The organism is Sediminicola luteus (assembly GCF_002514735.1).
Classification (GTDB): Bacteria; Bacteroidota; Bacteroidia; order Flavobacteriales; family Flavobacteriaceae; genus HQA918.
This window is the reverse complement of the sequence record NZ_KZ300477.1, coordinates 232,565-463,250: the sequence shown is the minus strand read 5'-3', so window position 1 is coordinate 463,250 and position 230,686 is coordinate 232,565. Positions and strand designations below refer to the sequence as shown.

Below are 230,686 nucleotides of genomic sequence, written 5' to 3'. Positions count from 1 at the left end.
CCATAGGGCTATTCTTAGACAAAGGTAGCTATTGAATACTTTCGGACAACCGAAAAATGAAAGTATTAACTATATGTAACAAAAAGTTATAAATAAAACAATAATTCGAAATTAAGAGGGGTGTCTTTTGTCTTTTTGAAAGTAGACAGGGTGTTTATTCCCTTAGTTTTAGTTGAAATGGCGCCCAGTTTTTGGCATTACCATCATAGCCTTTGGTCGGACTAATCATTTCTAAGGTTTCGGTGGTAAAGCGGATCAAAAGCATGTCTTCTTCATCTGGATAAAAACGTTCCCAACCCTTTTTCCATTTGGTGGCCTTGATTTTGGGGTCGTTTACCAATTCGGCCGTACCCATTAGGGAAACATAGCTTAGGTTGTTGCGGTCAAAATAATGCAAGGTGACTTGCGGATGGGCCTTGATCTGATCCACTTTTCTACTATTGGGGTTGGTGGCCATCCATACCGTGAACAAGCCCTCGGGTACGAAGGGTTCCACCACCCGGGCCCGGGGCATTCCGGTCTCATCTACAGTGACCAATGTACAGTAATAGGCGGCATCGATATGTTGTAGGGCCGTGGCCATGGCCTCTTTTTCCAATTCGGAAAATTGGGTGCGTTCCGTTTTTGGGGAATCGGTGTTACCGCATCCGTTTAAAACAAGCACAATAAAAATTAAATAAAGGGTATTTCGCATGGGGTAGTGGTAATAAACCAAGACAGTCGAAGTACGTATAGACCTAACCTCGACTGCCTGCCTGTGGGTTTACAGAGCGTTTGGTTTAACAGTATTAATCCTTCTTCAGCAAATCGCGAATCTCGGTCAATAGATCTTCTTGGGTAGGTCCGGCCGGTGGTGCAGGGACCTCTTCTTCTTTACGCTTCATTTTATTAATGCCCTTAACGAGCATGAACATCACAAAGGCCACAATGATAAAGTCGATCACATGGGTTAGGAAGGTACCGTACTCCAAATACACTTCGCCAACCATTTCCCCGGCATCGTTGGCCACGCCATCCTTTAACTTCATACGTAGGCTTTTAAAGTCCGAATCGAAGATCAATCCGATCAATGGGGAAACGATCCCGCCGGTAAACGAGGTAACGACTTCCTTAAAAGCAGCACCCATAACGAAACCTACGGCGATATCGACCAGGTTCCCCTTCATGGCAAATTCCTTGAATTCCTTAAGCATATTCTAGTGTTTAATTGGTTACTGGATAAGTCATATTTAAAATAAGATAGCCTCCAATCTAAATCTTTTGTAATTGGGTCTATCAGCGTTAGTTCGTAACTGCAAAATACGAAATTTGAAGAATGACCTTCATTAGTAATGTCCAATAAATGCCTTGAAGGTGATTCGCTATTAAGGGTGTTAGGGAATTATTTTCCTGGTTATCCGTTGCGAAATTCCGGTTATGAGTTCATACGAGATACTTTGGGTGGTCTCGGCCAATCTGTCCGCTCGAGATTCGGGACCGAAAACCAAAACCTCGTCCCCTTCTTGGCATTCTAATCCACTTATATCTACCATGATCATATCCATACAGACATTGCCAATGATCGGGGCCTTTTTACCTTGAATGGTCACATAGCCTTTGCCGTTACCGTATTGTCTTCCTATACCATCGGCATGGCCTAAGGGGAGGGTGGCTATAGTTTGGTAATGCGGGGCCTTGTAGGCACGGTTGTAACCCACACTTTCGCCGGGTTCTATGCGATGTATTTGTGAAATGCAGCTTTTTAGTTGGGCAATGGGCCGCAAATGATGGTCGAATTGGGGGTCGTTACCAAAACCGTACAAACCTATGCCCGAACGTACCATATCGAAATGGGCTTCCGGATAGTTCAAAATACCGGAAGTATTTACCAAATGCCGCATGGGCCGTATACCCAAGGTTTGGTTAAAATCCTCAGATATTTTTTGGAATTGGGCGATTTGTCGTCTGGTAAATTCAACTTCATTAGGGTCTTCCGTAGCTGCTAAATGGGAAAAAATCGATTTTATCTCCAAAGGGGAACCTAGTCCTAAATTTTTGGCGATCCATGCCACATCATTTTCCCAAAATCCCAAACGGTTTAGCCCGGTATTGAATTTAATATGAACCGGATAGTGTGTTTCCCTTGGGCCGACCTCCTTCTTAAAAGCCTCCAAAATACGGGGCGAATAGAGGGCGGGTTCCAAACCATGGTCTATCAATTCCCCAAAATGGGACGGCAGTGGGTGCAATACCAAAATGGGTAATTGTATCCCGGCCTTTCGAAGCGCCACCCCTTCAGCTGTATAGGCCACGGCCAAATAATCGGCACCCAGTTGTGCTAACCGTTGGGCAATGGCCACGCTTTCGCTACCATAGGCAAAGGCCTTTACCACCCCTAAAAAACGGGTGTTTTCCCCGATTTTACTTTTTAGGTATTTAAAATTATGGTCTAGATGTTTAAGATGTATCTCAAGAACGGTTTCCACTAGCCTTCTTTTTGGTCCGAAAGTCGTTCGGGCGAATCCACCTCCATTTGGTTAACTTTTTGGATCAGGTTGGCCTTGTAATAGGCCGCCCTACTCAAGGGTTCGTATTCTTCGGTCTCACCCAACAAGACCAAACTGTCGTCGTTGGATTTTCGGTGACTAAATTGCGCCAGATTTCCCGTATGGGTGCAAATGGCATGTACCTTGGTCACATATTCTGCCGTGGCCATTAAATTGGGCATGGGACCGAACGGATTGCCTTTAAAATCCATATCGAGACCAGCAACGACCACCCGAATGCCCATATTGGCCAAATCGTTACATACCCCCACAATGGCTTGGTCAAAAAATTGGGCCTCGTCTATGCCCACTACCTCACAGTCTTTTGCGAGCTCTAGAATTCTAAGGGCGTTGGGTACTGGGGTAGACCGAATCTCATTGGCATCGTGAGACACCACCTTGGCATCGTCGTAACGGGTATCGACCATGGGTTTGAATATCTCTACCTTTTGTTTGGCAAAGTTGGCCCGTTTCAATCTTCGGATCAATTCTTCGGTTTTACCCGAAAACATGGAGCCACAGATTACTTCGATCCAGCCGAACTGTTCTTTATGGTTTACGGTATTTTCAAGAAACATTTTGTAATTTTAGACGGTTGATCGCGTTTGAAACCTTGCCTTAGTTCAGGCGAGGCGCTCCCAAAGCAGCCAAGCTTAGGGGAACATGATTCGAAATAAATTGTTGTTCAAGCTGCCCCGATATTGGGGTAGAAACCAATGAACGGCCCATTTCGATCTTCGCGCAATTATCGAGTAAATGTATTAAAAAAAGATGGCCCTTGGCCAGCCTAGTCGATTAAGTTATAAAGACAGCTGGTAGGGGCAAGAAGTAGAAGTAGTTAATCATGAAGGGAAAGTTACAGGATGAGATGATCCGATTGTGTACGGATATCATTACCTCTAGGGATGAAGCGGATATTCCCCTTTTATATACCCGTGCCAAAGATCTTTACGAAAAATTGGCCGTTTTAAAGTTTATTGAGGAAAAACTGGGAGACATAGAGATCGATGTCTCCAAAAATGCGGTGGCCTCTAAGTTTGAACTTTTGGCCAATGCCGTGTTAAGTGGTAATACTGCCGTACCGGAAAATAATCCGCATGACGAGGATATTATTACCCCGGGTATGGATACCATTAAGGGCTTTGTGTCTGAAATGCCAAAGGTGGATGATATGTTGTCGGAGTTCGCGGCAGAGCCCAACTTTATGAAGAACGATAAAGAGCTTTTTGAGCCCCAATTACCTAAGAATCCCGCACCGGAAACTTTGGAGAACCCAGGGCCGAAAAGCTTGAACGACCGTTTGACCAAAGAATTGAAAGTGGACCTTAACGACCGCTTGGCCTTTGTAAAACATCTGTTCAATGGTAGTACCGAAGATTTTAACCGGGTAATATCGCAATTGAATACGATTGATAGCGAAGAACGTTCCATTGCCTTTTTGGACAATATGGTAAAACCCGACTATAACCAATGGCAGGGCAAGGAAGAATACGAGAGTAGGCTGTTGTCATTGATCAATCGCAAGTTCTCGTAGCCCTTTTTACGAGACCCACAGTTTAGAACCAATACCCTAAAGGCCAATTAGGCCCAAATATAAACCAATGCCCATCGTGTTTCGTGGCGGTTATACGTGGGTGCCTAAATGTAAACACATGAATTTTCAGAAAATCGCTTATTGGGTGGCGACAGGCTTGCTCTGTGCCATGATGTTATTGTCCGTGGGCATGTATTTCTTTAATTACGAAGAAGTGGCCCAGGTCTTTGAAGCTACGGGATATCCTACCTATGTTATTTATCCGTTGGCCGTGGCCAAATTGTTGGCTGTTGGCGTTATCTTATACAACCAATGGAAACTTGTAAAGGAATGGGCCTATGCCGGTCTATTCTTCGATTTTGTCTTGGCCTTTTTTGCCCATTATATGATCGGTGACGGTGAAGGTGGCGGGGCTATTGTCGCAACTATTCTACTGCTGGTTTCCTATTTCCTAGGGAAAAAGGTGCGGCCATAAGTTTATTCGTTGGGGTTCCTAGATTTTCGAAAGGCTTGAAGCATTGGGGCCTTTCCATTTCCTAATGTTTATTTTTGCGCTTTCAATTTGTAATTCATGGGAAAACTGTTCGTAGTGCCCACCCCGATCGGTAATTTGGCCGATATGGGATACAGGGCGGTTACCGTCTTAAAGGAGGCCGATTTGATCCTGGCCGAAGATACCCGTACCAGTGGTAAACTTTTGGGGCATTATGGCATTGATACACCCATGCAATCGCACCATATGCACAACGAGCATAAAACCGTGGACACCTTGGTGAGACGTATACAAAACGGGGAAGTACTGGCCTTGATTTCCGATGCGGGTACCCCGGCCATATCCGATCCCGGATTTTTGTTGGTGCGGGCCTGTGTGGCCGAAGGTCTAGAGGTAGATTGCCTGCCTGGGCCCACCGCTTTTGTGCCGGCCTTGGTGAATAGTGGCTTGCCCTGCGATAAATTTGTTTTTGAAGGATTTTTACCAGTTAAAAAGGGAAGGCAGACCCGTTTACAACTGCTGGCCGAAGAAACCCGTACCCTAGTCTTTTATGAATCCCCCCATAAATTGCTAAAGACCTTAGGTCAGTTTATCACCTTTTTTGGTGAAGACCGGCCCATATCGGTAAGCCGGGAGCTCTCAAAATTGCATGAAGAAACCATTCGGGGGACCGTAGCCTCTGTTTTGGAGCATTTTACACAAACACCGCCCAAAGGGGAATTGGTGGTCGTTGTCGGGGGGAAGCCGAAGTAGCGTGTTCATTTATTATGTATATCGGTGTTATCTAGAATTACGGTCTCTGTAATACCTAGGGCTACGCGGTGGAATTGATGTACTATACCATAGAACAAGGAACTTTGTAGAAAAAACACCGAAAATGGTCGATAAAGTCCATTTAGATATCCTGTAGATTGGAACAATCTTTGCTTCGTACTTGCCATTAGAAATTAGATCAATATGCAAAAATGGTTTCTGGTATGGGCGTTGTTGTTGCAATTTCCACAACTAAGTGGGCAAACCATACAATCAAGTAGTTATGGTACTAGGGCGTATATCAAAGCCAATGGGATCATTCAAAACAGTAGCTATAAAACGGTAGGCTATATTAAAGGTGATGGCCGCATCCAAAATGCCAGTTATACCACCATTGGTTATATTAAAGATGATGGTCGAATTCTAAATAGTAGTTATAATACCCAAGGTTATGTAAACGATAGCGGAAGGGTTCAAGATAGCAGCTATAACACCTTGGGATATATAAAGACAGATGGAACCGTACAGAATAGCAGTTATGCTACTATCGGATACGCCAAAGGGGTAAAAACAAGCTGGGCTGCCGTACTTTTTTTCTTTTTCAAAATGGACGAAAGTGACTAAGTCGAGTTCTTGCCAAAATTTATACTGGCTCTTTAGAACCGTAACAAATATTTGTTAACAACAACTGGTCACGACGCTTTTCCAAACGGTGCTTCGCGAAAGGCACTGGCCGATTTACCGGTCATACGCTTAAAAAACCTACTGAAGTGGGCCGGGTCGTTAAAGCCCAATTCATAGGCGATTTCCTGGGTTTGCTTGTCGGTATACAGCATAAGGCGTTTGGCTTCTAGGGCCAATCTATCTTGTATGATCTGTTGTGGCGATTTTTGATTGTAGATCGAAAAAAGGTTCGAGAGGGTTTTGGGCGATTTGAACAGCATATCGGCATAGTCCGAGACCTTTCTTTTTTCGCGGAAATGCATATCGACCAAAAAGTTGAACTTTCGAATAATATCGATTTGGTCGTTATCGAGTTTTTGTACGATCAATTGGTCTTTGGCCAAACGGGTACACACAATAATCAATCGCTTGAGTAACATCTGCAGCATATCGCCTTGAATATTATCCGAGGTACTGAATTCGTCTAAAAAGACCTCGTGCAAGGTTTCGAATTTGCGACACTGTTCCGGTGGAATGGTCATGACCGGTAGATCTTGGGTGCCAAAAAACAAAATGCCATTACACGATACTTCGGCATCATGGTCGGCGATACAATAGAACTCCCGGTTGAACAAAAAAGCGGTAATCGGTAGGTGGGCCTCATCAAAAGATAATTGGTGTAGATAGGTGGTGGTCATCAATTGGTTGGGCCCTAAAGGAATTTGCTCCCCATCGATTTGTAGGCAAGTGCTTTCCGTATTGCGGTTCCATAAAATATAGATGGTGCCTTCCAAAGTTGAAAAGTGGGGTTGTTCTTGTCTAATATCGTCGGTAAAACCTAGTATGGAACCTAATTTGGGGTTGTGGTATTCGTATCGCATGAGGGTTTAGTCAGTAATCTTTTAAAGGCCTTACTTTTTAAATATCCTGGCCATAATGGGCGATAATTACTCCGTTTAAAGTCCGTTAGCCCCCATCCGTATAAAAAAATTCGGAAACCAAGGGGGTTGGACTACTTTACGGTGGTATTGCTAAACGAATATTTCCATGAAACTGTTTTCCAAGTTGATTGTACTTGCCTTGCTAATGTCCAACGGTATGTTGTTAGGGCAGCAAGTAGACAACGGCTTCTCTGAAAAGAAATTTTATTTTACCGCTTGGGGCGATGTGAACCAGGGTCCTAACAAAACCAAAGCCAGTGAGGCCGAACAGCGTAAGCGTCTTAAGCGATTGGCCGATGCCGGAATTACCGACTTGTTACCCCATGCCAGTGTAGAACGACTAAAAGAATTGGTGCCCTTGGCCAAGGAGTATGGTATTCGTGTGCATGCGTGGCATTGGATGATGAATATTGGTGGACTTAAAGAAGCCCAAGAACACCCGGAGTGGTTTTCGGTAAATGCCCTGGGTCAGAACTGTAAAGACTATAACCCTTATGTAAGTTATTATAAATTTTTGAGTCCTTTCTCCGAAGGGGCCCGTGACTTTATTAAAAGAAGGGTGAAGGAGAAAGCCCAGATTCCGGGTATTGCCTCGGTGCATTTTGATTATATCCGTTTTGTGGACATAATCCTTGGAGCCGACCTTCAAAAGAAATACAAGCATAAAGGCGGGCCTTTGGTACAAGACCATTTAATGCCTGAATACGATTTTGGGTATCACCCCAATGCCCGTAAACAATATAAGGAATTGTTCGGTGTAGATCCTATGGATCTTGATGATAGGGCCGAAAACCCGGCTTGGCAGCAATTTCGAATGAACGCCATTTCGTCTTTGGTAGACGAATGTGTAGATATCGCCCATGAGTATGGTGTGCCTACATCGGCTGCCGTTTTCCCTTTTCCGCAACTGGCAAGGGAATATGTGCGCCAAGATTGGGGCCATTGGAAAGTAGATACCTTTTTCCCTATGGCTTACAAAAAAGACCATCAAGGTAATGTGGGTTGGGTAGGTTTTGCCACCAAAGAAGGGGTTCGTGATCTAGATGAAGGACAAGATTTGATTACCGGAATCTTAAACGGACACTATGGCGATAATTATGACGATTTTGAAGAAGCGATCATTCAATCACAAAAGAATGGGGCCAAGGGTATTTCGTTCTTTACGGCCGGATCCTTGGATGACAAACACCTCGCTTTGATCAAAAAATACAATATGATCTTTAACCAGTAAGTGTAAAATATAGGCCTGTAACGGGCTAATGATTGTTGTTTAAGTTAGTAGTTGAAGTTAAGGGCCTCCACCTCAGGGGCCTTTTTCTATGACCGGCCCAAGATGCGGTGGAGAAGTAGTTGTGTACCTTCCACCGCCCTTAAAGCCGGGGAATCGTTAAGGTTACCAATAGATATTATTCTAATTTTAACCGGATGTTTTGTCAAAAATCAGGGTAGCCCCGTTTTCATCTAAAAGGGTCAATAGTTCTTTGGTAACACTTTTAAGGGTTACCTTTAGGGTCTGTCCTGCGGCTGTTATTGTCAAGTCATCGCCGGTTATGGTATAATTGGCCGAAATTGTAGGTTGGGCTTCGCAACTACCATTGTTATCTTCATGAAAAGCTAAAGTAGCCGTACCGTTGGGAGTAAAACTTACGGCACTTTTTTTCTCACAGGCAGAATAACTTCCCGGTGTTCTGGACTCTTGATACCAGGTGCCCATGGTCAATAATTCTTGTGTAGATAAGGTTTCCCCGCCGCCGTCGTCGTCACTGCTGCACGAATAGCATAGGCCGGCGGCGATACATAGTGAAATTAGTGTCTTAACCGTTTTCATAATATATAGATTTAGTGTTTTCGCATTGCTACGGGGAACTAAACCTATTGTTCTGCGGGGGAACAACAATAAGAAGTGTGTAAATGTATACTGGGGAAAAGGTCGTATACTGTTCATTTGTAACAATATACTGGTGATATGTAACCAAAAAAGAAAAATCCCTACAGTTAAAGTATGGCTGTAGGGATTGTTGTTAGGTTGTAAACAAACACTAATCGTTATATGGGGCAGCTCTCTATTTCGGTTACCCTTAAGGTGTTTACCATTCCTTTTTCCTTGATGGGCATGGCGGCCAAACTCACCAGCATATCGCCAACCTCCAAGAAACCTTTTTTACAGGCAATGGCGTTTACATCTTCTATAGTTTCGTCTGTAGACACATATTTATCATAATAGAAGGCTTTTACCCCCCATAACAGATTCAGTTGGGTAAGTATGCGTTTATTGTGGGTAAAGACCAAAATATGCGACTTGGGTCGCCAAGCGGAAATCTGAAAGGCGGTATAGCCACTATTGGTCAAGGTAGAAATGGCCTTGGCATCGATTTCGTTGGCCATTAAGGCAGCGTGATAACAGACCGATTTGGTAATGTATCGCTTGGTCTTGATATGTGGCGGATTCTGCGGCACTTTAATAAGCTCGGAGTGTTCAACACTTTCTAAGATACTCGACATTTTTTCGATTACCTGCACAGGGTAGTTACCTACAGATGTCTCACCAGATAGCATTACGGCATCGGCACCATCCATAACCGAGTTGGCCACATCGTTTACCTCGGCCCGGGTAGGCGTAAGGCTGGTAATCATGGTCTCCATCATCTGGGTGGCGATAATAACCGGAATACGGGCCTGTTTTGCCTTTAATACCAGGTGTTTTTGAATCAAGGGAACCTCTTGGGCTGGAATTTCCACCCCTAGATCACCACGGGCTACCATTAAACCATCGGCATAGTTTACAATGGTATCGATATTTTCGACCGCCTCGGGTTTTTCGATTTTGGCAATTATTGGAATCTTGTGGTCGGAGTGCTTTTTGATCAGTTCTTGAAGGTCGATCAAATCTTGGCTAAAGCGTACGAAAGATAGGGCGATCCAATCTACATCTTGTCCAATGGCAAATATGGCATCCTTAATATCTTTTTCGGTTAGGGCCGGAAGCGAGATATCGGTATTCGGAAGGTTCACCCCTTTTTTAGAACGTAAGGGCCCGCCTTGGATCACTTTGGCCTTTACCGCATCTTTACCATTGGTTTCGGCCACTTCGAAGATGAGTTTACCATCATCTAAAAGTATGCGCTCTCCAGGCTTTACGTCGCGCGGAAAGGCTTCATAGTTCATGTACACCTTTTCGGTATTGCCTTCGAAAGGTTCCCCGGTCTGAAAAGTAATTTCATCGCCAGGGGCAACAACTACCTCGCCAGACATGACACCAACCCTAAGTTTTGGTCCTTGAAGATCGGCCAGAATACCTACAGTGGCATCCATTTCTTCATTCAGTTCGCGAATCATTTGGATACGTTCGGTAACATCGTCGTAACTGGCGTGTGAGAAGTTGATCCTAAATACATCTACCCCGGCATTGATCATATCCCTAAGCACTTCCTTTTTACTGGTGGCTGGCCCTAGGGTCGATACTATTTTGGTTCTTTTCTTATCTGGCATTCCTAAAAAATTAGATTGTTCTTTGATTTGAGTCCCTCTGGGTCAATGGCATAGGCCGTAACCACTTGGGGGATTTCACGTATTTTTTCTAAAAAGCCCGACTCGTCGGGTTCTTGTTGCATTTTAATTAAATAGTCGGCCCTTGGATGTTCCGGAACCAAGTTATAGGTTACATTGCGTATACCTTCACTAAAAAGCCCCGCACCAACAACTTTTTCCTCTTTTCTGCATTTGTTGGTAATCAGGGTAATGGTACGGCCCAAGGCTTGGTCTTCATATTCGAAGCACGAAAAACATGCGGTGCCCATATCCAAATCTACCTCGGTACGCATGAGCCGTATATCGGCATGCTCGTTAAGCCGGTAGGCCAAACTATGGTCTTCCAAACTACAGTGCAAGGCCAATAGTCCGAATGGCTCCCATGCTTCTTCATAAAAATCCAAGGATAGTTTATGGACGGTTCCCATGCTACTAGACTAAGTGGTAAATATAGGATTAATCGGCAATACTGCCTAGCCACGACCCCTTATTTCATGGGCGATACCCTACGAAAACGTTAGCGTAACGATTTTTTTTACTTGAAGAAACGTTCCCGTAAATCAAGAACGTTGCATTTTGTCTTGTAGGGCAAAATAGGCTCTTTTAGAGGCGCGTTCCTCGGCCTTTTTCTTGGAAGTAGCACGGGCCTTGGCTACTAATTTGTTGCCAATGGAAAGTTGTACCGCAAAATGTTTAATGGCATCATTGCCCGAATCTTCATAAGTACGGTAATGGAATTGCTTTTTCTGTTTTTGGCACCATTCGATAACCAAACTCTTATAGCTGATTACCTTACCTTCGAGCCGTTCAATGTCTACATGGGGCTCAATAACACGATAGTTGATAAAGCGCTCGCAATACGGATAGCCCTTGTCGAGGTAAATGGCCCCGACCAAGGCCTCGAATACGTTGCCATGAATGTTCTCGCCAAAATGATTTTTGGGAATCTTGCTTTCTACATAAGAGATTAGATCCAACTCTTTGCCCAATTCGTTCAAATGTTTACGGCTTACGATCTTAGAACGCATTTTGGTTAAATAGCCCTCGTTTCCGGTGGGCACTTCGTTGTAGAGGAATTTAGAGATAATGGTGCCCAACATGGAATCGCCCAAAAACTCGAGGCGTTCGTAGTTTATGGGGTTGCCATCGACATCTTTCTTGTTGGCCGAGCGGTGTAGAAAAGCCTTTTTATAGATGGCCAGATTGCTTGGGGAGAAGCCCAAAACGGCTACCATTCCATCATAAAAAGCCCCATCCTCCTTGGGAGTTTGGGGCTTGAATATTTTGGAAAGTATGCGCATTAAATCTGCTACTTAATCTATTTTTTTAAACAACACACAGGCATTGTGTCCGCCGAATCCGAAAGTGTTGCTCATCGCTACCTTGATCTCCCTTTCTTGGGCCTTGTTCAAGGTAAGGTTTAAACGTGGGTCTATATTCTCGTCTACCGTGGTGTGGTTTATGGTAGGGGGCACCAAACTGTGCTCCATGGCCAAAATAGAGGCAATGGATTCAATGGCACCGGCCGCTCCCAATAAGTGTCCGGTCATGGACTTGGTAGAGTTGATGTTTATGTTGTTGGCATGATCCCCGAACACATGGCTAATGGCCTTTAACTCGGCCACATCGCCCAATGGGGTAGAGGTACCATGGGTATTGATATGGTCTACATCCTTGGGGTCCATACCGGCATCGCGCAGGCAGTTTTCCATTACTCGAATCACACCGACCCCATCCGGATGCGGGGCGGTCATATGGTAGGCATCGCTAGACAAACCACCCCCTAAAACCTCGGCATAGATCTTGGCACCACGGGCCTTGGCGTGCTCGTATTCCTCAAGGATCAAAGCACCGGCGCCTTCGCCCAATACGAATCCGTCGCGGGTAGCGTCAAAAGGCCTAGAGGCACTTTCGGGCTCGTCGTTACGGGTAGATAAGGCGTGCATGGCGTTAAAACCTCCCATACCAGCAATGGTAACGGCTGCTTCACTACCTCCGGTAACCACTACATCGCAATGTCCCAAACGAATGGTGTTCATGGCATCGATCATGGCATTGGCCGAAGAGGCACAGGCCGAAACGGTAGTATAGTTAGGACCCATAAATCCGTGTTTGATCGAAATATTACCAGGGGCGATATCGGCGATCATCTTAGGGATAAAGAAGGGGTTAAAACGCGGACTTCCGTCACCTTGGGCGTAGTTCAAGACTTCGTTCTGGAAGGTTTCGAGCCCTCCGATACCAGCTCCCCATATAACTCCGACACGGAATTTATCCAAGGCATCGAGATTCAATTTGGAATCGGCAATGGCCTCGTCGGAAGAAACTAGGGCATATTGGGCAAAACGATCCAATTTACGGGCCTCTTTTCGGTTGAAATAGGCATTGGGATCGTAATCCTTTAACTCACAAGCAAACTTGGTCTTGAATTTTTCGGTATCGTAATAGGTAATGGGGGCCGAACCGCTTTTGCCATTCTTTAGGCCTTCCCAATACTCGGCAATATTGTTTCCGATGGGGGTAAGAGCCCCGAGACCGGTAACCACAACTCGCTTTAACTGCATCGCGCCAACTTTAGGTTTTTAATAAGAAGGGAAATTAAAAAAAATTATCCATGCGGCATGGTTACCACATGGATAATTTTAAATCTTGAAATAAGATATCATTAATTTTATTTTGCTTCCTCGATATAGCTGATAGCTTGGCCAACGGTAGCAATGTTCTCGGCTTGATCATCTGGGATCTGGATATCGAATTCTTTCTCGAATTCCATGATAAGCTCAACAGTATCCAAGGAATCAGCCCCAAGATCGTTGGTGAAGCTAGCCTCAGCCACAACTTCATTCTCGTCAACACCTAGTTTATCCACGATAATGGCCTTTACTCTTGATGCAATATCTGACATAATTTTAACGGTTTTAAGAAATTTATCGGGGCAAAAATAAAAAACTTTGGATTAATAACCCTATTTGTCGGTAAAATGTAGGCCGAAATACCACAATTAAGCCGAAGTAGCGTAATTTCGTTGGCCATACAGCATATTAAAATATGGGAAAAAAGAAACGAATCGTACTTTTTGCCTCGGGTTCGGGTAGTAATGTAGAGAATATAGCACACTATTTTGCCGATAATGAAAGCGTTGAGATCGTAGGGGTTTTTGGTAACAATAGGACCGCTTTTGTTTTTGAACGCTGTGCCAAACTGGGGCTTCCGGCCTACAGTTTTAACCGAAAGGCCTTTACGGATGTCGGGGGGGTGCTTAACTTTTTACAGGCTTTGGATCCCGACCTTATCGTATTGGCGGGTTTTCTTTGGAAGATTCCCGAGAGTTTCGTGCAAACTTTCCCGAACCGGATTATTAATGTACATCCGGCGCTGCTTCCTAAATATGGAGGTAAGGGTATGTATGGCATGCATGTACACGAAGCCGTAAAGGCCGCTGGAGAAACCGAGACGGGTATTACCATACATTTTGTAAATGAACAGTATGATGAAGGCGCCATAATTTTCCAAGCGAAAGTCAACGTAGATTCCCAGGATACGGCCGAAAATATAGCCCAAAAAATTCATAAGTTGGAATATGCCCATTTTCCAGAAGTGGTAGAAAAAGTATTGGCAGATGGCTAAAAAACGCAAGTTTTACGTGGTTTGGCAGGGCAAACGCACCGGAATCTTCGAGTCATGGGCCGATTGTAGGGCCCAGATATCTGGGGTGGCGGGTGCCCAATATAAATCGTTCGAGACCTTCGAAATGGCCAAAAAGGCCTATAATGGCAATTATGAAGATTTTAAGGGCACTACAAAAAGTAAATCTAAAACCTTAAGTCCCGAAGAATTGGCCCGTATTGGAGAGCCTAACCTCTATTCCATTTCGGTAGATGCCGCCTCTAGCGGTAACCCAGGGATTATGGAATACCAAGGGGTAGATACCCAAACCAAGCAGGTACTTTTTAAAATGGGACCTTTTGCACAGGGCACCAATAATATTGGCGAGTTTTTGGCGTTGGTACATGGTTTGGCCTTTTTAAAGGAGAAAAAGAGCGACCGGATCATTTATACCGATTCACGGATCGCCATGGGTTGGGTCCGCAAAAAGAAATGCCAGACCAAATTGGCCAAAACTGCCAAAAACGCCGCCCTATTCGAATTGGTTGCCCGAGCCGAACAATGGCTGCAAAAATCCAGCTATACCACTACTATCGTAAAATGGGAGACCAAGGCCTGGGGTGAGATCCCGGCCGATTTTGGAAGAAAGTAGTGCGTCGCTTCGCTCTAGAATAAAGACCGCTTCGCTTATAGAGAAAAGAACAAAGACAGTTTCACCATTGGATTTGGTGTATTCGTTGCTGCGTTGTAAGGAGGCTGCCGGCTCCCTCTCCCTCATGGAGAGGGTTGGGGTGAGGGCGATGGCAGTTGAATTTTTGACGGAATAATAAAATCTTGGGTCAAGCACTGTAGTATAGAATGAACTAGTCTCGAACCGTTTGTCACCTCGACGGTAGGAGAGGTCTCAAATGAGCATCAAAAATGAAATAGAATTATTTAATGGAATAGAGGGCTCCTGAAAATTATCGCTTCGCTCGAAATTGATAATTGTTGGATAAACCGTAGATGAAATGAGGTATATGTTTCGCTGTAAAGTTCATTATCTAAACCTTCGATATAACCATTTTTTAAATCTTCGAGTGGACTAAAATTGCGCTCTATTTTTTTGTCAAGTGTTTCCATAAACAATTCTTTTTGTGACAGATGCCAATACTGTTCCAGTTGGACAATTTTGTCATTTTGACAGACCCCAGCTAGCACTAACCTCCCTTAGTACAATCGCCGAACAACAACCCCCCGCTGCCGCACGATTGTATCGTGTGGTGCTCTAATCAATCTATACTTTTCGAATCGATTCTAGAAAAACCTCGGCTGCCTATCCCACGCTAGTGCCACTCCCAAGCAGCAAACCATTTTTTGGCACCCCATAGCTATGATTGTGCACCATAAAACAAGTACGGCAATACACTAACAAAGAACCTAGTCTTTTATATTTAAGTATAGCGGTCTTTATTCTTTTATCTACAAACAACAATACCCTATATTTGCAGCAAATTTGAGTGCATGGGCAAATTATTGATCGTGGGAACCGTGGCCTTCGATGCCATCGAAACCCCTTTCGGACAAACCGATAAGGTATTGGGTGGTGCGGCAACCTATATTGGGTTGGCGGCTTCCAACTATAATGTAGAAAGTGCTATTGTATCGGTGGTTGGGGAAGATTTTCCGCAAGAATACCTCGATCTTTTTACCCAACGTAATATAGATACCTCGGCCCTCGAAATCGTGCCCGGTGGTAAAACCTTCTTTTGGAAAGGGAAGTACCATAACGACCTTAACGTACGAGATACCCTTGCTACCGAGTTAAACGTTTTGGCCGATTTTAAACCGGTGGTACCCGAAAATTTTAAAGATGCCGATATCGTTATGTTGGGTAACCTGCACCCGCAAATCCAATTGGACGTAATCGCTCAAATGACCGAAAAGCCCAAACTTATCGTGCTCGACACCATGAATTTCTGGATGGAGCATACCTGGGATCTATTAAAAGAGGTCATTGCCAAAATAGATGTGCTTACCATTAACGACGAAGAAGCCCGCCAATTGACCGGTGAATATTCGTTGGTAAAGGCGGCCGCCAAGATCCAAGAAATGGGACCCGAATATGTGGTGATCAAAAAAGGGGAACATGGGGCTTTGTTGTTTAAGGAGAAGAATGTATTCTTTGCACCGGCCTTGCCGTTGGAAGAGGTCTTTGATCCCACCGGGGCAGGCGACACCTTCGCCGGAGGTTTTTCGGGCTATTTGGCACAGTCGGGCAATATTGGGTTCGAAAACCTGAAGAATGCCATTATTCACGGTAGTAATTTGGCTTCCTTTTGCGTAGAACGTTTTAGTACCGAGCGTATGGAAGGGGTAGAGCGGGACGAGATCGCGCAGCGCCTTCACCAATTTAAAGAGTTGACACAATTCGATATAGAACTATAAAATACCATGCCCTGTTACGCAGGGCTTTTTTAATATCCGTTTAGCATGAGCGATGCCATAAAACATGAGTGTGGGATTTCCTTGATCCGGTTGTTGAAACCTTTGGAGTATTACAAGGAAAAGTACGGTACGGCCTTTTACGGGGTCAATAAAATGTACCTAATGATGGAGAAGCAGCACAACCGTGGCCAAGATGGGGCCGGTTTTGCTAGTATTAAAATGGATGTGGAGCCCGGCCAACGTTATATCAGTCGGGTACGTTCTGCCCAACAGATGCCTATTCAAGATATTTTTTCGCAGATCAATGGGCGAATCAATGAGGCCCTGACCCAAAATCCGGATAAGAATGACGATGTGGCTTGGCAAAAGAACAACATCCCCTATTTGGGCGAACTGATGTTGGGCCATGTGCGTTACGGTACCTTTGGTAAGAACAGTATAGAGAGTGTACATCCGTTTTTGCGCCAAAACAATTGGATGCACCGAAATCTGATCGTAGCCGGAAACTTTAACATGACCAATGTTAATGAGCTTTTTGACAATTTGGTGCGATTAGGACAGCACCCCAAGGAAAAGGCCGATACCATTACGGTGATGGAAAAGATAGGGCACTTTTTAGATGATGCCGTTGCTAAATTGTATAAGCAGGTAAAAAACGAGGGTTATAGTAAGCAGGAAGCCTCACCCCTAATCGCCGATCGCCTGAACGTAGCCAAAATTTTACGTAAAGCTGCCAAAAACTGGGATGGGGGTTATGCCATGGCCGGACTATTAGGTCACGGTGATGGGTTTGTATTACGCGATCCTTCCGGTATTCGCCCGGCCTATTATTACCAAGACGATGAGGTGGTGGTTGTGGCTTCTGAGCGGCCGGTGATACAAACGGTATTCAATGTAGATTTCGAGGCGATAAAAGAATTGGATCCGGGGAATGCAATCATCATCAAAAAGTCGGGCCAGGTAAGTTTAAAAGAGGTATTGACCCCTCGCGAACGTTTGGCCTGTTCTTTTGAACGCATCTATTTTTCCCGCGGTAGCGATAAGGAGATTTATGCCGAACGTAAGGCCCTGGGTAAACTGCTGTTGCCCCAAGTGTTGGAAGAGATCAATGACGATTTTAAGAATACGGTATTCTCTTATATTCCGAATACGGCCGAAACTTCTTTCTTCGGATTGGTACGTGCGGCCCAGAAGCATTTGAATGCGCGTAAAGAGCGTCAGATTTTGGAGATGGGGAATGAGATCGATCCACAAAAACTGCGCGAGATCTTAGAGTTGCGACCACGTATAGAAAAGGTAGCCATTAAAGATGCCAAGCTACGTACCTTTATAACCCAAGACAGTAGCCGAGACGATCTGGTGGCCCACGTATACGATATCAGTTATGGTTCTGTTAGGTCTACCGATAATTTGGTAATCATTGACGATAGTATCGTACGTGGTACGACCTTAAAGAAAAGTATACTGCGCATGTTGGATCGGTTGTCGCCCAAAAAAATCGTGGTGGTGTCGTCGGCCCCGCAGATACGTTATCCCGATTGTTATGGGATTGATATGGCGAAATTGGAAGACTTTATCGCTTTTAGGGCTGCGCTGGCCTTGCATGAAGACCGCGGTACCCTTTCGGTAATCGATAGCATATATGAAAAATGTAAGGCCCAGGTAGATTTGGGCGATGAAGATGTGGTGAACTTCGTAAAAGAACTTTACGAGCCCTTTAGTCCGGAGGAGATTTCAGGGAAAATAGGGGAGTTGTTGAGCCCGAAAGATATAAAATCGGAGGTATCCATCGTATATCAGGGTATTTCCAATTTACATGCGGCATGCCCGGATAACTTGGGTGACTGGTACTTTACCGGAGATTACCCGACCCCGGGAGGTAATCGGGTGGTTAACAGGGCGTTTATGAATTTTTACGAAGGTAAAAGCGAAAGGGCCTACTAACGTTTCTCTATAAACGTTAAAAAATCGTGCATATCGTCGATGATACCCACGTTTCATCGGACGTGTGACGATTTTGGCTACAACAAACGTAACTTGTTACTACCATAGCATAAGTAGGTTAAGTTCATGGTAAGATTTGGGGCAAAAAGGCGGGGTAACCCGCCTTTTTATCGTCTTTATCCCTTTTAACCGATTTGCCTACCGTTTGTCCATTTCCTTTTTTCTAGCTTTAAGATCAACATACATTTGGGTCACCATAGCATAAGTAGGTTAAGTTTATGGTAAGATTTGGGGAAAAGACAGGGGCAACCCTGTCTTTTATTTTTTATACGTATCCTCATAAGTTAGATGTTAGAACGCTTCGCTTCTAGAATATAGAAAATAGACTTTTTGATATTCAGCGTTTAATGATTTCCTTGTTATAAAAACATAGGTTTATACTAAAAGAGATGTTAGCATAGCATTGAGATTGGTTTACGAAGGCTAAAAATGTAAGTAGCTATTATTTTGTGGTCTTTAATCTTTGCTCTCTAAGTTCGAAGCTATCAAGTTTTGGATGGCTGCGCCATTTCCCTTACTGCATTGCTTCGCAAATCCTGAACCGAATCTATTTCGATTTTACAATTATCGACCATGTTAACCGCATTTAATTGAATACCCTAAAATGTGATGGTTTCCACAAGAGGATTTTGGTCTAGCAATACCGTAACGAAATGTCCCATTCTTTAGTTTCAGAAAGGTATGCAACAGGCGGAATACCATTGGTTTTTATACAGATAGGCCCTTTTTTTGCCTTTTAACCCAAATATATGTAGTTCGACCATTCCCTTTTTGGGTGTTTTAAGATCCTCATACATTTGGGTCACCATAGCATAAGTAGGTTAAGTTTATGGTAAGATTTGGGGAAGAAAGACAGGGGCAACCCTGTCTTTTGTTTTTTGGTACTACAGGAAAGCAAACTGCTTTTTAAGCTAAAAGACCCTAAGTGTCCCTCCTTTATTCTTCGTTTGGTTTTTATTACTTTTTTGATACTCCTGATGCTCAATGTGGCTTAAGAAAATGTTTCCGTTTTTCTCTCAAAAATCAGTTTAGATTGTCTTTCAACTTGGATATCTGTTATTCGTCCAAGAGCTTTTTTTGGCCAAAATGATCGTTTTACATTTGGAATACCATAGCATAAGTAGGTTAAGTTTATGGTAAGATTTGGGGAAGAAAAGGCAAGGGAAACCTTGCCTTTTTGTTTTGATAGCGAGCATTTTAACGATCTTTTTCGACAAACTACACCACCCTATTTTATCGACGAACGGTAAAATAATATTTAAATTTTCTTCATTTTTCTTTGTTATTTTCCACGATACCAGTAATTTAGTATTGCCATAGCATAAGTAGGTTAAGTTTATGGTAAGATTTGGGACGAAAAGGGTAGAGCAATCTACCCTTTTCAATTTTTATACCCATCGTTAGTTTTTGCCCACAAAAAAACCCTGCAAATCTGCAGGGCTTATTTTATACTTAAGGGGCTGTCCAATTACTTATGGGCAGCGAATAGTTCAGAAACTTTATCCCAGTTGATTACATTAAAGAAAGCAGAGATATAGTCGGGTCTTCTGTTTTGGTAGTTTAGATAATAGGCATGTTCCCATACATCCAATCCTAAGATTGGGAAACCACCACATCCGATTCCAGGCATTAAGGGATTGTCTTGATTGGCAGAAGAGCATACTTCTACCTTACCGCCTTTATGAACACATAGCCAAGCCCATCCTGAACCAAAACGAGTAGCGGCCGCTTGTGAAAAAGCATCTTTAAAACCATCGAAAGAACCATAGGCGGCGTTAATAGCATCTGCCAGTTCGCCCGATGGGGCACCTCCTCCGTTTGGCGACATTACTTCCCAAAACAAGCAGTGGTTGTAATACCCACCTCCATTGTTTCGAACGGCACCGTTGGCCATATCCATTCCGCTTAAAATATCCTCTATAGAGGCATTCTCCATATCGGTTCCGGAAATGGCGCCATTTAATTTGGTAGTATAACCGTTGTGGTGTTTGGTATGGTGTATTTCCATGGTGCGGGCATCTAAATGCGGCTCCAAGGCGTCATATGCATACGGTAATTTTGGTAAATCAAAAGCCATAATATTTCGTTTTATAAGTTTGTTGATACAGTTTCAAAGTTACGAACTACAGCCGATAATTCCCCCGGGCATTTATAAAGAACTTCTATGGGATTATGTATTTTGCGAATATGGTGAAAAACAACCCCCATGGTTTTCGTATTTATGACGCTTCTGCAGGATCGGGTAAAACCTATACCCTAGCCAGATCTTATCTTACGTTGCTTTTGGCGACCAAGAACCCCTTGAAATTCAAACAAATCTTGGCTATTACTTTTACCAATAAGGCGGTAGCCGAAATGAAGCAACGTATTTTAGAACAGTTAAATCTGTTCTCTAGGGCCACAGCGTCGGGGGAAATACCAGCTATGTTGGTCGATATCTCCAAGATTTTAGGTGTCGAACTTAGCGACCTTCAAAAAAGGTCGGCCATTATCTTAAAATACATATTACATAATTATGCTTTTTTCGATATAAGCACCATCGATGGTTTTACGCATCGGGTTATAAGAACCTTTGCCAAAGACCTGAAATTACCACAAAATTTTGAGGTAAGTTTAGATGTAGATCTGTTGTTACAAGAAACCGTCGATAGGCTAATCGCAAAGGCAGGAGACGATGGGGAATTACTCGAGGTACTCGTGGCCTTCGCGCGTGAAAAGGCTGCCGACGATAAACATTGGGATATAGCCCTCGATCTAGTGGCCATGGGTAAATTGTTATTCAATGAAAACCAGGCCCGTCATATAGAAACATTGGCGAATAAAAACCTGTCTGACTACAAGAAGTTGGCCCAAGAACTTCGCAAGCAAAATAGCGCCCTGACGGCCGAAGTACAGCAAAAGGCCCAAGCATTATGGCAATTGATCAGGGAGCAGGGGCTAGATCATTGTGATTTTAATCGGGGGAGTTATACCAAGTTTTTGCTTAAGGCGATAGAAGCGCCGACATCTTTAAGTTTTTCGGCCAAATGGCAAGAAGATATTGCCCAGGCCACATTGCATAAAAAAGGATCGGAAGCGGCTATTGAAGCCATAAGAACCGAATTGAACTCAGGATTCAACTCCATTAAAAAGGCGTTCTATCAAATCGATTTTAGGACAAATATCTTAAGACAATTGGTGCCCGTTTCCGTACTCGGGCAATTGGCGGCCTGTATGCAGGAGATCCAAGATGAAAAAGGGATTTTACCTATAGGTAAATTCAATGCCCTGATCCAAGAACAGATAAAAGATCAGCCTGCCCCCTTTATTTATGAACGTTTGGGCGAACGTTACGCGCATTATTTTATAGATGAGTTTCAAGACACCTCGCAACTGCAGTGGCAGAATTTGGTGCCCTTGATCGCTAGTGCCTTGGAAGGAGGCTTCGATGGTTCGGAGGGAAGCTTGTTCCTTGTTGGCGATGCCAAACAGTCTATTTATCGATGGCGGGGAGGTAAGGCCGAACAGTTTCTAGATCTGGTAAACGAAGTACAAACCCCATTTACCATAGGGGCCCAAACCGAAAATTTACCTAAGAATTACCGTAGCCACGATGGCATCGTTCGTTTTAACAATGCCTTTTTTACATGTATGGCTCCGCTTTTCCAAAATGCCGCCTATAGCGATTTGTATGAAAAAGGAAGCAAACAACAAGTAAACGGTAAACCCGATGGGTTGGCCCGGCTTGCCTTTGTAGAGAAAACAGGCCCGACTGAAGTTGCTGAGGTCTATGCCCTAAAAGTGTTGGAAGATATTCGGGAATTGGTGAATGAAAAAGGCTTTTCCTATGCCGATATATGTATACTCACTAGAAAGAAAAAAGATGGGGTATTCTTGGCCGATTACCTCATGACCGAAAATATCCCACTGATCTCTTCAGAGACTTTATTACTGGCGGGTAGCCTTCAGGTTAATTTGTTGATCAATCTGTTGGGTTGGATCCATGCACAGGAAGATATGGCCCTCGGCTTTGAATTGATCGATTCCCTGGGGATGGGTAAAAGCCAAAAGCATAAGGGTATCACTGAAAACTTGGCCCAGGTGCCTGGGTTTTTAAAAGACACTTATGGGTTTGAGGTGGCGGTTTTTAATAGTCTTTCGCTATATGAAGGTCTGGAGTATGCCATTCGCTGTTTTGGTATCGATCAAAAAACCGATGCCCATGTTTTTTATCTGTTGGATGAGTTGCTCTCCCTTCAAGAAAAGAACCGGGCCGATCTGTTTTCATTTTTAAATCACTGGGAAAGCAAAAAAGATAGTTTGGCTATTGCGGCGCCAGAATCGGATGCCGTTCGAATCATGACGGTGCATAAATCAAAAGGCCTCGAATTTCCTGTGGTCTTGTTCCCTTTTGCCAATGAAAGATTGTATGCAGAAATCGATGCCAAGGTTTGGTTGGGCGTAGACCCTGATCAATATGCCGGATTCGATAGGGTTTTGGTGGCTAAGAAAAAAGAAATGGTTCAGTATAGCGAACAGGCCCAAAGCTGCTTTGAACAGCAAAAAGACCAATTGCAGTTGGACGCCATAAACCTATTGTATGTGGCGCTGACCCGTGCAGAAAAAGGGTTGTACATATATAGTACCTTACCGGCCAAGAAGCAAAGCGAACCACAAGCCTATCCAGATTTGTTCGTTCATTTTTTAGAACAGGATCAAAGGTGGCAGCCCAATGTATTGACCTATGACTTTGGTAGTTTGCCTGTTCAGCAAAAAGACACTTCATTATCACCTACCTTAAAAGATGTTGCTTATAGGACCAATACTTTCCTTATACCCAATATGCGTTTTGCAGGTCTTGAAGAACAAAGGTTGCCAAACGATCGTAAACAGGCTATTGATAAGGGTAACCTACTACATAACCTTATGGCCCATATCCGTTGGAGTACCGATGTCGAAGCGGCCTTAGCCTTAATTAGGGAAAAAGAAAACTTGAGCCTTTCTGAAATAACCTATTTAAGGGACTGGGTAAATGCGCTGCTACAACATCCCGATTTAATGGATTATTTTATACCCGGACAGCAGGTTTTGAACGAAAGGGAAATTTTTGACGAAAACGATGTAATTTTGCGTCCAGATCGTGTGAACTTGAGTGGTAATTCGGCTGTGGTTATCGATTATAAGACCGGTAAACCCGAATCCGCGCATAAATCACAGATCCAGAGTTACGGTAATGCCCTTAATAAAATGGGGTATACCGTAGAGAAGCAGATCTTGGTCTATCTTATCGATGGCGGGGTTACATTAGATTTCGTTTAAAACTACCATATATATGTACGGAAATATAAAGGGACACTTGTCCGCTGAACTAGAAAATATAAAAGAGGCGGGCCTCTTTAAAAAGGAACGGATAATCGCGGGGGCACAAGCGGCCGAAATTACCTTGGCTAGTGGCGAAAAGGTAATTAATTTCTGTGCCAATAATTATCTCGGACTCTCCAACCATCCCGAGGTTATTCAGGCGGCCAAAGATACCATGGATACCCACGGTTTCGGTATGTCGTCCGTACGGTTTATTTGTGGTACCCAAGATATCCATAAGGAATTAGAGGCCAAAGTGGCCCAGTTTTATGGTACGGAAGATACCATATTATATGCGGCGGCATTTGATGCCAACGGTGGGGTTTTCGAACCCTTGCTTACCGCTGAAGACGCCATTATCTCCGATTCGCTCAATCATGCCTCTATCATAGACGGGGTACGCCTTTGCAAAGCCAAACGCTATCGGTATGCCAATAATGATATGGCCGCGCTTGAAGAACAATTACAACAGGCCAATGCCGACGGTAGTCGTTTTAAGATTATCGTAACCGATGGGGTTTTCTCTATGGATGGTCTTGTGGCCCCATTGGATGCCATTTGTGATTTGGCTGACAAATATGACGCCTTGGTTATGGTAGACGAATGCCATGCCGCCGGATTTATAGGGCCTACCGGTAGGGGTACTTTAGAAGAAAAAGGTGTTATGGGCCGGGTAGATATAGTAACCGGAACCTTTGGTAAGGCCCTCGGAGGTGCCATGGGCGGGTATACCACGGGTAAAAAAGAGATTATCGAAATCTTAAGGCAACGTTCTAGACCTTATTTGTTCTCCAACTCGTTGGCCCCTGCCATTGTGGGTGCCTCGATTAAGGTATTCGATATGTTGGCGCACGATACGAGCCTGCGCGATACCTTGGAAAGTAATACCGATTATTTTAAGAAGGGAATGAAACAAGCTGGGTTCGATATCGTAGACGGCGATTCTGCCATTGTCCCGGTTATGTTATACGATGCCAAGCTTTCCCAACAGATGGCCGATCAGCTGCTGGAGGAAGGGATTTACGTAATCGGGTTCTTTTACCCGGTAGTGCCCAAGGAAAAAGCCCGTATCCGGGTACAATTGTCGGCAGCCCACACCCAAGATCAGCTCGATCGGGCCATAGCCGCATTTACCAAGGTCGGAAAGTCGTTAAAAGTCATATAAATAGGGATGTAATGCAGCTTTTGGGGCCTCAAAAAAAATTCCGATTGATTTTGTTAATAAATTTTAACAACTTACATTTGCTGCTACAAACACTAAAACTTAAATATTTCAATATGAAACATCTTAGCAAATTAATGGCTGTTGCCCTACTTTTTGTAGGTTTTACCAGCTTACAAGCGCAAGACGAAAACAACCCTTGGCAGATTGGCTTTGGTGTTAATGCCGTCGACGCTTACCCAACCAACGCGGATGATACCCCGTCACACCTACCTGCTTTTGAAACTGGATCTATCTTCAGCGAATACTTTAACGTGAGCGATCACTGGAATATACTTCCTTCTATCTCCTATATTTCTGTTAGCCGTTACGTTGGTGATGGTTTCTCTGTTGGAGCAAGAGGGTCTTTGAACCGAATTGAGAACTTAGGTGATACCGCCGTAGACGATTTGTCTTATTACGGTTTAGACGGTACCATTAAGTACAGCTTTACCCAAGGAAAAAAATTCGATCCATTTGCCGAAATCGGTGGTGGTTACACTTGGGTTGACGACATAGGTGCCGGTACCATCAATGGTGGTGTTGGTTTCAACTACTGGTTCACTGAGAACATTGGTCTTACAGTACAAACTGGTTATAAGCACGCTTTCGAAGACTACGGTCTTAAGCACTTCCAGCACTTGGCCGGTCTTTCTATCAAATTTGGTGGAAAAGATACCGACGGTGACGGTGTATACGACAAAAACGATGCTTGTCCAGAAGTTGCCGGTTTAGAGGCCTTCAACGGTTGTCCTGATGCTGACGGCGATGGTATCGAAGATGCCAAAGATGCTTGTCCTAACACTGCCGGTTCTAAAGAAATGAACGGTTGTCCTGATACCGATGGTGACGGTATCGCCGATAAAGATGATGCTTGTCCAAACGAAGCTGGTACTGCCGCTATGAACGGTTGTCCTGATTCTGACGGTGACGGTGTTGCCGATAACGTAGACAAGTGTAAAGACGAAAAAGGTCCTGCTGCTAACGACGGTTGTCCTTGGCCAGACAGAGATGGTGACGGTGTGCCAGACAAAGACGATCAGTGTCCAGACAAAGTTGGTACCGTAGCTAACAACGGTTGTCCTGAGTTGACTGCTGCTGTTCAAAAGACCCTTAACGATTACGCCAAAACTATCTTGTTCGATACTGGTAAGTCTTCTATCAAGGCCCAGTCTGAGGAAGTGTTGACTAACATCGTTGGAATCTTGAACGAGTACACTAACGCTAAGTTTACCGTAGAAGGTCACACTGATAGCGTAGGTAGCGCTAAATTGAACCAGAAACTTTCTGAGACCCGTGCCCAGTCTGTAGTTGATTTCCTTACTTCTAACGGAATCTCTGGTAGCCGCTTGAACGCCGTAGGTTACGGTGAAGATAAGCCTATCGCTACTAACAACACCCGTGCTGGTAGAAAGCAAAACAGGAGGGTAGAGATCAACTTGGTGAAAAACTAAGTAATACCCACACCATACTAATAAGGCCCCTGCGTTTGCAGGGGCTTTTTTTGTGTAATACATATTTGGGCATCATGGCAATTGGTAGTACTTTAGAACTACCTAGATGGGTTTGATAATGGATAGCTTTATTGCCGAATGTCTCGATAGTATTTTACAAGAAAACAACTTGGATCATCAAGATGTTTTTATTTTACCCAGTAGACGGGCGGGTACCTTTCTTCGTAAGTTGTTGCGTCAAAAATGGCAAGGCACCGGTTTTGTGCCCCAAATAAAAAGTGTCGAAGAGTTCGTTCAAGAGTTATCGGGGCTCCAAGCGTCAAGTCAAATGGAGCTTTTATGCCAGTTGTATGTTAGTTATACGGCTGTTTTAGGTGAAGACGCCGACGATTTTCTTGCCTATTCGCATTGGGCACCGACATTATTACAAGACTTTTTAGAAATAGATAGGCATTTGGTTAATGCCAAAGAATTATATACCCATTTGGCCTCCATACAAGAATTGGATCATTGGAGCCTAGACGGGGGTAAGACCCCTATGATAAAAGGTTACTTAAAGTTTTGGGATAGCCTATTCGCCATATATTCACATTTTAGCCAGTCCTTGGAAGGTAATCTTAAGTCACATCAAGGACAAATGTATCGCCTGGCGCATGCCCATTTAAACGAGTACATGGCCCAAGAACCGTATAGGTTTTGGTTATTGGGCTTTAACGCTTTTAATACTGCAGAATCGGAAATAGTGCAATCCATTTTGGAACAGGGTAGGGGCACCATTTTCTGGGATAACGATGTCTCTTTTGTGGAGGACGAAGTGCATGATGCAGGCTTTTTTATGCGGCAGCATTTTAAGCAGTGGTCTTATTTTAAACAACATCGTCCCAGGGGTCTAAGTCGTTTGTTCGGTTCGGAAAAGGATATTGACGTAATCGGTCTGCCAAAACAGTTGAGTCAGGCTAAATATATTGGCCAATTGGTGGCTGATTTGGCGGAAGGGAACCCTAGTTTAGGGCATACAGCCTTAGTATTGGCTAAAGAAAACCAGTTACCGGCCATTTTACAGAGTTTACCCGAAAATGTGCCGTTTAATATAACTATGGGCTATGCATTGGAACAGTTTCCTTTGACAGATTTGTTTTTGGCCTTGTTCGATTTCTATATTGAAAGAAACGACAATGGCAGTTGGTACCATAAAAGTATCACCTCCCTTTTATCACATGCTTATGCCCATTTGATTTGGCCCGGTGCTTCCGAATTTTTGGAAGAACTAAAAAAAGGCAATACCGCTTTTGTCGAGATAAATGATATTACCAGTAGAGCCTGGTCGCCCAATATCTGGTTAAGGGAAACACCGTCTCCAGTTGCCTTTATTGGGCTTTGTGTTGCGTGTATACAAAGGTTGTCAGATACCTTGGAATCGGGTTCTTTGGCATTTGCCTATACAGGCCGATTTAAGCTACTACTCGAGGCTTTGGAACAAAACCTGAATGACTATCCGTTTATACGCGATTTACGAAGTTTACGCGCACTTTTTCTGGAGGAAGTATCTAAAGAGAGCATGGATTTCTATGGAGATGCTTTTGGGAACCTGCAGATAATGGGTATGCTAGAAAGTAGAAACCTCGATTTTGAGACCGTAATCATTACCCATTTAAATGAAGGTACCCTACCCTCAGGGAAATCGAATAACTCCTTTATCCCTTTCGATTTAAAAAGGGCCTTTGCACTGCCAACCTATAAAGAAAAGGATGCAGTTTATACCTATCACTTTTACCGTTTATTGTTACGGGCAAAGAAAATCGTATTACTCTATAATACCGAACCCGATCCCTTGTTGGGAGGGGAACCTAGCAGATGGATTTCACAATTGTTGGCATATCCTATACCGCATCATAGGGTAACGCATAGTACTGCCGCCCCAGGCTTGGGCGACCTTAAAGTTCCTGAGCCTTGGCAAATGGCCAAAGACGAAACACTTCTTAAACGGTTAAAGGAAGTAGCCGAGCGTGGTTTTTCGCCTTCTTCCTTAGGGAATTATATCCGGAACCCAAAAGATTTTTACAAACGGACTATCTTGGGGATTCGGGATCGTGAGGCTATCGACGAAACCTTGGCGGCCAATACTTTTGGTACCATTGTACACGATAGTTTAGAGGTATTGTACACCCCTTTTATTGGCCAAGAATTACAAAAGTCCGAACTCGAATCGCTTTTGGATAAAGTGGCCGATTTGGTAAAAGCGCAATTTAAGAAGACCCATGGCACAGGGGCTATTCAAGGTAAAAACCGTATCGCCTTGTTTATTATGACCGATTATGTAAAGGCGTTTATCAAACACGACATGCGCGAATTGGAGCAGGCCCCCACCTTTTTAGTGGGCTTGGAAAAACCTATGGAAGTACGATTAGACATCCCCGGTCTCGATTTTCCGGTTCGCCTGCGTGGAAAACTAGATCGTATAGATTCCCGTTTGGGTATTACGCGTATCATTGATTATAAAACCGGGAAGGTAAACCCGAACGAACTAGAGATCGTTGATTGGGAAACCTTGACCACAGATTATAAATACAGCAAAGCGTTTCAATTGCTTTGTTACGGTTATATGGCCAAGGCCAAGGCCATGGCAGTCGAAGGACCAATACAAGCCTTTATTTATTCCTTTAAAAACCAAGCCTCGGGCCTTATGCCTTTTGCTAAGAAAGATGCTCCTCGTGCAAAAACCAAAGATTCCCTGCTTTCTGACAATATCATTGGTACTTACGAAAAGGAATTGTTCAGGTTAATTTTTGAAATATGCGATGCCAACACCCCTTTTATTGAAAAGGAGGTAAACTAACTTAAATTCATAATGTTAACCGTTTATTTTTTATCGGGTCGGCTAGGACGAACTTCTACTTTAGAGGGTAATGTACGGGGGTGCATTCGCATTAAATCTAAAACCAATTGGCCTATATCTTCTGGCTGTATCTTCCAGGCATCCGATTCATCGGGTATATTGTTATTAAAGTAGGTGGCTACCGACCCAGGCATAATCGTAGTTACTTTAATATCATAGGGTCTTAGATCTAACATGGCGGCCTGGGTAAAACCAACTACCCCGAACTTAGAGGCATTGTAACCGGCCCCTTGTGCGAAAAAATTGGTGCCGGCCAAGCTGGCCAAGGTCATATAATAGCCTTTGCTTCTTTTTAAAGCTTCAACCGTGGCTTTTAAGGTATAAAAGGCCCCACTGAGATTGGTGTCTATCATCTGTTTCCAAGACTCTAATTTTAGTTCGTCTATGGGGGCAAAGTGTCCCACCCCGGCATTGGCCAAAACCAGATCTATTTGGCCAAACCGATCTAAGACCATAGATACGGCCCTGATTTCGGCCGTAGGTTCGGTCACATCAGAGACCACTGAGAACACCCGTTCCGGATTCCCGAGTGTTTTCTCGGCCTCTTGAAGGCTTTTAAGATCACGACCACTTATGGCCACACACATACCGGCGTCCAATAACACTTGGGCCACGCCAAGCCCTATTCCTTTAGAGCCTCCGGTGATGTAGGCTACTTTATCCTGTATTTCCATAATTCCCTATTTCTAACCATAAACCTACAAAAATCCGGCTTTCTTACAGTTTTCGTATTTTTGTTTATTAAAATACTGAAATAGATTAACAAATGCTGATAAAACAAGAGTTTACGATAGGAGATTTTGAGAATATTTCAGGAATTAAGGCCCATACCTTACGGGTCTGGGAAAAACGTTATGATCTTTTCGAGCCCAAGCGTAAATCGCGAAATGTTCGGTTGTATTGTTTAGACGATCTTAAAAAGCTTCTAAATGTAACTACCTTATATACCCACGGGGTCAAAATATCGAAAATCGCGGCTATGTCAGATAGCGCCATTAAACAAATGGTGTCAGAACTGGCTTTGGATGAGAACACGAGAACCTTGGTACTTAGCGATTTTAAAATGGCCATGTATGCTTTCGACCAAGCTTTGTTCGATACTGCCTATGCGCGTTTGGCCCGTAAAATGGATTTTGAGAGCCTGTTCGAAGATTGTTTTATGCCCCTGTTGTCGTTTATCGGACGATTGTGGCAAACCGATTCCATTACCCCGGCCCACGAACATTTTATATCGGCACTCATCCAAAGAAAACTTCAGGTAGAAATAGAACGTTTACCTAGAAATGAAAATGCCCCAAAAACATTCGCCTTGTATTTACCCGAAGGTGAACTACACGAATTGGGCCTACTCTATATCAATTACCAGCTCTTAAAATTAGGATATAGAACAGTATACCTCGGTGCTAACGTACCCCTGAACAACCTGAATTTTATCAAAGAACAATTCGAGGACATCACCTTTGTAAGCTATTTTGTAGTGAGCCCGGAAAGTGATGAAATGGAAGCTTACCTTTTGAAAATAGCGGAAATGATCAGCCCCAAAAACAATGGGTATTGGGCCATTGGTAAAAAATTACAGCATATAACCCCGCCGAGTTCCAATATGAGATTTTTCTTTGGAATGAATGATGTTTTGGGTGCTTTGAAAACGGCCTAAGCCCCCTATACTTCCTGCTATTTCCTTTTTTTTTATTTAAATGTCCAACAAAATATTATATTTGTTAGACAAATGAAGAAAAAAGTAGCTTTAATTGGTTCCGGATTTTCATCCCTAGCGGCTTCTGCCTATCTGGCAAAAGCAGGTTTTGAGGTTACCGTATTTGAAAAAAATACCAGTATTGGTGGGCGCGCCAGTGTGTTTCGTAAAGATGGTTTTATGTTTGATATGGGGCCAACATGGTATTGGATGCCCGATGTTTTCGAAAAATTCTTTGCCGACTTCGATAGAAAACCTTCCGACTATTATGTTTTGGAAAGATTAGATCCTGCTTATAAGGTATATTTTGGAAAAGATGAAGATTTAACCATTAGTGGCTATCTTGATCAGATTCTTGCCTTGTTTGAAAAAGAAGAGCCCGGTAGTGCCGCCCATTTAGAACGTTTTCTCAAAATGGCGCGGAAAAATTATGGCATTGCGGTAGAAAAAATGGTCTACCTACCAGGTAAATCGCCATTGGAATTGGTTAATGGCCAAACCATAACACGGGTAAACCAGTTTTTTGGGACCATTCGTACCCAAGTACGCAAGCGTATTAAAAACAAAAAATTGGTGCAATTGCTTGAGTTCCCGATACTTTTCCTTGGGGCCAAGCCAGACAATACCCCCGGATTTTATAACTTTATGAACTGGGCCGACTTTGGTTTGGGTACTTGGCACCCCAAAGGGGGGATGTCTGAAGTGATAAGTGCCATGACCGCTTTGGCCGTAGAATTGGGCGTAAACTTTAAGACCGGTATTGCCATAGACGAAATACGAATCGAAAATGGTATAACTACCGGACTTGTCGCTCAAGGGGAGTTTTTTGATGCCGATATCGTACTAAGTGGGGCAGATTACCACCATACCGAAAAATTATTACCTCCAGAGTATAGGCAATACAGTGAAAAGTATTGGGATAAGCGGGTTTTGGCACCCTCATCCCTACTGTTTTATATAGGATTTGATACAAAGTTGCCCAACGTGGAACACCATACCTTGTTTTTCGACACCGATTTCGACATACATGCCCAGGCCATTTACGATAACCCGGCATGGCCAGAGCAGCCTTTGTTCTATGGAAGTTTCCCTTCAAAAACAGACACGGCCTTTGCCCCTGAAGGATGCGAAGCCGCCACTTTTTTAATTCCCTTGGCACCCGATTTGGAGGATACCCCAAAGCTACGGGAAAGGTATTTCCATAAAATAATGGATCGTTTCGAAGATTTGACCGATTTTAAGGCCAGGGACCATATCATATTTAAAAAATCGTTTTGTGTCAACGACTTTAAGTCGGAATACAATTCCTATAAAGGCAATGCCTATGGCTTGGCCAATATACTTACCCAGACCGCATTTTTAAGGCCAAAAATACAGAGCGGAAAAGTTTCCAATTTGTTTTTTACAGGCCAATTGACCGTTCCCGGACCTGGGGTGCCCCCTTCGTTGATATCCGGAAAAATAGCTTCAGAACTCATTCAAAAATCATCAGCATGAAAATTCTTTTTGATCAAGTAAGCCATGAGTGTAGCCGTTCGGTTACCAAAAAGTACAGTACCTCTTTTTCTATGGCGGTTAAAATGCTGGCCCCGTCGATAAGGCAATCGATTTATGATATTTATGGCTTTGTTCGCTTTGCCGATGAAATCGTCGATACCTTTCATGATTACGATAAAGGCCAATTATTGGACGAGTTTGAATTTGCCTATTACAAGGCGATGGAAAGGGGCATAAGTATGAACCCGGTTTTGAATGCTTTTCAGGCCACCGTACGTAAATACGATATAGACGATAGTTTGGTCAAGGCATTTTTGGCCAGTATGCGTTCCGATCTACACAAATCCGATTACAATACCCAAGACGAGATAGATGCCTATATTTATGGTTCGGCCGATGTAGTAGGCCTCATGTGTCTAAAGGTCTTTGTTAACGGGGATCGGGTAAAGTATGAAAACCTTAAAAGTGCCGCCATGCGCTTGGGCAGTGCCTTTCAGAAGGTTAATTTCTTGCGGGATCTTAAAGATGATTATCAAGTATTGAACCGCTCTTATTTTCCCAATGTCGATATGGGCAATTTAAGTGTTTCTGACAAGGCCCTTATCGTGGCTGAGATTAAAGAAGATTTTGCCTTGGCCTACAAGGGCATCGTGCAACTACCCCTCGAGGCGCGTTTTGGGGTGTACACCGCCTATAGGTATTATTTAAAATTATTGAAAAAATTGGAAGCAACGCCTTCCCACAAAATACTCGATACCCGTATTCGGGTGTCCGATGTGATGAAGGTAAACCTCTTGGCCCGTTCTTTCGTTCGATATAAACTGAATATTTTATAACTTTAAGGGGATGGATATTTTATTGTTTTTATCAATAACCGTTATTACCTTTCTCTTGATGGAGGGCGTTACCTGGTGTACGCATAAATTTGTTATGCACGGCTTTCTGTGGTACTTGCACGAAGACCATCACCAGCCTAAGTATCAGGGTATATTTGAAAAAAACGATGCTTTTTTCGTCATTTTTGCCATACCGAGTATCCTACTCTTTTACTATGGGGTGGCCCCGGAATTGAATTTCAGGTTTTTTATTGGGCTCGGTATACTTTGCTATGGGATAGCCTATTTTTTGGTACATGATGTTTTGATCCATCAACGGTTCAATTGGTTCAAACGCACCAAAAGCTGGTATTTAAGGGGCTTGCGTAAAGCACATAAGATTCATCATAAACATTTGGGTAAGGCCCATGGCGAATGTTTCGGAATGTTGTGGGTGCCCTCCAAGTATTTTAAGGAAGCCCGTTTGAAATGAATTGGCTGTATTTGGCACTTAATCTGGGCTCTTTGAGCATACCCCTATGGTATTCCTTTAATCCGAAGATGCGTTTTATTAAACATTGGAAAGTGATTTTGGTGGCAACCGCGCTGGTGGCCCTACTATTTCTGGTATGGGACGGGCTGTTTACCGCCCATGGGATATGGGGCTTTAATCCGGCCTATTTTTTGGGTCCCAAGATTTGGGGTATGCCCATAGAGGAATGGCTATTTTTTTTCTGTATCCCCTATGCGAGTCTTTTTATCCATTATAGCCTTGAGTATTTTAGGCCCCAATGGTTACTTTCATTAGCGGTGGTAAGAGGAATTCTTATAGCCATGATACTGCTATCTGCCGTTTTACTTTTATTCTTTTATGACCGCTGGTATACCCTGGTCGACTTTTTGTTTTTGGCCGTGGCCGCTGTTTTAGGTTTACTATATGGCCAATCGGTATTACGTCGTTTTTTTATCGCTTTTCCCATTATATTGATTCCTTTTTTCTTGGTTAATGGGGTGCTAACGGGTACCGGACTTCCCGAACCCGTGGTTTGGTATAACGATAGCGAGAATATGGGTATCCGTTTAGGTACCATTCCGGTAGAGGATATGGCCTATGCCTTTAGTATGTTGTTTTTTAACCTATTGCTGATAGAACGATGGAAGAAGGAGTGAGTATTACCAAACATTCGGGAGTGTATACTTTAAAAGCCCAACAAACGATTCCTTTATCCATGGAAAAAGCTTGGGATTTCTTCAAAGACCCAAATAACCTTTCACGTATAACGCCGCCGGAAATGGGTTTTAAAATTACCTCTTCCATAGATCGAATGGCCTATGCCGGACAAATAATTACCTATAAGATACAAGTGTTTCCGGGTATTCATGTGTCTTGGGTTACCGAACTTACCGTAGTGGAGGCACCCCATTTTTTTATAGATGAACAGCGATTTGGACCCTATGCCATGTGGCATCACGAACATTTTTTTGAAGATTTTGGTAATGAAACCACCCTTATGCACGACAAAATAACCTATAAGATGCCTTTAGGAATCTTGGGTGATGCCGTTCACGAATTGTTGGTGCGGAAAAAATTAAGGGCCATTTTTTCCTTTAGGAGAAAAATTATTGATGAAATATTGAGTTAAAAGGCTAATTTTGGGCCGTTTTAACCCACTATAAGGACAAGTTATCAACATATAACATGAATTGATAAAAAATGTTCTGTTATATTAAAGATTATTTGCTTAATTTATATTAAATAAAAAATTTATGAGCATACTCGAAGAAGCAGCTGTGTTCGAACAGGCAAAAATGAGTAATATGTCGACCAGCGATAGGGTGGTCGCATCCAGGGAGGCCAAACGGCTTATTCTGGCAATTAATGAAATCTATAAAAAGAATAGGGATGCCGAACTCATGGAAACCATGAAAAGGCTCACCGAAAAGAAACGTAAGATCGAAAAACGTTTAAAAGGAAAACCGACTGTTTAAGTCGGTTTTCTTTTTTTAACGGCATTTATTTGTTATACAACACCTTATCGCTTTTTGCGAAAAGGGCGTAAACACAAGGTATTACCAAGAGGTTTAACAAGGTGGCGGATAATAGACCACCAAGAATTACAATAGCCATGGGGCTTTGTATCTCATTACCGGCCTCTTCCCCTTTTAATGCCAAAGGAATTAAGGCCAAACCTGTGGTCAGGGCGGTCATGAGAATGGGGTTTAAACGATCCGAAGCCCCGGCTTTCAACAAGTGCCTTCCCGAGTAGCCTTCCTTTTTAAGGTCTTCGTACCTACTTACCAATAAAATCCCGTTTCGGGTGGCAATACCGAAAAGACTGATAAAACCTATGGTAGCGGCAATGCTAACGATACCACTGCCAAAGTATACGATAAGGATTCCCCCAATAAGGGCCAAGGGCAGGTTTACCAAAACAATAGTGGCCAAGCGCCAATTCTTGAACTCGTAGTACAATAGCAAGAAAATGATGATGATGGCCAGTACTGCCGAAATGGATAAGAGCCTACTGGCTTTGGTCTCACTTTCGAATTGACCCCCATATACCACACTGTAACCTTCCGGAAGGTCGATAGCTTCCTTTACCTGGTTTTGTATGTCGGCTACCACCGATCGAAGGTCTCGACCCTGTACATTGGCCGCCACTACGATTTTACGGCCCACATTTTCCCTACTTATGGTATTCGCACTACTCACCGAACGAATTTCGGCCAGTTCCGATATGGGTAAATTGGAACCATGTGGCAATACGATCGGTACCTGTCTTAGGAGGTCTTGCTTTTCCCTACTTTCGGGACGTAAACGCACCATGATATCAAAATAGCGTTGGCCTTCATAGACTTCCCCAGCTTTTTCACCAGCTAGAGAGATATCCATTTGGGTCATAAAATCGGAAACCGTTAGACCGTGGGCCGCCAATAACTGTCGGTTGGGTTTGATCTGCAATTGGGGAACTTCGATCTGTTGGTCTACGGCCACATCGGCTATACCTTCAATGGATTTGATCTCGGTCTCGATTTGCGAACCGATTTCGAAAAGACGTTGCAGGTCCGGCCCGAAAACCTTTACAGCAATATTGGCCCGGGTACCCGACAGCATATGATCAATACGGTGGGCCAAGGGTTGCCCCAAGGCTATGTTTACCCCAGGGACCAAACTGAGCTTGTTTCGTACCTCTTCAAAAAACTGTGCCTTTGATTTTCCGTTCAAACGAAAAGGTACATCGATCTCAGCAGCGTTTACCCCTTGGGCATGTTCGTCCAATTCGGCCCTTCCGGTTCTACGGCTTATGGCTACGACCTCGGGCATCTCCAATAGTAAGCGCTCGATCAAGCGACCATTTTTATTGCTTTCGTCCAAGGACATACCGGGCACCCCGGTAGCATTGATTACCAAAGAACCTTCGTTGAATTCGGGCAAGAAACTGCGTCCCAATTGGGTAAAGAGCAGCAAACTGCCCATGAATACCAATACCGTGGCGCCAATAACCAGTTTTGGAACCGCCAATACCTTTTCCAATAGTTGGCCATAGGCTTTTTGTAAGGCGCGTTCAATTCGGGTGCCCTCGGCTTTCTTGGCCAAAACCTTGCCATTACCCAACAAATAAGAGCAAAGTACCGGGGTAACGGTTACCGCCACAAAGAGTGAGGTCAGTACCGAACTTACAAAGGCGATGCCCAGGGGCTGTAACAACCTACCTTCCATACCGCCCAAAAAGAAAAGGGGTATAAAGGCTACGATAATAATCAAGGTGGCTACGATAATTGAACTACGTATTTCAATGGAGGCCAATCTGACGACCTCGAGAATGGGCAAACGCTCTGGCTTTGGTTTTTTAAAATTCTCCCGCAAGCGTTTGTACACGTTCTCTACATCGATTATGGCATCGTCTACCAAGGCACCGATGGCAATGGCCATACCGCCCAAACTCATGGTATTTATGGTGTAACCCATGGCTTGGAGTACGATAATGGTCACCAGCAACGAAATGGGAATGGCCAAGAGTGAAATCAATGTGGTACGCCAGTTCATCAAGAAGATGAAGAGTACCAAGATTACAAAAAAGGCCCCTTCCAATAGGGTCATTTGGAGGTTGTCTATCGAGGCTTGGATAAAATCGGCTTGACGGAAGATATGGCTATTGATCTGTACCCCTTTTGGTAATTGTTGCTTTAGACCGGCAATGGCCGCATCTAATTGGGCCGTAAGATCTAAAGTGTTTACATCGGGTTGTTTAGAGATGGTCATGATAATGGCCGATTCGCCATTCATTGAACCATCGCCGATCTTGTCGGCGGCACCAATACGGACCTCGGCAACATCTTTTAGTTTTATGGGGTACCCATTACGGGTTTCCAACAGACTTTCTTGAAGTTGCCCTACGGTATAGGCCCTACCGTTTCCCTTAACAATAAATTGGTTGCCATATTGTTTAAGAACACCTCCGGGCGCATTGGTATTGGCCCTCCTGACTTTTTCCAAAACCTGGGTCATGGAAATGCCGTAATGGGCCAGTTTATTGGGGTCTACCATAACCTGATATTGCTTATAGTCGCCTCCTAGGACGATTACGTTGGCAATACCTCCAATGGATTTTATCCGGGGTCGGATTGTCCAATCGGCCAAACTTCGCAGTTCCATAGGTGCAATACTATCAGACCGTATACCCAATAACATTACTTCGCCCATGATAGACGATATAGGGGCCATGGTAGGCGTACCCACTCCTTCGGGTAGGTTCTCCTGCACCATGGGAATACGTTCGTTAACAATCTGGCGGGCCCTATAAATATCGGTGCCCCACTCAAATTCTACCCATACTATGGAAATTCCGGCCGCAGACGAAGAACGGATACGTCTTACGTTCGGACTCCCGTTCATGGCGGTTTCCAAGGGGTAGGTGACCAGTTTTTCGACTTCTTCCGACTCCATGCCATGGGCCTCGGTCATAATGGTGACCTTGGGGGCCGTTAGATCTGGGAAGACGTCTACGTTCATGGTCTTGGTATAATAGATACCTACCAAACTCAACAAGACGGCCCCTAATAATATGGCCAATCGGTTATGCAGGGCGAATGCTAATACTTTATTCAACATAAGCTTGCATTTAGTGTTCGTGTCCGTGAGCAGGGGCTGCCCCCGACATAGACGCCATCTTTACCTGATAGGCGCCTTGTGAGACAACCACTTCCCCTTCCTGCAGACCAGCGGTGATGGCTACCGTACCCCCATTTTGAGGGCCTAGTTGCACATCGCGCCGTTCAAAACCTTCGCCCGATAACTGCACGATAACCGAATAGGCCCCATACGATTCCAAAAGGGCGCTTTCGGGTACCACGGTATAAGGTGTGCCATCGCCATAGGTTATTTGAACGGCACTGGTACCACCACTCGGAATATCCAAGGCATCGGATACCTGGGCAAAAACCGATAACAGCGGTTGGGTAGCACTTACCTCTTGGCTCACCGATAATATCTTTCCGCTGTTTTGGCTTAGGCTACGCCATTCGCCCTGGGTTTGGTACCAAAGATCTTGTACCGTTTGTAACCCCTGGGAATACCCTGGTGCTACAAAGGCCTCCAATTGATGTTCGCCTTTGGCATTAATGCTGAACAGATCGTTTCCGGCAGTAACAAAATCGCCCGGGCTAACAGCCAATTGACCAATGTATCCCGATTGTTTTGCCGTTATCCTGATACCTCCGGTCGAGGAAACCGTCCCTAAGCTCTTATAAGCGGCTTGGGCCACTTTGAACTTTTGTTCGGTGGCTTCGAAAGCGGCCTTTGAAATAATCTTGGATCGGTAGAGTTCTTGTCTACGTTCGTATTCGGCCTTGGCCTGCTCAAAATCGGCTTGGGCCTGGGCAATGGTATAGGCCAAATTTGAATCGGTAATACCCGAAGGCTGTAGGGTCATAAGCCATTCGCCTTGGGTAACCTGGGCTCCCTGCGCCAAATCGGGCCTGGCAAAGGTAACCGTACCCGATGCGGTGGCCACTTGATTCGTACGGTTCATGGGCGATACTTTCCATATACCATAGCTCGCTACACTACTATAAACAGGAGTGCGTTTCACCATTGCGGTCTGAAAGGGCATTTTCCAAGCCTGTTCCTTTAAAAATGGTATCGATGCCGACCCATCGGCCTCGTTTACCGTGGCCAAGGCTTCCGTTTCCGAGGCAAAGACCTCCACGTTTTTTACTTCGATACGGTCAGTAAACCCATTGGAGCTGACCTCAAATACCAAATCGTGCATTCCGGCTTCGGTAGGTTTGATCACCGGTTTAAAAATACCGGGATCCGAGGGGGATTTCACTTGGTTGCGAACCCCTTTGCTTCCCTTGACGAGACTCAGGGTGACGGTACCACTGGTTACGGGATCATGCCCATCCATATAGGTCAGGTGGGCGGCAAACCTACTGCTTTTGCCCACTATGAGTACCGGAAATTCTACGAAAAGTTCGGTTTTGGGTGTCCAGACGGTACGGGACTCCCTAGGCATTTCCGGAGCGGCTTCCGGTGCCTGCTTGGTCTGGCATGCTACAAAGAGCATGGCCAAAGACCACATTAATATGTACTGCTTCATTATTTCAAGCCTAAGACTTTATACCTCCCTTTGGTTTGTAGGCTAATGGTTATGTCTTGGTCACTTTCGTTTTTCCAATACCAACCATGGGATCCCAAATAGGGCATTTCCTCGGTTCCCGCATCTGATTGGGCCTTTCCTTTGGAATAGGTGCGATAATATCCTTTTTCAAAACCAAGGCTTGGATCTGGGTCACCATGAAAATCATAGATCAAAGTGGCAGTGGCGCTCCATTCGTAACCTAAGCTGCCCCCTTTTTCGATCTCGAATTTATATTCCAAGGCGCTTTGGGCCGGAACCAAGACCTCTACGGTATCTTCCCTGAGGTCGTAGGTTGGGGTAGCTTCATTCTCCCCATCTTTCTCGGTAAGGGTAAATTGCTCTTGTTCGTTCGCTTCGGTATGCGAACCATCTTCGGCATGGCTATGACCGTGTTCGCCTTCGTGGCTATGGGCCGCTTTTTGATCTTTACAGCTCAAGGTGAATACTAAGGCTAGTGCTAGAATACTGTGTAAAACTTTCATTTTGATTTCTTTTTAAAGTTGATGTTTTAATAATTGTGCCCGGGTCAAATGCAACTCTTTTTCCATTTGCAATTGCTTTTCTTGGGCTTGTTGATAAAATTGGATTTCTTGATGGTATTGCAGATAGGACAGTTCACCGAGGGCATAGGCCTTTAATAAAAGGGCCTCTGAGTTCAGGCTAAGCAAGCTCTCGGTATAGGCTTCCCATTTGGTATACAATACCATATAGCGATCATAGGCCGTTTGGGCAGTAAGTTTTAGGTTGCTTTCGTTGTGCTGGGTAGTCACTTTTTGTGATTCCCATTTCATTTTTTCCGATTTCACCTTGTTTTTACTATTCCAAAGCGGAATACTTAAACCACCTAACAGGCCCGAGTGGTTCTCACCTTGCACCCCTTGGTAGTTGTATCCCAAGCTTAATTTGGGCAAGGATTTGGCCTTGGCCAGGGCAATACTACGCTGAGCCAGATCTTCTTTACCCTGGGGGATCAAAAGTTCTGGATCGTTTTGCAGTTTGTTGACCCAAAGGGTTTCAAACTGCGGTAGTGCCGCCATGGGGGGCATGCTAACCGCTTCCAATTTAAGGGGTAGGTCGCCGTTGAGCCATTGTAATTTGGCTAATTGGCTTTGGCGTTGCTGTTCCAGTTGATCGAGAACAAAGCGTTTGCCCATCCATACCAGTTTGGCCTTATTGAAATCCAAAATACCGGCTTCCCCGGCTTCGAAACTTTTGGACAATTGTTCGTAAACCGTTTTGGCCTGTTTGTAGCGTTCCGACTCGTGCCCGATCTTCCGATCTAAGATCGAGAGTTCTATATAGGTCTTTTGAGCCTTCAGCAAAATATTTTGCCGCTCCAAGGCATAGTGTAGACCGAGCAAGTTTTTCTGCTGCTCTATCCATTGCCCCCGTTTGCCATAGACCGTCGGGAAGTCCATACTCTGGCTTAGCTCCACTTCGGAATAATTCCCTGTACTATGGTTGCCCCAAGGCAGGTAATAACCCGTGATCTCGGGATCGGGCAGATTGTTTTCCGACTTTAGGGCGAGGCTTTCCCCTTCCATTTGGGATGCCAGGGCCTGTAAGCCCGTATTGTTTTGTTCGATACTACGTAATACCTCTTGCAGACCCGGCGATTGCCCAAATAGGCCCATGGCAAAAAAGTATCCGCAGCAAGCGAACACATATTTTGTTTTCATGTGATTTGATTAAGGAATAATACTTAGGGCCAAAGCCCGTAATAGAAGTAGTGCGACCACTTCATTGTAAAGCATTATCCTAGCGCAGGGGGTGCCCGGGGCGCACCTGAATTACCATCGGGTTCGTCGGGTTTGGGAAGGTTCCAAAGGGTAAAGGAACCTTTTTGGGTCTTAAAGAATTCTAGGGTACTTACCGCATTGGGCCTTGGTAAAAGGTACTGGGTAAGCTTTAGCTTTTTTAATTGGGTCTTGCCAGACAGCACATACTCGTGGGAGTGATCGCTATGCGAATGATAGCTTTGTTGTGCCGGATGACCATGGGAAGTATTGGAGAGATCTTCCGTACTGTGGTCATGATGGTGATGATGGTGGTCAACTAAGGTATGGGAATGCGTCCCATGCTCCGTAGCTTGGTGGACATGAAAGTCGTGTGGCACCGAGCTATGTACCACCATAATGGCGGTAATACCAAGAAGTAAAAAGGCCTTAAACCGTGCGAAATACGACATACCGTGGGCAAAAATATAAAAAGTCAATAAGCTTTTTGGTAAAATTGGGTTAATACTGTCATGGGAAACAAGCTGTTAAAATCATGTCTTGATTATTGAATTGACCTATTTTAGGTCGTTTAATAAAGGGAAATCGGATATTTTGGCCCCAAAAAAGACATGAAACGCGCATTGGTTTTCTTGTGTATTTTACTAGGTTTTTCTGTATTGGGATGGGGTCAGCAGAAGATAGACTCGGTTTTTGTTTGTGATGTACGTTTTACCGAAACTAGATTCAACAACCCCCATGCGGGTAGTGGTTTTTTGTTACGTTATGCTGATACGGTGTACCTCTGTACGGCAAAGCATGTGTTGTTCTTTGCGAAAACCGATCGTATGAAAGGAATCGGTTTTGGCGAGGAGTTGGAAGCTTGGCGGTTTGTAAATCGCGGGTCGAAAAGGGTGGTTATTAGGGCAGGGAAACTGGTTAATGAAGACCCCAACGAAAAATTGGACGGTATGCCGATCCATGATTGGTTAATTTTTAAGGCCCCGGACAGCCTTCCAAAACATGTAGCGGTATTTGAACTGCGAAAATCACCCTTAAAATCTGGGGAAACGCTCTATTTTACTGGCTTTCCCTATACACCTATTGAAATGGAACCCATTAGGGTAAGAGGCAGCTTCTTAGGGTTTACCAAAGCCGGGAACCTGAAATTAGATGTGCCCAAGGCGAAATACAATGGTTGTAGCGGTGGTCCCGTATTCGATGTACAGGGGAGGCTGGTCGGCATAGTCTCTATGGGATATTTTAATGCTGAAACGGAGGCCATGGTCTTCGAGCCCGCATCGACCGATTATGTCAAAAAGGTATTGGCCGCTATTGAAAATTAAGGGTCAATTCTTCAATTGCACCCCCGCGTAGTACCTGAAGTGTAAACGACTTTTTCTCGGAAACTTCCCCGGTGTTTCGTGCCAAACGTTCAAAGGTTTCCTCGGTTATGGTCTCTCCATTGATACCGAGTATAATGTCACCGCCTAAAATAACCTCTACGCCTTCCATGATTACTTTTTCAAAACCGCCTTGTAGGCCGGCAAAATCGCCTGGCGATAGATCCACTACCGATTCAACCAAAATACCACTGCCTGTGGGTACATTGAGTAAATAGGCCGTTTTACTATCTAAAAGATATCCTTTGATACCTGTCCAACGCCGGTTTCCGTTAATTACCAGCTCTTTGGCCAGATTTACCGTGGCGGCAAATCCAAGGCCTTGAAACCCACCTGATTTTGAAATGATATAACTCGAAATACCGATAACCTCCCCCTTCAAGTTGAACATGGGCCCGCCGGAGTTTCCGGTGTTGATGGCCGCATCGGTCTGAAAGAATTCGTTAACGGTAAAGCCCGATGTCCGGGTCTTTTCGGCTTTACGGGCGCTGATATATCCCGCTGATAAAGAATGCTCCAATCCGAAAGGGGCACCGATGATAAACACCTGTTCCCCAATTTTGGTTTTGTCAGAGTCACCAAGTTTGGCCACCTTTAAATAGTCTGGTACATAACCTAATTTGATCAGGGCCAGATCGGCCACAGGAGCCGAGCGCAATACCTTGGCCGGAATCTCTTGGCCGTTATGGAATTTTACCGAAATCTGCTCGGCCTGATCCACCACATGGGAAGCGGTCAATATTTCCCCATCCGCAGAAATGACTACCCCGGAACCCAAACCGCCCTGATAGGACATTTGATGGTTGTTGTTCAGTTTCTTTTGGGTGGTTTTTATGGTAACCACAGCTGGGTTTACTTCATTAAAAAGTTTGACTAGACTTTGGGAAAATCCCCACTGAATAAAACATAGAGTAACTAGTACCGAAATCGATTGTTGGAAGTTGCGCCTCATGGAGTTTATATGAAAGGGTTGTGAAAATAAAAATACACATTACCCCCAAAAATCCCACTTAATTTTTTGTTTTCGGAACAATCAAACTGAATACATACCCGAAAATATAACAACTCACCAAACCAATAAGGGCGTACATTAATAAATGGATTTGGGTATAGGCGCTTACATACCAAGTTATCAGGGCACTGCATAGTAAACCGAATAAAGCCCCTGTCGCATGGGCCCGTTTGGTGAGCATACCTAAAAGGAACAAGCCCCCAAGTCCACCGGTAAACAAACCTAGGTATTTATAAAATTGATCCCAGAGCGATTTTATGTTTGAATGGGCCATCCAAAGGGCCAAGCCCAACCCTAGTATACCGGTTACTACAGTGGCATATCGGGCTACTTTGAGTAATTGGGTATCGGATACGCCATGGGCAAACCGACTATGGAAATCGTTACAATAGGCGGTAGCCACCGAATTTAGACTACTACTTATACTCGACATAGCCGCAGAGAAAATTCCGGCAATCAATAAACCTGCTACACCTACAGGTAATTCTTGTACAATGTACCAGGGTAAAAGGGCATCGTTGTTTGAAAGGGTAGGGCTTAAGGCTTGGGGTTGTTCGGAATAAAAAAGGAACAAGAGGCTACCCAAACCAAAAAATAAGAGACTGGCAGGTAAGGTGAGTACGGCATTCGTGTACAAGGTTTTTCGCGAATCTTTTAGGTCGGTACTGGTTAAATAGCGTTGTACAATGGTTTGGTCGGTACCTTGGGTGATCAAAGCCGAGGCCAAGCCACCGATAAATACGACCCAGAAGGTGGTATCGGTAAAGTTAAAGTCGAAATCGAGTAGGTTGAGTTTGTTTTTTTGTTGGGCCAAATCCCACATCTCACCTACGGTGGCACCAGAATCCATTACTACTAAACAAACCACCAAAATACTGCCCCCCATAAGTACGATTACCTGCAATACATCTGTCCAAATCACGGCTTCTATACCGCCGAATGTGGTGTACAAAATGCATAATACCCCCATAATTAGAATACTGGTCTCCACAGGAATACCGCTGACTATAGATATAGCCAAAGAAGGCAGTAATAATACAATGCCGATACGACCTAATTGAAACAAGATAAAGGCCAAACTGCCAAAGGCACGTGCGGTATAATTAAAGCGATCTTCGAGGTACTGATAAGCCGTACGTAGGTTTAGTTTATTGAAGAAAGGGAGAAATAGGTAGGCCACTACGGGGGTAATGGCAATGGCGGCCATGTTCAGAAAAAAGTACGACCAATCGGTAATAAAAGCCTTGGCCGGAATGGCCATAAAGGTAATGGCGCTCAACAGAGTGCCAAATACACTTAAGCCCGATGCCCACCACGGAATACGGCCGCCTCCGGCAAAATAATCGGTGGTTGATTTTTGACGTTTCGAAAAATAAACACCTATCACCAATGAAACCAAAAGGTAAAGTGCCAAGACCAAATAATTCCAGAAACCAAAAGAATTTGTTTGGTAATTGGTCTGCCATACCCAAGTTTTAGGGCTACGGACCCCAGGTGAAATTTCTCCCGAAATCATATAGTACCGATCCTTGTTTTGGGTCAATAGGCCGGTAACAGGCAGGCCTGTGGGCATGCTTTGTACCTTAGACCATGTTTGGGTGATGGTATTATAGGCCAAAAGATCTCGCGAAAAACCCGGATGATGGACCAGCAGGGAATCGCGTTGCCGCAATAATTGGGTCTTAACACTATCGTTTTGAACCTTGGGTAGTTTTAGGGCCAAGGTTTCCAGTCTGTTAAAGAGTTTTTCGTCCGATCCGCCAAAAAGCACGATATGCATAGACCCCGAGGCCATGGCGCTGGCCCCCATATTTATTTGGGTTTGGCCATCTATTTGAATAGGGGTTTCATGTTGCCAGATACCACTAGTAATGCCATATGAAACTACGGATGCCAAGGGTTTCGATTTTTTGCCTTTGGATATAGACCTTCCTCCTATTAGGTATAGTTTAGTTTCTTCCCGGGCTTCTTGAATGGCCAAGGCATGTACCGCCCTTGATAAACCGGGAAAATCGGGTAATCGTTCCCAGCTTGTGGGGCTTTTGATGGCAATACGATATACTGATTGAACACTGGACAAGTCATTTTTACCTCCGGCCACATATACATAACCATTATGTTTCGCAGCGGCGGTATAGGCCAAAGGTTCTGGCAAAGCGGGCCAAGGGGTTTGTGTAACTGTTCCGGATTCCGAATCATAGGATAAGAGAAAAACGCTATCCAAGGTAGTTTTACCATCCTCACCCCCTATGCAAAGTATACCCGAATCTAGTGTTACCGAGGCACCATAGGCTAAAGGCTGGTTCAATTTTTGCCCAGCTACCCGCCAAACATCGTCTACGAATATATAAATGGCATCGCTCCACACTTTTGGACCACCTTCCCAGGGCATTCCCTTCGGAAAGTTGGCACCCCCGACCGCAATAAGAACCCCTTGGTTAACCCCACCCAACATACCGGCATAACCTATAGACGGTTGTGAACCATGCGACGGTAATACACCTATTGGATTAGATGTAAAGAATCGATTTTCTTGCCCTAAAAGGAGTTGAACACCGATTAATAGGCACCAAAGGAGATGTTTAGGGGGCATGGCCATTGGGGGCTATCGTTTTCTGTACTTTTTTGGGGTTTTATCCACACCGTCGGTAAGCCATTCCAAAGAGAATCGGGTAAATGGATTGCTCGCATGTTTTTCTGCTTCATAGAATAACCCAATTTGTCCGTTGTCGAGAACGGTCATGGATGAATAGGCCGAAAAACCGGCATCTATGGTTTTACCGTCACTCCAGGTCTTACCTTCATCATAACTGATTCTTACGGTCATTTGTATGCGTTTGTCCACCGATTTGGCATTGGAGAACAATAGTCGGTCTTTGTCATCGCCTTGGGCCTTACTGCTGTAACGAATGATACTGGCATTGCAACCGGGGTCTATCAAAGTACTATCGGCATGGCTTTTCCAGGTTTTTCCTTTATCGTTGGAAAGGTGAATGTAACGGTGACCCTTTTTATTGGTACGGGCATTGACCATCCATTGGCCATCGGATAATTCAATTATCTTGGATTCGTTGGCTGGGGCAATGGGCACGTCGTTCAAGAACCAGGTATTCCCATGGTCTTTGCTTCCAAACACATGCATGCCATTATCAAGGTTTACCATGCAATGTAACAAGGTGCCATCTTGAGTCTGAATGCCTCGGCCAGAGGTAATGAACTTAAAATCGCCATGCCATTCGGGTTTAGCGATCTGTGCGGTTATATCAATAGGTTTACTCCAACTTTTGCCATTGTCGGTGCTTTTTACATAGTGCAGGTAATACACATCTTTTTCCTTGTCTAGGTCCATATAGTTATAAAAAAGGAAAAGGGTCTTGGTTTCTTGATCGAGTATAAAAGAAGGGTCTGAAGCCGATTGACCCAAAGGAAAATCTACTATGGTCTCAATGGGCCCCCAGTGGGTTCCGTTGTCCGAACTTCTACGTAAAACGATATTAATGTCTTTGCTCCACTTTAAATCTCCACATGAAGGTACCCGTTCGTCTATGGCCGCAATTAAGTCGCCATTTGGGGCCGTGATCAAGGCCGGAATGCGGTAACAAGATACCGAGTCGTTCATTTCTTTATTAAAAAGATCAATGGTAAAAGGTGTATTGATGATGGTGGATGCCATTTGCTTTTTAGAACCACAGGCGGAGAGAAAAAGAACGAGTCCGAGGCCAATGAGGGAGTAAATTGGTTTCATATCAAAATTTAGTTTAGATATTAGATTTTTCAAAGGATTGGTAGCATTGGTATAGGGCCCGGGGCACATGGAAACAGCCTTTCCATTTGCCTCCCTTTAAATCCAATAGTACCTCACCACGTCTGTTGAGGTAACCGAACCATTCGTCATTTTCGGGGTCCGCAAAGTGTTGCCAACTATAATTGTGTACCTTCTGAAGCCAGGATTTTATTTCGGCACTTGGTTTATGTTCGTAGGCTTTGGCCAAGGCTACTAAGGTTTCTAGATGGACCCACCACAATTTTTGGTCCCATTCCAGTTGTTGGGGCGGGTGGCCCTTACTGTCCATAAAATAAAAGATACCACCGAATTCGGGATCCCAGGCATAGTCTAGAATAGATAAGACGCTACTTATAGCTTGATCCATTAGGGTTTGGTCTTGGCGCCTTTTGGCGATATCCATCATAAACCACATAGCTTCTATACCGTGGCCCGGGTTCAGTAAACGCCCATCGAAACAATCGCTTTTTTTGCCATCGGGATAGACATTTTCATAGATTAAGCCGCTTTCTTTGTCCCGAAACACTTGCATAACCTCATGTATACATTGGTCCAAGGTGTGTTCTACCGTATCGGAATCCAGAATATGCTCTAATTCCAAAACGAGGTTGGATAAGATCATGGGAAGGGAGAAGCCTTTTAGGGGCCTGTTCCCTGTTTTTTTTTCGTATTTACCCTTTGGGTTCGATTGGCGTGCCAAAATTTGGTCGAATGTGCTTTTGGCCAAATTCATATAATGGGCGTCTTGGGTGGCCTTTCCGTATTGGGCAAAGGCCATGGTCGCAAAACAGTCCGAAAATATATTGTAGGCAGCTACCAAAGGCCGGCCATCGGCCATGGTCGAGAAATAAAATTTGCCCTTAGGATTGCGGGCTTTTTGTTCTAGAAAGGTAATTCCGTTTTGTGAAATGTTGAGCCATGCCGGATTTTTTTCAACCTCATTATAGAGCATGGAGAAGGTCCAAGCCTGTCTACCCTGTAGCCAAATAAATTTATCGGTGTCGTAAATTTTTCCTGAACGGTCAAGACAGCTAAAATAACCTCCATTTTTCCAGTCAACGGAGTGGTTTTCCCAAAAGGAAATTACATTGGAAAATAAGGCTTCTTTATATAATGTCGCAAATGAATCCATATTACAGAGTTGTTAATATGTAATACATAATACAAAAATAGAAGAATTACTCATTAAATTACGGTTTTTTTATAGTTTTACATTCAGATGTAGCTATATGGCCAGTTTAGATAACCTAAAACCGCTTTCTTCCTTAACCTTGGTGGATCGGGTAGAGTTGCGGATCAAAGATTATATCAAGGAAAACCGCTTAACGGTCGGGGATGCCATTCCGAAAGAAATGGAATTCGCCGAAGCCTTAGGGGTAAGCCGGACGGTAGTTCGGGAGGCCTTGTTACGACTACGGGCCATAGGCATGGTAGATTCGAAAAAACACAGGGGCATGGTATTGACCCAACCCGATTTAATAGCGAATTTGGGCAAGGTGTTAGATTCCAATATGCTTAGCAAAGATACCCTCAAGGAAATTTTCGAGTTGCGTTTGATATTGGAGATGGGCATGGCCGATTTTCTATTTGCCCGAATAACAGATACCGATTTTGAGGCCTTGGAACGTATCGTGGCCGAAGAACAGACCCAAAATCAGGATGCTACGGTTTTTGCAATGGAATTAGAGGTGGCCTTTCATGGTACCTTGTATGGGATATCGAAGAACGAAACTTTATACAGGTTCCAAGATATGCTGCTACCTGTTTTTAGGTATGTCCACGAGACCATGTTACCCGATTTGTATCCGTATGATTATAGTGGCGATGCTTTTGTTTCGCATGCTGATCTTTTAGATCTATTGAAAAAGGGGGATCCTGAAAAGTTCAGGCAAGGTATGAGACGTCATCTAGAACCCCATTTTGAAAGGGTGTTACAGACATTCGATAAATAAAGGATTAGGGCAGGTTGCCCAAATAGGGTGCAATTCCTTCGTTTTCCAGTGTCCGCATAATTTTTGAATACACATTGGTCGTGAGATTGGTATGGGGAAAACGGCTTGGGCCCAAGGGTAAACCAAGATAATCCAAAAGCCCTTTAGCGACACCCAAAAAGCTACCGTAGGCCACCAAAATCTCTACAAATCGTATGGCTTTTTGTTGTAAAGAGGCCGCTTTTTGGTGTTGCCCCACGGTAAAGGAATTAGCTATGGCCTGGTAGAGCGGGGCTATTTGATTATAGGTGCTTCCTACCCAAGAATGAGCTCCTGACCCAAGGCTCGGTAAAAACATTTCATCGACACCAAACATTATATTTTGATTATCTGTTGAGTTATGTAAACAATGTGTAAAACCCATTAGATTGTTTTCGGTAAACTTGAGTCCTGCAAAATTGGGTATCTCTGTTTTTGCACGCTTCATAAATGCAACAATGTCGATTTGGATTTTAGATAAGACAGGTATGTGGTAATAGTAAAATGGAAGCTCTGGGGCAGCTTCGGCAATCGATTTACAGTACTGTATCAAAAGATTATTGTTGGTTATGGGGTAGTAATACGGGGCCAAAGCCGAAATGGCATCTGCCTTACCTATGGAATGTGCCGCTAACTCTTGGGCCAAGGGTAGGCTAGTATGACCTACATGGTTAATGATTTGAAAACCATTTGGCTTGTTTTGATGCCAGGCCGTTAGCAGTTCTTTTCGCTCTTGAATGGAGAGTGATACGAAATCTCCGGTCGATCCATTTACGAATACCCCTTTTATACGGTTGTGGGTTAGATATTTTGTGTAGTATTCAATTCCATTTAATTGAAGGGTACCATTTGACTGTAATGGGGCGTAGGTGGCAGCGATTAGGTTGGGCATAATGGAATTATGTTAATATGTTATACATATTTACAAAACTAACAAATCTATACCAAATCGGATTTAATTTTGATGTCGAAAGTAATCTGGGCAGTGTTGATGTGGATTTTAAAAGAGGAAAAATATGATAGAGAAACCAGATTCCGATTTTTATAGGAACAGGCCGGTGACCTTCCCGACCAGTGTCGGGACGCTCTATTCGTGATTATTATTAGCGATAATCCATTCGATATACTTCCGGCTCTTTTTCTTTTTGATGCTCAGTTCGCGTTGATTGGCCTCTGCTCTGGTATCGAAAGCTTCGGTATATCTTAATTCCCAGTCCTTGGCTTTTTTGGTATAGCTGGCCCCGTTACCCTGATTGTGGCGCTGAATTCTTTCTTCAATGTTTTGGTAATGACCTATGTAGTAGCGATCTAAGGTTTGGCTATAGATAATGTATACAAAGTATTCCATAGGGCAATAAACGAAAAAAGCACCGAAGTTATCGGTGCTTTTGGTGGAGAATACCGGAGTCGAACCGGTGACATTCCCGACCTGTGTCGGGACGCTCTATTCGTGATTATTATTGGCGATAATCCATTCGATATACTTCCGGCTCTTTTTCTTTTTGATGCTTAGTTCGCTTTGGGTTGCAGCTGCCCTAGTATGGAAACCTTCGGAATATCTTAATTGCCAATCCTTGGCTTTTTTGGTGTAGCTGGCCCCATTGCCCTAATTGAGGCGCTGAATTCTTTCTTGAATGTTTTGGCAATGGCCTATGTAGTAGCGATCTAAGGTTTGGCTATAGATAATGTATACGAAGTAATCCATAGGGACATAAACGAAAAAAGCACCGAAGTTATCGGTGCTTTTGGTGGAGAATACCGGAGTCGAACCGGTGACCTCTTGCCTGCCAGACTCCAAAATTGCATTTTTGATAATCTCAAAAAACAACATAAACTACACGTAATCAGAATATTACATTGTTTTTGGTTTTAATTGATTTCAGTTGATATCAATAAAAAGTGAGCAAAAAGTGAGCAGAATTTTCCATAACTTGAAGGCAAAGAAAATACTGTGGCAAGGGTAAAACTAATATTGGATAAACGAAAAAGTTCAGCCATTTCCGGGACGAAACGGTATCCGATTTCCGTACGGGTATTTCATAGGAAGACGAGGTTGTTAAGACTCCCCTATTCAACTACGAAGGAAGGTTGGGATGAAAAAAGGGAGTGCCTGAAAAAGTCCGTATCGGCAAATTTCGGGTTGGATTGTGAATCCATTAATAGGGACCTTTTTTCCAAATCGAAGAAGGCCCAAGAATTGATCCATAAACTTGGACAGCGCATTTCCGATTTGGATATCGATTTTTTGGTAAAAGAAATCCAGGAATCATGGGAAGATGAAATTGACGACGCACTAAAACTTAAAATGAGAAATAGGATCACCCTCAAGGAATGGGGTGGGGTAATGATCAACAGAAAATTGAAGACGAATAGCCCGGGCACGGGTGCTTGGTATAAAAGCAGTATTAGGGCATTTGTCAAGTTTAATCAGGGAAAGGATATTCCCCTAATAGATATCGATGTTACTTTCTTGAAGGAATTTGAGATAGCCCTTTCATCGCAGGGGACGGCCAATGGGGGAATCAGTTCATATATGAGGGCAGTAAGGGCCATTTATAATAGTGCTATTTATGAAGATAAGCTGAGTGTACCCAAAAACCCTTTCCATTATTATAGACTTCCGTCGACTCCGCCTACAAAAAAGCGTGCTTTGGACATCAAGTGTATTCAAGCTATCCGTAACCTTCGTTATGAAGAGGGGAGTATCCTTTGGCATACCCGAAATTATACCATGATAATGTTTAATTGCAGGGGAATGAACTTTATTGATCTTACTAAACTAAGAATGAAGAATATCTTTGAGGACCGATTGTATTATGGGAGAAGTAAGACTGGTGATCCGTTATCAGTTAAAATTACCCGTGAATTGTTTGATATCCTTCAGTATTACATCCATGGAAAACGAAAGGATGACTTTCTTTTTCCAGTTAAATATGATGGCTCAACGGAAATGTATGAAACCTACAAGACCTATCGTACCCGAATGAATAAAAGGCTAAAGGTTTTGGCCAAAGATGCGGGAATTAATGAAAACCTTACCACCTATACCATTCGGCATTCATGGGCAACCATTGCCAAGCATATAGGAATATCAACAGAAATAATCAGTGAGGGACTTGGCCATAGCTCCCTTAAAACCACAGAGATTTATTTAAAATCCTTTGGGAACAAGACTTTGGATGATGCCAATGAATTAGTTCTTGGAGCTACCGTTTAAATGAATAAGCAGGTTCAGGAAGTTTGAATTAATCCTGAAAATAGATTTGGCACGATTTATTTACATAAGATAAAAACCACATTAATAGTTATTTGGGGATTATGTAAAGGTAGGATTAAACATTTTTGTAAATCAATAAATGCACAGAAGTATAGTTTAAACGGTGTACAATTTATTCTTTGAATTCACAATCCAATACGCATACGATTCTTTAACTCCAGTACAATAATTTTGAGAATAAAACCTTGGTTGAGTATATACTACAGCTACACCATGTTCAATTGCGAAAAGGGCCATCGCTAAAGAATTTGGTTTTGGACCATAAGGGGCAAGTATTGATTTATAACTTCCATTGTTCGTTAAGTCTGACAGCTTGTTAAATGCATCAGATGTATCAAGGGCATGAACTCTTTGCATTTCGTTAATGGATATTCTTGGGTAAGATTGGTAAATTCTTCGAACAAACTCCCAATTTCTTTGATAATGAGGAGCACCTGGTGGATGAGGAAACAACAGCTTAACCTCAGCGTCACTGTATTTACCTGTAAGTAAATTTGGAAGTCCTAAGGGTACAAAACCAACGGAAACAATTGCCAAACTAATTTTTTCATTTCTGTAATCTGTCGACATGAAAGTTGGGATATGACTCCAATCTGAAGGATCCCAAGATAGTTCCTCCGAGGTATATTTTTTAGGTTTTGTATAAGTAACAATTAGGTTATTGAGATTATCATTTTTTAAAATGATTTTTAACATTGGGAAAAAAAATCTTTTTGGAAGACTTGAGATATCCAGAACAATATTACCATTTGATTCATTTAGAAACGAATTGAGTGGTCTAAGAAATGAATCAACATTTTCCAAAAGATTTACATTTATAATCTCACTATCCCGAAGGCCTAAAGCTTTTAACATTGAATAGTTTGCTTGGATTTTGTTTACCTGCGGAATTATAAAGTCTGAGTGCGGAGGATTGATGTTGAAAAAGAGTCTTCGGCAAATTTGGTTTGTTGGAAATTTTTGTAGAATTCCAAAACATCTGTCTTCAAATGATATGCAACCTACAATATTCCATTCCAAGGGGTCTGATTTAGAGAAAAGCCATGAGAATTCACCCCATGGCCTGAATTTTTCACCTAGCATTACTTATAAATTTAAAGAAATTTGGCCGCTAGAATTGTTGTTGCCATTTTTCTTGTTGGATAGATTTTTTTTATTGAACTTACCATTTTTGCAACTGGTGAGCCAGTTATTCACAATGTTGGTGGTCGTATATATTGGTTCCTTGGTATGGCCTGAAGGCAGTCTAAATTTTGGAGAAAGAATTGGATTTAAATACCATTTTATTCTTTCCCTTTTATCCTTTAATTTGGATGTATGCGGGGCATCATACAAATCGCCGTAATCAGTTGCTTCATTAAGGAATTTTTTTAATTCAGTTTCCTTTTCTAATTCCTCCACATCAAGAGAAAATCCATAATGTCCAGGATTGGACATGGCTAAATCTTCCACAAGTGTTTTATGAAAAAAGGAGCCAAGAAAACTAATAAACAATTTTCTTTGTTTGCCTCCTTTCTCCATAGATATATTTTCGTGCCAAGCATTACTGGCTTCGATTATGCCGATAGTTTGAATTTCTCTATCAAAACTAACTAAATCTGTAAAATCTTTGTCATTTTGAGTGTCTCTAATCCATACATCCCAAATGCTTCGGCATATTTGAAGGAATGCTAAAATGTTACTTCCCGATAAGGAAAGTATATCCTCTCTTCCATACCATATCAATTGTTGATTATTTCTCGATGCAATCTGAATTAAGGCTTGGGATAATCTTTCTTTTTTCCACCATTTTTTTTCCCACGGATATGGCAATTCTACGGGAATATTATACATCACTTCTTTTTTGTGTTTGCCTCGTTGGCGAACCCAAGCTTCACCTAATCGAGCACCGAGTGGGTTTTCACTTGCTAGTTTTTTAAGAAAAGAATTCCATTGTGATGGCCATTCACTATTGAGTTTTAAAGCTTTATATCTATTGGTCTTCAAATAAAGCTTAGCAACATCTTCAGGTTTACCGCTTCTTCCAAATATTTCTAAAAGAAGCTTTTTATTTCTTGGTAAATCGATTCCCGATAACTTTATTCGCCTAGTTAGAATATCTTCAGCAAAATCTGGAAATATCCAAGTCCGTCTATTTTCCTTTCTTTTTAACAGGGCGTCTATTGAGATGTCTATATAATTTCTTCCTTTTTCTAATCGGGCAGAAGTACCAAAGATTAACCCATTTTCATTCCATGCAAAATGTCGAGTCCCTAATCTATAAGATACGGAAGTATCTCGCATAGCTAATAGCTTATGAATCATTTGCTGGTACAATTTATATGTCTTTTCAGACATACCTTCAAGCCATGCCAATTCTTCATACTGGTCAATTCTGACAAAGACTTCCGTGGTTTCAGATATAATTTTACAAAATCGAAGAAGTTTGGAAACGACTGTCATTGGATAACCAATTACGGTCTTTGTCGACTGGATTTCTACAGGTAAAGCATCTATATTATAATTTAAGAAATTGCGGTAAGTTCTGATTCTCGAATCCAATTTTTGTTTCAAACCTAAAAAGGTTGAAACATCATCTAAAAAACCATTCCAGCATGGATCGAGGCACAATTCTTTTGTGAAAACTTCTAATTTACTTTCATTTAAATCTATTCCGATTTCTTTTCCTAGTTCATAATTTTTATCACCTAGTAGTTCAATCGAATCTATTATATCTAGTACAATCCAATAGTTTAGATAATCGGCAAAGTAATACGGAGATTCTTCGAAGCCTTTTTGAACATTAATAGGCCTCTGACCGAAGTCGCTAACACCACTTCTTCTCAAATTTATACCTGCTCCGATAAATTTGTTTAGGTTGCTAGGCACAGGAAACTCCTTATTGTTTATGTAATAGGCTTTTCTAATAGTTGGTTTTAACAAACTGAGTAACATACTTTTTCCAGTACCAGGAAGCCCTTTTAAAATTACATGACCGGGCTCAAATAAAGCTAATGCATTGTCAACCAAATATGGGCTAAAAAGCTGTACGAAGTTTTCTGAACCAATAGACTCGGTGAGATAAATTTCGTGAAAAGGATTTCGTCTATTTTCCATAATCAATTTCTTGAGTGCCTAGGGAAAAGAGGTACCCACGTTTTCGAAGTACAATGCAGAACCGGAATTGTATTATCTGGTGCATTTGAATAACTTATTAAAAAGCCACCAGTATCTCTATAACCAAAAGGTGAATATGGTATTTTGTTGCCAGGTACAAGCCCTCCACTTGTCAAGTCGTATATGCGATTAATAAATTCACGAATTGTGATAAAATCTAAATGCTCATCAGCTTTGGGGGAAGTACTAATAAAAGAAGACTCTGAAAGTTCAATAACTGCTTTATATGATAACTTTTCGAACTTACGAGATAATTGATTTAGTTTTTCAATTCCTTTAGGACAATTTATTAAGGGAATCACCAACACTTCGATATCTAAGTCTTTTTCCATGAGGAATTTGACAACTCCTTCAATTTGGCTACCTGAACCAACAAAATCCTCTATTAGAATAATTTTATTAATGTTGTGATTATTAATATGTTGTAGGTTGGAATTCCATTTGGGTTGGTCTGGCCCCTCTTCATTTATCCCATACCATTGAGGACGCATTTCATTCCAAGCCGTAGAAGGTATATTGTTCACATGGAAAAATGAATTAATGTTTAGACTGTCCGTTATCGGGCAAATCCAACAATCCTTGAGAGCTTGATTTAATTCGGATTTAGCATTGGAGAAATCATTGAAGGATATATTTTCAATATCAATGAGCCATTTAGCAATTAACTCATTATAAGCTACTCTGTATAGCGTGTTAAACTCACTTATGCCGATATAAAATAAATGACTAAGAATTTTAAAAAGATTTTTCTTATCTGAATCTGAAGAAACATTATCCAACCAGTTTTCAAGCCTTGTATTAAAGTTAATTGCCTGCCCTTGAATGGGTTCATAGTCATGAAACAACTCTTTCGACAAAAACCTTATTTGGGCATGTATTTCTCTATATGATTCATCAAGAGTTTCAGAAGCCCATTGATTTACCAAAATTTCAATTCTACTATTCATAAGTTAACAATTGATCTTTAACTATTTTGGCAATAATATTGGATAGTGGAGGTGGAACCGCATTTCCAATCATTTTATATTGATCTCTCAAGGAGCCATAAAACTCATAATCATCAGGAAACCCTTGTATTCTGGCAGCTTCTCTTACTGTGAATCCCCTGTTTTGATTAGGATGTAAGGCATATATTGGATTTCCAAAGCGAGTGTCAACTGTAATGGAAGGGTTTTCCATAGATAATCTCCTATATTTTCCATTAAATGTTCTAGTTAAATCGTAAGAATTACTCCCTTTCCGTTTTATATAACCTTTGCTTTCAAGACTTTTAAGTTTTTCTATTGTAAAAGTCCTATTTTCTTTAAGAAGATCATCTACATCAACAGGGTCGGCATCCCCAAAACTTCTCTTTCTATTGGTTCGCCTAAGTTTTCTCAAGGATACTAGTATTTCTTTTTCTATATTGTCGACTTGGCCAAATACTTCTGGTATTTCCCACGTGGGAACGGATCTTGAACCCCCTCTAACATTACATAGCTTCTGATTAGGGCCTATCCTTGATGCTATTTTAAGTTTATCGTTAGCTAAAGTTACCAAATCATTGTGATTAACTTGGGATTCCAAACTGGATAATACATCTTTTAATGTTTTATGTTTTATATTTTTTGGCCAATTGATTTTATCAGAACAATTTGTTTTCCAGGCAAAAAATAAAACCCTCTTTCTCATTTGAGCCATTCCAATCTCCAAACAATTAACTTTTATAAGCTCAGTTTTATATCCATTAGACTTAAAGAGGGACTCTAGTGTATCCCAATAATTTTTAAAAACTCCGTATAAAGACCCCATTACATTTTCAGAGACGAAAACTTTGGTTTTTAATTCAAGAGCAATTTCACCACCCTTTACCAAGAGGCTGTTTCTTGGGTCAGTATATATTCTATTTCCAGCAGTTGAAAAACCTTGGCATGGAGCACCAGAAAAAACAACATCTACAGGTGTTTCTCCAATATACTCTTTTATGTTTATTTTACTTAAATCCTCATTATAAGTTGGGACGTTTAAGTTTTTTTCCAATACGGATAGTGCAGCTGGGTCAATATCAAAACTACCTAGACTTTCAAATTGGTTGATATGAAATCCATAGTCTGCTCCGCCGCAGCCAGAAAACAATCCGACAAAATTAAACTTGTTTTGGGTCATATTTTTAAGTCCCTGTAAATAAGGTCTTTAAAATCAAATTTAATCAGAGGGGGTTCTTTTAATAGAATAGGATTACTTTTCAAACTAATCTATATCCTCCGAATGTATTAAGAATTCGAAAATTGAGTGACAATAATAGGAAAGATAGTTAATCAATTCTATTATAGATAACTTTTTTGGACTAAAGTTTGATACAGCAATGGTTTACATAGCTTGTTATTCTATGAGGTGAAAAAATCACGAATGTTGATAGAAAAGTAATTAGCAAACAAAAATAGAGTTTCTACAGTAGGATTGCTTTCACCTCTTTCAATTCTACCAACTTGATTTGCAGACATGTTAACTTCTAGTCCCATTTTGAATTGAGAGACTTTCTTTTTTTTCCTATGAAATCTAACTAAAATACCTATTTCCTTTTTTAGCTTTGCCAATTCATTTTCTTGCATTCAATAAAAATTGGGAATGCTGGCAAATAATTTCAACACATATATGTGTTGAAATTAAATTATTTGTATATTAGCAATTGAAATAGCTTTTTTTGCGATTCTTCTAATGAAATTGAAGCAATTCGCTTTGAACCTCGGACAGAAAACTGGTAATTTTTAATCACACGAGAGGATAAGCAATTAGCTCACGACCCGGGCGTGGGCTCGCTTATTGTGTGATGGGTATACCAGTACCTCTGTTCGATAAGTTGGGTCTCACGCCTTTTATAGCATCACCTAACCACCCTCCAAAGCCTTTCCTTCTTATTCTGGAACGAATCCCCATGTAGCCATAACCCAAGTTCATGGCCCAACCCATTATTGTCCAATTATTAATACCAATAAACCTCTATGAAGAAAAACTAAGATCAGACCCCAAACCCGTGGAAAGCACATTCTCTCCACCCTCTTCGCGCTAAATTCTAATGGAATCCCCGCGTGAGTGATCGAAGGTAGCTACCCCGTAGCCCGGAGAGCACGGTGCCTAGGCACACGCCCTGACACTCATATCCCATGGCAAGGGTCCGATCAAAAAAATTAGCCTCCCGTTCCAAGTTTCAGCCAGTCCGGAAGGCCAGTGATCAAAACGAATGTTTCATCAACTACTCAAAACTATGAAAAATAATCATGTTACGGCATGCATTACAGGACTCTTATTGCTCCTATCCTGGGCCAACTCCTTGGCCCATATCCATGCCGCTCCCAAAACAGTCCCAATCCCCATTACCCTCCAATCCCTTACCGTAACGGGAAAAGTTACGGACGATATGGGCCGCCCCATTTACGGTGCGCACATCTTGATACAGGGGACGCAACGTGGTGCGTTTTCAGGCCCCACAGGTAGTTATACCTTGGAGGTAACCCCATCCGATATCTTGGAGTGTTCCTATCTGGGCCATGTCACCCAAACCATCACCGTAGCCGGGAGGACCACCATCGATTTCACCTTGGAAACAGAGACCACCCTTTTGGAAGGGGTGGAGCTTAATGCCGGGTATTACTCGGTATCCCAAAAGGAACGTACCGGGAACATTGTCAAGGTAAACGCCAAAGAAATCGACAAACAGCCCGTGTCCAATCCCTTGGCCACTATCCAAGGGCGTATGTCCGGGGTGGACATCTCCCAGAACTCCGGTATCCCCGGTGGAGGCTATATCATCCGTATCCGTGGCCAGAACAGTATCAATGCCGGGAACGACCCACTGTACATTGTGGACGGGGTACCATTTGGTAGTTCCTCCCTTGGCTCGGCGATAGTTTCCGGTTCGATCATCCCCTTGGGGAATCCCAACCCTTTGAGCGTACTGGCCCCTGAGGAGATCCAGAGCATCGAGGTATTGAAGGATGCCGATGCCACGGCCATCTATGGTTCCCGCGGGGCCAATGGGGTGGTACTTATCACCACCAAAAAAGGCCAGGTCGGCAAGACACGGCTCAGCGTGGACCTGACCAGCGGACTTGGCCATATCGCGAAGTTCCCCAAACTTATGGACACCCCTACCTATCTGGAGATGCGTAGGGAGGCCTTTACCAATGACGGGTTTTCGGACTATCCGTTCTACGCCTATGACATCAATGGAACTTGGGACCCCGATAAGTATACCGATTGGCAGGAAGAGCTTCTAGGGGAAACGGCCTACCGCCATTCGGCGAGGTTGTCCTTCTCAGGGGGCAATGCCACGACCCGGTTCCGGATGGGGGCCGGCCACCAACAGGAGACCACGGTCTTCGTAGGGGATTCCAAATACAAAAAGACCGATCTACAGGCCAGTGTGAACCATCGCTCCGAAGATGGTAAACTGGGTCTGGATCTCAGTATGGGCTATGGTTATGAGGATAACAAGTTACCGGGTTTCGACCTAAGTGGCCAGGCACGTAACCTGCCCCCGAACGCCCCGACCCTCTACGACGCAGAGGGTGCCCTCAACTGGGAGAACGGTACCTGGACCAATCCCTTGTCCTTATTGGAATCCGATTACCTATCGGACCGGTACAGCCTTTTGGCCAATCTGGTCCTGTCCTATAGGCCCACACCCGCATTGGAGTTCAAGACGAACATCGGATACAACGATATGCGTTTGGAGGAATCCCGGACCAGTCCCCATACCATGTTCAATCCGGCCTTCGGGTTGGACAGCCGCTCCTCTTCTATCTTCTTCAACAATGGGGGCGTTCGTTCTTGGATCGTCGAGCCACAGATCGGTTGGGAAATGACCTATGGAAATCTTGCACTAAAAGTCTTGGCCGGGGCCACCTTCCAAGGAGAGGTCACTACCCGACTTACCCAGTTAGGGGTGGGTTATTCCAGTAATGCCCTATTGTATGACCTATCGGCCGCCTCCTATCATTCGGTCCTGAGCGATACCCGCACCGAGTATAGGTACCAGGCCCTGTTCGGAAGGATCAACCTTTCCTTTGGGGATATATATCATTTGAACATTACCGGGAGACGGGACGGATCGAGCAGGTTCGGCCCCGGGAGGAGGTTCGCCGATTTTTGGGCACTTGGAGGGGCCTGGATCTTTACCCGGAACAGATCCATCGGCGAGGCCCTCCCTTTTTTGAGCTTTGGGAAACTCCGCGGCAGTTATGGTACCACGGGTAACGATCAGATCGGGGACTATCAATATCTCGATACCTATTCGGTCAGCGGGAACAACTACAATGGGATTACGGGTCTTAGACCGAGCAGGCTCTTCAATCCCGACTTTGGATGGGAGGAGAACCGAAAGTCCGAACTGGCCTTGGAACTAGGATTTCTACGGGACCGGATCTACCTCACGGGTTCCTGGTACGATAACAGATCCACCAACCAATTGACAGGAATACCCCTGCCCGCAACCACGGGCTTCACCTCCATCCAATCCAACCTGGCCGCCAAAGTGGCCAATACCGGATGGGAATTCGAGCTCAAGACCGTCAATCTGGACAAGGAGAATATACGATGGACCACAAGGGCCAACCTGAGTATCCCCAATAACGAACTGTTGGAATTCCCCGGTCTGGAGACCTCGACCCTGGCCGATACCTATGTAATCGGCCAGCCCCTGTCCATTAAGAAACTCTATCATTCCCAAGGCGTGGACCCCCAAACCGGTTACCATAACTTCTTGGACTATGATGATAATGGGATCATCGATGTAAACGACCGTCAGTGGATCGCCGACACGACCCCGGCCTTCCATGGGGGGTTGGGCAATACACTGACCTTAGGCCCTTGGGAAATGGATCTGTTCTTCCAGTTTAGGAAACAGGATGGGTTCGGTATGCAATATGGGGGTATCCAACCCGGGAGTATGGTCAACCAACCCATAGAGGTTGGGGATAGGTGGCAAGAGATCGGTTCCAATGCCCCCCAACAACGCTATTCGGCCGGTTTCGACCCCAATGCCAGCATCGCCTTCGACCGTTATCGCAATAGTAGCGGGACCTTTACCGATACCTCCTTTTTCCGTTTACGGACGGTATCGGTCTCCTATGACATCCCTAGTGGATCCACCATGGATTGCCAGGTATACCTACAAGGCCATAACCTATGGACATGGACTGCTTTGGATAACGGTACCCCTGAAGGGATTTCCGGCTTTATTCCCCAACCTAGGATGTTGACCTTGGGCCTCAGACTCGGCTTGTAACAGTGCTAACCTAAATTCATAAAAATGAAAAATATATCGAATGACAAAGGCCCAAGAAAATCCGGAGTGCACCACGGTATTTGGGCCAAGTTGACCCTATTATTAATCGCTTTTGCCCCACTGATCTCCTGTGAGGATTTCGTGGAAGTAGACCTGCCCAAATCCCAATTGACCGGGGCGGCCGTCTTCGAGGACCGGGCCACGGCCACGGCGGCACTTATGGATATCTATGCACAACTCAGGGACGATGGTCTGCTCACGGGTGGATCCTCTGGTATGGGGAACCTGATGGGCCTATATGCCGATGAACTGGACTTTTACGGGGACCCCACCCAACCCCAGGCCCTTTTCCATAACCATGGGATCTTGCCCAGCGATGCGACAGTGGCCTCCTATTGGGCCACCTCCTATAACCTGATCTATGCGACAAATGCATTCTTGGAAGGGGTAAGGAATTCGGAGGGGATATCGGAACAGGACGGACAGACCTTTGAAGGCGAAGGACTTTTCATCCGGGCATTGCTCCACTACCAGCTAAGTACCCTTTTCGGGGAGATCCCCTATATCCGAACGAGTGATCATAGGGCCAATGCCAAGGTAACCCGTATGGCCTTGTCCGAACTGTCCACTGCCCTAATGGAAGACCTGGAAATGGCCAAGGAACTATTAATGGAGGAACCCTCCCTCGAACGCACAAGGCCCAACCGGGATGCGGTACGCATACTCATGGCACGTATCCATCTGGAAACGGGGACATGGGAAAGGATAGTTTCAGAAATGGACGCCCTATTGGACAAGTCGGCCACCTATATTTGGGAGGGCGATCTTTCCCGGGTGTTCCAAAGGGCAGCTACAGGTACCATCTGGCAGTTCAAACCCCGTAACGAAGGGAACAATACCTTGGAGGCCGGGACCTTTATCTTCACGGTAGGCCCACCTCCGGCAAGCGCCCTGTCCCCTTACTTCTTGGAAAGCTTTACCCCGGATGATCTGCGTCAGGCCCATTGGACAGGTACGGTGGACCAGGGCAATGATAGTTGGTCCCATCCCAACAAATACAAATACAATGTGGACACCGGGATATCTTTGGAATTCTCCATACTTATGCGTTTGGCGGAGGCCTATTTGATGCGGGCGGAGGCCCTTGCCCAATTGGGAAATCTGGAAGGGGCCCTTTCCGATTTGAACCGGATCCGGCAAAGGGCCGGTCTTTCGAATCTTGACAGTTTGGACAAGGATTCCCTTTTGGAGGCCATTTGGGAACAGCGCCGCCTGGAACTGTTTACCGAGTTCGGTCTAAGATGGAACGACCTTCGCCGGACGGGCAGGGCCGCAGAAACCCTTGGCCCCATAAAACCCGGATGGAAGGATACCGATATCCGGCTCCCCATACCAGAGGCCGAACTCATCATCAATCCCGATCTGGGGGAGCAGAACCCCGGATATTGATACAATATCAAAAAAAGATGTGGACGAATCGATTTAAAGACATGTTGAAGAGGATGGTTTCCCTAGGGAAACGGTCTTGGCTTTGTGTTGTTTGGTTAGCTATGGCCGCCCCCGTTTGGGGGCAGGCCAAACGCCAAGTCCAAACCTCCGATTACCGATTGTGGAGCCGAACCTACGGTGAGGCCATCTCAAACGATGCACAATGGTACGCTTACCGTTCCCATTATCCTCAATTAGTGGATACCCTTTTCCTTAGACCCACTGGGAAAGGAACGGGTTATGCCTTCGCCCATGGTCTCAGCGGCCGGTTCAATGCCACGGGCCGTTGGTTTTTGGTCAATATCAAAGGAGGGGACAGAATATTGGTCGACCTAAAAAATCAAAGAAAGTACCCCCTGGCCCATGCCTACCAGGTCCGGTTCTCCAAGGACGGCAGGTACTTTATCCAAGCTACGGACCCTGCGAACGGGAACGGTCTTATCGTATGGGACCTGAAAAGGAGCAAACGGGATACCCTGAAAAAGGTCAAACGTTTCAAGTTGCATAAGCAGCGTAACCTATTGGCCTATGCCGCTGAACGTTTTGGTAAATGGACCCTGTCCTATATCGATCTGGACAAGGGTTTCGGAGACTTTCCCACGCTCTCGATCGTAAACTCCCCAATACGGAACATCAGTTGGGACGCCAGTGGTAGGTTCCTATTGTTCTCCATATCAGATACCCATGACCATGGGGCCAGGTTGCTTTTGTACGACCTTGCCACCGGTGATAAAAGGACCCTGGATCTGAAGGGGCGTAAAGGGTTCCAAGGTTATTGGATTACCGATGCTGCCCCAAGGATATCCCCGGATGGTAAGCGGGTCCTTTTCAGGATATGGGACCAAAGGAATAAGGAACTTTCCCAGGGCCCTCCGGATCCCAAGGCGGTACAACTTTGGGGCGGTCGTGATTCCCTTATGTTCCCCCATAGGGAGGCCAATAGGGCTGCGGATCATGGCCCCAAAAGAAGCCTTTGGTATATCGATACGGACGAGGTGGTGCGTTTGGAACAGGGCCGATCGGAAAGGGTTGTGGTGGATTCCGGTTTGGAGCATGCCCTGGTCTATTCCACAGGCTATTACGATCTTGAGGGACGGGCAAAGGGTTCGGAGACCACGGAGATCCATGCCATGGACCTGCGCAGCGGTAAGCGGAAATCGATCACCCAGGGCCAACCCAACTCCATGGGACATTCCCATATCTCCCCAAACGGAAAGTACATAGGGTATTTCAAGAATGGGGATTGGTACCTCTACGATACCCAGACCCAAAAGACCCACTGGGTGACCCAGGACCTAAAAGGCAAGGCCGGTAGGGCCTATAGGGGGATCGAAAATTTCCGCGCCCCCATCGGAACGGAAGGATGGACCCGGCGGGACAAGGACTTTCTGTTCTTGGCCGGTCCTGACCTGTGGCGTTATTCCCCGGGACAGGCCGAACTCAGGCGATTGACCCAAGGCAAGGAACTAAAAGTGGGTTATGATATCCATCGCGGCCCCTTTGAACTGACCTCCAAACATGACGACCCCTACTATACGACCTTCCGATATGACTTGGATAAAGGGATCCTATTGGAGACCTTGGACCAAAAAATGGGATCGGGCTATACCTTGTTGGATAGCAGCGGGCCCCATACGATAACACAGGGGGATTTCAAGGTACAGGGAATCGTTAGGGCGGCCAAGGGGAAATACCTGATCAAAAAAGAACGCTTCGAGGTGCCGACCTATCTTGGTCTACATGACCAAAAAGGCAGGGAGACCGTTCTTTTCCGGTCGAACCCGCACCAGAAGGACTTCCAATGGGGTCGCTCGGAGCTTATGGAATACAGGGATGCCAAAGGCAGGCCTTTGAAAGGGGCCCTGTACTACCCGGCGGATTATAAAAAGGGCGATGTATACCCCATGGTGGTCCATGTATATGAGGTAAGGTCCACAGGCCTGCATGCCTACCATATCCCCACGCCCTACGAGCATCCCAATTTCAATATCGCGAACTTCACCACCCAGGGGTATTTCGTCTTTGAACCGGATATCTATCTGGAGGATGAAGGTCCCGGTCGGGCCGCATTGTCCCATATCCGGGCCGGGGTGGCCCATGTGTTGCAAAAAGGGGATGTCGATCATGAAAGGTTGGGGCTTACCGGATATTCCTTTGGGGGCTATGAGACCCTTTCGGTGATCGGCCGGACCGATATGTTCAAGGCGGCCTATGCCGGGGCGGGTATTGCCGATCTTATGGGTTTTTATCTGGGTATGCATGCCTATTCCCATGAAGGCGGACTGTTTCAATTGGAATCCCAACAGTTCCAAATGCAAAAACCGTTCTATAGCGATCAAGAACTGTTTTTGAACAATTCCCCCATCCATTGGGCGGACCATATCAATACCCCTTTGCTCTTGTCCACCGGCCAAAGGGACCGTATGGTGGATTGGGAACAGAGCTTTCGCATGTACCTGGCCTTAAGAAGGCTGGGCAAGGAGGTGCTGTTGTTGGTGTATCCCGAAGAGGATCATATCAATATGGATCCCACGAACCAAAGGGACCTTAATAAAAGGGTACTGGATTGGTTCGATAAGTACCTAAAATAACAAAGGGCCGCTAGATGCGGCCCTTTACCTTGGTACCTACCCACTTATTGAGGCATGTACAAAGGTTGGGTACAAACGGTAGGGCTGATCTTATCAAAGACCTGGTTCCCGTTGTTGTCCGTACACAATTGTCCCGGGATGGTAGAACATGTCCTGGACAAGGTACAGGGTTGTGGGGTATTGATATACCCCTGCTTTGCGTTCGGGTTGTGCGCTTGCTCCACATTGGTCGCGAAGGAAAGCCCAACGGCCATCATAAGGGCCAGGGCGGGTAACGCTGTTTTTAAAACGATCTTTTTCATGATGTTTAGATATTAAATTTACGGCCTACTCTGTTACAGGTTTTCGGCCTTCCCCTGCTACTGCAGTATTTTTATGTTTTTGCTCTTAAGGAACGTTAGGATCCGCTTCCCTATCGAAGGTCTTGTGGTCCAAACGGTAGCCTACGATATGGTCGCCTATCAGTCCGTAGAAAAGGTTACCGTTGATCTTAAAGGAGCGGAGCTTGTCCCCATCGATATCATAGATGTAGAAACTGAAAAGGTAGCCCCCGTCCCCAATATCATAGACATCGATGACCGAGGCGGTATCCCAAAGCTGTTCGGTTTCGTATTTTCCGATGAGTTGCCCCAGTACGAAAAGTTTTCCATCGGAAGCCCCCATGAACTTATTCACCAACAAGGGCCGTTGGGCCAGTTTCCGTTGTCCTTTGGACCGGTCTTCCACGAAATCCAAACGGACCGATTTTACGGTGTCGATCGTTTTACCCCTGAAAATGGGGTTTAGATCCGGGTCGAACACCAAATACCCATTGCGGTAGTAATAACCATAAGTAAGGTATTCGCGTGAAGGGTCGATCTGTAGGATTCCGTCGGAACCGAAGAAGCCATCGATACGTGTCTCCAACAGACCTTCGGACAATTGGATCTTTCCGGTGTTCAGGTCTAGTGCCCCCAAGACGTTCTTACCGTCGGCCCCACGCTGTGCCCGGATTATCAAACGTCTATCGTCCACGGGCTCGGCCAGGTTAAAATAATGTTCCCGGCCGGTGGATAGGGTCTTGGCCATCCAATGGTCGGTCGTACCCATTTGGACCACGGGGACCGTTCCGTCCAATACGAAGAAATGGGGCGGGATTACCCGGACTTGGGCCGCCCTATAGGGAAAATCGTCCCTGTCCAATCCGATCCGTATTTGTTTGGATACCTTAAGGGTCGTGTCCAATACCAGCAGATGTAAAGGAGCGGTATGGTTAGCCAGGAATAGGGAGTCCTTTCCCATCCCGGCAAAATAGTAGGAGTCGAAAACCAGGTCCCTTTCATAAACCTTGGTGGCAGGTTGGTGGGGGAAGCGTCGTATAAAACCATTGCCTAGTCGTATTTCGTTTTCGGATACCAGAAAAAGGATTACCACCCCAAGGGTTCCCAAAATGGATAATGTGCCCAAGCCCAACAGCTTCGATCCCCGGTATGGCCCTGCTATTCGGGCCTTACCCTTTAAGGGCCCCGACCCCTGAATGTGGGATAGGGCCCCTAGGGCGGCCACACCGATGAACACGATATTGAAGATCAAATGTTGATACCAACCCATTTCTTCCAAAATCCCACCACAGGAACACGGAACGAAATCCGCGAACCCGAGTATAAGTATGATATAGACCGTAAAGGAAACCATAAGCAGAAAGGCGAGATAAAATCCATATTTTCGAAACCTCTCCACGGCCAGGAGTATGACACAGATCGACTCTATCAAGGGGACCCCTAAGGAAATAGGTCCGGCGAATGTCGACAATAGAGGGGATTGACCCAATTCCAAGAGGAACCCATCGTAATCCGTACTTTTCTCCAGTGCCGCATAGGCGAATAGGAATATCAATAGAAAGGCGGCTACCTTTTGTATTTTACCACTATGTTTTTCAAGAAACCTTTCCATAATCTTACATATGGGACAAAGGTCGCAAGCTGTCATTGACCGCCTTGGATTAATTCATGACCATAAGGGATTTTGATCCGGATCAGTCGGGAACCCCCTGTATCGGGCCGTTTTTTTGTCCCCCTTTCCTTAAGTCCCGGGGAGGGTAACCGTATTTTTTCTTGAAGGATCTGGAAAAGTGTGCCATACTCTTGAAGCCGGTGATCTGGGCGATCCTTTTAATGGGAAGGTCACTATGTTGGATCAGGACACTGGCCTTTTTCAGGCGCTCCTTGAGCAGGAAACGGAATACCGTATCCCCATACAATTGTTTGAAGCCATTTTTGAGCTTGAACTCATTGGTGCCGAAATTATGTGCAAGCTCGATAAGGGAGGGCAAGGGCCGTTCAAGATTGTTCAATATATGGTCATGGATCTTCCATAATAGGGCCGCATCCTGGGAGTTGATGGGGTACATCTTCTTCTTTGGGGCCGTATTGGCCTTTCTGTATCTGGAAACCTGTACCGAGAGTTCCTTTTCCCTTAGTTTGTCCCTCCTGAAGATCTTGAAGCAGACCACTATGGTTTTTTGGGTAAACCCGTTCCTATCTATGGTATGGGAGATCAGACAGTCCACTTTCTGTAAGAGGCCTTGGCCCTTTCCAAAGGAGAGGACCAAGGGGCGGCCCCTCCCTTGATCTCTATAAACGCCTTCGTATAAGCTTTTCCATTTTTTTCGGGAATCCGGACCGATCAGGCCCTCCATGGGTAGCCCGGTAAGTTCCTCTTGGGACAGTCCCGTGAATTCCATAGCGTTCGGTGTAAAGGATTCGATACGGCCCATGGGGTCCAGCAGGAATACGGTCTGACCCAAAAAACCATAGGCGTCCGGAGGGTGCACATGGGCTTGGTGTATGAAGGAATTGCGTAATTCCTCCAAAGTCATATTTATCAAGGTTGCGAGTGCCTCTAACTGATCGTTCCTTTCGGTCCTTTGTATGCGTAGGGAGAGGTTTCCGGAAGCGATTTCCAACAGGATCTCCTGGATATTTTTTAAACGCTCGGCATCAACGTCCTCAATGTGATGTGGTCGGTCGGTCATACTTTACTTTTAGGTTTTTTCATCCATGTGGTTCCCAATGGCAATCAGGAAATCCATAGCCTCCCGTTTATCCATGAAAACACCTGTGGGGACCGGGGGCCTATTGGTCTTTATGTAAAAAGCCGAGATCACATGGGACAATGGGGGTCCTACCAGGAAAGCGACGGCATTGATGAGCATGGAGCCTTCACCGGCCAAATAGTTACGAGCATTGATATCGATACCTTTGACGCCGCTGATATCGCAGAAAATGGCAAAGGGACGGCCTTGTTGTAGACGGAACCTGTCCCTTGCCACTGCTACGGCGGTGGAATGGTCTATGGTCAGACCTTTCCGGTAACGGCAACAGAGGATACCCTGCTCCATCCAATACTGGGCATAGTCGTTTTCCAACAAGGGTCTCATAACTGATTGGAGGGTATTAACCCTTAAATGTATAAAATTTAAGGGTTTAGCCATAAAAGACCATGGAAGTTGATCTGGATTGTTACCCCACACGGAGTAAATTTTGACCCAAAGGGATTTAAAAAGGGTTGGTATAGGCCCGGATTGTGTGGGTCCCCGAGAAATGGTTAGCTTGAAAAGGACGATACCAACACACACCTATGGCCAAGATCAAGCACAATAACTTTCTAGAGACGGTCGATTCCGTTTTTTCGGCCGCTAAAAGGCAAGGGGTACTCCATCTCTATGCAGAGGGAGGATATCTCGATGGTCGCCATATCCATATCAATGGAAAGAAAATGTACCATTTCGGGACTACGGGCTATTTGGGATTGGAGCAGGACAAAAGGCTCAAAAAGGCGGCCGTGGAGGCCATCCTCAAGTATGGGACCCAATTCCCATTGTCCAAGACCTATGTATCCAATCCGTTGTATCGGAACCTGGAAGTGAACATGTCCAAAATCTATGGATGTCCCACCATTATCACCAAGAACAGTACCCTAGGGCATATGGGGGTAATACCCAGTGCCGTGGGTGACGGGGATGCCATCATATTGGACCATCAGGTCCACTGGAGCGTGCAGTCTGCCGCCAAACAGTTAAAATTGCGATCGGTTCCCATAGAGATGATCCGTCACAACCGATTGGATATGCTGGAGGACAAGATCAAACGTTTCGCCTCCCGACCGGGAAGGATATGGTATATGATCGATGGGGTATATTCCATGTACGGGGATGTGGCCCCCATGGACGATTTAATGGCACTCTGCCATCGGTACCCGAAACTTTATCTGTATGTGGACGATGTACACGGTATGAGCTGGTCCGGTAAACATGGGGCGGGCTATGTCATGGGCCGATTGGGGGAGTTGCCCCATAACATTCTCTTGTTCGGTACCCTGAGCAAGACCTTTGGGGCCAGTGGGGCCGTATTGGCCTGTCAAGACAAGAAAATGTTCGACAAGATCAAGAACTTTGGGGGTCCTTTGACCTTTTCCGCCCAATTGGAACCTGCCAGCATAGCGGCGGCATTGGCCTCTTCGGAGATCCATTTGTCTCCGGAGATCTATACCCTTCAGGACGAGCTAAGGGAAAAGATAAGGTTCTTCAATTCCGAGCTTGAAAAGACCGAACTGCCCTTGATCGATAGGAATGGGTCCCCGGTCTTCTATATAGGCACCGGTCTGCCGGTGACCGGCTATGATTTCGTGAACCGCATGATGCAGGCCGGTTTCTTTGTGAACCTCGGGATATTCCCGGCCGTCCCGGTCAAGAATACCGGGGTCCGGATAACCATCTCCAGGCATAACCGGAAACGGGAGATAAAGGATTTGGTAAGGACCATGGCGGAACTCTATCCCCTTTCCTTAAAGTCCACTGGTACCGATCTGTCCCGGGTACACGCCGCCTTTGGCTGGGTCGCTCAAGCAAAAGGTGTGGATCGGGCCATACCCAAAGAACTTGAGTTGGTCCTTGCGCGGAGTATCCATAAGGTAGATCGGGAACTTTGGAACTCGAAAATGGCGGGCAGGAACGTTTATGATTGGGATGGTATGGCCTTTTTGGAAGGGGTGTATTCCGACGGAAAGGTCAAGGAACACCATTGGGAATTCTTTTATTTCCTGATCCAAGATAGCAAAGGTAAGAACGTATTGACCGCTTTTTGTACCATGGCCCTTTGGAAGGACGATATGTTGGCACCGGAATCGGTTTCCGGGCAGATTGAAAGGATACGAAAGGAAAGACCCTATCATAGGACCTCTTGGGTCCTGGCCATGGGCTCACCGTTCACCGAAGGCCCCCATTTACACTTGGACAGGGAACATCCCTTATGGGAAAAGGCGCTCCGGGCCTATTTGGATAAACTTGGGGAGCTGCATGAGAAGATCCAGACCGATATGGTCATATTAAGGGATTTCGATGGCGATATTCCCTACCGCGACATCCTCCTAGGTCATGGATACTTGGAGATGGACATGCCCGATTCCTGTAGTTTTTTGGATCTGGGGGCGGTCGATATGGACCATTATGTGGAAGGGCTTTCGGCCCGATCAAGACGCCATTTCAGAAAGGAGGTGGGACCTTTTGTGGACAGGTTCCACCAAGTGGTTATCAAGTCCCCGTCCCCATCGGAGCTACTGGTATTCGAAAAACTTTATCAAAATGTCAATGGGCATAACCTTGCCCTGAACCTCTTCCCGTTGCCCTCGGTGTGTTTCTCCACTATGGGGAAGTGCGAAAACTGGGAGTTCCTGGTACTAGATCTTAAAGCGGAATATACCGAAACCGGACAAAGGGAACGGGTTGGGGTCATGTTCTGTTATCGCAATGGCGAGCACACTTATGTCCCTGCCTATATCGGTATGGACTATCGTTACGCCCACCATCAATTATATAGACAGTTACTGTACCGGACCATAACCCGGGCGAAGGCCTTGGGTTTTGATCGGATCGATTTTGGGATGACCGCCTCTTTTGAAAAAAGGAAATTAGGGGCCACGGTATTTCCCAAAAAGGCCTATATCCAGGTCCGGGACAACTTCACGCTGGAATCCCTCGGGGTCCTGCGGAACGGTTGAGATAACCCCTAAGGGGGAATCGCCAATGAAAAAGAAATGTTTAGGGAAGAACTCAAGTCGTTCGAACGGAGAATCCGGGAAATCCCCGATACAGGCAAGTTGTATCCACGTGAGCTCAATAAAGGGATACAGTTGTGCAATGACACCTTACATTCATTTAGGAGAATCATTGAACGGGATGGTTTTCAGGACAAGGAGTCGGAAATCGATTTTTTCAAAAAGATCAAGGTAGTACCTATGGGGTACCTGGTCTATTTCGATCGGGTGAGGGCCTGTGAGTCCCGGTTGCCCAAGATCGGGACCGAGCATCAACTGCGTTACCTCCGAAAAAAAATGAACAAGATCAATAGGTTCTTTACCGAACATAGGGAATTCGTCCTATATATGGAACAGGGCCTACGGTATTTGGATCATCAATACTTCATAAGACAACGACCATTGTATACGGTCGGTGTATTTGAGGGGTTCGGATATCTGGATCCCCTTTTTTTTACTTCACATGACCTTTTGTGGTCCAAGATCAATGGTATGGACCGTTTCATTGTGTACCTCCAGCATAGGATCCGGGAAGTAAGGTCGGCCCAGGACATCGAGGCACAGGGTAGGTCCAATGAAAGACCCCTGGTCTGGAGCGCTTCCAAGGTGGCCCTGACCGAATTGATCTACGCACTTTACTCCAGTTCCGTGGTCAACCATGGCAAAGAGGATATCCGCAGTATCGCCAAGGCGTTCGAAAAGCTCTTCAATATCAAGTTGGACAATATCTATAAGACCTATTCCGAGATCAAGACACGTAAGGAGACCAAGGCCCGTTTTTTGGAAGAATTGATCTACAGGTTCAACCAAAAGATCCATGATGACGACGGTATTTGAGTCCAATCGATGTTAAAATCCTTCGTAACTCCGTATTGCGTTGGGAACTATTCCAATGGTAAAAAAGGAAATTCGGTCCATGAATCGGGAGTCAAGGACGATTCCCATAAAAACTATGGACTATGCCAGCGAATATCGTAACAACGGAAGACCTGAAGGTCTTAAGGGAAGAGATCTTGGAGGGGGTCATAAAGATCCTTGAAGGGCGCAGGGAGATCAGGATGGAGCAATGGGTCAAATCCAATACCCTTATGGACATATTAAAAATCAGCCCAGGGACGTTACAGAACCTCAGGGCCAATGGGACCATACCCTACACCCGTTTGGGTAGGTTGATCTATTACAACCTGGATGAGGTCCAGCGTATCATGGCCGATGGCCATTTAAAGGGGAAAAGATCATGAGGTTGGCCACGTTCAATGTCCAGAACCTTTTTCATCGCCATTGTGAGGGGTTTATGATCGATCCCGATCGTACCCTGGACTACCATGAAGAGTTCACGAGCTTGTCAAGCAAACCAATAAAAGGGGTAAGGGACCTGGAAAGGCTAAGGGAGCTTTCCGATCTCTTGGGGTTTGACGCCAGTAAGACACCGGGTTATCTAGAACTGCGTCCCATGGGGGGTGGATTGTTCGCCAGGACGAACGACAATGGGAAGGGCATGTCGGCCGGGGCGGTAAGTGATTGGAAAGGGTGGGTACCCGTTAAAAACAAGGTCTTGGATCCTTGGGCGACCCGCCATAAGGCCAAGGTCATCCGTGAACTGGATGCGGATATCCTTTTGTTACAGGAGGTGGAGGATCGTTCGGCCCTTCGTTATTTTTCCCATAAGTACCTATCCGATACAGGTGGGCCTATCTATCCACAACTCCTGTTTTTAGAGGGAAACGATGGACGCGGTCTTGGTCTGGCGCTTTTGATGAAGAAAGGGTTCCGGTTGGATTCCCTAAGGACTTATGTGAACGAGGTGGATTCGCAGGGTCGGCCATTGTTCGGCACCGATCTACAACGCTACGGTATAAAATGCCCGGGAGGAAAGGAGTTGATCGTGTTCTCAACCAATCTCACGGGTTCTGAAATCGAGAACGGAAAGGCCATCCTACGGATCAAAGGATTGATGGGCCCGGATGTATTGGGGCTTCCGATCGTCCTTGCCGGTTCCTTGAACATTCCCCGTTATTCCGGGCTTTTGGAACCGATCAAGGCTTTGGGGTTATTGGACATCACAAGGCATAGATCTTTTTCCGTTCCCCTGGATAGGGCAAAGGATCGGGATTATGAACGATTGGGGGCTTTCGGTCCCGGTGTCAACCTACTCCAAAAGGATTTTCTTTGGGTGGGCCCGATCTTGTTCGATGCCATTTGTTCATGTGGGATGGATAGGCGCGGGATATGGCCCCATAAGAGACCCCAATGGAAGGTTTTTAGGACATTGAAAAGAATCGGGCAGCAGGCCAGTGAACACCCGCTCCTATGGTTTGACATAAAATGAGGGAAACATTTGTAACCGCGTGTGGTAATCGGTACAAAGGATGTTGCCGTGCACAAAAGTACTTCGAAGTCCCTTTGCTTCTCAAGTTTTGGTTCACCGAACTACGTGGTCTAAATCATATCGTCTAATGGTAATGGATCTATAATAAACGGTACGTTTTTGGAAAACCTGGATAAACCTTACAAACTGTATGGAAGTATATAGCTTAGATTGTAATGGGGACATTTTTAAAAACATCAAAAAGGGTAAAACCGTCGTTAAAACCCTAGTTCCATCCAAATGGGACGGTGGTCGGATAGGTAATACTTCAAATAGTTCCTGAACTTGGTCGGGCTTTGCTCCCAAAGTTTTGGGAAAATGGCACTATCGAAATCGAATACCCCATGGGACTTGATCTTCTTCTTGATGGAAGGTAAAAAGGCGATCTGATCGTACATCTTGTCATTACTAATATTTGAATACACCTTGGAAGAGTGTTTGGGCAGTTTCAGTCCCCGGGCCATAAGGGCCCCATATATGGGATCTCCTTTATGGACCATGGGCAGGTTGAAGTCCCCTAAGGCGATGATGTTCCCTGAAAAGGCGTTCTTCGATTTGCCGGTCAGGTCGGCATACCGACTGATGGCATAGGTCTCCAAGGCCCTACGGTGCACGTCCGAAGAGGATTCGCTCCCGAAAAAGGAATGAACGTTGATAAGCACCAAGATCTCGTTCTTCCATTGGAAGGAACAGAGGTAAGGGTTTCGGTCGAACCCCGTAAAACCGGAGTCGATCCCCGGTAATTTGATATACTTATGATCCTTTGGGGGTACGGCCACTTCGCCGACAAGTTCCATCATCCTGACCCGTTGTCCATTATATATAAAGGCAAAGCGCTCATTGTTTCCCGCTTTGTCGGAGAATACAAGATCAAATTCCGAAGGTAGATGGCCCTCTATCCGTTTGAGGCCATCCAAGTTTACATTGACCTCCTGGATGGCAATGATATCGAACCAACTAATGATCTCAGCCAAGAGCTCATAATGTTCGGACCATCTCTTTTGTAAACCTAGGTTGGCAATGTTCCAAGAGGCGACCAAGAGCCTATTGGGTGAAGGGTCGGGGATTTGCCTTTTGGACTTGTGTCCTATAAGGAACCCTTTTTGTTCGTCCACTTGGAAGTCATGGACGAAGTTTGGTTTTTCGAATGCGGGCATGATCGTTGGTATTAAGGTCGTCCACTAAGGTACGAAAACCAACTATACAAATGACTATTTTTCAAGTGCTTACCTGTATGTTTTGCGCTCCATGGAATTGTGGTTGTCAAAGAAATCCCGTAATCCTTCCATTAATATCATGGCCAAGGCCTTTCGGGCCAATGGGGTCGACAAAAACCGGGATTCCTCCGGATGGGACAGGAATCCGAGTTCAACAAGTAGGACGGGTATATCCTTAGGGGCCTCACGGAGGATCTGAAAATCCCCGGTTCGGATCCCGCGCGATTCCATACCCAATTTAACGACCAGATCAGCAACCAGTTTTTGGGCCAATCTTTCGGACGGTCCGCCCCTACGATGGATATGGACCTCAATACCTTTAGCCAAGGGATTTGGTGAATGGTTCATATGGATGGAAACGATGGCCTTGGCCCAGACCATCTTGGGGAGCAGCCCACGATCGGTTAGGGATATCAAGGTATCCCTATATCGGGTCAAAAGTATGGGATACCCGATGTCCAAACCGTTTTTAGCGGATTCGGCCATCCATAGTGCGATATCCAACACCAACTCTTTTTCCGGGACCCCAGCTAAGGAGACCGTACCGGGATCGCTTCCGCCATGACCGGGGTCTATCCATATGGGTGTTTGTCCATGGGCCAAGGGGCCTATAATCAGTAGGGTCTTGAAGGCCCACCTTCTTAAATGTTCTTTCATGATGATAGGTTTACCGATCGCGTAATTTTCAATGAAATGGGCCCCTTGCCGGGATTCCCTGAAATTTTAACGTTCCCCGGCGTTAATTTTTTTTGAATCCCGAACATCCTTGGGCCCTAAGGATACTTTAGATCCGAACAGCCCCTATGGGGCCTAAACCTTTCATCATGATTAAAAAACTTATACGGTTGATGCTACCCTTGGTAGCCACTACCGCCTATGGACAGATCGGAGGGATCGAGGATTCCGTAGGGGAGATCTCGGATACGGTACGGGTAATATTCCCCATTATCCTTGGGGTGATCTTCTTGATAGGGTTCCTGTTCAATGCAGGACATTTTTTCGGGGAGAACTCCGATATCAAGAAAGGGATTACACGTGTACTGGTCTTTGTACTATTGGCCGGGGCGGTAGTTGGGATCTTTACCTATCTGATAGGCCTTGTGGTCTGATGAGGACTTTTGGGACATATAAGGGAATAAGGGAAGGGGCACGGATCTGGGGATTGGACCTATTGGGGTTTGCTTGGATGATGGCCTCGATCGTACTGTCCCTGATCATATTGATCTTTTCCTTTGGGATTTGGCTCTTTCTATCCTTGGTGGTTTGGAACCTTATGTTTTATCTCGGATTGGGGACCATATCCCATTATAGGTGGGGTGACATCGTCACAGTTGGGCCATTTATATATTCCAACAGGAAGGGAGGGCTGTTCCATGAATAACCTGGATCTTTTTGCCTACGGTCCCATTTGGGATATCCAAGACCACTGGCTCTATGCCAATAATGGTAATATCATAGGTTGCTATCGTTTGGAGCTCCCGGAACCCTATGGCCTGTCGGAAAATGGCTTCGACAGGCTCCATTCGCTTTGGACCAAGGCATTATCCTTATTACCCCCGGGAACCATGGTCCATAGACAGGACCTGTTCCTTGGGGCCCAGGTGGATATGGGAAAAGTTACAGGGTTCCTATCCAAGGCTACGGCGGCCTATTTCCAAGGGAGGCCTTTTGCAAAGCATACCGCATATGTTTTTTTCATCCAGCCTATAGATGGGATATTGGCGCCCTCCCGTTTATCCCATCCCTTCCGCCGGACCCCAAAAAACATGGTAAAAGATCTGGATGCCCGGGCGGGACGCTTCCAAAAGGCCATATCCGGTTGTGTGGATCTATTGGCCAGTGACCGTAGCCTTGATCTGTTTCCCATGTCACGGGAGGCGATTTTCAGGCATTCGAAAAGATATCTGAACGGATTCTCGAACCTCTTGGAGAGTTCCGCTTTTTTGGAAGGCGGAAGGCTAAGGATAGGGGATTTCCTTTATGGGGCCCTTTCATTGAACAATGAGGATTGTTTCGGGGATAAGGTATCCAACTGTACAGTGGTAGAGGGAAGGGGAGGTTCAATTGGGGGGCCAGGACGTTCCTGGGCCCATGATATGGGGGCAGGTATCCTAGGCGATCATTTGGTCAACCAGATTTTCTTAATGGATACACCCGGGCATTGGGAACGGATATTGGCCGATCGTATCACAGGGCTGCAAAAAAGCGTGAATTTCGGGCATAGGAACCGGGCCTTGCTTAAAAAGGCCCTAAAACTTCAAGAGACCATTCTGGAAGATCCAGGGATAAGATTGGGCCGCGGACATTATAATATAATGTACTGGGAGCGGGATATGGAGGTGTTAAGGGAGCGGGAACGGGTTTTTTTGACCGAGTTCCATAAACTGGATCTAGCCCCTTACTTGAACTTAGGTCGGGAATTGACCCAGTTGTACCTTAATTCGCACCCATGCCATGGTACCCATTTGGGTGATCGTGAACTCTATGTGGCCGACCTTCGCCAAGCTTTGTGCCTCGGTCAATATACGGGTGGATATCGTTCCGATCGAAAGGGTATATGCTTTACCGATAGGTTACATAACATCCCGACCTGTCTGGATCTGTGGGATGCGGAACAAAACTGGGTCAAGGCCCGTAACTTCATGGTATTCGCCCCGACCGGGGAGGGCAAGTCCTTTTTGGTGAACCATATGCTGCGCCAATATTTGGAAATAGGGGTGCGGATGGTGATCATAGACCTTGGGGGATCTTATTCCAAAATGGCCCATCTATATCCCAAAGGTTCCCTTGTAGTACGCTACCGAGCGGGCCACGGGTTGGGGATCAATCCTTTCAGGACAGGACCTGAGGGGATGGGTCCCGGGTTCCTTGAAGGCCTATGTACTTTTTTGTCCCAGCTTTTCGGTAGTGGTGTGTTAGGGGAGCGATCTTCCAGGGTGGCCTTGAAAAAACTTCTGGCCCATTATTACCAAAACAGTTCGGAAACCCATTGCCTTTCCGGCTTCCATGTCCATCTAAGGGAAAACGGGCCCGGGCTTCTCCTAACATTGGATATACCACAAGGGGCATTCGATCTATCGGGTTACCTACATCTATCCTCCGAATATGTGGAAGACGGTCTCTATGCTTTTTTGTTCAGGGATGGGCCGGACAACAGTGGCCCCTGGCGGGATGCCCGTTTGGTCGTTTTCGAGTTGGATGAAGCCGATGGCAGCCCGGAGATCCTATCGATCTTATTGCTCCTGATCCAACGTACCGTCCATCAGGTGGTTTGGAAGGACCGGAGTTCCAGGGGAATCGTACTGTTTGATGAGTTCGCCAAACAATTGAAGTACCCCAAGGTTTTGGAGGGCGTCGAATATTATTATCAAGCGATACGTAAACAGGAAGGTGCCATAGGGACCATACTACAGTCCGTCTCACAATTACCTATCAACGACACGGCCGCCAGTATTTTGGATAACACCCAATTGATATTTTGCCTGCATAATGACAAAGGCTATAGGGCCTTGGTGGATCGCTTGGGGTTAAGTGGGCATGAGCATGCCTTGTTGCAGGATCTGCGCAACGGCAAAAATCCTTATGGAAGATATACGGAGATATTCATCAAACAGGGCAGAAGGGCCAATATCTACAGGCTTGAGGTGCCCCCTGAGGTACATGCCGCCTATCTAACGGATGGGCCACGACATGAAACTATCATGGGCCTTTTCCGGGAGACAGGGGATATGGAGAAGGCCATCAGGATCTTTTTGGAACAAGAAAAACAATGATTATGTACAAATTATTTGGAATGCTATCGATTTGGCTCTGTTTGGGCCAAGGCCTTTGGGGCCAGGGGATGCCCGTTTATGACAATACCAATTTCTTGACCTTGGGCAAGCAGCTCGTGGAATCGGGTAAACAGACCGCCGAACTCCTCAAAATGGTGGAGTTCCTCAAACAACAAAAGGAAAGGTTGGAACTGGTCAATGGCTGGGTCCGGGAGCTCAAGGCGGTTGAGGAACTTTTGGCAGATCATCGAAAGATCTTTACCAGGATCGAAGGTGACCTGCAGGAGATTTTGGGTTCACCCTATGTGACAGCGGTGGAGAGGGACCGTATGGTTTCCACTTTTGAAGGCCTTTTGGAGCTAGCCCAAGAAGATCTGGAGTTCCTATCCACACTTTTGTTGGAGGGTGGTTTCGATATGGACGACGCCCAACGTACCACCTTTATCTTGGATACGCGTAGACGGATGCAAGCCTTGGATTGGGATACCCAAAGGAGGTTGTCCCGCTATCGGGACCTTTTGGCCCTGCGTGAGTCCCAATGGCTATCCCAACAACGGACAATGCCTTATTGATCATGGGATATTCACTTGTCCTAGGTACCGGCCTGGAGTATATGGACGCCATCTTCAGAACGATCCGAGAGAGCGGGTTCGCCCAATATACGATCGTCGGGGCCAAGGCACTAGGGGTAGCGTTGTTCTTGGCCAACCTGATCAAAGGCTATGTCGAAGGGGCCGCGGAAAGGGAAGGGGTAAGTTGGGGGTTGAGGCCCCGCGATCTATTACGTAACCTGGCTTTTGTATTGGCGATGTTACATGCCCCTGAGATCCTAGGGTTGTTGGATGGTCTATTGGTCGCATTGGAATCGGCCTTTACCGAGACCGCACCTGCGCTGCTTCCCTTGAGCATCCAGGAATTCGCCATCGATGAGGAACCCGTTTTCTGGGAAGTTGCCGAAAAAGTTTGGGCCTTGGTTTATGAGGCCTTCAGTTCCCCGGTCTTTGGGATAAAGATGTTCAGTTTCGGTTTTGCATTGACATTATGGGCCATCGACCTGTTCCTATACCCCCTTTTCCTGGCGGAAAGGTTCTTTATCCTAGGGGTACTACAGGTATTCTTTCCCTTGGTCATGGCCTTGGCCGTCTTTGAGCGTTTCAGGGGGATGGCATATTCTTTTTTCCGTCTTTATATAGGTGTATATATGTTGGTACCTGCTTTTTTTCTGGTCAACATATTCATCAATGCGCTATACCGGGCGATCAATTCCGGGTTTTGGGAGGCCCTTTGGGGGGAGCCTGCCGAGGGTACGATCATCCGTACCCTTTTGGAAGCCACATCGATCGGCTTTATCGTCGTACTCAAATTCCGCCTTTATAAACGGGCGATCACATTTACCTTGAGGTTGTTCACTTCCTAAAACATCGATTATGAAAACACCATACAAAAACCTGTATTCCGCTTTGAGGTGGAACCGTTTGATTACCATGGGGACCACTTTTTTGGCCCTTTTGAGCTGTGGGGCGGCGGCCCTTCTGGTCCATACTATCTATAAGGATGCGATGGGATCTGCCTTTGTCCTTGGGGCCAAGGGGAGGGTATTGCCCTTGGACAGGATCGCCCTTGAGGATATAGGGGCAGTGGAGGCCAAATCCCATTTGGATCTTTTCCATCGGTACTTCTATGGGTTGGATCCCGCTACCTATGACACGAAACTGGAAAAGGCACTGTGGTTAGGGGATGGTACAGTGGATGAGGTCTATCGTCAAAAGAAAATGGATGGGACCTATAACAGGTTGTTACAATTCGCTTTGATCCAACAGATAGTCAGCGTAAGGCCCGAACTATTGGAGGACGGCAAGACCTCAAGGGCCTTCAAGTGTACGACAGTGTTCGATCTTAGGCGGGGAGGTTCCATTGAACGTTATGAGCTGGTCAGCCGTGGCAGGTTGCTTGCGGTGGACCGGAAATTTCCCGAGAACCCCCATGGATTATTGATCACGGATTACTTCGAGGAATCCCTGCGTAAGATAGTTCTACCCAAAACTACCCCTTATGGTAATAGATAGGAAGAAATCAATCTTTATGGGAATCGTATTACTGGTGATGACCCTGATGTCGATATATGGTATTTGGATCTTTAGGGAAGTCCCTATGGACAGTGACCCCCTCAAGGGAACCGGGATCCCGGGGCTATTGGGGGATACCTTGGTTTATTCCAATCGTAAACAGGCCTTGGACGCTTGGAAAGGGGATAAAGAGCTTTCCCTACCCGAGTTGGCACAAACCGGGAATCCCGATTTGGAACAGGGGAGGTTGGATAGCTTATATGCAAAGGCCCGTAGGGTCTACCATGGACATAAGGGAAATGGGAACAGGGTACCCCAGAGAAGGATCGTTCCGGATACCGCCACCAACCCGAGGGACAATGGACCGGTTCCCAAAGAGGGACCAATTGATGTACAAGCCTTTTTTCCGGAATCCCGGGATATCGGACTTTCCCCGCCCATCGAGGTACGTGTCCTAGGGGATCAAAGGGTCAGGGCCGGTATGCTCTTACGGATGCAATTGATGGTGGATGTCCCCTTAGGCCGAGATACGGTGCCCAAGTACACTACCTTTTATGGTAAGGTGGGATTGGCCCCCTATAGATTATTGGTGGAGGTAGGGGCACCATTTGGCCATGCCCTGGAGGTGACGGCCTATGATCCCAATGACGGATGGGAAGGTTTGCCTTTGGATGGGAAAGGAATCGATGGGGCCCCTGCAAGATTGGGTAGCGATGCATTGGACAGGGTACAGGTACCGGGCCTTCCGGAACTCAGGGGCCTTCGGAACCTATTGAAAAGGGATCTGTCGAAATTAACGGTAACGGTCCCCGACAGGACCGTATTGGAACTCAGGAAAAAACAAAACGAATAAAGATGGACAAGATGAGGATTTTCGCAATGGTATATATAATGTCCCTTTCGGGGCTTTTTTCCCAGGAAAAGGTCTTGGACACCATTTATGCCAATAGGGATATGATGGTCGGGGTCTCCTTCGGGAGCCCCATAATGGGTGCTACCTGTAGTACGGCCCGTTTCTCTTTCGATTTCGATGGGAAAACCCCACAGACCATGGGGTTCTTGAGGGCGGATAAAGGGGCCATGGGCAACCTTTGGGTGCGAACCAAGGATGGTAGTATCTATTGTTTGGTTTTAGGGTATATGGGTTCCCTTGAGCGGCTACACTATGTGATAGCATCCGAGAGTGCTGTTATCCCTTCTTCGTCAAGGGACCCCGAAAGAGGGGTTGAATCCCCTGAAAAAGTGTTGGTTACCAAGGGTAAAGGGATGTCAGGTGGACCCGACCTCACAACCTTGGAAAAAAACTGTCAGGCCCTACTCAGGTTACCGGAAAGATTGGACCTGGGCGATCGTAACGGTGGTTTTTCCTTTAAGGTCACCAATTGGGTATATGGTCAAGGACTGGTCTATCTGCAAATTTCCGTCTCCAATCGATCCGGGGTGGATTTCGTTTGGGAGCAGTTAAAACTATTCCGTTCGGCCAGAAAGGTGGTCCGTAGGGCCATCACCCAGGATACCGAAATCGTCCCGATCTATATACATGGTCAGCCCAAAACGATCGGGCAAGGGGGGGAGGCCAGGGTCGTTTTGGTCCTACCGCGATTCGTCATGGGAAAAGGGGAATCCATGCGTTTGGATCTTTGGGAACCTCATGGTCGGCGGTTAACGGTCAAGCTCCGTGCTCCCCATTTTACGTATTGATGGTGCTTTATCCTTTGTATCCGGGGGGGGACGGCGGATATAGTCTTGAAAAATGGTCCCGGACTTCCTTATGGATCCGTCTAAAGTTCCTTTCCAGTTCCATTGCCCCGATTTTCTTAGGTCGGGGCAATCGTTTTCCAAGGCGGGGTGCCTTAAAGCGGACCTTACGGTCTTTTCCATCATGGAAGACCACGAATTCCCCTTGATCCAACCGAAAGAAGGCATCGGCCCGCATCTTGGCGACTTCTTTTTCCCCTTTGCTTATCCGGGTATCGAACCCTAGGCCTATCCCACGGGAAATGGTGGTGGTCCTTTTCTTGATGGGTTCGAAGAAACGTTCATAATATTTGGCCGTATCCGGATCGTTGGCCTTTCCAAAGAATTGATAGGAAAGATTGGCCAGGATGGCCCTTGCCTTTTTCTCCCCGTAGACGATATCGTTCTGGATCTTGTCCTGCATTACGTATAGGGTAAGGATGTCATAGCCCCTAAGGGTGGCCGGAATCCTATGCATTTCCGGTAGACGGATCGTAGGGGCCTCCTCCATGAGCAGGAAGGAGGGGCGTTGTCCGACTAGGGACATACATTGTATGGTGGAATGGATCACGGCCGAGATTACCGGTGAAAGGGAGGTCCCGTTTCGGGGATGGTTCACCAAACAGAGTATGGCAGGGGAACTTTTTTGGTTGATATCCAATGGTACGCCATCGTATCCCAAGGTCCAGAATATGCCCTTGGTCGCGATCTTTTTAAGGGCATTCGATAGGGTAGCCCGTATACCCGCCAATTGTCTTGGGGAAGGAACGCTGGAGAGAAAGGCGTCCGCCATAGCCTTGGAAACGATATCGTCACTTAAGAAACGGGCCAGTGCTTCCAAATCCAAGGTTTGGTAAAGGGCCATCAAATGTGGCAGGCTACAGAAGCCCGGGAAATCAGTGCGTAACCGCCAAATGATCCCTGCCAAAAGGCCTTCGACCGCATCATCGAAGAACCGGGCCGCTCCCGAACGTTGACCATCTTCCCTTTCCAGAAGGTTGTCCATCAGGACACGTGCCATGGCATGGACGCTTTCCTCATTGGGAAGGTAGGCCGGGGCAATGGGGTTTATGCGATCGTGGAAGGGACCGAACGATACCAGGTAAAAGGGTATCCCCTTCCCATCGAAAAGTGGGTAGGCCATCCCGGCGATCTCGAAATCCTTATAATCATGTATGACCCCTGAGAAACCATGTTTGGCGAAATGCTCTAGAAAAGCGGCCACTACACTCTCGGTCTTACCGCTGCCTGCGGCCCCGATCACCGAGACCCCACGGCGTATGTTCTCTAGTACCAAAGGACCACCGGTGGTCCGGATCGAGGCCCTATACCTGTTTTTTTGGGAGGCCGACCTTCGGGTTGCCACTGCCCCTAGTAATATCAGATGAAAGGACCAAAAAGGGAGTTGGAGCCACAACAGTATGAGGGTTGCGTTATCCATTCCGAAAAAGAGGTGATAATTGATTTGGGCCAATACTGTCGCTAGCGGGGCCATCCATTTCCCCAGGGGGACCCATCGGATCGAAATCAAGTCGATCAACAGAAGGGATACGATGGTCAGAATCGTTGACATATCCATGGTTCAATACTCTATGGCGGCACTCCTTAAGGTCTTTGAAAGCCCTTTTTTAACGCTTTTTATGGGATCTTTGAGGGGGCCGATCGCTGCTAATGGTACCGGCATGCGTGTCCCTAAGGTTTTAAGGAGCTTTAGGGCGATGGCTTTTTCCCCTTTCGGTAGACCCAATATCTTTTGGTAAAAAGCCTTGGGGTCGTTCAAAAGGGCCTTACGACCAGTATAGGTCTCGACATAGTTCCTGTTATACCCCGTTACGGTATCGAAGGTCTTTTCGGCGGACTCTAAAAAAGCATTGCGATCAAAACCTCTTTTTATGGGTTTGCCGTTCAGTACCACTTCAGAGGCACGGTATTTCGAAAGTGGGGAAAGGATATGTTTACCTTGGATATCCTTTCGACTGACGATAATGTGTACATGGGTCTGCAGACCGGGTTTTTCCATTCCGGAAACGATACGTTTACCTTGGGCGCGGTATGGGGCCTGTTTATCGAGGGCATCGATCTTGGCCTGGATCCGCCTTAAGTTCCCTTGTATTTCCCCCCGGGCGATCTTGGCCATGTCGTTTTTTAGCTTGACGATCTCTTTATGATAAGGGGCGTTACCCAGGACCTGCCTTTCAAAGCCCCGAAAGGTCCTCTTGTCCTCGATCTTGGCGAAGAACATAATATCGCTTACCTGTATCCTTTGGTTGCGATTGAAGTTATGGGCATAGGCCTCCATGAGTTTTCGGGTATATTGTTTTAAGAGTTGTTTATCGTTCCGGATATGTTTCAGTTCCCTTTGGCTGGGACTGACCACTATGGAATAGAACCGAGGATCCTTCTTTTTGAGTTTGGCGGTGTTGCCATCGATTTCGGCTATCACCCTTTCCGATGGGATCCCATCGGTATCCAGATTGAAGAACCCTTTCCGGGCCTCGGGCCCAATGGTTTTTTCCTCTTTTTCCAGATAGGTCACGTAATCACGTACGCTACCTGTGTACGTACTTTCCAGTTTTTGGGCGGAGATGTTGATATGCATGAGATTATCTTTTTAGTTCCATTTTCAATCGGTTGATCTTGGATATGGGGGTTTGGAGCCTTAGGTAAGGTTTACCCATTCTTGGGTTTACCTCTATGACGCAATCGAGTAGCTCCTGGAGTTCCTTTTCCATCGAAAGGAGTCGTTCCCATTCCGTTTGTTGTATTGGTTCGGGAAAGCCTTCCCGTTCGCCATGGTGCCCTTGGTCATGATCCATGATCGACCTGGTGGTTTGCTCTATCAAGGCCTCCAATAGTCCCAAGGTCGGTCGTGTCTGATGTCTCTCGATGTTCTTGATTATGGCCACCACGGCATCAATGCGTTTGCGGGTCCTATCCTGTTCCCTTTGGAACCGTGGTCCGAAACGGTCCTTGGGCCCTATACCATGAAAAGTAAAGAAGTCCATACAGGACTCGAGACAATCCGAATAGGTCATCGCCGCTTTTCTGGAAAAGATCTTGAACCTTTCCAGGGTCTTTTTATGTATCCGTATGGTCCCAAATCCATCCATGATCTTCGGATTGTTACAATGTGGCCCCGTTCCTGTGGGGCCAACACCATGATTGTTACAATTCTAACCTCGGCCATTTTTGGGCCGACCTTCCTTATTCCTTATGAACACTGGGCCGAATGGCCCTTCACCCCCCGTAATGCCGCTTTTTGCGCATTACCGTCTTGCTATTCCTTTTTTTCAGGGAATCGTTTTTGAATGTATCATGGGACAGGTGTTTTTCGAGTTTGTTCCCTTGACCTTAACATGACCGACGACGATTTTTTATCAAATCCTCAACCCATAGGCCATAGTTTGGGAATGGAAAGCACCAGGAGCAATTAATCAGTAAAGTATCCCTTGATCGGCGAAACTGTAATAGTCCCCGTTGGGGGCGAGGATCAGATGGTCTAGGATCTTTATATCGAAGTAGGAGGCGGCCTTAATGATTTTCGATGTTGTTTCCCTATCCGCCGAACTTGGCGAAAGATTGCCGCTTGGGTGGTTATGGGCCAAGATAAGTCCAACGGAGAGTGATTTTAGGGCAACGGCCATCAAGATCCTTATATCCACCAAGGTACCATGGATACCGCCTTTGGATAACTCATATTGGCCTTTGACCCTATTGGATCTGTCCAGTAGTAGTACCTTGAAGGTTTCCTGTAGTCCCAATACACCTTTGTCCCATTGGAAGAACAATATTTCCGCCGCATCCGCGGACAGCTTTATCTTGGGAGCCTTTTTGATGTGATCCCCGCCATAATAGCTTACCTTGATTTCATTGATCCTGTTCTCCATTTATGGGGTATTGGATAAGAAAAAGCGGGAAGGGCCTGACCCTTCCCGCTTTTTCTTATTGTTTTTTCGGTAAATGGATGTTTTCGGCCACTATTTCAGTGACATATCGTTGATTACCGTCCGGACCGGGGAAAGATCTGGTCCTGAGTTTTCCCTCCAGGGACATTTCCATACCTTTGGTAACGAACCTTTGGATGATATGGGCGGTTTTACCCCAGGCTATCACCATATGCCAATCGGTCGTTTTTTGCGTATTACCCTGTGCGTCCTTATAGAACTCATTAGTGGCCAGTCGTAGACGTGCCACTTTTTTGCCACTTTCCAGATCTGTCACCTTTGGATCCTGTCCAACATTACCGATCAATCGTACTTGGTTTCTCAATGTTCCCATATTCATTAGTTTTAAATGGTTAAAAAAAAAATCGATTTACTTATTATATCCTGAGCATTGTCTTTTTTTGATTCTTTTCGCCCGGTACTTTTCCATGTTCGTATACATTCCATTTTGCTGATTTTCGCTTTACTTCCCATAGTGCCCTCGCATCGTCTTTTTTTGATGCAAAGTCCTTACGGTATCCCCCCATGGTGGGGCGTATAAATAGTACGACGGTTTATGCCGCCCTGCCATGGGGGGATACCGTTCTTTAGCAATCGAAAAAAGACGATGTGAGGGCATTACGGTGATGATGGAAAACGGAAAGGGGACGGTGTGGTAACAAAATGGGGCGTTAACTATCGGAGGATATCATAGCGGATGTTTTTGATCTCCTGACCTACTTCCGTCCTTCAATTCGGAACCCCTCTGTCATAAGGGTACCGACCTAGTAGGGACGATCGATCAGGGAGGAGCCGTTTAACATAGGTGTCATGTCGATTTTCTTGTTCTTGTATTTGAAGGTATTCTGAAATAAAACAAAACATAAAACATTATAAATGAGATGCATACATGTGCTACAGGCTGATCTTTTCGAATAGGATATCTTCTAATATAAAGTTCTCGAAAAAAAGTTTCGAAAAATCATAAAAAAATAGGTGACCCGGATAAACCTAGGTTGTCTTAACCTTAAAATTATCGGAGATGGAACATGTAAACATAGACTTTGGTTTTTTGGATAAGGAACTGATCCAGGCGATAAAAGCGGTCTATCCTGAAGGTTTTAACGAATATGATGTGATAAGTTTCTCATCCACTACCGGTCAAACTGAGGATAGGGTGAGATTGGTGGTAAAGGATAAGGTCCTTTTGCTAAAAAAAAGTGTCGCCCAGGAGTTCCCCGAAATATTCGATGATGCCTATTTCGAGGAACTGAAAAAAGGGTGGGACGAAGATCAATGTGATGCCGAGTTCTGTTAGGGCCTCGAATATGTCGGACCAATTCTAGGGGTTATCGGCACATTGGGCCTTAGCATAAGTTATTTGCCGGAAAAACGTAAAGAGCGGGCTTGGATGGTAAATAAACAGAATTGTTGTTAATAGATTGATGTGATGGTTGGTGATTACAATCCGAGGTCTTTGATCAACCTGGGGATTGGTGGGGGCCGGGGTTAAAATACCGGCTCCCCATTTTTATTGGGACGTGTCCGATAGATCCCTTAAAGAGGATCACGGATCGGGAACCGAAATTAGGAAAGTAGGGTCAACATATATGTCAATATCCGTTTGATCATGGCCCAATTGGGTTATCGCGCTTTGCGGGGTCGACGGGATACTAAGGAATAAACAAGAAATGAAAAATACGATATGAAGATTTTAGGAAGCGAGGAATGGTGCCAATTGAACCTATTGGGTGTTCCGGCCATTAAGGCCAGGGTGGATTCAGGTGCGAAGACCTCCTCACTCCAGGCCAACAATGTTAAGTTCATTACAAAGGGATTGGAGGAATGGGTCAGGTTCGAGGTAAATCCTATCCAAGAGAATAGGAGCGTTGCCGTCCCTTGCGAGGCCAAGCTGGTGGATGTTCGGACGGTAAAAAGCTCGCAAGGTATTTCCGAAGAACGACCGGTGGTTAGGACTATGGTAACCCTTGGGGACGATTCATTCGAAATCGAACTGACCTTGGCCAATAGGGATACCATGGAGTATAGGATGCTTTTGGGGCGGGAAGCCTTGAATGGACGTTACTTGGTGGATCCTTCCAAAAGTTTTTGCCACGGGGAGGTTACCGAAAAGGATATGAAGGCGAAGTATAGTCCATACTTCACAAAAAAAACAGGTCTTACCCTAGGTCTATTGGCCAGTAACCCTAACCTGTACAGTAACAAGAGGATAATAGAAGCAGGTGAGGCCAGGGGACATGAAGTGGTTTTTCTAAACGCCGAGCACGTGTATATGAAATTGGACGCAAGTTCACCGGAGATACGGTACCGTGGGGGAAACATATTGGATATGTTCGATGCGGTTATTCCCCGCATAAAACCATCCATAACCTTTTATGGGTGTGCATTGCTGCGTCAGTTCGACACCCTTGGGGTGTATTGTCTGAATTCCGCCGATGCGATCACGAAATCCCGGGACAAGCTATTCGCATCCCAATTATTCGCCAAGAATGATATCCATATCCCGATAACGGGTTTCGCAAAATCCCCATTGGACACCAAGGACCTGATAAGGATGGTCAATGGTTCTCCATTGATAATCAAATTGCTGGAAAGTACCCAAGGAAAGGGTGTCGTACTTGCGGAGACCAATAAAGCGGCCGAAAGTGTTATCAATGCCTTCAAGAGCGTACAGACCAATATCCTGGTACAGGAATTCATAAAAGAGGCCAACGGTCAGGATATACGATGCTTCGTTGTGAACGGAAAGGTGGTGGCCTCGATACAGAGACAGGCCCAAAAGGGTGAGTTCCGGGCCAATATCCACCAGGGGGGAAAAGCGTCATTGATAAAGATAACCGCGGAAGAACGTAAGCTTGCCGTAAAATCCGCTAAGGCGATGGATCTGGTGGTCGCAGGTGTAGATATCATACGATCCAATCGGGGCCCTCTATTGTTGGAGGTGAACTCTTCACCTGGCCTGGAGGGGATCGAAAATGCAACTGGTAAGGATATCGCGAATGTGATGATTGAGACCATTGAAAAGAAATTGAAGTTCGTTTAGAGGTCAACAACCTTTATGGGCATCCCAAAAATGATACCGGTCTATCCCAGGACATGTATCCCATGGCATAGGAAGGCATGGACATAAACCTTATAGACGTTACGGGAAACCGGTTTCGATGTTTATGATCGGATAGGTACCATCAAAGCGAAGGGTTTACGGATAGGTCCGGTATTCTGAAAAAGCCAGGTGAAAGCCTGGCTTTGTTTATCGTATCGATACTTATGAGGGTATTGTACCCTTTTGGAATCCATGGTTATAAATATGGATATCCCGTTGGGGGAATGGAATGGTAACATTATTTTCCCGGAACAGTCTTTCGATTTCAAAATGAAGATCACTTTTGGGTTGGATGGCCATGAAGCTATCCGTTACCGTAAAAACCAATTTGAAATCCATGGAACTTTCCCCGAACCTTTCAAAGAATACCAAGGGCTCCGGCCTCCTAGCTATACCTTTGGTATTGGCCGCGGCACGCAGCAACAGCATCTTGACCAACGATACGTCGGAACCGTATGCCACTCCCACCGAAATCGATTCCCGTGTGAACTTGTCGTTTTGTGTCCAGTTGTAAAGGGTATTGTTAAGATAGGTATGGTTGGGGATGATCAACACCTTGTTTTCGATATCAAGCCCTTTGGTGGTACGTAGATTGATCTCGGTCACCTTAAAAACCCTACCATCCATCTCGATGACATCGTTTACATGGACCGTCTTGTCCAGCAGTACGAAAATGCCACAGATGATATCTTGGAAAAGTGTTTGTAGGGCCAGACCGACACCAATGAGCAATGCTGCCGAGGCAGCGAACATGGCGGTGATATCCACACCTAAATTGTCCAGTGACAGAAAGAATACCACCACGAAAACGAAATATTTGACAAAAGAGAATATGGTATCGAACTTCCTACCATCCTCTTCCGGGAGTTTTCTTGTGACAAGTCTCTTGATAAAGGTCAAAAGTAATGCGGTAACCAGAAAGATCATCAAAATGAAGATTATGGACTTTACTGTGATTTGGATATCCTTTCCAAGGTGGAAGGCATGATTGAGAATTTCGTTGACTACTTTCATTAAGCTTTGGATCTGGTTATCATTTCATTGTTGTCCGTATATACCTTCAGGACGATAGGGTGCCATAGTTTCGTTTACCTGTCATTTTTAGCAAAACGTCCAATCATTTTGGAACAGCCAAGTATCAAGAAGCGCCGGTATGGTAAATCAGGAAAGTGGTATCGGTTTGGTTCCAAGGGAAAATCTAGTTCGATTCGATGGTGGATCGGGGATTTTCTTCCATTTTGTCCCCCAAGGGGTCAAGAACGACACCCATCTGAATTTTTTGCCGATACGTTTTTCTTGTTAGGTTACCATGTTTAAAGTGGGAACGTCCACACCGAAACTAAAAGTACTAAATTTGAAGAACCGATACCTTCATTTATGGCTAAAAAATCAATAAAACGTGCATTGGGCCAAGTCCCGGGGACAGTGGTCTATATAGGGGACAAGCAAAAGGGACGTCCCAATATCGATGGGTTCGAATACGATAGGGAATCCTTTAAGGAGCATGGATTGGAGTCCGTAGAAGATGTTTTTCCCATGTTGGATACCAAAGGGGTAACCTGGATAAATTTCAATGGACTCGATCATGTGGGGACCATAGAAGGTATCGGTACCCATTGTAAACTACATCCATTGATCTTGGAAGATATCGCAAATACCTTGCAAAGACCGAAGATGGAGGAGTATGAGGGCTATATTTTCCTGGTTGTGAAAATGCCCTATTTCGATAATGATGGCAAGTTGAGGATTGAGCATTTGAGTATCGTCCTTGGTACAGGTTTTTTGTTAACTTTTCAAGAATCGGAAGGGGATGTATTCGAGGATGTTAGGAATAGGATACGCACAGGGAAAGGAAGGATAAGGTCACTGGGTGCGGATTATCTTTTGTTCTCCCTTTTGGATGCAGTGGTGGATAACTACTTCACCCTATTGGAGTCATTGGGTGAGAAAGTGGAGGCTTTGGAGGATGATCTATTAAAGGGAACGACAATGGAAGGATCGGTGGTCAGGGTACAGGAACTCAAACGGGAGATTTTGAAGATAAGGAAGGCCGTGGTACCGATGCGGGAGGTCGTCAACCGGATGGATAAGGATGGCAACCCGGTCTTTTCAAAAAAGACCCTTCTCTATCTTAGGGGGCTATACGATCATGTGACCCACGTGGCCGAGAATGTTGAGGTACTCAGGGAGATGGTCTGGGGCCTAATGGACATGTACCTGACCACTATCAGCAATAGGACCAATGATGTTATGAAAATCCTTACGATAGTAGCCTCTATCTTTATTCCACTGACATTTCTTGCCGGGATTTATGGCATGAACTTCGAGTATATCCCAGAACTTGGATATCGTTATGGATATTTTGTGCTTATTGGCGTCATGTTGTTGATATTCATTGGCTTGGTCGTTTTCTTCAAAAGAAGGAACTGGCTATAGCCGATATTGTACCCCCTATCCGAACCATTTTCGAGAACCTATTTGGCGGCAGTCTTCTTCATCGGGATTCATCCCAAAAGGATAAGGAGGACCCAATGGTCCTCCTTGGTGGTCATCAATCAATCAACTTCAGTCCTACTATGGTCCTTTCTATGGTTTCCATTTCCCCACCGTCTTCATCAAGGTCCGATCCGATGTTCTCTTGATAGTCGACTTTGAACTTGTCACCGAGCAATTCCGTGGAATCTAAATCGAATGACTCCAGAACCTCGGTCGTTGCGGCATCGAATTCGATGGTGTCCTCATCCCCGAACTCATTGGTATAGGTAAAACTATACATGCCATCATCAAGCCCGTCATAGGTACCGATAATGGTGTAGACCTCTTGTTCTACGTTTTTTTTGGTGTTTTGGGGAATACCAATTAGGCCGATCATGGCCAAAACCACGAATACGGATACTTTTGCGAATCTTTTCATAATTTGTTTTTTAATTGTCCATTTTTCAGTTTTACCGTTTGCGGAACGGTCAATAGCGATCCAGGGACCGGCTATTTTATCTAATTAGGTAAACTCCATGGGCCAGGGCCGACCGTTAAGGGATTTGCATCAACTGAGATCAATCATTCTTATGGCCCTGTTCGAACCACCATACTCTATCAAGTCCGGGCGTTCCTTTTAACAACCTAACCAACAATGAACGGTCCGGGTCTTTTGAGCTGGTGCTTACAAAGGGTTCATATCCATGGAGGTTTACCGTTAGTTTTCTTTATGGTTTTTATTATGTTCTTATCTGTTTCCAGTCTTTCACCGGTGCTCCCTTTTTTGGGATACTCCAGTTTGTTTAGGATACAACGCATGGCTTCCCTTCTAGCGGTTTCCCGATGGTTTCCATTGATAACCGTCCAAGGGGAAAGTGGGGTGGAGGTGTTTTGGAACATCCATTCCTTATAAGTGGTGAATTCCTGCCATTTCGCCTGGGCATGCACATCTACCCTACTTAGTTTCCATTGTTTCAGGGGGTTGGAAACCCTTTCCTCCAGCCTTCTCTTTTGTTCATGGGGACCAATGGAAAACCAAAACTTGAAAAGATGTATTCCGTCCTCTACCAACATTTGTTCCAACTGGACCACTTGTTTTTTGAACCTATCATATTGCTCTTGTGTACAAAATCCCATTACCGGTTCCACCACGGCCCTATTGTACCAACTCCTATCGAAAAACACCATTTCCCCAGGCCCGGGAAGATGTTCGATATATCTTTGAAAGTACCATTGTCCCATTTCCTTCTCCGTTGGCTTGGAAAGGGCCACAACGCGGAACAGCCTTGGATTTAGAAATCTGATGAACCTCATAATGGCACCTCCCTTACCGGCCGTATCCCGTCCCTCAAACAGGACGATTACCCTTTGATTTGTTTCCTTGATGTGCTGTTGCAGCCAGACCATTTCCGTTTGGAGGTTTATGTACTCGGGATCTTCCTCAGAATTAAGAAATTTCATGATATTAGCGATTTTTGATCGGGACTGGGATCGTTGAATGTTCAGGCCTCCCTACCCCATGAGTTTTATGATTATCAGATCGATTACTTCAAACAGTATCAATAGTATGATTACCCATTCCAAGCGACTACTGTCCCTATGGAACATAATGTCCTTGAACAGATCCAGGTTTTCCTTAACGATATCCAGTTGTCTATTAATGGTCAGATAGCGATCTTTTAGATCGAACTTGTCCTTCAATAGATCGTTCAACCTATTGAGTGCCTCGTCTTCCCAAGTTATCCCGGGAGAATCGAAAATGTATAGGTTTTCAGAGATTCTATTTTTGACGTTCAGTACTTTTCCGATATACTTTTTAAGCGTCCTGCCCCCAATATCCAATTTACCCTTGCTCTCTAGGATACTGGTGTGGCCCCTTGTGTCCTCCAACAACCTTTCGGTGATTCCGGCAAAGTAGTCCAAGGCAACGGATTGGGCCGTGTTCATCATGATCAATCTGATTTTTCCCTCATCGTGTCGCACAAGGTAGACGCTATTGAAATCGGTACGCATGGTCTCAGATCCCGTCTGAACGTTGATGGTCTCCAGTAGGGGGCCATCTGCAAACTTTGGGGAATCACAGAACCGATAGATACTTCTTTTTATCTCTTCCGTATCACCAATATCGATGTTGTAGGTACAGATGGTTCCATATCTGAATATGTACAAATAGCTTTCAATGCCGCATTTGAGGAAAAGCTCATCCCTGTCCTCGAAGAGGGGGTAATAACTAAAATGTTTCTTACATCCTTGAATATCAATGGCGTCCGCCAATTGATATGCTTCTATCTTTGCTTTCATTTTCCTTTATTGAATATCTCATTTTGATCTGTGAACGTTTTGAATTCCAGCGTGTAACCGTTAGGGTCCTTGATAAAAAAGGAATGGTGCTCCCCGGTTTTGTTCTGCATAAAGTTCACGACCATGGTCACCTCAAGATTCGGGTCTTTCCGCATTTTGTTATAAAGGCCGTCCCAATCCTTTTGATAGATGATAACGCCGAAATGAAAGGCGGGCAGTATGTGTTTATCCAGCTTGTACTCCCGACAATCGAAATTGTACCTACCGTTACATATGAAGGTAATTTGGTTGCCGAAAAGGTTCACGTCCATCCAACTATCGGTCGATCGGCCTATAGGAAGGCCGAGGTCATCCATATAAAAGGATCGTGTAAGGTTAAGGTCTTTGCAGGGCAGTGATAAATGAAATTTTGCTTCCATAATTAAAATCCGTTGACTTTTTTTTGAAACTGATCGAAGTAGAGCGCCACTGCGCTTCGGTCCTCTCGGTCCAAGAAGTCCAGGCATTCATACCAAGTTATCCAGTGGACACCTTTGAATTTATGGGGTTCAAGTACCTTGGGCTCGCCTTTGGGGCTCAATGCAACGTAGTAATGCTTGTATGTTTTGATCTTGTTCTTTTTAGGGTCTATCCTAGTGAGGAAGAAGTCCACCTTTTCCATTAGAAGTGAAATCCCCACTTCTTCTTTGACCTCCCTTACCAATGAGCCTTCTTTACTTTCCTTTTTCTTGGTCACCCCCCCAGGGAGGGAATACCTCTTTCTTGGACCTCGTTTTTCCAGGACAAGGACCTTACCCTTCTTTATGGCGATCAGCCTCGATTTATCGACTATTTTCAAATACTTCATCTTGATGCTTTAGGTGTTCGATCTAATCGTCACCATCATATTGGTTGTCCTCATCTTGATCGAGCGGATCAACATTTCCCGATGTGGGGGAATATTTCCCCATCTTTACCAGGTAAATGGTATCCTCCGTCCTTACTTCAAGACATTCTACCAACTCCCCATTCGCGGTACGGAAGTTGATTATCTCATCATCATCAAAACCATCACCGAACTTTGCCGTGAATAGGGCACGGACGGTGGGGTCGAGTTTCTTATGATCGATGATGATCTTTTTCAGGTTCAGGTTTGCCTTGGTTCCCATACTACATGTTTAAAAGGTATGCGAATACCAGTGGGGCGACTATCGTTGCATCGCTCTCGATAACGAATTTCGGTGTTTCGACACCCAGTTTCCCCCAGGTTATCTTCTCATTGGGTACGGCGCCCGAGTAAGATCCGAAACTGGTGGTAGAGTCACTAATCTGACAGAAATAGCTCCAAAAGGGAACGTCCGTGCGTTCCAGGTCTTGATAGAGCATGGGGACCACGCATATGGGGAAATCCCCGGCTATTCCACCTCCGATCTGAAAAAATCCGATACCATTTTTGGAATTCGCGATGTACCAATCCGCTAGATAGTGCATATACTCTATTCCCGATTTTACGGTCGAGGCCTTTAGTTCCCCCTTCATGACATAACTTGTGAATATGTTGCCCATTGTACTGTCTTCCCAACCGGGGACCACCATGGGTAGGTTGGCCTTGGCCGCTTCCCACATCCAGGAATCCCTGACATCTATCTCATAGTATTTTTCAAGTTCACCGGAAAGTAAAAGCCTATACATGAATTCATGGGGGAAAAGCCTCTCTCCTTTTTGGTCGGCCTCCTTCCAAATCCGGAAAACATGTTTTTGCAACCTCCTAAAGGCTTCTTCCTCAGGTATACAAGTGTCGGTTACCCTGTTTAGTCCCCTTTCTAGTAGTTGCCATTCCTGTTCTGGGGTCAGGTCCCTGTAATTGGGTATCCTTTCATAACTGTTATGTGCCACTAGGTTCATTATATCCTCTTCCAAGTTGGCCCCGGTACAGGAAATGATATGGACTTTGTCCCGTCTGATGGCCTCTGCGAAGATCTTACCTAGCTCGGCGGTGCTCATGGCACCGGCCAGGGTCACCATCATTTTGCTCCCTTTTCCCAATTGTAGGGAATAGGCCTTGGCCGCATCCACAATGGTGGCCGCATTGAAATGGAGGAAATACTTTTCCATGAACCTCGATATGGTTCCTTGTGTGTTCATTTTTTTTGGGTTTATCTTGACTGATATCGATTTATGAATCTTGGTTTTGTACCTCCCCCTCCCATGGGGTCTTTTCGTTCTCGAACTTATAGCTCAGCATCTTATAGTAAAGCTTTGCGGCGGTAAATTCGGAGGCCGCACTGGTAGCGTGTGGGCACAGTTCCACGATATCCATACCTACCACGTTCTTCTCTTCGAATAATTTTCTAAGGAATGCCAGAATGGGATACCATGGCAACCCCCCGGGTTCCGGTGTTCCGGTAGCCGGTAGAACTGAGGGGTCGAAAACATCCAGGTCAAAGGTCAAATAGACATTTTCGGTCATAAGTTCAATGGCGTTGTCCATCCAATAGTCTTCATCCAACATTTCATGGGCATAGAATATTTTTTCTTTATCGACCATGGTTAGCTCCGAGACGTCCATGCTCCGGATGCCCAATTGGATAAGATTGTGGTTCTCACTGGCCTCGTACATGGCACAAGCATGGTTGAACGGACTACCCATATAGGTTTTCCTAAGATCGGCATGAGCGTCCAACTGTACCACGGTAAGATCCCTGTACATTTCGCCCATTGCCCTAATGGCCCCAATGGATATGGAATGCTCCCCCCCGAAAAGGCTGACGAACTTTTTTTTCAAGATGTATTTTTTTGTGGCCCGATATACCTCTTCCACCATGGATTCGGGATCTTTATCCTCCAAAATGGGTGGGGCCAGATATATGCCCCTTCTGTACACCTCGGATCCGGTCTCTATATCATACAGCTCCATGTTCCCGGCTGCATCCAGAAATGCCTGGGGCCCTTTATCGGCCCCTTTGCCCCAAGTACTGGTGCCATCATATGGCACGGGTAACAAAACGATATTGGACGTGCCTAGGGCCGCGTACCTGTCCGGAATACCTGCAAAGTTCTTGTTGTTTTCCATTTGGTCTTAGTTTTGTAGATGATTTGAATAAACCGGGTTACCTAAGGTGGCAATCTCTTCGGAAAAAGGCCCAACTTCCTTTTTGTCCCTGTATCCGAGTAGATCCAGGAATACACCTGAGCCTTGTTGCTCGGAAAGGATTTTTGTGGTAACGGCCCCGTCCTTGGTACGATCTATCAGGATATGTCTTGGTTGGGGTATCAGACAATGCTGTAGCCCTCCATATCCACCAATGGATTCCTGATAGGCCCCGGTATTGAAGAACCCGACGTAAAGGGGTTTGTCCTTGTCATATTTTGGAAGGTAGATGGCATTGGTGTGTTGCTCACTATTATAGTAATCATCGCTATCACAGGTAAGCCCACCCAGTAGTACCCTTTCATACCGATCCTCCCACCTATTTATGGCCATCATGATGAATTTTTTGTTTATGGCCCAAGTATCCGGAAGGGTTGTGATAAAGGAGGAATCGATCATATTCCATTTCTCACGATCGTTCTGCTGTTTCTGATATAGGACCTGATAAATGGCGCCCCCACTTTCTCCAACGGTAAAGCTTCCGAACTCGGTAAAGATATGGGGTGGTTCTATCCCAGCCTCATCACATGCCGATTTGATCTGGTTGATGATTTCAGATACCATGTATTGGTAGTCATAGTCAAAAGCAAGGGAGTTCTTTATTGGGAACCCCCCCCCGATATTAAGGCTGTCCAATGAGGGGCACATCGCCTTTAGGTCGATATAAACCTTTAGACATTTGGTCAATTCGTTCCAGTAATAGGCGGTATCACGGATTCCGGTATTAATGAAAAAATGTAGCATTTTGAGTTTAATTCGACCGTTTTCGCTGATCTTCGATTGGTAAAAAGGAACTATATTCTTGTAACCGATCCCTAATCTTGAAGTGTAGAATTCGAATTTAGGTTCCTCCTCGGAGGCGATCCGTATCCCGATTTCAAAATTTTCGGATATCCCGTTTTGTAGAAGGTCCAACTCCTCGTAATTGTCTATTATAGGTATACATTTTTTGTGGCCACTGTTTATCAGTCGTGTAATGTTCTGGATGTATCTATCCCTTTTGAACCCATTACATAGTATGTATGTATCCTTATCGATCTTACCGCTTTTTTTCAATTCTTCCACGATTTCGATATCAAAGGCTGACGAAGTCTCTATATGGATGTCGTTTTCGAGAGCTTTGTCCAAAACATGTTTAAAGTGTGAACTTTTCGTGCAATAACAATAGTTATAGCTAGCCGGATAGTCATGTTCCTGAATTGCCCGGGCGAACCATTTTTTGGCCATTTGGATGTTCTCCCCGATCTTGGGCAGATAGGTGAATTTCAATGGTGTACCGTAAGTCTTAATGAGCTGCATCATCTCCACACCATGGAAGCATAGTTGGTTGGCTCCGTCCAATGTGAACTCATTTTGTGGGAATTCATATGTTTGATCGATCAGATCGATGTACCTGGTTTTCATCTAAGTGGGTTTTGAATTATGGAATAGGTGCGACAGCCCTACTTTCGTAGGATTATTCTGTAAAAAAAGTCTTTGGGTACAATAGCCCCTAAGAACCGATTTTATGAAAATCAGTACCTAAACCCGGTAGATGAAATAAGATTCTTGTGAAAATCCAATGGACTCCCTTAAAAGGAAGGAGTTGAACATCGAAGAAGTCAGCCTTAGAGTTCGGTCTCCCATCCCTGGGCAAGCTTTCGGAGTAGACTTCATTATTCTCCTAAGCCCGAACCTGAAAATAAGTTTCATTTTGTTAGGCAATACACCCAATCTTTTTTGGGTACATTTTATGGGGGTAAATATATAAATAATAATGAGCCGACCAACTTTTTGTTTTTTTTTTTGCGTCACGCGCCTAAAAGGCTGAAAAACATCTCAATATAACAGCGCCAAGTTGGGCGTAATCCGAAAAAATGGCTTGTTATGGGATATTATGTTAACCAAGTCCGGTACTTGAAACGTTGATTTGCCATTACTAAGATCAAAAATGTATCAAGCCTCATGTTTTGGTTGGGTTTTGTGGTTACTTCGCACGTAAATAAAAGTTGGAAGTGTCGATTAAGTTTTGCAACTTTAACAAGGACTTATTCTAATTTTTAAAGGTGTGCAGCTCTTACAATATAGGATTGAGATTTTTTTGACACTGGTATTATTGGTACTATTGGTCATATCCATTTTATTGATAAGGAGGATGATAGGCCGTTTCGCATTATTGAATTCTATTGAAGTCAATAGGAGGAAACTTATTCTTAACCTTTTCTATCTTCTGGTATATGTTATCGCTTTTGCCATTTTAGCATTGATATGGGGAGTGGATTTTAAACAGTTCGCCGTCTTTATCTCATCCGTATTGGCCGTTTTGGGGGTGGGTTTCGTGGCAACATGGTCCATTCTATCCAATTTGTCCGCCAGTGTGATACTTTTCTTTAGTAATCCCGTGCGGATCGGGGATAAGATCCGTTTATTGGACGCGGAGTTGGATATCTGTGGTAAGGTTAAGGACATAACCGGTTTTTATACCATGATCGAAACGGAAAATGGCCATTTGGTTTCCCTTCCTAACTCCATGGTTATCCAAAAGGGTATACAGATATTGTAAATTGGTAGATGTTTCGTTAGCTTATCCTAGCCCGGGAATCTCGACCGTAAAGGAATGGATTTGGTAATCGGGGTTCACTTGTGCCGGTTAAAGGGCAGTATCTAACCTTAGGGATCCGATCAGGTCCGATCATTTATCAATGTAACCTGATTCTCCACGATTTCCTTTATAGGTATGACGACCTTTCCTTTCTCGGTCTTTAGGACCAAGCTGATGTTATCGATACGTTCTATGGTTCCCGACATACCATTGAATTCTATTTTATCACCTATTTCATAATTCTTCCTGGAATAGTGGCTCTGTAGTAGGGACTCTACGATTTTCTTGGAACCCAGGCCAATGGAAATTGCCACGGTTAGCAGGAATGCACCGAGGATCAATGTAACGTTATTGGTCAAAACCGTGGTATCTATCCCCGCTTGGTCCAAGGCCGTCACACTGGTTACTATGGCTATGACATAAAAAAGAATACCACCGATGGCCTTTGCTCCACCCAGATCCAGGGATCCATAGAATCCCGTGACCGTTTTACGTACGAACCTGGCCAGATATAGCCCTAAAAAAAAGACGAGCAACGCACTGAAAAGCTGTGGAAGGTACCTCAATAGGTTCCCGATTTCATTGGATACGAAATCCCAATCCATTATATCCGCGGCAATGATCAAGGCCGTTAGGAACAAAGCCCATTTGACGAATAACAAGATGGTTTTCGATATTCCGAATTTCATGTTGATATTACCAAAGAACCTTTGCTCTGAAAGCTTGCTGGAGAATCGCTCGATCTGGGGTAACTTAAGGATCCTTTTGATTAGAATGATGATGACCTTGCTAATGGCCCAACCGATCAACAGGACCAGGACCGCCCCGATCAGTTTTGGTAGTACCGAGAGTACCCTATTACCAATATCGCTAAGGGTGTTCAGCGTTATATCCTTCCAATTTGAGATTTCATTCATTTTATGTGGTATTAGGTTACATTTAATCGTTTCGTTTCTTTTTTCTTTTCCCTGATGTTATCAGTGCTTGGTGGGATGTAAGGGTAAAAAGTGTGGTCATATCCATCGATAGCTTGATGAATCCGATATTGGCCATAACTTTATCTTTTAGCCCTGCTGGAACCTGCTCAGGGTGCTCCGACAGGAGTTTAAACGGATTTTCCTTTTCCATAACACCAATCCCTAGTAGGGACCTAGGCTTATCCGGTGGTATATGGTACCGGTTCAGACCTAATAGTCCATTTGAAGCTTTGGACAACTAAAAGGATAACTGGTCACCCTGAAAATCAAAAAAATATTCTGAAAACTAGTTCGGCCCCTTTTCGCGATCTTCCTTTTCATCATTCTTCATAACATCAAATATTGCGGAAGGGGATATCCATAGGAAAAGTTCGGTGAATTCAAAGAACAACCTTAGAGAAGAGAAGTCCTTGGTCACGTTCCTACGGATTTCCGTGGGCACATCTTCCTTAGTCTCGATTTCCTTGAAGGGATTCTTTTTTTTTCTCATCTTTTGAAGCGGTTGTGGCCTTAACGACCCTATTTCGCGCTCTTTTGAGCCTCATTTTGACGGCACTTTGGCCAAGCCCCATAACTTCTTGTAGGTCCTTTATCGAGACTTCATCCTGATATTTAAGCAAAAGTAGGGCTTTATCCTCAGGGTCAATCTTTTCTAGGGCGATCTTCAGGCTTTCCGCACGGATCTCAAAAAGTTCGTCCTCATCCACATCCTCTTCGTCTTGTTCAAGGTAAAACTCATGTTTCTCCAGACTATCCCCTAGAAAATCCATTGCACTACTTTTGCCTTTCTTTTTATAGTTGACACACAGATTATAGGTTAGTGCATATAGCCAAGTAGAGAATTTTGACCTTCCTTCAAAGGTATGGAGTTTAGTAAAGACCTTAAGGAAAACATCCTGTGTTAGATCCTTGGCTACATCCTTTTTCTTGGTGAAACTTAGACATTTATTGTACACCTTAACACTGAACCTATCGTAGAGCTGGGTAAACAATAAAGTGTTGTCCGATTTTTTTATCAATTCAACCAGCTCCTCATCGGAAAGGTTTTTAGTACTCCCATGAGAAACGAACTTGCCAAGGCTGGCAAACAAGAGGAGTAAGTACTTGAAGGGCCCCATCCGATTTAAAAATTCATGGATAAAAAATCCATACCTAAAAAAAGTGACCTTCGATAATATTGTTGTCCAAAGCTATACAAACGCAAAAAACGCTGATATGTCATTCGCAAAATTATTTGAATCAGGAAACACCAAGCCTAATATAGCACATTTTGCAGCCATTGCAAATATTGCTGCAGTGGATGGGATTATAAACGAGGAAGAGGAAAAACTCTTAGCCAGATTTGCTATGAAGTTGGATATCGATGAGGACCTCTCAAAAGAGATACTTAAGAACTTGGATAAATATCCGATACCGACAACAAGTTCGAAACAGGAAAGGTTGGAGTACATTTATGAACTGTTTCGGATGATATTCGCTGATCATTCCGTTAACGAAGTGGAAATGAAGATGATATATCGTTATGCCATTGGATTGGGATGTTCGCACGATAGGGCAAAAGATTTGATTTTCAGATCCGTAAAAATCTTTAACGGGGAGATATCTTTTGAGGATTACCAGACTTTGGTCGGGTTTAAATAATCGCTTAATATAGTTAATCGATGTACCAGTCCGATAATACCGAGAAGTTGATGCTGTTCGCCCAAATGTTGAACCTTGCCTATGTGGACGGAAGTAGTAATAAAAGCGAACTGCGTGTTCTTTTTTCTTTTGCCGAAAAACTAGGAATTTCCAACAAGGAATTTGAAAAGATTCTGCGGGACCCCGAAGATTATCCGATTGTTCCTTTGAAGTCGTTGGGGGCACGGATGGAAGCGGTATATTCTTTTTTCTCTTTGATTTATTCCGATGCCAAACTGGACGCCAATGAATACTATTTGGTCAAGGATTATATAAAGGCCATCGGATTTGATCGGAATACATCCCTAATTATAACCAATAGGAGTATCGAGTATTTTGAAAATTTGAAAAAGGGTACCAAAGCCTTAGGGTTCGATCAGTTCAAAACAACTGTTTTTGTCAATAAACAGAATGCTTAGGGGTTTATGACATCTTAGAAATGGGAACAAGGTATATGTGAAACCATTGTAGTTAGTCATCAATTGAATTCCATTTACCTATAAAAAGTAATACTAAAATTGCGACGAATATTATAACAACCCATGGCCATATGGTCGTTTTTGATTGGTAAAAGTCAATAGGGGCCGTATCCCCCATCAAGATTAAACCTGCCCAATATTGGGGATGTAGCTCCCTACCTTGGGCCGTTCTTAAATACTCGAGTTTGGCCATTCTCAAGGCCCTATCCTTAGTTAAGCCTTCCTTTAATCGATTATAGAATGATTCAAGGATCCGGGCACTTGATCTTTCATCGATCTGCCATTGACTGGTAAGTATACTCTCACTTCCGGCATAATGGAAAGCATGGGCCAAAGAGATCATTCCTTCCCCGGGACGGTAGCCTGGTTTTCCGGTTTCACAGGCCGTGAGTATTGCGAGGTTCGAACTAAGGTTTTGGTTGTAGATTTCGTAGGTGTACAGATTGTTATCCTCAAGGTCCAGTGAATCGGTTATATTCTTTGCGAATACCAAACGTGATAGTTCCGGCCTTAAGTTATTGGACTCGGCATGGGTACCGATATGTATGATCTTGTGTTCCTTGGCCCGCTGGGAGAACAATTTTTTCGAGGCCCTCTCGTTGAGGTACATGGTGCCGTCGAATTCCTTGCCCAGCTTTTGGGCCAATCGATAACTGAAAGGCTGGGGCAAGAGGGTTAAATAGGCCTCATCGAAATCCAAGGTATCTTTTAGGGCCATTTTGTACTCCGTCTTCATCCTATTGTTGAATTCAGGGGCATAGGCCACCAATCCGGAAGGGAATAAGGTGGGGCTTTGATCGGGATCCAATAACATTAGGCTGTAGTGATAGGAAAAATCGTGTTTGGCCAACAGTGACCTATGGGCATACCCGCCAAAAGTGGTCACTTTTTCAGGGCATAATAGTTCAAAACTGAGATTGAACAACTCGCCATCTGGATAAATAATGACCCTTTCCGTCGAAACATGGGTCTCGAAAGGTTTCCAAAGCCTGTCATATAGGATTTGGGCCGCCCTTGATGATCGCTCGATTTTCCCTAGACGTTGGATATCACTCAGATAGGGGGCGATCTCCACTTTGCCAAGATCGATCAGTACCTCCCCTTTTTTACTGGCCACATAGACGAAGTAGTTTCCTTCGACCCGTAGATACCTGATAAGGGTGGTCCGTTGTGGGATTCTGGACGGGACATCCTTCAGTGTGTTGGTTAAATTGGCATAGCGTAGGTTGTAATAAGAGGGGAGGGTATTTTTCAGGGAGTCCTTGAATCGCTTCCAGGTCTCCATCAAGGTAAAGTAATCCTCCATGTTACCATTAGGAACACGTAAAATGTTGTTGACCCGCTTTATTAACGCTTGTTCCCGTTTTACGACCCCGATTGGTACATTCTTGAATCTATTTCCGGCCAAATTGAATTTTAAGCGGATCCGATTGTAAACCGTAGATTCATGCACCGCTAAGATCTTGGTTATCATACCTGGATCCTTGGTCCTTTCATATAGATCGATCATCAGACGCAATCGAAGTTGGCCGAGTTCCTTGAAACGTTCATAAAGTTGATCCAAATCCCCATTGTTGGTGGTTATCTCTTTACGCTTTTCCAATATTCCGACCACTTCTTTCAATACTTCAAGCTGTTCGGTCAGAAATGCTACGTTCGGACTTTTTTCCATATAGTACGAACTCCTCACCTTGATAAGGATGAACTGGGAGCGGTATAGGTCTTTTTGGATACGGTCCAAACCCGTTGCGCTGGTCGGCGAAGGGGTCGATAGTGAAATACCCGTATCCGCCCAATGGATGGCCATTTGATGATTGCCCAACTTGGTCTGGACCTCTGCAAGGTTCCCTACTGATTTGAGGAGTTCCTGACCGTTACCCATATTGTGGGATTTTATATAGGAATACGGTTTTTCGGCTACCCCCACCGCTTCTGTTTGGTACCCATGTCGGGCCAAAAACAGGGCCTTGTCCCTCAGTAACCCCAGGTGTTCCTTCCCCATTCCTTCCCCATCGGATCTTATATAAAGTTTCTCTGCCCTATCGAAATGGTCCTTTGCCCCTGGGATATCATGGTTTTCACTGGCGATCTTGGCCAGCACATAATGGGCGTTGCCCTGCCAAAGGGGGTCGGTCAGTCCTATGCTGTCCAAACCGGAAAGCCCCCTTAATGCGAATTCTTTGGCCTGGGACCAATTCCTTAGGGCAAGTTCACTTTGAGCCAGAGCTATCGCATATCGTGGTAACTCGGGGTCATGGGGGGACAAGAGTCCCTCTGCCAGACCATGGGCGAACCGGATGATGTCCCGGGCCTTGTCTACTTGTCCCAGATCATTGTGATAGATCGAAAGGTTGTATATGGCGAAAAGTCGGTTACGTTTGGCATTGGCCCTCAGTTCAGTGTCTTCCGTCGTTCGAATGATTTTGTCATAATCATTGATAACCTGTCGTTGGAGTCGTAGTGCGGACTCCAATCCTCCCATGGATTGCTCCAATAAGGCGATATTGGCCCGGATACTGGCACTTTGTAAAAGGTTTTCGTTCCCTGTCGAGTCTTTGTTGATCAATATCTCCAAGGCTTGCCCATAATGGTTTTTGGCCTTATCCAATTCCGTGGACATCCAAGCGGTGGCGCCAAGGGCGTTATATAGGTCCGAAAGGTTCCGTGCTTGGGTGGCCCCGTCCTTTTTATAGTGCTCCAATGCCCTTACAAAAATGCTGTCGGCCTTGGATACCTGCCCCAGGGATAAATGGCATACCCCTAGATTATAGGTGGTCTTCCCAATTTCTTCTTGGGTGGCACCCTGAATGTTCTTGATTAGTTCCAGTGTGCGTAACGTTAATAGCCTGGAACGTTCCAAAAAACCTTGCCTATCGTAAAACGCAATGGCTCTATCGTATAACTTCAAGGCCTTGCGGTCCTGAAGGCCCAAATCCGGAATCTGCCCGATGAAGGTGTCGATTTCCCTTTTGGCGGTGGCCGGTCCGGAGGAACGGAGGTGTGCCATCGCCAAATAATCGACATATCGCTCCAAGGAATCCATACGTCCTAGTTGTAGATCCCTTTCCCATTGTAGGTCGATCTCATCAATGGCCTGGTGATATCGCTTGGCCCGTAATAAGGAATCGATTCTATCATTACCCCTATGTTGTGCGTAAGTACCGTGGATGGCAAGAAGGGTTGCCAAGAAGGGATACAGGAATCGCCATTTCGGTTTCCTTGCCCCTATTGGCCTTGGGAAGTGTGGATAGGTCGAAATAGGCATGATCGGGGGTTTAGTTTATTCCAGGGCTTTACGTAATTCAGTGGCCATGGGCCGCTCACTTTGGTCCAGCAAAACTTTGGCCTGTTCCCTATCGTCATTGTACAGATGGATCAAGCCAAGGTAGTATATAGCATCCTTGTTAAATACACTTTTGGGGTCGTCCATGACCCTTTGTAACAAGGGTAAGGCTTTTTCAATATTCCCATTCGCCAAATAGGCGGAACCGATAAAATATGTCAATGAGTCATTTTCAATACCCGTTGATCGTAAACGCTGCCACTTTTGGATAGCGGTATCGTACTCCCCCAGTTTGTAATCGACCATTGCCTCGTAAAAAGTATAGTCAGCTGTATTACCCATTACGGTAGGCAATCCAGGGTCAGGGGTATAATAACTATGAAAGAGCCTTTCCGTTTGGCTTTGCCGTGTCAAGATCCAAATCCCGGTAACCAATAAGAGGACGGTTCCCGCCGCTATGGCATAGTGTTTCGCTCCGATTCGGTATTTGGTCCTTGCTTTGGTTTTGGTCGTGGCCACCTTGTGGAACCCTATCATGGCCCGCCTAAGGCCGAATTCTTCAACCCCCCTGAACAAAACCTTGAAATCCGCAAAGTTTTGGGCCATTACGGGATCATGTTTCAAACTTTCCTCGAAAGTCAGGCGCTCGTCAGATGGCATAAGATCCATCAGATAGCGTTCGAAGGTCTCCTGTCGTGCTGGGCTTACATCGTTCCGTCGATCATCCATGGTTAAGGATTTTATGGCTCAGTGATTTAAGTTTTTGCATGCACCGATATTTTTGGTTTCGGGTCGACCCGGGTGTTAGACCGGTTGTTCGCGCGATATCCGCTATGGACCTGCGTTCGAAATAGAACAATGTCAACAGTTGGCGACATTGGGGGCCCAAACGCCCCATTGCCGCTTGTAGGGCCGATCTTTTGTCCCTTTGGGGCCCGATCTGTGGCGGTTCCCCTTCCGTGGGATCGTTGGATACCGAAAAAAGGGACATGTCCAATTTTACGGTCTTCTTGAATTTGGGCGAACGAAGGGTGTCCACCCATTTATTCCTGGCAATGGTAAATAGATAGCCCGCAACATTACCTGTAACGAACTTTTCTTCCTTGATGTTCCTCCAACAACTAATAAATGCCTCTTGGAAAATATCCTTGGCCTGTTGGGTGGTCCCTTTGTTATTTAGTACATATACTTCCACTTTGGGATAAACCGTTCTATAGATCCCCTCCAGGATGTCCTGGTCATTCTGGCGGAACCCGATTAGGATATTATGGTTATTTTCTGGTAGCGTATCGCCCATACCGTGTTGAAAGTATGGGAAATTTAAATAATTTCGTTTTTCTATGAAATTATTGGGGTCTAAATCATCTATTTATGGTTCATTACCTCAATCGTAGCAAATGGTCACGGTAGCAAAACCTTTTACATCGTTGATAAAGGCCCTGGCATTGTCGCTATAGTTGTCACTGCAAGAGGCCCCATTTCCCAAGCCGGAATGTACCACGAAAACACCACCTTCGTCGATGACCTTGGCTCCGTTAAGGTCTTCGTTGGTCCAACTGAAACCGCCCAAGTTGTAAAAGTGGTTATGCATCCTACTTTGTACTTCGTTCCATTGTACCCTATAACCGGTCGCGTTTTCATCCTTGGGGATACGCACGACGATCTCCCCGGAGGTGCCCTGTCCACAGGCCAGGTCGTTCGGGGTATTCCAAAAACGGGGTTCCAAGGCCAAGGTCTTGATATCGCAATCGGGGTCGTTCTTGATATCGATTTGGGCTTCGACCTTATCGATATAGGTGTATCGGCTTTCTTCCTTGTTTTTGGAATAAACGGAAACGGAAACGGTCTCCCTGCCTTCCCTTTCCTGCTCCAGGGCATGGTAGTACACCGTACCTTCGTTAGTTTTGGTCATACCGCTTTGACTTCCGTTGAACAGGCCGAATTGGGCAGTACAATCCCAAACGAACCTATAGTCCTGGGTCATGCTGTTGACGGGATCCTTCCCATCCGTCCAAAGGACCTTTAGGTTGATCCTTCCACCGCCTTCAACCGTGGCCCCGTCCGGACTTATCCGGAACCCCAAGGGGACCACACTTACCTTGGCGGTTTCCTCATTGATTTTGGTCAGGGATTGCCCTTGTTTGAGATAGACCTCCACTTGGATCTGATCTTGGGCCCCTTCGGGCAGTTCCATGGTATTGGAACTGAAATAGCTTATTTGGTCCCTTGAACTGGTAAAGGAGGTCCCTTCCTTTCCGAGGTCGTCCCGGATCACACCATAGGTTCCCGTTGTGGACCAGTGGTATTCGTAGCTCTGTCCGGGGGCCAAGGCCCCATCCTCTACATAGGCCTTGAAGTCCTTTTCCTGTCCTTGGACGGCCAATGCGCTTTCCGGCAATAGGGTTACCTTACCTTTGTTTACCGTTACCTCCCATTGCTCGAGGTATTCCGAATTGCCCATGGCGTAGAGGACCCTGGTATAATCCACGAGCTTTAAGAAGATATCGGTACGTTCCAGCCATTTACCCATGGCACTGGCCATCTCCGTGGCCTTGGTACTGTTCTGTATGAAATAGTCCGGGGATACCTTGACCCCTGCCGCGGTAACGGCATCCAATAAGGAGGTGATCAGGTCCCCGGCCTTTCCCCCGAGGGCGTTATTGTAATAGGAATGGTAAAAGGCCTCCATGGCACCATAGTAGTCCCCATTTTTCAATGGCTGGTCTATGGCGGAAATGGAAGAACCGATAATGCTTAATTGATCTACGAATCCTTCAAAATGCTCTTCTATGAACTTGGGGTCTTCCTTAGAGTCCCCCGGTTTGGTGGCCTTGGTCTGGCCCAATACGTCCAAGAGCAGGGGAAGTACGAGTTCGTAGCCCCAGGTCTCGTAGATCAAGCGGTCCAGTTTTCGCGATTCGGACAAGGTCATACGATCTCTGGGGGCGGAACCTACGGAGGGGCCGATAACCCTACACTTATATGACACTTGATCCTCTTGATCGTCAAGGGGCAGATCAAACGGGCCGGCTTCCGTTCGGGCGAAATCCAGGCCGGCACCTCCACCATAATCCGCTATCACACCCATTACCTCCCTTATAGCTATGGGCGAATCGACCTTGGTATCCTTTGTGGCAGTGTGATCCTGCCCGCCATATTGGGGGATCAATTTGGTGCCCGTACCATCGTCATAGGCGATACTGTCCTTGTAGAGAAAGGCATGGGCGCGACGGCGATAGTTATTGATAAGGGAAAATGAGAAGGAACTGTCCTCGCGAAGTTGGATCCCACTTCTGATATCCGATCCGTCCGTTTTGATCTTGGCGAAGATATCGACATGGTTCTTTTGTCCTTCCCATTCTTGTAGTGTTTCGGCGATCCGATCTGCGAACCCTTGGGAGAATAGATAGTTGGCGTCTTCCTTGAATTTGGCCTCGGCATCGGCCAACAGGGCTTCAAAATAGGGGAGGCCGTCCACTTCCCTTAAGAACCGCTCTTTGACCTCCAAAGGCAGGAAGACGGTCCCCAAACTGTAATATAGGTTGACCACTACCGTGGACCTGACCGATATTTCTGGGTTTTCCCTGTCGATAAAACCTGCTAGGATCGCCTTTCCATCGGGGGCCTGCAAAATGGTCAGGGTGGTAGTCCCATCATTGAGGATGGCTTCCGAATTACCTTCGGTGGACACGGGATAGGACTCGAAATGTGATGTCAAATGATTGCCGTTAAGCTCAAGGTCCGATCCTTGCGGAAGGTGGATGGCAACCTCGGTGGTAGGGATGTTGCCGGCAGGGTCGTTGTCGGGGTCGTTGGGATTGGGTGGGCCGTCACTCTGCCCTGATCCGGGGGGGGCATCTTTAGCGCCATCATCAGAACTACAGCTTAGTATCAAAATCCCTGCACAAAAAAGTGTCAAAAAAAGGCTAATATAGGTTTTCATAATCCGAATTTGGTTCGTTTTATAGTATATCGTATGGATTTAAAAATGTCATCATTTTTTTTGTTCCGTACCGAAAAACCGCTGTTTTGAGGCCCATCCACCTCCTATCAGTAGTAACACGATACCCCCATAGCGTAAATAGTGGAAGCCCGATGTGGGTGGGTCCATGGTGAATGAGAAAAGGGTGTTGCCAAAGGAATCGGTATCAACTTTGATATCCGAGGCCTTATCCGGGAAGTTTATGACAAAGGTCTGTTGCAATTGTCCCCCGAATTCCTCAGGGTTGCTTACCAACATATATTTGGTAGGTGAGAGTTCTGTCAAATGGGCGTCCTTTTCATCGGTATCCAGTGACCATTTCCCCCTTTTATCGATTTTGCAGACCCCATAAGCCTTTAGTTTAAAATTAAAAGAGCGGGCCATATCGTCCTTTTCGAGATTGAAATCACTTAGGAAATACCCGGGCATCCCGCGTTCCACTTCCCGTTTCAAAGCGGCTGGGTTGTTTCCGAAGTTGTTGTTCCAAACCTGCCATTGTTGGGCGTTCATCTTCATGGACATGTTCAAATCGGCATTGCCTAGGCCATCGATGGCCATTTCAATGGTTTGGGAATTCTTTTGGGCCAAGGCCCACTGGGTGATCAAACAAATGATCCAGATGTATCTTGTTCTCATTTCCATTATCTTATAGTATTGTAAACTTGGTTGATCAGGTTACTGTTCTGTTGGTAAAGGAAGTCGGGCGCCCCTATGGACACGATACGCATACCTTGCCCACGGGGTAATGCCTTACCGATCCATTTGAAAGTGCCGATCTCGGAATAGGTCAGGCCTGATATGGCATTACCGTTGGCCTGGTATTGTAAGGACATGTTGAGTTGCGAAAACCCTTGGTTGATGTATCGCATGGCCTGTTGGAGGTCGGTGGTCCGAAGGTCATAGATCGTGACCGTGGTCATTTGGTCGGGTGCGACCACTTGGGCGGTGACCATGGGCAGTTGTGGTTCCGGCCTATGGAGTATCTGCCAACCCGTGGGAATGGTCATGGATAGGGCGTTTTTCGGGGCCGGGATATTCCCACCGGTCCGCTGTACCATATCCTGGACATAGTTGCCGCCAGCCTCATCAGCGCCCCAGCGGGCCGCGATCTCGTCTACCTTTTTTCTAAGGGATGCATCGTCCTTGAGGTCCATGGAGGTGACCCCTTGTTGGTTGATCAAGTGGATATCCACCAGGGTATATCTGGGATCTCCCATTTGGGACCGTTGTATGAATTCCTGTAGTTGTTCCTGCCCTTTTTTAAATGCTTCTTCAGCAGAGGCGATTCCGCCAAGCCCTTCACCACTGATACCTGTGGCCTCAATGGCAAAATATTGGCCGTTCATTCGGAATCCCGGGTAGGCATGGCCGGGAATAAAATAGATGACCGGATCCAATCCAGCGGCGGAGAGTATGCTGGCATATAGGGTGCTGAGTTCTATACAAAGGCCCGTATTACCGGTAATGACCTCCCTGGGTAGGCGTACCTGTTGGACCATACTTTCCACATCATCCGTCCTTTGGGGAATGCCCTTGGTGCCACTATAGACCATATGGGCCTTTCGTGTGGCCTCATAGATCCCAGTCAGGAACCGTACACCGTCCTCAGGTTTTCGCGTTACCGAGGCAGCTTCCCCTTTGAGTATTTTCTCTTGAAGGTTTTGTGTATAATATTTTACCACAGGGTCGTTCGGGGTCACAAAACAGGCTATCAGGGCATTATTATCGTATACATCGGCCCAACCACTGATTTCCTCTCTTTTTATTCCCGTGTAGGCATATTCGTTACGGTTGGTAAGTTTGAATTTAAAATCCTCCTCCACTATGTCGTCCTCATCCGCCCCATCCCAACTGACCTCCAATTCCACTTTTTCAATAGAGGAGGTGGTCTTTTCCGTAATATCATCGTTAAACTTCGGATAGCAGGGTACCACCATGGATTGACCTGGGAACAACTGACCGGAGACCTCAAGTTCTGTCCAATCGATGTAACCGGGAATCCTGTATCTTAAGGTGACGTCCTCCAATGTCCGGGAGCCCCTATTGTCTATTTTGGCCTTGAACAGATAGTATTTGCCATCCAAAGCGTCCGGGTCGGCGTAGACCCGATGGGCTGCTGGCATGATAAAACCGGCCTTTTCGATCTGTAAATCCAGTTCTCTCTGTTTTTCCCAGGGGATGTAACTGGCAAGGGTTAGCATAAGCCCCATTCCGACCAGTAACATCGGATACTTGATTTTTTTCATTAAAGTGGACTTTAAAGGTTGTTTATCTTGTATCGAGCTTTTCGGAGTATGTCATCATTTAATTTTTGTATTCTGATTTTAATAAGTGAGCAATCATTCAGTTTTTAGGATAAAAAGCTATTTCTTACCAACGTCATCTATTAGAGACATTTTTACTCACGGCAGTTTGCTTTTAGGTAATAGTTGATTGGAGGTATGTATCGGAGAAAGGTTAATCGAGCCTGCGTTTTTGAATAAACTGGGATATAATCTTCTTATTTGAGTAATACCTAGCCCCAACAATTAAGAGGGTTTGGTATAATAAATAATGGAGCCTCAAAAACTTGTTACAGTATGACTTGACTTTGTGGAACCCCACTTGGAGAAGAATCAACTAATTTATGCTGTAGGGCAATGATTTCATCTGAGAATTTATGAGAACCTTGTGTTCTGTTGTCTATGTTCTTTTCTCAAGAAAGCTTCAATGTAGATGTCAAAGGTATATAAACATGGGAAATGGGTTGAATAACTATTTGTGCCAATTCGGAATATGCATGGTTAAATGAACCCTTCATTAATTGTTGAACTTGTAAAAGGTAGTAAAGTGTAGAGTGAGATATAAATTAATATGTAAATGAAAGGAGTGGTCGTAATTGTTTGTGAGACCTTTGCCTAAAACAGAACAATTGCGCTTGATTCGGAAAGAATATTAAATAGAATATAGTGGATTGTGTAGTTAAGTTAGTATTTGGGAAAACCACTGTTTCCAATAAAATGAAAGTACACAATTTGGAAACTGCTATAAATTGTGTTAAAAAATGTTAAATTTTTGGTCGAAACTGAAAAGTGAGCAAAAAGTGAGCAGAAGCCAAAAAACAAGAAAGGCCCTCGATTTCTCGAAGGCCCGTCCTCACTGGGTGGAGAATACCGGAGTCGAACCGGTGACCTCTTGCCTGCCAGGCAAGCGCTCTAGCCAGCTGAGCTAATCCCCCTTGTATGGTTATCGGTTTGCAAAACCGTATTGTTTCAGAACGTTTGGGTAGAAGTTCAGTGACCTTCCCGACCTATGTCGGGACACTCTAGCCAGCTGAGCTAATCCCCTTATTTTTTGGTGATGCAAAGAAACTGCTTTTTGCCAAAAATGCAAAAGGTTTTACGAAAAAATAAATAGGTCTTCGTCTATCGATTTGAACTACTTAGGTTAAACACCACGGAATCAAGGTTTTTGGCTTTAACGTCCGTGGTGTTTCTGCCCTGCGGGATTAGTCTTTTTTCACACTCAGTACCAAAACCGGAATGGGTACATAGAATTCCGATTTTAAAATGTTGTTCTTCTCCCATAACTTTCTAAAGAACCCACGTTTTCTACGGAAAACACAAAGTAAATCGGGTTGCTTTTCTTGAAAATGCTCGATTACCCCTAAATAGGTAGTGGCATTTTCGGTTATGGATATCTTGGAGCTAATGTCCATTAAGGCCGGGTCAATTCGGAGATCTTCGTCACTATAGCCCGGTGTTTTTACAAACAAAAGGTTGATGACCGGGTTTAAGCGTTCTTTGATTATTTCTAGCGGGAAAAGAATTTTCTTGCGCTTTAATACCCCAGATTTAAAAGCGGTTAGCACCGAACCAAAAGCTTTATAAGTACTGCCTTTGGGTACGATTAATGTGGGGATATTGGTACGTTTTATAATACGTCCGGAAGTGGCGCCCAAATAAAAAGCCTCGTTCACATCGTTACTTTTAGGTGCCATTATGATCAAATCGATACCCAATTGCTTGTCAATGCCCTTTAAGCCATCTATAAGATCGCCGGAAGCGGTAGCTATTTTAACCGTTACCCCTTCGGTATGTACACTTTCGATAATACCTTTTAGCCTTTCTTTGGTACTTTCTTCCAATTTTTCATGAACATTGGCCAGGTTTCCCGCTTTGTTCCGAATATTCAAAACTTCCATAACATAGATATCGGAAGAGAATTCACGGGCAAAATCAACAGCGTATTGAAGGGTATTCGTAGCAGTTGGGGAAGACCCAATGGGTACCAGTATGTTTTTCATGTGTTTATGATTTAGTCGGTTTTAAACTGTGATAAGTTCCATTACCTATAACGGTATATGACGCTTTTATTATCCCTAAATTTACGATTTATAAAACATCTTTTATGATTCAATTGGCGAACTTATCGGAAATTGATGCCATTCTTGAAATGACCAAGGCTTGCGCCCTTTTTATGCAAAAACAGGGCATTTTTCAATGGAATGCCCATTATCCGTCTCGTAGCGCTTTTGAGAAAGATGTAGCACGTAACGAATTGTATACGCTTTATGAAGGCCAAACTTTGGTGGGCTGTGTGGTGGTATCCGATTTTATGGATGCCGAATACAAAACCATTTCTTGGTTAACCCCAAATGGTAAGAATGGGTATGTACATCGGTTGGCGGTACATCCCGATTATCAGGGAAAAGGTTACGCCCGGCAGCTACTTGATTTTGCTGAGAAAACCGCCAGAAAAAGGGGCTGGATTTCTATGCGACTCGATACTTTTAGCCAAAATCCGCGTAATAATACCATATACGAAAAACGCGGCTATACGCGCTTGGGCGATATCTTTTTTCCAAAACAAAGCGAAGCGCCCTTTCACTGTTACGAATTGGTTTTTTGATCTATGGCGCAATCCATAAACTTTAAAAGTATCAACCGCTTGGCCATTCCGGCTACCTTGGCAGGTATTGCCGAACCCTTACTGTCTATAACAGATACGGCCGTAGTGGGGAATATTCCGGTAAACGGCCTCGAATCTTTGGCCGCAGCCGGTATCGTGGGTTCGTTCATTTCCATGTTGGTTTGGGTGCTTGGTCAAACGCGTTCGGCTATTTCGGCCTTGGTCTCTCAGTATTTAGGTGCGGGTAAACTCAACGAAATAGGTGCTTTGCCGGGGCAGGCCATATTTTTTAATGTGGGCCTAAGTATAGTATTACTGATAATTACCCTCTTTTTTGCCCAGCCTATTTTCGAACTTATGGAAGCCTCGGGTACCATTTTGCAATATTGTGTCTCGTATTATTCCATTCGGGTATGGGGGTTACCTTTAACCTTGTTCACCTTTGCTATTTTTGGCATTTTCAGGGGTTTACAGAATACGTTCTGGCCCATGTTGGTCGCTTTGGTAGGGGCCTTACTTAACATAGGCCTCGATTTTTTATTGGTCTATGGTCTTGAAGGGTTTATACAACCCATGTATTTAGAAGGGGCTGCTTGGGCAAGCTTGATCGCCCAAGCGGTTATGGCTATTATGGCTTTTGTATTGTTGTGGATCAAGTCGCCTATTTCTTTAAAGTTACGTTTTCCGATACATCCAGAAATGCGGAGGTTGATCGGTATGAGCCTTAACCTTTTTGTACGTACGCTCTCCTTAAATATAGCCTTAATGTTGGCCGTACGTGAAGCTACCGCTTTGGGTGATCGCTATATTGGCGCCCATACCATTGCCATTAATTTGTGGTTGCTGGCCGCATTTTTTATTGATGGTTATTCGGCTGCGGGCAATAGTATGGGGGGGCGACTTTATGGGGCAGATGATAAAAAAGGACTTTGGAAATTGGCCAAATATGTAAACGGTTATGCCCAAATAATTAGTTTGGTTTTGTTGATAGGCGGACTAATAGCTTATAAACCCATAGGTACTTTGTTTACCAAAGATGTGGTGGTTTTGCAGACCTTCTATGCTATATTTCCGTGGGTAATTTGGGCCTTGCCCATTAATGCCTTGGCTTTTGTGTTCGACGGACTTTTTAAAGGTATGGGGCAAATGAAATACTTGCGTAATGTATTGCTGGTGGCGACTTTCTTAGGATTTATACCTACGCTGTATCTGGGCAAATACCTGCATTGGGGTTTACAAGGTATCTGGGTGGCTTTTTTGGTCTGGATGGCCTTGCGGAGTTTTTCGCTTTGGTATAGGTTTCGGGTAATGTTTGCGAGAAGTTAACCTAAGGTCGATTGCCTCATACATACAAAGGAATGTCACCTTTGGTTTGCAAGTGCTTCAAAACGGAGTAGTAAAAACAGGATATGATTAATACGGGTCTACAGAACCCCAGTTTTCACCCGATTTTATACGATATAATTGCATTTCCGAAATACCGAATTGCTTCGCGATCATTTTCATCCTAGTCTTGCGGTTGGGGTCGTTGATCTTTCGCTTGATGAGTTTTACCTTGGTTTCGGTGAGCTTGGAATAGGTTACCCTTCGGGGCCTGTTTAAATGAGTGGGGCCTGTAAACTGATGGACTTCCTTTTCCCTTTTGGTGGCCCATTTTAGGTTTTCTACCCGGTTATCGGTCTTATCGTAGTTGAGGTGGATTACAAACCGATCCCCTTCCTTTTGCTCTAAGAAATGTTGGGCTACCACACGGTGAATATAACGAGCCGTAGATTTACCCGTTTTTTGGCGCAGGGGAATATAGGTATAGCCCTGCATCACCATTTTTTTCAGTAAATAGGGGTTGTCGCCACAGCAATTTAAAACACGTCCGTAGCTAGATATCTTGTACTTACATCTTTCGGAAATCTTGTCGTCAAATACTACATCTTTCCAAATCTCATTCCTAAAACTACGTATTACTTCGCTCATTATCAGGGTCTTCAGCATGGGTTCCGAAGCTCAATGTAATAATTTTTATCGATAAACGGTATTTAACAGGTACAACCTTACACATTCTTACAAGCCTGGCTTAGCGCACTAGAACAAGTTTGGGTGTTACCTCCTATAATTCCGAAGGGCGATTTCCATGGCCCAATTGTATTTTTTGGAATTTAAAAATGTCCAGCTTAGGTAATCGAACAAGCCCAAGTAGGTCCACTCCCAAACGAAGTAATTCAGCCACATGGTTTTACGGATTCTTTTTCTGATGCTGGTCACTTCATGGTTATCGAAGCCATTTTGTTCGAGTAGCCTTAGGTCTTGTTGATGTTCTTCCGCACTCAGTTCCGTATCTAAATAAGGTCTACATAATAATTCCCAAATATCCGTACGTTCCACTATGGGTATGCTATGATCTTTAGCGAATTTCTCTAGCTCCCTTTTTGCGTCGGGGAGTACAAATAGTACTTCTTGATGATTGCGAACCAATGAGGGTGGGTAAGTATGTAAGTTTACTTGGGTAATGTGGGCCGAAGCTATTTTGTTGGTTTTATGAAGAAGCGATGGTTTAAAAAAATAGCCATTGGGGTATAGCAGTTCGCCATCTGTGAATTTGCTACTATATTTCAGCTGTTTTTTATGCATGGCAGGGGTTTCCGTAGCAACAAAAGTTACGCAATTTACCGCGGTTTTTCTATTTGCTGTATTTTTGGATAAAACATAAACCATGGCTACAACACGCACCAACGGAAGTTTGTATACCCATATTCAAAATGGTATTGCTACGTTAGAATTCGGACATCCGGCATCCAATTCCTTTACGGCCGAACTCTTGCAACGGCTTACCCGGGCATTGCAAGACTTAGCCAAGAATGATGAGGTAAGCGTAATCGTTTTAAAATCGGAAGGGGAGCGTGCTTTTTGTGCCGGTGCTTCTTTTGATGAGTTGGTGGCGGTTTCGAATTTAGAGGAGGGAACTACCTTTTTTAGTGGTTTTGCCCATGTAATAAACGCCATGCGGTTATGTCCGCAACCCATTGTGGCCCGTGTGCAGGGTAAATCTGTTGGAGGTGGGGTAGGACTTTTAGCTGCTTGCGATTATGTAATGGCCACGGAGGGGGCATCGATACGCTTATCGGAACTAACCATAGGGATTGGCCCTTTGGTAATTGCCCCTGCGGTAGAACGTAAGGTGGGCAAGGCCGGTTTGGCCGAGCTTAGTTTGTCCCCCACCGAATGGAAATCGGCCTATTGGGCACAAGAAAAAGGACTTATGGCCAAAGTGCTACCAGACGTGGAAAGCTTGGATAAGGAAGTTTTGTTCTTTACCGAAAAGTTGTCCAGTTATAATCCGGAAGCCTTGGCCGCCATGAAACAGGTACTTTGGGAAGGTACCGAAAACTGGGACCGCCTTTTGTTGGAAAGGGCCGAAATGTCGGGCCGACTGGTACTGTCGGAGTTTACCAAAAAGGCCTTGGCCAAGTTTTCTAAATAGTTGTTTTTAAGCGGGATTAGATCAATGACCCATTGGTTTTTGAGACTTTTCCGGGTTTTTTATATGCTTTCTGTGAATTAATCGTTAGTTTCATAGGTAGTAGTACCTTCATGACCAACACTATGACCAAAACCGATTTGTTCCGTATCCTTATCAAGACCATGGGCCTGTTCTGTGCCATTGAAGGTCTTTTTACCTTAATCCCTGTTTTTAGGTATACCCATGGTTTCTTTACGATGGGCATGGTGTTGAACACGGTGTTTGTCTTGTTATTGCTGGGTATTACCTATGTGTTATTGTTCCAGACCGACCGTATCATACGCTGGTTGCGACTGGAAAAAGGTTTTGATGAGCAGCATATTGACCTGGGCGGATTGGATAAACGCAAAGGGCTCTACATTGCCTTGCTGATTGTGGGCGGACTTTTGTTGGTGAACAACCTGCCTACTTTTTTATACGAATGCTACGATGCCTTTAAGCAGTCCGTGGCACCAACTTATTTTGAGAACGACACCGTTTTTATAGATGAGGAAGTATTCGAATATAGGACTATGGCCATAAGTGGTTTGGCCAGTTTGTTCGGTTTTCTGATACTGACCAATTATCAGCGTCTGGCCCAATGGGTTGAGCGTAAACCCTAGTCAAGTAAGTCCAATGTGGTATGTACATTTTGCATAAGTGCCGCCTCGTCTTCAGTCACTTTACCCACTACCTGAATTCCGTTTTGAAGGGTAAACAGTAATGCGGCCAAAGCGGTTAGATCTTTACCTGAACCGAATTGCCCCTCAGCTTCCCCTTTTTCCAAATATTCAAGGAATAAGGCCTCAAAGTCCGATTTATTCCGTTGAAAGAAAGATTGCATAGCTTCGTTTCCGGGCAATAGTTCCGTACTACTGTTTACGATAAAACATCCTTTGGCCTCGGAATGTGACAAAGCGGATTTTAGGGTTCGTTCAAAAAACGATTTAAATCCTTTCCGAATATCGCCATGGGAAAACAATATGGTCCTTATTCGGGCCAGGTTCTTTTCCCTATACCGATCCAAGGCTTGGATAAATAGTTGTTCCTTATCGCCAAAAGTATTGTACAAGCTGGCCCTATTGATGCCTAAATGCGTGACCAATTCCTGAACGGAGGTGGCGTGGAATCCTTGTTTCCAAAACAGGGAAATAGCTTTATCGAGTACATCTTCTTTGCGGAATTGTTTAACCCTAGGCATAAAAAAGGGGGCTTTTGCCCCCAAAAGTAACCAAACGGAACTTACGTTCCAAAATCCACTTTCCGATTTAGGACAATACCGTATTAATATGTATTCCGCCATCGATAATATATTCACTTCCGGTAATGAAACTGGCTTTGTCAGAGGCAAGGAAACTGACCAAATGAGCTACATCTTCCGGAGACCCGAAACGTTTTAAGGGAACCTGTGCCCCCATGTTCTGGGCCATACCTTCTATCTGTTCTTCACTCATACCGGTTTTTTCGTAAATGGGAGTAGAAATTGGCCCAGGACTTATGGCGTTAACCCGAATGTTCCGTGGCGCTAATTCTATAGCTGCGGTTCGGGTATACGAATTTAAGGCAGCTTTGGTCGCGGCATAAATACCTAGGTTGGGAATGCCGGTGTAGGCACTGATCGAGGACACGTTAATTATGCTCGCCCCTGTGTTGAGCAACGGCAGAAACTTTTCAATGGTAAAAACCGCGCCTCTAAAATTGATATCCATATGGGTCTGGAACAGCTTTTCCGTCAATCCCCCGATCGGTGTAGGTGTAAAGACACCTGCATTTACAAAGAGTAGGTCAATTCCTGAATAGGTGTTTTCAACCTTACGGACCAAGGCATCGATGTCCGATAGCTTTGATACATCGGCGGTAATACCGACTATACCTAGTTCTTGGGCCGCTTTTTCCACTTTTTCGGCATTTCGGCCGCTTATGATCACTTGGGTCCCTTCTTCTTTTAAAAGCTTGGCCGTGGCATAACCTATTCCACTATTTCCTCCTGTTATTACGGCTACTTTTTTGTCTGATGCTTTCATGATGTTTTGTTTTGGAATGAATGTTCTGAAACAAAAATACAAATAACAGAACGAACATTCCAAATAAAATCTAAGACCTACTTCCACAGTTGTTTTCTTTAGGTTAGGACACATTTAGTACTTTTGAAGGGTAAATAAAGTATATGAAGAATTTTAGGACGGAGTTTAAATGGTCTTTGATTTTTTCCGTGGTTATGTTGGGGTGGATGTACTTGGAGAAAACATGGGGCTGGCACGATGAAAAAATAGCCAAACATGCCCTAAATACCCTGTGGTTCGGAATACCGGCCTTAATCGTTTACTTTTTTGCCCTACGCGATAAACGTGAAACCGATTTGGGCGGTAAAATGGAATGGAAGCAGGGCTTTGTCAGTGGGATCATCTTATCGGTTTTAATCGCTATCCTTAGTCCGCTGGTACAATACATAATACACACCTATATTTCACCCGACTATTTCGACAATGGCATTCAAATGGCACTTGAGAACGGAAAAACCACCAAAGAAAACGCCGAGGCCTATTTTAACCTGAACAGTTATATGATCCAAGCTGGTTTGGGCGGACTGTGCATGGGCATGGTAACCGGGGCCGTGGTGGCCCTGTTTGTTAAGAAACAATAAACCCTTACGACTTAGCGTTAGAAGGAAAATTCTTAAGTAATGGATGTACTTTCTTTTTTAAATGGAGATTTGGTGTTTCCTATCTTGGCGCTATTCGTAGTAGTGATATACTTTATAAACCGTGTACGTACGAGACGTAAGTTTAAAAGATAGTTAGACTGCATTCCTTTAGGGCTTTATGGCATAAAAAGGTTGTGTAGAAGGATTGTAAAATCCCCTCTTTCATAAAGGCTCTAACCTATATAGCATTCATTGTAGTAGAAGAACCTCGACCACATTGAAATTGATGGTATCTTTGTCCCCTAAACCAGTGTCATGGATCGCATTCGAATTACCAAACAATTTAGTTTTGAAACCGGACATGCCTTATATGGCTACGATGGTAAATGCCGTAATGTACATGGGCATTCCTATAAACTTTCGGTAACCGTAATCGGTACACCCATTTCTGATACCCAGCATGTAAAACTGGGTATGGTCATCGATTTTGGCGATCTAAAAAAAATCGTGAAGGAAGAAGTGGTAGATGTGTTCGATCATGCCACGGTCTTTAACAAACATACGCCGCATATTGAACTGGCCCAAGAGCTTCAGCAACGTGGGCATCAGGTTATTTTGGCCGATTACCAACCTACCTCAGAGAATATGGTGATTGATTTTGCCCAAAAAATAGCCAAACGATTACCCGAAAACATCCAATTGTTCAGCCTAAGGCTACAAGAAACCGATAGTTCGTATGCCGAATGGTTTGCCAGTGACAACTTAGGTTAGAAAAACAGAACTTTTTTATCGTTGTTCCATGGATTCCGACCTCTAAAGTCTAAACCCCTTAGAATCGGATATTGCGGAATTTTGTTCAATTGGTAGTACATTTACCCTATGCGAGACCTCGACCTGCCCAAAGGAAAGAAGATTTACTTTATAAGCGACCATCATTTAGGGGCGCCTACCCAAGAAGCCAGTAAAAAACGGGAGTTATATTTCGTGTCTTGGTTGCAGCAGATCCAAAAAGATGCCGCGGCCCTTTTTATCGTGGGGGATCTTTTCGATTTTTGGTTCGATTATAAAACCGTGGTCCCAAAAGGCTTTACACGTACCCTGGGCACCTTGGCCCAAATGGCCGATGCGGGTTTGCCCATTTTCTTTTTCGTAGGCAACCATGATCTTTGGATGGATGGTTATTTTGAGGAGGAACTCGGTATTCCGGTCTTTCACAAACCCCAGCAGTTCCGCGCCCAAGGCAAAACCTTTTTTGTTGGCCATGGCGATGGACTGGGCCCGCACGACGAAGGGTTTAAACGCATGAAAAAAGTGTTCGTACACCCCTTGTCGAAATGGTTGTTCCGTTGGCTGCACCCCGATATTGGGGTACGATTGGCCCAGCACCTTTCGGTAAAGAACAAAATGATCTCAGGCGATGACGATATCCATTTTTTGGGGGAAGACAAAGAATGGTTGGTGCAATACGCCAAACGTAAGTTAGAGCATGCCCATTACGATTACTTTGTGTTCGGCCACCGTCATTTGCCCATGGAAATAGATTTGGGCAAACAGTCTACCTACGTGAATCTAGGCGATTGGATCAACCATTATACCTATGCCGCATTCGATGGAGAAAGATTAGGGCTAGTACACCACCCCAAGCCAGAATAGAATACCTTAGTTAAGGCTCAGCTGATCGAGGTATTGATCCAATTCCAATTGAAAGAGGGTACCTTGTACCAAATCGTTCAGTTGATCGAGCTCATCGAGGCTTATGGCCATGGTCAAATGCTCCATAGGGGTTTCCAACAATAAAGAACGGCAACTGCGGTTTAAATCGCACTGGCCGCATGCACTCTTTTGACTGCCCATGGATTTATGGATCTGGTTGGCGAACTTTTGAATACGTTTTTTGTCGAGTAAAAATCCGGTGTCGCGAAAAACCAGTTGTACCATATGCGATTTCTCCGGAATGTTTTTCCAGCGAAAGGCAATGCCAAAATCGTTATGGTATAGGGTGTTTACGTCTTTCACCGCTGCTCTTATTGCGCTTTAAATATCCCTTTTTGTTCTAGTTCCGCCATGGCAGCTAATACTTGATCCATAGCAACGGTCATACTCTTGGCCGAAATGGTGGCCCCGGAAATGGCATCTATATCCGAACCATAGGTCAGGGAAGTACCCGGGGTGAGTCCGATAAATTGTTTTAACCAGCGTTGACTCCCGATCTGTCGGCCGTGTTCTTCCCTATAGATCAATACTTTCGATTTACGTACACTTAAATCGGGGTTAAACAGCACCAAATAATCGAAAGTACGTTTCATACTATTGGCTTCTCCTAAATAGCCATAGCCCACAAGGTTACCATCCTTTTTTATGGCGAACAAACGGTCGTTGCTAAAATCGAGCGGGCTCTCCATGGGAATGGTCACCGCTATAGTGCTTTGTTCCCATTCGGTTAGGGTATAGGCCCGTTCTATGGCCGATTTGATCTTGGCCTCCAATTTCGGGCTGGTTTTCCAGGCCGTTAAAAAAAGGAAGGCAGCCGCTGTCATTACGGCCGCCCTCCAAGGGAAGCATGTATACTTATTTGCCTTCACTAGGGGCAGTTTTATTGTTTTCGGTCTCAATGAATTTCTCTAAAACCGCCATAATCTCTTTTTTGCCCCCATTGGCCTTTTCTACGGGGTACATATGCATGAACAAGGGTTTTTTATCTATGCTTTTGGCCAATTTCAATGGGGTGTCGCGGTCGTAGATCTTATCCCAAGACTTTCGGACTTTGGCCCAGAATTTTTGGTTTTCCTTCCACCAGTTTTGGGCAGCCTTACATTGGGCATCGTCTACTTTTACATAGGTATTGTAGCCTTTTTCTTGGGCTAAAAGCACATCTTTGGCCCCATCTTCGCGAATTACTTTATCGTTATCCTGTTCGTGTACCCAACCATAATCGGTAATTTCTTGGCGGTTACCGCGCTGCATTACGTTATAATCGCTGCGCTTAGAGTATTCACGGCGCGGTAGGGGCGAATCGGTCTTGTTTTCCCAATAGTGCTTGCCATCGGCATGGATCCAAGTGGCCGATCCCGAATAGCGGGGACTATCGTCTACCTGATACACCTTTTGTGTCCATTGCCCTTTTACGGCATCTTTCGGCAGGGTTTTAAAGCGCCACTGGTTGTCTTTGTCATAGTAAAACACATCTTGGTTTTCGTATAACCAATCTTGACGCCAGTGTTTGATCACCATAGTGTCGTTGATGACCAATAGGTGTTGAATGGATAGTTTACCGGATTTGTCCTCGATAAGTTCGGCCCATTCCAAGGCACCAGAGGTATAATCCATATGTTTTTCATAATCTATTTCGGGGGCAAAGGTCTCGGTGTACTTAAAATTGACCTTGTAACAGCCACACATATCTTTTATAGACTGAATGTCTTGTGCCTTTTTGTCGGTCTGTGCCTGAAGGCTAAAAAATACCAGGCCGAGTAATAAGGTGTTCATGCTTTTTTTCATGGTGTAAATAGTTGAATAGTTTGCGTTATCGTCAGGGCAAAAATATTAAATTAATTTAGACTGGATCCAAATAAAATATATATTTGCCTCAAAATTATTTAGAATGGGTCTAAGTTGTCAGGTTAGAACTTTCTTTTTCTTGTTGATATCCATGGGTTTACGGGCCCAGCAACAGGGTGCTCAAAAAGATAGTCTAGACATGCAGGAATTGGATGAAGTGGTGGTCACCGGACAGATTTCACGTACCAGTGTCGATAAATCGGTATTTGAAGTCGAGGTAATCGGGAGGCCAAAAATTGCCCGAATGGCCGGAAACAACCTGGCCGATGTCTTGAACCAGAACCTTAACATTAGTGTACGACCCAGTGCCACTACCGGTAAAAGTGGGGTGCGTTTGTTCGGATTGGACAGTCAGTATTTTAAAGTATTGGTAGATAATATTCCCTTAATCAACGATGAAGGCCTGGGCAACAATACCGACCTGACCCAAATCAATTTGGATGAGATCGAACGGGTAGAGATCGTAGAAGGTTCCATGGGGGTGCAGTATGGATCCAATGCGGTAACCGGAATTATCAATATAATTACCAAAAAGGATAGTCGTTATACGTGGAAAATCACCCCTTATCTTCAAGAAGAAACCGTAAGTGATGAATATGCTTGGTTCGATGAAGGAAGGCATATTCAAAGCTTAAACATTTCCCATAATATATCTGATGCTTGGTATGCGAGTGCTGGGTATACCCGTAACGATTTTGCGGGTCATTACAACGGAAGAAAGGGCGAGGACTGGCCTGAAAATGACGGGCTACGAGGGCACGAATGGCTGCCAAAATTGCAAAACTCGGCCAAAGGATTGCTACGATATAGAAAGGGCGATTTTCAAGCCTTTTACAAGTTTGAGTATTTCGATGAAAGGGTTTCGCGTTACGACTCGGTGGTACGTACGAATTACAATCCGGCTACGCAGACCACCAATCCTACCGCTAGCGACGAAGTTTTTACCACGAACCGATGGGTACATAACCTAAATGCCAATGGTAAATTGGTAAAGAAATTTGATTACTATCTTTCCTTGTCTTACCAAGAACAGAAAAGAAATATTGAGGCGTATACCTATTACATCAATACGGGCCAAAAAGATGTACAGGCCGACCAAGAATATGAATCTCGAGATGCCCTTTTTTCTCGGGGTACCCTTTCAAAATCTTTTGCCGACTCTGGTTTTGGATTACAATTGGGGTATGAGATAAACCATATCAATGGCTATTCGTCGCCATTTGCCGGCAGTTTCCAAGAAGCGGTAGATCGCAGTCTAACGGGTTATGACTTTTTCAGTTCTGCAGAGTTCAAACTCGGGAATCGATTCGCTTTGCGTCCGGGCATCCGGGCTATGTTCGCATCTCAATTCGATTTTCAAATGGCCTATTCGCTAAGCGCCCTATATCAGCTAGGTCAGGGCTATCAGCTTAGGGCAGTGTTAGGTAATTCACCAAGAAACCCGAATTACGACGAACTGTTTTCCTATTTTGTAGACATAAACCACGATCTTAGGGGTAATCCCGATCTCAGCCCGGAAAAAGGAAGATCGGCCATGCTTCATCTGAAGAAAACTTTTAACGGTACAACCCAAGATTGGTCGTGGCGTACCAAATTCTCTGCCCGATATCTTACAGTTAAAGATCGTATCGAATTGATCGTGGTCAATCCATCGCCCTTGGCCTACAAATACAACAATATAGATGAATACACCAATTGGGGGGTAAACTGGACCAACCGCTATCAACAAAACCGTTTTCAGGCAGAATTGGGCTTGGGCTTGAGTGCCACCTCCAAAGTGCTGAACTCCCAGGTGAGCTATAACGACGATTACCTTTATGCTTTTCAGCTAAATGCCAGCTTGGGGTATCGTATACCAAAGATAGATGTAATGGGCTCGTTGTTTTATAAATACAATGGCCCCGAATATCAGTTTGCCCAAGACCCCAATGATGCCGAGCGTTTTGTACGCAATAAATTGGATGGCTATGGCTGGATGGATGCCTCTTTACAAAAATCCTTTTTAGATAACAGACTGCAGCTTACCCTTGGGGCCCGAAACTTATTGGACGTTACCCGGGTAAACTATGGCTCGGCCTCGGGTGGTGCCATTCACGGTACCAACATAAACAGCCTCTTACTGGGGTATGGCCGCTCTTATTTCGTAAAACTATTATATAACCTAAATATTGATTGATACTGTGAATCCTGAATGGGGCGCATGTATAAAGATGGCCTTTAAGTTATCGTCGGCAGTTTTTGTATGAAGCCTATTTCAGGGACAACTAAATTATTACCTATGAAATTCATGAAATACTATTTTACCTTAATTATTGTTGCGCTATTGACCATGGGTTGTAGTAGCGACGACAATGCCCCGTTGGCCGATTTTGTGGTGGCCTTCGAAAACCCTTCTTTAAGTTTTGGGGCCGAAGAGACCGAAAAACCTGTGAATATTGTATTCTCGGTTGCCGCCCGTGAAAATGGGACCCTTACCATTTCATATACCGATAGCAATACCGAGTATGGTACCGATAAAGATTATACCACCGACCCAGCTGCCTCAAATGGCAGTATAACGGTACCTTTTTCTACTGGTGAGACCCAAACCTCGTTTACCTTTAATAAGTTACGTAATGCTATTGAGGGTGGTGCCGAAAAATCTGTAAACTTTACCATTACCCAAGTGAGTGTGGCCGATGCCAAGATCCAGGGCAATACCAGTACCAAGGTAGATTTTGCCGCATCTGCTGCCACGGCAGGTTCAATTTCACCCGAGGTTGGTGGGCCTAACGAACCCAATCAGGTGTTTGTCGATTTAAGTTCCCTTACCCAAAAAGCCAGTAAACGCGATGCATGGGAACTAGGGTTTTATATGGGTGACGACCATAGGGTAATTATCAACGGTTCTTTGTTTATGGCCGTAGCCCAATTGGAAGAAACCAATTTGGCCGCCGTTACCGAAGCCACCGTGGCCGATTTAAAACCTTTGGTGGCCGTAGGGACTTTTCAGGCCGATAATATAAAGTATGTAGATGGTGTAGATGGCGACCTTTCCAAAACGGCAATAGCCCAAATTGCGGCCAATGACGATGACAATAAAGTGTATCTGGTCAATTTAGGAAGTGCCATAGGTACCGAATCCCCGAACGTGGGCTCTGTTGATATCAGCGACGACCCCAGGGGTTGGAAGAAAATCAAGATTCTTAGATCCGATAATGGGTACCGATTACAATACGCCGATTTGGATGTGACCGATAACTTCGATGAAATTTCCATTGCCAAAAACAGCGATAGCGGCGATTTTAGATTTGTAAGTTTTACGAGCCAGATCGTTGATGATGTTCGCCCCGTAAAATGGGATATGAATTTTACCGTGTTTACCAATGAGATTCCCGGATACGGATCATATGGGTATGCCGATTTCATTGCCACCAACCGATTGGGCGGTGTTAGTGCCTATAAGGTGGAGACCTCTGAAAAAGCCTATGCCGATTTTGTACGTGCCGATGTAGTCGATGCTTCTTTTGATGTGGATCAAAGGGCTATTGGTAGTGCCTGGAGAAATGGTGGTGGCCCTGGTACCTTGCCATCCATTAAAGATGAGGTATTCTTTGTATTGAAAGATACCGACGAAAACCTCTATAAGATTCGCTTTACCGCATTAACCGATGCCGATGGGGTACGTGGTAATCCTGCCTTTGAATTCGAATTATTACAATAACTGGTATGATGCGTATCGTATATATCGTTTTACGTTTGATCCTTGGGGGCATGATGCTCTACGGAGGGGTCCAAAAATTCCAAAAACCCATACCTACCCCGGTTGAGGTGGTAGAAAAGGCGGAACAGTTCAAGGCACCGGAAAAAGAGGAAACCTTACAAAAGATCCTATATATCTCCGGATCTAAACAAACCGGATATTTCTGGCAGGTATTGGGTATCTGTGAGTTGTTGTTCGGACTGTTATTGGTGCTGCAAAAGCCCGGATTCATTGGCGCGGTTTTCCTCTTACCGATAACCTTGCATATCTTTTTGTTCCACCTATTCCTCGAAGCCGATGAAGTGGGCGAACTGATTCAAACCGGAGCCTTGTTCTTGATCAACATCGCTTTGGTACTAAAAGAAAAGGAAAAATGGAAGCAACTCCTATGGTTGCCTATCTAATAGAACCCTAATAAAAGGGTGGACAACATAAGGTTCCTGAAACCTTTCGTTGCGTTAGTTTACGTTGAGATCAAAGGTCTGGTGTGGTGCCAGACCTTTGTGTTTACCGATAATCGGCATTTAATAAAGGATTGTGTAACTTTGAAACCACAACCTTCCTATGCATGCATAATAATTTCGGATTTCCTATCTTTGGGAAAACCCTAAACCGCATATTATGCCCATACCCGCTTCTTTTACCGATCGCTTGAGTTTGCCGGCCGTTGCCGCACCCATGTTTTTGATTTCCGGACCTCAATTGGTCATCGAATGTTGTAAAAATGGTATCGTGGGTACTTTTCCGGCCTTAAACCAACGCACCAGTGAAGGTTTTGAAGAATGGTTGGTCGAAATCAAAACCGCCTTGGCCGATTTTGAAAAGGAAACCGGAAAGAAAGCGGCACCTTTTGGGGTTAACCTGATTGTGCACCCGACCAATCCGCGCTTAGAGGCCGACGTAAAACTTTGCATAAAACATCAAGTACCTTTGGTAATCACTTCTTTGGGGGCCGTATCTATGGTAGTCGATGCCATTCATAGTTATGGAGGCTTGGTTTTTCATGATATTATTAAAAAACGCCATGCCGAAAAAGCAGCCGAAGCTGGGGTAGACGGACTTATTTTGGTGTCCGCCGGGGCTGGCGGACATGCCGGAACACATAATCCAATGGCCTTGATCTCGGAAGTACGCCAGTTTTTCGATAAGACTATTTTGGCGGCCGGCTGTATCAGTACCGGACAAGATATTGCAGCGGTTATGCAAATGGGGGCCGATCTGGCCTATATGGGTACCCGTTTTATCAATACCGAAGAAAGTAAGGCGCCTGAGGCCTATAAAGACATGATCATTGAGGCCGGTGCCAGCGATATAGTATATACGGCGGCTATCTCAGGGGTACATGCCAATTTTTTAGGGCCAAGCCTGAAGGCCATGGGCATTAGTGAAGAAGATTTGAAGAAAGAAACCAAGGTAGATTTCGGCAAGGAACTCGATACCGAGGCCAAAGCCTGGAAAACCTTATGGAGTGCCGGACAAGGGGTGACCAACATTCACGATTCCGTACCAACGACCGAGTTGATCCAACAACTAAAATCCGATTTTAAAGCGGCCATAGGACGCCAAGCCCAATTATTGGAAACCTACGCCTGATTTCGAGCTAATGACCGAGGTGTTTAAACCACCCTTTCCGTTTACCAATGGGCATTTTTCTACGATTTTTGCCTCCAATTTCCGTAAGGTAGCCTTTGGAGGGCAACAAAGGGAACGCCTGGAACTTAACGATGGCGATTTTTTAGACCTCGATTGGAGTTTTGCCCCATCGGTTTCCGATACGCTTGTGGTACTGTTCCACGGACTTGAAGGTAATGCTCAACGCCCCTATATGTTAGGTGCTGCCCGGGTTTTTGTTGATGCTGGTATCGATGTGTGTTCGGTAAACCTGCGTGGTTGTTCCGGGGAAACCAACCGCTTGTTTCGTTCGTACCATTCCGGAGGTACAGAAGATGTGGATGCCGTATTGCGGTTTGTACTTGAAAAAGACCGTTATAAACAGCTGTTTTTTAAAGGGTTTAGCCTTGGCGGAAATCTAGTGTTACGTTACTCTGGGGAAGGACGAAGCCTTCCTAAAGAACTCAAAGGGGTCATCGGGGTTTCGGTACCTTGTGATTTGTACGATTCACTTTGTCAACTACTACACCGGAAGAATAGGTTGTACGAATGGCATTTCCGGAAAAAATTAGTGGCCAAGTTACGGGCCAAACAAGAACGATTTCCCGATAAACTGGCCCTGAGCGATATTCAAGACATAAAATCTTTATGGGACGTAGATGAACTGTATACCAGCAAGGCCCACGGTTTTTTGGATGCCCTGGATTATTACACCCAATGCAGTTGCCTTCCGGTATTGGAACATGTGCACATTCCGACTTTGATCATCAATGCGAAGAACGATTCGTTTTTGGGTGCCGCATGTTACCCGGAAACCCTAAGCAATCCACAACTCAAATTAGAGATTCCGCAATATGGGGGGCATGTGGGTTATTATTTCTTAAAGAAAATGGCCTATAACGAAAGCAGGGCCTTAAAATTCGTGAAAGAATTCCTTTAGACCACCCTTTTTTGTACTTTTCCTTTCTCAATGTAACTCGAAACAATAGCATGAAAAAGGTAGTAGCAATTTTGGCCCTGGCAGCGCTTGTAGTAAGCTGTGGGGAGAAGAAAGAAGAGAAAAAGGAAGGTTTTGCCATCAAGAAGGCCAAGAAAGAGGTTAAAAAAGAAGTGGCTTCCGAAGGGGTTCCCGTAGACATGGCCAACCAAGGTGTGGGTCCGTTTAAAGAAGTAACCTTCGGTGATATTGACCAAGCTTTGGTAGATGCCGGTAAGGCCAAATACAGTACCATTTGCACGGCCTGTCATTTACCCGATAAACGAATGATCGGACCAGCCTTAAAAGGCGTGTACGAGCGTAGGAGTCCGGCCTGGGTAATGAATATGATCAAAAACCCGGATGTAATGATTAAAGAAGACCCTATTGCCAAGGCTCTGCTAAAAGAATATAACAATGCGGTAATGCTCAACCAGAATCTGAGCGATGACGATGTTAGGGCCATTGCCGAATATTTAAGAACTTTCTAGGCCAAGCCATCGACCTTAAAGGTCATATTACATTCTAAAAAATCCGTAGGAATAAATACCTACGGATTTTTTTTATGGCTTTCCTCAAAAATATCCGGAAGTTAAGGCATAATTCCGATAGCTTCCGTACAGCTGTCGGGACGGGATGTTCCTGTTCTGCAAAATGGATGGTAAAAACATGATATTCATTTGTCTACAATGTTTTTGTTTACCCGTGTTCCCAAGAAAGGGAAAAAGATATTTTCCCTCAATTCAGGAAGCTACGGTAAAGAAAAAATTGTAAGAGGTTCGTTGTCAGTGTCTTTTCTCTTTATTCTATACTCTTTTCGTCTTAGCCATCAAGTTTCGGATGGCTTTGGACTTTCCTTTACATTTCTTTTAGGATCCATTCCAATAGAGTTCAATATCTTTACGCCTAATTCCTGAATGGGGCTAAAAATGTTAGGGTTTAGCATATAACCTTAATTCAAGGATTCTATGTTTGGAAATCTTGCATTACCCGAATCTTGGAATTTTAAAATGAGACTAGTAACCAAAAATTAAAAGTGTGAAAAAAGTGTTCGCCCTATTGGCAACAGTGGCCTTTTTGGCTTCTTGTGCCCCAACCATGGAGTATACTTGGGACAAAGAAGGTGCCGAGGCCAAAAAATTCAATAAGATTGCCATCATTACCGTGAGCAAAGAGTATATCGTTCGCCGGGCCGCTGAAATGGAAATTGCCAAAGACTTTAAGAAACACGGCATTGAAACCGTTATGGGTACCGATCTCTTACCAGAGAATGCGACCAAGGCCGATTGGGCCGCCGAAAAAATGGTCAAAAAATTGAAGGAATTGAACGTTGATGGTGCCATAGGGGTCATTGCCGGTAAACCACGTAGTACCGAAATGCATGTGCCCGGAGCCGTTTTCGACTACCCTTCACCAACTTATGGGTATTACGACTATTGGGGATATATCTTTGGGGCCTATAACGAGGTTACTTCGCCCAGTTATACTTTCGACCGTCAAGAAATGACCGTTGAGGCAACCTTGTACGACCTAACCGTAACCGATAAAAAAGAGGCTGCCATTTGGAAAGGTGGTACTACCTTAAGTACCACTACCCCCATGAAGGCCGGAAAAGGGGCCGAACTTTATGCCCGTAACTTGGTAGATTACTTATTGCAGTATAAAGTGATTAAAAAATAAGAGAGATTTCCCCCATAAAAAAACGTCTTTGGTTAATTAGCCAGAGACGTTTTTTTATGAAATGGATTTTAGTACTTAGCTGAATCAATAACTGTATCCTCTCTGGTTCTCAGTGCTACTCCGTGAAACTCTGTGTAACACTATAAGGCTGAAGTAACCCTAAGGCTCACAGAGAATACGTAGCGCTTCGCCGAGAAATATTATCTGATTTTCATCAAATTACATTTACCTTTGATTCCTATGAAATAGGTTTTGGAATTAATCCACAACAACCTTATAGGTCGGATCTTCCAAAACGTTTACCTCGATAAGGTCATCGGCATTTTTGAGCAGGGTAAGGCAATCTTTGCTCAAATGCTTTAAATGTACCTTCTTTCCTATTTTTTGATAGCGCTCGGTAAGTTTGTTAACCGCCTCTATGGCCGACATATCCACAATCCTACTTTCGGCAAAATCGATGATTACCTCTTCGGGGTCATTGGGCACATCGAACTTTTCGTTGAAAACCGTTACCGAACCGAAGAATAAAGGACCATAGATCTCATAATGTTTTATACCGGCATCATCGACATATTTGCGGGCACGAATGCGTTTGGCATTATCCCATGCGAATACCAAGGCCGAAATGATAACCCCAACCAAAACGGCCAAGGCCAAATTGTGCAAGAATACCGTTACTAGGGTAACCAAGACCATGACCAACACATCTGATTTGGGCATACGCTTAAAGGTGCGTAAACTGGCCCACTCAAAGGTGCCGATGGCAACCATGATCATTAATCCGGTTAGGGCAGCCATGGGTACTTGTTCGATCAAACTAGATCCGAACATTACAAATACCAACAGCATAACCGAAGCTACGATCCCTGAAAGACGGGCTCGGGCACCATTGGAAATATTGATCAAACTTTGTCCGATCATGGCACAACCACCCATTCCCGAGAACACCCCAGAAAGTACATTTGCTATACCTTGGGCCACGGCCTCTTTATTTCCCCTACCTCGTGTTTCGGTAATCTCGTCTACAATGTTCAAGGTCAAAAGACTTTCGATAAGCCCAACCCCGGCCACTATGGCCGCATAGGGGAATACGATTTTTAGGGTCTCTAGACTTAGGGGTACATCAGGAATATGGAAAGGCGGGAAACCTCCTTTTATAGAGGCGATATCGCCTATGGTTCGGGTATCTATTCCAAAGGCATACACCAGACCGAATACCAAAAGAATAGCCACTAAAGATGCCGGAATGGTCTTACTGAACTTGGGCAGGCCCCAAATGACCAGCATGGTCAAAAACACCAAACCTAAAATTATCAATAAAGGTACACCGGTCATCCAGTTTCCGGCGGCATCTTTAAACTGATCTAACTGGGCCATAAAAATAACTATGGCCAAACCGTTTACGAATCCGAAAATTACCGGATGGGGTACCAAGCGCATAAGTTTACCCAAGCGTAAAAATCCTGCGGCCATCTGTAAAATACCCGCTAAGACCACGGTGGCAAAAATATACTCTACCCCGTGCGATTTGGCCAAACTTACGATAACGATGGCCACGGCGCCCGTAGCACCGGATATCATGCCGGGTCTACCTCCCAAAATCGAGGTGACCAAGCCCATCATGAAGGCGGCATATAAACCGGTCAAGGGCGAGAGTCCGGCCAAGAAGGCAAAGGCAATGGCCTCGGGTACCAAGGCCAATGCCACGGTTAAGCCCGATAGGATCTCGGTTTTATAGTCGACCTTTTGTTTAAGATCGAAAAGGTTTAAATACTTCTTCATCTGTCGGTTCCAAATATGTGGCCTTGTTACAGCCTGGTTCGTATATAACTGTTTATCAGCAAAAAGGCAAAATGGTGTTTGCCCTAAAAAGCGGCAAAAATACGATAATCTAATTCGATTTGGGGTAATCAAATCTTTAAAAATCGGTAACAGACATTGCGTTAACCGCAAAAAGAAAAGCTCTGATCAAACAGACCAAAGCTTTCCCTAACTAAATAACCAACCAAAAAAGTCTTACGAAATTTCTTTCGTATTCTCTGTAATATAACGTCACATGTACAGCTTCATTGTATAGTAGGCTTCTAAAAATGTATTCAATAGTGTTAAAATTCGATTAAAATGGGTTTGGGGCTAGGTGTAAAATCGGCCTATTTCCAAGACCTGATGGCAAATTTGGTTACTTTTGGGCCGATAAATCAATTCTATGGATCAATCGTTTGCGGTTATCGGTGGTGGTAGTTGGGCCACCGCCATTGTGAAAATGTTGTCGGAAAACCAAAAGACCATCCATTGGTTTATGCGCAATACCGATGCTTTGGAACATATACGCACCCAAGGCCATAACCCAAACTACTTAAGTTCGGTCGAATTCCATACCGAACAACTAGAGCTTACCGCTGACATTAATGTTGCCGTTGCCGCCGCCGATGTTTTGATTTTCGTAATTCCATCGGCTTTTTTAGAATCGTCTATGGCTGCCTTGCATACTTCATTGGAAGGCAAGATCATTTTTTCTGCCATTAAGGGTATTGTCCCTGAATCCGGACTAATCGTTGGGGAACACTTTAACCAGCGCTATGGTATTCCTTTAGATAATATTGGGGTAATTACCGGCCCTTGCCATGCCGAAGAGGTGGCCTTGGAACGCCTTTCTTACCTTACGGTGGCCTGTGCCGATGAGGCCAAAGCGGAAATGCTAGCCAAAAATTTGGAATGTGACTATATCAAAACCAAAATCTCTGACGATATTATTGGTACCGAATATGCCGCCATGTTAAAGAATATTTATGCGATTGCGGCCGGTATAGCTCATGGACTTGGGTATGGCGATAACTTTCAGTCGGTATTGATGAGCAATGCCATTCGCGAAATGAAACGCTTTATCAATCGCGTACATAAAATGAAGCGAAACATTAACAATTCAGCGTATTTGGGAGATTTGTTGGTGACCGGTTACTCCATCTTTTCTCGTAACCGTATGTTCGGGAATATGATCGGCAAAGGTTATACCGTAAAAAGCGCCATGATGGAAATGAATATGGTGGCTGAAGGCTATTATGCCGCGAAAAGTGCTTATTTATTGGGCGAGAAACACCAGAAGAAATCTAAAGCCCCTATCCTCGATGCGGTCTACGAAGTGTTGTACGAACACAAAAACCCCAAAAAGGTATTTAAAAAACTGACCGAGAAGTTGGATTAGGGTGAACAGATGCTACAAGCCCCAATACCCCATCATATCAGATTCTAGGGTATTTATTGTTGCAGCGGGGACATCGGAATGGTACATAATGAACTCCATAAAATGATTGTTGGCATATTGAAAGTTAATACCCGAAGCACCTCCAATTCCAAACAAGGTGGTGGCTGTATAAGCGTAGGAACTGGAATAGGCATTGTTCATTCGATTAACCCCATTTACATTTACGATCCTGCTATTGGTTCGCCTAACAAAAGTGTATAGTTTGTCTTGGGTGTAGCTGGTACCTGAGTTGTTGAAATTCCTTCCGGACTGGCAGCAATCCCCAGGGTCAAAATACAAGTTATTATTAGACCAGTTAATATGGGCTTGCCAGCGATTACTACGATTGGAATCTTGAACGGCACCAAAAGTAAATTGACTTCGATTAGTAGCTTGGGTTATCAAAAATATACTTGCTTCACGGCCGTTATTGGTGAGTTGGGTTCGGGTATCGGCCTGTATTTCTAGAATATCGTTAGAACCATCACCTTGCCAAAAAGGGGTAGTTGGATTGTTATAAAATCGGGGTTGTTTATTTTGTACATTTTGTAAAGCGTGAAATTCATTTCCGCTTTGGTCGTACCAGAGCACCACGAAAAGGTTGGCCCCTCCCGCCCAATTGCTAATAGCTGTCTGGTCGATCCAAATATCATTGTCTTGGGAATAAAAATTCCGTTCGGCATTGTCCGATGCCCTGCGTAACCGAATCAGTGGCCCTGTATAATCGCCTTTTAGCTTCCGTAGGGAATAGGCAGCGGCCAAGTCCGTTGCGATATTGTCCAATATACCGGGCAACTCATCTACAGCCCGCATTGGGGTTAGGGTTGGGTATTGGTTATGTTGCCCGATTTGCCCATAAACCGACACTCCCAGTATTACAAATAGTATGGTGAGATACCGAGACATATCAATTCGAGAGGTCACCTGTTAGATGATAGCTATTTGAGGCCGTAGCCACGATACCGACCCCAGCATCTTGCCCGGCGGTTTTGGTTCTGCTTAGCCTATGCCGTATTGTTACGCCCCCACTACCCACGATTTGTACCTGTCCGATACCAAGTTGATAAACACTTATATTGAATCCTATAGGGAGCCCGGCCGGAATGGTCAAGGTAACGGGCGTGGCCGAGTTAAAGGTCAGTACCGATCGGTTATCGGTAGATTGTAGGGTATAGTTTGTTGTTTTGGTCTGTACCCCAACGCTGGACGCGAAGGGCAATAACGAACCATTTTCTAACCCAATGTAGTATTCATTGGAATCGGTAGTGCGATACAAATCGCCTTCCGTGGCCGAATTATAGCCGCCAACATCGGTAGATAGAATTGGAATTTGGGCCATGGCAATACTAGAGGAAAGTAGTATAACGACCCCTATGATTTTATGTAATGAAAGCTTCACGGATTCCATAATTGTTGTGCATGGCACAAATTAGTTTAGAACGGGGTATTACACTATAATTTGTTGTGAAACACAAAATTATTGAGGTTTTCCTATACTATATTGAGTACTTAAGGATAATCAATCTTTTTCCCACTTTTTGGTACGTTTTATGGCATTTTTCCACTTTTTGTAAAGCTTTTTGCGTCTTTCCTTGTCATAACCGGGAAGAAAACTACGGTCTAAAGGCTGATTGTCTTTTATATCGGAGAATTGCCATAAACCACAGCCGATACCGGCCATATAGGCAGCGCCCATGGCGGTAGATTCCACCACTTTGGGCCGTTCTACCACAATGTTCAGGATATGGGCTTGGAATTGCATCAGATAATCGTTGGCACAGGCACCACCATCTACCCGTAGTTTTTTAGGTTTTATGCCCGAATCTTCACTCATGGCCATAAGAATGTCTTTGGTTTGGTAGGCCAAAGATTCTAGGGTAGCCTTGGCTAAATGGGCCTTTCCGGTATCTCGGGTTAAGCCGAAAATGGCCCCACGCGCATACATATCCCAATAAGGTGCACCCAAGCCGGCAAAAGCGGGAACCACATATACCGGGTTGTCTTCCGGTAAAGATGCTGCCAAGGCATGGGTTTCTTCCGCACTTTGGATCAGTTCCAACCCGTCGCGTAACCATTGTATGGCGGCACCGGCAACAAAAACACTACCCTCTAAGGCATAGGTTACTTTGCCATCTACCCCGTAGGCAATGGTGGTAAGTAGCCCATTCGTTGAAAACTGTGGTTTTTTACCGGTATTCATCAGCATAAAACAGCCGGTACCATAGGTGTTTTTGGCCATACCCTTTTTAAAACAGGCCTGTCCGAACAAGGCGGCCTGTTGGTCCCCCGCTATTCCCGTAATGGGGATGGTATGCCCTTGAAGCTTAAAATGGCCAAAGGGGTGTACCGAAGGGTGAACCTGGGGTAAAATGGCTGCCGGAATATTCAAGGTTTCGAGTAAATATTCGTCCCAGCAGAGTTGGTTAATATCATAGAGTAAGGTACGTGAGGCATTGGTCATGTCGGTGGCATGTACTTGCCTATCGGTAAGATGCCACAACAACCAACTATCAATCGTGCCGAAGAGGAGTTCGCCGGCCTCGGCTTGTTCGCGTGCACCGGGTATATGATCCAACAACCATAGAATCTTGGTACCCGAAAAATAGGCGTCGATAACCAGACCTGTGGTTTTTTTTACATAAGCTTCCAGTCCTTTTTCAATTAAGGCCTCACATATGTCGGTGGTTCGGGTATCTTGCCATACCAAAGCGTTATAGATGGGTTTGCCCGTATGTTTGTTCCAGATTACGGTAGTTTCCCTTTGGTTGGTAATGCCCAATCCGGCAATTTGTTCCGGGGCGATTCCGGCTTGTCGGACTACCTTTTCTAGTACCATTAACTGGCTGTCGAGAATTTCTAAAGGGTCATGTTCTACCCAACCCGTTTGGGGAAATATTTGTTTAAACTCCTTTTGGGCCATGCCGATAATCTCCCCGGAGGCGTTCACCAAAAGGGCCCGCGAACTGGTGGTGCCTTGATCTAAGGCTAGAATGTATTTCTGGTCTTGCATTTCCTTTGGGAATGGTTGCTCTAAAATTACGGAATCGATTTCTATAATAAAGTATTTGTACTTCTTGATGGATTATTGATTCAAAAATGTATTTTAAAAGGGATGAGCTTAGTTTGTTTCCATGGTTTATAGTAGAACATACCGTCCCAAAGCACCCCTTAGTCAATTTGTGGAAGTAATTTGGGTAGGGAGTTCCGTTAACTTAGAAATCAATGCAAGCCATTTCGCCCCCATGTTCACAGAATTGATTTTTAATTATGGGGACACTTTCAAAGTCGAAGGACAACATGTCGAAACCTACGATCATAATAATATACAATATCTGATTTCAGGACTGAAAACAAGACCATTTCGAACCAGGGTTTCAGGAAGATATCAGACTGTAGGCTTTATTCTAAAACCCTTTTGCTATGGGTTTTTAAAACGAAATCTAGACGCCACCTTACTTATGGAATTGGGTGAAATTATCGGAAACTCCCTAACCGTCTCAAGCGCATTGAACCTGGAAGCTTTAGAAGGACCATTGTATACCCTTTTCAAAGAATTCCGATTGGATGAGGATGTACAAAGATTCGATCGCTTTGTTTCAAATCAGGTGTTGGGAAAGGGACTTATGAATGCCTTTGGAAATACCCTCGCCATAACGCAAAAAAGTTTTATCCAAAAATTTAAAAAAGACTATTTGCTTACGCCTAATACCTATGTAAAATTGAAATTGATCAATACATCCATTCAACGGTTGGAAACCTCAAGATTTGGGAGTCTAACCGAATTAGCCTTAGATGCCGGATTTTACGATCAATCGCATTTTATCCGAAATTTTAAAAAGTTTTGTGGCTGTAGCCCCAAACAGTATAGATCGCCGAGCTTGGGGTAAATTCTGTACAATTTTGACTATCGGGATATCAGGTACTTTGCGATTATAAAAATGTAATGGATCATGGAAAAAAAGAACATAGTTTATATTGCCACAAGCTTAGACGGGTACATTGCCGATTCCAAGGGCGGATTGGATTGGTTGCATAGTATACCCAATCCGAATCAGGACGATATGGGTTTTTTAGCGTTTATGAATCGCGTAGATGCCTTGGTTATGGGGCGCAATACCTTTGAGACCGTTATCGGTTTCGATGTCGATTGGCCGTATACCAAACCTGTTTTTGTGCTGAGTAATAGTTTAAATGAGATACCACAGAGCCATGCCGATAAGGCATTCTTGGTAAAAGGTGCTTTGAATACTGTTTTAAAAGAAATTCATGATAAAGGCTTCTTGAATCTATATATTGATGGAGGCACCACCATCCAGAATTTTTTACGGGAAAACTTGATTGACGAACTGATTATTTCACGGATCCCCGTATTACTCGGAGGCGGGGTGCCATTATTTGGCAACCTACCACAGCTAATGGCATTTGATTTTGTTGAATCAACAACCTATTTGAATCAAATTACTCAGTGTCGATATAAACGTAAAAAGTAAGTATCGGTCTCGTATAACTGCAGTTATGGGATTGAAGCTATTGGATTTTTGTTTAGATCGCAAGCCATAGCAATTCCGAGTGGATTCTGCCTGCCTTAAGTATGGCAAAAGGAAGCGGAATCCACCGTTATTGTGTCTAAGTATTGTTAAATGTAGTGTTTCTTTTCATTCTATATGATGGATGATTTAAACCTGTTGGTTCAAAAAATTCTACACCAATGTATTCAAACCCTAGTTTATTTAATAGTTTTTGTGAACCAATATTATTCGGGTTATGACCAGCGAAAAGTTCATTGGCCTTTAGATCAACGAAAGCATATTTAATAATTCTTGTTGCGGATTCTTTGGCAATTCCTTTTTTCCAATGATTTGGAACAATATGGAAACCAATTTCATAAACTCCATTATCTAAATCATAAGGTTTTAATCCACAGCAACCAACAAACTCATTATTTTCGAGTAAGAAAATAGGATAATATTGAATTCCATGCTTTTTATAGTTTTCAATTTCAGCGTTCAGTTTTTCAAATATTTGGTTGTCATTTAATTCGCCTCTTGAATCAATAAGTTTTGTCACATTTATATTTCCCCACAATTCCTTTGCAAATGGGAATTTTTCTTTACCCCAAGTTGAAAAACCTAATCTCTCGCTTTTTATAAAATAATTGTCCAATTTTTCCTTTTTAATTCAATATACATATTACATACAACTATCGATATCGTTACTTCAATCCACCGAAAACTTCACTTGAATTTGGTGGCCTTCGGCGTCCGTGGCGGTTAGTGTATGGGCACCTGTTTTTGGCCAAAGTTCCATTTCGTGATATTGTTTTGTATGGCCAACATAGTCACTGTTTAAATACCAGAAGACTTCACTATCATAATCCGAATGGGCCAAACGGGCTACCATGGGGTTTATTTCCCCATCGAAATCCTTGGTCAAGCTTATCCGGCTTTGGGCTGCGGGGTAGATAAAGGCCATGGGAGAGGCGTCTACAACTTCACAACCTTTTTGAAAAGGGGGTAAGATTTGGTATTGGGCCTGGTTTTTGGCAAAATACCATTCCATAAGTGGAGGTAGGCTGAACCATGCCGTTTTTTGTGCGGCACTAACTTCAAAACAAGAACTGTTTACCCGTTCACCGGTTTGTGGATTGAGGTGCACCCAGTGGTGGTAGGGGCAGGCTGATAGGGCAATGGCCGTATTCGGGATATCTACCGTTTTACTAGTACAGACTTCGGTGGCCAAAAAACCACTTTGGGTACATAGTGCGACTTGCTTAAAGGCATCGAAGGGTTTGGGAAACCAGCTGGTTTGGGGTAGACTGCCGAATATATCGAATAAAACAGGGGCGGCCGCCGTTAGCCCGGTGATGCCCGGCCTCCCTTCGCCATCGGCATTACCCACCCAAACACCCACGGTAAATTCAGGGGTAACACCTATGGCCCAGGCATCTTTGTTCCCGAAACTGGTCCCGGTTTTCCAAGCAATGGGTCGGGCCGAATCGAAAAATTGCCAGGCTTGGTTGCTTTCGGGCCGATTCACTTCCTTTAGGGCTTCTAGGGTCAAATAGACACTGGCGGCATCAAAAGTGGTTTTTTCCTGTGTAGGCAATCCGAAATCGGCTTGTTTTCCTTTTTCCAAAATGGGTGGCTGTATCTCGTTCGGATAGTATTCTGAAGAACTTTGGGTAAAGTGCATAACCGTGCTGCCCATACTGGCATAAACCTTGGTTAGATCCCATAAATTGGCTTCTGCGCCACCCAAGGCCAGGGTGAGTCCGTAATGGTCGGCAGGTTTGTTTATTCCTTTTAATTTAAAGGCGTCCAGTTGGGCGCGGAATTTCTGTAAGCCATAATTCTGTAAAATGCGTACGGCAGGAACGTTCAACGATTTAGCCAAGGCTGTTTTGGCCATTACGGCCCCAGCGTAGGTTTTGGAAAAATTCTCTGGATTATAACCGGCAATATGGGTGGGTACATCGGCCACTAACATGGTAGGGCTTAATTCCCCAGCATCTAGGGCAGCGGCGTACAGTAGGGGTTTTAACAAACTACCCGTAGAACGGTTCGCCCGAACCATATCCACATCTTTTTCATGGGCTTTGTCGGTAGGGCTATTCCCTACATAGGCCAGCACCTCACGGGTTTTGGTGTCCACTACCAATACGGCCGCGTTATGCACTTGATTGCCTACAAGTTGCCTGTGGTGCCTACTTACGATTTGGTTTATCCGTTCTTGTAGGTTATAGTCAAGGGTAGTGGTAATGTTCTGCCCGGTTTGGGTTTGCCCAAGGTGGGCCACGAGATGTGTAGCCGTTTTTGGTAGGGCATAGGGGGCATTGGGTAGTGGTTCCAACAGGGCCAGTTGGTAAGTGGTGCTGTCGAGCACTTTTTGGTCGAAGAGTTTTTTAAGCACAAAATCCCGTTTCTTTTTCAGCCTTTCCTGTCGTTTTCCCGGAAAAATAAGTCCAGGGGCATTAGGTAAAACAGCAAGCGTAGCGGCTTCGGCCCAAGAAAGTTGGTCGGGCGATAGACCGTAATAGCGATAGGCGGCCATGGGCAGGCCTACCACATTGCCACCAAAAGGGGCGTGGGAAGCATAAAGAGCCAAAATCTCTTTTTTGGTATAACGCCATTCGGCCCGGGTGGCCAAAACCAGTTCCCAAAGTTTTTCGGAATATGTGCGGCCTTTTTGCCCGCGATGCAAGCGGATCAATTGTTGGGTTATGGTACTGCCACCACGAACAACCCTGCCTTGGGCCAAATTGGCACCTAAGGCCTTGCCCATGGCAACCGGGTTAAAACCGGGGTGCTGGTAAAAATAGCCATCTTCGAATGCCAACAGACAGTGTTCAAATTTTTTGGGCACCGAATCTAGTGCTGGGAATCGCCATTGGCCATCGGCCGCGATCTTGGCACCGAGCAGTTCCCCATTTCGGGCATGTACCACCGTGGCCGTGGGTTGGTTAAAAAGGGTCTGTGGCAAACAAAAATAGTACCCGATTAGTGTAATAAGGAAAAGGGTAGACTGTAATGGGTGCCGCACTATATACTGCCCCAAACGTTTTGTAATGGTTGTCAGTCCTAACCTGAAAACCATAACTTAGAAAGAAAGTTTCCCAAAGCTGTATTCCCGTTCTACCTTGCAGATCCGTACTCGGTAACCACTATACCAGGTAGAACGGCCCTTTCGTTGGGCATCAACATGATCCAATTGCTTTTTCCATTGGGTTATGGCCTGTATATTTTCCCAATAACTTACGGTAATACCAAGCTGTTCCCGGGCACTTTCCATACCTAAAAAACCCGGTTGTTCCTGGGCGAGTGCTTCCATCTTTTGGGCCATTTCGGCATAGCCTTGATCACCATCGTTACGGGTTGAGGTAAAAATTACGGCATAATAAGGGGCTTGCATGGCTTTCTCTTTTGGAATAAAGATACGAGGATCGCCTTTTTGTAGCCTTATTCGAAAAAACCTTTTTCCACAAAATAGCTTACTATGGCCTCTTTCATTAAAACGGACTGTTCGCCGGCTTTTAAAAAGGGTAGGTTTTCTTTTACCTTGTAGTGGGGCCATCCGTCCGGATCGAAGAAGTCGAATTCATAATAACCATAGGGTTCCAAAAGACGGCAAATAGCGATATGCATCAAGTTTACCTTCTCGTCTTTTTTATACTTTCGCTTGGGTTGCCCCAGTTCCTGAATGCCGATCAGATAGATAATGGCATCGAGATCGAGGGGGTCTCCATTAGAAAATTTTGCCGATAATTGACTTACCAATAACTCCCAGCGCTCTTTTAAAACTTCATCCCTGGCCATACATCTATTTATCGGGCAAAGTTACGAATACCATCTTGGTTTTGTGACTTGTCTTTTGGCTGCTATATTTGTGTAAACCATCGCTATGCCCATTTTAGATATCGTTATCGGAATTCTCCTGTTTTGGGGGTTGTATAAAGGCTTTTCCAACGGCCTGTTTGTAGAATTGGCCTCTTTGGTGGCTTTGATCGCCGGTATTTTCGGTGCCATTCATTTCTCGTATATCGCTGAAGATTATCTACATCAGAACATGGAATGGGACTCGCAATACATTAAAATATTGGCCTTTGTCATCACTTTTGCAGCGATTGTAATTGGGGTTTCCATGGCCGGGAAACTCTTGACAAAAATAGCTGATTTTGCCATGTTGGGCGGACTTAACAAGTTGTTGGGGGCGGTTTTTGGTGCCTTAAAGAACGCAGTGATCATTGGGGCCTTGATCATATTTTTTCACAATACCCTCTTACAATGGGGATGGGTTGACAAAGAGATAATCGAAGAATCGGTATTCTATGAGCCCATAAAGGATATTGGCGATTTTATTTTCGATGCCGTTTTGCGGGATACAGATGAACCTTTACTTGAGGTGTAGCGTAGGGGTTATTCCTGTTTAGACTCCAAGCGATACCCCACTCCATGTACGGTTACGATTTGCAGAAGCCCATCGGGTTTTAGTTTTTTACGGATCATAGAGATAAAAGTATCCAAACTACGCCCCACGAAAATGCCTTTGTCTTCCCAAACTTCCTTTACCAATATCTCACGTTTTACCACCTGCTCGCCATGACGCGAAAAAATGGCCAATAATTCACTTTCCTTGGTACTGAGTTCTATGGGTTGCGCCCCACCCAATAGTTGTAGGTTATCGCAATCCAATCGGTAAGGGCCCAAGATCAAAGTATTTTCCGCTTGATTCTCTTGTTTATCGGCAGCAGATTTTTTTTGGTTGGTATACCAAAGCCCGAAGCCTAAAAATCCGATGAGCATCAGGGAGAGATAGGTTTTCGGTGTGCCAATGGCATGGGTAGGCTGTGGTTTTATAAAGACGATATCCAGGGCATAACAATTTAGGGGGAGGGTACGACCTTGGCAGGTGACCAGATCATCTTTTTGGTCTTGTACCATTTGAAAGCTATACCATACGTTTTGGGTATCGCAATCGACCAATTCCACGATATAATCCTGCGAAAGTCCACTTTGCCCTAAATGGGTATTGATCTCGGAAACGACCTGCTCGGGGGCCAAAACCAAATCGGTTTCAAAGGTGAGGCGGAATTTATTTTCTTCCAGTTTTTGAATGGGTAAGACCAGCGAGGTAGAGTCTTGGGAAGCCAACAAGAGGTTATGCCCGGTTTTCCGTAAGGCCACTTTTACCTTTTCCTCAAAATGGGGTAGGGGTTCTTCGGCCTTGCCTCCTAACAGAAGCAATAAGCCTAAAGCCAACATGGGTAAAACAATGAACAGGTTTTTTAGGGACATATGCGTGTAAAAGTATTTCAAGTAAATGATAATTCTGCACATTTGACACTGGTTTTACATTTTTTTGACATCTTTAAAGGGTGTACCAAATAGCTTTGGATTAAATAATTACTAAAATTCGTGCTATGAAAAAGCTTTGTTTCCTTTTGTTATTGTTGATGGGTGTGGGATCTATGCAGGCGCAGTATTCCTTAGTGCTCGATACCACCCAGAGCACCGTAGGTTGGACAGGATCTAACTTTGCCGAATTGAACAAACAACGGGGGACTTTAAAATTCTCTGGTGGCGGAATTGATATGAAGGAAGGGTTAATCCAATCGGGACGTTTTTCGATTGATATGCGTACCCTGGCCGACACCGAAGGCGCTTCGAAAAATGCTTTGATTACTTTTTTAAAGAGCCCATTGTTTTTTGATGTAGGGATGTACCCGGAAGCTACGCTCGAGATAAGTAGGGTGTATTATAATACGGACGATACTTTGGATGTTGAAGGCTTTTTAACCTTAAAGGGCGTTCGTAACTTTATCACCTTTAAAGCTAGTTTGGCCAGTGAGGCTAGGGCCATGGTCTTGCGTTCCCAACTAAAATTGGACCGTAACCGTTGGAAGGTAGACTATGCCAATGAAAATCTTATGGGGCCCCATAAACATGATGTTATCTCCAATATCATAGAACTGGACGTAAACATCCGTTTTGAGGATGGGTGTTAATCTATTTGGGCGTTTTTGTGCCATATTTTTTTAGGGGAAGTGGCATCTAACCAATCCAATTGAAAATTATGGGCCAGTGTTTGGGTTATTGTTATGGCCTTTTCTTTATCTAAACACTCGAATGCGGTAATCCTTTTACTCTTTTGATACCATAGGTTTATCTGATATTGATGGTTTCCGTCACTTAAGGCTTGCTTAAAAACCGAGATATATTCAATAGATGGTAAGTGGCGCCATTTGGAGAATACCCAAGTACCAAGGCCAAACCCTTGGCGATACCGCTGTTTTTCAATATCAATTATGGTTTCTTTTATCAAGGATAGGCGTAAGGCCACACCTATTATAATGATGATACCACCTAACCTTTTTATGCTTTCGACAGTGTTGGTGTGGTGCAAAACAAGTTTATACAATAACCATAAGGAAAGGGTATAGCCAAGTGTGGCCAAAACTAGATGTACTATGTTCCGGTCGTTTCTTAATAGTATTAGTTGGTTTGGCGTATCGGGCATGCCGTTATATTTAAGACTTTCAGGTTGGGTATAGGTAGGCTAAACATAAAAAACCGCCCCAACATAATTGCAGGGACGGTCTTTTAAAAATTTTATCTAAGCTTGGCTTAGTTCTGTGGGCGGCTTTGTAGCGATTGAACCACTTTGTCGATACCCAAAGATCCTCCCTGAACCGGTGGGAATTCTTTAAAGGTCTCCAAGAACTTACCAACATAGGCCTGGGCCGGTACGAAGGTCCACATATTGTCGGCGAACCAACGGGTATACAGGGCAGACTTGTACGATACTTCGTATGGATCGGCGCGAAGGTTGATCAGAATAGGCCAAGAAGGGGTCTTTCTGTACGCTTCGTTAATGGCACCTTCCATGATGGTAAAATGCAATTTCCAATCTTTATAACGTAGGGCGTTCAAGTTACCACCAGCATCGAAATAGTAGATTTCGTTACGCAATGGATCTTTTACCTTCCCTTCCCAGAAAGGCTTCATATTGTAACCATCTAAATGTACCTTGAAGTTTTTACCATTGGCTTTGTACCCGGTCAATAATTGTTCTTTTACATTATCAACACCGGCAGCAGCCAAAAGGGTAGGCATCATGTCTTCGTGAGAGTAGATGTTGTTATCGATGGTTCCTGGCTTGATCACACCTGGCCAACGAATGGCACAAGGTACACGGAAACCACCTTCCCAAGTGGTACCTTTTTCACCGGCGAATGGGGTAGTACCACCATCGGGCCATGTAAATTTCTCGGCACCGTTATCGGTAGAGTACATGATTACGGTATTGTCTATGATCTTCAACTCTTCCAACTTGGCCAATACGGTACCAATGGCTTTGTCGTGCTCGGCCATACCATCGGGATAAAGACCGATTCCGGTTACACCTTGGCTTTCTTCCTTAAGGTGGGTCCAAACGTGCATACGGGTGGCACTCAACCAAACGAAGAAAGGCTTACCAGCTTTGTGGGCATTTTCGATAAATTTAATGGCAGCTGCGGTAAATTCCTCATCGGCAGTCTCCATACGCTTACGGGTCAAAGGCCCCGTATCTTCGATACGACCATCAGAATACGAATGGATTACCCCACGAGGTCCGAACTTTTTGTGGAACTCGGCATCTTTTGGGTAATAATAGGTTTCCGGCTCTTCTTCGGCGTTCAAGTGGTACAGGTTACCAAAGAACTCATCGAAACCGTGGTTGGTCGGTAAGTGCTCGTCGCGATCACCCAAGTGGTTCTTTCCGAACTGGCCCGAGGTATACCCTTGGTTCTTTAACAATTCGGCAATGGTAGGTTGGTCGGCTTGGATACCTTGTTTGGCACCAGGCATACCAATGGTCAAAAGTCCGGTACGGAAAGGGTGCTGCCCTAAAATAAAGGCGGCCCTACCTGCGGTACAGGATTGTTGTGCATACCAATCGGTGAACATGGCACCTTCGTTGGCGATTCGGTCAATGTTCGGGGTCTGGTACCCCATCATGCCGTGGTTGTACTTACTAATGTTGGCCCAACCGATGTCGTCTCCCCAGATAACGAGGATATTCGGCTTCTTGTTCTTCTGGGCCATCATAATAAATGGCATCGCCAAAAGGGCGATAAGCAAAGCGCTTCTTTTCATAGTTTTGAAAAATCTCAGTTAATATACTTGTTTAGTTATACTCTGAATAAAAGGACGAATCGATAAAGGGCAAATATATCCGACTAAACGTTCGGTATCACGCATCATTTTTCAACTATTCCCGAATGAGCGACACAAAAGCCTTGATTCTACACGTGTTTTACGCCTTATGGCCCCAAATTTAAGGATTTTTACCCTTGGCGGTATGTAAACTCCTAAAATTAAAGGGCTATTTTTATACAGATAGAAATCAGAACTATCCCTATCCCATAAAAATGTAGGTTGTTTCCTTCAAAACATACTTGCTTACGAGCTAATTATTCCGTTACTTGAATCCATTGGCCTTTGTTTCGGGCAGCATATTCGGCATCGTACATGGCCTCTACTTGGGCCCCTGGTAAATAATAGTACCCTAAATAGGAGGCATTGACCAATAATTTAAAGGTTTTGGTTTCGTTTTTCTTTAAATCGAAATAATGGTTTACCCTATCGTCCCTGATGTCAGAATAATCGGCTTGGGCTACTTCCCCATAGTCGGTAAATCGGGTGTTTATCACTTCCCAGCCACTAGGTAAAAAGGTAGTTAAGGCTACATCTTTTATCGGTTCAGCGTTTGTATTGGTAACGATAACCTCCATAACCAAATTGGTGCCTTGGGCCACCTTATCGACTACAATGCTGCCGCCTTTCTTATCTGTGAAACGTTGACTAAGCCTTAGGTTGCGTCCATAGGTTTTTTCTTGGCCAATGGGCAATTGCCCCGAATTCGATAGGGTAACGAAAAGGGTGTTTTCCCCCTGGTTTTTCAATTGTAGGCTATTGTGCCCTGGTTTTACTGAAACATTGCGAATCGCCGTAGCTTTTTCTGTCGATACTTTTCCGTTTGTACCCATATCCAATTGTATACCCTTGCCACCGACCCCTTTTGCGAATTTGCTCAAGGCCAAAAGGGCGTATGCCGTGGTTTGGGTACTCATCCATTTTGTTTCTTGAAGGTTTTTGGCGATGGCTTCGGCTATTTTCTGGGCTTTGGCCATATCTTCCAGTATCACATAGGTTTCCAAGGCCATGGCCTTATTGCGGGTCACCGAGCCATAGGAACGGTAATGGTTCCGGTCGTTAAAATCTGGTGTGGTACCCTGAAGCATTTCTTTCGCCACTTGTTTTTGACCCATAAGGGCATAGGCTGCCGCCAAACGATATTTGGCATTCGTAGAAAGTGTGGTTTTCTGCCGCAGTCGGTTCATGGCCCCCAGCTCTGCATTACCGGACAAAGCCAAGGTAAAGAGGCGGTAGGCTTGGTTAAGGTCGGAATGGTTGGTTCCGGCCCGCCAACGTTTCGCCGTATTTCTTTGGTAGTCTATCCAAGCTTGCTTAAATCCGATTGGGGCCACATAGCCTTGTTTTTCGGCTTCCAAGAAGAAATGGCCTACATAAGAGGTGCCCCAATCATTGGCGCGATTTTGGCTAGGCCAATACCCGAACCCGCCATTGGGTAATTGGTTCGATTTTAATCGGTCTATGGCTTGTTTAATATGTTTTTCAGCCTTTTGTTTACGATTGATATCCAAATCGAACATATCATCTAAATAGAGTTGGGGAAAGGCCGCCGAGGTAATTTGTTCTAAACAGCCATGCGGATAGCGAATCAAATTTTGCATACGGCCGTTAAAATTCATGGGAGGTAAGCTCGAAATATCCAGTTCGGTCCCATTGCTTCCGGCTACCCCAAAGGTATCCCAAGCCAAGCTGGTTTCAGATTTAGGCTGTAATACCAAATGTTGTAGGGTACTACTGATGGGGTTGGGGTTGCCCAAATCCATTTCCAGATCATAACTTGCCCTTTCCCCGGCACCTGAAGCTTTGATGCTAAGTTTGCCGATGGCTACACCTTCGGTGACTTCCAAGTCGAAATAGACCATTTTTTCACCGGGTTGATCAAATATTACTTGTTTCGAGCTGTCCCCCAGGTTTTTAAACCCGCTAAGACCATCGATCTTAACCGTAACCTTTTTTACTTTGGGTTCCATGGCAAAAACGGTTACTGGTACCTTGATTTTTTCACCAGGACTGGCTTTACGGGGCAGGGAGGCCAAGACCATCAGTGGTTTTTTGACCGGGGTCGATTTTTCGGCAAAACCATAACTCCCCACGTCGGAATCGTGTGCTACTACCATGGTACGTACCGCGCCAATGTATTTTGGAATGTTCAGGCTATGGGTATCGGTTTTACCCGCAGCTAGCGTAAATGGTCCTAAATGAAGAACCATAGGTTTGAACCGATTGGCTTTTTTGTTGTTCGCCCCGGCCAAGGCTCCATCGCCACCAATGGCAAAAATATGGTTGATTCGCCCGCCATAAGCGCCTACCACATCATCGAAAACGTCCCAGGTTTTTACGCCCAAGGCTTCTTTGGTATAAAAGGCATTCCAAGGGTCAGGGGTTTTAAAACGGGTTAGGTCCAATAAGCCTTCGTCTACCACAGCCAGTGTATACACCATGGGTTTGCCTTGTTTTTCCTTTACTTTAACAGTTACCTCGGTTTCCGGGCGTAGCGTATTAGGCATTTGGATCTCTGGGGCCAAACGGGTTTCCGGATTTTCTACCGCTATGGGTACTACCCCATACAAGCGCATGGGCGCATCGTTTTTAGTATTGGCATGGGGTTGTAAAAGTGATATATGGATAAATACATTGGGCGTGTAAAGTTCCGTAATCGGAAGTTCTACCTTGGTTTCCCCTTCTTGGGTGTTTACCCATTGGGCCTCCAATACCTCATTTCCATTTTCTACGGTCAATAGGGCACGCGACCCCAAGGAACTAGGAAAGCTGACCTGGGCGGTTTCCCCAGTATTATAGGTTTCCTTGTCGGTACTGAATCGGAGCATGCTGGCCTCGGTAGGGTCACCCTTTCGTGCCTTTCCGGCCCAGCCTGGCCAGTCGATATAAATGGTTTGCCCGGTTGCATGGCCACCCGAAGGGTCTTCTACCCGTACCAAATACCGGCCCCAATCGGGGTACTTGAGCTCAAAATCGAAATGGGCCTTTCCTTGGGTATCGGTATCCAAGGTTTTCGAAAAAACTTCTTCATGGTACCTACTGCTCTGATAATTCGATAGGTTGTCTGGGCCGCTTTCCCACCACCAGCGCCATTTTACCTTATGTATACTAACCTGTAAACCTTGGGTAGCCTTAGGTTTTCCTTCTGCCGTTACGGTTTGCAGTTCAAAACGATGCTGGGTATCGGTCAGAAGCATATTGCGTTTGCTGTCTCCTTTGGGTACCAAAAGCCCAACATAGGTATCGTATGGGGCATATTCGGCCGTGAATACATCGGTACTGAAATCGCCCCCATCTTCATAGACCTTGGTCAAGAAGGCCACGTTCAACTTTCCGGGCGCCTTGTTTTCAAGCTTAGGTCGCATACTGAAATGGGCCTTTCCCTCGCTATCCAATTTCCCCTTAAAGAGCTCTTGTTCTTCCCCGGAAAACGAACGGCTGGGGTCGTCGAATACATGGGCCGGATAAGCCGTGAACTGGGTTCGCTTTTGGTCGAATTTCGCCGAAACATCCAAATCTAGGTTTCGGGCCGTGGCACCGTGCAGCCATTTTACGGCTATTTCGGCCGCTATATTTTCTTGTATGGTCTTGGCGTTGCCTTTCAGTTGGGCCTGAATCTTTAATCGATTGGGTTTTATGGTTTCTATGCGCAACGATTTGGTAAATACGGCACCGCCCACCGACACTTTGGCCAGCCAAGGCCCAGTTTGGTCCGTAGCCTCGGTCTTGAGCCTGAAGTAATAGAGGTTTTCGGCATTTGTTTTTCGCAATTCCCGTTTGATCAACTTTTGGTACGGATCGAAAAGTTCAAGTTTTATGGGGTGACCACTAGGCAACGGATTGGCCTTGTCGTTAAGCATAAACGACAAATGCATCTCGTCCCCAGGGCGCCAAACCCCTCTTTCGGCGTAAATATACCCCTTGATGCCTTTTTGGATCTGGGCCCCTGAAACATTGAACTTACTCATCGAAAGGGCATTGCCATCCTTGAGTTTTAAATATGTTTTTTGGTTTTGGGCCTCTGCTACCACGAAATAAGCACTTTCTTCGGCATCGAAAATGGCCATTCCCTCTGCATCGGTAACCAAGGATCCCAATGGCTGTTGCTGGTAATTATAAAAGGTGAGTTTGGCCCCAGCCATGGGTTCGGTGTCCAATAGGTTGGTCACGGCTGCAAAATAGCTGTTGTTCGCCCCTTTTTTAATCGTAACCCCAATATCGGTGGCCAATACCGTAGCGTACTTCTTTTTGTCTACATAATAGGTGCCATGGCAGGGATTTTCCCTTTCGTTCCAGTCATAACCATTGTAATAACCGCCTTCGTAATAGTAGCTTTCAGAGCCATCCCAATAACTGGTTTCCGTCTCTTGGTCGTATTCGCTTTTGTCTTCTTTGTAGCCGTCAAAATACGTCTGTTCGCATTGGTAAAGGGATAGGGAGGGCCTAATATTGAACTCTACCTTATATAGAGCACCAGGTTCGGGTTCGATCAAAGTGGAGAGATCAAGCGCATGGGCGGTCCATTTCTCGGCACGGAAACCGGCTTGTGACTGTAGGTCTAAGGTTTTTTGGGCAATGGGGCGGGCTACCCGTTGGAGGTTGCCATAGCCTTCCAATTCGCGGGTCTGTAAAAACTGTAGCACGTTGTTTTCGAAAATGCGAAATACGCGCACATCGACCCCTTTAAGGTTTACGGTTTCAAAATTGATTTTTAGGTTATTGGAACTGGGTAAAAGCGTTCCGCTCGAAAGCACCTTGAGTTCGGGTTTAGGTTGTTCAAAGGCCACCCTCTCTTGAAAGGCCGCCTTTAAACTATAATCGTCTTCACTGGCAATACCCGGGAACACCTCTATTGATAGGGTGCCCGTTGTGGTTTTCGACGGATATACTTTTAAGGTATTGCCCGCAACCTTGAACTTTAATTTGGAATCGCCCTGAAGATTCACCAAACCTTTGAAATCTTGGTTTTTCTTTAAGGGATCCGAAAAATGGATTTCCAACATTTTGCTGGGCTGGGTCTGTACCTCTATTCGGGTAACACTAAAGTTGTCCTTACCCGGAATGGTCAATACATCACTGCCTTGGGTGGAAATGCCAAACGGACTCCCATCCCACTTAAGGTGTAATTCAGAATCGCTATCCTTTCTTTGGATACTGTCGAGTATAAAGGAAAACTGTCGGCCCTTTTCGGGGGGGCTTTGCAATGTAAACGAAACGGCTTCCCCTTCTTGGGTCGCCTTTATGAGTTGGGCCACCTCGGTTACGGCCATTAAATCGGCCAAGCGGATTTCTCCTTTTACATATTGTAGGTTTTTATCATAAGATTGAATGCCCTCGGTATAGACCGAAAATTGTTGTTTCAGGGTTTTGAAGGCAAAGGCGAAGGTACTTAACTTCTTATCGATATCCGGATATAAAACATCCATTTTCAGGCTAATACGATATTCGGTATCCTGTAATAAAGGAGAGTCGGGAATCCAAACCAAGGTCTTATCGTCCGCGAGTTGTAAGCTACCCTTGGTCTTTGGCGTAATTTCAACGAGATTGGGCTCAAGTACCGAACCAACTTCATAGGTAGAAAGGGGTTGGGCAAAAACCACTCGTATGGGATCATGGGTAGAGATAATCCCATGGGTAATCTGATTGATATATTCCGAATAACGATCGAGTTGGGATAAAGTAGCTTTGTTGCTTTTGTTTTTACAGGAAGAAAGGCTCAAAAAGCCTATAACGAGTAGGAGGTGGAAGATTTTCCTCATGGTAAAATGCTGGTTTCTATCGGTAAAGATACTGCATAATACTACGCGGTCGGTTTTAATAAAACGAGGATTTTATACCGTTAATCGACACGAACGTAGCTAATCGAAAATAATTGTGGTTCAAGGAATATTTCGGATCAACTCCTTCACCTTGCCTTAATATTGCTGTGTAGCGATCCCAAATCAGCTTATTAACCCCCGGCCCTCGAAACCCTACTTTTTCGAAGGTCAAACAAAATGAAGCGACCATGAAGAAGTTGTTGCCCTTGCTTTCTATTGCCTTATTTTTAGGGTTTGGATCTTGTACCAAAGAAGATATTGCCGAAACCCCTGCCATTTCCGATGCCATAAATGTGACCGGAATAGAGCAGGAGTTGATGATCATTGTTAACGATTATCGTAAATCGATCGGTCGTGTACCTTTGGCCTTGAATACTGAAGCCTATGAGGCCGCCCAAGCCCACAACAACTACATGATTAGCAAAGGGGAATTGAGTCATGATAATTTCAGTGCCCGGGCCACAGCGCTTTCTGCAAAAACATCGGCCGAAATGATTGCTGAAAACGTAGCCAAGGATTATGAAACGGCACAAGCGGCTTTTGACAAATGGATGTCGAGTAAAGGACACCGCCTAAACATTGAAAGCAATTTTACCCATACCGGAATTTCCGTTAAAAGCGATGCTGAAGGTAACTACTACTTTACCCAAATGTTTTACAGATAAACTGTCTCTGAAAAGAACAGCGGTTATTTAGTGACCGTCTTGGTCTTGGTTCATGTTTTTTAGGGAAACTTCGAGTTTTACATTTCTACATACATCTTCAATACTTTAATAGATATAGGTATATACGGGCCACTCATCAAAGTTTTATACTTTAGCAGGGTATAAAACCCGAGTATATGGCTATAGCGCTTCCGTTTAACCTAACCCAGTGGATTGCCGAAAATAGGGAGTTGCTCAAACCCCCGGTTGGCAATAAGAACCTCTATACCGAATCTGGGGATTATATCGTTATGATCGTGGCCGGACCCAATGCCAGGAAAGATTACCATTATAACGAGACCGAAGAACTGTTTTACCAGCTCGAAGGACATATTCAAGTTCATATTCAAGAAGATGGTAAAAAACGAACCATGGCCTTGGGCCCCGGTGATATGTTCTTGTTGCCCGCCAAAATACCCCACTCACCCGTGCGTAGCGAAAATTCGTTGGGCCTGGTCATCGAACGTAAACGCGAGGCTGCCAGTGGTGAAGATGGTTTGTTGTGGTTCTGCGATGGCTGTAACCACAAATTACACGAGGTGTATTTTCCCTTACACGACATCGAAAAAGACTTTTTGGGCCATTTTCAAGATTTCTATACCTCCGAAAGCTTACGTACTTGTGAAAAATGTGGTACGGAAATGCCGGTCGATACCCGTTTTCTACCCTAATATTGCAGCAGTATGTAACATCGGACTTCTTTACCAATTGACTTAAAGAAGTTTCGTACTTTTGTGACGATTACAACATTCAACAATTAAAAAGTTATAAATATGTCAACTCTTGCCACTTTTGGTATGGATGAAGCCCTAAAGGAATTGGGAATACAAGCCGTAAATGCAGGAACCTCTACAGGATCGCAGCAAATGTCTTCCAATGAACTTATCGAATCGTATTCACCTGTAGATGGTCAATTGATCGGTAAGGTGAGCACCACTTCTAAGGAAGATTATGAAAAGGTTATGCAAACGGCCCAGGCTGCCTTTGCCGAGTGGCGCGTAAAGCCTGCACCACTACGTGGCGAGATCGTTCGCCAATTCGGGGAAAAGCTTCGCGAAAAAAAGGAGGCCTTGGGTAAATTGGTTTCCTACGAAATGGGTAAATCGTACCAAGAAGGTTTGGGCGAGGTGCAGGAAATGATCGACATATGCGATTTTGCCGTAGGTCTGTCGCGTCAATTACACGGATTAACCATGCATTCCGAACGTCCCGGGCACCGTATGTACGAGCAGTATCACCCGTTGGGTATCGTGGGTATCATATCCGCTTTTAACTTTCCGGTGGCCGTTTGGTCTTGGAATACCGCCTTGGCCTGGATCTGTGGTGATGTCTGTGTGTGGAAACCTTCAGAAAAAACACCGCTTTGTGGGGTAGCCTGTCAGAATATCATTGCCGAGGTATTGGCCGAGAATAATTTGCCGGAAGGAATTTCCTGTTTGATCAATGGGGATTATAAAGTTGGTGAATTTATGACCAAAGACGCCCGTATTCCTTTGGTTTCCGCTACCGGTTCTACACGAATGGGTAAAATCGTAGCCAGTGAGGTGGCAGGCCGTCTAGGAAAATCGCTTTTGGAATTGGGCGGTAACAATGCCATTATCGTAACCCCGGATGCCGATATTAAAATGACCGTAATCGGGGCCGTATTTGGTGCCGTAGGTACGGCCGGTCAGCGTTGTACCTCTACCCGTCGTTTGATCATACACGAATCGATCTACGATCAGGTAAAAGATGCCGTTGTGGCCGCTTATGGTCAATTGCGTATCGGAAATCCCTTGGATGAAAACAACCATGTGGGACCACTTATCGATACCGATGCCGTAGGTATGTATTCTGCCGCTTTGGAAAAGGTAGTTGCCGAAGGAGGTAACATCTTGGTAGAAGGTGGTGTACTACAAGGCGAAGGCTACGAAAGTGGTTGCTATGTGAAGCCGGCCATTGCCGAAGCCAATAACGAGTTCGAAATCGTACAGCACGAGACTTTTGCCCCGGTATTGTATCTCTTGAAATACAGTGGCGATGTGGCTGATGCCATAGCTATCCAAAACGGGGTGGCCCAAGGGTTGTCTTCGGCCATTATGACCAATAACCTTCGCGAAGCCGAGCGTTTCTTGTCACATGCCGGATCTGACTGTGGTATTGCCAATGTGAATATCGGAACCTCTGGGGCCGAAATCGGTGGTGCCTTCGGTGGTGAAAAAGAAACCGGTGGCGGGCGCGAGTCCGGTTCCGATGCCTGGAAAGTGTATATGCGCAGACAAACCAATACCATCAATTATACGACCGATCTGCCCTTGGCCCAAGGGATTAAGTTCGACTTATAATCCGAATTGGTTTTAAAATATCGAAAACCCGCTGTACATTACAGTGGGTTTTTTTGTGAGTCGAATTGACCAATAATCCCATTTTTCGATTTTTGTCAATCTAACTGTTATAGCACCAATGACCGAAAAACAAAAAATGCTACAAGGCCTAAAGTATGATTCTCGGGATCCTGAATTGTTGGCCCTGTACCATACCGCCCGTGCCTTAATGCAGCAGTACAATACACTGGATTCTACAGCCCTGGATACACGGAGACAAATTTTGCAGGAAATGCTTGGTGAAGTAGGACAAGGGGTATGGATTGTAGCTCCGTTTTTTTGCGACTATGGCGAATTTGTCCAGATAGGCGAAGGTACCTTCGTAAATGCCAATGGTATGTTTATGGACAATAACCATATCCGTATCGGCGCGAACGGTCTCATTGGCCCCGGGGTGCATATCTATACGGCCACCCATCCGTTAAAGGCCAGCGAACGCATTGTAAAAACCGAAGAAGGCTCCCGTTATCTTACGGCCTCCAAACCGGTGTATATTGGAGATAATGTGTGGGTAGGGGGGCAAGTGGTCATTTGTCCGGGGGTTACTATCGGCAATAATGTTACCATTGGGGCCGGCAGCGTGGTTACCAAAGATGTACCTGATAATGTATTGGTTTTGGGCCATCCGGCCAAAGTAGTTAAAGCACTCTAATGGAAAATGTATTATTTGAAACCGATTGGCTGGAGGTGCACCATCTCGTTTTAGAAGATGCGGCCCCATATATACAAATGCATGGCGATGCCGAGGTCATGGACCAAATCCCGGCGCCATTAATGTCGCAGCAGGAGGCCTTGGCCGATCTAAAGTTGCACATCAACAATACAGGGAATGCGAACGTAAAAGTGAAGATTTACGCCATTGCCGAGAAAAAGTCCGGTGAATTCATTGGAACATGCGCCTTGGTCGATATGGACGATAATCAAGTTGAAATTGGGTATAGGTTGCAAAAGGCATATTGGGGCCAAGGCTTTGGTACCGAACTGGCACAGGGTTTGATCGCTTTTGCCTTTGAACAATTCGATTATTCTTCCGTATTAGGTATTGCCGATGCCGAAAACTTGGCCTCAAAACGTATTTTAGAACAGCTAATGACCTTACAAAAGGAAACCGTGGATCCCGATTCGGGCCGACCCGAATTCCATTATACGGTTAGTAGAAAGCAATTTCAGCAACAAAACAAGCAACCCAAAACCTAATGTATGGATAGCGATTTGCATAGGACGCTTAGCCAATTGGGGCGGGAACTCTCGGTAAAGACACTTCAGACCTTAATCGATGTGGGCGATACCGTTAATAGGTTGTACTTGATTAAGGAAGGCGGCCTGGTGCTGAACCATGTTCACCCAAAAACAGGCGAGGAAAGGGCAATTAATTTTTTTATCCCGGGTTTTCATCCCATTGCCACGGCGGCGGAACCCTATTATTTGGGTACACCATCGATCTATACCCTAAAGGCCTTTACCCCGACCCAACTTGTGGAATTGACCAAACCCGATTTTGACGCATTCGTGAACAGCTCTCCATGGGCGGCCCAGATGCAGGATATTGGCGTTCGCGCCTTGCTCGAAAAGAACACCCTGCGAGCCATGTTGATCAGCTTAAGTAGTTTGGAGATGTTGCAGTACCTGCAAGAACATTACCCTGCCATTTTACAGCAGGTACCTTCTAAGTACATAGCCGATTTTTTAGGGATTAGCCCGCAATGGCTCAGTAAACTGAAACATCAGCTATAAAAACCGCATTTCTGAAATTAGTTTCAGCCCATTGATCGGATGGCTTCGGAACTTTGTCTTCGAATCGAAAATGCCTTTGGATTATGGCAAAACATTGGACGGCGCAAGACATTCCAAATCAAAGTGGGAAAAAAGTACTAATAACTGGCGGTAATAGGGGGTTGGGGTTTCAAATGGCTTTGGAATTGGCCCGTAAACAGGCCCAGGTTACCTTGGCCTGTAGAAGCACCCGTAAGGGCAATGCGGCTGCAGAACGGATACGGTCCTTATTGGGGGCGGCAGTTCAGGTTGAGGTGTTGGCCCTGGATCTAAATGACCTAGAATCCATACGCGATTTTACGGGGGCCTATAAAGAACGGCATAACAGCTTGGATATACTCATTAACAATGCCGCGGTGGTCAACCTTAAGGAAAAATCCACCAACCCAATGGGTTGGGAGATGCATATGGCTACCAATCATTTGGGCCATTTTGCCCTTACGGCACAACTGTATCCAATTATCCGAGATACCGAAGGCGCCCGTGTGGTAACCATGGGCAGTGGGGCGCATAAATTCGGTACGCTCGACCTGTCGGATATCCACTGGGAAAAAAGGCCCTATGACCGCAGTATTTCCTATGGTGATAGTAAACTGGCCAATATGTTGTTTATGCGCAAATTGCAGCAAAAGTTCGAAACCGAAGGGGTTAACGCCATTTCGGTAGGGGCGCATCCGGGGCTATCTGCGACTGAAAGGCAACAAAGTATAGGGATTGGCGGTTGGCTAACCAAGATCATGGCCCAACCGGTCAGTAAAGGGGTTTTGCCCGCCTTAAGGGCCGCTACCGACCCCGAGGTAAAAGGCGGTGCGTACTATGGCCCGCGCTACATGATCTGTGGCTACCCCATCTTGGCAGGTTTAGATAAAAAAGCCCTCGACCAAAAAAAGGCCGATACCCTTTGGGAATTGTCCGAACATTTGACCCGAACCACTTTCTAATGCCGTATACCGCCAATATAATCGGAGCCACGGGTTTGGTGGGGAAACTATTGGTATCCCTTTTGCTGAACGATTCGGAATGCCAAGAACTTCACATATTGGTCAGGCGCCCGAGCGGATTTTCGCATCCAAAATTAAAAGAACATCGTATTGATTTTGACCAAGACCTTGACTATATAAAAGCCATATCCGGACATGTATTGTTCTCCTGTTTGGGTACCACTTTGGCCCAGGCCGGTAGTAAGCAGGCCCAACGAAAGGTAGATTATGACTACCAGTTAAAAGCCGCAAGGGCAGCTAAGGTCAACGGATTGCAAAATTATGTACTGGTTTCTTCACCTTATGCCAAATTGCATGCTAGGAATTACTACCGCCATATGAAGGCAGAGCTGGAGGTGGCCATAGAAAAGCTTCAATTTGGCCATACCACGATCTTGCAGCCCGGCGGATTGATAGGCAAGCGGGAAAAGCCTCGAAAAGGTGAAACTATGGGGTTGACGGTCATGAAATGGCTAACGGAAAACCTTCCTTTTTTACGGAAATATAGCCCAATAGATTCCGGCTTGGTGGCCAAGGCCATGTACCATGCGTATAAACGTCCTTCGGAAATGACCCTGCGCCGGGTTTCTTGGACACAGATAAATGAGTTGGCCCAATAGCGAACTTGTACCGTATTTTTTATACTTTGGAAGCCATCATCGATCATCAATTATGAAAACTTCCTTTACCCCTTTATTTTATTGGGTTTTGTTTTTGGGGATATTCTCTGGAATCTCGCAACCTATTACACCGGATACCGCCACCTTTAAAAAAGAACTAAAGTCGTTAGAGCATTTCTTCAATATTCCGGGTTTGGCGGCCGTGGTATCCCAAAACGACAGTCTGATTTTCGAGAACTATTCAGGTTTCGCCGATTATGAAACGAGTACACGGGTCAATGCCGGGACATTGTTTCCCGTGGCTTCAATAACCAAAGTTTTTAGCGGGGTTTTGGCGCATCAATTGGTTAAGGAAGGTGTTTTGGATTTCGAGACAAAGGCGAATACTTATGGGCCTTTCGAAAATTTGGGCGATTCCATTTTGGTGAAACACATACTCTCCCATACCTCTGAAGGGAAGCTCGGATCCCGTTTCCATTACAGTGCTCGCTTTGGGTTGCTGACCCCGATTCTCGAAAAGTCAAGTGGGCGAACTTTTGCCGACTTAATGCAGCAGCGTATTTTGGATCCCTTGGCTATGGACCAAAGTTTTTTATTGAATGATGAAGATCAAGTAAAACAAATGGGGATCCGTTTGGCCACCCCCTATTTTTTGGATCCACAGCCCGAGAAATGTTTTATTGAATATGGGTACTCCGCCTCGGCCGGTTTGGTATCAACGGCAAGGGAATTGCTTCGGTTTTCCCAAGCCTTGCCTACCGATACCCTGCTGAGCCCAAAAGCAAAAACAGCAATGTTTACCCCATTTTATACTGGGTCGCCCTATGGCATGGGTATTTTTACGACTTCGTGGGAAGGCCATGGACTACTTTGGGCCTATGGGCAATACGATTGTTATTCGAGCCTAATGCTGCAAATACCTGAACTGGATCTGCATTTGGTTCTATTGGCCAACAACAATTTAATGAGCGACCCGGCCCGCTTGATCTATGGCGATATTAGCAGTTCTTTGTTCGCCTTATCCTTTTTAAAGAATTTTGTTTCCCCGGCAGATCAAACGCCTTTGTTTTATAAGCTTAACGGAAAGGGGCAAGAACGGAATCGGACAGTTTTGGACAAGCAGTTGTTGATCGCCCAGGCTTTGGCCGAGGGATTTATGGCCCGGTTCGATCCTTCAAAGATCAAGAAGGCGGAACTGGTATTAAAAAGATTGTTTGCTGAGTACCCAGATTACCTCACCTATGCCAATGCCCAACTATTGCATACCCTGGCGGCACTTAAAGATACTTCCTTCCACTACGATCAAGGGCCATTTACGACTTTTGATACCGAATTTGAGGCCATTGGCAAATACCTGATTCAAAAGGAACCTGATAATCCGTACCTACACCTATATATGGGGGGCTACTACACCCATTTGGGTCAAATAGAACGGGCCCGACCCCATTATTTGGCGCTAGTAAATGCTAAAAACCAACGTGAACATTGGTATACCCGTGAGGCAGCGGAATGGTTGGCCGAGCATCCGTAGTGAAAGTCCCTTGGTAATTAAAAATGGCTATCTTGTTGGAAAACAACCATTATGCTTACGAAGAATCGTTATTCCATCAAAGAATTGTTGTATTGGACCAGAAAGGAGACCTTTTATATCGGACTCTATGTAACCTTGATCGCCATATTATATAGTGTGGTGGGCCTAGAGTTTTTGAACCTACCTTGGACCCCCATTGCCCTAATCGGTACGGCCGTGGCCTTTATCATCGGATTTCAGAACAGTGCCGCCTATGGCCGTATATGGGAAGCCAGGAAAATTTGGGGCGGTATCGTGAACAGTTCGCGCAGCTGGGGCATGAAGGTGCGCGATATGGTCTCGGATGAAAAAGAGGTGCATATTTTGGTCTATAGGCATATCGCCTGGATGACGGCCCTACGTTATGCTATGCGCCAGGCCCGTACTTGGGAAGTTAGCCACAAGGAAAAAACCAATAAGGAATGGATGGATATCATTAAGCCACCCGAAAAACAGTTGGCTTTGGAAGAAGCGTTACGACCGTATCTCGATGCCGGGGAATTGGATTATGTTTTGAGTAAAAACAACAAACAAACCGCCCTGCTCTATATACAATCGAAACATTTGAAGCGGTTACAAGAAGATGGGAAACTTTGGGAGTTTTCCTTTTTGGAGCTGGAAAAGCTGTTGGAGGAATTTTTCACCTTGCAAGGGAAATCGGAGCGCATCAAGAACTTTCCGTATCCACGCCAATATGCCACCCTTTCGCATTTTTTCGTACGCCTTTTCGTTTTAATGCTTCCTTTTGGCATTATTCCGGAATTCGTCACTATTGGCGAAAGCCTTATGGAGACCCATCCTTTGATAGCGCCTTATTTTAAGTGGCTTTGCATTCCATTTTGTACCGCCGTGTCTTGGGTGTTCTATACCATGGAACGTATCGGTAGGGTAGGCGAGAACCCGTTTGAAGGTTCGGCCAACGATGTACCTATTTCCTCCATTTCTCGGGGCATTGAAATAGATCTACGACAGATGATGAATGAAGATCATGCCGGTATCCCGGAACAATTCCCGCAATACCATCATGTGCAGTTGTAATATCATTTCAATTTTGAATTGGTATAAAATGTGAAACAGTGGCAAAAAAAGAACCCGAAACCTTGTGGGGAGGCTTCGGGTATCTTTAACCAACTAACTCTAACTAACTCAATTTTTTAAAAAACCCTACTTCAATGCCGTGACCTTGCCGGGAGAAATAGGGTTATATCCTAAGTATTGTACTAATGTGTAAAATATACGGCAAAGAAAGGGTGCTTGGATTACGTAAAACAGAAAAAATGTATAGGTGGTAGAAATTCATGTATTTCTGGTAAAACCACGCTCCGAAAATGTGCACCAAGCCCTTGTTTTTCGTGCGTAAAAACATTTAAACGTGCAGAAAATCACTACGTTATGTATTTTTTTAATAAATTAGGAAACATAATCCAACCATCATGTCAAAGAAAAGCCTCTACTTGCTGGGTATACTGGCAACCATAATTCTGGGTACCCTGCTCTATATAAAGTTGTGTAGTTGCTGTACCAACGAAACCCAAGAAACTGTACCCATAGCGCCCACCGAACAGACAGTTGTTCCTGGTACTTCCTATCCTTTTCAGGTATCTTCCGGAGATTTTTCCGTCGATTATCAAGAGAACTTCAACTTTGCCGAATCCGATTTTAAAATCGTTGACCCTTTGCACCAAAAAGTTACCGCAGGGGTGTTTGCCTTACAAAAATTTTTGGAAGGACAGCCGAACCAGACCTTAAGTATTACCGGGTTCTACGATGAAAATGAAGAGAACAATTCCGCTTTTCCGAATCTGGGAATGGCCCGGGCGAATGCTATTAAGAATTTTATGGTGGGCAAAGGTATTCCTGTAGGACAACTGGTCATTAATGGTATGGCCAAAAGCGGGATGGAACCCACAGAAGGTATTTATTTAGGACCTTGCGCCTTTTCCATAAACACTACAGAATTACCCGAGGAAGGGGCCCTGGAGGCCTTGGCCAAAAAAATCACCGACGACCCCCTTCAGCTGAGGTTTGAAACCGGGGAGAGTAAGATTTATTTAAACGCCCAACAGCGCCAGAAGTTTGCCGATATCGTTTCTTATCTCGATAAAGATCCCAATGCCACATGTATTATTGAAGGGCATACCGATAATACGGGGACCCCGGAAACCAATATGGCCCTAGGGAAAGAGCGTGCCGAATTTGCCAAAAAATATCTTATCCGTCAGGGCTTGGCGCCCAAACGGATCGAGACGGTTTCCTTTGGAAGTGAACGGCCCATTGCCACCAATGATACCGAAGCAGGGCGTGCCCAGAACCGTAGGACCGTAATCAATATTCAACAATAACTTTTTAACCACCTAATATGGATTTTGAAAATATGAACATTTGGTGCTGGCTAATTCCGGCACTTGTTGGCCTTATCTCGGCCATACTCGGCTATTTGTTAGGAAAGGCCAGTGGCACTAGTGACGAGGATGAGCTTACACGTCTTCGCGATGCCAATGCCCAATTACAGGCCGATCTCGATGTTTGCGGCAAAAACCTTGAAGTTGCAAAGCTGGCCGCTGTAATACCATTCGATGCCGATTTAGCCAAGGCGGTCTTTGGTAAAAAAGTAAAAGTGAACGATTTAAAGATCGTTGAAGGTATTGGACCCAAGATAGAACAGCTGTTTCAGGCCGATGGTATCGATACCTGGAAAGCACTTGCCGATACCGATGTAGATCGCTGTAAGGCCATTTTAAAGAGCGGGGGCGAAAAATTCAAGGTACACGACCCTACCTCTTGGCCGTTACAGGCGAAAATGTGCTACCACAACCAATGGCACGAATTGCTTAAATGGCAAGACGAGCATAAGGGCGGGCGTATGTAATTATTACGGCATATTTAAAAAGCAAAAAGCCTTGGAGATATGTTCTACAAGGCTTTTTGTTGTTATAGTCTTTTGGGTATTACATCATGCCGTTGGCTTCTACCCATTTAAAACGCATTTGGTCTTGAGGGAAACTCATACGTTCGGCAATACGTTCTAAACGCTCTGGTAAACGCATGAGGTAGTCACGGGCCTTTTCGGCCTGATCGTTTAGATCGCGTACCGACCCCAAATCCCAATAGAGGTTCAGTTTGCGTAGAATGTCTACATAATCTTGGGCGGTATAGACTCCTAAACGTTGGGCGCAATTGGAAAAGTTCTCAAAAGCAACCCCGATACCTTCACCCGACTCCCGAAGGAAATGGGCCGGCATCACTATTTTTTTCTTCATCATATCGGCAAAGGCCAACATCATTTCAGAAGGATCGTATTCAAATATGACCTTTACGAACTCGCGATAGGCCAAATGGTGGCGCATTTCGTCACCCGCGATCAGGCTACACATTTTGGCCAGCATTTTATTGCCTTGTTTTTTGGCCAAAAGCCCAACACGCTTGTGTGAGATATTGGTGGCCAGTTCTTGAAAACTGGTGTAAACAAAATTGCGATAAGGATCATGGTCGGTACCGATATCGAAACCATCGGCGATCAAATATTGTGTAGTTACTTCTACCTCACGCATATTCACACGGCCCGATAGATAGAGATACTTGTTCAATACATCGCCATGGCGGTTTTCTTCGGCGGTCCAGTGGCGTACCCATTTGGCCCAGGCATTTCCGGCTTCTGGTCGCTGGTCTACCCCATCGAGGTTCATTAACCACGATTCGTAAGTAGGTAGGGCCTCTTCGGTAATGGTATCGGCCACCATGGTTACCCAGAAATCATAGCCCAATTCTTTGGACTCCTCCCGAAGTTGGTGTACATCGGTCAGGAAGTTCTCACTCTCTGAATCTGGAAGAAAATCGGAGGGTTGCCATATCTTTTCGATGGGCATAAGGTATTTTTCCATAAAACCATCGACCTGACACTCAATGGTCTTCATTACTTCACGCCTAATATTTTCTATCTTATCCATCGTAGCTGCATTTGTGGCGGCAAGGTCTCGATTTCTATTGACAATTCCCGAAGAAAACAGGGTTTTTTTAAAAAACGGTCACATCGAGGCCTAATTTCGTCCTTTTTCGTTAGGGTATAATGTATATACGGGATCGCTTTGCCAAAAGATTTTACTGTCTATATCCATTAAGGTCAAAGGCCCGGTAAATGCGGCCCCGGTATCTAAATTCCAAACCGATGCCGCTTGCAAGGGTTCCGTTTTTCCAATCCGTGTCAAAGGGGTATGCCCAATAAAAATCTCAGGATATTGCAACAACCGCTTAGGGTAAAAAGGGTCCTCAGGTTTTAATTCCGGATGTAGTGAAAGGGCCAACTCCCAAAGGGTACGATCCCAATAAAAGGTTTTGGAAAAATACTCGTGTTCGACTCCTTTAAGATTGGTAAATCCGGCATGGAGAAAGAGCCTGTTTTGGGCATCTAAAAAATAATTTTCCAAGTCTTGGGTCAGAAATCGTAAATGTCTTTTACGCGTGGTTTCATCTGTTTTTGCATACGCATCTACGGTGGCCTGACCGCCATGTATCAACCATTGCTTCCTGGCTTCACCACCGGCCAGCCAATCGGCACAGAGTTCGTCGTGATTGCCCCGTAAAAAAGTACAGCGGTATGTTTGGCGCAAGGCCATTAGAAAATCGAGGGTAGCTACGGCATCACTCCAACCGTCTACATAATCTCCCAAAAAAATCAGATGGTCTTCGGGTTTGGGCCTGGCCCGATCCAAAACTTGTTCCAGGCCTTTTATGCCCCCATGGATATCGCCAATAACAAAGGTTTTCATGTACTAATAGGTTGGTTTACGTTATTAGCCAGCAAACTTCGCCAATATTAATATCAGTACACCTATAAAGAGCACCAAAAAGAAAATTTTCCAGAAAGAATAGGGGCGTTTACCAGTTAGGGCGCCGGTTTGGCCATTGATGTAGAAATGATAGCGTTTTCCCTTAAAGGTGTAATTGCTAATGAAAATGGGTAGCAACACATGTTTAAAGGTCTCATTGGCCAAATTGATATCGGCACTTGATATACGTTGGGTATCGCCACCGATATCCCTCCGGATCCAGTTATGGGCGATGGATTTTACTTGGGCAAACGAACGTTTGTGACCTTCCTTTAGGGAAACTGTATATTTTTCGGTGACAAAACCCGAGAGGTATTTGGTGTCGTAACCGACTAAGTCGTCCATACGCCAATGACTTATTTTAGCGGGAATGGCCTCGGCACGTTTTTCGGCGGCATTCACCAAAACATCGTCTACAAAACCACTTACCCTTCCAGAAGCCGAACGCCAACGGGTTTTACGTACCTGTTGGGTCTGTACCCCATTTTTGGTCTTTACCCTTTGGGTCTCGTAATAATAATCGCCGCGTTGGCCGCGGTAATCGGCGGTAAGGTCGGCATCAAAGGTCCAATAGGGTAAATATACCCCATGCATAGCCTCGGGATCCAAGGCGGCCTTTTTTAAACTGTTCGGGGCGAACCAAATGCCTTTGACCCAATTTTTGAACAATTGGCGCCCTTTTTTGGCATCGAGCTGAAATGGTATAAGTCCGCCGGGGCGGATCCATTGCTCCGAGGCCGATTCCTCCTTGATCAAAGGTTCGCTACAATAAATACAGTGCAGACTTTGGTAATTCTCTTCGGAATGTTGCTGGGCCCCACAGTTTTTACAATGGAGCACCTCTAAGGTTTCGGTATGGGCATATTGGCCAACCAGCTCTAGATAATGGGCCAGTTCCAGTTCTTCCAAACTGGTTTTATTGGTTTCGATGAACTCTTCATAGCCGCAATACCCACAGCCCAATTGATGGGTGCCGGGTTTATAGGTAAGCTCGGCCCCACAATTGGGACAGGGTTTTTTCTTTTCCGAAAAAACGTCGGGTGTTTCTTGCATAGGGTTTTCCTAGAATGCGAAAAAATTAATTTCCGGGTAAGGGTGGTGGGGTGTTGCCCCCAAGGAAACTTTGTAGTTCGGCCACATCTTTTAGTGCGGTCCATTGTGCCAAACCGGGTTTCCATACCAAAGAATCCTTATTAATGGTACGGGCCGCGAACAGCTCTCGAAGACGTTCCATGGGTACCGGACCCAGTTGTTGACCGTTTACCGCATAATGGTACAAGGTCTGTGTGGGCATGGGAGGTGGCACCGCCTGCGTTGCCTGGGCGGCCGATTGTCCTTGGTTAAAGTTCATGTTCTGCCCCATTTGTTGGGCCAATACAAAGCCCATGCCCATGCCCATACCGGCCCCAGCGGTGCCGCCTTCGTTCTTGGCAGCGGCCTCCATGGCCTTGGCGGTCTTGAATTGGGTCAGTTTGGCCATATCCAATTTGTCCAATCGGCTGTATTCGAAAATCTCTTTTTTAAGTTCTTCGGGCATGGAAACGTTTTCGATATAAAAGCGCTCCAACAAAATACCCACCCTACCGAACTCGGGCTGCATAACCTCTTGGCAGGTTTCGGAAAGTTCAGAAGTATTTGCGGCATAGAGTTCCAACGGAATATTGGCCTCGCCTACGGTATCGGTAAAACGGGTAACGATCAAACTCTTTAAATGCTCGTTTACTTCATAGTTGGTAAAATTGGCATCGGTACCTACTACATCTACCACGAATTTTCCGGCATCTTCTATCTTAAAGCTATAGGTGCCAAAAGCCCTAATCTCTACCAGACCAAAACGATCGTCGTTAAGCATGATCGGGTTTTTGGTACCCCATTTCTCATCGGTGAACAAGCGGGTGTTTACAAAATAGACCTCAGCCTTGAAGGGGGAGTTAAATCCATATTTCCATCCTTTTAAAGTGGCCAAAATGGGCAAGTTCTGAGTATTCAGGGTATAAGTGCCCGGCCCAAAGACATCGGCTAGCTGACCTTCGTTGATAAATACCGCGGTCTGCCCCTCGCGTACGATCAATTGTGCCCCGTTTTTTATCTCGTTTTGGTAGCGTTCAAAACGATGTACAATGGTATCGTTGGTATTGTCGAGCCACTCGACTATATCTATAAATTCGTGGCTGAGTTTCTTTTTGATTTCGTCGAATAGACCCATGGATAAGTGTTTTATGAAATTGAGTAAAAAGGTACTAAAAATGCTTGAAATTATAGGTATACCCTTCCTTTAGTTCCCTTTTTTTAAAATAAAGGTTTTTACCCTGAAGAGATATGTATGGTCCCCTTCCCAAACAAGTTCTGTTTTTACACAATAATCATCCAGACATACAATATTTTGTGAATTTGATAATAAAAATATGTATTTTAACTCCGCTAATTTAAACAACCTTTTATGAGAACATTTTTACCCAAGGGCATCCTATGCCTAATCCTCACCTTGGGCTTTCTGTTTGTTTCTCCCTTATCACGGGCACAGAAGCTGCAACAGACCCACAACCAAAACCTTCAAAAAGGACATGCGCTATACAAGCAGTCCAAAATCTACGACAGCAAAACCGGACCGGTAGGGGTCAAGCCCGAAAGAGTGGGAGACCGCGCCATGGATCGGTGGTTGCATGAACTTGAACAGACCCGAGATCCGCAGACCCAAGAGATTCCTGTTGGTATTCGCGAACTATCGGCTAATTTTTCGAACAAAATCACCGAGAGGGATGCCAGCGGCGATGCTACGGCTAAAACCGGATCAGAAACCGAAAAAAGAGCTCGATTCTCCTACTGGAAAAACCGCGGCCCCGGAAACGTTGGCGGTCGTACCCGGGCCTTGGCCTTAGATCGTAATAATGAGAATATCATATTTGCCGGGGGAGTTTCCGGTGGTTTATGGCGTTCTACTGATAAGGGTGAAAGCTGGAAAAAAGTGACCAAATCGTATCAATCGCCCAGTATTACGGCTATTGTTCAAGATCCCAGACCGGGAAAACACCGTATATGGTATTATGCCTCCGGGGAACGTTTTGGCAACTCGGCCAGTGCCGGAGGTGCCTTTTATGCGGGCTCAGGAATTTACAAATCGTATAATAATGGGCGTAGTTGGTATCGTTTGCGCAATAGTAATGACAATGATGTTACCTCTTTTTCGGCCCTTGATTTAATCAATAGCATTGCTATTCATCCAGATAACGGAGATTTGTATGCCGCTACTTTTAATGGGGTGCAACGTTCGACCGATGGAGGGCGTAATTTTGAAGAAGTGCTGGCCAGTGGTTTCGATGTTACTACCGAGGTTATGATCACACCCGAAGGGGTTATCTATGCCACCGTAGAGGCCAATACCGATGGTACCCAAGGTTACTATACTTCTACCGATGGTGAAAACTGGACGGAGATCAGTCCGGATATACCTTTTGTATATGGTCGAACTGTAATGGCCTACGATCCTTCGAATTCCAATAGGGTTTATTTCTTTGCCCAAAATTTGGTCGACGCCGATTTTCCTTTTCTCTTAAGATATGATGCCGATGCAGAAGAAGATGCGCAATGGACTAATCTTAGTGCCAACCTTCCGGTGAACATCGGTGGTTTGGCCGGAAACCTGAACCTGCAAGGCGACTATAATATGTTGGTACGTGTAAGTCCGCATAACCCTGATTTGGTTTTTGTAGGAGGTACCAACCTCTACCGTTCTACCGATGGCTTTACCAGTCCGGTAGGTCGTGAAGGTTGGATCGGGGGCTATACCGCCACCGCCAATAGTTATGCCTTGTATGATAACCACCATCCGGATCAGCATAATATGGTGTTTTCGCCAACGGATCCCGAAGTGGCGATTTCTTCCAATGACGGGGGTGTTCAAATTACCGGGAATTTATCCGATACCACAGCGGTGGCTTCGGTGCAGTGGACCTCCTTGAACAATAAATACGTTACCACCCAACCCTATGCCTTCTCTTTTGATCCAAGCGGTAAAAGCGATGATCTTTTGGCCGGTTTTCAAGATAATGGTACTTGGTTTACCGATTCTACAAGTATTAATAAAGACTGGATAGAAGATTTTGGGGGCGATGGGTCTTATAATGCCATTTCTGATGAAGGTCGTACCCGATATGTGTCTTCACAATTCGGGAACCTGTACCGTTTGAATTTCGATGAAAATGGTGAGTTTGCCTCTTTTACCAAGGTAACCCCGGCCGGTGCTTCCGGTTTCCGGTTCGTGGCCCCTTTCCTTTTAGATCCGAACAACGACAATATTATGTATATGCCCGCGGGCAATACCATGTGGCGTAACAATGATCTCGATGCCATTCCTTTGTTCTCTACCGCCAATGCTTCCGAAGGTTGGGTAAATATGTCGCAAAGCGCGGTGCCCGATGGTAGTATTACGGCCATGGATGTTTCTAAATATCCTATTGCAAATACCTTATATTACGGTACTAGTGCGGGCGCCATTTTTAAGATGAAGAACGCCAATATCGATGATCAGGAAGCGGTGGATATTTCCACTGGAAAAGGCCTTCCAGAAGGTGGCTTTATCAATAACATTTATGTAGACCCTACCAACGATCAACGGGTTTTTGCGGTTTTCTCCAATTATAATATCCCCAGTATTTTTATGAGTAAGAATGGAGGGGAAACTTGGGTCGATATATCCGGAAACTTGGAAGAAAATAAAGACGGTACCGGTAACGGGCCTTCTGTACGTTGGATCGCCATGAATGGTAATAATGACGGCTATTGGGCAGGTACCAGTACCGGATTGTATTTCGCTTGGCGCCTAAAGGGCAAAAAGACGCGTTGGTATAGGGAACCTTTCCGTATCGGCAATGCCGTTGTGGCCCAGGTAAAGACCCGTTCCGACGGTTTCGTGGCCGCTGCCATTCACGGTAATGGGCTCTATAGTGCCAATTTCTGGGTGCGCGAACGTCCTGAACCTAGGCTATCTGTAGAACGCTTGCTTGCCAATGCCCTTTTACCCATGAACTCAGATCCTGTTACCGTAGATATCAGTGGGGTTTTTGCCCATAGTAAAGGCAAGCCGATCGACATCAAATTGACCAATAGTAATCCCGATTTGGTAATGCTGACCCAAGATGGCGATGCTCTTACCTTGACCATATCCCCGGAAATGGAGGGCAGTGCCGCTATTGGCCTAATTGCCACTGCCGGCAAAGAACAGGTTTCTGAAGGCTTTACCGTAAATGTAGTGGAACCGGCGATTTATCAGCAATTGGATCCTATTGTTTCCTCGGCACCTTCGCAACTGTTCGGCGATTTTGGAGCCTTGGTTTCTTCGGCAGACGATTTTATCGTGCCTAACGGAAGCAGTTGGACCGTTGATCGGGTTACCGCCTTTGGAGGGGCGAATAACAACCCTGATTTCACTGAAGCCTCAGTCGTAATTTATGCCGATAACGGTGGCGCCCCAGGCGATATCGTTTATTACAGTGGCGCTATTGCACCGACCTCTGATATTAATGATCCCAATTTAGCTTTAGAACTGCCTGAAGCCATAGATTTGGCCAGTGGTACCTATTGGTTGAGTGTTTTTGCCAACCTTAATTTTGGTCCGAATGCGACGCAGTGGTTCTGGAGTACCCAAGAACGTGTGGTGGGTAATGAAAATGCCTTTAACGATCCTGCCGATTTGTTCGGAACTGGGGCAACGAGTTGGACTCCCATTTCCGTGGCTTTCGGGCGGGTACCATCCGATTTCGTATTCCAAATCTTTGGAGATGTCCATGGGGAAGCCGAGGAAGAAGAAGGCGGTAGGACTGAGGTTGCGATGGAAACCCCTCAAAGTGGTGTGGCCCAAGATCCCATTTCGCCCGATGTAGATAATTTGGTGTCCATTAGCCCTAAATTAACGACTTCGGTATGGCCCAACCCTTCTACGGCCGTATTCAACTTTTCGGTGCAGCAGGTAGAGAAGACCCAACTGACGGCCAAGGTCTATAGTTTGGGCGGACAAATGGTATATAGAAACGATAATGTCTCCAGTGCCGAAAGTTTTAGCTGGAATGCCTCAGGGGTCCCCGCAGGGATCTATTTGGTTAAGATCAGCGGACAAGGGGTAGACCGAATTTTTAAGATTGTTAAGAAGTAAAACACATTAAATAGTATTATTAAAGGCGGGAGTTCATCGAATTTCCGCCTTTTTAACATCTGACCAGGAGGGTTTTAGCGTACATAAGCCAATTAAACCCCCGGATCATGAAAAAATTTGTAATTCTATTAGTAACGGTATGCCTTTTTGGGGCCTGTAGTACCGATTCAAGTGATGTCGAATATACTAATGCCGAAAATGAAAACAATCCCACTTTGGAAAACGCCTTATCGAGCCCCGATGGTATTGGTGTTAACCTACGAATAATGGCCATTCCTGAAGGCTCGACCGAAGTATGCGGGCTCAAAAAACAGCAAGTGGCCGAAATCGAGATTCTTCAGGTAAACAAAGTTGGGCGTAACCTTACCCATACCCCAAAGAAGAATACACGTTTTAATTGGGAGTTCCTTTCTGGTACCGATGCCTTGGAAGTCGGACAAGTGCTACAAGTTAGTGCCAAGGAAAAACTTTGCCCCAACGGTACCACCTATTTTTCGGTATTGAGTTATAAGCAAGTAAGTCTCGGAGATTAATCAATTTAGGGTTTACGGTCTGTAATCGTTACCTTGGGTCTTTTGTATTCTTGTTTGTATGAAGACCGTATACGCCATTGGCGAAGTATTGATAGATTTTGTGGCTACCGAACATGCCAACGATTTGGTAATGGCGGGCCATTTTGCCAAAAAACCTGGTGGGGCCCCGGCCAATGTAGCCTGTGCCATTAGTAAGTTGGGCGGGCAAAGTGCATTTTTAGGTGCTGTAGGCCATGATCCCTTTGGTGAATTTCTGTTGGAGGTACTCGGAAAAGAAGGGGTAGATACCCATTTGGCCCAACGCACCCATACCTTTACCACTCTCGCTTTTGTGTCTTTAAGTGCCCAAGGGGAACGCGATTTCGTATTTAGTAGAGGGGCCGATAAAGAACTGAAATACGATAAACGCCTTAAAAAAGTCTTTAAAGAAAATATGGTGCATTTTGGGGCGGCCACCGCTTTTTTGGGCGGCGAGTTGGAAGGTGCCTATGGCCGCTATTTTTTCGATGCCCTTACCCAGGGTAGTTTTATCAGTTTTGACCCCAATTACCGAGAGAACCTATGGAAAGACGGGCCCGAACGCTTCATAAAAAAATGCCTGCCCTATATAGAAAAAGCCCATTTGTGTAAGTTTAGCTTGGAGGAGGCCCAACTGTTGTCCGGGGAGCAAGATGTAGACAAAGCCTTGGATTTTTTCCACCAACATTCTGAGGCGATTATTTGTATTACCTTGGGCGAAGCCGGTACCCGTTTAAGTGTACCAAAATTTCGAGACACCATAGCCAGTATATCCGTTGATCCCATTGATACCACTGGGGCCGGCGATGCCTTTATGGGCTGCCTACTGTATCAGATTTCACAATTGGAAAACTCTTTCGAACTGGCGCAAAGCATCCCTGTATTGACCCAAATGGTTACACGGGCCAATAGGGCAGGTGCCCATACCACTACTGGTTATGGGGCTATACCAGCCTTACCCGACACTCAGGATCTTGAGAAATACTGAATTTTGATTTAATTGGTAGGTTTTGATTGCTTACCCTTAATTATATCGCACCTTACGGAGCACCCGGATCGATTCTTTTAGAGAGGCATATATCTTACGGTCGATGGACTTGATCAAACTTTTGGCCGCTTCCATTTTTTCTTTGGCCTCCTCGAAGCCATTGAGGTAGCAGATCAGGTAGATTTCGGGCAACTGGGCCAAGTCGCGTAGCTCTTTGGGCTTTAAGACTTGTTTGTCGCCTAATTTCCGGAGTAGGGCATTGTTGGTGTTGTAGGCATGGTGCAATACCGCCTTGTCGTATTGCGGGGGTTCGAAAACCAGATCCTTGTCGATATGGTAATGTCCGTTTTCCGAAAAAGTGATGACGGTTCTTTCCAGGGGATAGTATTTTTTCTCAGGGCCAATGCCCAAATACACATACTCTAAAGTGGCGAACGAATCGCCGTCGTAAGTAATAGTGACCTCGTCTAGGGCCGAATAGAACAATTGTACTTGTTCGGTAATCAACTCAATGTCTACCCGCGAATAATAGAGTTGATCCTTTACCCTTTTCTCGTGTCCGGCCCAGCAGAGCACGAATTGGTCTTTAAACACCCGATAAAAGGCCGGAAGGTCTTTATGACGTTCGTTCATAAAATTCATTACCCCATCCAAGGTATGGGTAATATTGTTGCGCGAATGCTGCTCCAGCTCCTGTACCAAATGCGAGTTGATATCCTTCATTTCGATATCGAACACCTTGGGCAGGCTTATACTGCCTTCCCTAAAAAAAACTGAACCGCCGTAATACTTCCAAATGTTCTTACGTAGGGCACAAATGGTACCGCTCGAGGTAATGCTTACCAAACCCACTACCTTACCTTCGGGCAAACCGGGAAAGGGAATATTCTCATAGGAAATTATAGGCGGGTTATCCAAATAGGCGTTTACTAGGTTTTGGATCTTACTATCGTCGTAAAAATCGACCCCGACCACCTCGTTATCGGCATCTTCTACCCCAATGAGGATGTAGGAGTTGTTTTTAGGGTTGCTATTGGCCAAGGCGCAAACATGCTTTAAAAATTTGGCCTTACCTTCTTTTTGTCCAAAGTTGATCTTGCGCTTTTTGTCGTAAAAGCTGTTCTCGCCCACATAGGCCAACAGGTTTTTTACCAAAAGGCGCTTATTGATCATAGCGTTTTCTTGATTTGCGTACTACTGGCTTGGGCCGTGGGCAATACCAATAGATCGGCAATGTTTACATGGTAAGGTCTGCTGATCACAAAATAGATGATATCGGCGATATCTACCGCCTGTAGGGCCTGGTAGCCCTGGTAAACCGTCTTGGCCCGATCGGCATCACCTTTAAAACGTACATCGGAAAATTCAGTTTCCACCAATCCCGGATGAATGGCCCCTACCTTAATGCCTAAGGGGTTAAGGTCCATACGCATGCCTTGGTTCAAAGCATCTACGGCATGTTTGCTGGCACAGTACACGCTACCTTTGGCGTATACTTCTTTACCGGCTAAAGAGCCGATATGGATAATATGACCGTTTTCACGCGCCACCATTTGCGGAATGATCGCTTTGGAAACGTACAAAAGCCCTTTTACATTAATGTCCATCATGGCATCCCAATCGTCTAGGGATCCCTCCTGAACCGTTTCGAGACCATGGGCGTTTCCGGCATTGTTGATCAATAGGTCTATGGTATTGAAATCTTCAGGCAGGCTGGCTATTTCTCGGAATACAGCTTTCTTGTCGCGTACATCGAAACACAAGGTATGTACCCGAACTTTTTTCGATAGGGAAGTTTTGAGTTCTGCCAATCGGGCCTCGCGTCGCCCGCACAGAATCAGGTCGATGCCTTCTTGGGCAAAACGTTCGGCCGTGGCCTTTCCAATACCGCTACTGGCTCCCGTAATCAGGGCCGTTACGCTCTTTTTGGTCATTTTTTTAAGAATTTAGGGAACATCATGTCCGTGGCTAGCTTTTAACAGATGGAACCAATCTATCAGTTCCAATTCGAGGTTTAAGGCGGCTTGGCTATCGGCAATTCTATCGGGATCCGTAGTGCCGATTACAGGGTGTATCTGGGCCGGATGTTTGAGTAACCAGGCCAGGATTAGTTGGTTTTCGCTTATCCCATATTTTTCGGTCAAAATGGCCAATTGTTTTTTAATGCGTTTTTTAGGTTCGGTATCTGCTTGGAACAGTCCGCCTAACGGACTCCAAGCCATGGCCATACGTTGGTGTTGTATACAATCGTCCAAGGTGCCGTCGTATAAAGTAGCCACTTGGGTCAGGGAGCATTCTACTTGGTTGCCTTGAACGGGAACCCTGCTATGTATTAGGGCCGTCTGTGACGGTGTAAAATTTGATACCCCAAAATCGATGATCTTACCGGCCTTTCGCAATCGGGTTACGGCCTCGGCGATCTCATCGGGCTGCATTAATGGGCTCGGTCTGTGCATCAACAGCATATCGAGATAGTCGGTACGTAGGTTTTTTAAAGACTGTTCCACTTGGGCCATAATATAGGCCGTATCGTATTGGTAATGCCCTATATCATGCGGTCGGGCCTCGCATTTGAACTGAATGCCACATTTACTGATCAATTGGATCTGATCCCTGGGAATGTTGGCTCCTGCCCAGGCTTTTCCGAAATCGGCCTCGTTGGTATAACCGCCATAAATATCGGCATGGTCAAAGGTAGAAATACCCTGTGCGATACAGTGGTGCATTAAGGTTTGCATACCCTTTGTAGAGAGCGCTTTACCCCAGCTGCCCCAGGTCATGGTACCGGCAATGATTCGGGAGTAGGATCGAGATGTTAACATGTTTGCCAATTTAGGCAATTCATCCCTTAAATTCGTTATAAAATAAGGGCTTCGGCACGTTTTTTAACCAATAATTAACAGCGGATCTATAAATAAATTTTCATTTTGCGGGTTGAACGTAAACACGTTTTATTTGTAAAAAAATTACCCAATGGAAGAGAATACTACGGTGGATATTGCCGCTGTGAATGAGAAGATCGCTCAAGAGAGTGCCTTTATCGATTTATTGGTAACCGAGATGAACAAAGTAATCGTTGGCCAAAAGCATATGGTAGAACGTTTACTTATCGGTTTGTTGGGCCAAGGCCACATTTTGTTGGAAGGAGTTCCCGGACTGGCGAAAACCTTGGCTATCAATACACTTTCCAAGGCGGTAAAAGGTAGTTTTAGCCGTATACAGTTTACCCCAGATCTTTTGCCTGCCGATGTGGTCGGTACCATGATCTACAATATCAAGGAGAACGATTTTTCGATCAAAAAAGGACCTATTTTCGCCAACTTCGTATTGGCGGATGAGATCAACAGGGCGCCGGCTAAAGTGCAATCGGCATTGTTAGAGGCCATGCAGGAAAAGCAGGTAACCATTGGCGATGAGACTTTTGTGCTCGACAAGCCCTTTTTGGTAATGGCGACCCAAAACCCGGTAGAGCAAGAAGGGACCTATCCGTTACCGGAAGCCCAGGTAGACCGTTTTATGCTGAAGTGTGTTATCGATTACCCCAAGGTGAACGACGAGCAATTAATCATGCGTCAAAACCTAAACGGTGGTTTTGCCCAGGTAAACCCCGTGGTTTCCCTAGAACAGATCCTTTCGGCCCAAAAAGCGGTACGTGAAGTGTATATGGACGAAAAAATCGAGAAATATATTCTCGATATCATCTTCGCCACCCGTTATCCTGAAAAATACAATCTAGAGAAGCTTAAGCCGCTTATCGGGTTCGGGGCCTCTCCTAGGGGAAGTATCAATATGGCCATGGCCGCCAAATGTTATGCCTTTATCAAACGTAGGGGGTATGTGGTTCCTGAAGATGTACGTGCCGTAGTCCACGATGTATTACGTCATCGTATCGGAATCACCTACGAGGCCGAGGCCGAAAACATCACTTCCGAAGAGATTATAAACAAGATCGTAAACGAAATCGAAGTGCCTTAAACCAAGGCGACTTTTTATAGATTCGATCAAACCAGAGAACACCGCCATCCCAAGTCAGGTCTAAACCATGGATACTAAGGAATTACTCAAAAAAGTCCGAAAAATAGAGATCAAGACAAGACGCTTGTCCGATCATATTTTTGGAGGGGAGTACCACTCTACCTTCAAAGGGCGGGGTATGATCTTTAGTGAAGTGCGCCAATACCAATATGGCGACGATGTTAGGGCTATAGACTGGAATGTGACCGCACGTTATAACGAACCTTATATCAAAGTATTCGAAGAAGAGCGGGAACTGACCATGATGCTTATGGTAGACATTAGCGGTTCGGGCTTGTTCGGCACGGTAAACCAGTTTAAGCGGGCTGTGGCTACCGAAATAGCGGCTACCTTGGCTTTTTCGGCCCTACAGAACAACGATAAGGTTGGGGTGGTCTTGTTCAGCGACCAGGTAGAATTGTTCATTCCGCCCAAAAAGGGGAAAAGCCATGTACTGCGCATTATTCGCGAGCTGTTGGAGTTTGAACCCCAAAGCCCTAAAACCGATATTGCCGGGGCCTTACGCTTTATGAGCAATGTAATGAAGAAAAAGGCCATTGTGTTCGTACTGTCTGATTTTGTTGATGATGGTTATGGGCAAACCCTAAAGATCATGGGTAAAAAGCACGATATCACTGGTATTCGCTTGTACGACCCTAAAGAAGAGGCCATTGGTAATATGGGAATGGTGCAGTTTCTCGATGCCGAGACCGGTACTACCCAGTGGGTAAATACCCGATCGCGAAAAGTGCGGACCAACTATGGGAAATTCCATGCCGATCGGGCCAACTATTTCCAAGAAAGCCTTACCAAGGCCGGATGCGGCACTTTGAGTTGTAGGGTAGACGAGAGTTATGTAAAAAAATTATTGGCATATTTTAAGCGCAGGGGTTAATGAGGCAGGTGTTCACTCACATAAATAATAACCGATCGGCGACCAAAAGGACTCCACTCTTTTGGTTGTTGGCTTTTTGTATGCTTCCGTTTATCGGCTTGGCCCAAGAGGCTACCATGGCGGTTTCGGTAGATACCACCCAAATCCGAATTGGGGAACAGATTCAATATAGTTTTACCGTAGAGGCCGATACTACCGATTTGGTACACTTTCCCGAAGGGCAGACTTTTTCTCCCCTGGAAATGGTGGAAGCCTTTACCACCGATACCGTAAAGGCCAACGGACGTATGACCTTAGAAAAGGTCTATGCCCTAACCCAATTCGATTCAGGCGCCTATACCATCCCGCCCCAACGGATCCAAATCAACGAAAAGGCCTTTATGACCGATTCGTTTCGTATTGCCGTGGGTACCGTGGCCGTAGATACCACTACCCAAAAAATGTATGATATCAAGGGCTTACAAGAAGTGTCAAAGGGACCTTGGCGCATTTGGGGATTGCCCTGGTATATTTTCTTTGGTATAGTACTGGCCGTATTGGCAGCCTTGGCTTTTGGGATATACTACTTTTTCTTCCGTAAAAAACAATTGACCGAGGCCGAAAAGGAAGCCTTGTTGCCACCGTATGACAGAGCCTTGTTGGAGTTGAAGCGTTTAGAGAATTCGCGTTACATTATCCAGGATGAATACAAAAAATACTATTCTGAGCTAACGGATATCGTACGTTCTTATCTCGAAGAGGAGGTAAACGTTTCGGCCATGGAAAGCACCACCGATGAGTTGATCACCAAACTCGAAATGATGGCCGATGCCGGAAGCTTGGATTTGGAGAACGATACCATTAAGCAGTTCAAACAGGTATTGCAAACGGCCGATTTGGTAAAGTTCGCCAAGCGGAAACCCGAATCGTCAGTGGCCGAACAAGACCGTAAACATATTGAACATATTGTAGTGAAAACCAAGGAGGCCATTCCGGAGCCTACTGAGGAAGAGCTACAGCAAACCGAGGCCTATTTGGCCGAATTGGCCGCTAAAAGACGCCGCAACTACTGGATTTATGCCGGGGTGGCCGGACTCTTTTTAATTTTGGCCGGATTGGGTATCGCCATGGCCAAATACGGGGCTACCTATGTGAAGGATACTATTTTAGGACACCACACAAAAGAATTGTTGGAGGAAAAAGACTGGGTGAGTAGTAGTTATGGTTTTCCACCCGTACATATCAGTACCCCAAAAGTTCTGGTGCGCCAGAAAGTAGAACTACCGGCCGAAGCCAAGGCCGCCATACTCGATGTCAATGCGTTTATGTACCGTAGCTCTGTCGGACTGTTTACCGTTGGGGTCATCTCTAATACCTATAAGGCCGAGACCGAACCCGATTTTCAAGGAGCCATTGAGGGCCTACTGGCCGAACTCGAATCTAAAGGCGCCAAGAATATAACCACCAAACAAGACGAGTTTACCACCCAAGCTGGTGTTACCGGTGCCAAATGTTATGGCTCGGGTAAATTCGCCGTACCGGAGTCCGATGAATTGATTCGGGGTAAATATGCGGTGTATCTTTTTGGGGGTAAAGGCTTTTTACAACAAGTTATGATTACTTGGCTCGATGGGGATGAATATGCCGAAGAAATCGCAAAGCGAATTGAAGGCAGTATAGACGTAAAAACGGAATAATGGAAGGTATAACTTTTGCACATCCACAGTTTTTTTGGTTGCTCTTAGCGCTACCCGTGGCCTTGGCATGGTATATCTTTAAAAGAGATCAACAGGCCCCAAGCCTTCGCATGTCCAGTACCCAAGGTTTTGGCGATGGGGGTTGGTTGCCCAAACTACGTCACGGACTCATTTTGTTGAGGTTATTGGCGCTGGCCGCTGTCATTACCGCCTTGGCCCGACCCCAGACCCAAGATGTATCTTCCAAGACCAAGACCACCAAAGGTATCGATATCGTTATGGCCATAGATGTTTCTAGTTCTATGTTGGCCCGCGATTTAAAGCCCTACCGATTGGAGGCCTTGAAAGAAGTGGCTTCCGAATTCATTAAAGAACGCCCCAACGATCGTATTGGCTTGGTTGTCTATGCGGGCGAAAGCTATACCAAAACCCCCATTACCAGCGATAAGGCCATTGCGTTGCGTTCGTTGGAAGAGATTACCTATGGTCAATTGAACGATGGTACCGCCATCGGCATGGGATTGGCCACTTCGGTAAATAGACTGAAGGACAGTAAGGCCAAAAGTAAGGTGGTGATCTTACTTACCGATGGGGTAAACAATGCCGGGGCCATAGAACCGGCAACGGCGGCCGAATTGGCGGTGGAATTCGGTATAAAGACCTATACTATAGGTTTGGGAACCAATGGCAATGCGTTATCGCCTATTTCCTATAACCCCGATGGTTCGTTCCGTTTTGGGATGCGGCAGGTAGAAATCGATGAAAAGTTGCTACAGGAAATAGCGGCGACCACCGGAGGGCAATATTTTAGGGCGACCAATAATGCCTCTTTAGAAAGTATATACGACGAGATCAATAAACTCGAAAAAACGGAAGTAGAGGAAATCAAGTTCCGTAGGTTTGAGGAAAAATTCAGGCCGCTGATCTTTTTGGCAGGTATTTTACTGTTGTTGGAATGGGTATTGGCGAATACGCTGTTTAGAAGTATGTTATAAGTATGGTACAGTTCGACGAAAAAGGCTATTTTATCTTACTGGCAATCTTGCCGGTGCTCGTGCTATTCTATGTATTGTTCGGCATCTGGCGAATGAAGACCCGTAAAAAATTCGCCCAACCCGATCTTATGGCACGCCTTATGCCCGATCGTTCCAAATTCAAGGGCAGCTTAAAATTGATACTCTTTTGCGCGGGCTTGGCCTTTTTGACCTTTGGCTTGGTAAACCCGAAAATGGGTACTAAACTAGAGACCGTTAAACGAGAAGGGGTAGATATCGTTTTCGCCGTCGATGTTTCTAAAAGTATGTTGGCCGAAGATATCGCACCCAACCGCTTGGAGAAGGCCAAACGTTTGGTTTCGGAAATAGTGAATTCTTTGGTAAGCGACCGTATCGGAATTATCGCCTATGCCGCCCAAGCCTATCCGCAATTACCCATAACCACCGATTATGGTGCCGCCAAACTCTTTTTACAGAGTATGAATACCGATATGATGTCGTCACAAGGTACCGCCATAGATCAGGCTATTGAACTGGCTACTTCCTATTATAACGACGACGAGCAGACCAACAGGGTGCTGTTCATTATCTCTGATGGGGAAGACCATAGTGGCAATGCTACCTTGGATGTGGTTGAAAAAGCCACCGAAAAGGGGATCAAGATCTTTACCATTGGGGTAGGTAACGAAAAAGGGGCGCCCATTCCCATGAAGATCAATGGTATTGTAGAGAGTTTAAAGAAAGACCAAGATGGCGAGGTAGTGATTACCAAACTGAACCCTGAAGTTTTGGAAGAGATTGCCGATGAAGGCAACGGACGCTATGTAGATGGCTCCGATACCAAAGCTGCCATAGCGGCCATTACCGACGAACTCGAACAAATGGATAAAACCGAATTCGAGGCCCAGCAATTCGCCGATTTCAAAGATCAGTTCCAGTGGTTTTTGGGCATAGGCCTCCTTTTCTTGTTTTTAGACATTTTCGTATTGGATCGTAAGACCAATTGGTTACGTAAGTTAAATCTATTCAATGAACATGGCGATGATAAAAAATAGCATTACCGCGGTACTACTTTTGGTGGTTGCCTGTGTTTTTGGACAGGATCAAGAAGCGGTTGAAAAAAAGAAACGCCTGGCTCTGGAAGTTTCCCAAAACCTGACCTGGGAAGGGAACCAAAAATTGAGTGAAAACCAATTTGCCTCGGCCGAAGCCAACTACCGTAAGGCAATAAGTAAAAGCAATGCCAATGCGGCTGCGCCCTACAATTTGGGTAATGCCCAGTACAACAATGGGTCGTTCAACGAAGCTTTTGGCCACTATAAAAAAGCTGGGGAAACCGCGGCTTCCAAGGGAGAGAAACACAATGCTTATCACAATATGGGCAATGTGTTCATGCAGAACAAACAGTACGAAAAAGCCGTAGAGGCGTATAAAGAATCGTTGCGTAAGGATCCTACCGACGAAGAGACCCGTTACAATCTGGCCCTGGCCCAAGAAATGCTGAAAAAAGAGCAGGAAGAGAACCAGAACAACCAAGACCAAAACGACGAGAACAAAGACCAGGATCAGAATAAGGAAGACGAGAACAAGGATCAGAATAAAGATCAAGATAAGGGCGACAACGACAAAGACGATCAGGGCGACCAAGAAGACGAGAACAAGGAAGGCGATAAGGAGAAAGAAGACAGTAAGGAAGGCGACGGGGACGAAAAGAGCAAAGAGGAAAAACAGGGCGATAAATCCCAAGATCAACAGCAGCAAGAGCAACAACAACAGCCCCGACCCAACCAACTATCGCCCCAACAGGTAAAGAACCTGATGGATGCCATACAGAACGAAGAGAAAAAAGTTAAGGATAAAATGGACGCCAAAAAGGTGAAAGGCGCCAAAGTCAAGAATGAAAAAGACTGGTAAACATAACATAGGTCTAAAGCCGTTTCTCCTGGGGCTGGTATTTCTATTCGTAGGATGGGCCAGCTGGGCCCAAGATGCCAAAACGGTAAATTTTGAACTGAAGCTTTCCAAAGAAACCTTAGGGATCAACGAAAGACTACAGGTCGAATTTGCCATGAACCACGATGGCGATAATTTCCAGCCGCCGAGTTTCGAGGGCTTCCGGGTAGTAATGGGGCCTTCACAATCGATCCAACGTTCCTATATTAACGGTAAAAGACATTATTCCAAGACCTATTCCTATGTTTTGGCCCCTCAGGCACAGGGTACCCAAACCATTGGCCAGGCCAGTATTACCATCAAAGGCCAGGTGTATAAATCGGTACCCAAGACCGTAAAGGTTACCGCTGCGGTAGACAAACCTTCCGATCAGGTTACCGCCGACGATTTTGCCCGTGACAACCTACATTTAGTGGCTGAGGTCTCGGATGCCCGACCCTATTTGAACCAGGCCATTTCAGTAGTGTACAAACTGTATTTTAGCCAGTATGTGAACGTTTCCCATTTTAATCCGCTCGATAATCCGACCTATAATAATTTCTGGAGCCAAGATATTCCCGTAAAACAATATAAGGCGGCCAATGGCACCTACGATGGCAAAGCATATAGGTATGTGATTTTAAAAAGGGTGGTTTTATATCCGCAAAAAACGGGCAAACTCGAACTTGAGCCCTTGTCTTTGGACGTTACCGTAGACGTACCTACCAATAAAAGGGACTTTTTTGGAAGTAGGATCTATACCCAGGCCAATAAAACGGTTTCGGCCGGTAGGCGTACCATTAACGTAAAAGCCTTGCCCGAAGCGGGTAAACCGGCTGGGTTTACAGGTGCCGTGGGTGATTTTGACTTTTTGGTTACCACCAGTAAGACCCATTTGAACGCTTCCGAATCGCTTCAGGCCAAGGTTACCGTAAGCGGAAAAGGGAATCTAAAACTATTCGAACTGCCATCGCCAAGTTTTCCGGCTTCCTTGGAAGTTTACGAACCCGAGTTCGACGAAAAGATACGTACCACCATTTCCGGAATGGACGGTAAAGTGAGCAATAGCTATACCATAGTACCCTCGTATCGGGGCAAATACCCGATTCCGCCCATAAATTTCAGCTACTTTAATCCGAAGACCCAAAAATACCATACCATAGATTCCCAAGAATTATTGGTCAATGTGGTAGAGGGGCCTTTGGCCAGTGGGGCCAATACTACGGCAGCCACCGTGGCTTCCGGCACCAACAAACAGATCGTAAACAGTGGTAAAAACTTCAACTTCTTAAAAACGGCGACCCAATTACAACCCTTGGGTACCACCTATTTCTTTGGTTCCAAATCGTATTGGCTGTGGTTGTTGCTTCCGCTTTTGCTAATACCTTTGGCCATTATCTTTAGGAAGAAACGCGAGGCCATTGCCCAAGATGTGGTAGGGAACAAGGTGAAAAAAGCCAACAAATTGGCCAAACGCTTTTTGTCGGAGGCCAAAAAGAATATGGGCCAAAAAGAACAATTCTATGATGCCCTACACCGCGCCCTACACAATTATCTTAAGGCCAAGTTGAAGATAGAAACCACGGAATTCAGCAAAGACAAGATAACTGATCTGTTGAACGAGAAAGAGGTATCTGAAAATCATATTACCGCCTTTATCTCCCTTTTGCAAAATTGTGAGATGGCGCGTTACAGTCCTTTTTCCGATGTGCAAATGCATCAAGATTACGATAAGGCCAGCGATGTAATATCCCAAATGGACAAACAGTTATGAAGCGTTTAGTTACTTACATATCCGTATTCGTTACCCTAGTGGGATGGGCACAGACCGATACTGCCAATTTGTTCGAGCAGGGGAACAAAGCGTATAATGCCGAAGACTTCGAAGGGGCCATTAGTGCCTATGAAAAGATCTTGGAGACCGGCCAACACTCGGCCGAACTTTACTTTAACCTCGGGAATGCCAATTATAAACTGAACAGGCCAGGACCCAGTATCTACTATTTTGAGAAGGCCCTGTTGTTAAGTCCCGATGACAAAGAAATTCTAGAAAACCTGGCCTATGCCCAGAATATGACCTTGGATGCTTTTGTACCCATGCCCGAGAACGATCTTTCCAATTTTTACAAGAATACCGTAGGCTTGTTAAGTTTTGAGCAGTGGGCCTATGTATCCATTGCCATGATGCTGCTTTTTATCCTAGGGTATTTGATCTACCATTTTTCTGCCCTGGCCAACCGCAAGCGTATCGCCTTTTTAGGGGGTACTACGGCTTTAATCATTTCGGTAGTGGCCGTAGGGCTGGCCTATGTGCGGTATACCGAATTCATGGCCGACGATCCCGCCATTGTCTTCGCTGCGGAGGTTGTAGTAACCGATGCCCCGAATGCCAACGGTGCCGAACGCTTTCGTTTGCACGAGGGAACCAAGGTAATTATCGAAGAAGGTTTCGAGGGCTGGAAAAAGGTACGCATCCCCGATGGGAATACCGGATGGATGCCGGCCGAAGACCTCAAAGCCTTAAAGGATTTTTAACCCTTTTTTATCGGATTACTGGCCGCAAAACCCTATATTCGTTAGTGTACGATATTCTGGGTAAAAGACCAATAATCCATGTTCAAATCCGTTACCGTTCTACTATGCTCCCTAATGTTGGTAAGCACTATTGTTGTGCCAGCAGTGGTGTCTTTGGTTGAGCAGGGCCATGAAACCGTTTTGGCCTGGGATTTTGGGGAAGAGGAAAACCAGAATGAGGGCAAGGAAACTTGGGGTGAAAAAGATTTTTATCCGGTACAATGGCCCGTTTATACCGTAGCGGAACAAGCTAGCGGATTGCCTACATTGATTTCACCGGCCAAAGTAGACGGTGTCCACTTTCAGGAAATTCCCTCACCACCTCCCGAAGTATAATTCTTTTCTTTCGTATTTTTAGTTTCCCCACCGGCAGTGTTCATGGGGAATATTCCTTAATAACATAACCATCGGAATCTACCGATTCAAATAACTAAGTTTATGATTACCCAAACAAAAGAAACCCAGGCGGGCATGACCCCGTCTTCAGCCTTGAATATGTTAAAAGAAGGCAACCAAAGATTTGTAGATAACAAGCAAGGATCCCGTGCCTTGTTAGAGCAGGTAGCCCAGACCAGTACCGGGCAATATCCGTTCGCTACCGTTTTAAGCTGTATCGATTCGCGTGTACCGGCCGAAATGGTGTTCGACCAAGGGATTGGCGATATCTTCTCGGCCCGTGTGGCGGGTAATATCGTAAACGGCGACCTTTTGGGTAGTATGGAGTTTGCCTGTAAATTGGCGGGCACCAAACTTATTGTTGTGCTGGGCCATACCGCATGCGGGGCCGTTAAAGGGGCCTGCGACCATGCTGAACTGGGCAATTTAACCGGCTTGTTGAACAAGATCCAACCGGCGGTAAATGCCGTTAGCTCACCAGAAGATCCTGCCGAACGTACTTCTAAGAACCTCGACTTTGTAAATACCGTGGCCGAGAAGAACGTAGAATTGACCATGGCCGATATCCGTAACCAAAGTCCTGTACTTAAGGAAATGGAAGACAATGGGGAAATTGCCATTATCGGGGCCATGTACGACATTGCTTCGGGTGGGGTTACTTTCTACGAATCCTAAACGGTATAAAGGGAAACTTACAGGGAAGTATGTTTCATCTTTTAAACCACAATAGTTGTATACATGAAAAATATGTTCAGTAACTTAAAGGGAGATCTTTTTGGCGGAATTACCGCTGGTATCGTAGCCCTACCGCTGGCCCTTGCGTTCGGGGTTTCTTCCGGACTTGGCCCTCAGGCGGGATTGTACGGTGCGATCTTTATCGCCTTTTTCGCTGCCCTCTTTGGGGGAACCGATACACAGATCTCCGGTCCAACCGCACCCATGACGGCCGTAAGTATGGTGGTAATCGCCAGTATTATTGCCGTAAACGATGGCGATGTAAACAAAGCCCTGCCCTATATCTTGACCGTTTTCCTTTTATCCGGACTTTTTCAGATCGGATTGGGGGTTTTGGGGCTCGGAAAATACATTCGCTATATTCCCTACCCGGTAGTATCGGGTTTTATGACCGCCATTGGGGTAATTATACTTATTACCCAGATCCTTCCGGCCGTTGGCTATTATGCCAAGGAAGACAACCAGTTTGTTCAAGAGTTTAAACCGGAGGCCGAAGAACTCATCTTAGAGAATATCTTAAAAGAGGAAGCCGGGGAAGACATTTTGGTCCTTGAAGATTTTGAAGAGACCATTGAAAGGGCGAAAAAGGTCTCTGCTGCCGATATTCTACGTGAAAGTAGGACCTTGGCAGGAAAAGAAGCTTCCGGGGTTTTGGGCACCTTTAAGGTACTGCCCCAGGCCCTGGGCAACATTAACTGGCTTGAGCTTCTTTTGGCCTTGGGTACCATAGTGATCATTTATGGCTTTAAACGTATAACCACCGCAGTACCCAGTACGCTGGTAGCCTTGGTGGTTATGACGGGTATCGCTTTGGGCTTTAGTCTCGACTACCGTCCTATCGAACAGATTCCGGAAGGTTTCCCGATTCCGAACCTCGAGATCATTACCGGATTTAGTGTAGGTACCATAACCCCTTACATTTTTACGGCGCTTACTTTGGCACTTTTAGGGGCCATCGATTCGCTGTTGACCTCGGTAGTGGCCGATAATATGACCAAGACCAAGCACAAACCCAATAAAGAATTGGTGGGGCAGGGTATCGGTAACTCTATTGCCGCAATTTTTGGTGGTATTCCTGGTGCCGGGGCTACCATTCGTACGGTGGTAAACATCAACTCTGGGGGTAAAACCAAATTATCAGGTATGATTGCCGGGGTAATGTTATTGATAATCCTACTTGGCCTCGGGCCTATCGCTTCCAAAATCCCTGCTGCGGTATTGGCCGGAATCTTGATTACCGTAGGTATTGGGGTAATGGATTATAAAGGCTTAAGGGCCATACCTAACTTACCGAAAGATGTGAAACTAGGTCCCTTAAAGTTAAGCTCCGAAGTTATCATTATGCTGGTGGTATTGGGCTTGTCTACCTTCTGGAACCTGGTTTATGCCGTGGGTATCGGTTTGGTAATCGCCTCGCTCATGTTCATGAAAAAAATCGGGGATCTTACCGCCAAACAGTCCGATGTACTTAAAATTGGAGATCTCGAAGAAACCCCATGGGCCGATGAGACCAATGTACCTGCCGGATTCAACGATGATGTGTTCGTAAAACACCTACGCGGACCTATTTTCTTTGGTTCTACCTCGGAGATTCAACAACTGGCTGGGCAAGTGCCCCAAAGTGCCAAACATTTGATATTGCGTATGGATCTGGTGCCGTATATAGACCAGTCTGGATTATACACCATTGAAGATATCGTGATGGCGATACGTAACCAAGAAATTGAAGTGCATTTGGTGGGCTTACAAGAGCAACCGCGCTATATGATGGAGCGTATCGATCTTATTCCCGATTTAATACCTGAAGACGATATCCATCCTGACTTTAGGGATTGTGTTACCGATATCGTAAATGGTGAAAATGGAAAAAGCGATGCCTAGGTCTAAGGCTTAGATTTAACATTACATCAAGCAAATTCAAAAACCAACCCCCTTTCGGCCCAAGCTGAAGGGGGTTGGTTTTTTTTGGGTAACGACCCGGGAAACACACTGGGTTTTTGTCGTATTTTGTCCTTGCTCTTTCTTCTTTTGGTCTTTAGAGCTTGATTAAATTTTGTTTTTAGCCCCGAGTAATTCGGGGGTTTTAGACATTATTTTTTGTCAATCGAGGCATAAAAAACGGAGTTTGGCAGGGCCAAATAAGTACTTTTATAACGAAGAGTGGCGGAAACCTGCCCGTCCGGCAGGCGGGAAGGGCACAACAAAACTGAAGGATAAAACTTAAACAAGCTCTTACAAATAATGTACCTTTGCAGCCTAACCATAGGGTTTACCGATGATAGATAAGATTAAAGCACATATTGAGGAAGTAGCGGCATTCACCGCCGACGATTTACAGGCCGTGGAAGCATTCCGTATCCAATATTTGGGTAAAAAAGGATTGTTGAACGATTTTTTCGCTGCCTTCAAGACCGTGCCGAACGAAGAGAAAAAAGCGTATGGCCAAGCGATAAACGAGCTGAAAACGGCAGCGACCGAAAAGGTGAACGGCCTTAAGGAAGCCTTGACCGATAAAGCGGCCGATGCCGGTAAATACGGCGACCTTACCCGTCCGGCAGAATCGGTTAGCCTAGGCGCCCGCCATCCGATATCCATTGTTAAGAATCAGATCATCGATATTTTCTCGCGTATTGGCTTCAATGTAAGTGAAGGCCCGGAGATCGAAGACGATTGGCATAACTTCACCGCCCTGAACCTGCCCGAGTACCACCCGGCCCGCGATATGCAGGACACTTTTTTTATTCAGACCGATCCTGATATTTTATTACGTACGCATACTTCTTCGGTTCAGGTACGATATATGGAGAACAACCAACCCCCCATCCGTACCATTAGTCCGGGTAGGGTGTATCGTAACGAGGCCATTTCGGCCCGTTCGCACTGTTTTTTCCACCAAGTGGAAGGCTTGTACATTGACAAAGACGTGTCTTTTGCCGATCTAAAACAGACCCTACAGTTCTTTACCACCGAAATGTTCGGGAAATCGGAGATTCGATTACGACCCAGCTATTTTCCCTTTACCGAGCCAAGTGCCGAGGTAGATGTATACTGGGGCCTAGAGACCGAGACCGACTATCGTATTACCAAAGGTACCGGTTGGTTAGAGATCATGGGTTGTGGTATGGTAGACCCGAACGTACTTAGCAATTGCGGTATCGATCCTAACGAATACTCTGGTTTTGCCTTTGGTATGGGTATAGACCGTATCGCCATGTTGTTGTACGGTATTCCCGATATCCGGCTGTTAAGTGAAAACGATGTCCGCTTTTTAGAGCAGTTCAAAAGTGCTTTATAAAGAAAAGCCCCCTTTGTCAGTCTGAGCGCCGTCGAAGACTTTTTGATTACGAACATTTAAAGGTTCTTGAAAACTGTCTCTAAGTTGGATTCCTGAACAAAGCACCAATTTCTTCTTTACGGATGCCATGTAACAATTGGTCATAACAGGTCATTGAAAAGAAATATATAATTCTAATTATCAAGTGAGGAAAGATATCGACATACCTGAAGTAACCGATGTGCACATAGCCATAGTACGGGAGTGGAATACCGAATACGAATGGTTCGATTGGTATGCCTATGTGATCAACGAGCGTAAATTACCTATTGAAATGGTTATGGTGGTCTCGAAAGGTAGCGATGGTCAGCGTAAAACGGCGACCATGCGCCACGCTTTTCCGGTAGTGGGGCCTAGGGACAGTCAAAAAGTAGAGTTGATCCAAGCCGAGGTACTCGAATTCGACAACCAATTCGACCTCAGTTTCTTTTGCGAAGGTAAACTTTACGACAAAAGCTTCCGTTTTCCCAAAGGATCGGTTACCGAAAAAACCATTGGCAAACTACCATTGCTTGAGGCCAAAGGGGCCATGGCCCAATGATTATGGTCTAATGACGATTTACTATTGATTAATACTAAATTGAGCTACTTCAAACGCTTCTCTAACTCGGCCTTGAATTCCGCCACCAATTCGGGATGGGCTTCTGCAATATTTTTGGATTCTTTTTCAGGGTTGGTATGATCGTATAACTCTACAAAACCATCGGCATGTAGTATAAAACGGTGGGTAGCGCTGCGTAGGGTCTTTCGTCCGTGCTGGTAGCCTAGGGCCGGGCGGCCTTTTTCTTGAGGGTTTTCCATAATCGGGCGTAGCGATACCCCATCCGAAAATTCGGGTTGGGGCAATCCGCTTAGATCACAAAGGGTAGGGAAAATATCTACGGTTTCTACTATGGCTTGGGTTTGGCCCCTAAGGTGTTGTCGGGGGTCATAAACGATCAAGGGCGCATGCAACGAGCGTTCGAACAGACTGTGTTTGCCCCAAATGCCTTGTTCGCCCAAATGCCAACCATGGTCACCCCAAAGTACTACCACCGTATTTTGATCCAGGTCTTTTTCTTTAAGGGCCTCCAAGATTTTGCCTACCTGGGCATCGGCATAACTCACGCTGGCGGCATAGTGTTTTCGAACCTCGGTAGCAAAGGCAGGGTCGGTATTGGGGTCTTTGCCCCAACGGTTGTATTTCATAAACTCACCCGATTTGTGCCAAGTCGTCCGGCCTTCCGGTTTTTCGGGCTGGGCGATTGGGGGTAGGGCCACATCTTGGTATAGGTCGTAATATTTCTTGGGCGCGCCAAAGGGCAAATGGGGTTTAATAATCCCTACCGCCAAAAAGAAGGGCTGTTCCGCTTGGGCCAGACTGTCCAATTCGGTCAGCGCGGTTTGCATCATTAGCCCATCGGGGTAAATACTATCGTCACCGGCGCTATGTTGTATCACGTCCATTTCACCTTGTTTTATCCTAATCTCGCCATGGGCCAGTCCGTGCATCATACCCCTAGGGTGTTGCCAATCCCCGACCGGCATTAGGTGTTTGTCCCAGGCCCCGGGCAGTTCCACCACCGTGCTATCGTTCCAGTCGGTACCGCCACGACCCCCGGGGTGATGAGATACCTTGCCCACCGAAACCGTGCGATAGCCTTGGTTACGGAACCATTCGGGTAGGGTTGGGGACATCTTTTCGCCTTGGGCTATTTTTTCGGCTCTTTTAAACAGGGCGTAATTGCCCGAAGCCCCATAGGTGCCCGTGAGTAAGGTGGCACGTGAGGGGCCACAACTGGGGGCGTTTACATAGTGGCGGCGAAAGGCCATGCCCTTTTGGGCCAAACGGTCGATATGGGGCGAGTGGATGTAATCGACCCCAAAACTGCGTAGTTCGGGCCGTAGATCATCTACACAGATCAGTAGGATATTGGGCTTTTGGGCCATAGGCGCTTGGGCATGGCCCATACCCAAGGTAGCGAGGTAAACTAGCAGGACAAATAGGGTTCTGTTCATAAGTGTTGGACTGGAACCAACAAGGTAAGGTTTACTAAGAAACTGGAAAAGGGTTTTGGCTGGAGGACTTCTGGGAATCGTTTAGTTGTTTAGTTGTTGAATCGTAAACGTTTTATCATGTCGACCCCGAGCATTCTGGGGAGACATCCCACAAGCTTGGGCGCATTCTTGAGTAAAAGCATAGAATTTCCGTCTTCGCCATAAGAAGGGAAAAAGCTGAAGGTAACCAACCCCAATACATTTTATCGTAATTTTCCCCACTAACTCACTAACTCACTAACTCACTAACCCACTAACCCATGCCAACCCATCCGCACACCATAAAAGCCGTTGAAAAGGCCCTGCGGTATATCGAATCGCGCTTGGAAGGTCCTTTGGAGTTGGCCGAAGTGGCTCGGGCCGTGGGCTATTCGCCCTATCATTTCCATCGAATTTTTTCGGCCGTAACCCACGAAGGACTGGGGGCCTATATTTTGCGGAAACGCCTCGAACGGGTGGCCATTAAACTACTGATGCACCCCCAGTTTTCACTGACCCCCTATATTTACAACTGGGGATTTAATAGTCCGGCTGCCTTTTCCCGGGCCTTTAAACGCTATTATGGCCTTTCGCCCCGTCAGTTTCAAAAAGAGGCCCAAGGAAAATCGAAATTAGAATTTTATAACCGCAAGAATGGTAAAGTCGGCCTGATTCAAGAGGCCTATGTTTGTCGCGTAAACGAATTAATCGAAAGCATTATGGAAAAAACCGACATCACCGTTGTACAACTACCCGAAACGCACCTGGCCTACCGAACCCATATTGGCGATTGCAATAACCTAGGCCAAAGTTTTAATGCCCTGATCGAATGGGCCGTGCCACACGGACTCTTCACCCCCGACAGTAAAATGGCCCTATTGTACCACGACAGCCATAAGGTAACGGCACCCGAAAAGATACGCCATAGTGTGTGCTTGGTATTGCCTCAGGCCCAAGAAGTACCGCCCGGGGCCGAATACCTATGCCATAGGGGGGGGCGGCATATCGTGGCCACGGGTTGGCTACACCCCAGTGAGCTCGAAAAAACCTGGACGGCCCTCTTCCTTTGGATGGGCGAAAACCAATACGCCTTTAAAGACGGCGCCCCGAGTTTTGAAGTCTACGTTAACGATCCCAATACCCATCCCCAAGGCCTATGCCATATGCAATTGTGCATTCCGATCCAATAAACATGGCCCTCGGTGGCGGCCTCTTTCTACTCGGACTAATCGTAGCACTCCTCCTTCGTCCCAGACGTTAGTTTGAATAGTGTTCAGTTGTTGAATCGTGTAATTGTTGAATCGGGGACGAGCTTTATGATTTTTGAATAAAAATATTTATTAACTCCCTCTCCCCGTGGGAGAGGGTTGGGGTGAGGGCTGCCCAGTTACGGATATTGCTGAATCCTGTGGAATGGCGGGAGGTGAGGGCTGCCCAGTAACGGATATTTGTTGAATAATCGCCTAAACGGAAACCACACCCCTGACCCTAGGTTGACCGACTTTCTTTTTAGTTTTGTTCTATAACGATAATAAACTGCTATGAGCCAATCGGATACACCCACCTTTTACCCCAAAAACCGTAAGGCTTGGCGGCAGTGGTTAGCGGCAAACCACCAGACCAAGTCAGCCATTTGGGTGATCTACTATAAGACGGGCGCTCAAAAACCTAGCCTGACATGGAGCGAGGCCGTAGACGAGGCCCTGTGTTTTGGGTGGATCGACAGTACCAAAAAGACCATCGATGTCGAGCGTTATATGCAGTATTTTACCCCCAGAAAACCCAAAAGTAATTGGTCAAAGATTAATAAAGACAAAGTCGCCCAACTGACTACCCAAGGCCTAATGGCCCCGGCCGGACTCGAAAGTGTACGAATCGCCCAAGAAAATGGGGCATGGATTTATTTAGATTCTGTTGAGAATTTGGAGATACCCCCAGATTTGGCCCAGGCCCTACACCAAAACCCAAAGGCCGAAACCCATTTTCAGGCGTTTGGCAAAAGCAAGAAAAAAGCGGTGCTCTACTGGATCTTGAGCGCCAAACGCGCCACCACCCGAAACAAACGGATCGCCGAGGTAGTACAACAGGCCACACAGAACCAACTCCCGTTTTAATGGAGGTTGTTTAGTTGTTGAATCGTGTAATTGTTGAATCGGGAACGGGCTTTATGATTTTGAGTAAGAATCATGGTTTTACCCCCTCTCCCTGCGGGAGAGGGTTGGGGTGAGGGCTACCTGTTACGGATATTTTGTTGAATCCCGCGGAATGGCGGGAGGTGAGGGCAAACCAAGTCTAAATAGGATTGTTTGGCTGTGTAGTTGTGCAACCGTTGAATTGTGTAATCGTAAACGTTTTGTCATGTCGACCGGCAGGGAGACATCCCATAATCTCAGGTGCCTTTTTGGGTCAAAAAAGGGGTACAATGAAAAAACCGCTGATATGCGCAGTAACTTTTTAAATAGTTTGTAACCAAAGTGGTCAACGCTATTTAGGGATGTATATGTACAATTGACTTTTGACATTCGACTTTCGACTCACCCTTACAGATTTCCGTAAGGCTGGCATAGTTTGAATCTCTAGTTTTGGTTACAGCAGTTAGCTGTTTCTGCCTTCCCCCTTGCCGGGGATTGAGGGGGTGTTTCAAGCACATATTAATTTTCTGTGCTTCTTAGCTGAAAGCTCGCACAAAACATCTCATTATCAGTCCGAAACAGCCAAAAAATACCCAATAATGGGTATTGTATGGTATGGGGCTAGGGCTTAGTTTTAGGGGATGAAAACGAAACTAACACCTCTTGCCAAAAGGTAGGTTTAAGCCGAGTATGTTAGGGGGTAACAATGAGTTTTGTGGGGGTATAATTTGTTGTAGCCAATTTAAGAAAACAAACTAACCGAATGAATATAGTAGAAAAAGAAGCAGTCGAATATGCTGACTATGAATTCTTCAATGGAGTACTTCAAAGTACTGTTGACAATTTGTCAAGCGAATTGTCTTCAAGACTTTATAGCTTTAAAAGAAAAAAGGACAAACTTACATTTCTCAATATTTTAAGGAAAGAAGTTTTAAATCAAAAATTGGAACACGAAAAAACTTGTAGTAAAACAAATTGTGGAATTTCTCAAGAAAAAGAAACTGGACTTTTCGTAATCGACCAAGAAATTGAAGACATTTCTCAATCATATAATTATCAGCCTAAATACGGAAATGAGTTTAGTTCAGAGCAAAAATCCGAATTACATGCTGCACTAAACGATATAAAAAACAAACTGACTGAATTAGGGTTTGGCCAACAAATCATCTTTGATGAACTTGACGAGTTAAAAGAACATTTAAATCTTGGAAAGAAAAATTGGTTTCAACTTCTAAAAGGAAAGTTATTTGACTTGACTGTAAGTAAAGCTTTAGAAGAAACAGTAATCAAAGATGTCTACGAAACACTTGCTGACGGATTCGAAGATTTACCAAACTTAATTGAAAATTTATAAAAAATGGGACTAGTAAAACAATGGATGTTCGACAATGAATACAATAATAGTCTAACAGAATTTTTAAGACAATTGCTAGAAAATGACCAGTTAACAGGAGCAATTGAAGGAATTACAAAACAAATCCTGGATAAAGGTATTGCCTCTTTGAAAGGTGCTCAAAGACCAGTTATTGAATCGTTTGTCGAGAATTATACTCGAAACATTGAATGTGAAAGGTGTAGTAATGGGAATTTATCTGAATTGACAGATTATCTATTCATTGAGGAAAATGGACTCTGTCCAATGTGCGAGTACGACCGAGAAAAATTTATGATTGATTAAAAAAACTGGTTACAACAATGGCTATTAGTAATTGCTTGTTCTCGCCTACTTCTGAAAATCCGCGATGATTTTCAGATTGGGGCGTATTTGCAAAGTTAGTAATAAACCACGCAACGGCTGATATACTAGACCATTAAACAAATGTAAGCCAACCGAAATATGAAAAGAATAATACCGATACTTTGCCTTTTAATAAGCTCTTGCAGTAACCCCACAAAAAAGAAAATATTTGACGATTTAACTGTTGAGGAATTAAAATCGGCAATCGAAAAAGATACACTATTTGAAGACACCTATAAACTAATAGAATTTATAAAAGATTCAGTTCTGATCTCGGAATTGGATAAAGTCAAATGGACAGATTTGACTTACAAAAGAACACACGATTTTGTTAAATACGTTTCTGACACGACAAGTTCTAAACCCTTGAGAGAAAAATTTAAAAAACAATGGGCGGAGAAATATGGAATTATAGAGCAACAAGTTGATTCATTATCAAATCACTGGAAAAATTACGCTAAAGAGAATTCACTTGACCAATATGTAAAAGTAGAGTTAGTTACTTTAGACAAGGAATATTACTCATATGCTGGTGGGATTAGAAATGTGAATTTGGGATTTAAACTTACACCTCTCAAGGGTAAAATAGACCTAATGCGATTTGGATATAAAATTGAATCGAAATTAGATGAGGATAATATTAAAAGTGAATATTCTGCAATTCTTTCCTCTTTGGACTATTCTTGGTGTAGAATGTCAAGACCTTTTTCTAAACCAACCACTCGTTATTGGGAAGCTTCATATTCAAATAAAAAAATACTTGAATCAAGGAGTGTAAAGACACTACTTCGAGATTATAACATTAAAATAATAATTGATGAGATTAGGGTAAATGGAGAGAATATTGATAAAGACGATTTAGGAATTCCAAAATCAATAGAAAGGTATTGGGGGTATGAAAATCAAGAACATCTATCGGACTTATATATGGATGATGTTGCAAAAGAATTATTAAATAAAGAATACCTTAAAGACTATGTATTTATTAACCAAAAGTTTGATAGTATTTACAAAGAAAAAGACAAATTGAGTTTTGAGTTTTTAACTTTAACAAAATAGAAAATAAACCCACTCGCAATTACACATGGCCGAGATCATTGCCAGCCATGCCTTGAAAAAACTGACAACCAATGAATCAAACTGAATACTTAGATTTTTTAGAAGAAAAATTCGGGAAATCGATTACCGAAATTATGCTGAATAAGGAAACTACTAATTTATCTTTAACAGACGGTCTCGCCTGTAAAGTTTATTGCCATAACAAAGAACAGGAAATAAAGAATAAAATAAAGGAATTTACCCAAAACAAAAGAAGTATTATTAGCGAAACGTTAATTGATAATGAAGTATGGGCATTTGACTTTCCTAGTTGGACTGGTGAATTAGATTTTAACAAACAGCACATCAAAGAGATTATGGTTATTGGGATGGAACCGCATATTAGAGATAGGTTTTTTCAAGCTACCTATGGGCTAAGGGAAACAAAGAAAAATGAATTTCATGAAATTGATGAAGGAGCAAATAAAAATTTATGGAATAACCTTAACAGCTTATTTGGCAATAAGAAAGATTATAAAGTAAGAGATTTTTTAGACAAGTTTTATGTTACTGATTTATCTCATTTTGCAATTAAAGGAGAAGCAAAAGAAATATTGAAAGTAAAAGACTGAGGAAAAATCAGAAATCAAATCGCAACAGAATTTTTGAAAAGAGAAATTGACTTTATTAAACCTAAGTATATTATTTCTCAAGGAAATGCAGTTGGAAATTTTATAGATAGAAATGTTTTAATTGAACCTTGGAAAAATATCCAAGAAAAAAAGAGAAGTGAATTTCATACTGCATTACCAAAAGGCTGTAAGACCACTCCTCGCTTTATAAAGTATCAAAGTAACATGACAAAAATAATTCATGTTAGATTACCTCATGTAGCCAGTGGAAATAGTAAATATTTTTGGACACCTGCTCAAAAAGAAGTTAGGAAAGTCAGATTAGAAGGGATAAGAAATGAATTAGAAAGTTTCGTAAAATAAAAAACTTATGCTGATCCCGCTCCCGCGCGAATCTTTCGTGTGGATTTATCGTATTAAAGTTCAAACAATTGATAACTAAAAGATAATAAGGAGGCCACCATATTGGGCCGATAAAAGTCAGGGGCCAGCTCCACATGGTCTTTAAAGGCGTGTACATAACGTAGGTCTAGCCGGGCTTTTGTATTTAATTCGAAACCTATACCCAGCGAAAGGTTAAAGGTATATCCGAATTCCTACGCTGGCGCGAGGCTCCTGACTCGTGCCAAACCAATCCCGGCAGACTAAGCCAAAACTTGGACAGGGGTTCTTATGCCCAGCTACCGCGCGAATGATTCGCGTGGTTTTACTTCATATACCAAAAACGGCTTACAGGTTGGAATAGTTAATCTTGTCAAAAATTGAAGGTATAATCGGAATTTTTCCGATTTTATGGCTATGATTTTACATTACCATGCCACACTACCCCAAAACTCCTTCTCCTGCTAGCGCGCGAATGATTCGCGTGGGTATGATCAAAAAGTAAGTGCCGTGAAAAGAGGGGCTATATTTTTCGGTGGATAGATAAGAATATTAAATGTAAATCAATAAAAAACAAGGGGTTATCCTTGGTGTTTGAATTAGAATTAATATTGGGTAAATTCAAGAAAAACCTATGCATGAATTTTACGATTTAATTAATAGGAGTACCAAGCTTACCCTTGAATCTTTAAATGAAAAATATGAGAATTCTATAAAAGAACTTAGTTATTCGGCACGGACCAATACAATAAAAAATCTTCAAATGATCCAGGTTCAAAAAGCTGTTATAGCCATTGGTGTTTTTTCAATGTTTGAATCGATTTTACAGGAAAAGTTCCGTTGTAAGAACGGTTTTTCTGAAGCGAAAAAGAGACTAATGGCAAAAGGAGAATTAGAATTAGTAAAACGCTTTGATTATTTTATAAAAGCGGTCAACGTGTTGAAACATGGATATGGCCGTAGTTACAATAGCTTAGCATCTGAATGGGAATCACTCCCGTTTATCCTAAGAAATACGGGGGATACTTATTTTACCGAAGGTGATGTTTCAGAGATAAGTACGCTCATAGATGTTGACGATGTCTTTGTAATAAATTGTGTTGAGTTGATTGAATTGGTTTCCAAAGAAACTAATTCGTAGAATATTTATTACTCCCACTGTTGGCGCAACCCCGAAATTTCGGGACTGTTCCGTGCCGTACAAGATTAAGTCGCCAACCCTAAATTTTCAGCTATCTTTATCCAAAACCCAACACTTTTGAACCGTATCTTATTGTTACCGATATTCGCTTTGTTTTCCCTTACCCATTGCGGAAAGAAAGATGGGGTCCCAGAAATTGTGGAAAAGACTACCCCAGAGGGGCTAGAGCTGCGTTATACCCCTGCCAAAGCCACCTATTCTGGTAATGCCTTGGTACTTATCGCCAGGGACCCCAATTTTGTGCCAAGCCAGCTCCAGCAGCGTAAGGCCTTGCATATGCTGGCCAAAAGTTACCCCGATTATGAAATTCGTTCGGTATTACGGCCCCAAGTGACTTTTATCGATAGTGGCTCCAATTTTGAATCGGTGCATTGTAATCTATGCGGAAAGGAAATACCCACCGCACATTGGCAGGAGGCCATGGGTAGGGCCTATACCTCGGCTTTTAATGATTTGTCGTTCCAAACCGTATGCTGTAACCAAAAGGGTAGTTTAAACGATTTGGATTATCGCATGCCCTGTGGGTTTGCCAAATATGAGATCCGTTTGGAAGATTTTGATTCTTCTACCAACCGGAATGCTGAGGTTATCCAAGAACTGCAACAGTTGTTAAAACAAGAGATAAAATTAGTTTGGGTGCACAATTAAAATGATCAATTGGCTCCGTTAACGCGTGATTCTTTCGCCTGGTTTTGTCCCTCAGCCATGGTAGAGTTAACTTTCTATTCCAATATGTTCCGGTTAGCTATTTTCGGCTTAAACTAAAGTTAATCAGGACTTTTGTAACAAAATCAGAAACAAGCAGTCTAAAAAACAGCATCAAAAAACGAACAGCATGAAAGTATTGGTAGTGGGTGGCAGTGGGGCCACGGGCACACATTTGGTAGACCGTTTACTGGCCTTGGGGCATCAGGTTAGGGCGGTGGTACGTAGCAAAACAGCTTTAACGGCAACTTGGCAAGATCACCCCCAAGTGGAATTGGTAGAGGCTACCCTTTTAGATATGTCCGATCCCGAATTACAGGCCCTTACCCAAGATTGTGGTGCTATTGCCTCATGTTTGGGCCATAGGCTTTCGTTTAAAGGCATGTATGGGAAACCTAGAAGACTGGTCACCGATGCGGTGCGCCGACTTTGTCAGGCGGCCATGGTACATAACCCCAAAAACCCGATCAAATTCGTGCTGATGAATACCTTGGGCAACCGCAATCGCGATTTAGCCGAAAAACGGACGTTGGGCGAACACTTGGTCATAGGCTTGTTACGACTTTTGTTGCCCCCGCATGTAGATAACGAACAGGCGGCCGATTGGTTACGTACCCAAATCGGACAAGGGCATAACCAGATCCAATGGGTGGCCGTACGGCCCGATAACCTGATCAATGCCGATACCGTAAGTAGCTATGAATTATTTGCCTCCCCAACCCGCTCCCCCTTGTTCAATGCCGGGCAGACCAGCCGAATCAACGTTGGGGATTGTATGGCCCGCCTGATCCATGAAGATGTGCTCTGGCAGCAATGGCAAGGCCAAATGCCGGTGGTGTATAATAGCTAGTGGAAAGACCGCTTCGCTATAAGAGAAAAGAGGCAATATTGTAGGGTAAAGAACCCGGCCTATAAAAATTGTATCACCTCTTAACCCTTATCAAATTGTTATGGCCATTTTACTGTGTTAACCCATTCATTTAAGGATTGTGGAGTCACCCCTAAAACTGTTTGGGTTGTTGTAAAGGGTTTAGATTGTAAATGATTTAGGTTTGCCGCAACATAACGATATAGATTGGCTATTTCTTGAGCCGCCAAAGTGCCAAAACCGTCTTTTAATTGGGCTTCAAAATCGTCGGGTGCCACGGGTATAAAGTCTACCGATTTACCCAAATGTGCCGAAATCGCTTGGGCTATTTCCTCACCGGAATGAAGCTGTCCGCCTATAGGTAAAGTTTGGCCGGCCAATTCGGGTCTTTCCAAGGCGGCCACTGTAAATCGGGCTAAATCGTTATGGCTAATCCATGGGACTAAGGCATCAGCTGGAACCGGATAGGGCATAATGTTTTGCTGAACTATTAAGGGAAGACTCCAGGGCGCCACCAAATTGTCGATATAGATATCGGGCATTAATGTTATAACTTTTAGGCTTGAAGCTTTGAATAATTTGGCTATTGCGATTTTGAGGTCCAAAGCCAAGAGCCCGGTTTCATTTTGTGGTAAGTCAAAGCCTGTATTGAAAACAACTAGTCGCACCCCAGCTAGTTCAGCTGTTGCAATAAAGTTCTGGGTATAGGATATGGCCTGCTCAAGGTCGAATATCAAGGGTAGACCAAAAACTGCTTTTTCGACTCCGTTTAGCGCCTTACCCAAAGCGTCGTGACTGTCTAAACTACCTGGATAGACTCGTAAATCTTCTTGTTTTTTTGGGCTTTTTGTAGAAGGTGAAAGCGTATTAACAGTATACCCCTTTTTCTGTAATAGTTGTGCGGTCGGTCTGCCTTGAAAACCAGTGGCTCCCGATACAAAAATTTGTTGTTCCATCTCTGAATAATTTACAATTTGGAGGCAAACCTATATCTTTACCCAACTTTTGGCAAGTACCTACATTTTGGTAGGGTACAAACAAAAAAGTTTGTTTTGCAGAAAAACAGTGATTTAGGAAATGTTAAAAAATAGCGAAAGTTCAGAAAGGTGTCCGGTTGGGGAAGCTTTAAAGGTTATTGGTGGAAAATGGCGCCTTCAGATAATACATGAAATCGGTACTGAGAAAAGAAGGTTTGGCGCCTTGAAACGAGCCATTCCAGATATCAGTGAAAAAATGTTGATTCAAGAATTAAAGCATTTGGTCGCTTTTGGGATATTACATCGCCAGGCTTATCCGGAAGTCCCGCCTCGGGTAGAATATAGTCTAACTACTTATGGCCAAAAGATACTGCCCATCATTTCCCAAATACGAAGTTTTGGTGAGATTTTATTGGCCAAAGCGGATTGATAGGTATAGTTATATTGGTAATGTTAGTTGAATAACCGTTTTACCAAGTTGAAAAGGGCTTTTTCGCCAATTGCGAATTGTAATACTTCACCTGACCGGTAACCTCTTCGCCCAACCAATCGGGTTTATCAAAGGTTTCGTCTTCGTTTTGCAATTCTATTTCGGCCACGATCAAGCCTTGGTTTTCCCCATGGAATTCGTCGACTTCAAAAAGATGTGTTCCAACCGGAACTTCATAGCGGACTTTGTCCAAGATTCCGGGTTCGCAGAGGTTCAACAGAGTTTCGGCCTCGGCCAAGGGGATTGCGGTTTCCCATTCGAATCGGGAGGTGCCCGCCGCGTTGGAACGGCCTTTTATGGTCAAATAGCCTTGCGCGCCTTTTATACGGACCCGAACGGTACGGTCGGCATGGGTGTTTAAAAATCCCTGTACAATTCGGGTACTGCTTTGGGCTTGGGTCTTGAACTGGGTATTCTTGACTAGAAATTTACGTTCGATTTCGATCATGCCTTTTGGTTTTGTCTCCAGAAAAAGTCGATTGGGCCATGGCCTTTGCCTAAGTTTTTATCGGCCCCAGATCGTATACCTTGGGCCACAAAGGTTATGCCTTTATCTACCGCTTCGACCAGTCCAAGATCATGGGCCAAGTAAGTGGCAATGGCCGAAGAAAGACTGCATCCGGTACCATGGGTGTTGTTACTGGGGCTATAGGGGTTTTCAAAACGATGTGTGCTATCGGTGTTAAGATCGTATAAGACATCCAACATCGTATCGCTTTGGGGTAAATGTCCGCCTTTGAGCAAGACCGCCGTTTGGAAGGTTTGTCCCATTTTTCGGGCCTGTGCCTCCATGGTATCCCTTGCGATGGTTTCGCCCAACAATAGTTCGGCCTCGGGGATATTGGGGGTGATCAGGCTAGCTTGGGGCAAAATACGTTTTAGGGCGTCTATGGCTTCCGGACTGATCAAAGGGTCACCCGAAGTAGCCACCATAACTGGGTCTAATACGATTTTTTGCAGACGATGTGCCGTCAATTTTTCAGCGACCCTATTTATGACCTCGGCGCTGTGCAACATCCCGATTTTTACGGCTTTAATATCAATATCATTACAAACCGCATCCATTTGCTCCCCAAGAAATGCCGGGGGTACTGCAAAAACGCCGTTTACCCCTTGGGTATTTTGGGCAGTGAGTGCCGTCAGGGCCGTGCAGGCAAAACCTCCGCAGGCACTTATACTTTTAATATCGGCCTGTATACCGGCACAACCGCCCGAATCGCTTCCGGCTATACTTAAAACGGGTCTATATTCCATTATACCGGCCATTTTTCTTGTCTGTAAGCGCTGTCCCAAAACAGCCATTCGAGTTGCGATGCTTTGATAAAAGCGGCTTCCATTTGCGCCAGTTCGGCTTCCGGGGCCGTTTGGGCATGTGTATTGGTGATACGAACGGCCTGGGCCACCGATTCCGCAAAGGCTTCGCCTCCATAGGTATTGATCCAATCTTGGAACGGATTGTTTTCCGGGCCATCTTTTTGTGCCAAAATATAGTCGCCCACTTCTTTGTAAATGGTAAAACAGGGCAGTACCGCGGCCATGCCTACCGCCAACGATTGGGTATGTACCATTTTGCTGAGGTAGCTGGTATAGAGCTCGCAAGTGGGTGAGATGGGGGACTCTATCCGGGCTTTTTCCAAATAGGTGGTATGCAGGGCTTTTTCTACTAAAATCACCCCATTGGCCGCCTCAAGGTAAAACTGCGACTCTTCCATGTCGGTGCATTGGGACCCTATAGTGGCCAAGGTGCGCCGGTATTCCGAAAGGTACAGACTGTCTTGGTGTAGGTAAAAATAAAAAACCTCCATGGGGAGTTCCCCCGATAAAAGGCCTTCGATAAAAGGGTGGGCTATGATCTGGTCGAAAATGGGTTGAATTTTCGGTCGTATTTGGGTATACCAATCCATTACAGTTGTTTTAAAAGTTCGTTTGTGGCTTTTTTGGGATCCGTGGCCCCCGAAATGGCCGATACTACGGCTATACCATCGGCTCCATGGGCCATGGCCTGGGCGGCATTTTGGGTGTTGACCCCACCGATGACCACTATGGGCCCGGTATACAGTTTCCGAATTTGGGCCAATCCGTCCAGTCCCAACGGAGGATCTAGATCTTGGATCTTGGTCTGGGTGGCAAATAGGGGCGATACCCCAACATAATCTACCCCCAACTGCTGTGCTTCTTTAGCTTGTTGCAACGTACTGACCGAGAGTCCGATCAGGGCTTGATCACCCAAAAGTTTTCGAGCGACCCCATAGGGTAGGTCTTGCTGGCCAATATGCAATCCTTGTGCCCCCACGGCCAGGGCAATATCGGCCCTATCGTTAATGATCAGGGGTACATTATAGGCATCGCAAGCTTGTTTACAGCTTAGGGCCCTTTGATAAAAATCGTGGGTGTTCAGTGTTTTTTCGCGCAATTGTACCAGCGTGGCACCACCGGCCAAGGCTTGTTCCAAAATCTCGAAAAACGTTTGGTCTTCCGTAATCCGATCATCGGTAACATACATGAGTCGGAGATCAAAGGGCATGGTGTTCCAATTTCAGGCGTTGTTCCAGATCGTCCGGACTTATTTGGTATAAGGCATCAAGAAAATACATTTGAAAACTGCCCGGTCCTTGGGCTTTTTCTGCGGCCATATTGCCACAAACCCCCATAAGGGCCATGGCAGATACCGCTGCCAAATGGGTATCGTCACAAACCCCTAAACAAGCCCCATTGATCGCGGTGGCCGTACAGCCCATGCCGGTGACCTGGGTCATTAAGGCCGAACCATTGTGTATCTGGGTAAAACGGCCCGCACTGGCCACCTGATCTACCGCCCCGCTAATGGAGATGGTGTTGTTCCAGACATTAACCAATAGGCGGGCGGCTTCCAAGGCTTCATGGGAGGCCGCGGTACTATCTACGCCTTTAATGGCACCTGCCTGGGCGGCTATCCCCATAATTTCGGAAGCATTGCCCCGAAGAATGGTGGGCGGACATACTTTATACAAGTCGGCTACCGTTTGGTTGCGTAAGGCCGAAGCCCCATAACCTACGGGATCCAAGACCCAAGGGGTTTTGGTTTTTTTGGCTTGATCTACGGCGATTTCCATGGCCTGTATCCAAGCCGGACTCAAAGTACCGATGTTTATGACCAAGCTCGACGATATTTGCACCATTTCCCTAACCTCTTCCTGGGCATGGGCCATAATTGGGGAGGCCCCAACGGCCAAAAGGGCGTTGGCCGTATTATTCATAACCACATAATTGGTAATGTTGTGCACCAGTGGCGATTTTTCGCGTATGGCCAATAAAACGTCGGCCACGGCTTGGGTATTGATTTCTTGCGTCATAGGATCGATTGGGTTTGAATTAGTACCAATAAGCCATACAAAAATCGGATAATAGCCTGTCAATGCGAAACAATGGCATTAGAATTCACGATTTCTTGGTACGGATCCTATTTTTTGAATCTTATGGGATGGAATGCGAGAATTATTAAATTAACTAACTTAAACCTATGTATAACATTATGTTATTTTTGTATATTTACCTACATCATCCGAAACTTGATGGTTTGGAAAGGAGTGGGGCAAAGAGTTATATCAAAAATCAAGAATACGTACTAGGAATGGCATCAACAAAGAAACAAACGGCCTTTAGGTTTGATCAAGAACTGTTGGATATTTTGGAAATCAAGGCCAAGGCCGAACGCAGGAGTTTGAACAATTATATAGAGAATCTACTTTATAAAATGGTGGGCGATATCCCTAATGAAGAAACCAAAAAGGCTATTGAAGAAGCCCGTGCCGGTATCGGTTTAACCGAAATATCCGACTTAGATGCCTATCGCAAAGCCCTACTAAAAGAGTAATCATGTATACCCTTTTAGAGAGTACTAAATTCAAGAAGGATTTAAAAAAACTGAGTAAGACCAGTAATGAGGATTTGAACCTGACCTTCGACGTTTTAGAAATTTTGCAAAAAGCAGGTTTTAAAGGCATACCGAAGTTTATGAAACCCCATAAATTGAAAGGGAATTACAAAGACAATTGGGAGTGCCATATTAAACCCGATCTACTTATTATTTGGTTACATTACGACGAACCTACCAAAACCATAAAACTGGTACGGCTGGGGACGCATTCCGAGCTGTTTAAATAGTTTCTGTTATCGGCATTTAACTTTTTGAGATTTGGCCGTTGTTTATCCGAGGCTAATATTTTTTGCCAATAGCAGCTATCTTGTCTGATGCCATACGATCGATGGGATACGGATTCAGGGCCAAAAAGTGCATGCATGCGGCTATGGTTTCGGCAGCAATGGGCCTATATTTCTTAAAGGGTCCGATCATTAAAAATTGGCCAGCCTTAGAGAGTACCGCCCCTATTTTTTCGCCCCACCTTTGTTCTTGTCTTGGACCTAAGATCAATGAAGGTTGGAGTATATAGGTATGGGGAATCTGGGCCTGTAAAACCCCGGTTTCCATTTCGCCCTTTAAGCGGTTATAGAAAAACCAGCTGTCCGGGTTGGCTCCTAAGGCGGAAATAACCATAAAAGTTTCAATACGGTTCCTCTGGCAGAGTAGGGCCGCCTGTTGCGGAATTCCGAGGTCGATGGCCCGGTATAGGGTTTTGTCGGGTGTTTTTTTACGGGTGGTTCCGATACAACAAAAAACCATATCGGCATAAAAGAGTTCGGCCTGTTCGTTAAGTTTCAGTACATCTAGGATATGTTCTTGTAGTTTGGGGTGTTTAAAACCTACAGGTCTACGCGAAAAGGATAGGATTTTGCCAAAAGAACCGTCGGCTAACAGGCGTGTTAATAAAAGCCCGCCCGTAAGGCCGGTGGCGCCTAATATGATGGCGGTTTTTGAAGCGGATTCCATAGGGCTAAGATAACTTGATCTACTAAAATTTTGGGGAACTTTTTGGCAGGCTTCAATGAAAGTTTAACATGGCATTCCCGGTCGATCCCCTACATTTGAGTGTGCAAGCCCGTCAAACATATCGGAAGATAATTCATGTAGATATGGATGCCTTTTATGCCTCCGTAGAGCAATTGGACGACCCATCGCTACGGGGCAAACCCTTAGCCGTGGGTGGGGGCTCAAAAGGTGGCGTGGTCTCAGCGGCCAGTTATGAGGCCCGTAAATTCGGGGTGCGCTCGGCCATGAGTGGATTTCTGGCCCGAAAACGTTGTCCCGAACTCATTTTCGTAAAACCCCGTTTTGATCGTTACAAGGAGCTTTCCCAAAAAATCCGGGCCATTTTTTATGAGTATACCGACCTGGTAGAACCCTTGGCCCTCGATGAGGCCTATTTAGATGTGACCAAGAACAAAAAAGGGAATCCGTCGGCCAGTTTGATCGCCACCGAGATTCGGGAACGGATTTATAAGGAACTAGGTTTACGGGCCTCAGCCGGAATCTCCATCAATAAGTTCTTGGCTAAGGTAGCCAGCGATATCAATAAACCCAATGGCCAAAAAACCATAAACCCAGAGGAGGTGATCGCCTTTTTGGAGGGTTTGGACATTCGCAAATTTTATGGGGTGGGCAAGGTAACCGCCGAGAAAATGTATCTGCTGGGTATTTTTACGGGTAAGGAATTAAAGACCAAATCGGTGGAATTCCTCACCGAACATTTCGGAAAATCGGGGGCCTATTATTACGATGTGGTCCGCGGCATTCATCGGTCTGCCGTTAAACCCCATAGAATACCCAAATCGTTAGGGGCCGAACGGACGTTTGTAGATAATTTGAGTTCGGAGGTCTTTATGATGGAAAAACTGGAAAAGATCGCCCAAGAGGTACATCGGCGGTCACAAAAATCGAAATTGTCGGGAAAAACGGTTACTTTAAAGCTTAAATACAGCGATTATAGCCTGCATACCCGCTCCAAGACCCTACCTTATTTTGTGTCGGATCAGAGTGTATTGTTGGAAACCGCTAGGGAATTGCTGTATCAAGAACCTTTGGAAAATTCGGTACGCCTGCTGGGTATTACCTTGAGCAATTTGAATACACCCAAGGAAAAAGAAGAAAAGGAATCGGTATCGGTCCAACTTAAATTTGAATTTTAGGTATGCATCTCAGTAAGCAAGAATTAAAGGAAAAGTTAGTGGCCCGGCATCAAAGTTTTATGGCGCAGATCGATGGGCTTTCCCAAACGGAATTCGAGGCCACCAAAAATGGAAAATGGTCGGCCGGACAACAATTGGCACATATCTGGTTAAGCGTAAAACCCTTGGTCCGCTTGCTGGCTTCGGAAAACAGCTTATTAGAAAGGGGCTTTGGCACCTTAAGCCGCGAACCTATGGATTATACCGAACTCAGCACCTTTTACAATACCACGCTTTTAAAGGGAGGCCGGGCAACCAACCCTTTTTCTCCGGAGGTCATCCCCTTTGAACAAAAGGAGGGGCTGATGGCAAACATAGAAACCGGGGTGGCCCAATTGGCTGAAAATCTAGCTACTTTCGACGACGGTTTTTTAGATAGCCAAACCATTCCGCATCCGTTATTGGGCCCGCTAAGTGTGCGTGAAATGGGTTATTTTACCCTGTATCATGTAAAACATCATCAAAAACAATTACCCTAACCCAACCCTTTTATGGAGGAAAAACCAAGATTGGCCCGCTTAACGGCCATTTTGACCCAATTGCAATCGCAACGGCTGATTACCGCCAAACAATTGGCCGATAAACATGGGGTAAGTATACGTACCATCTATCGCGATATCCGCACCCTCGAGAAATCTGGTATCCCTATTTTTACCGAAGAAGGTCGTGGATATTCCTTAATGGAGGGCTATCGCTTGCCGCCGGTCATGTTCTCCGAAGAAGAAGCCAACGCCTTGATTACGGCCCAACAATTGGTGGCCCAAAACAAGGATGCTTCCCTACTGAACCATTATAACGAGGCGGTAACCAAGATAAAGGCTGTAATGCAATTCAGTCAAAAAGACCGCTCTGAACTCTTGGCCGAACGGGTAGCCATTTATAACTATCCGGGGCAAGAAGCTACCAGCGATAACCTAATGAACATCCAATCGGCCATAACCCATTTTCGGCTGTTGAAGATTCGCTATTTCTCTTTACAGGAGGTAGAAACCGAAAGGCATATCGAACCTTTTGCGTTGTATAGCACCCAAGGCAACTGGATTTTAATCGCCTATTGCCGTTTACGACAGGCTTTTCGGGCCTTTCGCCTTGATCATATAAAACAATTAACCGAATTGACCGAAACCTTTGAACCCCATGGATTTACCCTGAGGGAGTATTTTGAAGAGGCCTCCAAGGAGTGGTAGGTATCTCAAAATTTGCGGCAAATGTAGAATTCCAAACCATTGGAACCGTTGTAAATAAATCAGAATTCCTATACCATCAAAAACGTCTGACACAAGGCTGTCATAATAGGGTAGTAATCTTGTCATAAATCAACATAGTGTTATGATGGGCACTTTAATATCAAACTATAAACAGGACAAGAAAACATGGAAAAAACAACGATTACTTCGGTTACGATTATGGGACTCTCGGTACGAACATCCAATGCTGCCGGAAAAGCCGACCAAGATATCCCGGCGCTTTGGAACCGTTTTATGGCAGCAGGTATTTTGGAAAAAATCCCGGGAAAATTGGATCATTGGCTATATGCTTGCTATTCGGATTATGATGGGGATCATACCCAACCCTATACGATGTATTTGGGGTGTAAGGTGGCTGCTGGAACTCCCGTTCCTGAGGGTATGCATTCTGTAATTATTCAACAGGGCGATTACCAAAAATTCCAAGCGAAAGGCGATCTTACGAAAGGGGCGGTGGTCGAAGCATGGCATCGCATCTGGCAAGCCGACCTGGATCGGGCCTATACCACCGATTTTGAGGCCTACGATCCGCAGTATAGTGACCCAACACAGGGTGTGGTCGATATTTATATTGCCTTGAAATAGCGTAAAACACCTCTATCCACATTTTATGTCAGAGAAACTCTTGGAATTTTATCTGAACAAACCAGAACCGCTTCGGGGAACCCTGTTGGCCCTTCGCGACTTTATCTTAAAACAGGACGAACACCTAAACCATCAGCTTAAGTATGGGATGCCCTTTTTCTGCTACGGTAAGAAAATGTGTTGTTATCTGTGGACGGATAAGAAAACGGGAGAACCTTATGTGGGTTTTGTAGAAGGGAAACGGCTAGACCATCCTGCTTTAGAACAAGGCCAACGGGCACGTATGAAAATATTTCGGATCTCTACGGAGGCCGATTTACCCCTGCCCGAGCTGAAAGCGGTGTTGGACGCTATGTTGGCATGGTATCGAAAAGGGTAATAAAAAAGGACGATTCCGTGTTTTACTATAGCTGGAATCGTCCTTTATGAAAAAAAGCGGCTGCTTCTTTAAGAGCCTATGGCTCGATCTTCTCTATCATTATTTTACCACCAAGGTATTGTCGGTGGCCGTTGGGTTTAACGGACAGAAGTACACATATTCTCCTTTGGCCAAGGTAGTTGGCTTGGATTTCTGGGTGGTACCGGTAGCTACCATTTGGGTAACATAGGCCGTTTTAATATGGTTGGCCTCTTTGGTAATGTCCTTTCCCTTGGGCACCAATACAAAACCTACATCGTGACCAACCCCTTTATTGGCGATTTCAAAAACATAAGTACCTTCCTTTACCTCTAACTGTTTCTGGGTAAACTCCCCTGGGGTTTGGGTTAGGGCGATGGTCCCGGTTTTCATCATTTTGTCCTGGGCCTGGGCGGTCAAGGCGAATCCGAATACCAAGGCTACGATTGCGATTACTTTTTTCATGATTTGTTATTATTGTAACTAATCAGAGTCCCCTATTTTGGCTACGAAATGGTCTTTTACGCTCTGTTTTTATGATTTTTTTCTCACATAGCGGTGCTATGCTTTGAAAAAAATCACTTCAACAGCACCCAAAATCCCTATTTCTCGCTTCAAAACCTGCGACACTGATTAGTTACGTTTTATTTATTAGTGATTGTTTTTCGTTCTTAATTTTTGATAATTTATTAAGCCACAATAGCATCTAAAGGTTGGGCTACCGGAAAATCGATAGGTACTTGGGTCAGATTGTTCACGTAATTTGAGATGGTCTTGTCGCCAACCAATACTATGGTATCGATTAGGTTTTCGTTGGTCCAACCTTGTTCGTGAAAATTGGCCAAAACGCCTTCACTGGCCCTACCTTTGTTTTCGGTAATATTCTTGGCCAAGGCGGCTAAGGCATCCAGTTTAGGGTCGAAAGAGGCTTTACCGGCCCTAAGCTCTAAGATCTGGGCTTCGTTATAGCCGTTCATTTTGGCTATGGCCGTGTGGGCCGACAAACAGTACAGACAACCGTTTACCTCACTTACGGCCAAGTTTACCGCCTCTTTTTCCTTGGCTTTTAAAGAGCTTTTGGCACCATTTAAGGCCAAGTAGTTCTTTAGGGCGTTTTCAGAATGTGCATAGGTAGCGTAAAGATTGGGTACAAAGCCCAATTGGTTTTTCAAATTGTCGAAAATACCTTGGTTATCGGTACTTACTTCTTCTCTTTTAGGTACGTTATAAGTATACATGCTATAATAATTTTAGATTATATAATTGATTAAATTTTTGTTCTTGAATGATTAGTCCAACGGAAACGGACGTTCGGCTTCACAATAAAAATCGTGATGGGCATTATGCTCACAATGGGTAAGCGGTACTTCGGTATTTACCTTGTTTTTAAAAGGACCGGTGAGTAGGTGAATGATCTTATAAAAGCTATTGTTATGTTCCATCTTTTGCGTTGTTTTTTAATTACAATGCAAAGATGCGGCGGGTATTCACCTATTTGTTAGGCCCTATTTCCCGAGCAGTTGTCAAAATTTCCCTTGGCCGTGGTATTTCCATAAAATTTAATCTATAGGTTGGTTTTGAGAGGTGAAACTAGACCACAAAGAGTAGTAAGTTCCCTAAGGGTTATCAATTAATGGATAACATTAATTAATATACCCAAGGTCATTTTAAACTAGGGTTATTCTTTCCTATCGCTTTTTGGCCAATCATAAAGGTGTTATATTTATGATTATAAGCTTTTTAGGCTTTTTCTCTGTTTGTCGATTTAACCAACACCGATGAATAAACTAATATTCCTTTTTGTATTAGGGCCATGGCTTTGGGCCCAAGAACCGGTTACCATCAATGGTTTTGTTTTTGATCAAGGTAGGCCCGTGGAAGGGGTGGCCGTTAAAATCAAAGATCTGGCCCAAGGTACGCTTACCGATGCCGATGGTCGTTACCGAATAGCCACAAAAAGAGGTAATGTGCTCCAGTATTCCATGCTAGGCTATGAAACCGTCTTTAGAACGGTTGATGGCCAAACGACCAACATCAATATAAACCTCACGGAGAAAAGAGTGGCTTTGGAAGATGTGACCGTTTCCGCTAAAGAAAGAATCCGTACGCCCAAGTACAAGGATATCTTGACCGAATACCATAAAAACCCCGATATGATCATATCTTCATTTGGGGTAAAAGACAAAAAAACATCAGGACATGCGCTTTATGTTTTGGACGAATCTGAATTGAATACGAACGCTTTAGATTTTGCTGGAGCAATAGCGGGAAGGTTTCCCATTCGAAATTTTCGTGACTCCTTTTATTCCGATGGTAGTGATCCTAATCCTGGCCCCAAAATACTCTATGATGTCGATGGTATGATACTTAGCCAACCACCAAATATTCCTGCATCTTTTATTAAGCGGGTAGCATTTATACCAGGATTGGCGGGTACCTCAATTTATGGAAGTGAAGGCTCAAGTGGTGTTTTTATCATCAACACGAAAAACGGTTTTTACGAAAAACCGTCTAGCGAGGCAGTCAATAACAAATTAAAGACCAGTGATCTGTTCTACCAGGGAGATGCCCAACCCTTGGTAGCTACACAGGCCTTTTTACCCACGGCGCTTAAACCCCTTATTGATTCGGAGAAGCCCGAAGATGTATTGCCATTTTTTTTACAAGGAAATTTTAAGGCCCTTACGCCCATTCAAAAATTGCAAGCGCTGCAACTTATTATGGAATCTTACGGAACAACGCCGACGACACAAAGCATTATCGACAGGTTTTATAGGTCCGGAGATTTCGATCTAAACCATAAACGGGTGTTGGCCCTTATTTTCAGTGCTTACCATTTGAATAATGAGGCTTTGGAATTATACCAAGAACAGTTTAAGCGCTATCCGAATCGCCAGCGTTCGTATGTAGATCTATACCTAACCTATGAGGCCCTCGGCGATACTATGCGTGCCAAGAATTTCTTGTTTCGGTATTTTCACCTTATTGCCGAAGGGTTTTTCCCAGAACCCGATAACAGCGTTCATGGCCTTATGGTAAAAAACCTCACGCGATACCAATCTAAAATGGGCACATTGGAAAACGGGCGCTTTGTTTATGCCGAATGGGAGGGGCATCCCGCGGATATCGAACTTCAGTTCGTTGGTCCGGATAATCGCTATTTTGTTTGGGAACCCCAATCGACCGCCCCCGGTTTTTTAAGTGATTCGGGCGATGGCTTTTATATCGAAGATGCCGGGCAATCTTGGATAATGAATGGCCGAAAAACCAAGGCTGAGGCATTTCCCGTTTTTCTAAAGATCTCGGTATTCGATTTTAAGGGCAAGCGTATGCAACGTAAACAGCTGCGTTGCTATGTATTGTATGGTTCGAGTATAAATTTCAAATTGTTGGATTTTTAATTTCATACTAAAAGCCAAGGTTCGGGTTAACCATTCATTCCTATAAAACTACAGTTCGGTCAATTTTGGCAACTTTTCAAGCCGTGTTTTAAATTGAGGTCTTAGGTTTGTAGCAAACAATACCATCATGTACCGCCTACCACAACTACCCAGACTAGCTATTGGTATACTTTTGATGTTTTTCCAATCGATGCCTGCCCAATGGGAAGCTATAGATAATCCTCAAGAAAATTTTGACGCCCTTTGGGAAACTTTCCATAAGCGCTATGCCAATTTTGATCTGAAAAGGGTCGATTGGAACCAAATACAGACCAAGTACGGCCAACAAGTTACCCCGGAAACCACCAATAGGCAGTTGTTTGAGATCGGTTGTGCCATGCTGCAAGAATTGAACGATGGCCATGTAACCCTAGAGGCCGATTTTGAAGAAAGGGATTTGGAATGTGGCCCGTCTTATACCTTTGCGATAGAGAAAGCCTTTCCTATCCAAGAAAAATGGGATGCCTTTAAAGGTATTATGGATGCTCGTTTAAAGGCATTTGGTTTTTCCGAGGCCCAATACCAGAAAGTAAGTAAAGATGCTCATTTTCAATATCGAACACATGCGCGTTTTGGCTACATCCGTATAGACGAAATGCCGGGCCCTACATTCGGAAAACTTGACAAAGCCCTAAATAAGGCCTTGCAAAACATGCAAACTTCCGAAGCGGTAATCTTGGACCTACGTTTTAACGGTGGTGGTTGGGATAAAAATAGCTATACCATAGCCAACCGTTTCGTTAACGAAAAGAAATTGGGGCATTACAAAGAAACCCGGATAAAGGACACCCAAAACTTCACTAAAAAGAAAGCATGGTATCTTAAACCCCATGGGAAATTTCGATTTCGTAAGAAATTGATCATTCTAACCAGTGATTTTACCGCCAGTGCTGCCGAGGTGTTTTTGTTGGCCATGCACCGCCAACCCCAAGTGGTTTTGATCGGACAGACTACGGAAGGGATATTTTCAGACATGTACGAGTTCAAGCTCCCCAATGGTTGGGAAGTAAGCTTGTCGCATATGCGCTTTTACGATGCCCAAATGACCAATTACGAGGGCATAGGCATACAACCCGCTATCGAAGTGAAAAACAGCCCTGATGATCTTACCCATAAAACTGATGCCGTTTTGAACCGTGCTTTTGAGTATTTGCAAACCCTAAACAGAAATATGGAACAATAAGCCTGTGGAGGCACACTTGGAATGACTCTAGTCTTTGTTCTATTTTCTAGCAGCGAAGCGGTCTTTAGTCTCTAAAAACTACACATGCTTCCCACGGTTCCAACCGTGTTTGCCCAAATATTGCTCCCCGCTTTCTATGGCACCATCCTCTACAATGGTTCCCATGGAGTCGTTCCAGCGGTTTAGGTAACCGAACAGTGAGATGACCCCGAGCATTTCTACGATTTCGCCTTCGTTCCAATGGGCATACAATCGCTCTTTAATCTCGGCATCTACGGCATTGGGTACCTGAGAAGCGGCCAGTGAAAAATCGAGGGCGGCCCGTTCGGCCTCCGAAAAGGCAGGGTGGGTACGGTATTCCCAAATATTATCTAATTGCTCTTGTTCCGCACCATAGCGTTCTGCGGCCCGTATGGCGTGTGCTTGACAATACCGGCATCCGGTGGCATTGCTGCTTACCCAGGCGATCATACGTTTTAAGGCCGAGGACACCCGGCCTTCATTGGCCATTACCGCTTTGTTCAAATTGATAAAAGCCTTGGAAATGGCAGGTCTGTGCTGCATGGTTAAAATGGAGTTCGGACAAAATCCGAGGGTCTCATTAAAAAACTCGGCCAGTTTTCTGGTTTCGGGATCGTGTTCCGGATTTAAAGGGGCTACTAAAGGCATATGGATATTTTGTAAGGTTTTCTACCTATTTTTGACAATGAACTTACTTCGGCTTTTCAAAAAGGAATATGCCAAAAGGAGTAATTACAATAAACGAAAAAAACCTAAGTATGGCAACAAATCATATCAGTACCAAATGGTTGGGCGGCATGTCCTTTGAAAGTAATAATACCTCTGGAGGCACTTTTAAAATAGACGATGGGTCTTCCGAAGACCCACAAAGCTTTAGGCCCAAAGCCTTAATGCTATCTAGTTTGGCCGGTTGTTCCGGATTGGATGTGGCTTCATTAATCGCCAAGATGAAATTGGAAGTGTCCGATTTCCATATAGAGACCATGGCCAACCTTACCGAAGAGCATCCGAAATATTACGATAAGGTTACTATCGAATACCATTTCCATGGGGCCAACTTAAATGAGGCCAAACTAAAACGTGCGGTGGACCTTTCCATAGAAAAATATTGTGGGGTCATGGAAATGTTCCGCAGGTTCGCCGAGCTCGATATCGAGATTATTTACCATAACGAATAACACGGGCTATGCGGTGGATCCTGAAACCCAAACCCGAATCCGAAAAGGTACAGGCCTTGGCCAAAAGCCTTTCGGTTTCAGAGGGTATCGCCTACCTTTTGGTGCAGCGGGGGATAACCACCTATGCGCAAGCCAAGGATTTTTTTAGACCTTCCTTGGCACAATTGCACGATCCTTTTTTAATGCGCGATATGGATCTGGCAGTCGAACGGATTCAACACGCCCTGTGCACCCAACAGAATATTTTGGTCTATGGCGATTATGATGTAGACGGTACCACGGCCGTTTCGCTGATGTCTTCCTATTTGCTCACCCACACCTTAAATGTGGCTACCTATATTCCGGATCGTTATGCCGAGGGCTATGGGGTATCGTATCAGGGCATCGATTTTGCGGCCGATAATGGCTTCGATCTTATCATTGCGTTGGATTGTGGAATCAAAGCCATAGATAAGGTGGCTTATGCCAAGGAAAAAGGCATCGATTTCATTATCTGTGATCATCATAGACCGGGGGAGCAAATTCCGGATGCCGTTGCGGTTTTGGACCCCAAAAGAGACGATTGCGACTATCCCTATAAGGAACTTTGTGGTTGTGGGGTGGGTTTTAAATTGATCCAGGCCCTAGGTTCCCGCTTAGGGGAGACCTTTGAATATTGGATGCCCTATCTAGACCTGGTAGCCATAGCCATTGGGGCCGATATCGTACCCATTACCGGAGAGAATCGGGTCTTGGCCTATTTTGGGCTACAACAGGTGAACCAAGATCCCCGACCGGGCATTGCCGCCCTGATGAAGCAGGCCGAAAAGCCTAAAATGACCGTTACCGATCTGGTATTTACCGTGGCGCCGCGGATCAATGCGGCCGGACGTATGGAACACGGGCAATATGCGGTGACCCTTTTAACCGCCCAAGATTTGGAAAGCGCCCAGGAAATAGCGCTGGGAATTGAACAGTTTAATAGCGACCGTAGGGAAACCGATAAAATCATTACCCAACAGGCCCTAGATCAAATTACTGAATTGGGTGAAGAAGGGCGGCATACCACGGTGGTATACGACCCGCAATGGCATAAAGGGGTGATCGGAATCGTGGCTTCACGTTTGATCGAGACCTATTACCGACCGACTTTGGTCTTTACCAAAAGTGGCGATAAACTGGCGGCATCGGCCCGTTCGGTAAAGGGTTTCGATGTATATGCCGCCCTGGAGCAATGCCAAGAGCACATTATTCAGTTCGGGGGGCATAAATATGCGGCCGGACTTACACTTACCGAAGCCCAATACCCTTTGTTCAAGGCCAAATTCGAAGAAGTGGTGGCCCAAACCCTACCCAAACAATTGCGAGAGCCCGAGATTCAAATAGACCAAAGCTTGGATCTGGTCGATATCAGCCCGAAATTCTATAGGATTTTAAAACAGTTCGCACCCTTTGGCCCTGGCAATATGGCGCCGGTTTTTTTGAGTGAAGGGGTGTACGATACCGGTTATGGTCGCCCGGTAGGTGAAGACGAAAAGCATTTGAAACTTACCATCGCCCAACAAGGATCCCAACCCATTGGCGCCATAGGGTTCGGCCTGGGCGATAAATGGCCTTTGGCTTCCGGAAAAAAGCCCGTAGATATAGTGTACTGCCTAGATGAAAACCATTGGCAAGGGGTAACCAAACTGCAGTTGCGATTACGGGATTTGAGGTAAACGATTAATTTGAAATAGAGGTCTTTTTGTTACAATTCTAAACACTCGTACTGGAATTCCTCATTTTTAATAGCTTTAAGTGCCAGTTTTTGGGTGAATTTTTCATTAAGAAGTTAAACCTTTTGGCAGTGTTTAAGTCATTCTGAAATAGAATGAAACGATTCCTTCTTATAACCACTAAAACCAATCCATGAAAAACCTGATCTATTTTGTATCCGTTATTCTATTTGCTAGCTGTAAATCGGTTGACCAAAAAGAAACCTCAACCTATGTTCAGGCGCCTTTTAGTGGGGTAGATACCTTGGCCACCAACGATTGGTGGAACCGGGCTGCGAATCCCATTATCGATCTTAAGGTTGACCGGAAAGATGTCATCGCTTTTGGCATGTATACGGCGCATGCAAATACGCTAAAACTAACGGCCCAATTGTTTCCTTTGTATCCCAAGGAGACCCGGGAAGTCCGTTTGACACTCTTAAAAAATGGAAAATGGCAAACAGTACAAAAAAAGAAGGTGAACGAGATAGGGTGGTCTACCACCTTCCGGGTAGAAAATTGGGATATGTCTACCGATACCCGCTATCGTTTTATGCATGGTAAAGAGGCTGTTTACGAAGGCTTGATCCGGAAAGATCCTAAGGATAAAAAGGAAATTACTATAGCTGCTTTGTCCTGTAACAGTAATAAAGACCGGGGTGATAGGGAAAACTATGTCAGGAACATCAACCACCAAGACCCGGATCTGATATTTTTTGCCGGGGATCAATCTTATGACCATACGGAACATACGGCGGCCTGGTTGAAGTTTGGAATGCAGTTTCGGGAAACATTTAGAAATAGGCCCTGTATTACCATACCAGATGACCATGATATTGGCCAGGGCAATCTTTGGGGAGAAGGGGGCAAAGTGGCCCAGATCAGGGCCGGAAACGATGGTGGGTATTTTTACCCGGCCGAATATGTAAAAATGGTAGAACGCTGCCAAACTGCACACTTACCCGACCCCTTTGATAGTACACCCATTCAGCAAGGCATAGGGGTGTATTATACGAATATGTTGTTGGGCGGAATTGATTTGGCCATCATTGAAGATCGTAAGTTTAAATCTGGACCCAATGGCAAAATACCCCAAATGGGCCCCCGGCCCGACCATGTTCGCGATTCGACCTACGACCCAGCGCAAATTGATGTAGATGGCTTGGTCTTATTGGGTGATCGACAATTGGATTTTTTGGAAAATTGGGGAAAGGATAAGGCCGAAAACCGTATCAAGGTGGTGTTATCGCAAACCGGATTTTGTGGTGGGGCACATTTACATGGGAGACAGCACAACCGTTTGCATGCCGATTTGGACTCGAACGGTTGGCCGCAGACCGGCAGAAACAAGGCGTTGAAGGCTATTGAAGAAGCTGGGGCCATCCATATTGCCGGAGACCAACATTTGGCTACCGTAATCAAGCACGGAATAGATGAATTCGATGATGGCCCGTGGGCCTTTGTGGTTCCCGCTATAGTAAACAATTATTACAGCCGTTGGTGGTGGCCCGCCGATGAAAAAGCAGGGCCTAATTCCAATGGAAAGCTTCCTTGGAACGGTCGGTTTTTGGATGGGTTCAACAATAAGATAAGTATGCATGCCTATGTAAACCCCGATAACCATTCGGAAGGAGCGGGTTACGGACTAATCAGACTATATCCAGAAACCAAAAAAGTGGTTTTTGAATGCTGGCCCAGAATGGTAGATGTAACCACCGAAGAGGCGAAACAATTTCCCGGTTTTCCCGTGCGGATAGAATTGTAGCACTTTTAGTGCTCTTAACCTTTTTGCCTAAGAACCGTATTCTTCAAAAAGGTTTTTTGACAAGTGAACAATAATATTATTGGCTGCCTTTTCTTTCTCTTCTTTACTTAAATTTGATTTTGAAAGGAATTCTGCCTTAACGGATCTAATCATTCTACCTTTCTTGTGGGTTTCAAGACCATTAACCTTGTTTTGGAATTTAAAGATGATTAAAAGGGAACCTCCTAATACCCTTTTTCCTATCAATTCCCACCAATACTGATCGGTTAATCCAAGAGAAGACCCCATGATACAAATTAGATTGGAGTCATTTATTTTAGCTTTGAATTCTTCATCTTAAGCATGTTGTAACGCTTGATTGGCAATGGGTTTTATAAAAGACTCTAAAAAATCAATATTCTCATGAAATGATTTATTTGATAATTGTGAAACATCATTTATGCCCATGATTAAATCTTTATCAACAAGACCATGGATATGATTGACACTCCTCAACTGAATAGTATGATTATGATGATTACCAATTTTTAAATTATTCGAATTCTCAAATATTTTTTCTACTATCTGAGTATAGTTAAATGTAACAATGTTTACATTCCACTGGCTAGAGCTCCATTTGTTTTTATACTTTACTAATCTTCTTAATTCTGTTAGAGGTAAAGGAGTTTCAGGTTTCGCAAAGAATTGTGTAATGGATTTAATAATTCCATTATTAAGAACTAGGCTTTCTTCTTGAGCCTTAAGATAGTTTGATAAACTATATCTTATATCATCATTTACAATATCGAAATCTTCAAGGGAAGTCAAATTGGTCGTAAATTTCCCAAGAGCTATTTCTAAATCAGACCAATTCGAATTTACATCCTTAATTTCTTCTTTGAGTTTTACAATAATAGGATGTTTTGATTTTTGACTTAGATAATGTGTATAAAAGTGAGAATAACTTGTTTTTAAACCAAGACTAAGATCAAAACCATTGCCTAAGATATATAGGATGTTCATTTTTGTTGTTGGTTAAGTATTTAATATTCAAAATAATGCACTGTTAAATGTTAACCTGTTGGATTCAACCAACCCGAATCAGCAACAGCGGGTTGGGCTTGTTGCGCCAACCATTGGGTACGGGCTTGGGCTAGACTTTGACCTAGGTCTTTCCATTGTCCGTCAGTTGGGTTTGTGCTTGCCTCAAAAAGTGCTTTATCGAAGGCTTGGTATTTTTCTTGGTCTTCGGCACTGCCATAGGCTTTTATAAAACTACTTAAAGAATCGGCGGCTTGGGTTTTGGCCAACCAATGTTGGCGTGCCGTATAAAAGGCTTTGGACTCTTTTTTGGTTAGGGCCTTTTTTAGCTGCTTAAAGGCATAGACCTCCGAGGCCAATAGTGCTTTTCGTTGTTTTTTATAGCCGTAGTACGCCCACCGATTGATGCGGTAGAGTATATACAAGGCGAACAAACCCAAACTGGCCCAGATGGCAAATTCCTTGGGTGTTAAACCTAAAATGGTCAGGGGTTTGTCTTCTGGGACTTCTGTGACTTGGGTTGCCTCCAGGTTCTTTTTGGCGGTTTCCAACATACCCAAGTCGGGGTTGGGCACTACTTTAATACGTACCGAATCCAGTGTTTTGCGTACGGTCTTTTTGGTATAGGGGCTCCAATAGGTAAAAGAAGTGGCGGGAAGGGTTACGTAGCCCTCTTTTTCAAAAAGATAACTGGCGGTTTGGCTTTGGGAGGCCGATACGGCCGTTTTTCCCCTATGGGTATCTACTTTGGGCCGTTTCGGATAAATGGATACGCCTGCAATGCTATCCCAACGTATCGAAGGGATAAATTCGGCCAAGGTACCACTGGCCCTACGGCTTATGGTACGTTCCAAGACCTCGCCCACTTTCACACTATCCAAGGGGGCACTCCAGTTTTCGGAGACGGTTAGGTTGGTGGTTACCAACCAATCATCGGCGGAAAAGCCAAGGGGTACATCACGTACCTGAATGGTTTTCGCCTGTGTCGTAAGCACATGGGGCTTGCCTTCGTAGCCACCTTCGGGCGGACTACTGACATGTATCTTTATTTCGGGTATGGTAAGGGTTCCGGCTTTGGTAGGGTAGAGATTGTAAAGAAAATCGACCCCGGGCATGGCCTTGCCGCCTATTTGCTTCCGATTGGAAACCGACCGGAAATATACGGTAAGCGCATCGTCTACTTGCAAATTGCCCAAGTCGACCCCTTCGGTAAACCAAGTGGAGGTATGTACCGAAACCGTCATACTAACTGGTTCGCCAATATAGGCATCGGATTTGTTGAGGCTAACATAGGCAACTAATTTCTGTGCCTGTAGGCCAGTGAAGCCGAGTACACCCAAAAACAGGGTAAGGACAAACTTTCTTACCATGAATTTTCGCTTTTTTGGGTGGGTACTTGTTTCTTTTTTACTTGATAGCGGAACTTACGGGTAAGGAACAGGGCCGGGTCGTCGTCAACCTTACGCATCAATACGTTTTTGGGCATTTGGCCTTGGCCGGCCTGAAAATCGTCTGGGAGTTCTTCCATTTCCTTGCCTTTTCGAATGCCGGTGGTCAAGGTTTCCTCCTTGCGCGATTGCTGCATGTCTTTTTCGGTGGCTTTTTGTCCGCCCCCACTTAGATCTTCCAGCGAATCGTTCTTTTCATTCTTGGCCCGTTGTTTTGCCGGATTACGATCTACTTGGTCCAAACGCATGGTATCTAAAGAAGGCATAACGGCCTCCAAGGTTTGTAAAGACTGTTGGGCCTTTGAGAAATCGGGGTTTCGGGCGACCAATTCTTCCAATACTTCGGCCGATTTATGGTATTCACCCAGTTTTAAATAGGTAAGGCTGAGGTTGTATTGCCCCGCCTGCGTACTATCTTGTGAAAATGCGGTTTGGGCGCTCAACAGATCCCCGGCCTTAAAATAGGCCATGCCCTGATAGAGTGGGTCGGTATATAGCTGGGCGGCTAAGGCATAATCGCCACGTTCATAGGCTTTTTGAGCCCTATAATCTTGGGTAAGGAAAAGGTTTTTGAATTTAAAACCTTCAGGGTCGTTCTCCATAGGACTACAACTTCCCAAAAGAAAAAGTAGTACTACCGATTGCAAGCCCCATCCTTTTCTAAAACTGAATAAAAAGAAGATCAAAAGCGGGATGCAGACCCAATAGCCCTCATCTAACCAATGGGTCTCCTTGTCTTTGTCCTGATCCTCGAAAATCAAATGCTCACTAATGGTCTTGGCAAAGCCTTCCATATCGGTAGCATCTAAAGTAGGTTCCATTACCGTTACCTTATCCAAAGCGCTCAAAGCTTGTTTTTGATTTGCGTTGAGAGCGGAATGTACTTGGGTGTGTCCCGGAATTTTACCGCCTTGCAAGGTGGCGAAAGGGTAAAAGAACAACTCCATGTTCAAACGTGAAGTCAGCGCGGCCGTGGCATTCACATCTACTTCCGAAAGGTCGTCGGTAAAGATCAAGACCTTGGCCGGGGCCTCTACTTGGGCCAAAAGGGTATCAAGTTTTTGGTATAAAAGCGCATAGGAAGTACCTTTTTGGGGCATCATTCGTGGTAAGAGGCCGTCGAGATTGTCTTTTAAGATCTTATAGTCTATGGTAAACGGAATTACAGTATGCGTACTACCCGAGAAAGCCAACAGATTGGTGGCCGCCCTGGGGTTGGCCTCTAACAGGTCGTGTATTTTGAACTTGGCCCGTTCCAAACGATTGGGCGACACATCTTCGGTAAGCATACTTTGCGAAAGATCGAGGGCGATCACCAATTTAGAGGCCGTTTTTTTGGTGGGGCCTTCCTCTTTTTTCCAAGTGGGGCCCAATACCGCCACAAAACCGAGCCCGAACATGAATATCAAAGAGATATAGATCAGTTGGGTCTTCCATTCACTTCCCTTTTGGATGACATAGGGCCTGAGGTGTTTGGCGATATGTTTTTTCCATTGGTTTTTATCGCGCAGTAAGAAAATAGATACCAAAAGTACCAATGCCGGCAAAAGCAACCACCAAAGGTATTCGCCCCTTAGAAAATGGAATTGTTCCCAGTCGATATGTAGGTTGGCCTTATCCATCGTTGCGTACCAGGTTTTTAAAAATCAATAGGATCAGGTTGATGCCAACGACCAAAGTGCCCAAGGCCAAAGCGGCGGCCAAAGGATAATAATACAGCAAGGTACGGGGCACGTAACTTTCTTCTTCATACTCAATGGGCTCCAAGGCATCGAGTTCGGCATATACTTTTTCGAGGGCATCGGCATCGGCGGCCCTAAAGTAGGAACCATCGGTCATTTCGGCGATTTCTTCCAAAGTGCGCTCGTCCAGATCGGAACCTGAGCTACCAGGCGTACCGATGCCTATGGTATAGATTACGGTACTGTCTTTTTTGGCCAGATTGGCCGCATCTAACGGAAGTATCTCTTGTCCGCTATCGACCCCATCGGTAAGTAAAAGCATTACTTTGTTCGAAATGGTATCGCGTTCGAATAGATCCATACCTTTTACAATGGCTTTACCGATATTGGTGGCCTGGCCGGCCATACCCACATCGGCCTCATCGAGCATGGTTTGTACGGTTTCCAGATCGTTGGTAAAGGGCGCCTGTACGTAAGCATTGGAAGCAAAGAACACCAAACCGAGGCGGTCACTTTTGCGACGCACCACAAAATCTTTCATGATATCCTTTACGGCTTCCCAGCGACTGACGCGTTTATCGTCGAGTACCCAATCGTTTTGGGCCATACTGAAGGAAAGGTCGGCCACGATTAAAAAGTTTCTCGAGAGTTTTACTTTTTTCTCCGGTTTGCCTACCAATTGGGGCGAGGCCACGGCGCCGAGCAATAAAAGCCAAATAAGAGTTAGGGTAATCCATGGTAAGATACCACGCCCTTTTACTTGGGCCGAACGGCTGGGCTTTTCACCGGATACTTCGGCGGCCCTGTTGAAATACGGATAGGTAAGTGAGCTGCTTTTACTTTTTATAGGAGGCAATAACCAATAGACCAATAAGGGCAATGGTGCCAAAAAGAAAACCCAGCGATATGCAAATTCGAAATTCTCAGCCATGCTTTCGGATCCAGGTTTTACTTAGATTGATCAATCGGTCTATATCGGAAGCCGAAACTTCTGTGGTTTCATCTTTATAGATGGCCGTATGGATAACTTCTTTTAATGGGCTAAAACCTCCTTCGGGAAGGGAACCATCTAAAAAAGCCAACCAGGCATCACCTTCCAAGCCGGCTACTTCTTGCCTGGGGTAACCGATAAGGGCGGTACGTTTTAGTAAAAACATAATCGATTTTACGGCATGCGGCTTCTTCGCTATATCCTCCAAAGCGACCAGGGCCTCACGGCGATAGGCATTCGTCCGGTATTTACGGTAGGCTTTAAAAAGACCATATAGGACTAGCAGGGCTAAAAGGGCCCATACCACTTTCCAGGCCGGGGTGTCGGTACTGAACGGAATGGGATCCGGTTCTATGGGTTCCATGCCGGCCAATTCGGGCGGAATTTCTTGGAATATGTAGATCCAGAGCATCATTTTCTTAGGGCCGGATTAAAATGTTCGAGTAATTGGTCTTCTACCTTGCCCACCGTGCTTATAGGGTAGATGGGTATGTTGTATTTGGCCAATTCGGTTTCGAATTGCTTGAAATTCTGCTCAAAATCGGCCTTTAATTGGGGCGGAAGGTTCTTTTTACGGCCATCGATCTGAATTTGCTTTTGGCCATCGCCCAAGGTTAATTTTTGATGCGGTAACTCTACCTCCATAGGGTCTTGAACTTTAAGCAACAACAAATCGTTATGTTCGGCTATTTCACAAAGTGACTCCAAGACTTTGGGGTCGTAGCGGTAAAAATCGCTGATAAAGACCACCATAAAATCGTGGGTAACCACATTGTGCAATTTGGAGACTATGGTTTTCAGGCTTTCGGAAAAATCGAAATCGTGGGGTTGGTAAATCTGGTTGTTGGCTTCAACTATCTTTTGGAAAAAATGAAGAATATTCCGTCGGTCGCGTTTTGGGGTCACCAGTTCGTAACCGTTACCAGTATAAACCATGCCGCCGACCCGGTCGCCGCTTTTTAAAACTTTATAGGCCGCAATGGCCGCCAATTGGGCCGCCGTAACCGACTTGGTCTTTTGTTGTGAACCAAAACCCATGGTAGGCGATTGATCAACGAAAATAAATGCGGGTTTCTCCTTTTCCTCGGTAAATACCTTGGTATGGGTGGTGCCCGTTTTGGCGGTTACCTTCCAGTCTATATTTCGAATATCGTCGCCAATGGTATAGGGGCGCGATTCTTCAAAGTCGAGTCCGCGACCACGTTGGCGCGAGGCAAACCTGCCCGATAATATGGAGTTGGAGCGTTGCTTGCCCAATTTCGAAGGGAATAGGCTATGCATCCACTCGAAACGCAATAGGTCTTCGAGGGAAATAAAGATATCCGGATTTTTTTCGGGCTGTTTCAACGCAAACGGATTAGGCGATAACGGCAACGACTTCCAAGATCTTATCAATCAATTGATCCATAGAGATACCTTCGGCACGACCTTTATAACTTAGGGCTATTCTGTGGCGTAGTACATCTTTTATTACGTTGTGCACGTTCTCGGGACTCACATAGTCTTTACCCTCCATCCAGGCGTTTACCCGAGAACAACGATCTAGGGCAATGGTACCACGCGGACTCGCACCATACTCGATCCACTGGGCCAGTTCGGCATTGTAGCGGTCGGGGTAGCGGGTGGCCGAGATTAAACTCACCATATATTTTTCGAGTTCTTCCGACACTTTGATGGCGGCAATTTCTTTTCTGGCGGCAAATACCTGCTCTTGGGCTATGGTTACCTTCTCGCTCTCTTTTTTGCCGCTGTTCTCTTTTTTGTTGAGACGTAAGATCTCAAGTTCGGCGGCATCGTCTGGGTAATCGATTATGGTATGGATCAAAAAACGGTCCATTTGCGCTTCAGGCAACGGATAGGTACCTTCTTGCTCTACCGGGTTTTGGGTAGCCATTACCATGAACAAGGGGTCCATTTTATAGGTTTTACCGGCTACGGTTACCTGACGTTCCTCCATGGCTTCCAATAAGGCCGACTGTACTTTGGCCGGCGCCCTGTTGATTTCATCGGCCAAAATCAGGTTGCTGAAAATTGGGCCTTCCTGAAAGTGGAATTTTTCTTTTTCCTCGGGTTGGTATATCTCTGTTCCCGTAATATCGGTAGGCAAAAGATCCGGGGTAAACTGGATTCGGCTAAGGCCACATTCCAAATGTTGGGCCATGGTCTTTATGGCACGTGTCTTGGCCAAACCGGGTAGGCCTTCCAACAGCATATTGCCATCGGCCAATAGGGTGAGGACTATACGATCGATCAGGGTGTCTTGTCCGATGATAGATCGGGACATCTGCGATTTTAACTCAGAAATAGCTTCAAAAGGTGTCATGCGTTGGAATTTATAGTTCGAAAATACAAAAGGTGTACGAAAACACTAACATGGGGAATGAAAATTTTGACCTTTTTGATTTTCTGCAAGAAATCAATGCTAAGGCCATTTTTGTATCTTTAACTAA

Annotated in this window: 220 protein-coding genes, 1 tRNA gene and 1 pseudogene; 114 read left to right on the top strand and 108 right to left on the bottom strand. The window is 44.9% G+C overall.

What is annotated here, in order from left to right; all coding sequences use genetic code 11:
- Nucleotides 1-154: 154 nt before the first annotated feature.
- The 4 genes from B7P33_RS06655 to B7P33_RS06640 all read right to left on the bottom strand — a co-directional run bounded on the left by B7P33_RS06655 (nt 155) and on the right by B7P33_RS06640 (nt 3,103).
- Nucleotides 155-694, bottom strand: coding sequence for a pyridoxamine 5'-phosphate oxidase family protein (locus B7P33_RS06655; RefSeq protein ID WP_097441185.1), 540 nt, complete (start codon nt 692-694; stop codon nt 155-157).
- 94 nt (nt 695-788) lie between these two features.
- Nucleotides 789-1,193 carry a large-conductance mechanosensitive channel protein MscL gene (gene mscL, locus B7P33_RS06650; protein ID WP_097441184.1) on the bottom strand — a complete coding sequence of 135 codons (405 nt, stop codon included), beginning with the start codon at nt 1,191-1,193 and terminating at the stop codon, nt 789-791.
- A gap of 180 nt (nt 1,194-1,373) precedes the next feature.
- Complete coding sequence (gene alr, locus B7P33_RS06645) at nt 1,374-2,465, bottom strand: alanine racemase (protein ID WP_097441183.1); 1,092 nt, start codon at nt 2,463-2,465, stop codon at nt 1,374-1,376.
- On the bottom strand, nt 2,465-3,103 hold the full coding sequence (locus B7P33_RS06640) for a thymidine kinase (protein WP_097441182.1): 639 nt from the start codon (nt 3,101-3,103) through the stop codon (nt 2,465-2,467). Before B7P33_RS06640 ends, alr begins: the two co-directional genes overlap by 1 nt.
- A gap of 266 nt (nt 3,104-3,369) precedes the next feature.
- On the opposite strand from B7P33_RS06640, the gene B7P33_RS06635 reads away from it, so the two are divergent.
- From B7P33_RS06635 to B7P33_RS06615, 4 genes are all read left to right on the top strand, one after another.
- Nucleotides 3,370-4,059, top strand: coding sequence for a hypothetical protein (locus B7P33_RS06635; protein WP_097441181.1), 690 nt, complete (start codon nt 3,370-3,372; stop codon nt 4,057-4,059).
- A 118-nt stretch (nt 4,060-4,177) separates the two neighbouring features.
- Nucleotides 4,178-4,534: a DoxX family protein gene (locus B7P33_RS06630; protein ID WP_097441253.1), complete on the top strand. Its 357-nt coding sequence runs from the start codon at nt 4,178-4,180 to the stop codon at nt 4,532-4,534.
- A gap of 96 nt (nt 4,535-4,630) precedes the next feature.
- Nucleotides 4,631-5,305, top strand: a complete 675-nt coding sequence (gene rsmI, locus B7P33_RS06625; RefSeq protein ID WP_097441180.1) for a 16S rRNA (cytidine(1402)-2'-O)-methyltransferase — start codon at nt 4,631-4,633, stop codon at nt 5,303-5,305.
- Nucleotides 5,306-5,509: 204 nt separating this feature from the next.
- Nucleotides 5,510-5,929 carry a 5-fold beta-flower protein gene (locus tag B7P33_RS06615; protein WP_097441178.1) on the top strand — a complete coding sequence of 140 codons (420 nt, stop codon included), beginning with the start codon at nt 5,510-5,512 and terminating at the stop codon, nt 5,927-5,929.
- A gap of 68 nt (nt 5,930-5,997) precedes the next feature.
- Here B7P33_RS06615 and B7P33_RS06610 read toward each other — a convergent pair whose 3' ends face one another.
- Nucleotides 5,998-6,849, bottom strand: a complete 852-nt coding sequence (locus B7P33_RS06610) for a helix-turn-helix domain-containing protein (RefSeq protein ID WP_097441177.1) — start codon at nt 6,847-6,849, stop codon at nt 5,998-6,000.
- A gap of 166 nt (nt 6,850-7,015) precedes the next feature.
- Between B7P33_RS06610 and B7P33_RS06605 the strand changes: the two genes are divergently transcribed.
- Entirely contained in the window at nt 7,016-8,140 is a 1,125-nt protein-coding gene (locus tag B7P33_RS06605) for a glycoside hydrolase family 10 protein (RefSeq protein ID WP_097441176.1), read from the top strand.
- 186 nt (nt 8,141-8,326) lie between these two features.
- Here B7P33_RS06605 and B7P33_RS06600 read toward each other — a convergent pair whose 3' ends face one another.
- The 6 genes from B7P33_RS06600 to B7P33_RS06575 form a co-directional block, all read right to left on the bottom strand.
- Nucleotides 8,327-8,737: a lipocalin-like domain-containing protein gene (locus B7P33_RS06600; RefSeq protein ID WP_172435873.1), complete on the bottom strand. Its 411-nt coding sequence runs from the start codon at nt 8,735-8,737 to the stop codon at nt 8,327-8,329.
- 218 nt (nt 8,738-8,955) lie between these two features.
- Nucleotides 8,956-10,398 carry a pyruvate kinase gene (gene pyk, locus B7P33_RS06595; RefSeq protein WP_097441174.1) on the bottom strand — a complete coding sequence of 481 codons (1,443 nt, stop codon included), beginning with the start codon at nt 10,396-10,398 and terminating at the stop codon, nt 8,956-8,958.
- 2 nt (nt 10,399-10,400) lie between these two features.
- Nucleotides 10,401-10,865, bottom strand: coding sequence for an IPExxxVDY family protein (locus B7P33_RS06590; RefSeq protein ID WP_097441173.1), 465 nt, complete (start codon nt 10,863-10,865; stop codon nt 10,401-10,403).
- A gap of 132 nt (nt 10,866-10,997) precedes the next feature.
- Nucleotides 10,998-11,738, bottom strand: a complete 741-nt coding sequence (gene rnc / locus B7P33_RS06585; RefSeq protein ID WP_097441172.1) for a ribonuclease III — start codon at nt 11,736-11,738, stop codon at nt 10,998-11,000.
- A gap of 12 nt (nt 11,739-11,750) precedes the next feature.
- Nucleotides 11,751-13,001, bottom strand: coding sequence for a beta-ketoacyl-ACP synthase II (gene fabF, locus B7P33_RS06580; protein WP_097441171.1), 1,251 nt, complete (start codon nt 12,999-13,001; stop codon nt 11,751-11,753).
- Nucleotides 13,002-13,108: 107 nt separating this feature from the next.
- Nucleotides 13,109-13,342 carry an acyl carrier protein gene (locus B7P33_RS06575; protein WP_009778413.1) on the bottom strand — a complete coding sequence of 78 codons (234 nt, stop codon included), beginning with the start codon at nt 13,340-13,342 and terminating at the stop codon, nt 13,109-13,111.
- Nucleotides 13,343-13,485: 143 nt separating this feature from the next.
- On the opposite strand from B7P33_RS06575, the gene purN reads away from it, so the two are divergent.
- The 4 genes from purN to B7P33_RS06550 all read left to right on the top strand — a co-directional run bounded on the left by purN (nt 13,486) and on the right by B7P33_RS06550 (nt 18,414).
- Nucleotides 13,486-14,064 carry a phosphoribosylglycinamide formyltransferase gene (purN, locus tag B7P33_RS06570; protein WP_097441170.1) on the top strand — a complete coding sequence of 193 codons (579 nt, stop codon included), beginning with the start codon at nt 13,486-13,488 and terminating at the stop codon, nt 14,062-14,064.
- Nucleotides 14,057-14,695, top strand: a complete 639-nt coding sequence (locus tag B7P33_RS06565) for a ribonuclease H1 domain-containing protein (RefSeq protein ID WP_097441169.1) — start codon at nt 14,057-14,059, stop codon at nt 14,693-14,695. The genes purN and B7P33_RS06565 overlap by 8 nt, the downstream gene beginning before the upstream one ends.
- Before the next feature lie 851 nt (nt 14,696-15,546).
- A complete protein-coding gene (locus tag B7P33_RS06555) occupies nt 15,547-16,470 on the top strand; it encodes a PfkB family carbohydrate kinase (RefSeq protein WP_097441167.1) in 924 nt (307 codons plus the stop codon).
- A gap of 45 nt (nt 16,471-16,515) precedes the next feature.
- A complete protein-coding gene (locus B7P33_RS06550; RefSeq protein WP_097441166.1) occupies nt 16,516-18,414 on the top strand; it encodes an amidophosphoribosyltransferase in 1,899 nt (632 codons plus the stop codon).
- 1,528 nt (nt 18,415-19,942) lie between these two features.
- Here B7P33_RS06550 and B7P33_RS06540 read toward each other — a convergent pair.
- Nucleotides 19,943-20,551 carry a superoxide dismutase gene (locus B7P33_RS06540; RefSeq protein ID WP_097441164.1) on the bottom strand — a complete coding sequence of 203 codons (609 nt, stop codon included), beginning with the start codon at nt 20,549-20,551 and terminating at the stop codon, nt 19,943-19,945.
- A gap of 95 nt (nt 20,552-20,646) precedes the next feature.
- On the opposite strand from B7P33_RS06540, the gene B7P33_RS06535 reads away from it, so the two are divergent.
- The 4 genes from B7P33_RS06535 (at nt 20,647) to B7P33_RS06520 (ending at nt 29,305) form a co-directional block, all read left to right on the top strand.
- The gene (locus B7P33_RS06535) at nt 20,647-23,772 is read left to right on the top strand and encodes a UvrD-helicase domain-containing protein (protein ID WP_097441163.1); all 3,126 of its coding nucleotides are present in this window, start codon (nt 20,647-20,649) and stop codon (nt 23,770-23,772) included.
- Between the two features lie 13 nt (nt 23,773-23,785).
- Nucleotides 23,786-24,979 carry a glycine C-acetyltransferase gene (kbl, locus tag B7P33_RS06530; RefSeq protein WP_097441162.1) on the top strand — a complete coding sequence of 398 codons (1,194 nt, stop codon included), beginning with the start codon at nt 23,786-23,788 and terminating at the stop codon, nt 24,977-24,979.
- A gap of 113 nt (nt 24,980-25,092) precedes the next feature.
- Nucleotides 25,093-26,469: an OmpA family protein gene (locus B7P33_RS06525; RefSeq protein ID WP_097441252.1), complete on the top strand. Its 1,377-nt coding sequence runs from the start codon at nt 25,093-25,095 to the stop codon at nt 26,467-26,469.
- Between the two features lie 106 nt (nt 26,470-26,575).
- Entirely contained in the window at nt 26,576-29,305 is a 2,730-nt protein-coding gene (locus tag B7P33_RS06520; RefSeq protein WP_097441161.1) for a PD-(D/E)XK nuclease family protein, read from the top strand.
- 23 nt (nt 29,306-29,328) lie between these two features.
- On the opposite strand, the gene B7P33_RS06515 is transcribed toward B7P33_RS06520, so the two are convergent.
- Complete coding sequence (locus tag B7P33_RS06515; protein WP_097441160.1) at nt 29,329-30,039, bottom strand: SDR family oxidoreductase; 711 nt, start codon at nt 30,037-30,039, stop codon at nt 29,329-29,331.
- A gap of 92 nt (nt 30,040-30,131) precedes the next feature.
- Here B7P33_RS06515 and B7P33_RS06510 point away from each other — a divergent pair, with 92 nt between their 5' ends.
- From B7P33_RS06510 to B7P33_RS06480, 7 genes are all read left to right on the top strand, one after another.
- On the top strand, nt 30,132-31,022 hold the full coding sequence (locus B7P33_RS06510; RefSeq protein WP_097441159.1) for a MerR family transcriptional regulator: 891 nt from the start codon (nt 30,132-30,134) through the stop codon (nt 31,020-31,022).
- A gap of 72 nt (nt 31,023-31,094) precedes the next feature.
- Nucleotides 31,095-32,558, top strand: a complete 1,464-nt coding sequence (locus tag B7P33_RS06505) for a phytoene desaturase family protein (protein WP_097441158.1) — start codon at nt 31,095-31,097, stop codon at nt 32,556-32,558.
- A complete protein-coding gene (locus B7P33_RS06500; RefSeq protein ID WP_097441157.1) occupies nt 32,555-33,394 on the top strand; it encodes a phytoene/squalene synthase family protein in 840 nt (279 codons plus the stop codon). The genes B7P33_RS06505 and B7P33_RS06500 overlap by 4 nt, the downstream gene beginning before the upstream one ends.
- Before the next feature lie 10 nt (nt 33,395-33,404).
- Nucleotides 33,405-33,866 carry a sterol desaturase family protein gene (locus B7P33_RS06495; protein WP_097441156.1) on the top strand — a complete coding sequence of 154 codons (462 nt, stop codon included), beginning with the start codon at nt 33,405-33,407 and terminating at the stop codon, nt 33,864-33,866.
- Nucleotides 33,863-34,543 carry a lycopene cyclase domain-containing protein gene (locus B7P33_RS06490; RefSeq protein ID WP_097441155.1) on the top strand — a complete coding sequence of 227 codons (681 nt, stop codon included), beginning with the start codon at nt 33,863-33,865 and terminating at the stop codon, nt 34,541-34,543. The genes B7P33_RS06495 and B7P33_RS06490 overlap by 4 nt, the downstream gene beginning before the upstream one ends.
- On the top strand, nt 34,528-35,016 hold the full coding sequence (locus B7P33_RS06485; RefSeq protein ID WP_097441154.1) for an SRPBCC family protein: 489 nt from the start codon (nt 34,528-34,530) through the stop codon (nt 35,014-35,016). Before B7P33_RS06490 ends, B7P33_RS06485 begins: the two co-directional genes overlap by 16 nt.
- Before the next feature lie 124 nt (nt 35,017-35,140).
- Nucleotides 35,141-35,362 carry a hypothetical protein gene (locus tag B7P33_RS06480; RefSeq protein WP_097441153.1) on the top strand — a complete coding sequence of 74 codons (222 nt, stop codon included), beginning with the start codon at nt 35,141-35,143 and terminating at the stop codon, nt 35,360-35,362.
- A 25-nt stretch (nt 35,363-35,387) separates the two neighbouring features.
- On the opposite strand, the gene B7P33_RS06475 is transcribed toward B7P33_RS06480, so the two are convergent.
- The 5 genes from B7P33_RS06475 to B7P33_RS06455 all read right to left on the bottom strand — a co-directional run bounded on the left by B7P33_RS06475 (nt 35,388) and on the right by B7P33_RS06455 (nt 42,205).
- Nucleotides 35,388-38,486, bottom strand: coding sequence for an efflux RND transporter permease subunit (locus B7P33_RS06475; protein WP_097441152.1), 3,099 nt, complete (start codon nt 38,484-38,486; stop codon nt 35,388-35,390).
- Nucleotides 38,487-38,496: 10 nt separating this feature from the next.
- Entirely contained in the window at nt 38,497-39,975 is a 1,479-nt protein-coding gene (locus tag B7P33_RS06470; RefSeq protein WP_097441151.1) for an efflux RND transporter periplasmic adaptor subunit, read from the bottom strand.
- A complete protein-coding gene (locus B7P33_RS06465; RefSeq protein ID WP_097441150.1) occupies nt 39,975-40,499 on the bottom strand; it encodes a hypothetical protein in 525 nt (174 codons plus the stop codon). The genes B7P33_RS06470 and B7P33_RS06465 overlap by 1 nt, the downstream gene beginning before the upstream one ends.
- Nucleotides 40,500-40,511: 12 nt before the next feature.
- Nucleotides 40,512-41,696: a TolC family protein gene (locus B7P33_RS06460; protein WP_097441149.1), complete on the bottom strand. Its 1,185-nt coding sequence runs from the start codon at nt 41,694-41,696 to the stop codon at nt 40,512-40,514.
- Between the two features lie 74 nt (nt 41,697-41,770).
- On the bottom strand, nt 41,771-42,205 hold the full coding sequence (locus B7P33_RS06455) for a hypothetical protein (protein ID WP_097441148.1): 435 nt from the start codon (nt 42,203-42,205) through the stop codon (nt 41,771-41,773).
- A gap of 159 nt (nt 42,206-42,364) precedes the next feature.
- Between B7P33_RS06455 and B7P33_RS06450 the strand changes: the two genes are divergently transcribed.
- The gene (locus B7P33_RS06450) at nt 42,365-43,078 is read left to right on the top strand and encodes a S1 family peptidase (RefSeq protein ID WP_097441147.1); all 714 of its coding nucleotides are present in this window, start codon (nt 42,365-42,367) and stop codon (nt 43,076-43,078) included.
- Here B7P33_RS06450 and B7P33_RS06445 read toward each other — a convergent pair.
- From B7P33_RS06445 to B7P33_RS06430, 4 genes are read right to left on the bottom strand one after another with little or no spacing between them, the layout of a single operon-like run.
- Nucleotides 43,065-44,087, bottom strand: a complete 1,023-nt coding sequence (locus tag B7P33_RS06445; protein WP_097441146.1) for a S1C family serine protease — start codon at nt 44,085-44,087, stop codon at nt 43,065-43,067. The two genes, B7P33_RS06450 and B7P33_RS06445, sit on opposite strands and share 14 nt — an antisense overlap.
- Nucleotides 44,088-44,145: 58 nt before the next feature.
- Nucleotides 44,146-46,746: a sodium:solute symporter family protein gene (locus tag B7P33_RS06440; protein ID WP_097441145.1), complete on the bottom strand. Its 2,601-nt coding sequence runs from the start codon at nt 46,744-46,746 to the stop codon at nt 44,146-44,148.
- Between the two features lie 6 nt (nt 46,747-46,752).
- Nucleotides 46,753-47,892, bottom strand: coding sequence for a sialidase family protein (locus B7P33_RS06435; protein WP_245871685.1), 1,140 nt, complete (start codon nt 47,890-47,892; stop codon nt 46,753-46,755).
- Nucleotides 47,893-47,905: 13 nt separating this feature from the next.
- Entirely contained in the window at nt 47,906-49,063 is a 1,158-nt protein-coding gene (locus B7P33_RS06430; RefSeq protein WP_097441144.1) for a n-acyl-d-glucosamine 2-epimerase, read from the bottom strand.
- A 97-nt stretch (nt 49,064-49,160) separates the two neighbouring features.
- Between B7P33_RS06430 and B7P33_RS06425 the strand changes: the two genes are divergently transcribed.
- Nucleotides 49,161-49,883, top strand: coding sequence for a FadR/GntR family transcriptional regulator (locus B7P33_RS06425; RefSeq protein WP_097441143.1), 723 nt, complete (start codon nt 49,161-49,163; stop codon nt 49,881-49,883).
- Nucleotides 49,884-49,887: 4 nt separating this feature from the next.
- Here B7P33_RS06425 and B7P33_RS06420 read toward each other — a convergent pair whose 3' ends face one another.
- From B7P33_RS06420 to B7P33_RS19815, 3 genes are all read right to left on the bottom strand, one after another.
- A complete protein-coding gene (locus tag B7P33_RS06420; RefSeq protein WP_097441142.1) occupies nt 49,888-50,793 on the bottom strand; it encodes a dihydrodipicolinate synthase family protein in 906 nt (301 codons plus the stop codon).
- Nucleotides 50,794-50,988: 195 nt separating this feature from the next.
- Entirely contained in the window at nt 50,989-51,249 is a 261-nt protein-coding gene (locus B7P33_RS06415; RefSeq protein WP_097441141.1) for a GIY-YIG nuclease family protein, read from the bottom strand.
- Between the two features lie 258 nt (nt 51,250-51,507).
- A complete protein-coding gene (locus tag B7P33_RS19815) occupies nt 51,508-51,606 on the bottom strand; it encodes a GIY-YIG nuclease family protein (RefSeq protein WP_141402407.1) in 99 nt (32 codons plus the stop codon).
- Between the two features lie 435 nt (nt 51,607-52,041).
- Between B7P33_RS19815 and B7P33_RS06405 the strand changes: the two genes are divergently transcribed.
- Nucleotides 52,042-53,118, top strand: coding sequence for a tyrosine-type recombinase/integrase (locus tag B7P33_RS06405; protein ID WP_172435872.1), 1,077 nt, complete (start codon nt 52,042-52,044; stop codon nt 53,116-53,118).
- A gap of 156 nt (nt 53,119-53,274) precedes the next feature.
- On the opposite strand, the gene B7P33_RS06400 is transcribed toward B7P33_RS06405, so the two are convergent.
- The 5 genes from B7P33_RS06400 to B7P33_RS06380 form a co-directional block, all read right to left on the bottom strand.
- Nucleotides 53,275-54,261, bottom strand: coding sequence for a hypothetical protein (locus tag B7P33_RS06400; RefSeq protein ID WP_097441138.1), 987 nt, complete (start codon nt 54,259-54,261; stop codon nt 53,275-53,277).
- 3 nt (nt 54,262-54,264) lie between these two features.
- Entirely contained in the window at nt 54,265-56,274 is a 2,010-nt protein-coding gene (locus tag B7P33_RS06395; RefSeq protein WP_097441137.1) for an ORC-CDC6 family AAA ATPase, read from the bottom strand.
- Nucleotides 56,275-56,276: 2 nt separating this feature from the next.
- The gene (locus B7P33_RS06390) at nt 56,277-57,281 is read right to left on the bottom strand and encodes a phosphoribosyltransferase-like protein (protein ID WP_097441136.1); all 1,005 of its coding nucleotides are present in this window, start codon (nt 57,279-57,281) and stop codon (nt 56,277-56,279) included.
- On the bottom strand, nt 57,274-58,479 hold the full coding sequence (locus B7P33_RS06385; protein ID WP_097441135.1) for a DNA cytosine methyltransferase: 1,206 nt from the start codon (nt 58,477-58,479) through the stop codon (nt 57,274-57,276). Before B7P33_RS06385 ends, B7P33_RS06390 begins: the two co-directional genes overlap by 8 nt.
- Before the next feature lie 221 nt (nt 58,480-58,700).
- Nucleotides 58,701-58,925, bottom strand: a complete 225-nt coding sequence (locus B7P33_RS06380) for a helix-turn-helix domain-containing protein (protein ID WP_097441134.1) — start codon at nt 58,923-58,925, stop codon at nt 58,701-58,703.
- A gap of 653 nt (nt 58,926-59,578) precedes the next feature.
- On the opposite strand from B7P33_RS06380, the gene B7P33_RS06375 reads away from it, so the two are divergent.
- Genes B7P33_RS06375 through B7P33_RS06365 form a run of 3 tightly spaced genes read left to right on the top strand, consistent with a single transcriptional unit; the run spans nt 59,579 to nt 66,678 of the window.
- Complete coding sequence (locus B7P33_RS06375) at nt 59,579-62,599, top strand: SusC/RagA family TonB-linked outer membrane protein (protein ID WP_172435871.1); 3,021 nt, start codon at nt 59,579-59,581, stop codon at nt 62,597-62,599.
- A gap of 24 nt (nt 62,600-62,623) precedes the next feature.
- Nucleotides 62,624-64,048: a RagB/SusD family nutrient uptake outer membrane protein gene (locus tag B7P33_RS06370; RefSeq protein WP_097441132.1), complete on the top strand. Its 1,425-nt coding sequence runs from the start codon at nt 62,624-62,626 to the stop codon at nt 64,046-64,048.
- A gap of 41 nt (nt 64,049-64,089) precedes the next feature.
- Entirely contained in the window at nt 64,090-66,678 is a 2,589-nt protein-coding gene (locus B7P33_RS06365; protein ID WP_172435870.1) for a S9 family peptidase, read from the top strand.
- Nucleotides 66,679-66,722: 44 nt separating this feature from the next.
- Here B7P33_RS06365 and B7P33_RS06360 read toward each other — a convergent pair whose 3' ends face one another.
- The 4 genes from B7P33_RS06360 to B7P33_RS06345 form a co-directional block, all read right to left on the bottom strand.
- Nucleotides 66,723-66,980: a DUF6520 family protein gene (locus B7P33_RS06360; protein ID WP_097441130.1), complete on the bottom strand. Its 258-nt coding sequence runs from the start codon at nt 66,978-66,980 to the stop codon at nt 66,723-66,725.
- Nucleotides 66,981-67,065: 85 nt separating this feature from the next.
- Complete coding sequence (locus B7P33_RS06355) at nt 67,066-68,610, bottom strand: MauE/DoxX family redox-associated membrane protein (RefSeq protein WP_097441129.1); 1,545 nt, start codon at nt 68,608-68,610, stop codon at nt 67,066-67,068.
- An 82-nt stretch (nt 68,611-68,692) separates the two neighbouring features.
- Nucleotides 68,693-69,691 carry a helix-turn-helix domain-containing protein gene (locus tag B7P33_RS06350; RefSeq protein WP_097441128.1) on the bottom strand — a complete coding sequence of 333 codons (999 nt, stop codon included), beginning with the start codon at nt 69,689-69,691 and terminating at the stop codon, nt 68,693-68,695.
- Between the two features lie 9 nt (nt 69,692-69,700).
- Nucleotides 69,701-70,096, bottom strand: coding sequence for a DUF7793 family protein (locus B7P33_RS06345; protein ID WP_141402404.1), 396 nt, complete (start codon nt 70,094-70,096; stop codon nt 69,701-69,703).
- Between the two features lie 200 nt (nt 70,097-70,296).
- On the opposite strand from B7P33_RS06345, the gene B7P33_RS06340 reads away from it, so the two are divergent.
- The 4 genes from B7P33_RS06340 to B7P33_RS06325 all read left to right on the top strand — a co-directional run bounded on the left by B7P33_RS06340 (nt 70,297) and on the right by B7P33_RS06325 (nt 75,079).
- Nucleotides 70,297-72,714: a bifunctional aminotransferase class I/II-fold pyridoxal phosphate-dependent enzyme/GNAT family N-acetyltransferase gene (locus B7P33_RS06340; RefSeq protein ID WP_097441126.1), complete on the top strand. Its 2,418-nt coding sequence runs from the start codon at nt 70,297-70,299 to the stop codon at nt 72,712-72,714.
- Between the two features lie 36 nt (nt 72,715-72,750).
- Complete coding sequence (locus tag B7P33_RS06335; protein ID WP_097441125.1) at nt 72,751-73,587, top strand: RteC domain-containing protein; 837 nt, start codon at nt 72,751-72,753, stop codon at nt 73,585-73,587.
- Between the two features lie 122 nt (nt 73,588-73,709).
- Entirely contained in the window at nt 73,710-73,991 is a 282-nt protein-coding gene (locus tag B7P33_RS06330) for a helix-turn-helix domain-containing protein (RefSeq protein WP_097441124.1), read from the top strand.
- Nucleotides 73,988-75,079, top strand: coding sequence for an endonuclease/exonuclease/phosphatase family protein (locus tag B7P33_RS06325; RefSeq protein WP_141402403.1), 1,092 nt, complete (start codon nt 73,988-73,990; stop codon nt 75,077-75,079). The genes B7P33_RS06330 and B7P33_RS06325 overlap by 4 nt, the downstream gene beginning before the upstream one ends.
- Nucleotides 75,080-75,336: 257 nt before the next feature.
- On the opposite strand, the gene B7P33_RS06320 is transcribed toward B7P33_RS06325, so the two are convergent.
- Nucleotides 75,337-76,275 (bottom strand): endonuclease/exonuclease/phosphatase family protein, encoded by a 939-nt coding sequence (locus B7P33_RS06320; protein WP_097441122.1) that lies wholly within the window; start codon nt 76,273-76,275, stop codon nt 75,337-75,339.
- A 69-nt stretch (nt 76,276-76,344) separates the two neighbouring features.
- Complete coding sequence (locus tag B7P33_RS06315; protein WP_097441121.1) at nt 76,345-76,992, bottom strand: N-acetylmuramoyl-L-alanine amidase family protein; 648 nt, start codon at nt 76,990-76,992, stop codon at nt 76,345-76,347.
- A 167-nt stretch (nt 76,993-77,159) separates the two neighbouring features.
- Here B7P33_RS06315 and B7P33_RS06310 point away from each other — a divergent pair, with 167 nt between their 5' ends.
- The 7 genes from B7P33_RS06310 to B7P33_RS06275 all read left to right on the top strand — a co-directional run bounded on the left by B7P33_RS06310 (nt 77,160) and on the right by B7P33_RS06275 (nt 83,875).
- Nucleotides 77,160-77,444, top strand: coding sequence for a hypothetical protein (locus B7P33_RS06310; RefSeq protein ID WP_172435869.1), 285 nt, complete (start codon nt 77,160-77,162; stop codon nt 77,442-77,444).
- Between the two features lie 264 nt (nt 77,445-77,708).
- Entirely contained in the window at nt 77,709-80,108 is a 2,400-nt protein-coding gene (locus B7P33_RS06300) for a VirB4 family type IV secretion system protein (RefSeq protein WP_097441119.1), read from the top strand.
- Between the two features lie 2 nt (nt 80,109-80,110).
- Entirely contained in the window at nt 80,111-80,680 is a 570-nt protein-coding gene (locus tag B7P33_RS06295) for a conjugal transfer protein (protein ID WP_141402402.1), read from the top strand.
- A 2-nt stretch (nt 80,681-80,682) separates the two neighbouring features.
- Nucleotides 80,683-81,525 (top strand): hypothetical protein, encoded by an 843-nt coding sequence (locus B7P33_RS06290; protein WP_097441117.1) that lies wholly within the window; start codon nt 80,683-80,685, stop codon nt 81,523-81,525.
- 10 nt (nt 81,526-81,535) lie between these two features.
- Nucleotides 81,536-82,174 (top strand): conjugal transfer protein TraK, encoded by a 639-nt coding sequence (locus B7P33_RS06285; protein WP_097441116.1) that lies wholly within the window; start codon nt 81,536-81,538, stop codon nt 82,172-82,174.
- Nucleotides 82,175-82,190: 16 nt separating this feature from the next.
- Nucleotides 82,191-83,027: a conjugative transposon protein TraM gene (traM, locus tag B7P33_RS06280; RefSeq protein WP_097441115.1), complete on the top strand. Its 837-nt coding sequence runs from the start codon at nt 82,191-82,193 to the stop codon at nt 83,025-83,027.
- 2 nt (nt 83,028-83,029) lie between these two features.
- Nucleotides 83,030-83,875 carry a DUF4138 domain-containing protein gene (locus tag B7P33_RS06275; RefSeq protein WP_097441114.1) on the top strand — a complete coding sequence of 282 codons (846 nt, stop codon included), beginning with the start codon at nt 83,030-83,032 and terminating at the stop codon, nt 83,873-83,875.
- Nucleotides 83,876-83,882: 7 nt separating this feature from the next.
- On the opposite strand, the gene B7P33_RS06270 is transcribed toward B7P33_RS06275, so the two are convergent.
- The 5 genes from B7P33_RS06270 to B7P33_RS06250 form a co-directional block, all read right to left on the bottom strand.
- Nucleotides 83,883-85,484, bottom strand: coding sequence for a type IV secretory system conjugative DNA transfer family protein (locus B7P33_RS06270; RefSeq protein WP_245871683.1), 1,602 nt, complete (start codon nt 85,482-85,484; stop codon nt 83,883-83,885).
- A gap of 9 nt (nt 85,485-85,493) precedes the next feature.
- Nucleotides 85,494-86,510, bottom strand: coding sequence for a MobB family relaxase (mobB, locus tag B7P33_RS06265; RefSeq protein ID WP_097441113.1), 1,017 nt, complete (start codon nt 86,508-86,510; stop codon nt 85,494-85,496).
- A gap of 4 nt (nt 86,511-86,514) precedes the next feature.
- Complete coding sequence (locus B7P33_RS06260; protein WP_097441112.1) at nt 86,515-87,021, bottom strand: BfmA/BtgA family mobilization protein; 507 nt, start codon at nt 87,019-87,021, stop codon at nt 86,515-86,517.
- Between the two features lie 324 nt (nt 87,022-87,345).
- Entirely contained in the window at nt 87,346-87,798 is a 453-nt protein-coding gene (locus tag B7P33_RS06255) for a JAB domain-containing protein (protein WP_097441111.1), read from the bottom strand.
- A gap of 55 nt (nt 87,799-87,853) precedes the next feature.
- Nucleotides 87,854-88,189: a single-stranded DNA-binding protein gene (locus B7P33_RS06250; RefSeq protein WP_097441248.1), complete on the bottom strand. Its 336-nt coding sequence runs from the start codon at nt 88,187-88,189 to the stop codon at nt 87,854-87,856.
- 687 nt (nt 88,190-88,876) lie between these two features.
- Between B7P33_RS06250 and B7P33_RS06245 the strand changes: the two genes are divergently transcribed.
- Nucleotides 88,877-89,152, top strand: coding sequence for a hypothetical protein (locus B7P33_RS06245; protein WP_097441110.1), 276 nt, complete (start codon nt 88,877-88,879; stop codon nt 89,150-89,152).
- A 387-nt stretch (nt 89,153-89,539) separates the two neighbouring features.
- Nucleotides 89,540-90,898, top strand: a complete 1,359-nt coding sequence (rimK, locus tag B7P33_RS06240) for a 30S ribosomal protein S6--L-glutamate ligase (RefSeq protein ID WP_097441109.1) — start codon at nt 89,540-89,542, stop codon at nt 90,896-90,898.
- Between the two features lie 222 nt (nt 90,899-91,120).
- Here rimK and B7P33_RS06235 read toward each other — a convergent pair whose 3' ends face one another.
- A complete protein-coding gene (locus B7P33_RS06235) occupies nt 91,121-91,885 on the bottom strand; it encodes a mechanosensitive ion channel family protein (protein WP_245871681.1) in 765 nt (254 codons plus the stop codon).
- 450 nt (nt 91,886-92,335) lie between these two features.
- On the opposite strand from B7P33_RS06235, the gene corA reads away from it, so the two are divergent.
- On the top strand, nt 92,336-93,394 hold the full coding sequence (corA, locus tag B7P33_RS06230; protein ID WP_097441107.1) for a magnesium/cobalt transporter CorA: 1,059 nt from the start codon (nt 92,336-92,338) through the stop codon (nt 93,392-93,394).
- Between the two features lie 115 nt (nt 93,395-93,509).
- On the opposite strand, the gene B7P33_RS06225 is transcribed toward corA, so the two are convergent.
- From B7P33_RS06225 to B7P33_RS06185, 9 genes are all read right to left on the bottom strand, one after another.
- Nucleotides 93,510-93,872: a hypothetical protein gene (locus B7P33_RS06225; RefSeq protein WP_141402401.1), complete on the bottom strand. Its 363-nt coding sequence runs from the start codon at nt 93,870-93,872 to the stop codon at nt 93,510-93,512.
- A gap of 257 nt (nt 93,873-94,129) precedes the next feature.
- The gene (gene ppk2, locus B7P33_RS06220; protein WP_097441105.1) at nt 94,130-94,894 is read right to left on the bottom strand and encodes a polyphosphate kinase 2; all 765 of its coding nucleotides are present in this window, start codon (nt 94,892-94,894) and stop codon (nt 94,130-94,132) included.
- Between the two features lie 51 nt (nt 94,895-94,945).
- Nucleotides 94,946-95,734 (bottom strand): RMD1 family protein, encoded by a 789-nt coding sequence (locus B7P33_RS06215; RefSeq protein WP_097441104.1) that lies wholly within the window; start codon nt 95,732-95,734, stop codon nt 94,946-94,948.
- A complete protein-coding gene (locus B7P33_RS06210) occupies nt 95,731-96,153 on the bottom strand; it encodes a VOC family protein (RefSeq protein ID WP_097441103.1) in 423 nt (140 codons plus the stop codon). Before B7P33_RS06210 ends, B7P33_RS06215 begins: the two co-directional genes overlap by 4 nt.
- A 2-nt stretch (nt 96,154-96,155) precedes the next feature.
- Complete coding sequence (locus tag B7P33_RS06205; protein WP_097441102.1) at nt 96,156-96,581, bottom strand: NUDIX hydrolase; 426 nt, start codon at nt 96,579-96,581, stop codon at nt 96,156-96,158.
- A gap of 22 nt (nt 96,582-96,603) precedes the next feature.
- Nucleotides 96,604-96,882 (bottom strand): hypothetical protein, encoded by a 279-nt coding sequence (locus B7P33_RS06200; protein ID WP_097441101.1) that lies wholly within the window; start codon nt 96,880-96,882, stop codon nt 96,604-96,606.
- A gap of 1 nt (nt 96,883) precedes the next feature.
- The gene (locus B7P33_RS06195; RefSeq protein WP_097441100.1) at nt 96,884-97,858 is read right to left on the bottom strand and encodes a deoxyhypusine synthase family protein; all 975 of its coding nucleotides are present in this window, start codon (nt 97,856-97,858) and stop codon (nt 96,884-96,886) included.
- Between the two features lie 31 nt (nt 97,859-97,889).
- On the bottom strand, nt 97,890-98,786 hold the full coding sequence (speB, locus tag B7P33_RS06190) for an agmatinase (protein WP_097441099.1): 897 nt from the start codon (nt 98,784-98,786) through the stop codon (nt 97,890-97,892).
- Nucleotides 98,787-98,792: 6 nt separating this feature from the next.
- Entirely contained in the window at nt 98,793-100,268 is a 1,476-nt protein-coding gene (locus B7P33_RS06185; protein ID WP_097441098.1) for a type III PLP-dependent enzyme domain-containing protein, read from the bottom strand.
- A gap of 643 nt (nt 100,269-100,911) precedes the next feature.
- On the opposite strand from B7P33_RS06185, the gene B7P33_RS06180 reads away from it, so the two are divergent.
- A complete protein-coding gene (locus tag B7P33_RS06180) occupies nt 100,912-101,406 on the top strand; it encodes a mechanosensitive ion channel domain-containing protein (protein WP_245871679.1) in 495 nt (164 codons plus the stop codon).
- A 119-nt stretch (nt 101,407-101,525) separates the two neighbouring features.
- Here B7P33_RS06180 and B7P33_RS06175 read toward each other — a convergent pair whose 3' ends face one another.
- The 3 genes from B7P33_RS06175 to B7P33_RS06165 form a co-directional block, all read right to left on the bottom strand.
- A complete protein-coding gene (locus tag B7P33_RS06175; RefSeq protein WP_097441096.1) occupies nt 101,526-102,362 on the bottom strand; it encodes a mechanosensitive ion channel family protein in 837 nt (278 codons plus the stop codon).
- A 346-nt stretch (nt 102,363-102,708) separates the two neighbouring features.
- Nucleotides 102,709-102,912: a hypothetical protein gene (locus tag B7P33_RS19230; protein WP_141402400.1), complete on the bottom strand. Its 204-nt coding sequence runs from the start codon at nt 102,910-102,912 to the stop codon at nt 102,709-102,711.
- Entirely contained in the window at nt 102,872-103,540 is a 669-nt protein-coding gene (locus B7P33_RS06165; RefSeq protein ID WP_097441094.1) for an RNA polymerase sigma factor, read from the bottom strand. The genes B7P33_RS19230 and B7P33_RS06165 overlap by 41 nt, the downstream gene beginning before the upstream one ends.
- A gap of 97 nt (nt 103,541-103,637) precedes the next feature.
- On the opposite strand from B7P33_RS06165, the gene B7P33_RS06160 reads away from it, so the two are divergent.
- A complete protein-coding gene (locus B7P33_RS06160) occupies nt 103,638-104,063 on the top strand; it encodes a TerB family tellurite resistance protein (protein ID WP_097441247.1) in 426 nt (141 codons plus the stop codon).
- A 20-nt stretch (nt 104,064-104,083) separates the two neighbouring features.
- The gene (locus B7P33_RS06155) at nt 104,084-104,521 is read left to right on the top strand and encodes a hypothetical protein (RefSeq protein ID WP_097441093.1); all 438 of its coding nucleotides are present in this window, start codon (nt 104,084-104,086) and stop codon (nt 104,519-104,521) included.
- A gap of 52 nt (nt 104,522-104,573) precedes the next feature.
- Here B7P33_RS06155 and B7P33_RS06150 read toward each other — a convergent pair whose 3' ends face one another.
- The 8 genes from B7P33_RS06150 to B7P33_RS06115 all read right to left on the bottom strand — a co-directional run bounded on the left by B7P33_RS06150 (nt 104,574) and on the right by B7P33_RS06115 (nt 116,131).
- Complete coding sequence (locus B7P33_RS06150) at nt 104,574-107,846, bottom strand: CHAT domain-containing protein (protein WP_097441092.1); 3,273 nt, start codon at nt 107,844-107,846, stop codon at nt 104,574-104,576.
- Between the two features lie 15 nt (nt 107,847-107,861).
- Entirely contained in the window at nt 107,862-108,593 is a 732-nt protein-coding gene (locus B7P33_RS06145) for a tetratricopeptide repeat protein (RefSeq protein WP_097441091.1), read from the bottom strand.
- Nucleotides 108,586-109,161: an RNA polymerase sigma factor gene (locus B7P33_RS06140; RefSeq protein WP_097441090.1), complete on the bottom strand. Its 576-nt coding sequence runs from the start codon at nt 109,159-109,161 to the stop codon at nt 108,586-108,588. Before B7P33_RS06140 ends, B7P33_RS06145 begins: the two co-directional genes overlap by 8 nt.
- Nucleotides 109,162-109,248: 87 nt before the next feature.
- Nucleotides 109,249-111,807 (bottom strand): hypothetical protein, encoded by a 2,559-nt coding sequence (locus B7P33_RS06135; protein WP_097441089.1) that lies wholly within the window; start codon nt 111,805-111,807, stop codon nt 109,249-109,251.
- A gap of 51 nt (nt 111,808-111,858) precedes the next feature.
- The gene (locus B7P33_RS06130) at nt 111,859-112,482 is read right to left on the bottom strand and encodes a hypothetical protein (RefSeq protein ID WP_141402399.1); all 624 of its coding nucleotides are present in this window, start codon (nt 112,480-112,482) and stop codon (nt 111,859-111,861) included.
- Nucleotides 112,483-112,487: 5 nt separating this feature from the next.
- Nucleotides 112,488-114,092 (bottom strand): hypothetical protein, encoded by a 1,605-nt coding sequence (locus B7P33_RS06125; RefSeq protein WP_097441087.1) that lies wholly within the window; start codon nt 114,090-114,092, stop codon nt 112,488-112,490.
- Between the two features lie 897 nt (nt 114,093-114,989).
- A tRNA-Ala gene (locus B7P33_RS06120) sits at nt 114,990-115,063 on the bottom strand.
- A 270-nt stretch (nt 115,064-115,333) separates the two neighbouring features.
- On the bottom strand, nt 115,334-116,131 hold the full coding sequence (locus tag B7P33_RS06115; RefSeq protein WP_097441086.1) for a universal stress protein: 798 nt from the start codon (nt 116,129-116,131) through the stop codon (nt 115,334-115,336).
- Between the two features lie 104 nt (nt 116,132-116,235).
- On the opposite strand from B7P33_RS06115, the gene B7P33_RS06110 reads away from it, so the two are divergent.
- Nucleotides 116,236-116,736, top strand: coding sequence for a GNAT family N-acetyltransferase (locus B7P33_RS06110; RefSeq protein WP_097441085.1), 501 nt, complete (start codon nt 116,236-116,238; stop codon nt 116,734-116,736).
- Between the two features lie 3 nt (nt 116,737-116,739).
- Nucleotides 116,740-118,062: an MATE family efflux transporter gene (locus B7P33_RS06105; RefSeq protein WP_097441084.1), complete on the top strand. Its 1,323-nt coding sequence runs from the start codon at nt 116,740-116,742 to the stop codon at nt 118,060-118,062.
- Nucleotides 118,063-118,149: 87 nt separating this feature from the next.
- On the opposite strand, the gene B7P33_RS06100 is transcribed toward B7P33_RS06105, so the two are convergent.
- Nucleotides 118,150-118,707, bottom strand: coding sequence for an HNH endonuclease (locus tag B7P33_RS06100; RefSeq protein WP_097441083.1), 558 nt, complete (start codon nt 118,705-118,707; stop codon nt 118,150-118,152).
- A 126-nt stretch (nt 118,708-118,833) separates the two neighbouring features.
- Nucleotides 118,834-119,361, bottom strand: coding sequence for a hypothetical protein (locus B7P33_RS06095; RefSeq protein WP_141402398.1), 528 nt, complete (start codon nt 119,359-119,361; stop codon nt 118,834-118,836).
- 82 nt (nt 119,362-119,443) lie between these two features.
- Here B7P33_RS06095 and B7P33_RS06090 point away from each other — a divergent pair, with 82 nt between their 5' ends.
- Nucleotides 119,444-120,211 (top strand): enoyl-CoA hydratase/isomerase family protein, encoded by a 768-nt coding sequence (locus B7P33_RS06090; protein WP_097441081.1) that lies wholly within the window; start codon nt 119,444-119,446, stop codon nt 120,209-120,211.
- A 122-nt stretch (nt 120,212-120,333) separates the two neighbouring features.
- Nucleotides 120,334-120,852 carry a hypothetical protein gene (locus tag B7P33_RS06085; RefSeq protein ID WP_141402397.1) on the top strand — a complete coding sequence of 173 codons (519 nt, stop codon included), beginning with the start codon at nt 120,334-120,336 and terminating at the stop codon, nt 120,850-120,852.
- On the opposite strand, the gene B7P33_RS06080 is transcribed toward B7P33_RS06085, so the two are convergent.
- Nucleotides 120,849-121,430: a TetR/AcrR family transcriptional regulator gene (locus B7P33_RS06080; RefSeq protein WP_172435868.1), complete on the bottom strand. Its 582-nt coding sequence runs from the start codon at nt 121,428-121,430 to the stop codon at nt 120,849-120,851. The genes B7P33_RS06085 and B7P33_RS06080 overlap by 4 nt on opposite strands.
- A gap of 67 nt (nt 121,431-121,497) precedes the next feature.
- Nucleotides 121,498-122,253, bottom strand: coding sequence for an SDR family NAD(P)-dependent oxidoreductase (locus tag B7P33_RS06075; protein ID WP_097441078.1), 756 nt, complete (start codon nt 122,251-122,253; stop codon nt 121,498-121,500).
- Between the two features lie 143 nt (nt 122,254-122,396).
- Between B7P33_RS06075 and B7P33_RS06070 the strand changes: the two genes are divergently transcribed.
- The 3 genes from B7P33_RS06070 to B7P33_RS06060 all read left to right on the top strand — a co-directional run bounded on the left by B7P33_RS06070 (nt 122,397) and on the right by B7P33_RS06060 (nt 124,526).
- The gene (locus tag B7P33_RS06070; RefSeq protein WP_097441077.1) at nt 122,397-122,873 is read left to right on the top strand and encodes a DUF4199 domain-containing protein; all 477 of its coding nucleotides are present in this window, start codon (nt 122,397-122,399) and stop codon (nt 122,871-122,873) included.
- Nucleotides 122,874-123,188: 315 nt separating this feature from the next.
- On the top strand, nt 123,189-123,644 hold the full coding sequence (locus B7P33_RS06065) for a 6-pyruvoyl trahydropterin synthase family protein (RefSeq protein WP_097441076.1): 456 nt from the start codon (nt 123,189-123,191) through the stop codon (nt 123,642-123,644).
- A 108-nt stretch (nt 123,645-123,752) separates the two neighbouring features.
- Nucleotides 123,753-124,526, top strand: coding sequence for a UDP-2,3-diacylglucosamine diphosphatase (locus B7P33_RS06060; RefSeq protein ID WP_097441075.1), 774 nt, complete (start codon nt 123,753-123,755; stop codon nt 124,524-124,526).
- 6 nt (nt 124,527-124,532) lie between these two features.
- Here B7P33_RS06060 and B7P33_RS06055 read toward each other — a convergent pair whose 3' ends face one another.
- The 3 genes from B7P33_RS06055 to B7P33_RS06045 are packed head-to-tail and all read right to left on the bottom strand — an operon-like array spanning nt 124,533 to nt 126,371.
- Nucleotides 124,533-124,889 carry a hypothetical protein gene (locus B7P33_RS06055; protein WP_097441074.1) on the bottom strand — a complete coding sequence of 119 codons (357 nt, stop codon included), beginning with the start codon at nt 124,887-124,889 and terminating at the stop codon, nt 124,533-124,535.
- A gap of 8 nt (nt 124,890-124,897) precedes the next feature.
- Nucleotides 124,898-125,455: an FMN-binding protein gene (locus B7P33_RS06050; RefSeq protein WP_141402396.1), complete on the bottom strand. Its 558-nt coding sequence runs from the start codon at nt 125,453-125,455 to the stop codon at nt 124,898-124,900.
- Nucleotides 125,442-126,371, bottom strand: coding sequence for a DUF6607 family protein (locus tag B7P33_RS06045; RefSeq protein ID WP_097441072.1), 930 nt, complete (start codon nt 126,369-126,371; stop codon nt 125,442-125,444). Before B7P33_RS06045 ends, B7P33_RS06050 begins: the two co-directional genes overlap by 14 nt.
- Before the next feature lie 103 nt (nt 126,372-126,474).
- On the opposite strand from B7P33_RS06045, the gene B7P33_RS06040 reads away from it, so the two are divergent.
- From B7P33_RS06040 to B7P33_RS06010, 7 genes are all read left to right on the top strand, one after another.
- Nucleotides 126,475-128,607, top strand: a complete 2,133-nt coding sequence (locus tag B7P33_RS06040; protein WP_097441071.1) for a TonB-dependent receptor plug domain-containing protein — start codon at nt 126,475-126,477, stop codon at nt 128,605-128,607.
- 102 nt (nt 128,608-128,709) lie between these two features.
- Nucleotides 128,710-130,134, top strand: coding sequence for an HmuY family protein (locus B7P33_RS06035; RefSeq protein WP_172435867.1), 1,425 nt, complete (start codon nt 128,710-128,712; stop codon nt 130,132-130,134).
- An 8-nt stretch (nt 130,135-130,142) separates the two neighbouring features.
- On the top strand, nt 130,143-130,577 hold the full coding sequence (locus B7P33_RS06030; RefSeq protein WP_245871677.1) for a DoxX family membrane protein: 435 nt from the start codon (nt 130,143-130,145) through the stop codon (nt 130,575-130,577).
- 217 nt (nt 130,578-130,794) lie between these two features.
- On the top strand, nt 130,795-131,766 hold the full coding sequence (locus B7P33_RS06025) for an NAD(P)H-dependent flavin oxidoreductase (protein WP_097441068.1): 972 nt from the start codon (nt 130,795-130,797) through the stop codon (nt 131,764-131,766).
- Nucleotides 131,767-131,776: 10 nt separating this feature from the next.
- Nucleotides 131,777-132,724 carry a YheT family hydrolase gene (locus B7P33_RS06020; protein WP_097441067.1) on the top strand — a complete coding sequence of 316 codons (948 nt, stop codon included), beginning with the start codon at nt 131,777-131,779 and terminating at the stop codon, nt 132,722-132,724.
- Nucleotides 132,725-132,774: 50 nt separating this feature from the next.
- On the top strand, nt 132,775-133,251 hold the full coding sequence (locus B7P33_RS06015; RefSeq protein WP_097441066.1) for a c-type cytochrome: 477 nt from the start codon (nt 132,775-132,777) through the stop codon (nt 133,249-133,251).
- 547 nt (nt 133,252-133,798) lie between these two features.
- Complete coding sequence (locus B7P33_RS06010; protein WP_141402395.1) at nt 133,799-134,440, top strand: hypothetical protein; 642 nt, start codon at nt 133,799-133,801, stop codon at nt 134,438-134,440.
- 258 nt (nt 134,441-134,698) lie between these two features.
- Here the strand turns inward: B7P33_RS06010 and B7P33_RS06005 are convergent, their stop codons facing one another.
- Complete coding sequence (locus B7P33_RS06005; protein ID WP_097441064.1) at nt 134,699-136,222, bottom strand: SulP family inorganic anion transporter; 1,524 nt, start codon at nt 136,220-136,222, stop codon at nt 134,699-134,701.
- A gap of 424 nt (nt 136,223-136,646) precedes the next feature.
- Between B7P33_RS06005 and B7P33_RS06000 the strand changes: the two genes are divergently transcribed.
- Complete coding sequence (locus B7P33_RS06000; protein ID WP_097441063.1) at nt 136,647-137,642, top strand: NAD(P)H-dependent glycerol-3-phosphate dehydrogenase; 996 nt, start codon at nt 136,647-136,649, stop codon at nt 137,640-137,642.
- Between the two features lie 12 nt (nt 137,643-137,654).
- On the opposite strand, the gene B7P33_RS05995 is transcribed toward B7P33_RS06000, so the two are convergent.
- The 3 genes from B7P33_RS05995 to glpK all read right to left on the bottom strand — a co-directional run bounded on the left by B7P33_RS05995 (nt 137,655) and on the right by glpK (nt 140,691).
- A complete protein-coding gene (locus tag B7P33_RS05995; protein WP_172435866.1) occupies nt 137,655-138,494 on the bottom strand; it encodes an arabinofuranosidase catalytic domain-containing protein in 840 nt (279 codons plus the stop codon).
- 94 nt (nt 138,495-138,588) lie between these two features.
- Nucleotides 138,589-139,089 carry a hypothetical protein gene (locus tag B7P33_RS05990; protein WP_097441061.1) on the bottom strand — a complete coding sequence of 167 codons (501 nt, stop codon included), beginning with the start codon at nt 139,087-139,089 and terminating at the stop codon, nt 138,589-138,591.
- A gap of 111 nt (nt 139,090-139,200) precedes the next feature.
- Nucleotides 139,201-140,691, bottom strand: a complete 1,491-nt coding sequence (gene glpK / locus B7P33_RS05985) for a glycerol kinase GlpK (protein ID WP_097441060.1) — start codon at nt 140,689-140,691, stop codon at nt 139,201-139,203.
- A gap of 121 nt (nt 140,692-140,812) precedes the next feature.
- On the opposite strand from glpK, the pseudogene B7P33_RS19810 reads away from it, so the two are divergent.
- From B7P33_RS19810 to B7P33_RS05975, 3 genes and pseudogenes are all read left to right on the top strand, one after another.
- A pseudogene (locus B7P33_RS19810) lies at nt 140,813-141,085 on the top strand (DUF6597 domain-containing transcriptional factor); the annotation flags it as partial.
- A 54-nt stretch (nt 141,086-141,139) separates the two neighbouring features.
- Nucleotides 141,140-141,568: a helix-turn-helix domain-containing protein gene (locus B7P33_RS19335; RefSeq protein ID WP_172435865.1), complete on the top strand. Its 429-nt coding sequence runs from the start codon at nt 141,140-141,142 to the stop codon at nt 141,566-141,568.
- A 63-nt stretch (nt 141,569-141,631) separates the two neighbouring features.
- Nucleotides 141,632-142,171 (top strand): dihydrofolate reductase family protein, encoded by a 540-nt coding sequence (locus B7P33_RS05975; protein ID WP_097441058.1) that lies wholly within the window; start codon nt 141,632-141,634, stop codon nt 142,169-142,171.
- A gap of 136 nt (nt 142,172-142,307) precedes the next feature.
- Here the strand turns inward: B7P33_RS05975 and B7P33_RS05970 are convergent, their stop codons facing one another.
- The 4 genes from B7P33_RS05970 to B7P33_RS05955 are packed head-to-tail and all read right to left on the bottom strand — an operon-like array spanning nt 142,308 to nt 145,993.
- Entirely contained in the window at nt 142,308-142,844 is a 537-nt protein-coding gene (locus tag B7P33_RS05970) for a GNAT family N-acetyltransferase (RefSeq protein WP_097441057.1), read from the bottom strand.
- A gap of 54 nt (nt 142,845-142,898) precedes the next feature.
- A complete protein-coding gene (gene pbpC / locus B7P33_RS05965) occupies nt 142,899-145,235 on the bottom strand; it encodes a penicillin-binding protein 1C (protein WP_317042824.1) in 2,337 nt (778 codons plus the stop codon).
- A gap of 42 nt (nt 145,236-145,277) precedes the next feature.
- A complete protein-coding gene (locus B7P33_RS05960) occupies nt 145,278-145,589 on the bottom strand; it encodes an antibiotic biosynthesis monooxygenase family protein (RefSeq protein ID WP_097441055.1) in 312 nt (103 codons plus the stop codon).
- A gap of 47 nt (nt 145,590-145,636) precedes the next feature.
- The gene (locus B7P33_RS05955; protein WP_097441054.1) at nt 145,637-145,993 is read right to left on the bottom strand and encodes a hypothetical protein; all 357 of its coding nucleotides are present in this window, start codon (nt 145,991-145,993) and stop codon (nt 145,637-145,639) included.
- An 85-nt stretch (nt 145,994-146,078) separates the two neighbouring features.
- Here B7P33_RS05955 and B7P33_RS05950 point away from each other — a divergent pair, with 85 nt between their 5' ends.
- Entirely contained in the window at nt 146,079-146,585 is a 507-nt protein-coding gene (locus B7P33_RS05950; RefSeq protein WP_097441053.1) for a CvpA family protein, read from the top strand.
- A gap of 8 nt (nt 146,586-146,593) precedes the next feature.
- On the opposite strand, the gene B7P33_RS05945 is transcribed toward B7P33_RS05950, so the two are convergent.
- Nucleotides 146,594-147,514 carry a helix-turn-helix domain-containing protein gene (locus B7P33_RS05945; protein WP_097441052.1) on the bottom strand — a complete coding sequence of 307 codons (921 nt, stop codon included), beginning with the start codon at nt 147,512-147,514 and terminating at the stop codon, nt 146,594-146,596.
- A gap of 83 nt (nt 147,515-147,597) precedes the next feature.
- On the opposite strand from B7P33_RS05945, the gene B7P33_RS05940 reads away from it, so the two are divergent.
- Nucleotides 147,598-148,182, top strand: a complete 585-nt coding sequence (locus B7P33_RS05940) for a YceI family protein (protein ID WP_097441051.1) — start codon at nt 147,598-147,600, stop codon at nt 148,180-148,182.
- Here B7P33_RS05940 and B7P33_RS05935 read toward each other — a convergent pair.
- The 3 genes from B7P33_RS05935 to B7P33_RS05925 all read right to left on the bottom strand — a co-directional run bounded on the left by B7P33_RS05935 (nt 148,179) and on the right by B7P33_RS05925 (nt 156,132).
- Nucleotides 148,179-148,694, bottom strand: a complete 516-nt coding sequence (locus tag B7P33_RS05935; RefSeq protein WP_097441050.1) for a hypothetical protein — start codon at nt 148,692-148,694, stop codon at nt 148,179-148,181. The genes B7P33_RS05940 and B7P33_RS05935 overlap by 4 nt on opposite strands.
- A gap of 107 nt (nt 148,695-148,801) precedes the next feature.
- Complete coding sequence (locus tag B7P33_RS05930) at nt 148,802-150,313, bottom strand: arylsulfatase (RefSeq protein ID WP_097441049.1); 1,512 nt, start codon at nt 150,311-150,313, stop codon at nt 148,802-148,804.
- Nucleotides 150,314-150,630: 317 nt separating this feature from the next.
- Nucleotides 150,631-156,132 carry an alpha-2-macroglobulin family protein gene (locus B7P33_RS05925; protein ID WP_097441048.1) on the bottom strand — a complete coding sequence of 1,834 codons (5,502 nt, stop codon included), beginning with the start codon at nt 156,130-156,132 and terminating at the stop codon, nt 150,631-150,633.
- Nucleotides 156,133-156,380: 248 nt separating this feature from the next.
- On the opposite strand from B7P33_RS05925, the gene B7P33_RS05920 reads away from it, so the two are divergent.
- The 12 genes from B7P33_RS05920 (at nt 156,381) to B7P33_RS05865 (ending at nt 167,071) form a co-directional block, all read left to right on the top strand.
- Nucleotides 156,381-156,857, top strand: a complete 477-nt coding sequence (locus B7P33_RS05920) for a CAP domain-containing protein (protein ID WP_097441047.1) — start codon at nt 156,381-156,383, stop codon at nt 156,855-156,857.
- Nucleotides 156,858-157,033: 176 nt separating this feature from the next.
- Entirely contained in the window at nt 157,034-157,567 is a 534-nt protein-coding gene (locus B7P33_RS05915) for a 3-hydroxyanthranilate 3,4-dioxygenase (RefSeq protein WP_097441046.1), read from the top strand.
- 102 nt (nt 157,568-157,669) lie between these two features.
- Nucleotides 157,670-159,220: an L-piperidine-6-carboxylate dehydrogenase gene (amaB, locus tag B7P33_RS05910; RefSeq protein WP_097441045.1), complete on the top strand. Its 1,551-nt coding sequence runs from the start codon at nt 157,670-157,672 to the stop codon at nt 159,218-159,220.
- Between the two features lie 118 nt (nt 159,221-159,338).
- Nucleotides 159,339-159,911, top strand: a complete 573-nt coding sequence (locus B7P33_RS05905; RefSeq protein ID WP_097441044.1) for a sugar O-acetyltransferase — start codon at nt 159,339-159,341, stop codon at nt 159,909-159,911.
- Entirely contained in the window at nt 159,911-160,456 is a 546-nt protein-coding gene (locus B7P33_RS05900; protein ID WP_097441043.1) for a GNAT family N-acetyltransferase, read from the top strand. Before B7P33_RS05905 ends, B7P33_RS05900 begins: the two co-directional genes overlap by 1 nt.
- Nucleotides 160,457-160,459: 3 nt before the next feature.
- Nucleotides 160,460-160,993, top strand: coding sequence for a Crp/Fnr family transcriptional regulator (locus tag B7P33_RS05895; protein WP_097441042.1), 534 nt, complete (start codon nt 160,460-160,462; stop codon nt 160,991-160,993).
- An 83-nt stretch (nt 160,994-161,076) separates the two neighbouring features.
- The gene (locus B7P33_RS05890) at nt 161,077-161,973 is read left to right on the top strand and encodes an oxidoreductase (protein WP_097441041.1); all 897 of its coding nucleotides are present in this window, start codon (nt 161,077-161,079) and stop codon (nt 161,971-161,973) included.
- Nucleotides 161,973-162,632 (top strand): NAD(P)H-binding protein, encoded by a 660-nt coding sequence (locus B7P33_RS05885; RefSeq protein ID WP_097441040.1) that lies wholly within the window; start codon nt 161,973-161,975, stop codon nt 162,630-162,632. Before B7P33_RS05890 ends, B7P33_RS05885 begins: the two co-directional genes overlap by 1 nt.
- A 52-nt stretch (nt 162,633-162,684) precedes the next feature.
- The gene (locus B7P33_RS05880) at nt 162,685-164,163 is read left to right on the top strand and encodes a serine hydrolase domain-containing protein (protein WP_172435864.1); all 1,479 of its coding nucleotides are present in this window, start codon (nt 162,685-162,687) and stop codon (nt 164,161-164,163) included.
- A 51-nt stretch (nt 164,164-164,214) separates the two neighbouring features.
- Complete coding sequence (locus B7P33_RS05875) at nt 164,215-165,240, top strand: bestrophin family protein (protein WP_097441038.1); 1,026 nt, start codon at nt 164,215-164,217, stop codon at nt 165,238-165,240.
- Nucleotides 165,241-165,635: 395 nt separating this feature from the next.
- The gene (locus B7P33_RS05870) at nt 165,636-166,544 is read left to right on the top strand and encodes an OmpA family protein (RefSeq protein ID WP_097441037.1); all 909 of its coding nucleotides are present in this window, start codon (nt 165,636-165,638) and stop codon (nt 166,542-166,544) included.
- Between the two features lie 17 nt (nt 166,545-166,561).
- Nucleotides 166,562-167,071, top strand: coding sequence for a hypothetical protein (locus tag B7P33_RS05865; protein WP_097441036.1), 510 nt, complete (start codon nt 166,562-166,564; stop codon nt 167,069-167,071).
- A 79-nt stretch (nt 167,072-167,150) separates the two neighbouring features.
- Here the strand turns inward: B7P33_RS05865 and B7P33_RS05860 are convergent, their stop codons facing one another.
- From B7P33_RS05860 to B7P33_RS05845, 4 genes are all read right to left on the bottom strand, one after another.
- Nucleotides 167,151-168,149: an acyl-ACP desaturase gene (locus B7P33_RS05860; protein WP_097441035.1), complete on the bottom strand. Its 999-nt coding sequence runs from the start codon at nt 168,147-168,149 to the stop codon at nt 167,151-167,153.
- Between the two features lie 90 nt (nt 168,150-168,239).
- A complete protein-coding gene (locus B7P33_RS05855) occupies nt 168,240-168,968 on the bottom strand; it encodes a metallophosphoesterase (RefSeq protein WP_097441034.1) in 729 nt (242 codons plus the stop codon).
- 24 nt (nt 168,969-168,992) lie between these two features.
- On the bottom strand, nt 168,993-170,081 hold the full coding sequence (locus B7P33_RS05850) for a TFIIB-type zinc ribbon-containing protein (protein ID WP_097441033.1): 1,089 nt from the start codon (nt 170,079-170,081) through the stop codon (nt 168,993-168,995).
- Between the two features lie 25 nt (nt 170,082-170,106).
- Complete coding sequence (locus tag B7P33_RS05845) at nt 170,107-171,234, bottom strand: SPFH domain-containing protein (protein ID WP_097441032.1); 1,128 nt, start codon at nt 171,232-171,234, stop codon at nt 170,107-170,109.
- Between the two features lie 234 nt (nt 171,235-171,468).
- Between B7P33_RS05845 and B7P33_RS05840 the strand changes: the two genes are divergently transcribed.
- The 3 genes from B7P33_RS05840 (at nt 171,469) to B7P33_RS05830 (ending at nt 176,715) form a co-directional block, all read left to right on the top strand.
- Nucleotides 171,469-175,176, top strand: coding sequence for a T9SS type A sorting domain-containing protein (locus B7P33_RS05840; protein ID WP_097441031.1), 3,708 nt, complete (start codon nt 171,469-171,471; stop codon nt 175,174-175,176).
- A gap of 107 nt (nt 175,177-175,283) precedes the next feature.
- On the top strand, nt 175,284-175,709 hold the full coding sequence (locus B7P33_RS05835; protein ID WP_097441030.1) for a hypothetical protein: 426 nt from the start codon (nt 175,284-175,286) through the stop codon (nt 175,707-175,709).
- A gap of 58 nt (nt 175,710-175,767) precedes the next feature.
- Nucleotides 175,768-176,715 carry a carbohydrate kinase family protein gene (locus tag B7P33_RS05830; protein WP_097441029.1) on the top strand — a complete coding sequence of 316 codons (948 nt, stop codon included), beginning with the start codon at nt 175,768-175,770 and terminating at the stop codon, nt 176,713-176,715.
- Nucleotides 176,716-176,751: 36 nt separating this feature from the next.
- Here the strand turns inward: B7P33_RS05830 and B7P33_RS05825 are convergent, their stop codons facing one another.
- Genes B7P33_RS05825 through B7P33_RS05815 form a run of 3 tightly spaced genes read right to left on the bottom strand, consistent with a single transcriptional unit; the run spans nt 176,752 to nt 179,537 of the window.
- Nucleotides 176,752-177,888, bottom strand: a complete 1,137-nt coding sequence (locus tag B7P33_RS05825) for an ATP-binding protein (RefSeq protein WP_097441028.1) — start codon at nt 177,886-177,888, stop codon at nt 176,752-176,754.
- On the bottom strand, nt 177,885-178,649 hold the full coding sequence (locus B7P33_RS05820; RefSeq protein WP_097441027.1) for an SDR family NAD(P)-dependent oxidoreductase: 765 nt from the start codon (nt 178,647-178,649) through the stop codon (nt 177,885-177,887). The genes B7P33_RS05825 and B7P33_RS05820 overlap by 4 nt, the downstream gene beginning before the upstream one ends.
- A 12-nt stretch (nt 178,650-178,661) precedes the next feature.
- On the bottom strand, nt 178,662-179,537 hold the full coding sequence (locus tag B7P33_RS05815) for an aldo/keto reductase (RefSeq protein WP_097441026.1): 876 nt from the start codon (nt 179,535-179,537) through the stop codon (nt 178,662-178,664).
- Nucleotides 179,538-179,688: 151 nt separating this feature from the next.
- Here B7P33_RS05815 and B7P33_RS05810 point away from each other — a divergent pair, with 151 nt between their 5' ends.
- The 13 genes from B7P33_RS05810 to B7P33_RS05750 all read left to right on the top strand — a co-directional run bounded on the left by B7P33_RS05810 (nt 179,689) and on the right by B7P33_RS05750 (nt 193,807).
- The gene (locus tag B7P33_RS05810; protein ID WP_097441025.1) at nt 179,689-180,690 is read left to right on the top strand and encodes an AAA family ATPase; all 1,002 of its coding nucleotides are present in this window, start codon (nt 179,689-179,691) and stop codon (nt 180,688-180,690) included.
- A gap of 67 nt (nt 180,691-180,757) precedes the next feature.
- Nucleotides 180,758-181,624 (top strand): DUF58 domain-containing protein, encoded by an 867-nt coding sequence (locus tag B7P33_RS05805; RefSeq protein WP_097441024.1) that lies wholly within the window; start codon nt 180,758-180,760, stop codon nt 181,622-181,624.
- The gene (locus B7P33_RS05800; protein WP_097441023.1) at nt 181,624-183,300 is read left to right on the top strand and encodes a BatD family protein; all 1,677 of its coding nucleotides are present in this window, start codon (nt 181,624-181,626) and stop codon (nt 183,298-183,300) included. Before B7P33_RS05805 ends, B7P33_RS05800 begins: the two co-directional genes overlap by 1 nt.
- Nucleotides 183,297-184,295: a vWA domain-containing protein gene (locus B7P33_RS05795; protein WP_097441022.1), complete on the top strand. Its 999-nt coding sequence runs from the start codon at nt 183,297-183,299 to the stop codon at nt 184,293-184,295. Before B7P33_RS05800 ends, B7P33_RS05795 begins: the two co-directional genes overlap by 4 nt.
- A 2-nt stretch (nt 184,296-184,297) precedes the next feature.
- Complete coding sequence (locus B7P33_RS05790) at nt 184,298-185,350, top strand: VWA domain-containing protein (protein ID WP_097441021.1); 1,053 nt, start codon at nt 184,298-184,300, stop codon at nt 185,348-185,350.
- The gene (locus B7P33_RS05785; RefSeq protein ID WP_317042823.1) at nt 185,331-186,209 is read left to right on the top strand and encodes a tetratricopeptide repeat protein; all 879 of its coding nucleotides are present in this window, start codon (nt 185,331-185,333) and stop codon (nt 186,207-186,209) included. Before B7P33_RS05790 ends, B7P33_RS05785 begins: the two co-directional genes overlap by 20 nt.
- Complete coding sequence (locus B7P33_RS05780) at nt 186,193-188,001, top strand: BatD family protein (RefSeq protein WP_097441019.1); 1,809 nt, start codon at nt 186,193-186,195, stop codon at nt 187,999-188,001. The genes B7P33_RS05785 and B7P33_RS05780 overlap by 17 nt, the downstream gene beginning before the upstream one ends.
- On the top strand, nt 187,998-188,762 hold the full coding sequence (locus B7P33_RS05775) for a tetratricopeptide repeat protein (RefSeq protein WP_097441018.1): 765 nt from the start codon (nt 187,998-188,000) through the stop codon (nt 188,760-188,762). The genes B7P33_RS05780 and B7P33_RS05775 overlap by 4 nt, the downstream gene beginning before the upstream one ends.
- A gap of 78 nt (nt 188,763-188,840) precedes the next feature.
- On the top strand, nt 188,841-189,137 hold the full coding sequence (locus B7P33_RS05770; protein ID WP_141402393.1) for a hypothetical protein: 297 nt from the start codon (nt 188,841-188,843) through the stop codon (nt 189,135-189,137).
- A gap of 102 nt (nt 189,138-189,239) precedes the next feature.
- Entirely contained in the window at nt 189,240-189,872 is a 633-nt protein-coding gene (locus B7P33_RS05765) for a carbonic anhydrase family protein (RefSeq protein WP_097441016.1), read from the top strand.
- 63 nt (nt 189,873-189,935) lie between these two features.
- Nucleotides 189,936-191,813 carry a SulP family inorganic anion transporter gene (locus B7P33_RS05760; protein WP_097441015.1) on the top strand — a complete coding sequence of 626 codons (1,878 nt, stop codon included), beginning with the start codon at nt 189,936-189,938 and terminating at the stop codon, nt 191,811-191,813.
- A gap of 394 nt (nt 191,814-192,207) precedes the next feature.
- A complete protein-coding gene (gene pheS / locus B7P33_RS05755; RefSeq protein ID WP_097441014.1) occupies nt 192,208-193,227 on the top strand; it encodes a phenylalanine--tRNA ligase subunit alpha in 1,020 nt (339 codons plus the stop codon).
- A 184-nt stretch (nt 193,228-193,411) separates the two neighbouring features.
- Nucleotides 193,412-193,807, top strand: a complete 396-nt coding sequence (locus tag B7P33_RS05750) for a hypothetical protein (protein WP_097441013.1) — start codon at nt 193,412-193,414, stop codon at nt 193,805-193,807.
- A 44-nt stretch (nt 193,808-193,851) separates the two neighbouring features.
- Here B7P33_RS05750 and B7P33_RS05745 read toward each other — a convergent pair whose 3' ends face one another.
- The gene (locus tag B7P33_RS05745) at nt 193,852-195,264 is read right to left on the bottom strand and encodes a sulfatase (protein WP_097441012.1); all 1,413 of its coding nucleotides are present in this window, start codon (nt 195,262-195,264) and stop codon (nt 193,852-193,854) included.
- 299 nt (nt 195,265-195,563) lie between these two features.
- On the opposite strand from B7P33_RS05745, the gene B7P33_RS05740 reads away from it, so the two are divergent.
- The 10 genes from B7P33_RS05740 (at nt 195,564) to B7P33_RS05695 (ending at nt 203,959) form a co-directional block, all read left to right on the top strand.
- Nucleotides 195,564-196,472: an AraC family transcriptional regulator gene (locus B7P33_RS05740; RefSeq protein ID WP_097441011.1), complete on the top strand. Its 909-nt coding sequence runs from the start codon at nt 195,564-195,566 to the stop codon at nt 196,470-196,472.
- Nucleotides 196,473-196,823: 351 nt separating this feature from the next.
- Nucleotides 196,824-197,396: a YdeI/OmpD-associated family protein gene (locus B7P33_RS05735; protein WP_097441010.1), complete on the top strand. Its 573-nt coding sequence runs from the start codon at nt 196,824-196,826 to the stop codon at nt 197,394-197,396.
- 781 nt (nt 197,397-198,177) lie between these two features.
- Nucleotides 198,178-198,768: a hypothetical protein gene (locus B7P33_RS05730; RefSeq protein ID WP_097441009.1), complete on the top strand. Its 591-nt coding sequence runs from the start codon at nt 198,178-198,180 to the stop codon at nt 198,766-198,768.
- A 3-nt stretch (nt 198,769-198,771) separates the two neighbouring features.
- On the top strand, nt 198,772-199,092 hold the full coding sequence (locus B7P33_RS05725) for a hypothetical protein (RefSeq protein WP_097441008.1): 321 nt from the start codon (nt 198,772-198,774) through the stop codon (nt 199,090-199,092).
- A gap of 159 nt (nt 199,093-199,251) precedes the next feature.
- A complete protein-coding gene (locus tag B7P33_RS05720; RefSeq protein WP_097441007.1) occupies nt 199,252-200,211 on the top strand; it encodes a hypothetical protein in 960 nt (319 codons plus the stop codon).
- A 71-nt stretch (nt 200,212-200,282) separates the two neighbouring features.
- Complete coding sequence (locus B7P33_RS05715; protein ID WP_097441006.1) at nt 200,283-200,822, top strand: hypothetical protein; 540 nt, start codon at nt 200,283-200,285, stop codon at nt 200,820-200,822.
- Nucleotides 200,823-200,855: 33 nt separating this feature from the next.
- Nucleotides 200,856-201,185, top strand: coding sequence for a hypothetical protein (locus B7P33_RS05710; RefSeq protein WP_097441005.1), 330 nt, complete (start codon nt 200,856-200,858; stop codon nt 201,183-201,185).
- A 652-nt stretch (nt 201,186-201,837) separates the two neighbouring features.
- Entirely contained in the window at nt 201,838-202,344 is a 507-nt protein-coding gene (locus tag B7P33_RS05705; RefSeq protein WP_097441004.1) for a hypothetical protein, read from the top strand.
- Nucleotides 202,345-202,461: 117 nt separating this feature from the next.
- Nucleotides 202,462-203,052 carry a hypothetical protein gene (locus B7P33_RS05700; protein WP_097441003.1) on the top strand — a complete coding sequence of 197 codons (591 nt, stop codon included), beginning with the start codon at nt 202,462-202,464 and terminating at the stop codon, nt 203,050-203,052.
- Between the two features lie 187 nt (nt 203,053-203,239).
- Nucleotides 203,240-203,959 carry an NAD(P)-dependent oxidoreductase gene (locus B7P33_RS05695; protein WP_097441002.1) on the top strand — a complete coding sequence of 240 codons (720 nt, stop codon included), beginning with the start codon at nt 203,240-203,242 and terminating at the stop codon, nt 203,957-203,959.
- 98 nt (nt 203,960-204,057) lie between these two features.
- On the opposite strand, the gene B7P33_RS05690 is transcribed toward B7P33_RS05695, so the two are convergent.
- Nucleotides 204,058-204,933: an SDR family oxidoreductase gene (locus B7P33_RS05690; RefSeq protein ID WP_097441001.1), complete on the bottom strand. Its 876-nt coding sequence runs from the start codon at nt 204,931-204,933 to the stop codon at nt 204,058-204,060.
- Nucleotides 204,934-205,054: 121 nt separating this feature from the next.
- Between B7P33_RS05690 and B7P33_RS05685 the strand changes: the two genes are divergently transcribed.
- Nucleotides 205,055-205,384 carry a winged helix-turn-helix transcriptional regulator gene (locus B7P33_RS05685; RefSeq protein ID WP_097441000.1) on the top strand — a complete coding sequence of 110 codons (330 nt, stop codon included), beginning with the start codon at nt 205,055-205,057 and terminating at the stop codon, nt 205,382-205,384.
- Nucleotides 205,385-205,424: 40 nt separating this feature from the next.
- Here the strand turns inward: B7P33_RS05685 and B7P33_RS05680 are convergent, their stop codons facing one another.
- From B7P33_RS05680 to thiM, 5 genes are read right to left on the bottom strand one after another with little or no spacing between them, the layout of a single operon-like run.
- Nucleotides 205,425-205,892 carry a CYTH domain-containing protein gene (locus tag B7P33_RS05680; RefSeq protein WP_097440999.1) on the bottom strand — a complete coding sequence of 156 codons (468 nt, stop codon included), beginning with the start codon at nt 205,890-205,892 and terminating at the stop codon, nt 205,425-205,427.
- A complete protein-coding gene (gene thiD / locus B7P33_RS05675; RefSeq protein ID WP_245871674.1) occupies nt 205,889-206,698 on the bottom strand; it encodes a bifunctional hydroxymethylpyrimidine kinase/phosphomethylpyrimidine kinase in 810 nt (269 codons plus the stop codon). The genes B7P33_RS05680 and thiD overlap by 4 nt, the downstream gene beginning before the upstream one ends.
- A complete protein-coding gene (gene tenA, locus B7P33_RS05670) occupies nt 206,698-207,348 on the bottom strand; it encodes a thiaminase II (protein ID WP_097440997.1) in 651 nt (216 codons plus the stop codon). The genes thiD and tenA overlap by 1 nt, the downstream gene beginning before the upstream one ends.
- Complete coding sequence (gene thiE, locus B7P33_RS05665) at nt 207,348-207,968, bottom strand: thiamine phosphate synthase (RefSeq protein WP_097440996.1); 621 nt, start codon at nt 207,966-207,968, stop codon at nt 207,348-207,350. The genes tenA and thiE overlap by 1 nt, the downstream gene beginning before the upstream one ends.
- Nucleotides 207,958-208,776 carry a hydroxyethylthiazole kinase gene (gene thiM, locus B7P33_RS05660; RefSeq protein ID WP_097440995.1) on the bottom strand — a complete coding sequence of 273 codons (819 nt, stop codon included), beginning with the start codon at nt 208,774-208,776 and terminating at the stop codon, nt 207,958-207,960. The genes thiE and thiM overlap by 11 nt, the downstream gene beginning before the upstream one ends.
- 278 nt (nt 208,777-209,054) lie before the next feature.
- On the opposite strand from thiM, the gene B7P33_RS05655 reads away from it, so the two are divergent.
- Both B7P33_RS05655 and B7P33_RS05650 read left to right on the top strand, forming a co-directional pair.
- Nucleotides 209,055-209,297 (top strand): hypothetical protein, encoded by a 243-nt coding sequence (locus tag B7P33_RS05655; RefSeq protein ID WP_097441246.1) that lies wholly within the window; start codon nt 209,055-209,057, stop codon nt 209,295-209,297.
- A 2-nt stretch (nt 209,298-209,299) separates the two neighbouring features.
- The gene (locus tag B7P33_RS05650) at nt 209,300-209,587 is read left to right on the top strand and encodes a type II toxin-antitoxin system RelE/ParE family toxin (RefSeq protein WP_097440994.1); all 288 of its coding nucleotides are present in this window, start codon (nt 209,300-209,302) and stop codon (nt 209,585-209,587) included.
- A gap of 52 nt (nt 209,588-209,639) precedes the next feature.
- Here the strand turns inward: B7P33_RS05650 and B7P33_RS05645 are convergent, their stop codons facing one another.
- A complete protein-coding gene (locus tag B7P33_RS05645; protein ID WP_097440993.1) occupies nt 209,640-210,311 on the bottom strand; it encodes a Rossmann-fold NAD(P)-binding domain-containing protein in 672 nt (223 codons plus the stop codon).
- A gap of 68 nt (nt 210,312-210,379) precedes the next feature.
- On the opposite strand from B7P33_RS05645, the gene dinB reads away from it, so the two are divergent.
- The 5 genes from dinB to B7P33_RS05620 all read left to right on the top strand — a co-directional run bounded on the left by dinB (nt 210,380) and on the right by B7P33_RS05620 (nt 213,757).
- Entirely contained in the window at nt 210,380-211,507 is a 1,128-nt protein-coding gene (gene dinB, locus B7P33_RS05640) for a DNA polymerase IV (protein WP_097440992.1), read from the top strand.
- Between the two features lie 2 nt (nt 211,508-211,509).
- Nucleotides 211,510-212,025, top strand: coding sequence for a DinB family protein (locus B7P33_RS05635; protein ID WP_097440991.1), 516 nt, complete (start codon nt 211,510-211,512; stop codon nt 212,023-212,025).
- 12 nt (nt 212,026-212,037) lie between these two features.
- On the top strand, nt 212,038-212,733 hold the full coding sequence (locus B7P33_RS05630) for a helix-turn-helix transcriptional regulator (RefSeq protein WP_097440990.1): 696 nt from the start codon (nt 212,038-212,040) through the stop codon (nt 212,731-212,733).
- Nucleotides 212,734-212,919: 186 nt separating this feature from the next.
- Nucleotides 212,920-213,378 (top strand): GyrI-like domain-containing protein, encoded by a 459-nt coding sequence (locus B7P33_RS05625; RefSeq protein WP_097440989.1) that lies wholly within the window; start codon nt 212,920-212,922, stop codon nt 213,376-213,378.
- Nucleotides 213,379-213,403: 25 nt separating this feature from the next.
- On the top strand, nt 213,404-213,757 hold the full coding sequence (locus B7P33_RS05620) for a DUF1801 domain-containing protein (protein ID WP_097440988.1): 354 nt from the start codon (nt 213,404-213,406) through the stop codon (nt 213,755-213,757).
- Between the two features lie 99 nt (nt 213,758-213,856).
- On the opposite strand, the gene B7P33_RS05615 is transcribed toward B7P33_RS05620, so the two are convergent.
- The 3 genes from B7P33_RS05615 to B7P33_RS19330 form a co-directional block, all read right to left on the bottom strand.
- A complete protein-coding gene (locus tag B7P33_RS05615; protein ID WP_097440987.1) occupies nt 213,857-214,240 on the bottom strand; it encodes a cupredoxin domain-containing protein in 384 nt (127 codons plus the stop codon).
- A 224-nt stretch (nt 214,241-214,464) separates the two neighbouring features.
- On the bottom strand, nt 214,465-215,013 hold the full coding sequence (locus tag B7P33_RS05610; RefSeq protein WP_097440986.1) for a carboxymuconolactone decarboxylase family protein: 549 nt from the start codon (nt 215,011-215,013) through the stop codon (nt 214,465-214,467).
- Between the two features lie 51 nt (nt 215,014-215,064).
- Entirely contained in the window at nt 215,065-215,217 is a 153-nt protein-coding gene (locus tag B7P33_RS19330; RefSeq protein WP_172435863.1) for a hypothetical protein, read from the bottom strand.
- 336 nt (nt 215,218-215,553) lie between these two features.
- Between B7P33_RS19330 and B7P33_RS05605 the strand changes: the two genes are divergently transcribed.
- Together B7P33_RS05605 and B7P33_RS05600 are read left to right on the top strand one after the other, a co-directional pair.
- A complete protein-coding gene (locus tag B7P33_RS05605) occupies nt 215,554-217,176 on the top strand; it encodes a carboxypeptidase-like regulatory domain-containing protein (RefSeq protein WP_097440985.1) in 1,623 nt (540 codons plus the stop codon).
- 127 nt (nt 217,177-217,303) lie between these two features.
- Nucleotides 217,304-218,398 (top strand): S41 family peptidase, encoded by a 1,095-nt coding sequence (locus tag B7P33_RS05600; protein WP_097440984.1) that lies wholly within the window; start codon nt 217,304-217,306, stop codon nt 218,396-218,398.
- 78 nt (nt 218,399-218,476) lie between these two features.
- Here B7P33_RS05600 and B7P33_RS05595 read toward each other — a convergent pair whose 3' ends face one another.
- Entirely contained in the window at nt 218,477-219,067 is a 591-nt protein-coding gene (locus B7P33_RS05595) for a carboxymuconolactone decarboxylase family protein (RefSeq protein ID WP_097440983.1), read from the bottom strand.
- Between the two features lie 110 nt (nt 219,068-219,177).
- Between B7P33_RS05595 and B7P33_RS05590 the strand changes: the two genes are divergently transcribed.
- The 3 genes from B7P33_RS05590 to B7P33_RS05580 all read left to right on the top strand — a co-directional run bounded on the left by B7P33_RS05590 (nt 219,178) and on the right by B7P33_RS05580 (nt 223,095).
- The gene (locus B7P33_RS05590) at nt 219,178-219,597 is read left to right on the top strand and encodes an OsmC family protein (protein WP_097441245.1); all 420 of its coding nucleotides are present in this window, start codon (nt 219,178-219,180) and stop codon (nt 219,595-219,597) included.
- Nucleotides 219,598-219,605: 8 nt separating this feature from the next.
- Nucleotides 219,606-221,294: a single-stranded-DNA-specific exonuclease RecJ gene (recJ, locus tag B7P33_RS05585; RefSeq protein WP_097440982.1), complete on the top strand. Its 1,689-nt coding sequence runs from the start codon at nt 219,606-219,608 to the stop codon at nt 221,292-221,294.
- 190 nt (nt 221,295-221,484) lie between these two features.
- Nucleotides 221,485-223,095, top strand: a complete 1,611-nt coding sequence (locus B7P33_RS05580; protein WP_097440981.1) for a metallophosphoesterase family protein — start codon at nt 221,485-221,487, stop codon at nt 223,093-223,095.
- Between the two features lie 27 nt (nt 223,096-223,122).
- On the opposite strand, the gene B7P33_RS05575 is transcribed toward B7P33_RS05580, so the two are convergent.
- The 8 genes from B7P33_RS05575 to B7P33_RS05540 are packed head-to-tail and all read right to left on the bottom strand — an operon-like array spanning nt 223,123 to nt 230,559.
- Nucleotides 223,123-223,383 carry a hypothetical protein gene (locus B7P33_RS05575; RefSeq protein ID WP_097440980.1) on the bottom strand — a complete coding sequence of 87 codons (261 nt, stop codon included), beginning with the start codon at nt 223,381-223,383 and terminating at the stop codon, nt 223,123-223,125.
- A 48-nt stretch (nt 223,384-223,431) separates the two neighbouring features.
- A complete protein-coding gene (locus B7P33_RS05570) occupies nt 223,432-224,097 on the bottom strand; it encodes an AbiH family protein (protein WP_097440979.1) in 666 nt (221 codons plus the stop codon).
- Between the two features lie 50 nt (nt 224,098-224,147).
- Complete coding sequence (locus B7P33_RS05565) at nt 224,148-225,485, bottom strand: BatD family protein (protein WP_097440978.1); 1,338 nt, start codon at nt 225,483-225,485, stop codon at nt 224,148-224,150.
- On the bottom strand, nt 225,479-227,185 hold the full coding sequence (locus B7P33_RS05560; protein ID WP_097440977.1) for a vWA domain-containing protein: 1,707 nt from the start codon (nt 227,183-227,185) through the stop codon (nt 225,479-225,481). The genes B7P33_RS05565 and B7P33_RS05560 overlap by 7 nt, the downstream gene beginning before the upstream one ends.
- The gene (locus tag B7P33_RS05555; RefSeq protein WP_097440976.1) at nt 227,178-228,176 is read right to left on the bottom strand and encodes a VWA domain-containing protein; all 999 of its coding nucleotides are present in this window, start codon (nt 228,174-228,176) and stop codon (nt 227,178-227,180) included. Before B7P33_RS05555 ends, B7P33_RS05560 begins: the two co-directional genes overlap by 8 nt.
- Nucleotides 228,169-228,651 (bottom strand): DUF4381 domain-containing protein, encoded by a 483-nt coding sequence (locus tag B7P33_RS05550; protein WP_097440975.1) that lies wholly within the window; start codon nt 228,649-228,651, stop codon nt 228,169-228,171. The genes B7P33_RS05555 and B7P33_RS05550 overlap by 8 nt, the downstream gene beginning before the upstream one ends.
- A complete protein-coding gene (locus tag B7P33_RS05545; RefSeq protein ID WP_245871670.1) occupies nt 228,648-229,583 on the bottom strand; it encodes a DUF58 domain-containing protein in 936 nt (311 codons plus the stop codon). Before B7P33_RS05545 ends, B7P33_RS05550 begins: the two co-directional genes overlap by 4 nt.
- 10 nt (nt 229,584-229,593) lie before the next feature.
- Entirely contained in the window at nt 229,594-230,559 is a 966-nt protein-coding gene (locus B7P33_RS05540; RefSeq protein ID WP_097440974.1) for an AAA family ATPase, read from the bottom strand.
- Nucleotides 230,560-230,686 lie beyond the last annotated feature (127 nt).

What these genes read in the sequence shown, in the direction of transcription:
- B7P33_RS06035 (WP_172435867.1), top strand. Translation starts at nt 128,710, where the DNA reads ATGAAATTCATGAAATACTATTTTACCTTAATTATTGTTGCGCTATTG.
- B7P33_RS05815 (WP_097441026.1), bottom strand. Translation starts at nt 179,537, where the DNA reads ATGTTAACATCTCGATCCTACTCCCGAATCATTGCCGGTACCATGACC.
- B7P33_RS05930 (WP_097441049.1), bottom strand. Translation starts at nt 150,313, where the DNA reads ATGAAAAGAAGCGCTTTGCTTATCGCCCTTTTGGCGATGCCATTTATT.
- B7P33_RS06185 (WP_097441098.1), bottom strand. Translation starts at nt 100,268, where the DNA reads ATGAAAACCAGGTACATCGATCTGATCGATCAAACATATGAATTCCCA.
- B7P33_RS06345 (WP_141402404.1), bottom strand. Translation starts at nt 70,096, where the DNA reads ATGAGACCCTTGTTGGAAAACGACTATGCCCAGTATTGGATGGAGCAG.
- B7P33_RS06335 (WP_097441125.1), top strand. Translation starts at nt 72,751, where the DNA reads ATGTTTAGGGAAGAACTCAAGTCGTTCGAACGGAGAATCCGGGAAATC.
- B7P33_RS05705 (WP_097441004.1), top strand. Translation starts at nt 201,838, where the DNA reads ATGCATGAATTTTACGATTTAATTAATAGGAGTACCAAGCTTACCCTT.
- B7P33_RS05945 (WP_097441052.1), bottom strand. Translation starts at nt 147,514, where the DNA reads ATGTGCAGAATTATCATTTACTTGAAATACTTTTACACGCATATGTCC.
- B7P33_RS06310 (WP_172435869.1), top strand. Translation starts at nt 77,160, where the DNA reads ATGATTAAAAAACTTATACGGTTGATGCTACCCTTGGTAGCCACTACC.
- B7P33_RS05875 (WP_097441038.1), top strand. Translation starts at nt 164,215, where the DNA reads ATGCTTACGAAGAATCGTTATTCCATCAAAGAATTGTTGTATTGGACC.
- ppk2 (WP_097441105.1), bottom strand. Translation starts at nt 94,894, where the DNA reads ATGAAATTTCTTAATTCTGAGGAAGATCCCGAGTACATAAACCTCCAA.
- B7P33_RS05870 (WP_097441037.1), top strand. Translation starts at nt 165,636, where the DNA reads ATGTCAAAGAAAAGCCTCTACTTGCTGGGTATACTGGCAACCATAATT.
- B7P33_RS06490 (WP_097441155.1), top strand. Translation starts at nt 33,863, where the DNA reads ATGAATTGGCTGTATTTGGCACTTAATCTGGGCTCTTTGAGCATACCC.
- B7P33_RS06075 (WP_097441078.1), bottom strand. Translation starts at nt 122,253, where the DNA reads ATGAAAGCATCAGACAAAAAAGTAGCCGTAATAACAGGAGGAAATAGT.
- B7P33_RS06455 (WP_097441148.1), bottom strand. Translation starts at nt 42,205, where the DNA reads ATGTCGTATTTCGCACGGTTTAAGGCCTTTTTACTTCTTGGTATTACC.
- B7P33_RS06390 (WP_097441136.1), bottom strand. Translation starts at nt 57,281, where the DNA reads ATGAATAGTAGAATTGAAATTTTGGTAAATCAATGGGCTTCTGAAACT.
- B7P33_RS05715 (WP_097441006.1), top strand. Translation starts at nt 200,283, where the DNA reads ATGAATCAAACTGAATACTTAGATTTTTTAGAAGAAAAATTCGGGAAA.
- B7P33_RS05605 (WP_097440985.1), top strand. Translation starts at nt 215,554, where the DNA reads ATGAATAAACTAATATTCCTTTTTGTATTAGGGCCATGGCTTTGGGCC.
- B7P33_RS05895 (WP_097441042.1), top strand. Translation starts at nt 160,460, where the DNA reads ATGGATAGCGATTTGCATAGGACGCTTAGCCAATTGGGGCGGGAACTC.
- B7P33_RS05805 (WP_097441024.1), top strand. Translation starts at nt 180,758, where the DNA reads ATGGATACTAAGGAATTACTCAAAAAAGTCCGAAAAATAGAGATCAAG.
- B7P33_RS06245 (WP_097441110.1), top strand. Translation starts at nt 88,877, where the DNA reads ATGGAACATGTAAACATAGACTTTGGTTTTTTGGATAAGGAACTGATC.
- B7P33_RS05650 (WP_097440994.1), top strand. Translation starts at nt 209,300, where the DNA reads ATGTATACCCTTTTAGAGAGTACTAAATTCAAGAAGGATTTAAAAAAA.
- B7P33_RS05810 (WP_097441025.1), top strand. Translation starts at nt 179,689, where the DNA reads ATGGAAGAGAATACTACGGTGGATATTGCCGCTGTGAATGAGAAGATC.
- B7P33_RS06485 (WP_097441154.1), top strand. Translation starts at nt 34,528, where the DNA reads ATGGAAGAAGGAGTGAGTATTACCAAACATTCGGGAGTGTATACTTTA.
- B7P33_RS05590 (WP_097441245.1), top strand. Translation starts at nt 219,178, where the DNA reads ATGGCAACAAATCATATCAGTACCAAATGGTTGGGCGGCATGTCCTTT.
- B7P33_RS06575 (WP_009778413.1), bottom strand. Translation starts at nt 13,342, where the DNA reads ATGTCAGATATTGCATCAAGAGTAAAGGCCATTATCGTGGATAAACTA.
- B7P33_RS06450 (WP_097441147.1), top strand. Translation starts at nt 42,365, where the DNA reads ATGAAACGCGCATTGGTTTTCTTGTGTATTTTACTAGGTTTTTCTGTA.
- B7P33_RS06160 (WP_097441247.1), top strand. Translation starts at nt 103,638, where the DNA reads ATGTCATTCGCAAAATTATTTGAATCAGGAAACACCAAGCCTAATATA.
- B7P33_RS06080 (WP_172435868.1), bottom strand. Translation starts at nt 121,430, where the DNA reads ATGCCTAGGGTTAAACAATTCCGCAAAGAAGATGTACTCGATAAAGCT.
- B7P33_RS06015 (WP_097441066.1), top strand. Translation starts at nt 132,775, where the DNA reads ATGAAAAAGGTAGTAGCAATTTTGGCCCTGGCAGCGCTTGTAGTAAGC.
- glpK (WP_097441060.1), bottom strand. Translation starts at nt 140,691, where the DNA reads ATGCAAGACCAGAAATACATTCTAGCCTTAGATCAAGGCACCACCAGT.
- B7P33_RS06640 (WP_097441182.1), bottom strand. Translation starts at nt 3,103, where the DNA reads ATGTTTCTTGAAAATACCGTAAACCATAAAGAACAGTTCGGCTGGATC.
- B7P33_RS05925 (WP_097441048.1), bottom strand. Translation starts at nt 156,132, where the DNA reads ATGAGGAAAATCTTCCACCTCCTACTCGTTATAGGCTTTTTGAGCCTT.
- B7P33_RS06210 (WP_097441103.1), bottom strand. Translation starts at nt 96,153, where the DNA reads ATGGAAGCAAAATTTCATTTATCACTGCCCTGCAAAGACCTTAACCTT.
- B7P33_RS05565 (WP_097440978.1), bottom strand. Translation starts at nt 225,485, where the DNA reads ATGGTAAGAAAGTTTGTCCTTACCCTGTTTTTGGGTGTACTCGGCTTC.
- B7P33_RS06225 (WP_141402401.1), bottom strand. Translation starts at nt 93,872, where the DNA reads ATGAAAAGATTCGCAAAAGTATCCGTATTCGTGGTTTTGGCCATGATC.
- thiE (WP_097440996.1), bottom strand. Translation starts at nt 207,968, where the DNA reads ATGCCCTTTGATCTCCGACTCATGTATGTTACCGATGATCGGATTACG.
- B7P33_RS06275 (WP_097441114.1), top strand. Translation starts at nt 83,030, where the DNA reads ATGGACAAGATGAGGATTTTCGCAATGGTATATATAATGTCCCTTTCG.
- B7P33_RS06095 (WP_141402398.1), bottom strand. Translation starts at nt 119,361, where the DNA reads ATGCATAAAAAACAGCTGAAATATAGTAGCAAATTCACAGATGGCGAA.
- B7P33_RS06030 (WP_245871677.1), top strand. Translation starts at nt 130,143, where the DNA reads ATGCGTATCGTATATATCGTTTTACGTTTGATCCTTGGGGGCATGATG.
- B7P33_RS06600 (WP_172435873.1), bottom strand. Translation starts at nt 8,737, where the DNA reads ATGAAAACGGTTAAGACACTAATTTCACTATGTATCGCCGCCGGCCTA.
- B7P33_RS05680 (WP_097440999.1), bottom strand. Translation starts at nt 205,892, where the DNA reads ATGATCGAAATCGAACGTAAATTTCTAGTCAAGAATACCCAGTTCAAG.
- B7P33_RS06290 (WP_097441117.1), top strand. Translation starts at nt 80,683, where the DNA reads ATGGGATATTCACTTGTCCTAGGTACCGGCCTGGAGTATATGGACGCC.
- B7P33_RS05830 (WP_097441029.1), top strand. Translation starts at nt 175,768, where the DNA reads ATGAAGACCGTATACGCCATTGGCGAAGTATTGATAGATTTTGTGGCT.
- B7P33_RS06630 (WP_097441253.1), top strand. Translation starts at nt 4,178, where the DNA reads ATGAATTTTCAGAAAATCGCTTATTGGGTGGCGACAGGCTTGCTCTGT.
- B7P33_RS05775 (WP_097441018.1), top strand. Translation starts at nt 187,998, where the DNA reads ATGAAGCGTTTAGTTACTTACATATCCGTATTCGTTACCCTAGTGGGA.
- purN (WP_097441170.1), top strand. Translation starts at nt 13,486, where the DNA reads ATGGGAAAAAAGAAACGAATCGTACTTTTTGCCTCGGGTTCGGGTAGT.
- thiM (WP_097440995.1), bottom strand. Translation starts at nt 208,776, where the DNA reads ATGACGCAAGAAATCAATACCCAAGCCGTGGCCGACGTTTTATTGGCC.
- B7P33_RS06500 (WP_097441157.1), top strand. Translation starts at nt 32,555, where the DNA reads ATGAAAATTCTTTTTGATCAAGTAAGCCATGAGTGTAGCCGTTCGGTT.
- B7P33_RS06395 (WP_097441137.1), bottom strand. Translation starts at nt 56,274, where the DNA reads ATGGAAAATAGACGAAATCCTTTTCACGAAATTTATCTCACCGAGTCT.
- B7P33_RS06385 (WP_097441135.1), bottom strand. Translation starts at nt 58,479, where the DNA reads ATGACCCAAAACAAGTTTAATTTTGTCGGATTGTTTTCTGGCTGCGGC.
- B7P33_RS05940 (WP_097441051.1), top strand. Translation starts at nt 147,598, where the DNA reads ATGAAAAAGCTTTGTTTCCTTTTGTTATTGTTGATGGGTGTGGGATCT.
- B7P33_RS06130 (WP_141402399.1), bottom strand. Translation starts at nt 112,482, where the DNA reads ATGAGAACAAGATACATCTGGATCATTTGTTTGATCACCCAGTGGGCC.
- B7P33_RS19230 (WP_141402400.1), bottom strand. Translation starts at nt 102,912, where the DNA reads ATGAGAAAAAAAAAGAATCCCTTCAAGGAAATCGAGACTAAGGAAGAT.
- B7P33_RS06380 (WP_097441134.1), bottom strand. Translation starts at nt 58,925, where the DNA reads ATGCAAGAAAATGAATTGGCAAAGCTAAAAAAGGAAATAGGTATTTTA.
- B7P33_RS06495 (WP_097441156.1), top strand. Translation starts at nt 33,405, where the DNA reads ATGGATATTTTATTGTTTTTATCAATAACCGTTATTACCTTTCTCTTG.
- amaB (WP_097441045.1), top strand. Translation starts at nt 157,670, where the DNA reads ATGTCAACTCTTGCCACTTTTGGTATGGATGAAGCCCTAAAGGAATTG.
- B7P33_RS06525 (WP_097441252.1), top strand. Translation starts at nt 25,093, where the DNA reads ATGAAACATCTTAGCAAATTAATGGCTGTTGCCCTACTTTTTGTAGGT.
- B7P33_RS06145 (WP_097441091.1), bottom strand. Translation starts at nt 108,593, where the DNA reads ATGGATGATCGACGGAACGATGTAAGCCCAGCACGACAGGAGACCTTC.
- B7P33_RS06105 (WP_097441084.1), top strand. Translation starts at nt 116,740, where the DNA reads ATGGCGCAATCCATAAACTTTAAAAGTATCAACCGCTTGGCCATTCCG.
- B7P33_RS06060 (WP_097441075.1), top strand. Translation starts at nt 123,753, where the DNA reads ATGCGAGACCTCGACCTGCCCAAAGGAAAGAAGATTTACTTTATAAGC.
- B7P33_RS05645 (WP_097440993.1), bottom strand. Translation starts at nt 210,311, where the DNA reads ATGGAATCCGCTTCAAAAACCGCCATCATATTAGGCGCCACCGGCCTT.
- B7P33_RS06425 (WP_097441143.1), top strand. Translation starts at nt 49,161, where the DNA reads ATGGCCAGTTTAGATAACCTAAAACCGCTTTCTTCCTTAACCTTGGTG.
- B7P33_RS06510 (WP_097441159.1), top strand. Translation starts at nt 30,132, where the DNA reads ATGCTGATAAAACAAGAGTTTACGATAGGAGATTTTGAGAATATTTCA.
- B7P33_RS06150 (WP_097441092.1), bottom strand. Translation starts at nt 107,846, where the DNA reads ATGCCTATTTCGACCTATCCACACTTCCCAAGGCCAATAGGGGCAAGG.
- B7P33_RS06615 (WP_097441178.1), top strand. Translation starts at nt 5,510, where the DNA reads ATGCAAAAATGGTTTCTGGTATGGGCGTTGTTGTTGCAATTTCCACAA.
- B7P33_RS06565 (WP_097441169.1), top strand. Translation starts at nt 14,057, where the DNA reads ATGGCTAAAAAACGCAAGTTTTACGTGGTTTGGCAGGGCAAACGCACC.
- B7P33_RS05825 (WP_097441028.1), bottom strand. Translation starts at nt 177,888, where the DNA reads ATGATCAATAAGCGCCTTTTGGTAAAAAACCTGTTGGCCTATGTGGGC.
- rnc (WP_097441172.1), bottom strand. Translation starts at nt 11,738, where the DNA reads ATGCGCATACTTTCCAAAATATTCAAGCCCCAAACTCCCAAGGAGGAT.
- B7P33_RS05785 (WP_317042823.1), top strand. Translation starts at nt 185,331, where the DNA reads ATGGCGATGATAAAAAATAGCATTACCGCGGTACTACTTTTGGTGGTT.
- B7P33_RS05555 (WP_097440976.1), bottom strand. Translation starts at nt 228,176, where the DNA reads ATGGCTGAGAATTTCGAATTTGCATATCGCTGGGTTTTCTTTTTGGCA.
- B7P33_RS06420 (WP_097441142.1), bottom strand. Translation starts at nt 50,793, where the DNA reads ATGCCCAACCTAATCGCTGCCACCTACGCCCCATTACAGTCAAATGGT.
- B7P33_RS06655 (WP_097441185.1), bottom strand. Translation starts at nt 694, where the DNA reads ATGCGAAATACCCTTTATTTAATTTTTATTGTGCTTGTTTTAAACGGA.
- B7P33_RS06370 (WP_097441132.1), top strand. Translation starts at nt 62,624, where the DNA reads ATGAAAAATATATCGAATGACAAAGGCCCAAGAAAATCCGGAGTGCAC.
- B7P33_RS05690 (WP_097441001.1), bottom strand. Translation starts at nt 204,933, where the DNA reads ATGGAACAACAAATTTTTGTATCGGGAGCCACTGGTTTTCAAGGCAGA.
- B7P33_RS19815 (WP_141402407.1), bottom strand. Translation starts at nt 51,606, where the DNA reads ATGGATTACTTCGTATACATTATCTATAGCCAAACCTTAGATCGCTAC.
- B7P33_RS05760 (WP_097441015.1), top strand. Translation starts at nt 189,936, where the DNA reads ATGAAAAATATGTTCAGTAACTTAAAGGGAGATCTTTTTGGCGGAATT.
- B7P33_RS06260 (WP_097441112.1), bottom strand. Translation starts at nt 87,021, where the DNA reads ATGGATGGATTTGGGACCATACGGATACATAAAAAGACCCTGGAAAGG.
- B7P33_RS05915 (WP_097441046.1), top strand. Translation starts at nt 157,034, where the DNA reads ATGGCTATAGCGCTTCCGTTTAACCTAACCCAGTGGATTGCCGAAAAT.
- B7P33_RS06610 (WP_097441177.1), bottom strand. Translation starts at nt 6,849, where the DNA reads ATGCGATACGAATACCACAACCCCAAATTAGGTTCCATACTAGGTTTT.
- B7P33_RS05905 (WP_097441044.1), top strand. Translation starts at nt 159,339, where the DNA reads ATGACCGAAAAACAAAAAATGCTACAAGGCCTAAAGTATGATTCTCGG.
- B7P33_RS06470 (WP_097441151.1), bottom strand. Translation starts at nt 39,975, where the DNA reads ATGAAGCAGTACATATTAATGTGGTCTTTGGCCATGCTCTTTGTAGCA.
- B7P33_RS06215 (WP_097441104.1), bottom strand. Translation starts at nt 95,734, where the DNA reads ATGAAAGCAAAGATAGAAGCATATCAATTGGCGGACGCCATTGATATT.
- B7P33_RS05885 (WP_097441040.1), top strand. Translation starts at nt 161,973, where the DNA reads ATGCCGTATACCGCCAATATAATCGGAGCCACGGGTTTGGTGGGGAAA.
- B7P33_RS05835 (WP_097441030.1), top strand. Translation starts at nt 175,284, where the DNA reads ATGAAAAAATTTGTAATTCTATTAGTAACGGTATGCCTTTTTGGGGCC.
- B7P33_RS06020 (WP_097441067.1), top strand. Translation starts at nt 131,777, where the DNA reads ATGACCGAGGTGTTTAAACCACCCTTTCCGTTTACCAATGGGCATTTT.
- B7P33_RS06445 (WP_097441146.1), bottom strand. Translation starts at nt 44,087, where the DNA reads ATGAGGCGCAACTTCCAACAATCGATTTCGGTACTAGTTACTCTATGT.
- B7P33_RS06295 (WP_141402402.1), top strand. Translation starts at nt 80,111, where the DNA reads ATGTACAAATTATTTGGAATGCTATCGATTTGGCTCTGTTTGGGCCAA.
- B7P33_RS05635 (WP_097440991.1), top strand. Translation starts at nt 211,510, where the DNA reads ATGCATCTCAGTAAGCAAGAATTAAAGGAAAAGTTAGTGGCCCGGCAT.
- B7P33_RS05595 (WP_097440983.1), bottom strand. Translation starts at nt 219,067, where the DNA reads ATGCCTTTAGTAGCCCCTTTAAATCCGGAACACGATCCCGAAACCAGA.
- B7P33_RS05855 (WP_097441034.1), bottom strand. Translation starts at nt 168,968, where the DNA reads ATGAAAACCTTTGTTATTGGCGATATCCATGGGGGCATAAAAGGCCTG.
- speB (WP_097441099.1), bottom strand. Translation starts at nt 98,786, where the DNA reads ATGGAAAACAACAAGAACTTTGCAGGTATTCCGGACAGGTACGCGGCC.
- B7P33_RS05550 (WP_097440975.1), bottom strand. Translation starts at nt 228,651, where the DNA reads ATGATGCTCTGGATCTACATATTCCAAGAAATTCCGCCCGAATTGGCC.
- tenA (WP_097440997.1), bottom strand. Translation starts at nt 207,348, where the DNA reads ATGGATTGGTATACCCAAATACGACCGAAAATTCAACCCATTTTCGAC.
- B7P33_RS06165 (WP_097441094.1), bottom strand. Translation starts at nt 103,540, where the DNA reads ATGGGGCCCTTCAAGTACTTACTCCTCTTGTTTGCCAGCCTTGGCAAG.
- B7P33_RS05720 (WP_097441007.1), top strand. Translation starts at nt 199,252, where the DNA reads ATGAAAAGAATAATACCGATACTTTGCCTTTTAATAAGCTCTTGCAGT.
- B7P33_RS06320 (WP_097441122.1), bottom strand. Translation starts at nt 76,275, where the DNA reads ATGCCCGCATTCGAAAAACCAAACTTCGTCCATGACTTCCAAGTGGAC.
- rsmI (WP_097441180.1), top strand. Translation starts at nt 4,631, where the DNA reads ATGGGAAAACTGTTCGTAGTGCCCACCCCGATCGGTAATTTGGCCGAT.
- B7P33_RS05865 (WP_097441036.1), top strand. Translation starts at nt 166,562, where the DNA reads ATGGATTTTGAAAATATGAACATTTGGTGCTGGCTAATTCCGGCACTT.
- B7P33_RS06430 (WP_097441144.1), bottom strand. Translation starts at nt 49,063, where the DNA reads ATGGATTCATTTGCGACATTATATAAAGAAGCCTTATTTTCCAATGTA.
- B7P33_RS06205 (WP_097441102.1), bottom strand. Translation starts at nt 96,581, where the DNA reads ATGAAGTATTTGAAAATAGTCGATAAATCGAGGCTGATCGCCATAAAG.
- B7P33_RS05960 (WP_097441055.1), bottom strand. Translation starts at nt 145,589, where the DNA reads ATGCAAGCCCCTTATTATGCCGTAATTTTTACCTCAACCCGTAACGAT.
- mobB (WP_097441113.1), bottom strand. Translation starts at nt 86,510, where the DNA reads ATGCATATCAACATCTCCGCCCAAAAACTGGAAAGTACGTACACAGGT.
- pheS (WP_097441014.1), top strand. Translation starts at nt 192,208, where the DNA reads ATGATAGATAAGATTAAAGCACATATTGAGGAAGTAGCGGCATTCACC.
- B7P33_RS05990 (WP_097441061.1), bottom strand. Translation starts at nt 139,089, where the DNA reads ATGGAATCCGTGAAGCTTTCATTACATAAAATCATAGGGGTCGTTATA.
- B7P33_RS05630 (WP_097440990.1), top strand. Translation starts at nt 212,038, where the DNA reads ATGGAGGAAAAACCAAGATTGGCCCGCTTAACGGCCATTTTGACCCAA.
- B7P33_RS05725 (WP_097441008.1), top strand. Translation starts at nt 198,772, where the DNA reads ATGGGACTAGTAAAACAATGGATGTTCGACAATGAATACAATAATAGT.
- B7P33_RS06195 (WP_097441100.1), bottom strand. Translation starts at nt 97,858, where the DNA reads ATGAACACACAAGGAACCATATCGAGGTTCATGGAAAAGTATTTCCTC.
- B7P33_RS05900 (WP_097441043.1), top strand. Translation starts at nt 159,911, where the DNA reads ATGGAAAATGTATTATTTGAAACCGATTGGCTGGAGGTGCACCATCTC.
- B7P33_RS05685 (WP_097441000.1), top strand. Translation starts at nt 205,055, where the DNA reads ATGTTAAAAAATAGCGAAAGTTCAGAAAGGTGTCCGGTTGGGGAAGCT.
- B7P33_RS06125 (WP_097441087.1), bottom strand. Translation starts at nt 114,092, where the DNA reads ATGAAAAAAATCAAGTATCCGATGTTACTGGTCGGAATGGGGCTTATG.
- B7P33_RS05740 (WP_097441011.1), top strand. Translation starts at nt 195,564, where the DNA reads ATGCCAACCCATCCGCACACCATAAAAGCCGTTGAAAAGGCCCTGCGG.
- B7P33_RS05540 (WP_097440974.1), bottom strand. Translation starts at nt 230,559, where the DNA reads ATGACACCTTTTGAAGCTATTTCTGAGTTAAAATCGCAGATGTCCCGA.
- B7P33_RS06605 (WP_097441176.1), top strand. Translation starts at nt 7,016, where the DNA reads ATGAAACTGTTTTCCAAGTTGATTGTACTTGCCTTGCTAATGTCCAAC.
- B7P33_RS06415 (WP_097441141.1), bottom strand. Translation starts at nt 51,249, where the DNA reads ATGGAATACTTTGTATACATTATCTATAGCCAAACCTTAGATCGCTAC.
- B7P33_RS05880 (WP_172435864.1), top strand. Translation starts at nt 162,685, where the DNA reads ATGAAAACTTCCTTTACCCCTTTATTTTATTGGGTTTTGTTTTTGGGG.
- B7P33_RS06330 (WP_097441124.1), top strand. Translation starts at nt 73,710, where the DNA reads ATGCCAGCGAATATCGTAACAACGGAAGACCTGAAGGTCTTAAGGGAA.
- B7P33_RS05780 (WP_097441019.1), top strand. Translation starts at nt 186,193, where the DNA reads ATGAAAAAGACTGGTAAACATAACATAGGTCTAAAGCCGTTTCTCCTG.
- B7P33_RS05820 (WP_097441027.1), bottom strand. Translation starts at nt 178,649, where the DNA reads ATGACCAAAAAGAGCGTAACGGCCCTGATTACGGGAGCCAGTAGCGGT.
- B7P33_RS06005 (WP_097441064.1), bottom strand. Translation starts at nt 136,222, where the DNA reads ATGAAGAAGTATTTAAACCTTTTCGATCTTAAACAAAAGGTCGACTAT.
- B7P33_RS06100 (WP_097441083.1), bottom strand. Translation starts at nt 118,707, where the DNA reads ATGAGCGAAGTAATACGTAGTTTTAGGAATGAGATTTGGAAAGATGTA.
- B7P33_RS05620 (WP_097440988.1), top strand. Translation starts at nt 213,404, where the DNA reads ATGTCAGAGAAACTCTTGGAATTTTATCTGAACAAACCAGAACCGCTT.
- B7P33_RS05955 (WP_097441054.1), bottom strand. Translation starts at nt 145,993, where the DNA reads ATGGCCAGGGATGAAGTTTTAAAAGAGCGCTGGGAGTTATTGGTAAGT.
- B7P33_RS05575 (WP_097440980.1), bottom strand. Translation starts at nt 223,383, where the DNA reads ATGGGGTCTTCTCTTGGATTAACCGATCAGTATTGGTGGGAATTGATA.
- B7P33_RS05600 (WP_097440984.1), top strand. Translation starts at nt 217,304, where the DNA reads ATGTACCGCCTACCACAACTACCCAGACTAGCTATTGGTATACTTTTG.
- B7P33_RS06315 (WP_097441121.1), bottom strand. Translation starts at nt 76,992, where the DNA reads ATGAAAGAACATTTAAGAAGGTGGGCCTTCAAGACCCTACTGATTATA.
- kbl (WP_097441162.1), top strand. Translation starts at nt 23,786, where the DNA reads ATGTACGGAAATATAAAGGGACACTTGTCCGCTGAACTAGAAAATATA.
- B7P33_RS06355 (WP_097441129.1), bottom strand. Translation starts at nt 68,610, where the DNA reads ATGGAAAGGTTTCTTGAAAAACATAGTGGTAAAATACAAAAGGTAGCC.
- B7P33_RS19335 (WP_172435865.1), top strand. Translation starts at nt 141,140, where the DNA reads ATGGAATTGGGTGAAATTATCGGAAACTCCCTAACCGTCTCAAGCGCA.
- B7P33_RS05560 (WP_097440977.1), bottom strand. Translation starts at nt 227,185, where the DNA reads ATGGATAAGGCCAACCTACATATCGACTGGGAACAATTCCATTTTCTA.
- B7P33_RS05860 (WP_097441035.1), bottom strand. Translation starts at nt 168,149, where the DNA reads ATGGATAAGATAGAAAATATTAGGCGTGAAGTAATGAAGACCATTGAG.
- B7P33_RS05995 (WP_172435866.1), bottom strand. Translation starts at nt 138,494, where the DNA reads ATGCGGGCTGTAGATGAGTTGCCCGGTATATTGGACAATATCGCAACG.
- B7P33_RS06175 (WP_097441096.1), bottom strand. Translation starts at nt 102,362, where the DNA reads ATGAATGAAATCTCAAATTGGAAGGATATAACGCTGAACACCCTTAGC.
- B7P33_RS06155 (WP_097441093.1), top strand. Translation starts at nt 104,084, where the DNA reads ATGTACCAGTCCGATAATACCGAGAAGTTGATGCTGTTCGCCCAAATG.
- B7P33_RS05845 (WP_097441032.1), bottom strand. Translation starts at nt 171,234, where the DNA reads ATGGGTCTATTCGACGAAATCAAAAAGAAACTCAGCCACGAATTTATA.
- B7P33_RS05745 (WP_097441012.1), bottom strand. Translation starts at nt 195,264, where the DNA reads ATGAACAGAACCCTATTTGTCCTGCTAGTTTACCTCGCTACCTTGGGT.
- B7P33_RS06375 (WP_172435871.1), top strand. Translation starts at nt 59,579, where the DNA reads ATGAAAAATAATCATGTTACGGCATGCATTACAGGACTCTTATTGCTC.
- B7P33_RS06065 (WP_097441076.1), top strand. Translation starts at nt 123,189, where the DNA reads ATGGATCGCATTCGAATTACCAAACAATTTAGTTTTGAAACCGGACAT.
- corA (WP_097441107.1), top strand. Translation starts at nt 92,336, where the DNA reads ATGGCTAAAAAATCAATAAAACGTGCATTGGGCCAAGTCCCGGGGACA.
- B7P33_RS05790 (WP_097441021.1), top strand. Translation starts at nt 184,298, where the DNA reads ATGGTACAGTTCGACGAAAAAGGCTATTTTATCTTACTGGCAATCTTG.
- traM (WP_097441115.1), top strand. Translation starts at nt 82,191, where the DNA reads ATGGGAATCGTATTACTGGTGATGACCCTGATGTCGATATATGGTATT.
- B7P33_RS06460 (WP_097441149.1), bottom strand. Translation starts at nt 41,696, where the DNA reads ATGAAAACAAAATATGTGTTCGCTTGCTGCGGATACTTTTTTGCCATG.
- thiD (WP_245871674.1), bottom strand. Translation starts at nt 206,698, where the DNA reads ATGGAATATAGACCCGTTTTAAGTATAGCCGGAAGCGATTCGGGCGGT.
- B7P33_RS05850 (WP_097441033.1), bottom strand. Translation starts at nt 170,081, where the DNA reads ATGCAAGAAACACCCGACGTTTTTTCGGAAAAGAAAAAACCCTGTCCC.
- B7P33_RS05570 (WP_097440979.1), bottom strand. Translation starts at nt 224,097, where the DNA reads ATGAACATCCTATATATCTTAGGCAATGGTTTTGATCTTAGTCTTGGT.
- B7P33_RS06520 (WP_097441161.1), top strand. Translation starts at nt 26,576, where the DNA reads ATGGGTTTGATAATGGATAGCTTTATTGCCGAATGTCTCGATAGTATT.
- B7P33_RS06515 (WP_097441160.1), bottom strand. Translation starts at nt 30,039, where the DNA reads ATGGAAATACAGGATAAAGTAGCCTACATCACCGGAGGCTCTAAAGGA.
- B7P33_RS06070 (WP_097441077.1), top strand. Translation starts at nt 122,397, where the DNA reads ATGAAGAATTTTAGGACGGAGTTTAAATGGTCTTTGATTTTTTCCGTG.
- B7P33_RS06325 (WP_141402403.1), top strand. Translation starts at nt 73,988, where the DNA reads ATGAGGTTGGCCACGTTCAATGTCCAGAACCTTTTTCATCGCCATTGT.
- B7P33_RS05840 (WP_097441031.1), top strand. Translation starts at nt 171,469, where the DNA reads ATGAGAACATTTTTACCCAAGGGCATCCTATGCCTAATCCTCACCTTG.
- pyk (WP_097441174.1), bottom strand. Translation starts at nt 10,398, where the DNA reads ATGCCAGATAAGAAAAGAACCAAAATAGTATCGACCCTAGGGCCAGCC.
- B7P33_RS06440 (WP_097441145.1), bottom strand. Translation starts at nt 46,746, where the DNA reads ATGGCCATGCCCCCTAAACATCTCCTTTGGTGCCTATTAATCGGTGTT.
- B7P33_RS06000 (WP_097441063.1), top strand. Translation starts at nt 136,647, where the DNA reads ATGGATCAATCGTTTGCGGTTATCGGTGGTGGTAGTTGGGCCACCGCC.
- B7P33_RS06115 (WP_097441086.1), bottom strand. Translation starts at nt 116,131, where the DNA reads ATGAAAAACATACTGGTACCCATTGGGTCTTCCCCAACTGCTACGAAT.
- B7P33_RS06025 (WP_097441068.1), top strand. Translation starts at nt 130,795, where the DNA reads ATGCCCATACCCGCTTCTTTTACCGATCGCTTGAGTTTGCCGGCCGTT.
- recJ (WP_097440982.1), top strand. Translation starts at nt 219,606, where the DNA reads ATGCGGTGGATCCTGAAACCCAAACCCGAATCCGAAAAGGTACAGGCC.
- B7P33_RS06480 (WP_097441153.1), top strand. Translation starts at nt 35,141, where the DNA reads ATGAGCATACTCGAAGAAGCAGCTGTGTTCGAACAGGCAAAAATGAGT.
- B7P33_RS06475 (WP_097441152.1), bottom strand. Translation starts at nt 38,486, where the DNA reads ATGTTGAATAAAGTATTAGCATTCGCCCTGCATAACCGATTGGCCATA.
- B7P33_RS05625 (WP_097440989.1), top strand. Translation starts at nt 212,920, where the DNA reads ATGGAAAAAACAACGATTACTTCGGTTACGATTATGGGACTCTCGGTA.
- B7P33_RS05920 (WP_097441047.1), top strand. Translation starts at nt 156,381, where the DNA reads ATGAAGAAGTTGTTGCCCTTGCTTTCTATTGCCTTATTTTTAGGGTTT.
- B7P33_RS06540 (WP_097441164.1), bottom strand. Translation starts at nt 20,551, where the DNA reads ATGGCTTTTGATTTACCAAAATTACCGTATGCATATGACGCCTTGGAG.
- B7P33_RS05770 (WP_141402393.1), top strand. Translation starts at nt 188,841, where the DNA reads ATGTTCAAATCCGTTACCGTTCTACTATGCTCCCTAATGTTGGTAAGC.
- B7P33_RS06255 (WP_097441111.1), bottom strand. Translation starts at nt 87,798, where the DNA reads ATGGAGAACAGGATCAATGAAATCAAGGTAAGCTATTATGGCGGGGAT.
- B7P33_RS05610 (WP_097440986.1), bottom strand. Translation starts at nt 215,013, where the DNA reads ATGTATACTTATAACGTACCTAAAAGAGAAGAAGTAAGTACCGATAAC.
- B7P33_RS06140 (WP_097441090.1), bottom strand. Translation starts at nt 109,161, where the DNA reads ATGGGCGATACGCTACCAGAAAATAACCATAATATCCTAATCGGGTTC.
- B7P33_RS05655 (WP_097441246.1), top strand. Translation starts at nt 209,055, where the DNA reads ATGGCATCAACAAAGAAACAAACGGCCTTTAGGTTTGATCAAGAACTG.
- B7P33_RS06235 (WP_245871681.1), bottom strand. Translation starts at nt 91,885, where the DNA reads ATGATCTTTCTGGTTACCGCATTACTTTTGACCTTTATCAAGAGACTT.
- B7P33_RS06270 (WP_245871683.1), bottom strand. Translation starts at nt 85,484, where the DNA reads ATGTCAACGATTCTGACCATCGTATCCCTTCTGTTGATCGACTTGATT.
- B7P33_RS05615 (WP_097440987.1), bottom strand. Translation starts at nt 214,240, where the DNA reads ATGAAAAAAGTAATCGCAATCGTAGCCTTGGTATTCGGATTCGCCTTG.
- fabF (WP_097441171.1), bottom strand. Translation starts at nt 13,001, where the DNA reads ATGCAGTTAAAGCGAGTTGTGGTTACCGGTCTCGGGGCTCTTACCCCC.
- B7P33_RS05800 (WP_097441023.1), top strand. Translation starts at nt 181,624, where the DNA reads ATGAGGCAGGTGTTCACTCACATAAATAATAACCGATCGGCGACCAAA.
- B7P33_RS06400 (WP_097441138.1), bottom strand. Translation starts at nt 54,261, where the DNA reads ATGCTAGGTGAAAAATTCAGGCCATGGGGTGAATTCTCATGGCTTTTC.
- B7P33_RS06285 (WP_097441116.1), top strand. Translation starts at nt 81,536, where the DNA reads ATGAAAACACCATACAAAAACCTGTATTCCGCTTTGAGGTGGAACCGT.
- rimK (WP_097441109.1), top strand. Translation starts at nt 89,540, where the DNA reads ATGAAGATTTTAGGAAGCGAGGAATGGTGCCAATTGAACCTATTGGGT.
- B7P33_RS06045 (WP_097441072.1), bottom strand. Translation starts at nt 126,371, where the DNA reads ATGAAAAAAAGCATGAACACCTTATTACTCGGCCTGGTATTTTTTAGC.
- B7P33_RS06365 (WP_172435870.1), top strand. Translation starts at nt 64,090, where the DNA reads ATGTTGAAGAGGATGGTTTCCCTAGGGAAACGGTCTTGGCTTTGTGTT.
- B7P33_RS06360 (WP_097441130.1), bottom strand. Translation starts at nt 66,980, where the DNA reads ATGAAAAAGATCGTTTTAAAAACAGCGTTACCCGCCCTGGCCCTTATG.
- B7P33_RS06635 (WP_097441181.1), top strand. Translation starts at nt 3,370, where the DNA reads ATGAAGGGAAAGTTACAGGATGAGATGATCCGATTGTGTACGGATATC.
- dinB (WP_097440992.1), top strand. Translation starts at nt 210,380, where the DNA reads ATGGCATTCCCGGTCGATCCCCTACATTTGAGTGTGCAAGCCCGTCAA.
- mscL (WP_097441184.1), bottom strand. Translation starts at nt 1,193, where the DNA reads ATGCTTAAGGAATTCAAGGAATTTGCCATGAAGGGGAACCTGGTCGAT.
- B7P33_RS05580 (WP_097440981.1), top strand. Translation starts at nt 221,485, where the DNA reads ATGAAAAACCTGATCTATTTTGTATCCGTTATTCTATTTGCTAGCTGT.
- B7P33_RS06250 (WP_097441248.1), bottom strand. Translation starts at nt 88,189, where the DNA reads ATGGGAACATTGAGAAACCAAGTACGATTGATCGGTAATGTTGGACAG.
- B7P33_RS06350 (WP_097441128.1), bottom strand. Translation starts at nt 69,691, where the DNA reads ATGACCGACCGACCACATCACATTGAGGACGTTGATGCCGAGCGTTTA.
- B7P33_RS05890 (WP_097441041.1), top strand. Translation starts at nt 161,077, where the DNA reads ATGGCAAAACATTGGACGGCGCAAGACATTCCAAATCAAAGTGGGAAA.
- B7P33_RS06090 (WP_097441081.1), top strand. Translation starts at nt 119,444, where the DNA reads ATGGCTACAACACGCACCAACGGAAGTTTGTATACCCATATTCAAAAT.
- B7P33_RS19330 (WP_172435863.1), bottom strand. Translation starts at nt 215,217, where the DNA reads ATGGAACATAACAATAGCTTTTATAAGATCATTCACCTACTCACCGGT.
- B7P33_RS05975 (WP_097441058.1), top strand. Translation starts at nt 141,632, where the DNA reads ATGGAAAAAAAGAACATAGTTTATATTGCCACAAGCTTAGACGGGTAC.
- B7P33_RS05695 (WP_097441002.1), top strand. Translation starts at nt 203,240, where the DNA reads ATGAAAGTATTGGTAGTGGGTGGCAGTGGGGCCACGGGCACACATTTG.
- B7P33_RS06340 (WP_097441126.1), top strand. Translation starts at nt 70,297, where the DNA reads ATGGCCAAGATCAAGCACAATAACTTTCTAGAGACGGTCGATTCCGTT.
- B7P33_RS06550 (WP_097441166.1), top strand. Translation starts at nt 16,516, where the DNA reads ATGAGCGATGCCATAAAACATGAGTGTGGGATTTCCTTGATCCGGTTG.
- B7P33_RS05950 (WP_097441053.1), top strand. Translation starts at nt 146,079, where the DNA reads ATGCCCATTTTAGATATCGTTATCGGAATTCTCCTGTTTTGGGGGTTG.
- B7P33_RS06110 (WP_097441085.1), top strand. Translation starts at nt 116,236, where the DNA reads ATGATTCAATTGGCGAACTTATCGGAAATTGATGCCATTCTTGAAATG.
- B7P33_RS06535 (WP_097441163.1), top strand. Translation starts at nt 20,647, where the DNA reads ATGTATTTTGCGAATATGGTGAAAAACAACCCCCATGGTTTTCGTATT.
- B7P33_RS06040 (WP_097441071.1), top strand. Translation starts at nt 126,475, where the DNA reads ATGGGTCTAAGTTGTCAGGTTAGAACTTTCTTTTTCTTGTTGATATCC.
- B7P33_RS06300 (WP_097441119.1), top strand. Translation starts at nt 77,709, where the DNA reads ATGAATAACCTGGATCTTTTTGCCTACGGTCCCATTTGGGATATCCAA.
- B7P33_RS06505 (WP_097441158.1), top strand. Translation starts at nt 31,095, where the DNA reads ATGAAGAAAAAAGTAGCTTTAATTGGTTCCGGATTTTCATCCCTAGCG.
- B7P33_RS06435 (WP_245871685.1), bottom strand. Translation starts at nt 47,892, where the DNA reads ATGAAACCAATTTACTCCCTCATTGGCCTCGGACTCGTTCTTTTTCTC.
- B7P33_RS06135 (WP_097441089.1), bottom strand. Translation starts at nt 111,807, where the DNA reads ATGAAAACCTATATTAGCCTTTTTTTGACACTTTTTTGTGCAGGGATT.
- B7P33_RS05765 (WP_097441016.1), top strand. Translation starts at nt 189,240, where the DNA reads ATGATTACCCAAACAAAAGAAACCCAGGCGGGCATGACCCCGTCTTCA.
- B7P33_RS06555 (WP_097441167.1), top strand. Translation starts at nt 15,547, where the DNA reads ATGGGCAAATTATTGATCGTGGGAACCGTGGCCTTCGATGCCATCGAA.
- B7P33_RS05735 (WP_097441010.1), top strand. Translation starts at nt 196,824, where the DNA reads ATGAGCCAATCGGATACACCCACCTTTTACCCCAAAAACCGTAAGGCT.
- B7P33_RS06085 (WP_141402397.1), top strand. Translation starts at nt 120,334, where the DNA reads ATGACCAAAACCGATTTGTTCCGTATCCTTATCAAGACCATGGGCCTG.
- B7P33_RS06200 (WP_097441101.1), bottom strand. Translation starts at nt 96,882, where the DNA reads ATGGGAACCAAGGCAAACCTGAACCTGAAAAAGATCATCATCGATCAT.
- B7P33_RS05730 (WP_097441009.1), top strand. Translation starts at nt 198,178, where the DNA reads ATGAATATAGTAGAAAAAGAAGCAGTCGAATATGCTGACTATGAATTC.
- B7P33_RS06465 (WP_097441150.1), bottom strand. Translation starts at nt 40,499, where the DNA reads ATGAAAGTTTTACACAGTATTCTAGCACTAGCCTTAGTATTCACCTTG.
- B7P33_RS05935 (WP_097441050.1), bottom strand. Translation starts at nt 148,694, where the DNA reads ATGCCCGATACGCCAAACCAACTAATACTATTAAGAAACGACCGGAAC.
- B7P33_RS06590 (WP_097441173.1), bottom strand. Translation starts at nt 10,865, where the DNA reads ATGGGAACCGTCCATAAACTATCCTTGGATTTTTATGAAGAAGCATGG.